202 protein-coding genes, 3 tRNA genes, 11 pseudogenes and 1 riboswitch (2 of these 217 only partly in view) are annotated in these 226810 nt (G+C 71.5%); of the genes and pseudogenes, 116 read left to right on the plus strand and 100 right to left on the minus strand.

The window, feature by feature from the left end; translation table 11 throughout:
* Together Q8A52_RS09945 and Q8A52_RS09950 are read left to right on the plus strand one after the other, a co-directional pair.
* Positions 1-801 carry the 3' portion of a WD40/YVTN/BNR-like repeat-containing protein gene (locus tag Q8A52_RS09945; protein ID WP_408649181.1) on the plus strand. 315 nt of this gene lie to the left of the window's left edge, so the window shows 801 of its 1116 coding nt (coding positions 316-1116); its start codon lies beyond the left edge, outside the window; its stop codon occupies positions 799-801.
* 62 nt (positions 802-863) lie between these two features.
* Entirely contained in the window at positions 864-1196 is a 333-nt protein-coding gene (locus Q8A52_RS09950) for a plasmid stabilization protein (protein WP_316750209.1), read from the plus strand.
* 10 nt (positions 1197-1206) lie between these two features.
* On the opposite strand, the gene Q8A52_RS09955 is transcribed toward Q8A52_RS09950, so the two are convergent.
* Positions 1207-1503: a YciI family protein gene (locus Q8A52_RS09955; protein ID WP_316750210.1), complete on the minus strand. Its 297-nt coding sequence runs from the start codon at positions 1501-1503 to the stop codon at positions 1207-1209.
* 61 nt (positions 1504-1564) lie between these two features.
* Between Q8A52_RS09955 and Q8A52_RS09960 the strand changes: the two are divergent.
* Positions 1565-2248 (plus strand): annotated as a pseudogene (locus Q8A52_RS09960) (endonuclease V); the annotation flags it as partial.
* Between the two features lie 527 nt (positions 2249-2775).
* The gene (mmpA, locus tag Q8A52_RS09965; RefSeq protein ID WP_316750212.1) at positions 2776-2922 is read left to right on the plus strand and encodes a morphogenic membrane protein MmpA; all 147 of its coding nucleotides are present in this window, start codon (positions 2776-2778) and stop codon (positions 2920-2922) included.
* A gap of 51 nt (positions 2923-2973) precedes the next feature.
* Here the strand turns inward: mmpA and Q8A52_RS09970 are convergent, their stop codons facing one another.
* Positions 2974-4152: a saccharopine dehydrogenase family protein gene (locus Q8A52_RS09970; protein WP_316750213.1), complete on the minus strand. Its 1179-nt coding sequence runs from the start codon at positions 4150-4152 to the stop codon at positions 2974-2976.
* A 374-nt stretch (positions 4153-4526) separates the two neighbouring features.
* Between Q8A52_RS09970 and Q8A52_RS09975 the strand changes: the two genes are divergently transcribed.
* The 5 genes from Q8A52_RS09975 (at position 4527) to Q8A52_RS09995 (ending at position 11803) form a co-directional block, all read left to right on the plus strand.
* Complete coding sequence (locus Q8A52_RS09975) at positions 4527-5681, plus strand: CaiB/BaiF CoA transferase family protein (RefSeq protein ID WP_316750215.1); 1155 nt, start codon at positions 4527-4529, stop codon at positions 5679-5681.
* Complete coding sequence (locus tag Q8A52_RS09980) at positions 5681-6694, plus strand: LLM class F420-dependent oxidoreductase (RefSeq protein WP_316750217.1); 1014 nt, start codon at positions 5681-5683, stop codon at positions 6692-6694. The genes Q8A52_RS09975 and Q8A52_RS09980 overlap by 1 nt, the downstream gene beginning before the upstream one ends.
* A gap of 31 nt (positions 6695-6725) precedes the next feature.
* Positions 6726-7940: an acetyl-CoA C-acetyltransferase gene (locus tag Q8A52_RS09985; protein ID WP_316750220.1), complete on the plus strand. Its 1215-nt coding sequence runs from the start codon at positions 6726-6728 to the stop codon at positions 7938-7940.
* Between the two features lie 46 nt (positions 7941-7986).
* Complete coding sequence (locus Q8A52_RS09990; protein ID WP_316750222.1) at positions 7987-10236, plus strand: 3-hydroxyacyl-CoA dehydrogenase NAD-binding domain-containing protein; 2250 nt, start codon at positions 7987-7989, stop codon at positions 10234-10236.
* A 232-nt stretch (positions 10237-10468) separates the two neighbouring features.
* Complete coding sequence (locus Q8A52_RS09995) at positions 10469-11803, plus strand: glycoside hydrolase domain-containing protein (protein WP_316750224.1); 1335 nt, start codon at positions 10469-10471, stop codon at positions 11801-11803.
* A 21-nt stretch (positions 11804-11824) separates the two neighbouring features.
* On the opposite strand, the gene Q8A52_RS10000 is transcribed toward Q8A52_RS09995, so the two are convergent.
* Entirely contained in the window at positions 11825-12538 is a 714-nt protein-coding gene (locus tag Q8A52_RS10000; protein WP_316750226.1) for a MerR family transcriptional regulator, read from the minus strand.
* Positions 12539-12782: 244 nt separating this feature from the next.
* Here Q8A52_RS10000 and Q8A52_RS10005 point away from each other — a divergent pair, with 244 nt between their 5' ends.
* Genes Q8A52_RS10005 through Q8A52_RS10015 form a run of 3 tightly spaced genes read left to right on the plus strand, consistent with a single transcriptional unit; the run spans position 12783 to position 15730 of the window.
* On the plus strand, positions 12783-14249 hold the full coding sequence (locus Q8A52_RS10005) for an amino acid permease (protein WP_316750228.1): 1467 nt from the start codon (positions 12783-12785) through the stop codon (positions 14247-14249).
* Between the two features lie 42 nt (positions 14250-14291).
* Positions 14292-14816 (plus strand): macro domain-containing protein, encoded by a 525-nt coding sequence (locus Q8A52_RS10010; RefSeq protein ID WP_316750230.1) that lies wholly within the window; start codon positions 14292-14294, stop codon positions 14814-14816.
* Entirely contained in the window at positions 14813-15730 is a 918-nt protein-coding gene (locus Q8A52_RS10015; RefSeq protein ID WP_316750232.1) for an adenosine kinase, read from the plus strand. The genes Q8A52_RS10010 and Q8A52_RS10015 overlap by 4 nt, the downstream gene beginning before the upstream one ends.
* A 179-nt stretch (positions 15731-15909) precedes the next feature.
* Here the strand turns inward: Q8A52_RS10015 and Q8A52_RS10020 are convergent, their stop codons facing one another.
* The gene (locus tag Q8A52_RS10020) at positions 15910-17403 is read right to left on the minus strand and encodes a M1 family metallopeptidase (RefSeq protein ID WP_316750233.1); all 1494 of its coding nucleotides are present in this window, start codon (positions 17401-17403) and stop codon (positions 15910-15912) included.
* Between the two features lie 181 nt (positions 17404-17584).
* Between Q8A52_RS10020 and Q8A52_RS10025 the strand changes: the two genes are divergently transcribed.
* Entirely contained in the window at positions 17585-19534 is a 1950-nt protein-coding gene (locus Q8A52_RS10025) for a Xaa-Pro dipeptidyl-peptidase (RefSeq protein WP_316750235.1), read from the plus strand.
* Positions 19535-19539: 5 nt separating this feature from the next.
* On the opposite strand, the gene Q8A52_RS10030 is transcribed toward Q8A52_RS10025, so the two are convergent.
* Entirely contained in the window at positions 19540-20460 is a 921-nt protein-coding gene (locus Q8A52_RS10030; RefSeq protein WP_408649189.1) for an NAD(P)/FAD-dependent oxidoreductase, read from the minus strand.
* Between the two features lie 90 nt (positions 20461-20550).
* Here Q8A52_RS10030 and Q8A52_RS10035 point away from each other — a divergent pair, with 90 nt between their 5' ends.
* The 4 genes from Q8A52_RS10035 to Q8A52_RS10050 all read left to right on the plus strand — a co-directional run bounded on the left by Q8A52_RS10035 (position 20551) and on the right by Q8A52_RS10050 (position 26483).
* Positions 20551-21579 carry an oxidoreductase gene (locus tag Q8A52_RS10035; protein ID WP_316750239.1) on the plus strand — a complete coding sequence of 343 codons (1029 nt, stop codon included), beginning with the start codon at positions 20551-20553 and terminating at the stop codon, positions 21577-21579.
* A 36-nt stretch (positions 21580-21615) separates the two neighbouring features.
* The gene (locus Q8A52_RS10040; protein WP_316750241.1) at positions 21616-23256 is read left to right on the plus strand and encodes an ABC-F family ATP-binding cassette domain-containing protein; all 1641 of its coding nucleotides are present in this window, start codon (positions 21616-21618) and stop codon (positions 23254-23256) included.
* A gap of 85 nt (positions 23257-23341) precedes the next feature.
* Entirely contained in the window at positions 23342-23839 is a 498-nt protein-coding gene (locus tag Q8A52_RS10045; RefSeq protein WP_316750243.1) for a DUF1003 domain-containing protein, read from the plus strand.
* Positions 23840-23969: 130 nt separating this feature from the next.
* Entirely contained in the window at positions 23970-26483 is a 2514-nt protein-coding gene (locus Q8A52_RS10050; protein ID WP_316750245.1) for a lysylphosphatidylglycerol synthase transmembrane domain-containing protein, read from the plus strand.
* Between the two features lie 39 nt (positions 26484-26522).
* Here the strand turns inward: Q8A52_RS10050 and Q8A52_RS10055 are convergent, their stop codons facing one another.
* Positions 26523-26966 (minus strand): SRPBCC family protein, encoded by a 444-nt coding sequence (locus Q8A52_RS10055; protein WP_316750247.1) that lies wholly within the window; start codon positions 26964-26966, stop codon positions 26523-26525.
* Complete coding sequence (locus Q8A52_RS10060) at positions 26963-27286, minus strand: ArsR/SmtB family transcription factor (protein WP_316750249.1); 324 nt, start codon at positions 27284-27286, stop codon at positions 26963-26965. The genes Q8A52_RS10055 and Q8A52_RS10060 overlap by 4 nt, the downstream gene beginning before the upstream one ends.
* A gap of 101 nt (positions 27287-27387) precedes the next feature.
* Here Q8A52_RS10060 and Q8A52_RS10065 point away from each other — a divergent pair, with 101 nt between their 5' ends.
* Genes Q8A52_RS10065 through Q8A52_RS10075 form a run of 3 tightly spaced genes read left to right on the plus strand, consistent with a single transcriptional unit; the run spans position 27388 to position 28921 of the window.
* Positions 27388-27810, plus strand: coding sequence for an SRPBCC family protein (locus tag Q8A52_RS10065; protein WP_316750250.1), 423 nt, complete (start codon positions 27388-27390; stop codon positions 27808-27810).
* Between the two features lie 38 nt (positions 27811-27848).
* Complete coding sequence (locus Q8A52_RS10070) at positions 27849-28421, plus strand: TIGR03086 family metal-binding protein (RefSeq protein ID WP_316750252.1); 573 nt, start codon at positions 27849-27851, stop codon at positions 28419-28421.
* Positions 28422-28465: 44 nt separating this feature from the next.
* Positions 28466-28921 carry an SRPBCC family protein gene (locus Q8A52_RS10075; RefSeq protein ID WP_316750999.1) on the plus strand — a complete coding sequence of 152 codons (456 nt, stop codon included), beginning with the start codon at positions 28466-28468 and terminating at the stop codon, positions 28919-28921.
* A gap of 224 nt (positions 28922-29145) precedes the next feature.
* Here the strand turns inward: Q8A52_RS10075 and Q8A52_RS10080 are convergent, their stop codons facing one another.
* On the minus strand, positions 29146-31560 hold the full coding sequence (locus Q8A52_RS10080) for a Tex family protein (protein WP_316750254.1): 2415 nt from the start codon (positions 31558-31560) through the stop codon (positions 29146-29148).
* A gap of 159 nt (positions 31561-31719) precedes the next feature.
* Here Q8A52_RS10080 and Q8A52_RS10085 point away from each other — a divergent pair, with 159 nt between their 5' ends.
* Together Q8A52_RS10085 and Q8A52_RS10090 are read left to right on the plus strand one after the other, a co-directional pair.
* Entirely contained in the window at positions 31720-32679 is a 960-nt protein-coding gene (locus Q8A52_RS10085; protein WP_316750256.1) for a GlxA family transcriptional regulator, read from the plus strand.
* Between the two features lie 16 nt (positions 32680-32695).
* Complete coding sequence (locus tag Q8A52_RS10090; RefSeq protein ID WP_316750258.1) at positions 32696-33331, plus strand: DJ-1/PfpI family protein; 636 nt, start codon at positions 32696-32698, stop codon at positions 33329-33331.
* Here Q8A52_RS10090 and Q8A52_RS10095 read toward each other — a convergent pair.
* Complete coding sequence (locus Q8A52_RS10095) at positions 33318-34067, minus strand: enoyl-CoA hydratase/isomerase family protein (RefSeq protein ID WP_316750261.1); 750 nt, start codon at positions 34065-34067, stop codon at positions 33318-33320. The genes Q8A52_RS10090 and Q8A52_RS10095 overlap by 14 nt on opposite strands.
* A 245-nt stretch (positions 34068-34312) precedes the next feature.
* Here Q8A52_RS10095 and Q8A52_RS10100 point away from each other — a divergent pair, with 245 nt between their 5' ends.
* Positions 34313-34807, plus strand: coding sequence for an ATP-binding protein (locus tag Q8A52_RS10100; RefSeq protein ID WP_316751001.1), 495 nt, complete (start codon positions 34313-34315; stop codon positions 34805-34807).
* Positions 34808-34813: 6 nt separating this feature from the next.
* Here the strand turns inward: Q8A52_RS10100 and idi are convergent, their stop codons facing one another.
* The 3 genes from idi to galE all read right to left on the minus strand — a co-directional run bounded on the left by idi (position 34814) and on the right by galE (position 37670).
* Positions 34814-35407 carry an isopentenyl-diphosphate Delta-isomerase gene (idi, locus tag Q8A52_RS10105; protein WP_316750263.1) on the minus strand — a complete coding sequence of 198 codons (594 nt, stop codon included), beginning with the start codon at positions 35405-35407 and terminating at the stop codon, positions 34814-34816.
* A gap of 215 nt (positions 35408-35622) precedes the next feature.
* Positions 35623-36564: a cation diffusion facilitator family transporter gene (locus Q8A52_RS10110; RefSeq protein ID WP_316750265.1), complete on the minus strand. Its 942-nt coding sequence runs from the start codon at positions 36562-36564 to the stop codon at positions 35623-35625.
* A gap of 134 nt (positions 36565-36698) precedes the next feature.
* Positions 36699-37670, minus strand: a complete 972-nt coding sequence (gene galE / locus Q8A52_RS10115) for a UDP-glucose 4-epimerase GalE (RefSeq protein ID WP_316750266.1) — start codon at positions 37668-37670, stop codon at positions 36699-36701.
* A gap of 287 nt (positions 37671-37957) precedes the next feature.
* On the opposite strand from galE, the gene Q8A52_RS10120 reads away from it, so the two are divergent.
* The 20 genes from Q8A52_RS10120 to Q8A52_RS10210 all read left to right on the plus strand — a co-directional run bounded on the left by Q8A52_RS10120 (position 37958) and on the right by Q8A52_RS10210 (position 59045).
* Positions 37958-39757 (plus strand): DUF5941 domain-containing protein, encoded by a 1800-nt coding sequence (locus tag Q8A52_RS10120; RefSeq protein WP_316750268.1) that lies wholly within the window; start codon positions 37958-37960, stop codon positions 39755-39757.
* Positions 39754-40506 carry a phosphocholine cytidylyltransferase family protein gene (locus Q8A52_RS10125; RefSeq protein ID WP_316750270.1) on the plus strand — a complete coding sequence of 251 codons (753 nt, stop codon included), beginning with the start codon at positions 39754-39756 and terminating at the stop codon, positions 40504-40506. The genes Q8A52_RS10120 and Q8A52_RS10125 overlap by 4 nt, the downstream gene beginning before the upstream one ends.
* Positions 40494-41555 (plus strand): iron-containing alcohol dehydrogenase family protein, encoded by a 1062-nt coding sequence (locus Q8A52_RS10130; protein ID WP_316750271.1) that lies wholly within the window; start codon positions 40494-40496, stop codon positions 41553-41555. The genes Q8A52_RS10125 and Q8A52_RS10130 overlap by 13 nt, the downstream gene beginning before the upstream one ends.
* A complete protein-coding gene (locus tag Q8A52_RS10135; RefSeq protein WP_316750273.1) occupies positions 41533-42312 on the plus strand; it encodes a CDP-alcohol phosphatidyltransferase family protein in 780 nt (259 codons plus the stop codon). Before Q8A52_RS10130 ends, Q8A52_RS10135 begins: the two co-directional genes overlap by 23 nt.
* 5 nt (positions 42313-42317) lie before the next feature.
* Positions 42318-43202, plus strand: a complete 885-nt coding sequence (locus Q8A52_RS10140) for a glycosyltransferase family 2 protein (RefSeq protein ID WP_316750275.1) — start codon at positions 42318-42320, stop codon at positions 43200-43202.
* An 83-nt stretch (positions 43203-43285) separates the two neighbouring features.
* Positions 43286-44215 carry an ABC transporter permease gene (locus tag Q8A52_RS10145; RefSeq protein ID WP_316750277.1) on the plus strand — a complete coding sequence of 310 codons (930 nt, stop codon included), beginning with the start codon at positions 43286-43288 and terminating at the stop codon, positions 44213-44215.
* Positions 44208-44987 carry an ABC transporter ATP-binding protein gene (locus tag Q8A52_RS10150; protein ID WP_316750279.1) on the plus strand — a complete coding sequence of 260 codons (780 nt, stop codon included), beginning with the start codon at positions 44208-44210 and terminating at the stop codon, positions 44985-44987. Before Q8A52_RS10145 ends, Q8A52_RS10150 begins: the two co-directional genes overlap by 8 nt.
* A gap of 361 nt (positions 44988-45348) precedes the next feature.
* On the plus strand, positions 45349-46251 hold the full coding sequence (gene hpnC, locus Q8A52_RS10155; RefSeq protein WP_316750281.1) for a squalene synthase HpnC: 903 nt from the start codon (positions 45349-45351) through the stop codon (positions 46249-46251).
* Positions 46248-47201 carry a presqualene diphosphate synthase HpnD gene (hpnD, locus tag Q8A52_RS10160; protein ID WP_316750283.1) on the plus strand — a complete coding sequence of 318 codons (954 nt, stop codon included), beginning with the start codon at positions 46248-46250 and terminating at the stop codon, positions 47199-47201. Before hpnC ends, hpnD begins: the two co-directional genes overlap by 4 nt.
* Positions 47201-47341 carry a DUF6380 family protein gene (locus Q8A52_RS48970; RefSeq protein WP_361611318.1) on the plus strand — a complete coding sequence of 47 codons (141 nt, stop codon included), beginning with the start codon at positions 47201-47203 and terminating at the stop codon, positions 47339-47341. Before hpnD ends, Q8A52_RS48970 begins: the two co-directional genes overlap by 1 nt.
* Positions 47287-48765 (plus strand): hydroxysqualene dehydroxylase HpnE, encoded by a 1479-nt coding sequence (gene hpnE / locus Q8A52_RS10165; protein ID WP_332845892.1) that lies wholly within the window; start codon positions 47287-47289, stop codon positions 48763-48765. Before Q8A52_RS48970 ends, hpnE begins: the two co-directional genes overlap by 55 nt.
* Positions 48766-48833: 68 nt before the next feature.
* Entirely contained in the window at positions 48834-49898 is a 1065-nt protein-coding gene (locus Q8A52_RS10170; RefSeq protein ID WP_316751003.1) for a polyprenyl synthetase family protein, read from the plus strand.
* Between the two features lie 118 nt (positions 49899-50016).
* Positions 50017-52062, plus strand: a complete 2046-nt coding sequence (gene shc, locus Q8A52_RS10175) for a squalene--hopene cyclase (RefSeq protein ID WP_316750287.1) — start codon at positions 50017-50019, stop codon at positions 52060-52062.
* The gene (locus Q8A52_RS10180) at positions 52062-52703 is read left to right on the plus strand and encodes a phosphorylase family protein (RefSeq protein ID WP_316750290.1); all 642 of its coding nucleotides are present in this window, start codon (positions 52062-52064) and stop codon (positions 52701-52703) included. Before shc ends, Q8A52_RS10180 begins: the two co-directional genes overlap by 1 nt.
* Before the next feature lie 5 nt (positions 52704-52708).
* Positions 52709-53734, plus strand: coding sequence for an adenosyl-hopene transferase HpnH (hpnH, locus tag Q8A52_RS10185; protein WP_316750292.1), 1026 nt, complete (start codon positions 52709-52711; stop codon positions 53732-53734).
* A 4-nt stretch (positions 53735-53738) separates the two neighbouring features.
* Entirely contained in the window at positions 53739-54896 is a 1158-nt protein-coding gene (ispG, locus tag Q8A52_RS10190; RefSeq protein ID WP_316750293.1) for a flavodoxin-dependent (E)-4-hydroxy-3-methylbut-2-enyl-diphosphate synthase, read from the plus strand.
* 28 nt (positions 54897-54924) lie between these two features.
* Positions 54925-56826, plus strand: coding sequence for a 1-deoxy-D-xylulose-5-phosphate synthase (gene dxs, locus Q8A52_RS10195; RefSeq protein ID WP_316750294.1), 1902 nt, complete (start codon positions 54925-54927; stop codon positions 56824-56826).
* Positions 56823-58208, plus strand: coding sequence for an aspartate aminotransferase family protein (locus tag Q8A52_RS10200; protein WP_316750295.1), 1386 nt, complete (start codon positions 56823-56825; stop codon positions 58206-58208). The genes dxs and Q8A52_RS10200 overlap by 4 nt, the downstream gene beginning before the upstream one ends.
* A gap of 70 nt (positions 58209-58278) precedes the next feature.
* Positions 58279-58926 carry a helix-turn-helix domain-containing protein gene (locus Q8A52_RS10205; RefSeq protein ID WP_316750296.1) on the plus strand — a complete coding sequence of 216 codons (648 nt, stop codon included), beginning with the start codon at positions 58279-58281 and terminating at the stop codon, positions 58924-58926.
* A complete protein-coding gene (locus Q8A52_RS10210; protein WP_316750297.1) occupies positions 58923-59045 on the plus strand; it encodes a DUF6126 family protein in 123 nt (40 codons plus the stop codon). Before Q8A52_RS10205 ends, Q8A52_RS10210 begins: the two co-directional genes overlap by 4 nt.
* Positions 59046-59048: 3 nt before the next feature.
* On the opposite strand, the gene Q8A52_RS10215 is transcribed toward Q8A52_RS10210, so the two are convergent.
* Positions 59049-59846, minus strand: coding sequence for a tyrosine-protein phosphatase (locus tag Q8A52_RS10215; protein WP_316750298.1), 798 nt, complete (start codon positions 59844-59846; stop codon positions 59049-59051).
* Between the two features lie 172 nt (positions 59847-60018).
* On the opposite strand from Q8A52_RS10215, the gene Q8A52_RS10220 reads away from it, so the two are divergent.
* From Q8A52_RS10220 to Q8A52_RS10230, 3 genes are all read left to right on the plus strand, one after another.
* The gene (locus tag Q8A52_RS10220) at positions 60019-62091 is read left to right on the plus strand and encodes an alpha-galactosidase (RefSeq protein WP_316750299.1); all 2073 of its coding nucleotides are present in this window, start codon (positions 60019-60021) and stop codon (positions 62089-62091) included.
* A 296-nt stretch (positions 62092-62387) separates the two neighbouring features.
* A riboswitch (cyclic di-AMP (ydaO/yuaA leader) is annotated at positions 62388-62555 on the plus strand.
* Between the two features lie 4 nt (positions 62556-62559).
* The gene (locus Q8A52_RS10225) at positions 62560-63555 is read left to right on the plus strand and encodes a M23 family metallopeptidase (RefSeq protein WP_316750300.1); all 996 of its coding nucleotides are present in this window, start codon (positions 62560-62562) and stop codon (positions 63553-63555) included.
* Positions 63556-63806: 251 nt separating this feature from the next.
* Positions 63807-64592, plus strand: a complete 786-nt coding sequence (locus Q8A52_RS10230; protein ID WP_316751005.1) for an SGNH/GDSL hydrolase family protein — start codon at positions 63807-63809, stop codon at positions 64590-64592.
* 41 nt (positions 64593-64633) lie between these two features.
* Here Q8A52_RS10230 and Q8A52_RS10235 read toward each other — a convergent pair whose 3' ends face one another.
* The 5 genes from Q8A52_RS10235 to Q8A52_RS10255 form a co-directional block, all read right to left on the minus strand.
* The gene (locus Q8A52_RS10235) at positions 64634-65254 is read right to left on the minus strand and encodes a TetR family transcriptional regulator C-terminal domain-containing protein (protein WP_316750302.1); all 621 of its coding nucleotides are present in this window, start codon (positions 65252-65254) and stop codon (positions 64634-64636) included.
* A 272-nt stretch (positions 65255-65526) separates the two neighbouring features.
* A complete protein-coding gene (locus tag Q8A52_RS10240) occupies positions 65527-66705 on the minus strand; it encodes a Glu/Leu/Phe/Val dehydrogenase dimerization domain-containing protein (protein ID WP_316750304.1) in 1179 nt (392 codons plus the stop codon).
* Positions 66702-68321, minus strand: coding sequence for a 5-guanidino-2-oxopentanoate decarboxylase (locus Q8A52_RS10245; RefSeq protein ID WP_316750306.1), 1620 nt, complete (start codon positions 68319-68321; stop codon positions 66702-66704). Before Q8A52_RS10245 ends, Q8A52_RS10240 begins: the two co-directional genes overlap by 4 nt.
* On the minus strand, positions 68321-69478 hold the full coding sequence (locus tag Q8A52_RS10250; protein WP_316750307.1) for an acyl-CoA dehydrogenase family protein: 1158 nt from the start codon (positions 69476-69478) through the stop codon (positions 68321-68323). Before Q8A52_RS10250 ends, Q8A52_RS10245 begins: the two co-directional genes overlap by 1 nt.
* Positions 69479-69604: 126 nt before the next feature.
* Entirely contained in the window at positions 69605-70183 is a 579-nt protein-coding gene (locus tag Q8A52_RS10255) for a carboxymuconolactone decarboxylase family protein (RefSeq protein WP_316750309.1), read from the minus strand.
* Between the two features lie 203 nt (positions 70184-70386).
* Here Q8A52_RS10255 and Q8A52_RS10260 point away from each other — a divergent pair, with 203 nt between their 5' ends.
* The 12 genes from Q8A52_RS10260 (at position 70387) to Q8A52_RS10315 (ending at position 81387) form a co-directional block, all read left to right on the plus strand.
* Entirely contained in the window at positions 70387-71649 is a 1263-nt protein-coding gene (locus Q8A52_RS10260) for an MBL fold metallo-hydrolase (RefSeq protein WP_316750311.1), read from the plus strand.
* A 413-nt stretch (positions 71650-72062) separates the two neighbouring features.
* Entirely contained in the window at positions 72063-74366 is a 2304-nt protein-coding gene (locus Q8A52_RS10265) for a sensor histidine kinase (protein WP_316750312.1), read from the plus strand.
* An 80-nt stretch (positions 74367-74446) separates the two neighbouring features.
* The gene (locus Q8A52_RS10270) at positions 74447-74881 is read left to right on the plus strand and encodes a roadblock/LC7 domain-containing protein (RefSeq protein WP_316750314.1); all 435 of its coding nucleotides are present in this window, start codon (positions 74447-74449) and stop codon (positions 74879-74881) included.
* Between the two features lie 2 nt (positions 74882-74883).
* Positions 74884-75255, plus strand: coding sequence for a DUF742 domain-containing protein (locus Q8A52_RS10275; protein ID WP_316751007.1), 372 nt, complete (start codon positions 74884-74886; stop codon positions 75253-75255).
* Entirely contained in the window at positions 75233-75832 is a 600-nt protein-coding gene (locus tag Q8A52_RS10280; RefSeq protein ID WP_316750316.1) for a GTP-binding protein, read from the plus strand. The genes Q8A52_RS10275 and Q8A52_RS10280 overlap by 23 nt, the downstream gene beginning before the upstream one ends.
* A gap of 62 nt (positions 75833-75894) precedes the next feature.
* Entirely contained in the window at positions 75895-76467 is a 573-nt protein-coding gene (locus Q8A52_RS10285) for a GAF domain-containing protein (protein ID WP_316750317.1), read from the plus strand.
* A gap of 147 nt (positions 76468-76614) precedes the next feature.
* Positions 76615-77643, plus strand: coding sequence for an L-threonine 3-dehydrogenase (gene tdh / locus Q8A52_RS10290; protein ID WP_316750319.1), 1029 nt, complete (start codon positions 76615-76617; stop codon positions 77641-77643).
* Positions 77644-77705: 62 nt separating this feature from the next.
* Positions 77706-78905, plus strand: coding sequence for a glycine C-acetyltransferase (locus Q8A52_RS10295; RefSeq protein ID WP_316750321.1), 1200 nt, complete (start codon positions 77706-77708; stop codon positions 78903-78905).
* A 31-nt stretch (positions 78906-78936) separates the two neighbouring features.
* Complete coding sequence (locus tag Q8A52_RS10300) at positions 78937-79839, plus strand: LysR family transcriptional regulator (RefSeq protein ID WP_316750322.1); 903 nt, start codon at positions 78937-78939, stop codon at positions 79837-79839.
* A 46-nt stretch (positions 79840-79885) separates the two neighbouring features.
* On the plus strand, positions 79886-80470 hold the full coding sequence (locus Q8A52_RS10305) for a helix-turn-helix domain-containing protein (RefSeq protein WP_316750323.1): 585 nt from the start codon (positions 79886-79888) through the stop codon (positions 80468-80470).
* Positions 80467-80997, plus strand: coding sequence for a GNAT family N-acetyltransferase (locus tag Q8A52_RS10310; RefSeq protein ID WP_316750325.1), 531 nt, complete (start codon positions 80467-80469; stop codon positions 80995-80997). Before Q8A52_RS10305 ends, Q8A52_RS10310 begins: the two co-directional genes overlap by 4 nt.
* Positions 80998-81027: 30 nt before the next feature.
* Complete coding sequence (locus tag Q8A52_RS10315; protein WP_316750326.1) at positions 81028-81387, plus strand: MmcQ/YjbR family DNA-binding protein; 360 nt, start codon at positions 81028-81030, stop codon at positions 81385-81387.
* Between the two features lie 46 nt (positions 81388-81433).
* On the opposite strand, the gene Q8A52_RS10320 is transcribed toward Q8A52_RS10315, so the two are convergent.
* Entirely contained in the window at positions 81434-82345 is a 912-nt protein-coding gene (locus Q8A52_RS10320; protein WP_316750328.1) for a transketolase family protein, read from the minus strand.
* 34 nt (positions 82346-82379) lie between these two features.
* Positions 82380-83087, minus strand: a complete 708-nt coding sequence (locus tag Q8A52_RS10325) for a transketolase (protein ID WP_316750330.1) — start codon at positions 83085-83087, stop codon at positions 82380-82382.
* Positions 83088-83210: 123 nt separating this feature from the next.
* Between Q8A52_RS10325 and Q8A52_RS10330 the strand changes: the two genes are divergently transcribed.
* Positions 83211-83284 (plus strand) — tRNA-Pro (locus Q8A52_RS10330).
* A gap of 190 nt (positions 83285-83474) precedes the next feature.
* Here Q8A52_RS10330 and Q8A52_RS10335 read toward each other — a convergent pair.
* Positions 83475-84131 (minus strand): TetR/AcrR family transcriptional regulator, encoded by a 657-nt coding sequence (locus Q8A52_RS10335; protein WP_316750332.1) that lies wholly within the window; start codon positions 84129-84131, stop codon positions 83475-83477.
* A gap of 57 nt (positions 84132-84188) precedes the next feature.
* Between Q8A52_RS10335 and Q8A52_RS10340 the strand changes: the two genes are divergently transcribed.
* Positions 84189-84875 (plus strand): class II aldolase/adducin family protein, encoded by a 687-nt coding sequence (locus tag Q8A52_RS10340; RefSeq protein ID WP_316750333.1) that lies wholly within the window; start codon positions 84189-84191, stop codon positions 84873-84875.
* Positions 84872-85801, plus strand: coding sequence for a carbohydrate kinase family protein (locus tag Q8A52_RS10345; protein ID WP_316750335.1), 930 nt, complete (start codon positions 84872-84874; stop codon positions 85799-85801). The genes Q8A52_RS10340 and Q8A52_RS10345 overlap by 4 nt, the downstream gene beginning before the upstream one ends.
* A 6-nt stretch (positions 85802-85807) precedes the next feature.
* Here Q8A52_RS10345 and Q8A52_RS10350 read toward each other — a convergent pair whose 3' ends face one another.
* Genes Q8A52_RS10350 through Q8A52_RS10365 form a run of 4 tightly spaced genes read right to left on the minus strand, consistent with a single transcriptional unit; the run spans position 85808 to position 89809 of the window.
* Positions 85808-86335 (minus strand): NUDIX hydrolase family protein, encoded by a 528-nt coding sequence (locus tag Q8A52_RS10350; protein ID WP_316751008.1) that lies wholly within the window; start codon positions 86333-86335, stop codon positions 85808-85810.
* A 42-nt stretch (positions 86336-86377) separates the two neighbouring features.
* The gene (locus tag Q8A52_RS10355) at positions 86378-87535 is read right to left on the minus strand and encodes an amidohydrolase family protein (protein ID WP_316750339.1); all 1158 of its coding nucleotides are present in this window, start codon (positions 87533-87535) and stop codon (positions 86378-86380) included.
* A gap of 2 nt (positions 87536-87537) precedes the next feature.
* On the minus strand, positions 87538-88941 hold the full coding sequence (locus Q8A52_RS10360) for a glutamine synthetase family protein (RefSeq protein WP_316750340.1): 1404 nt from the start codon (positions 88939-88941) through the stop codon (positions 87538-87540).
* A 37-nt stretch (positions 88942-88978) separates the two neighbouring features.
* Positions 88979-89809: an SAM-dependent methyltransferase gene (locus Q8A52_RS10365; RefSeq protein ID WP_316751010.1), complete on the minus strand. Its 831-nt coding sequence runs from the start codon at positions 89807-89809 to the stop codon at positions 88979-88981.
* Positions 89810-89944: 135 nt separating this feature from the next.
* Here Q8A52_RS10365 and Q8A52_RS10370 point away from each other — a divergent pair, with 135 nt between their 5' ends.
* Together Q8A52_RS10370 and Q8A52_RS10375 are read left to right on the plus strand one after the other, a co-directional pair.
* Positions 89945-90808: a Cof-type HAD-IIB family hydrolase gene (locus Q8A52_RS10370; protein WP_316750342.1), complete on the plus strand. Its 864-nt coding sequence runs from the start codon at positions 89945-89947 to the stop codon at positions 90806-90808.
* A gap of 114 nt (positions 90809-90922) precedes the next feature.
* Entirely contained in the window at positions 90923-91855 is a 933-nt protein-coding gene (locus Q8A52_RS10375) for an NADP-dependent oxidoreductase (RefSeq protein ID WP_316750343.1), read from the plus strand.
* A 31-nt stretch (positions 91856-91886) separates the two neighbouring features.
* Here Q8A52_RS10375 and Q8A52_RS10380 read toward each other — a convergent pair.
* The 4 genes and pseudogenes from Q8A52_RS10380 to Q8A52_RS10395 all read right to left on the minus strand — a co-directional run bounded on the left by Q8A52_RS10380 (position 91887) and on the right by Q8A52_RS10395 (position 94582).
* A pseudogene (locus tag Q8A52_RS10380) lies at positions 91887-92692 on the minus strand (SAM-dependent methyltransferase).
* 116 nt (positions 92693-92808) lie between these two features.
* Positions 92809-93141, minus strand: coding sequence for a DUF3140 domain-containing protein (locus Q8A52_RS10385; protein ID WP_316750345.1), 333 nt, complete (start codon positions 93139-93141; stop codon positions 92809-92811).
* A gap of 46 nt (positions 93142-93187) precedes the next feature.
* A complete protein-coding gene (locus Q8A52_RS10390; protein ID WP_316750347.1) occupies positions 93188-93670 on the minus strand; it encodes a Dps family protein in 483 nt (160 codons plus the stop codon).
* A 102-nt stretch (positions 93671-93772) separates the two neighbouring features.
* A complete protein-coding gene (locus Q8A52_RS10395) occupies positions 93773-94582 on the minus strand; it encodes an alpha/beta hydrolase (protein WP_316750348.1) in 810 nt (269 codons plus the stop codon).
* A 122-nt stretch (positions 94583-94704) separates the two neighbouring features.
* Between Q8A52_RS10395 and Q8A52_RS10400 the strand changes: the two genes are divergently transcribed.
* Complete coding sequence (locus Q8A52_RS10400) at positions 94705-95892, plus strand: thiolase family protein (RefSeq protein ID WP_316750350.1); 1188 nt, start codon at positions 94705-94707, stop codon at positions 95890-95892.
* A 90-nt stretch (positions 95893-95982) separates the two neighbouring features.
* Complete coding sequence (locus tag Q8A52_RS10405) at positions 95983-96756, plus strand: sulfite exporter TauE/SafE family protein (protein ID WP_316750351.1); 774 nt, start codon at positions 95983-95985, stop codon at positions 96754-96756.
* Here the strand turns inward: Q8A52_RS10405 and Q8A52_RS10410 are convergent.
* Positions 96745-97530 carry a TIGR01458 family HAD-type hydrolase gene (locus tag Q8A52_RS10410; RefSeq protein WP_316750353.1) on the minus strand — a complete coding sequence of 262 codons (786 nt, stop codon included), beginning with the start codon at positions 97528-97530 and terminating at the stop codon, positions 96745-96747. The genes Q8A52_RS10405 and Q8A52_RS10410 overlap by 12 nt on opposite strands.
* Before the next feature lie 229 nt (positions 97531-97759).
* Between Q8A52_RS10410 and Q8A52_RS10415 the strand changes: the two genes are divergently transcribed.
* The 3 genes from Q8A52_RS10415 to Q8A52_RS10425 are packed head-to-tail and all read left to right on the plus strand — an operon-like array spanning position 97760 to position 100504.
* Positions 97760-98050: a hypothetical protein gene (locus tag Q8A52_RS10415; protein WP_316750355.1), complete on the plus strand. Its 291-nt coding sequence runs from the start codon at positions 97760-97762 to the stop codon at positions 98048-98050.
* Complete coding sequence (locus Q8A52_RS10420; protein ID WP_316750357.1) at positions 98050-99729, plus strand: C1 family peptidase; 1680 nt, start codon at positions 98050-98052, stop codon at positions 99727-99729. The genes Q8A52_RS10415 and Q8A52_RS10420 overlap by 1 nt, the downstream gene beginning before the upstream one ends.
* 28 nt (positions 99730-99757) lie before the next feature.
* Positions 99758-100504, plus strand: coding sequence for a cobalt-precorrin-6A reductase (locus Q8A52_RS10425; protein WP_316750358.1), 747 nt, complete (start codon positions 99758-99760; stop codon positions 100502-100504).
* A 54-nt stretch (positions 100505-100558) separates the two neighbouring features.
* Here Q8A52_RS10425 and cobF read toward each other — a convergent pair whose 3' ends face one another.
* Both cobF and Q8A52_RS10435 read right to left on the minus strand, forming a co-directional pair.
* Positions 100559-101332, minus strand: coding sequence for a precorrin-6A synthase (deacetylating) (gene cobF, locus Q8A52_RS10430; protein ID WP_316750359.1), 774 nt, complete (start codon positions 101330-101332; stop codon positions 100559-100561).
* Positions 101333-101387: 55 nt separating this feature from the next.
* On the minus strand, positions 101388-101924 hold the full coding sequence (locus Q8A52_RS10435) for a DUF309 domain-containing protein (RefSeq protein WP_316750360.1): 537 nt from the start codon (positions 101922-101924) through the stop codon (positions 101388-101390).
* Between the two features lie 105 nt (positions 101925-102029).
* Between Q8A52_RS10435 and Q8A52_RS10440 the strand changes: the two genes are divergently transcribed.
* Positions 102030-102103: transfer RNA gene (locus tag Q8A52_RS10440), tRNA-Pro, on the plus strand.
* A gap of 78 nt (positions 102104-102181) precedes the next feature.
* On the opposite strand, the gene Q8A52_RS10445 is transcribed toward Q8A52_RS10440, so the two are convergent.
* On the minus strand, positions 102182-104302 hold the full coding sequence (locus tag Q8A52_RS10445; RefSeq protein WP_316750362.1) for a CHAT domain-containing WD40 repeat protein: 2121 nt from the start codon (positions 104300-104302) through the stop codon (positions 102182-102184).
* A gap of 25 nt (positions 104303-104327) precedes the next feature.
* Positions 104328-105020 (minus strand): hypothetical protein, encoded by a 693-nt coding sequence (locus Q8A52_RS10450; protein WP_316750364.1) that lies wholly within the window; start codon positions 105018-105020, stop codon positions 104328-104330.
* Between the two features lie 153 nt (positions 105021-105173).
* On the opposite strand from Q8A52_RS10450, the gene Q8A52_RS10455 reads away from it, so the two are divergent.
* The 4 genes from Q8A52_RS10455 (at position 105174) to Q8A52_RS10470 (ending at position 107964) form a co-directional block, all read left to right on the plus strand.
* Positions 105174-105488, plus strand: coding sequence for a CU044_2847 family protein (locus Q8A52_RS10455; protein WP_316750366.1), 315 nt, complete (start codon positions 105174-105176; stop codon positions 105486-105488).
* Positions 105489-105579: 91 nt separating this feature from the next.
* Positions 105580-106494, plus strand: a complete 915-nt coding sequence (locus tag Q8A52_RS10460; RefSeq protein ID WP_316750368.1) for a sigma-70 family RNA polymerase sigma factor — start codon at positions 105580-105582, stop codon at positions 106492-106494.
* A gap of 61 nt (positions 106495-106555) precedes the next feature.
* Positions 106556-107233 (plus strand): NAD(P)-dependent oxidoreductase, encoded by a 678-nt coding sequence (locus Q8A52_RS10465; protein ID WP_316750370.1) that lies wholly within the window; start codon positions 106556-106558, stop codon positions 107231-107233.
* 62 nt (positions 107234-107295) lie between these two features.
* Positions 107296-107964 (plus strand): NUDIX domain-containing protein, encoded by a 669-nt coding sequence (locus tag Q8A52_RS10470; RefSeq protein ID WP_316750371.1) that lies wholly within the window; start codon positions 107296-107298, stop codon positions 107962-107964.
* A gap of 195 nt (positions 107965-108159) precedes the next feature.
* On the opposite strand, the gene Q8A52_RS10475 is transcribed toward Q8A52_RS10470, so the two are convergent.
* From Q8A52_RS10475 to iolC, 11 genes are all read right to left on the minus strand, one after another.
* Positions 108160-110178, minus strand: coding sequence for a beta-galactosidase (locus Q8A52_RS10475; RefSeq protein ID WP_316750373.1), 2019 nt, complete (start codon positions 110176-110178; stop codon positions 108160-108162).
* Positions 110175-110345 carry a hypothetical protein gene (locus Q8A52_RS10480; protein ID WP_316750375.1) on the minus strand — a complete coding sequence of 57 codons (171 nt, stop codon included), beginning with the start codon at positions 110343-110345 and terminating at the stop codon, positions 110175-110177. The genes Q8A52_RS10475 and Q8A52_RS10480 overlap by 4 nt, the downstream gene beginning before the upstream one ends.
* 199 nt (positions 110346-110544) lie before the next feature.
* Positions 110545-111441: a carbohydrate ABC transporter permease gene (locus Q8A52_RS10485; RefSeq protein ID WP_316750377.1), complete on the minus strand. Its 897-nt coding sequence runs from the start codon at positions 111439-111441 to the stop codon at positions 110545-110547.
* The gene (locus Q8A52_RS10490; RefSeq protein WP_316750378.1) at positions 111438-112418 is read right to left on the minus strand and encodes a carbohydrate ABC transporter permease; all 981 of its coding nucleotides are present in this window, start codon (positions 112416-112418) and stop codon (positions 111438-111440) included. Before Q8A52_RS10490 ends, Q8A52_RS10485 begins: the two co-directional genes overlap by 4 nt.
* An 8-nt stretch (positions 112419-112426) precedes the next feature.
* Positions 112427-113740: an ABC transporter substrate-binding protein gene (locus Q8A52_RS10495; protein ID WP_316750380.1), complete on the minus strand. Its 1314-nt coding sequence runs from the start codon at positions 113738-113740 to the stop codon at positions 112427-112429.
* A 269-nt stretch (positions 113741-114009) separates the two neighbouring features.
* Positions 114010-114795 (minus strand): GntR family transcriptional regulator, encoded by a 786-nt coding sequence (locus Q8A52_RS10500; protein WP_316750382.1) that lies wholly within the window; start codon positions 114793-114795, stop codon positions 114010-114012.
* Between the two features lie 33 nt (positions 114796-114828).
* Entirely contained in the window at positions 114829-116322 is a 1494-nt protein-coding gene (locus tag Q8A52_RS10505) for a CoA-acylating methylmalonate-semialdehyde dehydrogenase (RefSeq protein WP_316750384.1), read from the minus strand.
* Positions 116323-116347: 25 nt separating this feature from the next.
* Positions 116348-118219: a 3D-(3,5/4)-trihydroxycyclohexane-1,2-dione acylhydrolase (decyclizing) gene (iolD, locus tag Q8A52_RS10510; protein ID WP_316750386.1), complete on the minus strand. Its 1872-nt coding sequence runs from the start codon at positions 118217-118219 to the stop codon at positions 116348-116350.
* Entirely contained in the window at positions 118219-119115 is an 897-nt protein-coding gene (iolB, locus tag Q8A52_RS10515) for a 5-deoxy-glucuronate isomerase (RefSeq protein ID WP_316750387.1), read from the minus strand. The genes iolD and iolB overlap by 1 nt, the downstream gene beginning before the upstream one ends.
* Before the next feature lie 13 nt (positions 119116-119128).
* Positions 119129-120007, minus strand: coding sequence for a Cgl0159 family (beta/alpha)8-fold protein (locus tag Q8A52_RS10520; RefSeq protein WP_316750388.1), 879 nt, complete (start codon positions 120005-120007; stop codon positions 119129-119131).
* On the minus strand, positions 120004-120999 hold the full coding sequence (gene iolC, locus Q8A52_RS10525) for a 5-dehydro-2-deoxygluconokinase (protein WP_316750390.1): 996 nt from the start codon (positions 120997-120999) through the stop codon (positions 120004-120006). The genes Q8A52_RS10520 and iolC overlap by 4 nt, the downstream gene beginning before the upstream one ends.
* A gap of 223 nt (positions 121000-121222) precedes the next feature.
* On the opposite strand from iolC, the gene Q8A52_RS10530 reads away from it, so the two are divergent.
* The 7 genes and pseudogenes from Q8A52_RS10530 to Q8A52_RS48910 all read left to right on the plus strand — a co-directional run.
* On the plus strand, positions 121223-122242 hold the full coding sequence (locus Q8A52_RS10530; RefSeq protein WP_316750392.1) for a sugar ABC transporter substrate-binding protein: 1020 nt from the start codon (positions 121223-121225) through the stop codon (positions 122240-122242).
* Positions 122242-123318 (plus strand): ABC transporter permease, encoded by a 1077-nt coding sequence (locus tag Q8A52_RS10535; RefSeq protein ID WP_316750395.1) that lies wholly within the window; start codon positions 122242-122244, stop codon positions 123316-123318. The genes Q8A52_RS10530 and Q8A52_RS10535 overlap by 1 nt, the downstream gene beginning before the upstream one ends.
* 4 nt (positions 123319-123322) lie before the next feature.
* A complete protein-coding gene (locus tag Q8A52_RS10540; RefSeq protein WP_316750398.1) occupies positions 123323-124231 on the plus strand; it encodes an ATP-binding cassette domain-containing protein in 909 nt (302 codons plus the stop codon).
* A 2-nt stretch (positions 124232-124233) separates the two neighbouring features.
* Positions 124234-125136 carry a sugar phosphate isomerase/epimerase family protein gene (locus Q8A52_RS10545; RefSeq protein ID WP_316750401.1) on the plus strand — a complete coding sequence of 301 codons (903 nt, stop codon included), beginning with the start codon at positions 124234-124236 and terminating at the stop codon, positions 125134-125136.
* A gap of 143 nt (positions 125137-125279) precedes the next feature.
* Positions 125280-126533, plus strand: coding sequence for a serine hydrolase domain-containing protein (locus Q8A52_RS10550; protein ID WP_316750403.1), 1254 nt, complete (start codon positions 125280-125282; stop codon positions 126531-126533).
* Between the two features lie 49 nt (positions 126534-126582).
* Positions 126583-126783, plus strand: a complete 201-nt coding sequence (locus Q8A52_RS10555) for a hypothetical protein (RefSeq protein WP_316750405.1) — start codon at positions 126583-126585, stop codon at positions 126781-126783.
* 295 nt (positions 126784-127078) lie between these two features.
* Positions 127079-127357 (plus strand): annotated as a pseudogene (locus tag Q8A52_RS48910) (TetR family transcriptional regulator); the annotation flags it as partial.
* A gap of 50 nt (positions 127358-127407) precedes the next feature.
* Here the strand turns inward: Q8A52_RS48910 and Q8A52_RS10560 are convergent.
* The 3 genes from Q8A52_RS10560 to Q8A52_RS10570 are packed head-to-tail and all read right to left on the minus strand — an operon-like array spanning position 127408 to position 130424.
* The gene (locus Q8A52_RS10560; RefSeq protein WP_316750407.1) at positions 127408-128412 is read right to left on the minus strand and encodes a Gfo/Idh/MocA family protein; all 1005 of its coding nucleotides are present in this window, start codon (positions 128410-128412) and stop codon (positions 127408-127410) included.
* A 53-nt stretch (positions 128413-128465) separates the two neighbouring features.
* Positions 128466-129242: an SDR family oxidoreductase gene (locus tag Q8A52_RS10565; RefSeq protein ID WP_316750409.1), complete on the minus strand. Its 777-nt coding sequence runs from the start codon at positions 129240-129242 to the stop codon at positions 128466-128468.
* A 15-nt stretch (positions 129243-129257) separates the two neighbouring features.
* Positions 129258-130424 (minus strand): phytanoyl-CoA dioxygenase family protein, encoded by a 1167-nt coding sequence (locus tag Q8A52_RS10570; RefSeq protein ID WP_316750411.1) that lies wholly within the window; start codon positions 130422-130424, stop codon positions 129258-129260.
* 129 nt (positions 130425-130553) lie between these two features.
* On the opposite strand from Q8A52_RS10570, the gene Q8A52_RS10575 reads away from it, so the two are divergent.
* Entirely contained in the window at positions 130554-131585 is a 1032-nt protein-coding gene (locus tag Q8A52_RS10575; protein WP_316750413.1) for a LacI family DNA-binding transcriptional regulator, read from the plus strand.
* 96 nt (positions 131586-131681) lie between these two features.
* On the opposite strand, the gene Q8A52_RS10580 is transcribed toward Q8A52_RS10575, so the two are convergent.
* Complete coding sequence (locus Q8A52_RS10580) at positions 131682-132842, minus strand: Gfo/Idh/MocA family protein (protein ID WP_316750415.1); 1161 nt, start codon at positions 132840-132842, stop codon at positions 131682-131684.
* A gap of 111 nt (positions 132843-132953) precedes the next feature.
* On the opposite strand from Q8A52_RS10580, the gene Q8A52_RS10585 reads away from it, so the two are divergent.
* The gene (locus Q8A52_RS10585) at positions 132954-133964 is read left to right on the plus strand and encodes a LacI family DNA-binding transcriptional regulator (RefSeq protein ID WP_316750417.1); all 1011 of its coding nucleotides are present in this window, start codon (positions 132954-132956) and stop codon (positions 133962-133964) included.
* Here Q8A52_RS10585 and Q8A52_RS10590 read toward each other — a convergent pair.
* Complete coding sequence (locus Q8A52_RS10590; protein WP_316750419.1) at positions 133954-134298, minus strand: cupin domain-containing protein; 345 nt, start codon at positions 134296-134298, stop codon at positions 133954-133956. The two genes, Q8A52_RS10585 and Q8A52_RS10590, sit on opposite strands and share 11 nt — an antisense overlap.
* Positions 134299-134429: 131 nt before the next feature.
* On the opposite strand from Q8A52_RS10590, the gene Q8A52_RS10595 reads away from it, so the two are divergent.
* The 3 genes from Q8A52_RS10595 to Q8A52_RS10605 all read left to right on the plus strand — a co-directional run bounded on the left by Q8A52_RS10595 (position 134430) and on the right by Q8A52_RS10605 (position 136553).
* Positions 134430-134939 carry a hypothetical protein gene (locus tag Q8A52_RS10595; protein ID WP_316750421.1) on the plus strand — a complete coding sequence of 170 codons (510 nt, stop codon included), beginning with the start codon at positions 134430-134432 and terminating at the stop codon, positions 134937-134939.
* 113 nt (positions 134940-135052) lie between these two features.
* A complete protein-coding gene (locus Q8A52_RS10600) occupies positions 135053-136267 on the plus strand; it encodes a serine hydrolase domain-containing protein (protein ID WP_316750424.1) in 1215 nt (404 codons plus the stop codon).
* Between the two features lie 212 nt (positions 136268-136479).
* A tRNA-Pro gene (locus Q8A52_RS10605) sits at positions 136480-136553 on the plus strand.
* Positions 136554-136655: 102 nt separating this feature from the next.
* Here the strand turns inward: Q8A52_RS10605 and Q8A52_RS10610 are convergent.
* From Q8A52_RS10610 to Q8A52_RS10665, 12 genes are all read right to left on the minus strand, one after another.
* Positions 136656-138044: a cytochrome P450 gene (locus tag Q8A52_RS10610; protein ID WP_316750426.1), complete on the minus strand. Its 1389-nt coding sequence runs from the start codon at positions 138042-138044 to the stop codon at positions 136656-136658.
* A complete protein-coding gene (locus tag Q8A52_RS10615) occupies positions 138041-139195 on the minus strand; it encodes a terpene synthase family protein (RefSeq protein ID WP_316750428.1) in 1155 nt (384 codons plus the stop codon). Before Q8A52_RS10615 ends, Q8A52_RS10610 begins: the two co-directional genes overlap by 4 nt.
* 64 nt (positions 139196-139259) lie before the next feature.
* Entirely contained in the window at positions 139260-140288 is a 1029-nt protein-coding gene (locus Q8A52_RS10620) for a polyprenyl synthetase family protein (protein WP_316750430.1), read from the minus strand.
* A gap of 333 nt (positions 140289-140621) precedes the next feature.
* On the minus strand, positions 140622-143297 hold the full coding sequence (locus Q8A52_RS10625; protein WP_316750432.1) for an ATP-binding protein: 2676 nt from the start codon (positions 143295-143297) through the stop codon (positions 140622-140624).
* Between the two features lie 303 nt (positions 143298-143600).
* Positions 143601-144308 (minus strand): GntR family transcriptional regulator, encoded by a 708-nt coding sequence (locus Q8A52_RS10630; protein WP_316750434.1) that lies wholly within the window; start codon positions 144306-144308, stop codon positions 143601-143603.
* A 158-nt stretch (positions 144309-144466) separates the two neighbouring features.
* Positions 144467-145468 carry a proline racemase family protein gene (locus Q8A52_RS10635; RefSeq protein ID WP_316750436.1) on the minus strand — a complete coding sequence of 334 codons (1002 nt, stop codon included), beginning with the start codon at positions 145466-145468 and terminating at the stop codon, positions 144467-144469.
* 15 nt (positions 145469-145483) lie between these two features.
* Complete coding sequence (locus Q8A52_RS10640; RefSeq protein ID WP_316750438.1) at positions 145484-146380, minus strand: dihydrodipicolinate synthase family protein; 897 nt, start codon at positions 146378-146380, stop codon at positions 145484-145486.
* Positions 146381-146451: 71 nt separating this feature from the next.
* Complete coding sequence (locus Q8A52_RS10645) at positions 146452-147855, minus strand: FAD/NAD(P)-dependent oxidoreductase (protein ID WP_316750441.1); 1404 nt, start codon at positions 147853-147855, stop codon at positions 146452-146454.
* Entirely contained in the window at positions 147848-148177 is a 330-nt protein-coding gene (locus tag Q8A52_RS10650) for a (2Fe-2S)-binding protein (protein ID WP_316750443.1), read from the minus strand. Before Q8A52_RS10650 ends, Q8A52_RS10645 begins: the two co-directional genes overlap by 8 nt.
* The gene (locus Q8A52_RS10655; RefSeq protein ID WP_316750445.1) at positions 148174-149334 is read right to left on the minus strand and encodes an NAD(P)/FAD-dependent oxidoreductase; all 1161 of its coding nucleotides are present in this window, start codon (positions 149332-149334) and stop codon (positions 148174-148176) included. Before Q8A52_RS10655 ends, Q8A52_RS10650 begins: the two co-directional genes overlap by 4 nt.
* A gap of 53 nt (positions 149335-149387) precedes the next feature.
* Positions 149388-150194: a hypothetical protein gene (locus Q8A52_RS10660; RefSeq protein ID WP_316750447.1), complete on the minus strand. Its 807-nt coding sequence runs from the start codon at positions 150192-150194 to the stop codon at positions 149388-149390.
* A 141-nt stretch (positions 150195-150335) separates the two neighbouring features.
* Entirely contained in the window at positions 150336-150686 is a 351-nt protein-coding gene (locus Q8A52_RS10665; protein WP_316750449.1) for a hypothetical protein, read from the minus strand.
* A gap of 200 nt (positions 150687-150886) precedes the next feature.
* On the opposite strand from Q8A52_RS10665, the gene Q8A52_RS10670 reads away from it, so the two are divergent.
* From Q8A52_RS10670 to Q8A52_RS10680, 3 genes and pseudogenes are all read left to right on the plus strand, one after another.
* Positions 150887-151006, plus strand: coding sequence for a putative leader peptide (locus Q8A52_RS10670; RefSeq protein ID WP_316750451.1), 120 nt, complete (start codon positions 150887-150889; stop codon positions 151004-151006).
* A gap of 106 nt (positions 151007-151112) precedes the next feature.
* The gene (locus Q8A52_RS10675) at positions 151113-152039 is read left to right on the plus strand and encodes a glutathione S-transferase C-terminal domain-containing protein (protein WP_316750453.1); all 927 of its coding nucleotides are present in this window, start codon (positions 151113-151115) and stop codon (positions 152037-152039) included.
* Between the two features lie 57 nt (positions 152040-152096).
* A pseudogene (locus tag Q8A52_RS10680) lies at positions 152097-152333 on the plus strand (GNAT family N-acetyltransferase); the annotation flags it as partial.
* Positions 152334-152458: 125 nt separating this feature from the next.
* On the opposite strand, the gene absR1 reads toward Q8A52_RS10680, so the two are convergent.
* Positions 152459-153544 carry a beta-glucuronidase AbsR1 gene (absR1, locus tag Q8A52_RS10685; RefSeq protein WP_316750455.1) on the minus strand — a complete coding sequence of 362 codons (1086 nt, stop codon included), beginning with the start codon at positions 153542-153544 and terminating at the stop codon, positions 152459-152461.
* 94 nt (positions 153545-153638) lie between these two features.
* Here absR1 and Q8A52_RS10690 point away from each other — a divergent pair, with 94 nt between their 5' ends.
* Entirely contained in the window at positions 153639-155423 is a 1785-nt protein-coding gene (locus Q8A52_RS10690) for a LuxR family transcriptional regulator AbsR2 (protein WP_316750457.1), read from the plus strand.
* A 69-nt stretch (positions 155424-155492) separates the two neighbouring features.
* Here Q8A52_RS10690 and Q8A52_RS10695 read toward each other — a convergent pair whose 3' ends face one another.
* Positions 155493-158096: a CHAT domain-containing tetratricopeptide repeat protein gene (locus Q8A52_RS10695; RefSeq protein ID WP_316750459.1), complete on the minus strand. Its 2604-nt coding sequence runs from the start codon at positions 158094-158096 to the stop codon at positions 155493-155495.
* A gap of 132 nt (positions 158097-158228) precedes the next feature.
* Here Q8A52_RS10695 and Q8A52_RS10700 point away from each other — a divergent pair, with 132 nt between their 5' ends.
* From Q8A52_RS10700 to Q8A52_RS10710, 3 genes are read left to right on the plus strand one after another with little or no spacing between them, the layout of a single operon-like run.
* On the plus strand, positions 158229-159665 hold the full coding sequence (locus tag Q8A52_RS10700; RefSeq protein ID WP_316750462.1) for a S8/S53 family peptidase: 1437 nt from the start codon (positions 158229-158231) through the stop codon (positions 159663-159665).
* A complete protein-coding gene (locus Q8A52_RS10705) occupies positions 159662-160303 on the plus strand; it encodes an RNA polymerase sigma factor (protein ID WP_316750464.1) in 642 nt (213 codons plus the stop codon). Before Q8A52_RS10700 ends, Q8A52_RS10705 begins: the two co-directional genes overlap by 4 nt.
* A 5-nt stretch (positions 160304-160308) precedes the next feature.
* Positions 160309-160845 carry a hypothetical protein gene (locus Q8A52_RS10710; RefSeq protein ID WP_316751012.1) on the plus strand — a complete coding sequence of 179 codons (537 nt, stop codon included), beginning with the start codon at positions 160309-160311 and terminating at the stop codon, positions 160843-160845.
* 45 nt (positions 160846-160890) lie between these two features.
* Here the strand turns inward: Q8A52_RS10710 and Q8A52_RS10715 are convergent, their stop codons facing one another.
* Both Q8A52_RS10715 and Q8A52_RS10720 read right to left on the minus strand, forming a co-directional pair.
* The gene (locus tag Q8A52_RS10715) at positions 160891-162126 is read right to left on the minus strand and encodes a cytochrome P450 (RefSeq protein ID WP_316750466.1); all 1236 of its coding nucleotides are present in this window, start codon (positions 162124-162126) and stop codon (positions 160891-160893) included.
* Between the two features lie 71 nt (positions 162127-162197).
* Positions 162198-163013 carry an N-formylglutamate amidohydrolase gene (locus Q8A52_RS10720; protein WP_316750468.1) on the minus strand — a complete coding sequence of 272 codons (816 nt, stop codon included), beginning with the start codon at positions 163011-163013 and terminating at the stop codon, positions 162198-162200.
* A 79-nt stretch (positions 163014-163092) separates the two neighbouring features.
* Between Q8A52_RS10720 and Q8A52_RS10725 the strand changes: the two genes are divergently transcribed.
* Complete coding sequence (locus tag Q8A52_RS10725) at positions 163093-163434, plus strand: DUF5713 family protein (protein WP_316750470.1); 342 nt, start codon at positions 163093-163095, stop codon at positions 163432-163434.
* 381 nt (positions 163435-163815) lie between these two features.
* Here the strand turns inward: Q8A52_RS10725 and Q8A52_RS10730 are convergent, their stop codons facing one another.
* Positions 163816-166035 (minus strand): NADP-dependent isocitrate dehydrogenase, encoded by a 2220-nt coding sequence (locus tag Q8A52_RS10730; protein ID WP_316750472.1) that lies wholly within the window; start codon positions 166033-166035, stop codon positions 163816-163818.
* A 215-nt stretch (positions 166036-166250) separates the two neighbouring features.
* Here Q8A52_RS10730 and Q8A52_RS10735 point away from each other — a divergent pair, with 215 nt between their 5' ends.
* A complete protein-coding gene (locus Q8A52_RS10735) occupies positions 166251-167783 on the plus strand; it encodes a M1 family metallopeptidase (RefSeq protein WP_408649182.1) in 1533 nt (510 codons plus the stop codon).
* A 3-nt stretch (positions 167784-167786) separates the two neighbouring features.
* Here the strand turns inward: Q8A52_RS10735 and Q8A52_RS10740 are convergent, their stop codons facing one another.
* The 4 genes from Q8A52_RS10740 to Q8A52_RS10755 all read right to left on the minus strand — a co-directional run bounded on the left by Q8A52_RS10740 (position 167787) and on the right by Q8A52_RS10755 (position 171450).
* Positions 167787-168266 carry a DUF4186 domain-containing protein gene (locus Q8A52_RS10740; protein ID WP_316750476.1) on the minus strand — a complete coding sequence of 160 codons (480 nt, stop codon included), beginning with the start codon at positions 168264-168266 and terminating at the stop codon, positions 167787-167789.
* Positions 168267-168320: 54 nt separating this feature from the next.
* Positions 168321-169412, minus strand: coding sequence for a mechanosensitive ion channel family protein (locus tag Q8A52_RS10745; protein WP_316750478.1), 1092 nt, complete (start codon positions 169410-169412; stop codon positions 168321-168323).
* A 234-nt stretch (positions 169413-169646) separates the two neighbouring features.
* A complete protein-coding gene (locus Q8A52_RS10750; protein ID WP_316750480.1) occupies positions 169647-170411 on the minus strand; it encodes a crotonase/enoyl-CoA hydratase family protein in 765 nt (254 codons plus the stop codon).
* 64 nt (positions 170412-170475) lie between these two features.
* Positions 170476-171450, minus strand: coding sequence for a lysylphosphatidylglycerol synthase transmembrane domain-containing protein (locus Q8A52_RS10755; RefSeq protein WP_316750482.1), 975 nt, complete (start codon positions 171448-171450; stop codon positions 170476-170478).
* Between the two features lie 171 nt (positions 171451-171621).
* Here Q8A52_RS10755 and Q8A52_RS10760 point away from each other — a divergent pair, with 171 nt between their 5' ends.
* A complete protein-coding gene (locus Q8A52_RS10760; RefSeq protein ID WP_316751014.1) occupies positions 171622-173499 on the plus strand; it encodes an ABC transporter ATP-binding protein in 1878 nt (625 codons plus the stop codon).
* Positions 173500-173887: 388 nt separating this feature from the next.
* Here Q8A52_RS10760 and Q8A52_RS10765 read toward each other — a convergent pair whose 3' ends face one another.
* A complete protein-coding gene (locus Q8A52_RS10765; RefSeq protein ID WP_316750484.1) occupies positions 173888-174739 on the minus strand; it encodes a LysR family transcriptional regulator in 852 nt (283 codons plus the stop codon).
* Positions 174740-174819: 80 nt separating this feature from the next.
* On the opposite strand from Q8A52_RS10765, the gene Q8A52_RS10770 reads away from it, so the two are divergent.
* From Q8A52_RS10770 to Q8A52_RS10795, 6 genes are all read left to right on the plus strand, one after another.
* The gene (locus tag Q8A52_RS10770) at positions 174820-175320 is read left to right on the plus strand and encodes a cupin domain-containing protein (protein ID WP_316750487.1); all 501 of its coding nucleotides are present in this window, start codon (positions 174820-174822) and stop codon (positions 175318-175320) included.
* A 14-nt stretch (positions 175321-175334) separates the two neighbouring features.
* Positions 175335-175697, plus strand: a complete 363-nt coding sequence (locus Q8A52_RS10775; RefSeq protein WP_316750490.1) for a DoxX family protein — start codon at positions 175335-175337, stop codon at positions 175695-175697.
* An 84-nt stretch (positions 175698-175781) separates the two neighbouring features.
* A complete protein-coding gene (locus Q8A52_RS10780; RefSeq protein WP_316750492.1) occupies positions 175782-177371 on the plus strand; it encodes a TIGR02677 family protein in 1590 nt (529 codons plus the stop codon).
* Positions 177371-178708 carry a TIGR02678 family protein gene (locus Q8A52_RS10785; RefSeq protein WP_316750494.1) on the plus strand — a complete coding sequence of 446 codons (1338 nt, stop codon included), beginning with the start codon at positions 177371-177373 and terminating at the stop codon, positions 178706-178708. The genes Q8A52_RS10780 and Q8A52_RS10785 overlap by 1 nt, the downstream gene beginning before the upstream one ends.
* Positions 178705-182913, plus strand: a complete 4209-nt coding sequence (locus Q8A52_RS10790; RefSeq protein ID WP_316750496.1) for a TIGR02680 family protein — start codon at positions 178705-178707, stop codon at positions 182911-182913. The genes Q8A52_RS10785 and Q8A52_RS10790 overlap by 4 nt, the downstream gene beginning before the upstream one ends.
* Positions 182910-184208 (plus strand): TIGR02679 family protein, encoded by a 1299-nt coding sequence (locus Q8A52_RS10795; RefSeq protein WP_316750498.1) that lies wholly within the window; start codon positions 182910-182912, stop codon positions 184206-184208. The genes Q8A52_RS10790 and Q8A52_RS10795 overlap by 4 nt, the downstream gene beginning before the upstream one ends.
* Before the next feature lie 21 nt (positions 184209-184229).
* On the opposite strand, the gene Q8A52_RS10800 is transcribed toward Q8A52_RS10795, so the two are convergent.
* Entirely contained in the window at positions 184230-184691 is a 462-nt protein-coding gene (locus Q8A52_RS10800) for a restriction endonuclease subunit S domain-containing protein (RefSeq protein ID WP_316750501.1), read from the minus strand.
* A gap of 410 nt (positions 184692-185101) precedes the next feature.
* Between Q8A52_RS10800 and Q8A52_RS10805 the strand changes: the two genes are divergently transcribed.
* The 6 genes from Q8A52_RS10805 to Q8A52_RS10830 are packed head-to-tail and all read left to right on the plus strand — an operon-like array spanning position 185102 to position 190766.
* Positions 185102-186790 carry an ABC transporter substrate-binding protein gene (locus Q8A52_RS10805; RefSeq protein WP_316750504.1) on the plus strand — a complete coding sequence of 563 codons (1689 nt, stop codon included), beginning with the start codon at positions 185102-185104 and terminating at the stop codon, positions 186788-186790.
* Positions 186791-186849: 59 nt separating this feature from the next.
* On the plus strand, positions 186850-187731 hold the full coding sequence (locus Q8A52_RS10810) for an ABC transporter permease (protein ID WP_408649190.1): 882 nt from the start codon (positions 186850-186852) through the stop codon (positions 187729-187731).
* Entirely contained in the window at positions 187728-188720 is a 993-nt protein-coding gene (locus Q8A52_RS10815; protein WP_316750510.1) for an ABC transporter permease, read from the plus strand. The genes Q8A52_RS10810 and Q8A52_RS10815 overlap by 4 nt, the downstream gene beginning before the upstream one ends.
* On the plus strand, positions 188717-189538 hold the full coding sequence (locus tag Q8A52_RS10820; protein WP_408649183.1) for an ABC transporter ATP-binding protein: 822 nt from the start codon (positions 188717-188719) through the stop codon (positions 189536-189538). Before Q8A52_RS10815 ends, Q8A52_RS10820 begins: the two co-directional genes overlap by 4 nt.
* 5 nt (positions 189539-189543) lie before the next feature.
* Complete coding sequence (locus tag Q8A52_RS10825) at positions 189544-190554, plus strand: ABC transporter ATP-binding protein (RefSeq protein ID WP_316751016.1); 1011 nt, start codon at positions 189544-189546, stop codon at positions 190552-190554.
* Positions 190551-190766, plus strand: coding sequence for a hypothetical protein (locus tag Q8A52_RS10830; RefSeq protein ID WP_316750513.1), 216 nt, complete (start codon positions 190551-190553; stop codon positions 190764-190766). Before Q8A52_RS10825 ends, Q8A52_RS10830 begins: the two co-directional genes overlap by 4 nt.
* Here the strand turns inward: Q8A52_RS10830 and Q8A52_RS10835 are convergent.
* Positions 190715-191680 (minus strand): LysR family transcriptional regulator, encoded by a 966-nt coding sequence (locus Q8A52_RS10835; protein ID WP_316750515.1) that lies wholly within the window; start codon positions 191678-191680, stop codon positions 190715-190717. The two genes, Q8A52_RS10830 and Q8A52_RS10835, sit on opposite strands and share 52 nt — an antisense overlap.
* 128 nt (positions 191681-191808) lie before the next feature.
* Here Q8A52_RS10835 and Q8A52_RS10840 point away from each other — a divergent pair.
* Positions 191809-192135: pseudogene (locus tag Q8A52_RS10840) on the plus strand (FAD-dependent oxidoreductase); the annotation flags it as partial.
* A 240-nt stretch (positions 192136-192375) separates the two neighbouring features.
* On the opposite strand, the gene Q8A52_RS10845 reads toward Q8A52_RS10840, so the two are convergent.
* Positions 192376-193515, minus strand: a complete 1140-nt coding sequence (locus Q8A52_RS10845; protein ID WP_408649191.1) for an ABC transporter substrate-binding protein — start codon at positions 193513-193515, stop codon at positions 192376-192378.
* Between the two features lie 296 nt (positions 193516-193811).
* On the minus strand, positions 193812-196592 hold the full coding sequence (locus Q8A52_RS10850) for a SpoIIE family protein phosphatase (RefSeq protein WP_408649184.1): 2781 nt from the start codon (positions 196590-196592) through the stop codon (positions 193812-193814).
* A 343-nt stretch (positions 196593-196935) separates the two neighbouring features.
* Between Q8A52_RS10850 and Q8A52_RS10855 the strand changes: the two are divergent.
* A pseudogene (locus Q8A52_RS10855) lies at positions 196936-197198 on the plus strand (fumarylacetoacetate hydrolase family protein); the annotation flags it as partial.
* A 312-nt stretch (positions 197199-197510) separates the two neighbouring features.
* Here Q8A52_RS10855 and Q8A52_RS10860 read toward each other — a convergent pair.
* The 14 genes and pseudogenes from Q8A52_RS10860 to Q8A52_RS48975 form a co-directional block, all read right to left on the minus strand.
* Positions 197511-198353 carry an alpha/beta fold hydrolase gene (locus tag Q8A52_RS10860; RefSeq protein WP_316750519.1) on the minus strand — a complete coding sequence of 281 codons (843 nt, stop codon included), beginning with the start codon at positions 198351-198353 and terminating at the stop codon, positions 197511-197513.
* An 8-nt stretch (positions 198354-198361) separates the two neighbouring features.
* Complete coding sequence (locus Q8A52_RS10865) at positions 198362-199090, minus strand: spheroidene monooxygenase (RefSeq protein ID WP_316750521.1); 729 nt, start codon at positions 199088-199090, stop codon at positions 198362-198364.
* Positions 199090-200520, minus strand: a complete 1431-nt coding sequence (locus Q8A52_RS10870; RefSeq protein WP_316750524.1) for a flavin monoamine oxidase family protein — start codon at positions 200518-200520, stop codon at positions 199090-199092. Before Q8A52_RS10870 ends, Q8A52_RS10865 begins: the two co-directional genes overlap by 1 nt.
* A gap of 40 nt (positions 200521-200560) precedes the next feature.
* Positions 200561-202264, minus strand: coding sequence for a class I adenylate-forming enzyme family protein (locus Q8A52_RS10875; RefSeq protein ID WP_316750526.1), 1704 nt, complete (start codon positions 202262-202264; stop codon positions 200561-200563).
* A 5-nt stretch (positions 202265-202269) separates the two neighbouring features.
* Complete coding sequence (locus tag Q8A52_RS10880) at positions 202270-203577, minus strand: flavin-containing monooxygenase (protein WP_316750528.1); 1308 nt, start codon at positions 203575-203577, stop codon at positions 202270-202272.
* On the minus strand, positions 203574-203981 hold the full coding sequence (locus Q8A52_RS10885; protein ID WP_316750530.1) for a hypothetical protein: 408 nt from the start codon (positions 203979-203981) through the stop codon (positions 203574-203576). The genes Q8A52_RS10880 and Q8A52_RS10885 overlap by 4 nt, the downstream gene beginning before the upstream one ends.
* A gap of 27 nt (positions 203982-204008) precedes the next feature.
* Positions 204009-205148, minus strand: a complete 1140-nt coding sequence (locus tag Q8A52_RS10890) for a saccharopine dehydrogenase family protein (RefSeq protein ID WP_316750532.1) — start codon at positions 205146-205148, stop codon at positions 204009-204011.
* Positions 205141-206565 carry a flavin monoamine oxidase family protein gene (locus tag Q8A52_RS10895; protein ID WP_316750533.1) on the minus strand — a complete coding sequence of 475 codons (1425 nt, stop codon included), beginning with the start codon at positions 206563-206565 and terminating at the stop codon, positions 205141-205143. Before Q8A52_RS10895 ends, Q8A52_RS10890 begins: the two co-directional genes overlap by 8 nt.
* A complete protein-coding gene (locus Q8A52_RS10900) occupies positions 206546-208015 on the minus strand; it encodes an NAD(P)/FAD-dependent oxidoreductase (RefSeq protein WP_316750535.1) in 1470 nt (489 codons plus the stop codon). Before Q8A52_RS10900 ends, Q8A52_RS10895 begins: the two co-directional genes overlap by 20 nt.
* A 3-nt stretch (positions 208016-208018) precedes the next feature.
* Positions 208019-209620 (minus strand): aldehyde dehydrogenase family protein, encoded by a 1602-nt coding sequence (locus Q8A52_RS10905; protein ID WP_316750537.1) that lies wholly within the window; start codon positions 209618-209620, stop codon positions 208019-208021.
* Complete coding sequence (locus tag Q8A52_RS10910) at positions 209617-210975, minus strand: TrpB-like pyridoxal phosphate-dependent enzyme (RefSeq protein WP_316750539.1); 1359 nt, start codon at positions 210973-210975, stop codon at positions 209617-209619. The genes Q8A52_RS10905 and Q8A52_RS10910 overlap by 4 nt, the downstream gene beginning before the upstream one ends.
* Positions 210976-211051: 76 nt before the next feature.
* Complete coding sequence (locus Q8A52_RS10915; protein WP_316750541.1) at positions 211052-212653, minus strand: MFS transporter; 1602 nt, start codon at positions 212651-212653, stop codon at positions 211052-211054.
* A gap of 143 nt (positions 212654-212796) precedes the next feature.
* Positions 212797-213108: a hypothetical protein gene (locus Q8A52_RS10920; RefSeq protein ID WP_316750542.1), complete on the minus strand. Its 312-nt coding sequence runs from the start codon at positions 213106-213108 to the stop codon at positions 212797-212799.
* Positions 213109-213310: 202 nt separating this feature from the next.
* A pseudogene (locus Q8A52_RS48975) lies at positions 213311-213589 on the minus strand (AarF/UbiB family protein); the annotation flags it as partial.
* Between Q8A52_RS48975 and Q8A52_RS10925 the strand changes: the two are divergent.
* Positions 213576-213941, plus strand: coding sequence for a hypothetical protein (locus tag Q8A52_RS10925; protein WP_316750543.1), 366 nt, complete (start codon positions 213576-213578; stop codon positions 213939-213941). The pseudogene Q8A52_RS48975 and the gene Q8A52_RS10925 sit on opposite strands and share 14 nt — an antisense overlap.
* Here the strand turns inward: Q8A52_RS10925 and Q8A52_RS10930 are convergent.
* From Q8A52_RS10930 to Q8A52_RS10955, 5 genes and pseudogenes are all read right to left on the minus strand, one after another.
* A complete protein-coding gene (locus tag Q8A52_RS10930; protein WP_316750544.1) occupies positions 213908-215425 on the minus strand; it encodes a lyase family protein in 1518 nt (505 codons plus the stop codon). The genes Q8A52_RS10925 and Q8A52_RS10930 overlap by 34 nt on opposite strands.
* 24 nt (positions 215426-215449) lie before the next feature.
* Positions 215450-217786: an FAD/NAD(P)-binding protein gene (locus Q8A52_RS10935; protein WP_408649185.1), complete on the minus strand. Its 2337-nt coding sequence runs from the start codon at positions 217784-217786 to the stop codon at positions 215450-215452.
* Between the two features lie 103 nt (positions 217787-217889).
* A pseudogene (locus tag Q8A52_RS48980) lies at positions 217890-218975 on the minus strand (acyl-CoA dehydrogenase family protein); the annotation flags it as partial.
* A gap of 318 nt (positions 218976-219293) precedes the next feature.
* Positions 219294-219728 (minus strand): 3-deoxy-7-phosphoheptulonate synthase, encoded by a 435-nt coding sequence (locus Q8A52_RS10950; protein WP_316750546.1) that lies wholly within the window; start codon positions 219726-219728, stop codon positions 219294-219296.
* 217 nt (positions 219729-219945) lie between these two features.
* Positions 219946-220521: a 4'-phosphopantetheinyl transferase family protein gene (locus Q8A52_RS10955; RefSeq protein WP_316750548.1), complete on the minus strand. Its 576-nt coding sequence runs from the start codon at positions 220519-220521 to the stop codon at positions 219946-219948.
* Between the two features lie 318 nt (positions 220522-220839).
* On the opposite strand from Q8A52_RS10955, the gene Q8A52_RS10960 reads away from it, so the two are divergent.
* On the plus strand, positions 220840-221367 hold the full coding sequence (locus Q8A52_RS10960) for a hypothetical protein (RefSeq protein WP_316750550.1): 528 nt from the start codon (positions 220840-220842) through the stop codon (positions 221365-221367).
* Here the strand turns inward: Q8A52_RS10960 and Q8A52_RS10965 are convergent.
* Positions 221320-221856: an RNA polymerase sigma factor gene (locus tag Q8A52_RS10965; protein ID WP_316750552.1), complete on the minus strand. Its 537-nt coding sequence runs from the start codon at positions 221854-221856 to the stop codon at positions 221320-221322. The genes Q8A52_RS10960 and Q8A52_RS10965 overlap by 48 nt on opposite strands.
* 527 nt (positions 221857-222383) lie before the next feature.
* Between Q8A52_RS10965 and Q8A52_RS10970 the strand changes: the two genes are divergently transcribed.
* Complete coding sequence (locus Q8A52_RS10970; RefSeq protein WP_316750554.1) at positions 222384-222965, plus strand: RNA polymerase sigma factor; 582 nt, start codon at positions 222384-222386, stop codon at positions 222963-222965.
* The gene (locus Q8A52_RS10975; protein WP_316750555.1) at positions 222962-223474 is read left to right on the plus strand and encodes a hypothetical protein; all 513 of its coding nucleotides are present in this window, start codon (positions 222962-222964) and stop codon (positions 223472-223474) included. Before Q8A52_RS10970 ends, Q8A52_RS10975 begins: the two co-directional genes overlap by 4 nt.
* Positions 223475-223630: 156 nt before the next feature.
* Here Q8A52_RS10975 and Q8A52_RS48985 read toward each other — a convergent pair.
* From Q8A52_RS48985 to Q8A52_RS10990, 3 pseudogenes are all read right to left on the minus strand, one after another.
* Positions 223631-223720, minus strand: a pseudogene (locus tag Q8A52_RS48985) (LLM class F420-dependent oxidoreductase); the annotation flags it as partial.
* Positions 223721-223866: 146 nt separating this feature from the next.
* Positions 223867-224066: pseudogene (locus Q8A52_RS10985) on the minus strand (ATP/GTP-binding protein); the annotation flags it as partial.
* 263 nt (positions 224067-224329) lie between these two features.
* A pseudogene (locus Q8A52_RS10990) lies at positions 224330-224576 on the minus strand (hypothetical protein); the annotation flags it as partial.
* 262 nt (positions 224577-224838) lie between these two features.
* Here Q8A52_RS10990 and panD point away from each other — a divergent pair.
* The 3 genes from panD to Q8A52_RS11005 are packed head-to-tail and all read left to right on the plus strand — an operon-like array spanning position 224839 to position 226340.
* Positions 224839-225258 (plus strand): aspartate 1-decarboxylase, encoded by a 420-nt coding sequence (gene panD, locus Q8A52_RS10995; RefSeq protein ID WP_316750557.1) that lies wholly within the window; start codon positions 224839-224841, stop codon positions 225256-225258.
* Positions 225259-225291: 33 nt separating this feature from the next.
* The gene (locus tag Q8A52_RS11000) at positions 225292-225636 is read left to right on the plus strand and encodes a GNAT family N-acetyltransferase (RefSeq protein WP_316750559.1); all 345 of its coding nucleotides are present in this window, start codon (positions 225292-225294) and stop codon (positions 225634-225636) included.
* A complete protein-coding gene (locus tag Q8A52_RS11005) occupies positions 225636-226340 on the plus strand; it encodes an aspartate/glutamate racemase family protein (protein WP_316750560.1) in 705 nt (234 codons plus the stop codon). Before Q8A52_RS11000 ends, Q8A52_RS11005 begins: the two co-directional genes overlap by 1 nt.
* A gap of 432 nt (positions 226341-226772) precedes the next feature.
* Here the strand turns inward: Q8A52_RS11005 and gndA are convergent, their stop codons facing one another.
* Positions 226773-226810, minus strand: the 3' portion of a protein-coding gene (gndA, locus tag Q8A52_RS11010; protein ID WP_316750562.1) for an NADP-dependent phosphogluconate dehydrogenase. 1402 nt of this gene lie beyond the right edge of the window; the window shows 38 of its 1440 coding nt (coding positions 1403-1440); the start codon falls outside the window, past its right edge; it ends in the stop codon at positions 226773-226775.

Here is a 226810-nt window from a genome sequence, read left to right on the forward strand (position 1 = left end):
TTCCGGGACATCGAGGCGTTCGACGCGCGGCGCGCGGTCGTGCTGGCCATCGGCGAGGGCGAGGACTCCCGTGTCTACCGCACCGAGGACGGCGGGGCGACCTGGACCGAGTCCTTCCGCAACACCGACCCCAAGGCGTTCTACGACTGCCTCTCGTTCTTCGACCGCCGCCACGGTCTCGCCATGAGCGACCCGGTGGACGGAAAGTTCCGCATTCTGTCCACCGGCGACGGCGGCCGCACCTGGCGGGCGCTGCCCTCCGACGGCATGCCCGCCGCGCTGGACGGCGAGGCGGGCTTCGCGGCGAGCGGTCAGTGCCTGGTCACCTCGGGTCCCAAGGACGTCTGGCTGGCCACCGGCGGCGGCGCCCGCGCGCGCGTGCTGCACTCCACGGACCGCGGCCTGACCTGGACGGCCACCGACGCGCCGGTCCCGGCCGGCGACCCGGCCCGCGGCGTGTTCGCGCTCGCCTTCCGCGACCGCATCCATGGCCTCGCCGTCGGCGGCGACTACCGCGCGGACCAGCCCTCCCCGCAGGCGGCGGCGCTCACCCCGGACGGCGGCCGCAGCTGGCGGCCCGCCGGCACACCCCCGCCCGCCTACCGCTCCGGCGCCGCCTGGCTCCCGCACAGCCGCACCGCCGCGCTCGCCGTCGGCCCCACCGGAACCGACCTGACCACCGACGCCGGGCTCACCTGGCGAACGGTCGACACCGGCTCGTACGACACCGTGGACTGCACCCCCGACCTGGGCTGCTGGGCGGCCGGGGAGAAGGGGCGCGTGGCGCGGCTGGAGAGCTGATGCGGCGGGCCGCGGCGCGGGTACTCGGTCGTCGCACACGACACGAGAGGAAGTGAGCGGTCGTGCCACGCGGTGCCAGTCCCAAGCGGGAACGTCAGTACGAGCACATCAAGGAGAGCGCCCTGGACCGGGGCGAGAGCACGGAGCGCGCCGAGGAGATCGCGGCGCGGACGGTCAACAAGGAACGCGCCAGGGCCGGTGAGTCGAAGACCGCGAGCCGCACCTCGATCCAGGACATGTCGTCCGGCGAGCGCGGCGGCAGGCGGTCGCACCAGGGTGCCCAGGGGCCCACCTACGACCAGCTGTACGAGGAAGCCAAGCGGCGCAACATCAAGGGCCGTTCGGACATGAACAAGCAGCAGCTGCAGCGCGCGCTGGGCGGGAAGAAGAGCTGAGCCCGCGCGCTCAGCCGAGCGTCTCGCGACAGCGCTCCAGCTCGGGCACCGTCTTGGTGGCGATGAACTCCGTGATGCGGTAGGCGCACACCCCGGCGATGAGGAACGGGTCGCCCGCGGCGATCTCCTCGATGCGCGCGCGGTCCTCCGCGACGGCGAGGATCACCCCGCCGTCGCGGGGGTTCTTGCGCCCGGAGACGAGGAAGACGCCCTTCTCGTACTGCTCGTCGAGCCATGCCACGTGCGCCGGCAGCACGGCGTCCACGGCGTCGAGCGGTGCGGTGTAGGTCAGTTCCAGTACGAACATGATCGCGAGCCTACCCCTGGGCGCCCACGCCCCCGGCCGGACCCGTACAGTCGACCCCACCATGACGACCGTACGTGTTCCCGCGGGCTGGCCCGCGACCGAGGAGCAGGCCCGCGCCGTACAGGACGAACTGCGCGGACGGGTGGTGCTGGACGAGCCGGGGCCGCCGCCCGGGACTGGCTGCGTCACGGGCGTCGACGTCGCCTACGACGACGAACGGGACGTCGTCGTGGCCGCGGCCGTGGTGCTCGACGCGGCGACGCTGGACGTGGTCGCCGAAGCGACGGCCGTCGGGCGCATCTCCTTCCCGTACGTCCCCGGGCTGCTCGCCTTCCGGGAGATCCCCACCGTCCTGGCCGCCCTCGACGCCCTTGCGCACCCGCCGGGGCTGGTGGTCTGCGACGGCTACGGACTGGCCCACCCGCGCCGCTTCGGCCTTGCCAGTCACCTCGGCGTGCTCACCGGGCTGCCCACCATCGGCGTCGCCAAGAACCCTTTCACCTTCACGTACGCGGATCCGGACCCCCGGCGCGGCGGCGGCACCCCGCTCCTCGCGGGCACCGAGGAGGTCGGCCGCGCCCTGCGCACTCGGGACTCCGTAAAGCCGGTCTTCGTCTCCGTCGGCCACCGGGTGAGCCTGGACAACGCATGCGCCCACACGCTCGCGCTCACCCCGGAGTACCGGCTCCCGGAGACAACCCGCCGGGCGGACTCGCTCTGTCGGCGCGCGCTCCGGGAGGCGACGCGCGGGCGGAGCCCCCTCGTCGAGTATGCGGCCGCGGATCCCGAACGCAGCTGGGGCCGTTCCCTGTTCGAGCGCCAGACCCTTCCCGTCGTCTGGGCGGGCCGGGTGCTCCGCGCGGCGGCGGAGGGGCTGGGCCGGACACCGGAGATCGATGCCGCGCTGGACCTCGCGGACGACCGCGACCGCTGGAGCCAGGGGCGCCAGCTGTTCGAGCTGGTCCGCGGGCGAGGGCTCGCGGCCTGGGAACATCCGACGGAGGAGCAGCAGCTTCTGGTCCGCCTCGCGGAGCTGGTGGGCAAGCTCGCCCACAATGAGGCAGGACCCCCGCCCTTCTTCGACTGTCACGCGGGGTGGCAGATCGGCCCCATCGCCGTCCGGCTCGCCACCGCCGCGCACGATCCGGCCGTGCGGGACCGCATCGCGGATGCGTTGGGGGACTGGCCGCCGACCGAGCACGACGACTGAGTACGGCGTGTGAGTAGTCGTACGGATGCGGATGCCGCGCGCCGACCGGCAGGCTCTGGCGCATGACGACACCCCGTGCCGCGAAGCCCCTTGCAGACCCCAACCGTCCCGTCGAGCGCGCCGTGACGGCCGCGCTGGTCCTCGCCGTACTGGCGGGGCTCGGCTGGATAGGCGGGATGATCTACACCGTACTGGGGTGGCCGCACTAGCCGCTCCGGGCGCTCCACCCGCCCCGGCTACCCCGGCCGCACAGGGTGCCGCTAGAAGGCCGCCGCCACCCTGAACGTGATCCCCGCCCTGCGCAGCCGCTCGGTCAGGGCGTCGCCCATCGCCTGGACCGTCGTGACCTGGCCGGCCGTCGGCGGCAGGTCGTCGAAGGCCAGGGACAGGGCCGACTCGGCGAACATCTTCGCCGTCTCGTCATAGCCGGGGTCGCCGCCGCAGACCTCCGTGAACACGCGCCGTCCGCCGCCCTCGCCGACGAAGCGCACCGAGAACCAGCTCTTCGCGCGCTTGTCGGCGCTCGGCCCGTCCCCGGGCCTGAGCCGGTCCGACAACCAGCGCCGGGCGGGCGGCAGCTGAGCGGCGGCAACCACCGCGCCCACGGCCGCCACCGAGCCCAGGGCGACGGGCAGCCGCTTCACGGCCGCGTAGTGCCGGTAGCGGAAGTCCGGGCCGTAGCGGTCCAGGGCCTTCGCCGACCGGCGCACGATCTGCGCGTCGATGGTCGGCAGGGGGAGGGCCCAGGCCCCGACCTCCTTGGCGAACCGCGGTGCTCCGGTCGGCGCCGTCGCTCTGCGTCCCATCAGCCGCGGCTCGTGCCGGCCGCGGTCGCGCGCGGCGGCGAGCATCTGCCGTCCGCGCGCCATCTGGGTCAGCGCCGAGGCGAGGGTGCCGCCGGAGAAGGCGGCGTCGGCGGTCACATATCCGTCCACGGTCAGCGGTACGCCCTCGGGCAGCTGCCGGACCGTGAAGTACGCCCCCAGGTCGTGCGGCACCGAGTCGAAACCGCAGGCGTGCACGAGCCGGGCGCCGGTCTCACGCGCGCGTGCGTCATGGCGGACGTACATCAGGTCCACGAACTCGGGCTCACCCGTGAGATCGAGACAGTCGGCCCCGCTGTCCGCGCAGGCGGCGACGAGTTCCTCGCCGTAGCGGACGTACGGCCCGACGGTCGAGGCCACCACGCGCGCGTGCCCGGCCAGTTCGCGCAGCGTCCCGGGTTCGGTGACGTCCGCCCGGAGCACCCCGACGCCGGCACCGCCGGGCAGCCGCTCGCGCAGTGCCCGCAGTCGGCTCTCGTCGCGCCCGGCGATCGCCCAGCGCAGGTCCTCGGGCGCGTGTGCGGCCAGGTACTCCGCGGTGAGCGTCCCGACGAAGCCCGTGGCTCCGAAGAGCACGATGTCGTAGGGACGGTCCGTCCTGCTCAGCCTGCTCATGACACCTCTCGGTCGTGCAACCCGCGTCGCTGTCGGTGGCTGAGGCTAGCGTGAGGTGTGCAGCGCCCGGAGACCAGCCCGGAGGCAGCCGATGGCCGTGTCCGGCAACGGCCTGAAGAAGCGGGAGAAAGTACGCGAGTTCGCTCTCGGGCTGCGAGCTGCTGTGCGACTGGGCCGAGGAAAGCCAACGGGCGATCGCCGCCAAGGGGCTCATAGCGGGACTCGACGCGCGCTGACCTACCGCGGACCACGCTGGTCGAGCGGACTTCCGGGTAACTTGGCTAAGCGCTTGCTCGCCCAGGTCTTGTGCCGGGTGGAACGCGTTCTTAGCATCACTGGTGTTACATCAGTTGTGTCACATGACTGGGGGCCGCATGACGACGGCACAGGCGCCGACGCCGGCACAGGGCCCGCTCGCGGGCGTGCGCGTGGTCGAGCTGGCCGGGATCGGGCCCGGCCCGTTCGCCGCCATGCTCCTCGCCGACCTGGGCGCCGACCTCGTACGGGTGGACCGGCCGGGCGGCAGCAGCCTGGGTGTCGACCCGGCGTACGACATCACCAACCGCAACAAACGCTCGGTGCTCGTCGACCTGAAGTCGGCGGACGGCCCGTCGCGCGTCCTCGACCTGGCCGAACGGGCCGACATCCTCATCGAGGGCTTCCGCCCCGGCGTCGCCGAGCGGCTCGGCGTCGGCCCCGGTGACTGCCACGCCCGCAACCCGAGGCTGGTCTACGGCCGGATGACCGGCTGGGGCCAGGAGGGACCCCTCGCCCAGCGCGCCGGCCACGACATCGCGTACATCGCCCTCACCGGAACCCTCGGCATGATCGGCGCCCCGGACGAGCCCCCGGCCATCCCGGCGAACCTGGTCGGCGACTACGCGGGCGGCTCCCTCTACCTGGTCGTCGGTGTCCTCGCCGCCCTGCACCACGCGCGCGCGACCGGCACCGGCCAGGTCGTCGACGCCGCCATCGTCGACGGCGCCGCGCACCTCGCCGCGATGATCCACGGCATGCTGGCCGCCGGCGGATGGCAGGACCGGCGCGGCGCCAACCTGCTGGACGGCGGCTGCCCCTACTACGGCACCTACGAGACCGCCGACGGCAGGTACATGGCGGTCGGGGCCCTGGAGCGGCAGTTCTACGAGGAGTTCCTGCACCTGATGGACCTCGACGACCTGGCCCCCGCCCGCAAGGACTGGACCCGCTGGGGCGAGCTGCGCGAGCGCGTCGCCGCCCGCTTCAAGTCCCGCACCCAGGACGAGTGGACGGCCGTCTTCGAGGGCTCCGACGCCTGTGTGGCCCCCGTTCTGTCCCTCCGCGAGGCCCCGCACCACCCGCATCTCGCCGCCCGCGGCACCTTCACCGACCATGGTGGCATCACCCAGCCCGCGCCGGCCCCGCGCTTCACCGAGACCCCCACCGCCGTCCGCACCGGCCCCGTCCTGCCGGGTGCCGACACCACGGAAGTGGCCCGCGACTGGGACGTACCGCGGCTCATCACCGACCCCGAGAAGGACGGCGACTGATGGAACTCTCGATCCCCCTCGACTACGCCACCGACCCACGCACCGCGGCGGACGAAGCGGCCGCGCTCGAGTCGGCGGGCCTCGACGCCGTCTGGGTCGCGGAGGCATACGGCTTCGACGCGCCGACGATCATGGGCTATCTGGCCGCACGCACCGAACGGATGAAGATCGGCTCCGCGATCCTCAACGTCTACTCCCGCACCCCCGCCCTGATCGCCCAGACCGCCGCCGGCATCGACGCCATGTCGGGCGGCCGCGCCGTCATCGGGCTCGGCGCCTCCGGCCCGCAGGTGATCGAGGGCTGGCACGGGAAGCCGTACGACAAGCCCCTCGGCCGCACCCGCGAGACCATCGAGCTGACCCGCCGCATCCTGCGCCGCGAGGTCATCGACCACCACGGCATCACGGACATGCCCCGGCCCGGCGGGCTGGGCAAGCCCCTGAAGATCCTCACCAAGCCGGTACGCCCCGCGGTGCCGCTGTACGTCGCCTCCCTCGGCCCCGCCAACGTCCGCATGACCGCGGAGATCGCCGACGGCTGGCTGCCCACCCTGTTCGTCCCGGAGAAGGCCGCCGACGTGTGGGGCAAGCCCCTGGCGGAGGGCGCCGCCCGCCGTGACCCCGCCCTGGGGCCGCTGCAGATCGTCGCGGGCGGACTGCTCGCCATCGGTGAGCACGCGGCCGCCGCACGGGATCTCGCCCGCCCGAAGATCGCCCTGTACGTCGGCGGCATGGGCGCGCCCGGCAAGAACTTCTACAACGACCTCGCCGTCGCCTACGGCTACGAGAAGGAAGCCCGGCTCATCCAGGAGCTGTACCTGTCCGGCCGCAAGAAGGAGGCCGAGGCGGCCGTCCCGGACGAACTCTGCGAGCTCATGTCGCTGTGCGGCCCGGAAGGTTACGTCCGTGAGCGCGTCGCCGCGTTCCGCGAGGCGGGCGTGACGATGCTGAACGTCGTCCCTGTGGGCCCGGAACCGGCCCGCCTGGTCGAGACCGTCAAGAGCTGGCTCTGAAGAACCCTCACCCTCCCGGAAAGGCTTGTCAGTGAGCACCGAAGCGTACGTGTACGACGCGATCCGCACTCCGCGCGGCCGCGGCAAGGCGAACGGCGCCCTGCACGGCACGAAGCCCATCGACCTGGTCGTCGGACTCATCCACGAGATCCGTGACCGTTTCCCCGGCCTCGACCCGGCCGCCGTCGACGACATCGTCCTCGGCGTAGTCGGCCCGGTCGGCGACCAGGGCTCGGACATCGCCCGGATCGCGGCGATCGCGGCCGGACTGCCGGACACCGTGGCGGGCGTCCAGGAGAACCGCTTCTGTGCGTCCGGCCTGGAAGCCGTCAACCTGGCCGCCGCCAAGGTGCGCTCCGGCTGGGAGGACCTCGTCCTGGCCGGCGGCGTGGAGTCGATGTCCCGGGTGCCGATGGCCTCGGACGGCGGCGCCTGGTTCAACGACCCCATGACCAACCTCGCCGTCAACTTCGTGCCCCAGGGCATCGGCGCCGACCTGATCGCCACCATCGAGGGCTTCTCCCGGCGGGACGTCGACGAGTACGCGGCCCTTTCGCAGGAGCGCGCGGCCACCGCGATGAAGGACGGCCGCTTCGAGCGCTCCGTCGTCCCCGTCAAGGACCGCAGCGGCCTCGTCGTCCTCGACCGGGACGAGTTCCCGCGCCCCGGCACGACCGCCGACTCCCTCGCCAAGCTGAAGCCGTCCTTCGCCGACATCGGCGAGCTCGGCGGATTCGACGCCGTGGCCCTGCAGAAGTACCACTGGGTCGAGAAGATCGACCACGTCCACCACGCGGGCAACTCCTCCGGCATCGTGGACGGCGCCTCGCTGGTCGCGATCGGCTCCAAGGAGGTCGGCGAGCGCTACGGACTCACCCCGCGCGCACGGATCGTCTCCGCCGCCGTCTCCGGCTCCGAGCCGACCATCATGCTCACCGGGCCCGCGCCCGCCACCCGCAAGGCGCTCGCCAAGGCCGGGCTGACCATCGACGACATCGACCTCGTCGAGATCAACGAGGCGTTCGCGGCCGTCGTGCTGCGCTTCGTCAAGGACATGGGCCTGTCCCTGGACAAGGTCAACGTCAACGGCGGCGCGATCGCCCTCGGCCACCCGCTCGGCGCCACCGGCGCGATGATCCTCGGCTCGCTCATCGACGAACTGGAGCGGCAGGACAAGCGGTACGGCCTCGCCACGCTCTGCGTGGGCGGCGGCATGGGCATCGCCACCGTCGTCGAGCGCATCTAGTCCCCAGCGGCAGCAGAGACTTCAGACCTCAACGGAGACCCCTGACATGACCGAGAGCACCACCATCCGCTGGGAACAGGACGACACCGGCGTCGTCACCCTCGTCCTCGACGACCCCAACCAGTCCGCGAACACCATGAACGCGGCCTTCCGCGACTCGCTCGGCGCGATCACGGACCGCCTCGAGGCGGAGCAGGACTCCATCCGCGGCATCATCTTCACCTCCGCCAAGAAGACCTTCTTCGCGGGCGGCGACCTGCGCGACCTCATCCGCGTCACCCCCGAGACCGCCCAGGACCTGCTCGACGGCGGCCTCGCCATCAAGCGGAACCTGCGCCGCATCGAGACCCTGGGCAAGCCGGTCGTCGCGGCGATCAACGGGGCGGCGCTGGGCGGCGGTTTCGAGCTCGCGCTCGCCTGCCACCACCGGGTCGCCCTCGACACCTCCGGCACCAAGATCGGCTGCCCCGAGGTCACCCTCGGCCTGCTCCCCGGCGGCGGCGGAGTCGTGCGCACCGTACGCCTGCTGGGCATCGCCGACGCCCTGCTGAAGGTCCTCCTCCAGGGCACCCAGTACAACGCGCGGCGCGCCCAGGAGAACGGTCTCGTCCACGAAGTGGCCGCCACCCCCGAGGAACTGCTCGCCAAGGCCCGCGCCTTCATCGACGCCAACCCCGAGTCGCAGCAGCCCTGGGACAAGCCGGGCTACAAGATCCCGGGCGGCACACCGGCCAACCCGAAGTTCGCGGCCAACCTGCCCGCCTTCCCGGCCACCCTGCGCAAGCAGACGGGCGGCGCGCCCTACCCGGCCCCGCGCAACATTCTCGCGGCCGCCGTCGAGGGCTCCCAGGTCGACTTCGAGACCGCCCAGGTCATCGAGGCCCGCTACTTCGTCGAGCTGGCGGCGGGCCAGACCTCGAAGAACATGATCCAGGCGTTCTTCTTCGACCTCCAGGCCGTCAACTCCGGTGCCAACCGCCCCAAGGGCATCGAGCCGCGCGAGGTCCGCAAGGTCGCCGTTCTCGGCGCCGGCATGATGGGCGCGGGCATCGCCTACTCGTGCGCCCGCGCGGGCATCGACGTCGTCCTGAAGGACGTGTCGGCCGAGGCCGCGCAGAAGGGCAAGGGCTACTCCGAGAAGCTGTGCGCCAAGGCCGTCGCCAAGGGCCGTACCAGCCAGGAGAAGGCCGACGCGCTGCTCGCCCGCATCACGCCCAGCGCCGATGTGGCCGACCTGGCCGGCTGCGACGCGGTGATCGAGGCCGTCTTCGAGGACACGGCCCTCAAGCACAAGGTGTTCCAGGAGATCGAGAGCGTCGTCGCGCCCGACGCGCTGCTCTGCTCCAACACCTCCACCCTCCCCATCACCGCCCTGGCCGAAGGTGTGGAGCGCCAGACCGACTTCATCGGACTGCACTTCTTCTCGCCCGTCGACAAGATGCCGCTCGTCGAGATCATCAAGGGCGAGCGCACCGGCGACGAGGCCCTCGCGCGCGCCTTCGACCTGGTCCGGCAGATCAACAAGACGCCCATCGTCGTCAACGACTCCCGCGGCTTCTTCACCTCGCGGGTGATCGGCCACTTCATCAACGAGGGTGTGGCGATGGTCGGCGAGGGCATCGAGCCCGCGTCGGTCGAGCAGGCGGCCGCCCAGGCCGGCTACCCGGCCAAGGTGCTCTCCCTGATGGACGAGCTGACCCTCACCCTGCCGCGGAAGATCCGCAACGAGTCGAGGCGGGCCGTCGAGGAGGCGGGCGGCACCTGGCAGGCGCACCCCGCCGAGGCCGTCATCGACCGCATGGTCGACGAGTTCGGGCGCCCGGGGCGCAGTGGCGGCGCGGGCTTCTACGAGTACGGCGACGACGGCAAGCGGGCCGGGCTGTGGCCGGGGCTGCGCGAGCACTTCACCAAGCCCGGACACGAGATCCCGTTCCGGGACATGCAGGAGCGCATGCTCTTCTCCGAGGCGCTCGACACCGTCAGGCTCCTCGAAGAGGGCGTCCTGACGTCCGTCGCCGACGCCAACATCGGCTCCATCTTCGGCATCGGCTTCCCGGGCTGGACCGGCGGCGTGCTCCAGTACATCAACGGCTACGACGGCGGCGCCGGGGCAGGTGCCGGCGCCGGGGCAGGTGCCGGCGCCGGGGCAGGTGCCGGCGCCGGGGCGGGTGCCGGCGTCGCCGGTTTCGTGGCACGCGCCCGTGAACTCGCCGAGCGCTACGGCGAGCGGTTCCAGCCGCCCGCCCTGCTGGTCGAGAAGGCGGAGCGGGGGGAGACCTTCAGCGACGCGCGCTGAGCAGGTCCCCATGTGACACGGCCGCGCCCTCGTCCCGCCGGATCGCCGGCGGGACGAGGGCGCGGGCCGTGACGGGACCTCCGGGCACCGAAACGCGGCAGCCGCCGATGTGACAGCCGGGGACTCCCGAGGAGAGCCGGCCATGAACTTTCTGCACGCCTGTGGACAGCGGGGACCTGGGGCCGCACCGTGATGGCGAGCGAACTCGGCCATACCGCTCAGGGGGGTCCTCATGCCGTACTCACGCTCTGCCCTGCGCAGATTCCTCGCCGTCGCCTCCGCCTGCCTCCTCGGCGGCGGCTCTGCACTGGCGGTCGCTCCCGTCGCCGCAGCCGAACCGGCCACTCCGGTCGGCTATCCGGCGGGCGCGACCGCCACCCGCTACTCGGGACTCGCCTTCGACGCCTGCACGGCCCCGCCGCTCACCACCGTGCAGGCCTGGAACGCCTCGCCCTACCGCGCCCTCGGCGTCTACGTCTCCGGCGTCAACCGGACCTGCGCCCAGCCGCAGTTGACCGCGGCCTGGGTGGCCTCGGTGACCGGGCTGAAATGGCGCCTGCTGCCCATTCACAAGGGCCTGCAACCGCCGTGCGGGGCACGGCCGTCCGACGCCAAGATCAGCACCAGCCCCGCCACGGCCCGCTCACAGGGCACCGCGGCCGCCACGGAGGCGATCGCCGCGGCCAAGGCCCTCGGCATGCTGCCCGGCAGCGCCCTCTACAACGACATCGAGCACTACACCCAGACCGACGGCACCTGCCGCACGGCCGTCCTGACCTACGTCTCCGCTTGGACCAGGGAACTCCACCGGCTCGGCTACGTCTCCGGCGTCTACATGAACCTCAACCTGGGCGCCCGCCAACTCGCCGACATCTACACGTCCACGGCCTCCGCCCGCCCGGACGCCCTGTGGATCGCGCGCTACGACAGCGTCGACTCCCTCAAGGGCTGGGCCGGCATCGCCGACGCCAAGTGGGCCGTCCACCAGCGCGCCAAGCAGTTCCGCGGCGGCCACGACGAGACCTACGGCTCAGTCACCCTCAACATCGACACCGACCGGCTCGACGCTCCCGTCGCCACGGTGGCGTACCCGTACAAGGTGACCAGCACGACCCCGCTCAACGCACGCACCGGGCCCGCGACCAGCTACCCGGTCACCGCGACCTACGCCCCCGGCTCGACCCTGAAGGTCGTCTGCCAGACGCCCGGCACCAAGGTCGGCACCACGTCCGTGTGGGACAGGCTCACCAACGGCGGCTATGTCTCGGACCGTTACGTCAGCACCCCCTCGGGCACCGGCTACAGCGCGCCGTTGCCCCGCTGCGCCTACCCGTACCAGGTGACCGCCCCGGCCGGGGTGACCGAGCGGAGCGGCCCCGGTGGGGGGTACGCCGCCGTCGGCAACTCGCCGGGCGGAGCCCTGGCGTGGGTCACCTGCCAGCGGTCCGGCTCGACGGTCGGCACCACCAAGATCTGGGACCGGCTCGACAACGGCCACTATGTGTCGGACCACTATGTGGCCACGCCGAGCGGCACTTCGTACAGCAAGCCCGTTCCTCGCTGTTGAGCCGCGCGACGGGCCGGTGAGTCAGGGGGCTGCGTCTGCCTGCGAGTCGTCCAGCCACAGGCGCAGCTCCTGCTTCAGGGACCGCTGGAACGTGGTCAGCAGCCCCTGCACCACCAGCGGGTGCATATGGGCGGACAGCGACCGCACGTGCCGCGCGTCGCGCTCCGACACCTCGCCGCGCAGCAGTTGCGACAGCTCGTGGGCGGCCGCGCGCGAGTGTTCCAGGAGGACCTTCCGGGCGGCGAGGATCGCCTCCTGGGACAGCGGTACGTCCAGCAACTCGACGCCGAGCCGCAGCAGTCCGAGGTCGACGCGGTACGCGTCACCGGCCCGCTCGAGGACGTCCATCGCCACGAGCCGGTCCAGGTCCCCCTCGTCCAGGGACCGCCCCGCCCGCCGCTCGAGCTCCTCGCGCGACAGCGTCTCAGCCGCGTCCGGGGCCCACGAGGAGACCACGGCCCGGTGCACGGCGAGATCGTGCGCGGTCAGGTCCGGCGGCAGCTGCCGCAGATACCGCTCGATCGCGGCCAGCGTCATGCCCTGGTGCTGCAACTCCTCGATCAGCGCCAGGCGCGCCAGATGCTCCCGGCCGTAGTGCCCCACCCGGCGTGGACCGATCACCGGCGGCGGCAGCAGGCCCTTGGTGCCGTAGAAGCGGACCGTGCGAACCGTGACGCCCGCCCTGGCGGCCAGCTCGTCGATGGTGAGGGTCGGCTCCTCGGTCTCGGTCGTCATGTTCAGCAGTATCGCTGTCTCACCAGTGCTGTGAAACCTGTTGCCCGGGGTGTGACCGCAGTGTGAGCCGCGGGTGACCGCGATGTGAGAAGAGCCGCTCTGTGACGTGGAACACCGCATACATGGTGATCTTTCTGGAAAGCTGCTCCCTTGGTCTGTACCGCGACACAAGGGTGGTGCGGGCCGAGACAGTACGGACACCCGGGCCCACGACGCCCGGGCGCACCAGAGAGTGGAACCACCCGTGAGCAAGGACGCCGTGGAATCGGCACAGGTCGCCGCCCCTACCCGGGCGACCGGGACGCCCGCGGACGCGGGCGACGCCGGCTACAGCAAGGACCTCAAGGCCCGCCACGTCAACATGATCGCCATCGGCGGCGCCATCGGCACCGGACTCTTCCTCGGCGCCGGCGGCCGCCTGCACAACGCGGGCCCGGCGCTCGCCCTGGCCTATCTGGTCTGCGGCGTGTTCGCCTTCTTCGTCGTACGGGCCCTCGGTGAGCTGGTTCTGTACCGGCCCTCGTCCGGTTCGTTCGTGTCGTACGCGCGCGAGTTCCTCGGCGAGAAGGGCGCCTATGTCGCCGGCTGGATGTACTTCCTGAACTGGTCGACCACCGGCATCGCCGACATCACCGCGATCGCGCTGTACACGCACTACTGGAGCATGTTCACCAGCATCCCGCAGTGGGTGCTCGCCCTGGCCGCCCTCGCCGTGGTCCTGGCCGTGAACCTGATCTCGGTGAAGATCTTCGGCGAGATGGAGTTCTGGTTCGCGATCATCAAGGTCGCCACCCTCGTCGGCTTCATGCTGATCGGCATCTTCCTGCTCGCCACCCAGCACAAGGTCGGCGGCCAGACCCCGGGCCTGAGCGCCGTCACCGACCACGGCGGTGTCTTCCCGCACGGACTCATGCCGGTCGTCCTGGTCATGCAGGGCGTGATCTTCGCCTACGCCGCCCTGGAACTGGTCGGCGTCGCGGCCGGCGAGACCGCCGAGCCGGAGAAGGTCGTCCCGCGCGCGGTGAACTCGATCATGTGGCGCGTCGGCCTCTTCTACGTCGGTTCGGTCGTGCTGCTCGCCCTGCTGTTGCCGGGCTCGGTGTACTCGGCCGACCAGAGCCCCTTCGTGACGGTGCTCTCGAAGATCGGCGTCTCGGGCGCCGGTGACGTGATGAACCTGGTCGTCCTGACCGCCGCCATGTCCTCGCTGAACTCCGGCCTGTACTCCACCGGCCGCATCCTGCGCTCCATGGCGATCGCGGGCTCGGCCCCGAAGTTCACCGCGCGCATGAACCGCAGCCAGGTTCCGTACGGCGGCATCCTGCTGACCTGCGCGGTGTGCGTGCTCGGCGTCGGCCTCAACTACCTCATGCCGAGCCAGGCCTTCGAGATCGTGCTGAACGTCGCCTCCCTCGGCATCATCAGCACCTGGGTGATCATCATGATCTGCCACCTGGTCTTCGTCCGGCGGGCCCGGGCGGGCCTGGTCACCCGGCCGCACTTCCGCCTCAAGGGCAGCCCCGGCACGGAGATCGCCACGATCGCCTTCCTGCTGGTCTGCCTCGGCATGATGTGGAACGACCCCGAGGTCGGCCGCAAGACCCTGATGCTCATCCCGGTGATCGCCGCGCTGCTGGTCGGCGGCTGGTACGGGGTGCGCCGCCGGGTGTCGAAGACCGCGGACCAGGAGCTGTCCGAGCTCACGAAGTAGCAGGTCACGTCCACTGTCAGTGGCATCGCCTACGGTGGCGTCATGTCGGAGATCACGTATGTCCGACATGACGCCACCGTGCCGTTGGGCAAGGGCGTCAAAGTGATCGCCCACGTCTGCAACGACATCGGGGGATGGGGAAAGGGCTTCGTCCTGGCGCTGTCGCGCCGCTGGCCGGAGCCCGAGGCGGAGTACCGCGCATGGCACCGCCACCGCGCGTCCAACGACTTCGGCCTCGGCGCGATACGGCTCGTGCGGGCCGAGCGGTATGTGTGGGTGGCCAACATGATCGGCCAGCGGGGCACCCTCCCCCACGCTCGGCTTCGCTCGCGCGGGGGGACCCCCATGGGCAGCAAGGGCGTCCCCGTGCGCTACGAGGCGATCGACACGGCCCTCGCCCGGCTCGCCGACGAAGTGATCGAACTCGGCGCGTCCGTGCACATGCCCCGCATAGGCTGCGGTCTGGCAGGCGGGACGTGGTCCCGGATCGAGCCGCTGATCACCGAGCGGCTGGTACGGCGCGGGATCGCGGTGACGGTGTACGACCACGGGGAGGGCGGGGGATGAGCGGTGAGATCGATGTCCTGGTGCTGGGCGGTGCGGGCGTGGACACGATCGTGTACGTCCCCGAGCTACCGCTCCCCTACGCCGACAGCTACATGATCGACTCCGGGATCCGCACCCGCGCCGGGCAGACCGGCGACTTCGTCGCGGTGGGCCTGAGCGCGCTGGGCGTTCGTACGCACCACCTCGACCTGCTCGGTGACGACCCAGAGGGCGAGCTCGTCCGCGCGCTGCACCGGGAGCGCGGGATCCCGCTCACCGCGATCCCGCAGCCGGCCGGCACCAAGCGTGCGGTGAACCTGGTCGGCCCGGACGGCCGCCGTCTCTCCCTCTACGACACCAGCCGTGCCCACGCCGACGACCGCCTCCCGGAGCGGACGGTCCGGGACCTCGCCGCGTCGAGCCGCCACGTCCACGTGGCCATCACCCACCCCTGCGCCCACGCCCTGCCCGCACTGCGCGAGTCCGGCGTCTCCGTCTCGACCGACCTGCACGACTGGGACGGCGAGAACCCCTACCACGAGCCCTTCGCGTACACGGCGGACATCGTCTTCCTCTCGGCGGCGGCCCTGACCGACCCCGACCGGACGATGCGCCGCATCGCCGACCGCGGCACAGCCGAGCTGGTCGTCGCCACCGCCGGGGCCGACGGCGCGTACCTGCTGGCCGACGGCGAGCTGAGCCACATACCGACGGTGACACCGCACGCGCCGGTGGTGGACTCCAACGGCGCGGGCGACGCCTTCGCAGCCGGCTTCCTCTTCGCCCGCCTCAACGGGGAGCCGCCCCGACGGTGCGCCCTGTACGGGACGGTGGCCGGGGCGTACGCCTGCACGGTGCCGTCGACGGAGACGGCCGCGATGGGCCGGGACGAACTGCTGGGCCGGGTGGCCGAGCTGGAGTCGGCCGGCGTGTGAGTCACGGGGCCGTGCCCGTCCGGACGGTTCGGGGTGGGTCCTGGCCGTCCGGACGGTCGGCATCGCTGCCGCGGCCGGTGACGTTCTCGGTCGGGGCCGGGGTGAGTCGCCTGAGCACCGGCCCGGACGCCGCGTCAGCCGGCCCCCCCGCCAGGCCCCGGCCCCGTGCCTCCTTTGTCTCAGCCTCCGTGGGCCTCGTTCGTCGCCTCGATCTTCTTCCAGGACTTCGGCTGGACGGGGGCCGCCGCGGCCCTGGCTGCCACCGCGGAGCGGGCCGCGGCGGCTGTCGGCTTCGTCGGCTGGAACAGCCAGGTGTCGAAGAGGGCGGACAGCGGCTTGCCGGAGACCTTCTCGGCGTATGTCCGGAAGTCGGCCACGGACGCGTTGCCGTATGCGTGCTCCTTCGGCCAGCCCTTCAGGATGGCGAAGAACGCGTCGTCACCGACGTCGTTGCGCAGGGCCTGAACGGCCAGCGCGCCCCGGTCGTAGACGGCGATGTCGAACTGGTCGTCCGGTCCCGGGTCACCGGGCTCGACGTTCCAGAAGGTGTCGTCGGCAGGGTGTGAGGCGTACACATAGTCGGCGAGCTCCTGCGTGGTGCCCTCGCCCTCGTGCTCCGACCACAGCCACTGCGCGTACCGCGCGAAGCCCTCGTTGATCCAGATGTCCTTCCAGCCCTTCAGCGACACGTCGTCGCCGTACCACTGGTGTGCCAGCTCGTGCACGACCACTGAGGTGTTGGAGCCGTTCGCGAACTGGCGTGGGCTGTAGTACACGCGGGTCTGGGTCTCCAGCGCGAACCCGGTGGTGGTGTTGGGGACATATCCGCCGGCCGAGTTGAACGGGTAGGGCCCGAAGTAGCCGGTGAGCCAGTCGACGATCTCCCCGGTCCGCTCCACGCTCGCCCGCGCCGCCCCGTCGTTGTCCCCGAGGTCCTTGCTGTAGGCGTTGACGATGGGGACCCCACCCTCGGAGGTGCCGGTCGTGATGTCGAACTTCCCGACCGCCAGCGTGGCCAGATAGGTCGCCTGCGGCTTGTTCTCACGCCAGTTGTAGCGGGTCCAGCCCAGCCGGGAGCTGCTCGACTGGAGCGTGCCGTTGGAGATGGCCTGGGTGCCGTCCGGCACGGCCACCGACACGTCGTAGGTCGCCTTGTCCAGCGGGTGGTCGTTGCTGGGGAACCACCACCAGGCCGCCTCCGGCTCGTCGGCCGCGATCGCGCCGTCGGGCGTGCGGTGCCAGGTGTTGAAGCCGTACGCGCTCTTCGTCGAGGGGACCCCGCGGTAGCGGACCACCACGGTGATCGGCGTGCCCTTCACCAGCGGGGTCTTCGGGGTGATCACCAGCTCGTGCTGACCGGACGTGGCGAAGCCGGCCTTGGCGCCGTTGACCCGTACCTCGCTCACGTCCAGCAGGAAGTCCAGATCGAAGCTGGACAGATCCTGCGTGGTCCTCGCCTCGAGCGTCGCCGTACCCTCCAGCTCGTCCGTGGCCGGCTGGTACTTCAGCCGGAGGTCGTAGTGGGAGACGTCGTAACCGCCGTTGCCGTAGTACGGGTAATAGGGATCGCCGATGCCCGGTGCGCCGGGTGCGGAGCTTGCGGCCGATGCCGGGATCGCCAGCAGGAGGGAGGCCGCCGCGAGCGCGCCCGGCGCGAAGATTCTGCGGTGCACGAGAACTCCAAGTCGTAGGGGCACGAAGTCTGTTCGGAGCCTATTCAGTCCCTGTGGCCCCTGACCTGTCCACAGCCCCTCGTGTCACACGATCGCCATCCGGCCGACATGAGCCACCCGGATCCGACGTTCACTCAGCTGCCCTCTTCTGCACGGGAGTTGACCGGGGTACCGTCCGCGCATGCCGAAACGCACGCGCTTCACGATCTGGAGATCGCTCGCGACACTGGCCGTCGCGGCCCTGATGGCCGCCTTCCTCGCTCCCGTGGCCGCCCAGGCCGCGCCACGCGAGAGCCGGCCCGTCTACTCGTACGCCCACGCCATCCGTGAGGCCGTGTGGGTGGACACCGGTCTCGACGGAGACGGTGACGGAAGGACGGACCGCGTCGCCGCCGACATCGTCCGGCCGAGCGAACCCGCCCGGCAGGGCCGCAAGGTGCCGGTCATCATGGACGCCAGCCCGTACTACTCCTGCTGCGGGCGCGGCAACGAGAGCCAGAAGAAGACGTACGACGCGAGCGGCCACGTCGTCCGGATGCCGCTCTTCTACGACAACTACTTCGTGCCCCGCGGCTACGCCTTCGTCGGCGTCGACCTGGCCGGTACCAACCGCTCCGACGGCTGTATCGACATCGGCGGCCGCTCCGACATCGGGTCCGCGAAGGCCGTGATCGACTGGCTGAACGGCCGGGCCAAGGGCTACACCAGCCGCACCGGCGGCACCACGGTCAAGGCCACCTGGACCAACGGGAAGACCGGCATGATCGGCAAGAGCTGGGACGGCACCATCGCCAACGGCGTCGCCGCCACCGGCGTCAAGGGCCTGAAGACCATCGTCCCGATCAGTGCCATCTCCTCCTGGTACGACTACTACTTCGCCAAGGGCGCACCGCTGTACGACTCCGGCCCCGACTGGCTGTCCGACGCCGTCGAGAGCGCCGACGCCCACGCCCATTGCGCCGCCGTACAGAAGAAGCTCGTCGACGGGGCCCCGCGCACCGGTGACTGGACCGGCCTGTGGACCGAGCGCGACTACGTCAGGCACGCGTCCAAGGTGAAGGCCAGCGTGTTCCTGGTGCACGGCATGCAGGACCTCAACGTCCGCACCAAGCACTTCGGCCAGTGGTGGGACGCCCTCGCCAGGCACGGTGTCGCGCGGAAGATCTGGCTCTCCCAGACCGGCCATGTCGACCCCTTCGACTACCGGCGCGGGGCATGGGTCGACACCCTGCACCGCTGGTTCGACCACGAGCTCCTCGGCTACGCCAACGGCATCGACCGCGAGCCGATGGCCGACATCGAACGCCACCCGGGCCAGTGGGTCACCTCCCAGGTCTGGCCGCCGCGCGACACGCAGGGCACCACGCTGCGTCCGGCCACCGGCAGCCAGGCGGGCGTCGGCACGCTCGGCCTGCGTCGGGGACAGGGAACCGAGACCTTCACCGACAACCCCGCCCTGAGCGAGACCGACTGGGCCGCGCGGATCGGCACGTCCACCCCCGAGAAGGCCGGATTCCTCACCGAGCCGCTCACCCGGGACCTGCGGCTGTCCGGCTCGTCCAAGGTCACCGTGACCGCCACGCCGACCACCTCGACAGCCCATCTCTCCGGGGTCCTCGTCGACCTCGGCCCCGACACCATCCGGGACTACGCGGACGACGCCGAGGGCATCACCACCCTCACCGACCGCACCTGCTGGGGCGAGAGCACGGCCGGGGACAGCGCCTGCTTCAAGGCGACGAAGGCGAAGACGAAGGCCGTCGACTACACGGTGTTCAGCCGCGGCTGGGCCGACCTCGGCAACTACGCCGACTCCGGCAAGGGTGTCCCGCTCACCCCGGGCAAGGCGTACACCATCACGCTGGACCTGGCGGCCACCGACCATGTCGTCCCCAAGGGCCACCGTCTGGCGCTGATCGTCGCGGGCACGGACAAGGACCTCATCGACCCGCCGTCGACCACCCCGACCCTCACCCTCGACCTGTCCGGCACGGCGGCCAGGCTGCCGCTGGTGGGCGGACCGGCGGCGTTCACCCGGGCGACCTCGGGCACCACGTCCACCGCTCCCGCACCCACCACCCTGGAAGGCGTCCGGTCACCCCGTACCATCCAGCGCCTCCCCGGCAGCTGACCGGCTCAGGCGGCCGCGCCCACCAGCGCGGCCGCCTCCCGGGCGCAGCCCCAGGCCACGGTGACGCCGGCGCCGCCGTGGCCGTAGTTGTGGACCAACGCCCGCCCGTCCGGAAGCGGCAGGCGCTCCAGCCGTACCGCGGTGCGTGCCGGGCGCAGCCCCACGCGATGGGCCAGCACCCTCGCCCCGGCGATCTCCGGCCGGATCGCCGCACACCGGGCGATGATCCCCGCGGCCACGGCCGGATCCGGCTCCGGGGACCACGCGTCGTCCTCCGCCGTACCGCCCAGGATCAGCCCGCCCGGCTGGGGAAAGAAGTAGGTGGAGGTGTCCGAGGAGTGATCGACTGAGGTGAACCAGGTGGTGACGCCCGGGTTCTCCACCACGACCAGCTGACCGCGCACCGGCCGCACCGCGGGATCCGGTACGAGCTCACGGGCCCCCAGACCGGTGCAATTGACCACGACCGGGGCGGGCACCCGGGCCAGATCGGTCACCACCCGCTCCTCGACCGCGCCGCCCGCCTTCAGCAACCGTGTCCGCAGCCACGCCAGATGGACCGGCATGTCGATCAACGGCAGCCGTGCCACCAGACCTTCGCCGTCGTCCGCGGTACGCAGCTGCGGAACCCGCGCCGCCCAGGGGCCCAGCTCGTCCAGACGCATCCCGCGGTGTACACCCTCGACCACGCGTACGCCGGTCTCCTCCGGCCGCGTTGCCAGTGCCTCGTACACGGCAAGGGACTCGAGGGCCCAGCCGCCGACGAGCGGCTCCGGTTCGATGCGGTAGGGCCACCACAGCGCACCGGCGACCGCCGAGGTCGTGCGCTCGGCCGGGTCCCGATTCCACACCCGCACCGGGATGCCGTTCTCGGCCAGCACCACGGCCGTGGTCAGCCCGACGACGCCGCCGCCGACCACGATCACGTCGTCACTCCGCTCATGCTCCACGCGGGGACGTTAGCGGAATATGTCATGCCGCGCTCACATGCATCCCACTCTGGGGATACTCACATCATGTCTGCCGCATACGTGTCCTTCGGCCTGGCGCCGGCGATGCGCGCCGGCGGCGTGCTCGCCGACGGCGGCTACCAGGTCCACCGGGACTTCGTGGACTTCATCGTCGACGGACGTCCGCTGCTGTTCGAGCTGTCCGACCTGGACGCCGTCTCCCCGCTCGCCTCCGACGTCCCGCCCGCGATCTTCACCGCGCAGGTCCGCAGCCTGCTCCTGGAGAGCGAGGCGCCCCTGCCCGACGGCCGCTACGTCGTCTACGGCTGCCCCGAGTGCGAGGACCTGGCCTGTGGTGCGGTCACCGCCGTCATCGAGCGCGACGGTGACGACTACATCTGGCGGGACTTCGCCTGGCAGACCGAGGACCGTGCCGACCTGGAGCTCAACGGCTATCACGGCATAGGACCCTTCCGCTTCCACGGCGACGAGTACCGCGCGGCCCTGGGCGCCCTCCTCGACGGCGCCGACGTGCCGGCCCAGCCCCGCCGCCGGGTCCTGCTGATCGGCGCCCGTGTCGCCCTCCTCGCCAAGCTCGCCGCCGCCCTGCGCACCATCGGCATCGGCGCCGACATCACCCACGACGCCACGGGCGTTCCCGCGGAGGAGCTGCGCGCGTACGGCGCCGTCGCCTTCGGCCGGGCGATCGGGGAGGTACAACGGGCCGCCGTACGCCGGGCGTTCGAGCGCGCTCGAGTCGACGTGGCCTATGTCGACGGGCTCGCCCCGATCGTCCCCCTGCTCGTCGCGCAGATCGAGCACGCCCTGGACCGCCGCCCCGTGGCACAGCGCCGACTGACCCGCCTGGTGGCGGCGGACGGCGAGGCGGGCATCGAGGTCACCTCGCCCTGCCGTGTCCGTGTCACGGCGTACCGCCTCGACCGCCTCTACCGCACCCACACCCGGGAGGTCTTCGACGGCGTCCTGGAGGCCGGCCGGCACCGCATCGCCCTGGACGCCAAGGCGGTCAGGGGGGAGTCCTTCGTCGTGGCCCGGACCTCGGGGAGCGTGCTGGTGGAAGCGATGGCGCACTGACCGGCACGGGGCACGGCCATTAGGATCGGCGATCTGATGACTGCCACCCTCGTCGCCAAGAACCTCGCCGCCGGCCACGGCGACCGCTCGCTCTTCTCCGGACTCGACCTCGTCGTCGCGCCCGGGGACGTGATCGGGCTGGTCGGCGCCAACGGCGCCGGCAAGTCCACCCTCCTGAGGCTGCTCGCCGGGCTGCTCACGCCCGAGGACGGCGAACTGCGCCTGTCCCCGCCCACCGCGACCGTCGGCCATCTGCCCCAGGAGCCCGAACGACGGGCCGGCGAGACCGTGCGGGAGTTCCTCGCCCGCCGTACCGGCGTCGCCGAGGCCCAGCGGGTGATGGACGAGGCGACACAGGCCCTGGTCGACGGGGTGCCCGGTGCCGAGGACGCCTACGCCACGAGCCTGGAGCGTTGGCTGGATCTCGGCGGCGCCGACCTGGAGGAGCGCGCGGAGGAGGTCACCGACTCGCTGGGGCTGGCCGTGGACCTGGACCAGCCGATGACGTCCCTGTCCGGCGGCCAGGCCGCCCGCGCGGGCCTCGCCTCCCTGCTGCTCTCCCGCTACGACGTCTTCCTGCTCGACGAGCCCACCAACGACCTCGACCTGGACGGCCTGGAGCGCCTCGAACGCTTCGTGACCGGCCTGCGCGCCGGGACCGTCGTCGTCAGCCACGACCGCGAGTTCCTCGCCCGCACGGTCACCAAGGTCCTCGAACTCGACCTCGCCCAGCGTCAGATCAACCTCTACGGCGGCGGCTACGAGGCCTACCTGGAGGAGCGCGAGGTGGCCCGCCGGCACGCCCGCGAGGACTACGAGGAGTACGCCGACAAGAAGTCCGCCCTGCAGGACCGCGCGCAGATGCAGCGCTCCTGGATGGACAAGGGCGTGAAGAACGCCCGGCGCAAGGCGGGCAACGACAACGACAAGATCGGCCGCAAGTTCCGCAGCGAGGCCAGCGAGAAGCAGGCCGCGAAGGCCCGCCAGACCCAGCGGATGATCGAACGCCTCGAGGTGGTCGAGGAGCCGCGCAAGGAGTGGGAGCTGCGCATGGAGATCGCGACCGCGCCGCGCTCCGGCGCGGTCGTCGCGACCCTGCGGGACGCCGAGGTACGGCGCGGCGACTTCACCTTCGGCCCGGTGTCGCTGCAGATCGACTGGGCGGACCGGGTCGCGGTCACCGGTGCCAACGGCGCGGGCAAGTCGACGCTGCTGGGCGCGCTGCTCGGCCGCGTCCCACTGGACGCCGGGCACGCCGTCCTCGGCTCGGGCGTCCTGGTCGGCGAGGTCGACCAGGCCCGCAAGGTGTTCCACGGCCCGGAGGCGCTGCTGGAGGCCTTCTGCGCGGCCGTCCCCGACACCGAGCCGGTCGAGGTCCGCACCCTGCTCGCCAAGTTCGGCCTGAAGTCGGACCATGTGCTGCGCCCTGCGGCCACTCTCTCCCCGGGCGAGCGCACCCGCGCCGCCCTGGCGCTGCTCCAGGGCCGGGGCGTCAACCTGCTCGTCCTCGACGAGCCGACCAACCACCTCGACCTGCCCGCCATCGAGCAGTTGGAGTCGGCCCTGGACTCCTACGAGGGCACGCTTCTTCTGGTCACCCACGACCGGCGGATGCTGGACGCGGTCCGGGTGACCCGTCGGCTGGAGGTCGCGGCGGGCAAGGTCACGGAACGCTGACCCGGCCTCGTGCCGCACCGGGGATCGGGTCCGCGCGCCGCGTAGGCTCACGGCTGATCCACAGACGGTCGGTCGGGGAGTGGGCATGAGTGGTGCGGCGAGTGGTCCGGGTCGACCGGGCGGTCCGGGCGGTCCGGCTCTGCGGCTGCTGCGCGAGCAGGACGTGCTCGCGCGGATACGGGGCACCGAGGACAAGATCGCGGACGCGATCACCGCCTTCGCCGGGACCATGCTGTTCGTCTATCTGCACGCCCTGTGGTTCACGGTCTGGATCGTGTTCAACGAGGGCGCGTTCGGCCAGGAGGCGGTCTGGGATCCCTTCCCCTTCGGACTGCTCACCATGATCGTCAGCCTGGAGGCGATCTTCCTGTCCACCTTCGTGATGGTGAGCCAGAACCGCCAGGCCGCTCGCGAGAACGTACGGGCGGACCTGGACTTCGAGACGAACGTGCGCTCGGAGGTGTGGTCGATCCACATGGGCCGCGCCCTGGGCGTCGACCCCGAGGTGGTCGAGCGCAGGGTGCAGGAACTCCTCGCGGAGAACCACGCCCGGATGAGCGGCTCCGCCAAGCCCGCGGAGTGAGGCAGGACCGTCACCGCACGTCCCCGGAGCCGCCCGCGGTGGGACGATGAAACGGGTGTCCGGGCCGGCCGGACGACGTCCCGGGAAGTGAGCGCATGGGCCGTCCTCGCGTCCCTGCCGGGGGCCGCAGGTGACCGGGCACCGCGACATGATCCTGTCCTCCGACATCGTGGGGAAAGCGGACGACCGGGCGGTGCCGGCGATCGACGCGCCCCCGCCGCGCGATGTGCGCCGGGCGGCCGATCTGTCGCGGCTGCTGGTGTCCCTGGCCGTGCTCGGGCTGACGGTGCTGGTGGCGGTCGGCACCCGGGAGTTCGCCCGCAGGGCGCAGCGGGGCCTGCTGTCCGCGGCGGCCGCGCTGTCGCCCGGCCTGCGCGACGGCCTGGTCGGCACGGTGCAGGTCGTCGCCCTGGTGGCGCCGGTCGCGGGCCTGACGGTGCTCGTCGTACGCAGGCGGGTCGACGCGCTGCTCAGGGTCCTGCCCGCGGCCGCGCTGGGCGCGGCGACCGCCTGGGTGCTCACCCGTCTGGCGCTGGCCCGTGGCCGGCCGGATCTGTGGCCCGAGGTGCTGGTCGGCCGGAGCGGAGTGGTCCGGGCGGGCTGGCCGCCCTCGGTGTACCTGGCGGCGTGGGCCGCGGCCGTGGTCGCCGCGGGGCCCTGGCTCGCGCGGCCCTGGCGGCGGGCACTGTGGTCCCTGACCGCCGCATGCGCGGTGGTGGGCGCCGTGGCCGCCGCCCTTGTGCCGCTGGAGGCCCTCGCTGCCCTGGCCGCGGGCGGCGCGGCCGGCTCCGCGGTCCTGCTCATGGCGGGCGGCCCGCCGGACCGTCCGCCGGCCCGGGCGGTCGCCGACGCGCTGGCCGACTGCGGTATCCCCCTCGCCACCCTGCGCGAGCTGCCCGCGCAGGAGCAGCTTCCCGGCGAGGGGATCCGCTACCGCGCCGAGACCACCGCCGGCGCGCGGCTGACCGTACGGGCCGTCGCCGCCGAGGACCAGGGCCGCGACCTGTTCCACCGGCTCGCCCGGCGCACGCTGCTGCGCCACCCGGACGACCCCGGCACGCAGACGCCGCTCACCGCCGTGGAGCACGAACTGCTCATGCTGGTCTTCGCCGCCCGCACCGGCGCCCGGGTCGACGAACCCGTGATCGCCTACCCGGTGGACGGAGGGGGCGCGCTCCTGGTGACCGTCGGGCAGGACGCCCGCCCGCTGTCCGAGCTTGCGGCCGAGGACCTGACCGACCAGCTGCTCGGCGAGGTGTGGCAGTCCGTGGCCGGCCTGCACGAGCACCGCCTCGCGCACCGCGCGCTGCGCACCCAGCACGTCCTCGTCGAACCGGACGGCACGCCCCGGCTCACCGCGTTCGCCCGGGCCCGGCTCAACGCGCCGCCCGAGGCGCTCGGCAGCGACATCGCCGAACTGCTGGCCACGACCGCCGTGCGCGTCGGCCCGCGCCGTGCCACCGCCTGTGCGCTGGCCGGGCTCGGCCCCGACGTGCTGGCGAGCGCGCTGCCGTATCTGCAACCTCTGGCGTTGATCGGCCCGGCGCGGCGCGAGGTAGCGCGGTACGACCAGGAGCGCGCCCGGGCCGCCGGGGAGGGGGCCCGGCGCCGGGCGCGGCGCCCCGGTGGCCGGCCCAGCCTGATGCGCGACCTCGCCACCGAGGTCCGTACGGCGTGCGAGGCGCCGTCCGTCGCACCGGCCCACATGGCACGGTTCACCTGGAAGAGCGTGCTGGGCCTGCTCGGCGCGTTCCTGGTGCTGCACCTGGTGCTCCCGCAGTTCGCCAATGCCCCGGCCGCACTCCGCGCGCTGGGCGACGCGAACTGGTGGTGGCTGCTCGCCGTCGTGCCCGTCACCTTCGTCTCGCAGGCGTTCTCGACCTGTCTGCAACTGGGCACGATCCCCGACCGGCTGCCGTTCGGCCCCACCTACCAGGTGCAGTTCGCCAGTTCGTTCCTGAACCGGATCACCCCGAACAACGTCGGCGGCATGGCGCTGAACCTGCGCTATCTGCAGAAGACGGGCATCGAGACCGGTGCGGCCACGGCCTCCGTCGGGCTGCAGAGCGTGGCCGGTGCGATCGCCAACGTCCTTGTCGCCGCGATGTTCTTCGCCTGGTCCGGCGGGCACCACGCCGGAGCGCATCTGGACGTGCCCGTCGGCCGCTACGCACTGCCCGCCATCGCGCTCTCGCTCGCGGCCGGAGGGCTGATCGGCCTCACCCCGCCCGGCCGGCGCTTCCTGCACGAGAAGGTGTGGCCGTTCCTGAGCTCGGCCGGATCGACCGTCAAGGGCATCGCCACCGACCCTCTGAAGATCGCCCTCGGCACCGTGGGCGCGCTCGGCCTGCCCCTCGTCCAGGTCGTGGGTCTCGCCCTGAGCGTCCATGCCCTCGGCGGCGACATCCCTTTCATCCAGGTCGGCGCCGCCTACATGGCGGCCCGGCTGCTCGCCAACGCGGCTCCGGTCCCCGGCGGTCTGGGCGCGCTCGAGGCGGGACTCATCGCCGGTCTGACCGCGCTCGGCGTGCCGGCCGGGCCGGCCACCTCGGCCGTCCTTGTCTACCGGCTGCTCACGTTCTGGCTCAACGTCCCGCTGGGCGCGCTGGCCCTCGGCTTCGTCCAGCGGCGCGGGTACGTGTGACGCCGGCCCGCGCGCCGGTCACATCCGGCTGACGCCGGCTCACATCCAGGCGTCGGGACCGGGGTCGCCGCCTTCCGCGACGACCGCGAGCCGGTCGGTGTAGTGCGTCCAGCCCTCCTCGTGCGCGGCGCAGGCCTCGGGCGAGGGCAGACCCCGGTGGACGAGCCGCAGGAGCGTGCCCTCGGGCACCGGTTCCAGGGTGATCTCGACCGTCGTGGAGCCGGGCGGCACCGGCATTCCGACCTCGGACTCGGCCCAGCCCCAGGTGAACACCAGCCGCTTGGGCGGGTCGATCTCGACGAAGCGGCCCTCCGCGACGTTCCCACCGTTGACCCTCGTCCGGTAGGCGCCGCCCGGCTCGAAGCTGAACTCGCCGTCGGCGCCCATCCAGGACAGCCACTTCTCCCGGTCGGTGAAGAAGGAGAACACCGTCTCGGGGCGCGCCGCGATGCGCCGCTCCACGGTGGCCGTGTTGATGCTCACGAGTCCGTCCCTCCGGATCGCTCGGCCCGCTCCGCCGCCTCCGCGAGCTCGGCGAGTGTGTCCAGCTTGGCGGACCACATGGACTGCAGATACGCCGCCAGCGGGCCCAGCGCCTCCCGGTCGGCCCGGTAGAAGCGCTTCTTGCCTTCCTGGCGCAGCGTAACCAGGCCGGAGTCCCGCAGCACCTTGAGGTGCTGGGAGACCGCCCCGAAGGTGATGTCGAACCGCTCGGCGATCTCGCCCGCGGACAGCTCCGCGTCCCAGACCAGCCGCAGGATCTCGCGCCGCCGGGGCTCGGCGACCACCCGTACCGCATCCATGGAAGTCATTTTAGCCGCCACTTGAATTTGCCATCCACTCCAAGTCATTTTAGTGTGGACTAAAGCGAAGGCTCGGGGGACTCACGAAGGAGCACCACGACATGCCCGACATCGCCATGCGGCTGGCCATCGAGGCCGACGCGGACACCGTGTACGAGGCGATCTCCACGACCGACGGGATCCGCGGCTGGTTCACCACGACGGCCACCGCCGCCGAAGGCGTCGGCAGCCTGCACGAGCTGGAGTTTCCCGGCGTGCCCGAGCCCTGGCGGCTGCGCGTGACCGAGGCGGAGCCCGGCAAGCGGCTCGTCCTGGCGGGGCGAAACGGCCCCTGGACCGGCACCGAGCAGACCTACGAGATCCTGGCGCGCCCGGAGGGCGGCGTGACGCTGCGCTTCACCCACAGCGGCTTCCCCGCGGTCGACGACGCCTACCGCGACTTCACCTATGGCTGGGCGACCAAGTTCGTGCAGCTCAAGAGCTACGCCGAGACAGGCGAGCCCGCGCCCTTCTTCACCGGCTGACACCCACCACACCCCACGGAACTCCCAGGGAGAGCACCATGAACGCCCAGCACAGCACGCTCGGCCCCGCCATCCGCGAGTGCGCCGACGCCGTCGCCGCGACGGCCGCCGGCATCCGCGACGAACAGCTCCAGGACCCCACCCCCTGTGAGAAGTTCACGGTGGCCGAACTCCTCGACCACCTCGGTACGACCCTCCAGGCCTCCGCGCGGGCCGCCCGCAAGGAGGCGCAGCCCGGCGTCGTCGCCGCCCCGGCCGTGTCGCCGCGGGACCTGGCCGACACCGTGGGCCTGGCCGCGGCCGCCTGGTCCGAGCCCGCCGCTTACGAGGGCACCACTGAGTTCGGCCCGGGGGAGATGCCCGCCGTCTTCGCCGCCTCGATCACCCTGCAAGAACTCGCCCTGCACGGCTGGGACCTGGCACGCGCCACCGGCCTGCCGTTCGCCGTGAGTGAGGAGACGGCACGGATCGCACTCGGTGTGGTCGAGCAGATCGGCGGCCAGGTTCGCGAGAACGGGGACTACGGTCCGCCCGTCGCCGTACCGGCCGACGCCTCCGCGTTCCAGCGGGCGCTCGGCGCGAGCGGCAGGAATCCTGGGTGGCAGGGCTGACCGGCCGGCGGGCCACGTCCCGCGCGAGCACCCGGGAGACGGGCATGACGATCGACGAGACGGCGGAGCGGGTGATCGGGCTGCCGCCCGAGAAGGTGGCCGCCTACGCGATGGACTGGCGCCACGACCCCGAGTGGACGCAGGGCATTCGCACCGCCGAGCTCACCAGGGAGGCGGACACGGGCGGCTTCGGCATCGGCGCCGAGGTCACCCGCACCGCGTACTTCCTGGGCCGTCGCATCGACTATGTGCTGCGGGTCGCCGCGTACGACCCGCCGGGGCTGCTGGACATGGTGTCCGTCGCGGGCCCGATGCCCATGCATGTCACGTACACCTTCGACCCGCACCCCGCGGGCACCCTGGCCCGCATCCGGGTGCGGGGCGACGCGGGCGCCCTGTACCGCCTGGCCGCTCCCGTCATGGCCAGAAAGGTCCGGTCGTCCATCGGCAAGGATCTGCGGGACCTGGAACACAGGCTGGCAAAGCCGCCCCCGGCGTGAGGATCAAGCGGTGATCCCGAACGGGGTGACCTCGACGTGTTCGTCGCAGGGGGAGATCGCCGCAGCGGGAATCACGGCAGTGTCGTGATCGCATGATCACTGTCCACGGGTTTTCCTCGACGGCAGTGCCACGGCCCTTCATGGCACGGCACGACATCGTCCCGGGCCCGGCGGCCTCTCGCCCACCCGCGCGTGCGGGCGGGCGAGAGGCGCGTTCCGGCGCCTCAGCCGCGACGGCCGCTCTTCGGGTCGAGCAGGCCAGCGCGCCGCAGTGCGTCCGCCATCGCGCTGTTGGCGGGCGGCGGGGGAGCCTGGCGCCCGCCCCGGTCTCCGCCGCGGCCCTGGCCCGCGCGCTGCTGACCCTGCCGCTGCTGTCCTTGGCGCTGCTGTCCCTGGCGCTGCTGGGGCGGCCGCCCGCCACCGCCGCGCTGCTGCCGCTCCTGCGGCGCCGCCTCGTCGTCCAGCCGCAGCGTCAGCGAGATCCGCTTGCGCGGGATGTCCACGTCGAGGACCTTCACCTTGACGATGTCGCCGGGCTTCACCACGTCACGCGGGTCCTTGACGAACGTCTTCGACATCGCGGAGACATGTACCAGGCCGTCCTGGTGGACGCCGACGTCCACGAACGCCCCGAAGGCGGCCACATTCGTGACGACGCCCTCCAGCACCATCCCGGAGGACAGGTCGGAGATCTTCTCCACGCCCTCCTTGAAGGTCGCCGTCTTGAACGCGGGACGCGGGTCGCGGCCCGGCTTCTCCAGCTCCTTCAGGATGTCGGTGACGGTCGGCAGACCGAAGGTGTCGTCCACGAACTCCGACGGCTTCAGCGAGCGCAGCACGCCCGTGTTGCCGATGAGGGAGGCCACCTCCTGGCCGGAGGTCTTCACCATGCGCCGGACCACCGGATACGCCTCAGGGTGCACGCTGGACGCGTCCAGCGGGTCGTCGCCGCCCCGGATCCGCAGGAAGCCCGCGCACTGCTCGTACGCCTTCGGGCCCAGCCGCGCCACGTTCTTCAGCTGCGACCGCGAGGTGAACGGGCCGTTGGAGTCCCGGTGGGACACGATGTTCTCGGCGAGTCCGGAGGTGATGCCGGAGACCCGGGCGAGGAGCGGCGCGGAGGCGGTGTTCACGTCCACGCCCACGCCGTTCACACAGTCCTCCACCACCGCGTCCAGCGAGCGCGACAGCTTCACCTCGGACAGGTCGTGCTGGTACTGGCCGACACCGATCGACTTCGGGTCGATCTTGACCAGCTCGGCCAGCGGGTCCTGCAGTCGACGCGCGATGGAGACCGCGCCGCGCAGCGACACGTCCATGTCCGGCAGCTCCTGCGAGGCGAACGCCGACGCCGAGTACACGGAGGCGCCCGCCTCCGACACCATCACCTTGGTGAGCTTCAACTCCGGGTGTTTGGAGATCAGTTCACCGGCGAGCTTGTCGGTCTCGCGGGACGCCGTGCCGTTGCCGATCGCGACCAGCTCGACCACGTGCTCCTTCGCCAGCCGGGCCAGTTTCGCCAGGGCCTCGTCCCACTTGTTGGCCGGGACGTGCGGGTGGATGACATCGGTGGCGACGACCTTGCCGGTCGCGTCGACCACGGCCACCTTCACGCCCGTACGGAAGCCCGGGTCCAGGCCCAGCGTCGCGCGCGTGCCCGCCGGGGCGGCGAGCAGCAGGTCGCGCAGGTTCGCGGCGAAGACGTCGACCGCCTCGTCCTCGGCGGCCGTGCGCAGCCGAAGCCGCAGGTCGAGGCCGAGGTGGACGAGGATGCGGGTGCGCCAGGCCCAGCGGACCGTGTCCGTCAGCCACTTGTCGGCCGGGCGGCCGCGCTCGGCGATCCCGAACTTCCCGGCGACGATCCCCTCGTACGAGGAAGGACCGTCCGTCGGCTCCTCCGGTTCCAGGACGAGATCCAGGACCTCCTCCTTCTCGCCGCGCAGCATGGCGAGGATCCGGTGCGAGGGCAGCTCGGTGAACGGCTCGGCGAAGTCGAAGTAGTCGGCGAACTTGGCACCCGCCTCCTCCTTGCCGTCCCGCACCTTCGCGGCCAGGCGCCCACGCACCCACATGCGCTCGCGCAGCTCGCCGATCAGGTCGGCGTCCTCGGAGAACCGCTCGGTGAGGATCGCCCGCGCGCCGTCCAGGGCGGCCTGCGGGTCGGCGACGCCCTTGTCGGCGTCCACGAAGGCGGCGGCCGCGGCGAGCGGCTCGACCGTCGGGTCCCCGAGCAGGCCCTCGGCCAGCGGCTCCAGGCCCGCCTCGCGCGCGATCTGCGCCTTCGTCCGGCGCTTCGGCTTGTACGGCAGGTAGATGTCCTCCAGGCGCGCCTTGGTCTCGGCACCCCGGATCTGCGCCTCCAGCTCCTCGGTGAGCTTGCCCTGCTCGCCCACCGACTCCAGGATCGCGGTCCGCCGCTCCTCCAGTTCCCGCAGATAGCGCAGCCGCTCCTCGATGGTGCGCAGCTGCGCGTCGTCGAGCATCTCGGTCGCTTCCTTGCGGTAGCGGGCGATGAAGGGCACCGTCGAACCGCCGTCGAGCAGCTCCACGGCAGCCTTGACCTGCCGCTCCCGTACGCCGAGCTCTTCGGCGATCCTGCCTTCGATGGACCCTGCTGCGAGGGACCCGGGTGTCGTCACGATGCCGTACCGCCTTCTCCACTGAGGTTGCGCGGCAATTGTGGCAGGTGGCACCGACAACCAGGGATCAGGGCGCCCCCACGTGGCGGGTTGTTCGTGGCAGAAATGGTGGGGTACCCGTCATTGCGGCCGTCCGCCGGCCCGCCAAGAATCGAACCCATGGCGCAACGAACCGTTCTCGTCGTTCTCTTCGACGGCGTCCAGAGCCTCGACGTCACCGGCCCGCTGGAGGTCTTCGCGGGCGCCGAGCACCACACGCCGGGCAGCTACCGCATCCGCACGGCCTCCCTGGACGGCGCCCCCGTACGCACCTCCAGCGCGCTCACCCTCGTACCGGACCAGTCGCTGGCGGACGCGTCCGAGCCGCACACGCTGCTCGTCCCCGGAGGGCAGGGCACCCGCCACCCCGATCCGCGGCTGACCGACTGGCTGCGCCGGTACGGGCCGCGTGCCGAGCGGCTGGTCTCCGTGTGCACCGGGGCGATCCTGCTCGCCGCGGCCGGTCTGCTGGACGGGCGCCGCGCCACGACCCACTGGGCGTACTGCGACAAGCTCGCCCGGGACCACCCCGCCGTCGAGGTCGACCCCGACCCCATCTACGTACGCGACGGACACGTCGCCACGTCGGCCGGTGTCACCTCCGGGATAGACCTGGCCCTCGCCCTGGTCGAGGAGGACCTGGGCCGGGACACCGCGCTCGCCATCGCCCGCCATCTGGTGGTCTTCCTGCGCAGGCCCGGGAACCAGGCGCAGTTCAGCGCCCAGCTCGCCGCGCAGACCGCACGGCGCGAGCCGCTGCGCGAGGTCCAGCAGTGGATCAGCGAGCACCCGGACGGCGATCTGAGCGTCGAGTCGCTCGCCGCCCGTGCCCGGCTCTCGCCGCGCCACTTCGCCCGCTCCTTCCAGACGGAGACCGGCGTCACGCCCGGCCGCTACGTCGACCGGGTGCGCCTGGAGCACGCCCGCCGACTCCTGGAGGACACCGCCGACGGCGTGGAGGAGATCTCCCGCGCCAGCGGCTACGGCACACCGGAGGCCATGCGGCGCGCGTTCGTCAAGGCACTCGGGACCGCACCGGCCGAGTACCGCCGCCGCTTCCGTCCCGCGTCCAGCCATTGAAACCGAAGGGGAAGCCATGCAGCTCGCCATCGTCGTCTACGACCGTTTCACCGCCCTCGACGTCGTCGGCCCGTACGAGATGCTCTCCCGTCTCCCGGACGCGGAGACGGTCTTCGTCGCCGAGGAGGCCGGTCCCGTCCGCACGGAGACCGGAGCCCTCGCGATCATCGCCGACAAGGCCCTGGCCGAGGTGCCGAGCCCCGACATCGTGGTGGTGTCCGGCGGCCCCGGCCAGAGTGCCCTGATGGACCACGCGCCCCTGCTGGAGTGGCTGCGCGCCGCCGATGTCACCAGCACCTGGACGACGTCCGTGTGCACAGGCTCCCTGCTGCTGGCCGCCGCCGGACTCCTGGAGGGCCGCCGCGCCGCCTCGCACTGGCTGGCCCTCGAACAGCTCGCGCGGTTCGGCGCGGAGCCGACCGGCGAACGGGTTGTCTTCGACGGCAAGTACGTCACCGCGGCCGGTGTGTCCTCCGGTATCGACATGGCGCTCGCCCTGGTCGGCCGCGTCGCGGGCGACGAGCACGCCCAGGCCGTCCAGCTTGGCACCGAGTACGACCCGCAGCCGCCCTACGACGCGGGCTCCCCGCCCAAGGCGCCCGCGCACATCGTCGACCTGCTGCGCGCGCGGAGCCGCTTCATCCTGAAGTAGTCCAGGTGAACCGCGGCTGACGGCGTTCCAGGAACGCGGCGACCCCCTCCGCGGTGTCGCCGCTGCCGCGTGCCTGCTCCGTCCAGTGGGCGTCCCGGTCGGTGCGTCCGTTCGCGAACTCCTTCGCCGCGGCCTGGGTCAGCTGGGAGCGGGAGACCAGGATCCGGGTGAACTCGGCGACCCGCTTGCCGAGTTCGCCCTCGGGCAGCAGCTCGTCGACCAGACCCGTGCGCAGGGCCCGCTCGGCTTCGATCAACTCGCCGGAGAAGAGGAGGTACTTGGCGGCGGCAGGGCCCACCAGCGAAACCAGCCGGCGGGTGGAGGACGCCGGATAGACGATGCCGAGCTTCGCCGGGGTCACCCCGAACAGCGACCCCTCCTCGGCGAACCGCAGATCGCAGGCCGCCGCGAGCTGCGACCCGCCGCCCACGCAGTGCCCGCGGATCGCCGCCAGGGTCGGCTTGGGGAACGCCGCAAGGGCCTCCTCCGCCGCCACGGCGAGCCGCTGCGCCTCCTCCGGTGAGCCCCGCAGGGTCGAGATGTCGGCCCCGGCGCAGAAGGTCGCGCCCTCACCGGTGAGCACCAGCGCCCGCACGGCAGGATCGGCGGCCAGCCCGTCGAGCAGCGGGGGCAGCGATCGCCACATCGCGGCCGTCATGGCGTTGCGCTTGGCCGGGTGGTGGACGACGACGGTGGCGACCGAGTCGGCGACCGAGTGCAGCAGCTGGGGCTCCATGCGGGGATGCTATCCGCCGCCGCCCTGGGGTGATCTCGGGGGAACCCGTCAAACCCGTACAACCCGAATAGTTCGCGAAGTCGGCGCGACCGGTACAGGAGCAGTCCCACAACTGACCTTGTCATACGCCAACGGTCAGAACCGCTCGATACCAGCTGACTTCTGGTCAGACATGCGGGGTGGAGCAGGTCGTTATCAACACTCGACGTGTGGTGACAATCGAGCGCGAGGGTGGCGACCGGACGATGGAAAACCATGGGCGCGGGTACGACCCGCGCCCACAGGGAGGCGACCAGCAGGCGCCGGACCCGCTGCCGTACGAAGGGGTGTGGCGGTTCACCGCCGCCGCGGTCGACGCCTCGGTCCCGCAGGCGCGACACGCGGTGCGGGACCTGCTGCTGCGCCAGGGCGTCCCGGTCTCCGACGACCTGGTGTACGGGCTGTTGCTGATCGTCTCCGAACTGGTCACCAACGCGGTGAAGCACGCGGCGCTGCTGTCGCCGATGCTCGCCGTGGAGGTGGCCGTCGGCGCCGAATGGGTGCGCGTGTCGGTGGAGGACAACCATCCCTACCGGCCGACCGCCCTGGAGGCCGATCATGGTCAGACCGGCGGCCGTGGGCTGCTCCTGGTCCGCGAGGTGGCCCGGGAGGCGGGCGGGGTGGTCGACGTGGAGCACACTACGAGCGGCGGCAAGGTGATCTGGGCCGCCCTGCCGCTCAAACCGGTACGGCTGGTGTGAGCCTCCTCACCAGCCCGCGGACGGGCCCGTCAGCTCCCTGACCGCCGGACGGGCCGCGTCCAGAACAGTCATGAACCAGGCGGAGAAGGTGTCCTTGGCGTGCCGTTCCGCCAGCTCGGTGGGGGTCACGAAGGCGGTCTGCGCGACCTCCTGCGGATCCGGCCCGAGCGGGGCCTGCACCATGCCGACGAACAGGTGGTTGTACTCCTGCTCGACCAGGCCCGAGGCCGGGTCGGGGTGGTTGTAGCGGACCGTGCCCGCCTCGGCCAGCAGCGACGGCGAGACGCCGAGCTCCTCGTACGTCCGCCGGGCCGCCGCCGCGAAGGGCGCCTCGCCGGGGTAGGGATGGCCGCAGCAGGTGTTGGACCACACACCGGGGGAGTGGTACTTGCCGAGGGCCCGTTGCTGGAGCAGCAGCCGCCCGCGCTCGTCGAAGAGGAACACCGAGAACGCGCGGTGCAGCTGTCCCGGCGGCTGATGAGCCGCGAGCTTCTCCGCGGTGCCGATCGTCACACCCTTCTCGTCGACCAGTTCCAGCAAAATCTCGTCCGTGGTGCCGTTCGACGAGCTGTGCGTCGCGGTGGCAGGTGTGATCGGCATACCCATCCTTCGCCTCGGTCTTGGCACCCCAAGTCTGCCGTACGAATCCGGCACTACCGGCACTTCCCGGCACGGGCCACGCCGGAAGAGGGACCCGGTAGATGATCGTGCCCGGCAGGTGTGTCCGGGAACCTTCGGGAGGCCTCGAACACAAGGACGTGGGGCGCTCCGGACCGCCGCGTTCCGGCCCTGAGGGGGCCTTCAGCGGGGCGCCGTCAGTGGCACAGCCGTGCCTCGTGCTCCGCGTGCCCGCTCGGCTCCAGCTGGAAGGTGCAGTGCTCCACGTCGAAGTGGTGGCCCAGGCAGCCCTGCAGCTCGTGCAGCATCTTCTCGTGGCCTATGGCGCTCAGCACGTCCGAGCGCACGACCACGTGCGCGGACAGCACCGGCAGACCTGAGGTGATGGTCCAGGCGTGCAGATCGTGCACGTCCTCCACACCGTCCAGTGCCAGGATGTGCGCCCGCACCTCCGCCATGTCGACGTCCTTGGGAGCCGCCTCCAGCAGCACGTCGAGGGTCTCGCGCAGCAGTTTCACCGTGCGCGGGACGATCATCAGGCCGATGACCAGCGAGGCGATCGGGTCGGCAGCCTGCCAGCCCGTGGCCAGGATCACCGCCGCCGAGACGATCACCGCGAGCGAGCCCAGCGCGTCCGCGGCCACCTCCAGGAACGCCCCGCGCACGTTCAGGCTGTCCTTCTGGCCCTTCATCAGCAGCGTGAGCGAGATCATGTTCGCGACCAGGCCGATCGCACCGAACACGAGCATCAGCTGACCGTGGGTGTCGGCGGGGGTGAAGAACCGCTGGATCGCCTCGTACAGGACGTAGCCGCCGACGCCGAGCAGCAGCAGACAGTTGGCGAGGGCGGCGAGGATCTCGGCGCGCGCGAAGCCGAAGGTGCGGTTGGTGCTCGGCGGGCGGTTGGCGAAGTGGATGGCGAGCAGGGCCATGCCCAGGCCCAGCGCGTCCGTGGCCATGTGCGCCGCGTCCGCGATGAGCGCGAGCGAATCGGCGAGCACACCGCCGGCGATCTCGACGACCATGACGGCGAGCGTGATCGACAGAGCGACGCGCAGCCTGCCGCGGTAGGCCGCGGCCGCCGTACCGGTGGGAGGCGCGTGCGTGTGCCCGTGCCCGTGATCGTGACCGGCCCCCATGGAATCCGCCCTCCTGTGTTTCGCCCGGGATCACAGTGAACTACGGGTGGGGGGTATCCGGCAACGCGGCACTGAACACCGTTGTCATGTGCCCTGACCTGCGGAAACGAACCGCAGGTCAGAGCGCCACCGGTTCACTTGCCGTGGTGCAGCTGCCAGCCCTGCCACGCCGACTCCACCATCTCGCGCACCCCGCGCCTCGCCCGCCAGCCCAGTTCCTCGGCGGCCCGCTCGGCCGAGGCGACCGCACGCGGCGCGTCCCCGGGGCGGCGGCCCTCGACGACGGGCGTCCGCCGGTCGCCGGTGACCTCGCCGATGACCGTGATCAGTTCGCGGACCGACACGCCCTCGCCGCGGCCGATGTTCACCGTCAGATCCCCGGCCGCGCCGCCCCCGGTGAGCAGGCGGGCCGCCGCGAGATGGGCCTCCGCGAGGTCGGCGACATGGATGTAGTCGCGGATGCAGGTGCCGTCCGGCGTCGGATAGTCGTCACCGAAGATCCGCGGGGCCTCGTCCCGGGTGAGCCGGTCGAAGACCATCGGCACGATGTTGAACACGCCCGTGTCGGCCAGCAGCGGCGCGGCCGCGCCGGCCACATTGAAGTAGCGCAGACAGACGGTCGCCATGCCGTGCGCCTGCCCCGCCGCCCGCACCAGCCACTCCCCGGCGAGCTTGGTCTCGCCGTACGGGTTCACCGGGGCACACGGGGTGTCCTCCGTGATGAGGTCCACATCCGGGTTCCCGTACACGGCCGCGGACGAGGAGAAAAGGAACCGCTCGATCCCGGCCCCGGCGGCCGCCTCCAGCAGCGTGGCGAGGCCGCCGACGTTCTCCTGGTAGTAGCGCGTGGGCTCGGCCACCGACTCGGCGACCTGCTTGCGCGCCGCGAGATGCACCACACCCGTCACCCCGTGCTCGGCGAAGACCTGCTTGAGCAGGTCCGCGTCCATCGTGGAGCCCGTGATGAGCGGGATCTCGTCCGGGAGCCGCTCGGGCACCCCGGCCGAGAGATCGTCCAGCGCCACGACCCGCTCCCCGGCCTCGGTCATGGCCCGCGCCACATGCGCCCCTATGTATCCGGCCCCGCCGGTGATCAGCCAAGTCATGGTCGCCCACCCTATGCCGAGGCCGGGCGATGCCCGATGTCCCGGATGCCCCGAAGGGGCCGGGTGTGCGCGGCACGGTTTGTGGGGCGGGCCCCCGATCACCGATGATGATCGCGGCAAAGACCGGTGGAGGCCGCGTCGACCGGCCCGTGAACGGGCGGTGAACACGGGCTTCCGGTCATCGGATAGCCTCTGCCGACAATGCCGCCCCGGTGTCACCGACAAGCGGCCCGTCCAACACGCAGACGACCGGCGCGGATGCGTCGGCACTCAGGGAGTGAGTTCGGTTGTCGACCGCCATCCTCACCGGTCAGCCGGTCCCCGGATCGTCGCTCGAGAGCGATCTGCGGTCCCTCGGCTTCGACGTGCGGGTGGCCTCCGACGCCTCGGACGCCGAGGCGCTCCTCGCCGCCGTCCCGGCGGACCATCGGGTGGCCGTCGTCGACGCCCGCTTCGTCGGCCATCCGCACGCGCTGCGCCTCGCCCTCACCGACCCCCGCTTCCCGCTCGCCGCGATCCCGGGCGCCGTGACCGCCCAGCCGGCCGGCCGCCAGGCCCTGACCCGGGCGGTCGCGGGGGAGACGTCGGCGGGCGGCGCAAGCGCGGTCGCCGTGGACAGCGTCGCCGACCGCATCGTCACCGCCCTCGACGCCGGCGGCGCGGACGTGCACCGCCCCGAACTCGGCAGCCTGGTCGCCGCCGTCCCCACCGACCCGCAGGCCCGCAACGAGGCACGCCAGGCCGTGGACGCCGTCGACGACGAGGCCGTACGCCTGAAGTCGGCCGTGAAGTCCCGCGACGGCTTCTTCACCACGTTCTTCATCAGCCCGTACTCGCGCTACCTCGCCCGCTGGTGCGCCCGCCGGGGACTCACCCCCAACCAGGTGACCACCGCCTCGCTGCTCACCGCCCTGATCGCGGCGGGCTGCGCGGCCACCGGCACCCGTGTGGGATTCGTCGCGGCGGGCTTCCTGCTGATCTGCTCGTTCGTCCTGGACTGCACGGACGGCCAGCTCGCCCGCTACTCGCTCCAGTACTCGACGCTCGGCGCCTGGCTGGACGCCACCTTCGACCGCGCCAAGGAATACGCCTACTACGCGGGCCTCGCACTCGGCGCGGCCCGCGGCGGCGACGACGTCTGGGCCCTCGCCCTCGGCGCCATGATCCTGCAGACCTGCCGGCACGTCGTGGACTTCTCCTTCAACGAGGCCAACCACGACGCCACCGCCAACACCAGCCCCACCGCCGCCCTCTCCGACAAGCTCGACAGCGTCGGCTGGACGGTCTGGGTGCGCCGGATGATAGTCCTGCCCATCGGCGAACGATGGGCGCTGATAGCCATCCTCACGGCGGCCACGACCCCGCGGATCACCTTCTACGCGCTGTTGATCGGCTGCGCCTTCGCGGCGACGTACACCACGGCGGGGCGGGTGCTGCGCTCGCTGACCCGCAAGGCCCGGCGGACGGACCGGGCGGCGCAGGCGCTGGCCGACCTCGCCGACTCGGGCGCCCTCACGGACGGCCTCGTGCGCCTCTTCAAGAAGGGGCTGCCCGGCCTCGCCGTCCCTGCCGTCGCCTTCCTGGGCGGAGCCGCCGTCGTGGCCGCCTCCGCACTGACCGACTTCGGCGGACCGCTGCCCGTGATCGCGGCCGCCGTGTACGCCCTGACCTCCTCTCTTGCCGTGGCCCGCCCGCTCAAGGGCGCCCTCGACTGGCTGGTCCCGCCGTTCTTCCGGGCCGCCGAATACGGCACCGTGCTCGCCCTCGCGGCCAAAGCAGGGGTGAACGGAGCCCTTCCTGCGGCTTTCGGCCTGGTGGCCGCCGTCGCCTACCATCACTACGACACGGTGTACCGCATCCGCGGGAACGCCGGAGCGCCGCCGGCCCGGCTGGTGCGCGCCATCGGGGGGCAGGAGGGTCGGACGCTGCTCGTCACCGTGCTGGCAGCGCTGCTCACCGCCGCGCAGTTCAAGGTTGCGCTCACGGTCCTGGCCGTGGCCGTAGCCCTCGTGGTGCTCGTCGAGAGCATCCGCTTCTGGGTGTCCGCAGGGGCGCCCGCCGTACACGACGAAGGAGAAACCGCATGATCGGCCTCGTGCTGGCGGCGGGCGCCGGACGGCGTCTTCGCCCCTACACCGACAGCCTTCCCAAGGCATTGGTGCCAGTGGGCCCCGCGGGTATAGAGGACAGCATCACCGTGCTCGACCTCACGCTCGGCAACTTCGCCGAGGTCGGCCTGACCGAGGTCGCGATCATCGTCGGCTACCGCAAGGAGGCCGTGTACGAGCGCAAGGCGGCTCTCGAGGCGAAGTACGGTCTCAAGCTGACCCTCATCGACAACGACAAGGCCGAGGAGTGGAACAACGCCTACTCCCTGTGGTGCGGGCGTGACGCCCTCAAGGACGGTGTGATCCTCGCCAACGGCGACACCGTGCACCCGGTCTCCGTCGAGAAGACGCTGCTGGCCGCCCGCGGCGAGGGCAAGAAGATCATCCTCGCCCTGGACACGGTGAAGAGCCTGGCCGACGAGGAGATGAAGGTCGTCGTCGACCCCGAGAAGGGCATGACGAAGATCACCAAGCTGATGGACCCCGCCGAGGCCACGGGTGAGTACATCGGCGTCACCCTGATCGAGGGCGACGCGGCCCCCGAGCTGGCCGACGCGCTCAAGACCGTGTGGGAGACCGACCCGCAGCAGTTCTACGAGCACGGTTACCAGGAGCTCGTGAACCGCGGCTTCAAGATCGACACGGCGCCCATCGGTGATGTCCGGTGGGTCGAGATCGACAACCACGACGATCTCGCCAGGGGACGGGAGATCGCGTGCCAGTACTGACGAGGCTCATTCCCTCGCCGGTCGTCGTGGACATCCGCCCGGGTGCCCTCGACGACCTGGCCGGTGTGCTCGCCGACGAGCGCATCTCGCAGTCCGGCCGGCTCGCCGTCGCCGTCAGCGGCGGCTCCGGCACCAGGCTGCGCGAGCGCATCGCGCCCTCGCTGCCCGGCGCCAGCTGGTACGAGGTGGGCGGCGGCACCCTGGACGACGCCGTGCGGCTGGCCGGCGACATAAAGGCCGGCCACTACGACGCGGTCGTGGGCCTCGGCGGCGGCAAGATCATCGACTGCGCCAAGTTCGCCGCGGCCCGGGTCGGTCTGCCCCTGGTCGCCGTACCGACGAACCTGGCGCACGACGGTCTGTGCTCGCCGGTCGCCACCCTCGACAACGACGCGGGCCGCGGCTCCTACGGTGTGCCGAACCCGATCGCCGTCGTCATCGACCTGGATGTGATCCGCGAGGCACCGGCGCGCTTCGTGCGGGCCGGCATCGGCGACGCGATCTCCAACATCAACTCGATCGCGGACTGGGAGCTGTCCAACCGCGTCAACGGCGAGAAGATCGACGGCCTCGCCGCCGCCATGGCCCGCCAGGCCGGCGAGGCGGTGCTGCGGCACCCCGGCGGCATCGGGGACAACGACTTCCTCCAGGTGCTCGCCGAGGCGCTGGTCCTCACCGGCATCGCGATGTCCATCTCGGGCGACTCCCGGCCCGCCTCGGGCTCCTGCCACGAGATCAACCACGCCTTCGACCTGCTCTATCCCAGGCGCGCCGCGAGCCACGGCGAGCAGTGTGGTCTGGGCGCGGCCTTCGCGATGTACCTGCGCGGTGCCCAGGAGGAGTCGGTGCACATGGCCCAGGTGCTGCGGCGCCACGGGCTTCCGGTGCTGCCGGATGAGATCGGCTTCACGGTGGACGAGTTCGTCCGGGTCGTGGAGTTCGCTCCGGAGACCCGGCCCGGCCGCTACACGATCCTCGAACACCTCGACCTCAAGCCCCACCAGATCAAGGACTTCTACGCCGACTATGTCAAGGCCATCGGTAGCTGAACTCCGCACGGTCGTCCATCCCCCGGGGGTGAAGGACCGGCGCAGCGGTGAGCACTGGATGGGGCGCCTCTACATGCGCGAGGTGTCCCTGCGGGTCGACCGCTACCTGGTGAACACCAGGGTCACGCCCAACCAGCTCACGTACCTGATGACCGTCTGCGGTGTGCTCGCGGCCCCGGCCCTGCTGGTGCCGGGGATCGCGGGCGCCGTGCTCGGCGTGGTCATGGTCCAGCTGTATCTGCTGCTGGACTGCGTTGACGGCGAGATCGCGCGCTGGAAGAAGCAGTACTCGCTCGGCGGGGTCTATCTGGACCGGGTCGGCGCCTATCTGACCGACGCGGCGGTCCTGGTCGGCCTCGGCCTGCGCGCCGCCGACCTGTGGGGTTCCGGGCGGATCGACTGGCTGTGGGCCTTCCTCGGCACCCTGGCCGCCCTCGGCGCGATCCTGGTCAAGGCGGAGACCGACCTGGTCGGTGTCGCCCGGCACCAGGGCGGCCTGCCGCCGGTCAAGGAGGCCGCGTCCGAGCCCCGCTCCTCCGGCATGGCGCTGGCCCGGCGTGCCGCCGCGGCGCTCAAGTTCCACCGGCTGATCCTCGGGATCGAGGCGTCCCTGCTGATCCTGGTCCTCGCCATCGCGGACCAGATCAGGGGCGACCTGTTCTTCACCCGGCTCGGTACCGCCGTACTCGCCGGGATCGCGCTGGTGCAGACCGTGCTGCACCTGGTGTCCGTCCTGGCGTCGAGCAGGCTGCGGTGACCGCGATGACGTCTTCACTGAAGGTCGGCGCGGTCGTCATCACCATGGGCAACCGCCCCGACGAGCTCCGCGCCCTGCTCGACTCGGTCGCCAAGCAGGACGGCGACCCGGTCGAGGTGGTCGTCGTCGGCAACGGCTCGCCGGTGCCGGACGTCCCCGAGGGCGTCCGGACGCTGGAGCTGCCCGAGAACCTGGGCATTCCGGGCGGCCGCAACGTCGGCACAGAGGCCTTCGGGCCGGGCGGCCGGGACGTCGACATATTGCTCTTCCTCGACGACGACGGCCTCCTCGCCCAGCACGACACCGCCGAGCTGTGCCGGCAGGCCTTCGCCGCCGACCCCGAGCTCGGCATCATCAGCTTCCGCATCGCCGACCCGGACACCGGCGTCACCCAGCGCCGCCACGTCCCGCGGCTGCGTGCCTCGGACCCGATGCGCTCCTCCCGGGTCACCACGTTCCTCGGCGGCGCCAACGCCGTCCGTACCCGGGTCTTCGCCGAAGTCGGCGGGCTGCCGGACGAGTTCTTCTACGCCCACGAGGAGACCGACCTCGCCTGGCGGGCCCTCGACGCGGGCTGGATGATCGACTACCGGTCCGACATGGTGCTGTACCACCCCACGACCGCGCCCTCCCGGCACGCGGTCTACCACCGCATGGTCGCCCGTAACCGCGTCTGGCTGGCCCGCCGCAACCTGCCCGCCCCCCTGGTCCCCGTCTATCTCGGGGTGTGGCTGCTGCTCACCCTGCTGCGCCGGCCCTCGCGCCCCGCGCTCAGGGCCTGGTTCGGCGGATTCAAGGAGGGCTGGGCCACTGCGTGCGGTCCCCGCAGGCCCATGAAGTGGCGTACGGTGTGGCGGCTGACCCGACTGGGCCGGCCCCCGGTCATCTGACAAGCTCGACCTGAGGCGCCACGCATCGCGCGGCGAAGCGCGGACGGCCTCGAAGACGAACTCGAAGACGAAAGTTTCCACCCGTGAGTGAGACAACGCATGACGTCGGGGTCGCGGTGAACGCGGCTCCGTCGCCCGACGAGGGACTGCCGGCCGCCGAGCTCGCCGCCAAGTACGGGCTCGCCGTGAGCGGTGCCCGCCCCTCGCTCGTCGAGTACGTCCGACAGCTGTGGGGCCGACGGCACTTCATCCTCGCCTTCTCGCAGGCGAAGCTCACCGCCCAGTACAGCCAGGCCAAGCTCGGGCAGCTCTGGCAGGTGGCCACCCCGCTGCTGAACGCCGCGGTGTACTACTTCATCTTCGGGCTCATCCTCAAGGCCGACCGGGGCATGTCGCACGACGTGTACATCCCGTTCCTGGTGACGGGTGTGTTCGTCTTCACCTTCACGCAGAGCTCGGTGATGGCCGGCGTGCGCGCGATCTCCGGCAATCTCGGCCTGGTCCGCGCCCTGCACTTCCCGCGTGCCTCGCTGCCCGTCTCCTTCGCGCTGCAGCAGCTCCAGCAGCTGCTGTTCTCGATGCTGGTGCTGTTCGTCGTCGCGGTTGGCTTCGGCAGCTACCCGGACCTGTCCTGGCTGCTGATCGCCCCGATCCTCGCCCTGCAGTTCCTCTTCAACACCGGCCTCGCGCTGATCATGGCCCGGGCGGGCTCCAAGACCCCGGACCTCGCCCAGCTGATGCCGTTCGTGATGCGTACCTGGATGTACGCGTCGGGCGTGATGTTCTCCATCCCGATCATGCTGGCCGACAAGCCGCAGTGGGTGGCGACCGTCCTGCAGTGGAACCCGGCCGCCATCTTCATGGACCTGATGCGCTTCGCGCTCATCGACGGCTACGGCCCCGAGAACCTCCCCGACCACGTCTGGGTGGCCGCGGGCAGCTGGGCCGCGCTGCTCGCCGCCGGCGGCTTCGTGTACTTCTGGAAGGCGGAGGAGAGGTACGGCCGTGGCTGAGCAGGACCAGCAGGAACGCATCCCCACCGTCATCGCGGACGAACTGCACATCGTCTACCGGGTCAACGGCGCGAAGACCGGCAAGGGCAGCGCCACCGCCGCGCTCAGCCGCATCCTCAAGCGCGGCGAGGAGCGGGGCGTGCGCAAGGTGCACGCCGTGCGCGGCGTGTCCTTCGTCGCCTACCGCGGGGAGGCCATCGGTCTCATCGGTTCCAACGGCTCCGGCAAGTCCACGCTGCTTCGTGCCATCGCCGGTCTGCTGCCCGCCGAGAAGGGCAAGGTCTACACCGACGGCCAGCCGTCCCTGCTCGGTGTCAACGCGGCCCTGATGAACGACCTCACCGGTGAGCGGAACGTCATATTGGGCGGGCTCGCCATGGGCATGTCCCGTGAGGAGATCAAGGAGCGCTATCAGGACATCGTCGACTTCTCCGGGATCAATGAGAAGGGCGATTTCATCACCCTGCCGATGCGCACCTATTCCTCCGGCATGGCAGCCCGTCTCCGCTTCTCCATCGCCGCCGCCAAGGACCATGACGTCCTGATGATCGACGAGGCCCTCGCCACCGGCGACCGCAAGTTCCAGAAGCGCTCCGAGGAGCGCATCCGGGAACTGCGCAAGGAAGCGGGCACCGTGTTTCTGGTCAGTCACAACAACAAGTCCATCCGCGACACCTGCAACCGCGTTCTGTGGCTGGAGCGCGGCGAGTTGCGCATGGACGGACCGACCGAAGAGGTGCTCAGGGAATACGAGAAGTTCACGGGCAAGTAGCCCGGTTCCGCCCAGGGCCCTGCCGGAACCTTTCCGGCGGGGCCCTGCGTCTGCATGGGAAACGTCAACTCGGGCTTCCCTTGGGAATCTTGACGCCAATCGGTGTGTTGTTGTGATGTGCAGGACACCCCGACGGTCCACGCTGCGTTGTACAACGTAAGCTGTACCGGTCCCCGAAAGCGGCAAGTGGGGCGATAATACGCGACACCCACCGTCAGGGGCGCCCCACCGACGGCCGGGCGGCGTGTCCGAAATAGTGTGTATTGGGTCGGCAGTGTAGAACGGGAGATGTGACGGCAATGGCTACGGAAACTCCCCAGCTCAACGCAGCATGTGCCGTCCACGCCCCGGGCAGCGTGCGGTGACGGCGACCGGTACGCCGCGCACCCTGGATCCCGAGCGCGGCACCCTCGACAAAGCCGCGGACGAGAACTTCCCGGTGGCCCCGTTCTTCCTGCCCAGGGCCTGGCGCGACGACCTCATGGCGGTGTACGGCTTCGCGCGTCTCGTCGACGACATCGGCGACGGCGACCTGGCACCCGGCGGTGCCGACGCCCGCCTGCTCGGCGTGTCGCCCGCCCAGGCCGAGGACCGCCTGCTGCTCCTCGACGCCTTCGAGGCCGATCTGCACCGCGTGTTCGACTCCACCCCGCACCACCCCTTGCTGTGCCGCCTCCAGTCCACCGTCCGCCGGCGCTCTCTCACTCCCGGGCCCTTCCTCGGCCTGATCGCCGCCAACCGCCAGGACCAGCACGTCAAGCGGTACGAGACCTACGACGACCTCCTCGCCTACTGCGAGCTGTCCGCCAATCCCGTCGGCCGCCTCGTCCTCGCCGTCACCGGTACCTCGACCCCCGAGCGGATCCGCCTCTCCGACTCGATCTGCACGGCCCTCCAGATCGTCGAACACCTCCAGGACGTCGCCGAGGACCTCGGCCGCGACCGGATCTATCTGCCCGCCGAGGACATGAAGCGTTTTCAGGTCCGGGAGGCGGATCTCGCCACGAAAACCGCGAGCGCATCGGTGCGCGCACTGGTTGCATACGAATCAGAACGCGCCCGCGGTCTCCTGAATGAAGGCGCCCCCCTGGTGGGTAGCGTCCACGGCAGGCTGAGGCTGCTGCTCGCGGGGTTCGTGGCGGGGGGAAGGGCGGCGATCGACGCGATCGCCGCCGCCGAATACGACGTACTTCCCGGCCCGCCCAAGCCCGGCAAGGTCCAGCTGCTGCGCGAGGTGGGCGTGACTCTGCGAGGAGAGGGGTGATCCGGACCGTGGAGTCGGAACAGCACGTGTCCTCACCGGTACTCGCCGCCTACAGCTACTGCGAGGCCGTCACCGGGCAGCAGGCCCGTAATTTCGCGTACGGCATCAGGCTGCTGCCGACGCCCAAGCGCCGCGCGATGTCGGCGCTGTACGCCTTCTCCCGGCGCGTCGACGACATCGGCGACGGCGTGCTGGCGGACGAGGTCAAGGTCACGCGCCTCGAGGACACCCGGGCCCTGCTCGCCCGGATCCGCGAGGGCGCGGTCGGCGAGGACGACACCGACCCGGTCGCCGTCGCCCTCACGCACGCCGCCCGGGTCTTCCCGATCCCGCTGGGCGGCCTGGACGAACTCATCGACGGCGTCCTCATGGACGTGCGCGGCGAGACCTATGAGACCTGGGACGACCTGAAGGTCTACTGCCGTTGTGTGGCCGGCGCCATCGGGCGGCTCTCGCTCGGCGTGTTCGGCACGGAGGAGGGGGCGCGCGGTGTCGAGCGCGCACCCGAGTACGCCGACACCCTCGGTCTCGCGCTGCAGCTCACCAACATTCTCAGAGACGTCCGCGAGGACGCCGAGGGCGGGCGTACCTATCTGCCCGCCGACGACCTCGCGAAGTTCGGCTGCTCGGCCGGATTCAACGGGCCGACACCACCGGAGGGCTCCGACTTCGCGGGCCTCGTGCACTTCGAAGTGCGACGGGCCCGCGCCCTTTTCGCCGAGGGCTACCGGCTGCTCCCCATGCTCGACCGGCGCAGCGGTGCCTGTGTCGCCGCCATGGCCGGCATCTACCGCCGTCTGCTCGACCGTATCGAGCGCGACCCGGAGGCCGTGCTGCGCGGCCGGGTCTCGCTGCCCGGACGCGAGAAGGCCTATGTCGCCGTGCGGGGCCTGTCCGGCCTCGACACCCGTCGGCACGCGTCCCGGCGGACCGTCAGGAGGCGCGCCTGATGGACAATACGGTCCAAGGTGACTCCACCGGAGAAAAGCGGCACGCAACCCTCCGGTGCGGTGCGGCGTCCCTGACTGCGACGGCCTGCCGTGCACCGTTCAACCAGCACGGCGGGCACGCACGGGAGGGCGCACGATGACCGACGGCAGGCGGGCCGACGAGCCGCACGCTGACACCCCGGGGGGCACCGGCCGCAGTGCCGTCGTGGTCGGCGGTGGACTGGCCGGGATCACGGCCGCGCTCGCGCTCGCCGACGCGGGCGTCCGCGTGACCCTGCTCGAAGGCAGGCCGCGTCTGGGCGGGCTCGCCTTCTCCTTCCAGCGCGGCGAGCTGACCGTCGACAACGGCCAGCATGTGTACCTGCGCTGCTGCACCGCCTACCGCTGGTTCCTCGACCGCGTCGAGGGCACGGCGCTGGCACCACTGCAGGATCGTCTCGACGTGCCCGTTCTCGACGTCGCCAAGCCCGAGGGCCGACGGCTCGGGAGGCTGCGGCGCGACGCCCTGCCCGTACCCCTGCATCTGGGCCGGAGCCTGGCCACCTACCCGCATCTCTCGCTCGCCGAGCGGGCGGGCGTGGGGCGTGCCGCGCTCGCGCTCAAGGGGCTCGACCTCGCCGATCCGTCCCTGGACACGCAGGACTTCGGCAGCTGGCTGGCCGGGCGCGGCCAGTCGGCGCGTGCCGTCGAGGCCCTGTGGGACCTGGTCGGGGTCGCCACCCTCAACGCGGTCGCGGGCGACACCTCGCTGGGGCTCGCCGCGATGGTGTTCAAGACCGGTCTGCTGTCCGACCCGGGCGCGGCCGACATCGGCTGGGCGCGCGTCCCGCTGGGCGAACTGCATGACCGTCTCGCCCGCAAGGCGCTCGACTCCGCGGGCGTCCGTACCGAGGTCCGTACACGCGTCACCTCCGTCTCCATCAACGAAAACGGGAGTTGGAGCGTTCAGGTTCCCGGCGAGACACTCGAGGCGGACGCGGTCGTCCTCGCCGTACCGCAGCGCGAGACGCACGAGCTGCTGCCGCCCGGCGCCCTCGACGCCCCGGAGAACCTGCTGGCGATCGGCACCGCGCCGATCCTCAACATCCATGTCGTGTACGACCGCAAGGTGCTCGCCAAGCCGTTCTTCGCGGCCCTCGGCACCCCGGTGCAGTGGGTCTTCGACCGCACCGAGGCGTCCGGGCTGAAGGACGGCCAGTACCTCGCCCTGTCCCAGTCCGCCGCGCAGGACGAGATCGACGAGCCGGTCGCCGCGCTGCGCGAGCGCTATCTGCCCGAGCTGGAACGCCTGCTGCCCGCCGCCCGCGGCGCACAGGTGCAGGACTTCTTCGTGACCCGGGAGCGCACGGCGACGTTCGCCCCCACCCCCGGCGTCGGGCGGCTGCGGCCCGGCGCCCGCACCAAGGCCCCCGGCCTGTACCTGGCCGGAGCGTGGACCGCCACAGGGTGGCCCGCGACCATGGAGAGTGCGGTCCGCAGTGGAGTGAGTGCGGCCGACGCCGCGCTGAGCGCCCTGGGCCGGCCCCGCCCCAGCCACCTCTTCGACTTCGAGGAGGCGGCCTGATGCTCGATCAGCACCCGGCAGGCCCCCGCACCCCCGGTACCGCAACAAGAGGAGAGACTGTGCCCACTGTGCCCCCGGCCTCGAAGGCCGCTCGAGAGACCGCGGTGGACGTGACCGCGCTCCTGGAGCGTGGCCGGACCCTGGCCACACCGGTACTGCGGGCGGCCGTCGACCGGCTGGCCCCTCCCATGGACACCGTCGCCGCCTACCACTTCGGCTGGATCGACGCGCAGGGCAACCCCGCCGACGGCGACGGCGGCAAGGCCGTACGCCCCGCACTCGCCGTGCTCTCCGCCGAGGTCACCGGCGCCAACCCGGAGGTCGGCATCCCCGGCGCGGTCGCCGTCGAACTGGTCCACAACTTCTCGCTCCTGCACGACGACCTGATGGACGGCGACGAACAGCGCCGCCACCGCGACACCGTCTGGAAGGTGCACGGCCCCGCGCAGGCCATCCTGGTCGGCGACGCCCTGTTCGCCCTGGCCAACGAGATCCTGCTGGAGCTCGGCACCGTCGAGGCCGGTCGCGCCACCCGCCGGCTGACCACCGCCACCCGCGCCCTGATCGACGGTCAGGCGCAGGACATCTCCTACGAGCACCGCGACCGCGTCAGCGTCGAGGAGTGCCTGGAGATGGAGGGCAACAAGACCGGCGCGCTGCTCGCCTGCGCCAGCTCCATCGGTGCGGTGCTCGGCGGCGCCGACGACCGCACCGCCGACACGCTGGAGAAGTACGGCTACCACCTCGGCCTCGCCTTCCAGGCCGTCGACGACCTGCTCGGCATCTGGGGCGACCCGGAGGCCACCGGCAAGCAGACCTGGAGCGACCTGCGCCAGCGCAAGAAGTCCCTGCCGGTGGTGGCCGCGCTCGCCGCGGGCGGACCCGCCTCCGAGCGGCTCGGCGAGATGCTCGCCGCCGACGCCAAGAGCAGCGACTTCGAGAACTTCTCCGAGGAGGAGTTCGCGGCCCGCGCCGCCCTCATCGAGGAGGCGGGCGGCCGCGAGTGGACCGCCGAAGAGGCCCGCCGTCAGTACACCATCGCCATCGAAGCCCTCGACGCCGTCGACATGCCCGCCCCGGTACGGGACCGGTTCGCGGCGCTCGCCGACTTCGTCGTCGTACGAAAGAGATGATCACTATCGGTCGAATAGCCCTCGCGTAGTCGCCGGCCGGTGACGCGAGATCCGACGCATACCGGCCGACGGCGGACCCACAGCAGCACGACTCGCACGACTGCACGAAGGGGAAGCCATGACAGCGACGACCGACGGAAGCACCGGGGCCGCCTTGCCGCCCCGGGCCGCCGCGGCCAGCGAAACCGACATCACCACACCCGTGACGGCAGGGGTACAAGAAGCCGCGGAACGCGCCGTCGGGCTCGCGACCGACTTCCTGCTCTCCCGTCAGGACGCGGAGGGCTGGTGGAAGGGCGACCTCGAGACCAACGTCACGATGGACGCCGAGGACCTGCTGCTCCGTCAGTTCCTGGGCATCCGCGACGAGGCGACGACCCACGCCGCCGCGCTGTTCATCCGCGGCGAGCAGCGGACGGACGGCACCTGGGCCACGTTCTACGGCGGCCCCGGTGAACTCTCCACCACCATCGAAGCCTATGTCGCGCTGCGTCTGGCGGGCGACGCGCCCGACGCGCCCCACATGGCCCGGGCCTCCGCCTGGATCCGCGAGCGGGGCGGTATCGCCTCCGCCCGGGTCTTCACCCGGATCTGGCTGGCCCTGTTCGGCTGGTGGAAGTGGGAGGACCTGCCCGAACTCCCGCCGGAGCTGATCTACTTCCCCAAGTGGATGCCGCTCAACATCTACGACTTCGGCTGCTGGGCCCGGCAGACCATCGTGCCGCTCACCATCGTCTCCGCGAAGCGCCCGGTGCGGCCCGCGCCCTTCCCGCTCGACGAACTGCACACCGACCCGGCCCGTCCGAACCCGCCGAGGCCCCTCGCCCCGGCCGCGAGTTGGGACGGTGTCTTCCAGCGGCTGGACAAGGCGCTGCACCAGGCGCGCAGGGTCGTGCCGCGCAAGCTGCGCCGGGCCGCGATGAACTCCGCCGCCCGCTGGATCGTCGAGCGGCAGGAGAACGACGGCTGCTGGGGCGGTATCCAGCCACCTGCCGTGTACTCGGTGATCGCCCTGTATCTGCTCGGCTACGACCTCGAACACCCGGTGATGCGTGCGGGACTGGAGTCGCTGGACCGGTACGCCGTGTGGCGCGAGGACGGCGCCCGGATGATCGAGGCCTGTCAGTCCCCGGTCTGGGACACCTGCCTGGCGACCATCGCGCTCGCCGACGCCGGACTCCCCGCCGATCACCCGCAGCTCGTCAAGGCCGCCGACTGGATGCTCGGCGAACAGGTCGTCCGGCCCGGTGACTGGTCCGTACGTCGGCCCGGACTCCCGCCGGGCGGCTGGGCGTTCGAGTTCCACAACGACAACTACCCGGACATCGACGACACCGCCGAGGTGGTCCTCGCCCTGCGCCGGGTCCGGCACCACGACCCGGAGCGGGTGGAGAAGGCGATCACGCGCGGAGTGCGCTGGGAACTCGGTATGCAGTCCCGCAACGGGGCATGGGGCGCCTTCGACGCCGACAACACCAGCCCGTTCCCCAACCGGCTGCCGTTCTGCGACTTCGGCGAGGTCATCGACCCGCCCTCGGCCGACGTCACCGCGCACGTCGTCGAGATGCTCGCGGTCGAGGGTCTCTCCCACGACCCGCGCACCCGGCGCGGCATCGAGTGGCTGCTGGCCGAACAGGAGCCGGACGGCTCGTGGTTCGGCCGCTGGGGCGTCAACTACGTCTACGGCACCGGGTCCGTGGTGCCCGCGCTGACCGCCGCCGGGCTCCCCGCCTCGCACCCGGCGATCCGCCGGGCGGTGACCTGGCTGGAGAGTGTCCAGAACGACGACGGCGGCTGGGGCGAGGACCTGCGCTCCTACAAGCACGTCAAGGAGTGGAGCGGCCGGGGCGCCTCCACCGCCTCGCAGACCGCCTGGGCGCTGATGGCGCTGCTCGCGGCGGGGGAGAGGGACTCCAAGGCGGTCGAGCGCGGCATCCAGTGGCTGGCCGAGACCCAGCGGGAGGACGGCTCCTGGGACGAGCCGTACTTCACCGGCACCGGCTTCCCCTGGGACTTCTCCATCAACTACCACCTCTACCGGCAGGTCTTCCCGCTCACCGCGCTCGGCCGCTATGTGCACGGCGAGCCCTTCGCCGACCAGCACACCGCGAAGCCCGCCGAGAAGCTCGCCGAGCAGCGCCTCGCCGATGCCAAGGGGAGCTGATGAACGCACAGCCCGCCCCGGCCCCGCTGCTGATCGCCTGCGCGCTCGGCATCGAGCGGCTCGCCGTGCGCACCCGCGACCACGGCGGAGCCGGCGGGCCCGTCACCGTCCTGCGCACCGGCATGGGACCCGAGGCGGCGGAACGCTCCGTCACCCGCCTGCTGGCCGACCCGGCGTTCGCCGACGCGGCCGTCCTGGCCACCGGCTTCTGCGCCGGACTCGCCCCCGGCATGCACCCCGGCGACCTGGTCGTCGCCGAGGAGACCCGGGACCCGCGCGGAAACGTCCCGTGCGTGGGCACCGACCTGCTCGTCAAGGAGCTCGTGCGCACCGCGCCCGGGCGCACCGTCCACACCGGGCCCCTCACCGGCTCCGACCACGTCGTCCGCGGTCAGGAGCGCTCCGGCCTGCGCGCGACCGGCGCGATCGCCGTCGACATGGAGTCGGCGGCGACTCTCCTGAGCGCCGTCCGCGCAGGCGAGCGCCCGGTTGCGGCCGTACGGGTGGTCGTGGACGCACCAGAACATGAACTCGTCCGGATCGGCACGGTGCGCGGTGGAATATCGGCTTTCCGCGTCCTTCGTTCCGTGATTCCCGCTTTCTACGAATGGCACCGTTCTTTGCTGCTCCCCCGGAGGTGAGCCAGATGGCCATGCCGCTGCGTCAGTCCATCAAGGTCGCTACTTACCTGTTTGAACAGAAACTGCGGAAGCGGGACAAGTTCGCCCTGCTGGTGGAGCTGGAGCCGCTGTTCGCCTGCAACCTCAAGTGCGAGGGGTGCGGCAAGATCCAGCATCCGGCGGGCGTCCTCAAGCAGCGCATGCCGGTCGCCCAGGCCGTGGGCGCGGTCCTGGAGTCCGGTGCCCCGATGGTGTCCATCGCCGGCGGCGAGCCGCTGATGCACCCCCAGATCGACGAGATCGTACGGCAGTTGGTGGCCAGGAAGAAGTTCGTCTTCCTCTGCACCAACGCGCTGCTGATGCGCAAGAAGATGGACAAGTTCACGCCCTCGCCCTACTTCGCCTGGGCGGTGCACATCGACGGGCTGCGGGAGCGGCACGACGCCTCGGTGGCCAAGGAGGGCACCTTCGACGAGGCGGTGGAGGCCATCAAGGAGGCCAAGCGACGCGGCTTCCGGGTGACCACCAACTCGACCTTCTTCAACACCGACACCCCCCAGACCATCGTCGAGGTGCTGAACTACCTCAACGACGACCTGCAGGTCGACGAGATGATGCTGTCGCCCGCCTACGCCTACGAGAAGGCGCCCGACCAGGAGCACTTCCTCGGTGTCCAGCAGACCCGTGAGCTGTTCAAGAAGGCCTTCGCGGGCGGCAACCGCAGGCGCTGGCGGCTCAACCAGAGCCCGCTCTTCCTGGACTTCCTGGAGGGCAAGGTCGACTTCCCGTGCACCGCGTGGGCGATCCCGAGCTACTCGCTCTTCGGTTGGCAGAAGCCCTGCTATCTGATGAGCGACGGCTATGTGGCCACGTACAAGCAGCTGTTGGAGGAGACCGACTGGGACGCCTACGGCCGCGGCAAGGACCCCCGGTGCGCCAACTGCATGGCGCACTGCGGCTACGAGCCGACCGCCGTCCTGGCAACCATGGGCTCCCTGAAGGAGTCGCTGCGGGCCGCCCGCGAGACCATGACCAGCGGAAAGCAGAAGTGATGTCATGACCGCCATTCCCTTGGGCGTCCCCGAGGTACCGGCCCGGCCGATCGCCGAGCGGCGCGTGTCGCGGCAGATCCACGTCGGGCCGGTGGCGGTCGGGGGCGGGGCCCCGGTGTCGGTGCAGTCGATGACGACGACCCGTACGTCGGACATCGGCGCCACCCTTCAGCAGATCGCGGAACTGACCGCGTCCGGCTGCCAGATCGTGCGCGTCGCCTGCCCGACCCAGGACGACGCGGACGCCCTCGCGACCATCGCCCGCAAGTCGCAGATCCCGGTGATCGCGGACATCCACTTCCAGCCGAAGTATGTGTTCGCGGCGATCGAGGCGGGCTGCGCGGCCGTGCGGGTGAACCCCGGCAACATCAAGAAGTTCGACGACCAGGTGAAGGAGATCGCGCGGGCCGCCAAGGACCACGGCACGCCGGTCCGTATCGGGGTCAACGCCGGCTCGCTGGACCGGCGGCTGCTCCAGAAGTACGGCAGGGCCACCCCCGAGGCGCTGGTGGAGAGCGCGCTGTGGGAGGCGTCCCTCTTCGAGGAGCACGGCTTCAGGGACATCAAGATCTCCGTCAAGCACAACGACCCGGTGGTGATGATCGAGGCGTACCGCCAGCTGGCGGCGCAGTGCGACTACCCGCTGCACCTAGGGGTCACGGAGGCGGGCCCGGCCTTCCAGGGCACCATCAAGTCGGCGGTGGCCTTCGGCGCGCTGCTCTCGCGGGGCATCGGCGACACGATCCGGGTGTCCCTGTCGGCGCCTCCGGTGGAGGAGGTCAAGGTCGGCAGCCAGATCCTGGAGTCGCTGCACCTCCGGCCGCGGCGGCTGGAGATCGTGTCGTGCCCGTCCTGCGGCCGAGCCCAGGTCGACGTCTACAAGCTGGCGGACGAGGTCACGGCGGGCCTCGAGGGGATGGAAGTGCCGCTGCGCGTGGCGGTCATGGGGTGCGTGGTCAACGGCCCCGGCGAGGCGCGCGAGGCGGACCTGGGGGTGGCCTCCGGCAACGGCAAGGGCCAGATCTTCGTCAAGGGCGAGGTCATCAAGACCGTGCCCGAGTCGAAGATCGTGGAGACCCTCATCGAGGAGGCGATGAAGATCGCCGAGCAGATGGAGAAGGACGGCATCGGGTCCGGAGAGCCCGCCGTCACCGTGAGCTGAACAGCACGGACCGAGAGGGGGCCAGAGCGTGACGATTCTGGAGAACATCCGGGGACCACGCGACCTGAAGGCGCTGTCCGAGGCGGAACTCGGTGAACTGTCCGACGAAATACGCGAGTTCCTGGTGCAGGCGGTCGCCAGGACCGGCGGCCACCTCGGGCCCAACCTGGGCGTGGTGGAGCTGACCGTCGCGCTCCACCGGGTCTTCGAGTCACCGGTCGACCGCATCCTCTGGGACACCGGCCACCAGAGTTATGTCCACAAGCTCCTGACGGGGCGTCAGGACTTCTCCAAGCTGCGCGGCAAGGGCGGCCTGTCCGGCTATCCCTCGCGCGAGGAGTCCGAGCACGACGTCATCGAGAACAGCCATGCCTCCACCGCGCTCGGCTGGGCCGACGGGCTGGTCAAAGCCCGCCAGGTGCAGGGGGAGAAGGGGCATGTCGTCGCGGTCATCGGCGACGGCGCGCTCACCGGCGGCATGGCCTGGGAGGCGCTGAACAACATCGCGGCCGCCAAGGACCGGCCGCTGATCATCGTCGTCAACGACAACGAGCGGTCGTACGCGCCGACCATCGGGGGCCTCGCCAACCATCTGGCCACCCTGCGCACGACCGACGGCTATGAGAAGGTCCTGGCCTGGGGCAAGGACGTACTGCTGCGCACGCCGGTGGTCGGGAACACCATCTACGAGTCCCTGCACGGCGCCAAGAAGGGCTTCAAGGACGCCTTCGCCCCGCAGGGCATGTTCGAGGACCTGGGCCTGAAGTACGTCGGCCCCATCGACGGGCACGACATCAAGGCCGTGGAGTCGGCGCTGCGGCGCGCGAAACGCTTCCACGGCCCGGTCCTGGTCCACTGCCTCACCGAGAAGGGCCGCGGCTACGAACCCGCCCTGGCCCACGAGGAGGACCACTTCCACACCGTCGGTGTGATGGACCCGCTCACCTGCGAGCCGCTCACACCGTCCGGCGGACCCTCCTGGACCTCGGTGTTCGGCGACGAGATCGTACGGATCGGGGAGGAGCGGGACGACGTCGTGGCCATCACGGCGGCGATGCTGCACCCGGTGGGCCTTGGCAAGTTCGCCGAGCGATTCCCCGACCGGGTGTGGGACGTCGGCATCGCCGAGCAGCATGCCACCGTGTCCGCGGCGGGCCTCGCGACCGGCGGCCTGCACCCCGTCGTCGCCGTCTACGCCACCTTCCTCAACCGCGCCTTCGACCAGCTCCTGATGGACGTGGCGCTGCACCGCTGCGGGGTGACCTTCGTCCTCGACCGGGCCGGTGTCACCGGCGTCGACGGCGCCTCCCACAACGGCATGTGGGACATGTCGGTCCTCCAGGTCGTCCCCGGTCTGAGGATCGCCGCCCCGCGCGACGCCGGCCAGCTGCGCGCCCAGCTGCGCGAGGCGGTGGCGGTCGACGACGCGCCCACCCTGGTGCGCTTCCCCAAGGAGTCGGTGGGCCCCGAGATCCCGGCGGTCGACCGTGTCGGCGGCATGGACGTCCTGCACCGTGCCGAACGTCCCGAGGTGCTGCTGGTGGCCGTCGGCGTCATGGCGCCGGTCTGCCTCCAGGCCGCCGACCTGCTGCAGGCGCGCGGCATCGGCTGCACCGTCGTCGACCCCCGGTGGGTCAAGCCCGTCGACCCCGCCCTGCCGGGCCTCGCCGCCGAGCACCGGCTGGTGGCCGTCGTCGAGGACAACAGCCGCGCCGGCGGGGTCGGCGCCGCCGTGGCACTGGCACTGGGCGACGCCGACGTCGACGTACCGGTGCGGCGGTTCGGCATCCCGGAGCAGTTCCTCGCGCACGCCAAGCGCGGCGAGGTGCTGGCCGACATCGGCCTCACGCCCGTCGAGGTCGCCGGACGGATCGGCGCCAGCCTGGCCGTCAAGGACGTGGGGGGCACAGCCAAGGAGAGAGCTGAATGACCACCGAGTTCGACCTCGGCGCGCTGCTGGCCGAGCGCGGAGCCGAACGCTACGAGCTGCACGCCAGGCATCTGAACCACCAGCTGCCACGCATGCTGCACACCATCGGCTTCGACAAGGTCTACGAGCGCGCCGAGGGCGCCCACTTCTGGGACGCGGACGGCAACGACTACCTGGACATGCTCGCCGGGTTCGGGGTGATGGGCCTCGGCCGCCACCACCCCGTCGTCCGCAAGGCGCTGCACGACGTCCTCGACGCCCGGCTCGCCGACCTCACCCGCTTCGACTGCCAGCCGCTGCCCGGCCTGCTGGCCGAGAAGCTCCTCACCCACAGCCCGCACCTGGACCGGGTGTTCTTCGGCAACAGCGGTACGGAGGCCGTGGAGACAGCGCTGAAGTTCGCCCGGTACGCCACCGGCAGGCCGCGGATCCTCTACTGCGACCACGCCTTCCACGGCCTGACCACCGGCTCGCTGTCGGTCAACGGGGAGAACGGCTTCCGGGACGGATTCGCCCCGCTGCTGCCCGACACGGCCGTGCCCCTCGGCGATCTCGACGCCCTGGCTCGGGAACTGAAGAAGGGCGACGTGGCCGCCCTGATCGTCGAACCGATCCAGGGCAAGGGGGTGCACGAGGCCCCGCCCGGCTATCTGCGCGCCGCCCAGGAGCTGTTGCACAGGCACAAGGCGCTGCTCGTCGCCGACGAGGTGCAGAGCGGCCTCGGCCGGACCGGCGACTTCTACGCCTATCAGCACGAGGACGGCGTCGAACCGGACCTGGTGTGCGTGGCCAAGGCGCTGTCCGGCGGCTATGTGCCGGTCGGCGCCACCCTCGGCAAGGACTGGATCTTCAAGAAGGTCTACTCGTCCATGGACCGGGTGCTGGTCCACTCGGCCAGCTTCGGCTCCAACGCGCAGGCCATGGCCGCCGGGCTGGCCGTCCTGTCGGTCATGGAGAACGAGCAGACCGTCGCCAACGCGCGAATCACGGGCGATCGCCTGAAGTCCCGGCTGGCCGCACTGATCGACAAGTACGAACTGCTCGCCGACGTCCGCGGCCGGGGCCTGATGATCGGCATCGAGTTCGGCAAGCCGAGCTCACTGAGGCTGAAGAGCCGGTGGACCATGCTGCAGGCCGCGCGCAAGGGCCTGTTCGCGCAGATGGTCGTCGTCCCGCTGCTGCAACGACATCGCATCCTCACCCAGGTCTCCGGCGATCATCTCGAGGTGATCAAGCTGATCCCGCCGCTGGTGATCGGCGAGGCGGACGTGGACCGCTTCGTGGACGCGTTCACCGAGGTGATGGACGACGCGCACAGCGGCGGCGGCCTGATGTGGGACTTCGGCAGGACGCTGATCAAGCAGGCGGTCGCCAATCGGTGATCACCAACCTGAGCTTTGCCTCTGAGGCAAGAAATTTGCCGTGGAGGCAAAGCTCGGGCTGAATGGAGACATGAGCTCCTCCGAAGCCGAGCACCCGCCCGGCCACGGGCCCGAGCCGACGGCCGGCCCGGCCGACGACCTGCCCGCCGTGGCCCCCCAGCTCCGCTCGCTGCGCCGCCGCGCCGGTCTCACCCTGGAGGCCGCGGCCCGCGCGGCCGGGCTGTCGCCCGCCCATCTCTCCCGCCTGGAGACCGGACGGCGCCAGCCGTCCCTGCCGATGCTGCTCGCACTCGCGCGCATCTACGGTACGACGGTCTCGGACCTGCTGGGCGAGACGGTCACCGACCGGGACGCGATCGTGCGCGCCGCCGACATGGAACCGACCCGGGCGGGCGGCTGGACGTACTGGCAGGCCGGCGCGTCCGGCCGCGGGATGCAGGCCCTGCGCGTCCGCGTGCCCCACGGCTCGCAGGGCGACATCGTGCGCGTCCATCCCGGCGAGGAGTGGCTGTACGTCCTCAAGGGGCGGCTCAGGCTGCGCCTCGGGGACACCGCGCACCTGCTCGCGCCCGGCGACAGTGCGCACTTCGACTCGCTGACCCCGCACCGCCTCGCCGCCGAGGACCACGACGGGGTCGAGCTCCTGTTCGTCCACACCCTGCTGCAGAGTCCCACGGCCACCCTGTGCCTGGGCCCCATCACCGGAGAGCTGCCATGAGCAACCTGGAGGAGAAGTTCCCCCGCGCCCTGTGGGTCCGCCTGATCATCTACGGCGTCCTCGGCCATGTCCTGGCCGCCTTCATCTACCTGCTGTTCGCGGTCGGCGCCAAGGGCTGACCGTCAGTCGAGCAGGCGCTCGCGCAGCCGCTCCCGATGCTCGGGGCCGAGCCCGAGACCCTGCTCCAGATAGACGTCGACCGTGCCCCACGTCTCCTCGACCGTCTCGAACGCCGCCGCCAGATACTCGGCGCGGGCCTCGAACAGCGGGCTGAGCAGCTCCATCACCTCGGGGGTGTAGGCCGACTCGGCGCTGCCGCTGCGCCGCACCTTGTAGCGGCGGTGCTTGGCGTTCGACTCCAGGTAGTCGGTCAGGATGGCCTCGCGCTCCACGCCCAGGGCGAGCAGCGTCACGGCTATGGACAGGCCCGCGCGGTCCTTGCCCGCCGCGCAGTGCATCAGAGCCGGGACGCTGTCCTCGGCCAGTGCGTGCAGCACCCGGGAGTGCTCGGCGGTGCGCTCCCTGACGATCTTGCGGTAGGAGGTGATCATTCGGTTCGCGGCCTTGCCGTCCGCGAGGATCCCGCGCAACTGATCGAGGTTCCCGTCGCGGACCATCTTCCAGAACTCGGCGCCGTCCGCCGGGTCGCTCAGCGGCAGGTTCACGTTCCGCACGCCCGACAGCGCCACGTCGGGGCCTTCCAGCTTCTGGTCGGCCGCGTTGCGGAAGTCGAAGATCGTGTGCAGGCCCAGGGAGGCGAGGAACTCCGCGTCCTTGTCGGTCGCATGCGCGAGGTGGCCGCTGCGGAACAGCACCCCGTACCGCACCCGCCGTCCGTCCACGGTCGGCAGTCCGCCCACGTCGCGGAAGTTGCGCACTCCGGCCAGCTCGGGCTCGGTCGACGGGACGTGCTGCGTCACGGGGGCTCCTCACGCTCGGGCGACGCCGACGCGGCTCGTCGACGGGCACGCTGTCGACGATACGACATGAGTTTCCTCAGGCAATGAGTTGTCCACAGGCGTTGCCCCCGACACCCTCGGCCCTTGATGATGTTTGGGCTTGCGCGGATCTGTTGGCACTTGTGAGGACTTCATGGTGGACATCGCCGAGAACGGTCGTACCTGGCTCCTGTCCGGGCCGAGCAGCAGCTATGCGCTGCACCTCACCGAGGCGGACGAACTGCTCCACCTCCACTGGGGGCCGAGAATCGCGCTCGCCGACGCCGAGGCGCTGGCCGTGCGCCCGCTGCCCGACTACTGGCCCTTCGAGTCCCCGCTCGACGGCCGTGAGGAGTACCCGGTCGAGGGCGGCCCCCGCTTCGTCCGCCCCGCCCTGTCCGTGCGCACCGAGGAGCGGCGCGGCACCGAGTGGGCCTTCGAGGCGTACGAGACGGAGGGCGACGAACTGCGGCTGCGCTTCCGGGACGGCGGGCTGTCCGTCACGCTGCACTACCGGATGCGCGGGGACGTGATCGAGCGCTGGGTGACCGTGGGCAACCAGGGGCACGCGCGCGTGGAGCTGCTCCGCGCCGACCCGGCCACCTGGACCCTGCCCGACCGTGAGGGCTGGCGCCTGTCCCAGCTGCACGGCCGCTGGGCCGCCGAGTCCCTGCTGACCCGGGCCCCGCTCACCCACGGCGAGAAGGTCATCGGCAGCCGCCGCGGCCACACCGGTCACCAGCACCTGCCCTGGGTCGCGCTCGACACGGACGCCACCGAGGAGCAGGGCGAGGTGTACGGCTGTGCGCTGGGCTGGTCGGGGTCCTGGCGGATCGGGGTCGCCCAACTCCCCGACGCGCGCGTGCAGATCACCGGTGGTGCCGGCTACGACGACTCGGGTCTGCTGATGCTGGCCGAGGGGGAGTCGTACACGAGCCCGGTCTTCGCGGGCCTGTGGAGCGACGGCGGCTTCGGCGGTGCGAGCCGTGCCTGGCACGCCTATCAGCGGGCCCATGTGATTCCGGACGCCGACCGGGACCGGCCCGTGCTCTTCAACTCCTGGGAGGCCACGAACTTCGACATCTCCGAGGAGCAGCAGGCGACGCTCGCCCGCCGGGCGGCGTCGATCGGCGTCGAGCTGTTCGTGGTCGACGACGGCTGGTTCGGTGCCCGCACCAGCGACCGCGCCGGACTCGGCGACTGGACGCCCAACCCCGACCGCTTCCCGAACGGCCTCAAGCCGCTCGCCGACCACGTGCACGCCCTCGGTATGCAGTTCGGCATCTGGGTCGAGCCCGAGATGGTCAACCCGGACAGCGAGCTGTACCGCGCACACCCCGACTGGGTGCAGTATCAGTCGGGACGAAAGCGGACGGAACTGCGCAATCAGCTCGTGCTCAATCTGGCCCGCGAGGACGTCCAGGAGTATCTCTGGGAGCAGCTCGACGGTCTGCTCTCCGGTGCCCCCATCGACTATGTGAAGTGGGACTTCAACCGTTGCTTCACCGACGCGGGCTGGCCCGGCGAGCCTTGTCCGCAGCGCCTGTGGGTGGATCACGTGCGTGCCCTCTACGCCCTGCTGGACCGGCTGCGGGCGGCCCACCCGGGCGTCGCGTTCGAGTCCTGCTCGGGTGGCGGCGGCCGGATCGACCTCGGTGTCATGAGCCGCACCGACCAGGTGTGGACCTCCGACAACACCGACCCGCTCGACCGCCTCCGCATCCAGCACGGCTTCAGTCAGATCCACCCGGCCCGGATCATGGCCGCCTGGGTCACCGACAGCCCGAACGCCCAGCTCAACGGCCGGGTCAGCTCGCTGCGCTTCCGCTTTGTGAGCTCCATGGCCGGAGTCCTCGGGGTCGGCGGCGACCTCGCGGAGTGGACGCAGGAGGAGCTTGCCGAGGCCAAGGAGTGGGTGGAGCTCTACAAGGACATCCGCCCGGTCGTGCAGCGTGGCGAGCAGTACCGGCTGCGGGCCCCGGAGGGCGGGCTGAGCGCGGTGCAGTACGTGCTCGGAGACGAAGCGGTGGTCCTCGCCTGCCTCCAGGCTCAGCACTACGGCGAGCCGCCCCCGGCGCTGCGGCTGCGCGGCCTCGACCCGGCGGCAGCGTACGAATGCCGCGAAACGGGCGAAGTTCACCGTGGTGCCGTACTGCTGCACCACGGGCTGCGCACCGGACTTCGCGGCGATCTCGACGCGGCGGTTTTCCGTCTACGGCGCATCTGAACCATCTGCCCGAATTAGTCATTTAAATCCAACTCGCTCTGGAATGAGAGGGTCTGGGTGCAGGTGCGTGAGGAGCGTCATATTCGTGACCGTCCGTCGCGCGTCATGTTCACGTAATTCACGTGCCTTTCCTGGGAATTGATCGGACGAACGGCGCGGGAATTCACAGAGGGTGACTGGGAATTCCCGTAACGGATCAAGCGAAAGCCGGACACAAGGAACCATCTGCTTGTCCGTTCGCATCTTGCTCGCTTACGTTCGCCACCAATCCGGACGGAACGCCGAATCCTGCCGCCGCCCGGAGTCCGCCCAAACTCACCCGTGTACGGCAGGAGCGGGGGACCCACCAGGTACCAATGCCTGTTCCGGTCTCCGGGACGGCCAGGGGTGAAGTCGCGCCTCGCGCGGCCGGGCAGCTCCAGCCCGAACCCGACAGCTCACCTCGCAGGCGCCGGAGAGGAATTCGCCATGCCCGCGAAGGGTAAGCACCGCCGCCCCAAGCCCCGCCGCTTCAGCCGTTCGGTCGCCGTCGCCGGTACCGGCGGCGCGGCGCTGGCTCTGCCGTTGATCGGGGCCACCGGTGCCCATGCGGCCACCTCGCAGTCCGTATCCGCACAGGCCGTGCAGTCGGTTCCGGCCGTCGCGAAGAAGGCCGCGCCGGCGCATTCGGGCGTGCGTACCTACACGGTGAAGACCGGCGACTACCTTTCGAAGATCGCCGAAGAGCAGAGCGTCCGAGGCGGCTGGCACCGGCTCTACCGGGACAACCGCGAGGCCGTCGGCGACAACCCTTCGCTGATCCACCCCGGCCTGAAGCTCGCCCTCGGCGGGAAGGCCGCGGGCGCCGCCAAGCCCTCGGCTCCGGCTCCCTCGCGGTCGTCCGCGTCCTCATCCGCGTCGAAGTCCGCGTCGAAGTCGTCCGCGTCGAAGTCGTCCGCGTCGAAGTCGTCCGAGACGGAGTCCTCCGCGTCGAAGTCGTCCGCGTCGAACCCCGCGAACGCCTCCGACGTCTCGACCGAGAGCGCCGGAACCGTACAGGCCGCCGTCGCCTCGTCCGGCTACACCCTTCCGGTCTCGGACGCCGCCGTCGGCACCGGCTACCACGTCGCGGGCAGCATGTGGTCCAGCGGCTACCACACCGGCGTCGACTTCGTCGTCCCGACCGGCACCTCCCTCAAGGCCGTGGCCGCGGGCACGGTCGTCTCCGCGGGCTGGGGCGGCGCGTACGGCAACCAGGTCGTCGTCAAGCTCGACGACGGCTACTACGCGCAGTACGCCCACCTCTCCCAGATCTCCGTCTCGGCCGGTCAGTCCGTCACCGCCGGCCGGCAGATCGGGCTTTCCGGCGCGACCGGCAATGTGACCGGCCCGCACCTGCACTTCGAGATCCGCACCACGCCGAACTACGGCTCGGACGTGGACCCGGTCGCCTACCTCCGCTCGCACGGCGTGCCCGTCGCCTGATCGTGTCGGGCACCCGTCCCGACCCCCACGCCGCCGAAGGCCGGACCCCTGCCCCCCGGGTCCGGCCTTCGGTGTTGCTGGGCAATCGATGCGTCAACCCGCCCGATCGGCGCCATATTCCCGCGTTGGCAAACTATTTAGGAGTGTCTTATCTCACCGTTCGTCAACCCCTTCCTACGATCGCGTAGGTCACATCCGAAGGTGAATCATGGGCCGATGTGGCAGACGATTCGAAGAGTGACAGCAGATCAGTGATCGGGTCGTACGTGGCGGTGGGGGACAGCTTCACCGAGGGCGTCGGCGACCCCGGCCCCGACGGGGCATTCGTCGGCTGGGCCGACCGGTTCGCGGTACTTCTCGCGGACCGTCGGCCCGAGGGCGACTTCAAGTACACCAATCTCGCGGTACGCGGGAAGCTGCTCGACCAGATCGTGGCCGACCAGCTCCCGCAGGCCGTCGAGCTCGCCCCGGACCTGGTGTCCTTCTGCGCGGGCGGCAACGACATCATCCGTCCCGGCACCGACCCGGACGAGGTGGCCGAGCGCTTCGAGCGGGCGGTCGGGCAACTGACCGAAGTGGCCGGCACGGTCATGGTGACGACCGGGTTCGACACCCGAAGCGTGCCCGTGCTCAAGCATCTGCGTGGCAAGATCGCCACGTACAACGGGCACGTCCGGGCCATCGCCGACCGCTACGGCTGCCCGGTGCTCGACCTGTGGTCCCTGAAGACCGTTCAGGACCGGCGTGCCTGGGACGACGACCGGCTCCACCTCTCACCCGAGGGGCACACGCGTGTGGCGCTGCGTGCCGGCCAGGCCCTCGGCCTGGAGGTCCCGGCCGACCCGGAGCAGCCGTGGCCCCCGCTCCCGCCCCGCGGCACGCTCGACGTCCGTCGCGATGACGTCCACTGGGCCCGCGAATATCTGGTCCCGTGGATCGGGCGGCGGTTGCGCGGGGAGTCGTCGGGGGACCATGTCACCGCCAAGGGGACGCTGTCCCCGGACGACATCAAGATGCGGATCGCCTCGGTGGCCTGAGGGCCCCGCTCGGCGTGCACGGCGCGACGGCGCGGGAGCGTTCACCGCTCCTGCGCCGTCAACGCCTCCCGGTCCAGGCCCAGTTCCCGGGCGAGGGCCTCGTCGACCCACTCCTGCGCCCGGGACCGCGGGACCGCGCCCGCGTAGGACGTGAGCTGAACGGCGAGCCCGTCGAGCAGGGCCGTCAGCCGCAGGGCCGTACCGCCCGGGTCGGGGCACTGGAACTCGCCCGCCGCCACGCCCTCCGCGATGACCTCGGTGATGGCTGCCTTCCACTGCCTGTCCAGGTCCCGGGTGACCTCGCGCAGGGCGGGCTCGCGCAGGGCCACCGCCCAGCCCTCGATCCACAGCCGCCAGCCCTTGGCCTGACCGGTGGGCGCGTACCAGCGCACCGCGGTCCGCAGTCGGCGCAGCGCTGTCGTACGGCGGCTCAGCAGCTTGCGCAGATGCGTCAGGTCGTCCTGGGCCGCATGGGCGAACGCGGCGGCGACGAGCTTCTCCTTCGTCGAGAAGTGATACAGCACCAGTGCGTTGCTCACACCGAGGGCCGAGGCCACGTCGGCGATCCTGACCGCCGCCACGCCCCGCGCCTCGATCTGCTCGACGGCGGCCCGCAGCAGTTCCTCCCGCCGCTCCGCCACGCTCAACCGCACTCTCGCCACGCGGTCACCCTAATCCGTTTCGGTCCACGAACCGGTAGTCGACCCTGATGCGACGCTCCTCGTCGAGGACCAGGAACTCCAAGCCGCCACCCGTCACCCGGCCCTCCTCCCGGTGGAAGGACTCCCAGCCCCAGTAACCCCACTTCCCGGGCTGCCCGGAGGCACCGACGACGGCGACCGAGGCGGGATCGAAGAACGATTCGGGCAGGGGCTCGGCCGCTGTCGCGGTGCTGGGTGGCGGGTGGCGGGTGGAGGAGGCTCTTCGGGATCCGTCACCGGTACCACCCGAACCGGTCCGCGATCACCGGCAGCCGGTCGGCCACGATGGCGTGCGCGGCCGCCCTCGGGGTCGTGCCGTCGGCCTCCGCGCGAGCCAGCATGCGGTCGATGAGGGTGCGCATGGAGCGCCGGGTGTAGGCGAACGCCTCGTCCGCGTCGGGGCCGATGTCGCCGAACAGCGTCCACCACCACCAGGCGTTCGTCCCCGAGTTGACCACCACGTCCGGCAGCACGATCACCCCGCGCGCGGACAGCAGCTCCTCCGCCGCCGGCAGCATCGGCATGTTGGCCGCCTCCACGATCCAGCGGGCGGTGATCCGCTCCTGGTCGGCGGTGTCGATCGCGTAGGACACGGCGGCGGGCACCAGCACCTCCGCGTCGGCGGACAGCCAGGCGTCACCCGGCAGTTCACGGTCATCGGGGCGCAGCACGGCCCGGTCGACAGTGCCGTACGCGTCCCGTGCAGCGAGCAGCGCGTCGACGTCCAGGCCCGCAGGGTTGGCGATCGTGCCCTTGATGTCGGCGACGGCCACGATCGTCAGACCCGCGCGCGAGAGGAAGCGGGCCGTGGCCCCGCCCATGGTGCCCAGACCCTGCACGGCGACCCGCGTGCCCGTGTACGGCACCCCGGCCCGGTCCAGGGCCGCGAGCACCGACTCGGCGACCCCGCAGCCGCCGACCAGCTCGTCGAGGCCGATGCCGTCCACCTCGACCGCGAAGGCGTCCGCGAGCCGGCGGCGCGCCGCGGCCTCGTCGTCGAGCAGCGGGTACACGGCCTGGATCGACGACACGAGCCCCGCCTCGGCGGCGGCGCGGTCGACCAGGTCCTGGGTGAGGCCGAGGTCCTCACCGGTGGTCCAGAAGCTCTCGATGTACGGCCGCATGGCCCGCAGGTAGCGCACCAGAAGCCCGTACGCCTCCGGGGCCTGGGGATCGCAGTCGATGCCGCCCTTGGCGCCGCCCAGGGGCACATAGCGGCCCTCGGGGTTGTAGTGCAGGGCCTCCTTCATGGTCATACCGCGGGCCAGCCCGGCCACCTCGTCGAGGGTGCAGCCGGGTCGCATCCGCAGTCCGCCGCTGGCCACGCCCCGCACCAGCCGGTCGACGACCAGGAAGCCCTGGCGGCCGGTGACGTGGTCGGTCCAGACGAGCGACATGAGGGGGGCGGTCATGGGGTCTTCTCCTCGGGGACGGTGATCAGGGTGGGGCCGGGCCGGTCGAGGGCCTCGGCGAGGGCGCGGGCGAGTTCGGCCGGGCCGCACGCGTGCGTGCCGTGCCCACCGTAGGCGCGGGCCAGGGCAGGCAGATCGACCGGCGGGAGGTCCACCGCGGTGGGGATGTCGCCGCGCGCCGTCATCTCGTCGCGGATCTCGCCGTAGCCGCCGTTGTCGAACACCACTATGGGCAAGGGGAGTTGCAGCTGTACGGCGGTGGCCAGTTCCTGCACCGTGAACTGCAGCCCGCCGTCGCCGCTGAGCGCGACCACCTGTCGGCGCGGATGGGCGACCTTGGCGCCGATGGCGGCGGGCAGCGCGTATCCCAGGGTGCCGAAGCCGGTCGGGTGCAGATAGCTGCCGCGGGGGCCGAGCGGGAAGTGCGGCAGGGCGCCGTAGTAGCAGCACTGGGCGCTGTCCGAGGTGACGACGGCGTCCTCATCGAGCACCGCGCGCATCGCCCTCAGACAGGGGAGCCAGCGGGTGTCACGCTCGGCGGTCTCGGCATCGCGCGCGGCGCGCAGAGCGGCGGCCTCTTCGGCCACGCGCGCGTGGGCCTCCGTTCCGTCCGCCTCGGGAAGTTCCGCCAGCAGCGCGGTCACGGTCGTCCCCGCGTCCCCCACGAGCGCCACGTCCGCGGGCATGTGGGCGTACATCTGGTCCGGGTCGATGTCGACGCGGATCAGCGTGCCGGCGAGCGCGGGCGGCGAGGTCCAGAAATCGGACTCGGCCAGCTCCGTGCCCACGGCCACGACGACGTCCCGCGTGCCGAGCCACTCGCGCACGACGGCACTGTGCAGCGACACCCCCAACGACAGCGGATGCGTCTCGGGCAGACCGCCCTTGCCGTTGGCCGTCGTGACGGCGGGAGCGCCCAGCCGTTCGGCGAGCGCCAGACATTGCGGGCGTGCCTCGCGCGCGCCGCCGCCGAGCACCAGCGCGGGGCGCCGGGCCCCGGCGAGGGCCATTGCGGCCTCCCGGACGGCGTGCGGGTCCGGCGCGGTGCGCGGGACCGGCGGAGTGACGCGGACCGGGCCCAGCGCCTCGGAAGCGGTCAGCAGCTCCAGCGGGACCTCGATATGGGCGGGCCGCGGGCGCCGCGTGCGGAACATCGTGAACGCGCGGGCCACGGCCGCGTCGATCTCGGCGATCGACGAGACACGGTGGCTGAACGCGGCCACGGCCCGCAGCGCCTCGGTCTGACTGCGCATCTCGTGCAGCGCGCCGGTCGACAGCCGTGGGTGGCCGAGCGGCATGCCCGGCGAGAGCACCAGCAGCGGCACGCTGTCCGAGTAGGCCTGGCCGACCGCGGCCGCCGCGTTCAGCAGGGCGGGCCCGGTCGTGGTGAGGACGACGCCGGGACGGCCCGTCACGCGCGCGTACCCGTCGGCCGCATACCCGGCACCCTGCTCGTGACGGGGTGTCACATGACGTATGCCGTACGCCGCGAGATGCCGGTAGATCTCCAGGTTGTGCGTGCCCGGGATGCCGAACACCCGGCTCACGGCGTGCCCGCTCAGGGCGCGTACGAGGGCCTTCCCGCCGGTGAGGACCTCCTGCTCTGCGAGGCCCATCAAAGGCTCCGCGAGATGATGAGCCGCATGATGTCCGAGGTGCCCCCCTCGATCTCCTCCAGCTTGGCGTCCCGCATCCACTGCTCGACCGGGAACTCCCTGGAGTAGCCCCGGCCGCCGAGCGTCCGGACGGCCGCCGAAGTGCAGTACGCGGCGGTCTCGGACGCCGTCAGCTTGGCCATCGCCGCTTCGGCGGACGCTTCCAGACCGGCGTCCAGACGCCTGGCGGCCCGCCAGGTCATCAGCCGGGCCTGCTCCACGCGCGTGCGCATGTCGGCGAGGCGGAAGGTCGCCGCCTGGTGCTCGATGACCGGTTTGCCGAACCGGCGTCGCTCGCGTGCGTAGTCGCGGGCGTACTCGTAGGCCGCCCGGGCCACACCGGTCGCCGCCGCGCCCAGCACCGTCCGGGAGATGTCGAAGGTCCGCATCAGACCGTGGAAGCCCTCTCCCTCCGCGCCGAGCCGGTGCTCCTCGGGGACGAACGCGTCCTGGAGGAAGACCTCCCGGCAGACGATCGCCCGCTGGCCCATCTTGCGCATCGGCTCACCGAAGGACACCCCTTCGGTGTCCTTGCGCAGCAGGAACGCCGTCACCCCGCGCGAGCGCTGTGCCGGGTCGGTCTTGGCGAAGACGACATACAGCTCGGCCTCGCCCGCGTTGGAGATCCACGCCTTCTGTCCGTTGAGCCGGTAGCCGCCGGTGGTGCGGTGGGCGGTGGTGACGATCGAGGCGGCGTCGGAGCCCGCGCCGGGCTCGGTGGTGGCCAGGGCGGTCATCGGGGTGCCGGGGCCCGTGAGCGGGGTCAGCCACTCCCGCTTCTGCTTCTCGTCGCCCAGTTCGAGGACCGGATCGGCGAAGAGGCCGTTGGAGCAGAGCAGATTGCCGATGCCCAGGTCGCCCACGCACAGCTCCTCCTGCACGAGGCACTGGGTGAACACGTCGGTGAAGCCGCCTCCGCCGTACTCCTCGGGCAGCATGAAGCCGGTGATGCCCACCGCGGCCGCCCTGCGCCACAGGTCCCAGGGCGTCTCGACGTCGGCCTCGTCGACGGCACGCGCGCGCGGGCGGATCTCCTTGCGGGCGAAGGCACGTGTGAGCTCCACGATGTCGCGCTGTTCCTCGCTCAGCGGGACCAGCTCGGTGGGCAGGTCGGACATGGTGCCTCCAGAGACGGCGGGCTACCCGGACTACTGAATCGCGAGTCAGTATCGGAAGCCCGGCCGAGCCCTGTCAACGCACTGAACGGATCATCAGTGGCGTCGGCCCCATGGAGGCGGTCGCCGCTACTTCGCAGTCGTCCGCCGACCGCCTCCGGAGGCCGGCACCTCGCACGAGTCCTTGAAGCCCTGGCTCGTCAGGCCCAGGGAGGAGTTGACGCGTGAGCGGAGGTTCTCCACCGCCACCATCGCCGTCAGCTCCACCAGGGCGGGCTCGCCCAGCCGGTCGCGCAGCCGGGCGACGAGATCGTCCTCGACGGTGGGCGGGGTCGCCGTCATCGCCTCGGCGTACGCCATGACGTCGCGCTCCAGGGGCGTGTACGCGTCACTGGCGCGCCACATGGGCACATCCTGCACCTTCTCGGGCGCCATACCGCGCTCCCGGCTGACCCAGTAGCCGAAGTCCATGCACCACGAGCACCCGATCGCCGCGGCCGTCGCCATCTCGGCGAGGGCCTTCAGATCCGGGTCGAGCCGGTTCCACTTCGCCACCGACTGCTCGAACCGCAGATCGCTCCGGAGCACGCGGGGGTTGTGCGCGAGCGCCCGGACGGGGTCGAGGACCTTGCCGTACGCGCGCCGGCTGTACCACTCGGTGAGCCGCACGAAGGGGGTGCGGGGCGGGGTGAGCGAGATACGGGCCATGGGGCCACCTCCACAGACGCCGGTGCCGGGACACCCGGGTACGGATGCCCTCACCGGTATGACGGACGGGGACCCCGCGGTTGTGACATGGCAGCGCCGGCGGACTTGCGGGGCCCTGGCACCGGACTGTGACCCCGGCGACCCGGGGTTGTCGGAGGGGCCGACCATAATGGATGACCTCAGCAACTCCACCTGGAGGTACCGTGACCGGTTTGCGTTCCCTGAGCTCCGGGCTCCGCGCGCTGCAGCCTGCTGCCTTCGGCGTGGACCCGGGCGGTGAGCGCCTGGCGCGTATCCATAGATCGCCCCACTTCAAGGACGGTGTCTTCCAGAACCCCGGAGGCACGGCGCGGACCCGGCCCTCCGGCTCGATGCTGGACTTCGCCAAGGTCTTCTTCGACAAGGACGAGCGGCCCCGGCGCGCCCCGCAGGGCACGGTTCCGGTGCACGCCACCACCCTCGCCGACCTCGCCAAGCCGCCTGCCACGGGGCTGCGGCTGACGTGGATGGGCCACTCCAGCGTGCTCGCGGAGATCGACGGACAGCGCGTGCTCTTCGACCCCGTCTGGGGCGAGCGCTGCTCTCCGTTCCCGTTCGCCGGGCCCAAGCGGCTGCACCCGGTTCCGGTTCCGCTGGCGGCGCTCGGCCCGGTCGACGTCGTGGTCATCTCGCACGACCACTACGACCACCTGGACATGCCCTCGATCAAGGCGCTGGCCGGCACGGACACCCTGTTCGCCGTGCCACTGGGTGTCGGCGCCCACCTCGAGCACTGGGGCGTGTCCGAGAGTCGGCTGCGCGAGCTGGACTGGCACGAGGAGACCAAGGTCGGCGGACTCACCCTGACCGCCACTCCGGCCCGCCACTTCTGCGGCCGCGGCCTGCGCAACACCCAGCACACGCTCTGGGCCTCCTGGGCCGTCGCCGGCGAGCGGCACCGGATCTACCACAGCGGGGACACCGGGTACTTCGAGGGGTTCAAGGACATAGGCGCCGACCACGGACCCTTCGACGCCACCATGATCCAGATCGGCGCCTACTCCGACTTCTGGCCCGACATCCACATGACCCCCGAGGAGGGCATGCGTGCCCACCTCGATCTCCAGGGCGGCAGGCCGCACGGTGTGATGCTGCCGATCCACTGGGGCACCTTCAATCTGGCCACCCACGCGTGGTCGGACCCCGGCGAGGGCACCATCGCGGCCGCCGCCGCGGCCGACGCCCCCATCGCCCTGCCACGCCCCGGCGAGCCCTTCGAGCCGACCGCCGAGACCGTGCCGACCGAGCCGTGGTGGCGCGGCGTGGCCATGGCCCCGGTGGGCGGCTGGCCGACCGTGGCGGACACCGGCGCCCAGGCCGAGGTCGTGGCGTCCCCGGCGGACCAGGACCGGGCTCGTGCGGCGGCCGACGTCGCCGGCGGCCCCGTCGAGGGCGAGGGCGACCCGGAGACCGTTGCCGCGGGCTGACGAGGTGAGCCACCGCGCGGTCGGCCACCGGCCGCGCGGCCGGCTCTCGTTCGCCTTTTCCGGGTAACTTTTCGAATGGGCCACTGATGTGCCCTCTCGCTGATGGCGAAATTTCTCAGGCCTGACGCCTGTTCATTTTCGACCGCCTCGGATTGCCTTTTGTTCGTTCCGGAACGAGGGCTCTGAGGGGTTTATCGGTCTGTCGTACGACGCCTCATACCAGAGCGGGACGCTGCCCGTGGGACTTTGTCAACTGCCCACCGCACATGATGCACAGGCGACTACTGTGAGTGTCCGTCGGGCGACGAAGGGCCGAAATTCGACGGCTCTATCGACCGACACCGCGATGGCGTATGCCCATATCGCGCACCAGCGCGTGGAATCAGGCCCGACGGACCAGTACGAGGACACCGATGTCTCACCTCCGTGCACCGGCCGCACGTGCCGACCGCCGTGAGGGCGGCCGACACGGGCGACCGGTAGCCCGCCCCGTTCCCGCGCTGCCCGAGACGCACATACGTCCCCAACTCCTCCGTCTCGCCGTGCTGCCGCCCACCGCGGTCGCACTCAGCGGCAGCGCGGTCGTCCTGTTCACCGTCCGCTCCACCGGAGCGCGGCCCGGCATGACCCTGTGGGCCGTGATCGCCGGAGCGGTCTCGGTGACGGTCGCGGGCATCGCGATCGCCGCCTTCGCCGCCGGCCGCGCCGCCCGCTCGGTGCGCGACCGGGTCGGCGCCCTGCGCCGCAGCGCCGCCCGCGGCGAGGCCGAACTGCGTGCCCTCGTCGAGGCGCTGCGCCGCGGGGAGACGGCGCCGCAGCGCAAGCCGCGCGGCGGACCGCCCGAGGACGCAGACGACTTCGAACTCCTCGCCGCCGACCTGGCCCACGCCCACGACGGCGCCGTCACCGCCGTCGTCCAGGCCGCACAGCTCTCCAGCCAGACCGGCAGCGAACAGAAGCTCGAGGTCTTCGTCAACCTCGCCCGGCGGCTGCAGTCCCTCGTGCACCGGGAGATCTCGATACTCGACGAGCTGGAGAACGAGATCGAGGACCCCGACCTGCTCAAGGGCCTCTTCCACGTGGACCATCTCGCCACCCGCATCCGGCGGCACGCCGAGAACCTCGCCGTCCTCGGCGGCGCCGTCTCGCGGCGGCAGTGGAGCAACCCCGTCTCCATGACGGAGGTGCTGCGGTCGGCCATCGCCGAGGTCGAGCAGTACTCGCGGGTCAAGCTGGTGCCGCCGATCGACGGCGAACTGCGCGGTCACGCCGTTGCCGACGTCATCCACCTGCTGGCCGAACTCGTCGAGAACGCCACGGTGTTCTCCGCTCCCCACACCCAGGTCCTGCTCCGCGCCAACCTCGTCACCTCGGGGCTCGCCGTGGAGGTGGAGGACCGCGGGCTCGGCATGCCGGTCGGCGAGCAGGCCAGGATGAACGCCTTGCTCGCCGACCCCGACCAGGTCAACGTCGCCAGCCTGCTGGCCGACGGCCGCATCGGCCTCTTCGTCGTCTCCCAGCTCGCCCGGCGGCACGGCATCCATGTCCGCCTGCAGTCCAACATCTACGGCGGCGTGCAGGCAGTGCTCGTCGTCCCGCAGGGGCTGCTGGGTACCACGCCGGGTGTGCCCGGAGCCGTACCGCAGCCGCGCGAGGCGACGGGCGCAGAACAGCTGCCTTCCCCCGCGCCGCGGCAGCATCCACAGCCGACCGCAGGCGGGCCGGATCCCGCGACGGGGGCAGCCAGGGTGTCCCCGGGCGGTGCCTTACCGGTGGTACCCGGGGGAGCGGCGGACGGAAGTCCGGGAGGAGCCCGGGGGACTGCCGGGGGCGGGGCCCCGAACGGACCGGCGGGGCCCCAGAGCGGATCTCCGGCAGGTTCCGCGAGTCGTCACCGGGCAGGGCAACGGCCCGGACAGCCGCCGGGCCGTTCCGCGGAGCCGCCGACAGGCGCCACGAGATGGCACGCGCACGGTGAATCCGCGACGGCGGGCCCGGCAGGCGGTGGCGCCCCGGCACCGCTGCCGGTGCGCGGTGCCCGCGAGGCACGGCCCACTCCCGCCGCGGCCGTGCCCGGGGTCCGGCCCGACGACCGCCGGACGGTCGAGGAGAACGCGGGCGCGCCCCCCACCCCGCGCGTCACCGGCGTCGTACGCGGCACCATGGGCAAGCCCCAACTGCCCCGCCGCCGCGCCCAGGAGCACATCGTGCCCCAGCTGCGCGGCGGGCCGGCGCCACGCCAGGACAGCGAGACCCCCGCCGGACACGACCCCGGCCTCATGGCAGCCTTCCAGCGCGGAGTCGGCCTCGCCGAGGCCCAGCAGCACATGGAGGCTGCGTATCCCGAGCCGATGCCTGGGGGACCGGCACATGGCGAGTCGGACCACACCTGCCCGACAGAGCTGGGGCACGCCCACATGGGTCGGGGAGACATGGATCGGCAGCCGACCCGCATCGAGCCACCGCGCACAGAGGCGCCCCGCACCGAGTGGACTCGTACGAGCCTGACGGACCGGGGCGCGAGCGACCTGCGCAACTCGGCCCCCACGCAGTCACCGCACATGGGCGCGGCCTCCATGGCCCCTCCGACCTCCATGGTCACCCCGCACACCCTGGACCGGCCGCAGCTGGACGCAGCCCCCATGACCGAGGCCCGCGACCATCTGCCCGGATCCGATCTCACCACCCGGCCCGACGGGAGCGCACCGGCCGGATGACCACCCCCGTTTCCACCCCAGGACCCACCCCCACGCCCGGCGCTCCCACAGACCTTCGTACCCCAAGGAGTCGATCGACCATGGCGAGCGATGCGCCGACCGCCCAGGTATCCGACCTCGACTGGCTGATGAGCGGCCTCGTGCAGCGCGTACCGCACACCTCCAGCGCGGTGCTCCTTTCCTGCGACGGACTGGTGAAGTCCGTCCACGGCCTCGACCCCGACAGCGCCGACCACATGGCAGCCCTCGCCTCCGGCCTGTACTCCCTCGGCCGCAGCGCGGGTGTCCGGTTCGGCGACGGCGGGGACGTGCGGCAGGTGGTCGTCGAACTCGACTCGACCCTGCTGTTCGTCACCACCGCCGGCTCCGGCACCTGCCTCGCGGTGCTCGCCGGCCGGGAGGCCGACGCGGCGGTGCTCGGCTACGAGATGGCGATGCTCGTCAAGAGCGTCCGCCCCTACCTGGTGACCGCACCCCGGCAGCACGCCGTCGAACCCCCGGCGATGAGGCCTTGAGCGTGCCGACGGCCGGCGACGGGCCCTGGCTCGACGACGCGGCCGGACGGCTGGTGCGCCCCTTCACGGTCAGCGACGGCCGCACCCGGCCCACCATCGACCTGGACCTCATGTCACAGGTGATGGCCACCGGAGCGACCCCACTCGGCTACCTCGGCCCCGAGCACGTCCAGGCACTCGACCTGTGCCGCGCGCCCGTCCCCGTCGCCGAGGTCTCCGCCCACCTCAAGCTGCCGGCGGTGGTCACCAAGGTGCTGCTCTCCGACCTCGTCGACTGCGGGGCGCTGACCGCCAAGCCCCCCGCGTTCCACCACAACCCCACTGACCGGTCCCTCCTGGAGGCAGTGCTCGATGGACTACGACGACAGCTATGACCCGTTCCCCACCGCACTCAAGATCCTTGTGGCGGGCGGGTTCGGGGTCGGCAAGACCACCTTCGTGGGCGCGGTGAGCGAGATCGCGCCGCTCAGCACGGAGGAGCTCCTCACCACCGTCAGCGCCGCGACCGACAGTCTCGACGGCATCGAGAACAAGGTCGAGACGACCGTGGCGATGGACTTCGGCCGCATCACGCTCGACCCGCAGCACGTGCTGTACCTGTTCGGCACGCCCGGGCAGGAGCGGTTCTGGTTCATGTGGGACGAGCTGTCCGAAGGCGCGCTCGGCGCGGTCGTCCTCGCCGACACCCGCCGCCTGGAGGACTGCTTCGCGGCCGTCGACTTCTTCGAGGAGCGCGGTCTCGGCTTCATCGTCGCCGTCAACGAGTTCGACGGGTCCTACCGCTACGACCCGGAGGAGGTACGCGCCGCCATCGACCTCGACCCGGAGATCCCCGTCGTCCGCTGCGACGCACGCATCTCCAGCTCGGGCGTCCAGACCCTGCTCACCCTGGTACGTCATCTCATCGCCCACGCCCCCGCCCACGCGCCGAGCCACGGCGCCCACAGGTGATCCCCGCACAACCCGCCACGGAGCCCGCACATGACCCACGTCCACAGAGCCGGAGCCAGGCCATGAGCTACGAGCCGCCCAAGCCGGTCAGGGGTCTGCTGCTCACCCCCGAGGACAGGGAGGCCCCCGCCCGCACCCACAGGCTGCGCCGACTCGGCCTGGGGGAGCGCCCGGAGCCCGCCCTCGACGCCTTCGCGGACCGCCTCGCCGAGCTCACCGGCGCGCCGTACGCCATGGTCAACTTCATCGACCAGGAACGGCAGTTCTTCGCCGGCCTGCGCACGCCGGGCGCCGGACCGGTCGTGATGCCCGACGGCACGAGGCCCGAAGTGGGCCGCTCCATGCCCCGCGACCACGGCTTCTGCCCCCATGTGGTGGTCCGGCGCAAGGCGCTGGTGCTGGAGGATGTGTGCGACTACCCGCGGTTCGCGGGCAACCCGATTGTCGACACGTACGGCATCCGCTCCTATCTGGGAGCCCCGCTCATCGACAGCGCGGGCATGGTGCTGGGCACGGTGTGCGTCGCCGACATGGAGCCCCGGCACTGGGGCAAGACCGGCCTGGAGACCATCAAGGCGACGGCTGTGGAACTCGCCGCGGGACTTGAGCGGCTCGAGGGGTCCGCGGGGGCGTGAAGGAAAGCTGAGGCGGCGGTTAAGAAAAGCTCGATGGACCGCGCCCCGCGAATGCGGCAGATTGCAGCTCAGTTTCCACCCCTCTTCCCCGGTTCAGGGCTCCTTCGGCGTGCCCGGACCAGGGCCTCACCCACAGGAGCCGTAGCGTTGAAGGCGCTGGTCAAGGAGAAGGCGGAGCCCGGACTCCGGCTCACGGACGTCCCCGAGCCCACGGTCGGACCCGGTGACGTACTGATCAAGGTCCAGCGGACCGGCATCTGCGGCACCGATCTGCACATCCGATCCTGGGACGGCTGGGCCAGGCGGACGATCCGCACCCCGCTGGTGGTCGGACACGAGTTCGTCGGCGAGGTCGTCGGGACCGGCCGGGACGTCGCCGACATCAAGGTGGGCGACCGGGTCAGCGGGGAGGGCCACCTGGTGTGCGGCAAGTGCCGCAACTGCCTGGCCGGCCGCCGCCATCTGTGCCGGGCCACGATCGGGCTCGGCGTCGGCCGCGACGGGGCGTTCGCGGAGTACGTCGCCCTGCCCGCCACCAACGTCTGGGTGCACCGCGTCCCCGTCGACCTCGACGTCGCCGCGATCTTCGACCCGTTCGGCAACGCCGTGCACACCGCGCTGTCCTTCCCGCTGGTCGGCGAGGACGTCCTGATCACCGGCGCGGGCCCGATCGGCCTCATGGCCGCCGCGGTGGCCCGGCACGCCGGCGCCCGCAACGTCGTGATCACCGACGTCAGCGAGGAGCGCCTGCAGCTGGCGCGGAAGGTCGGGGTGAGCCTCGCGCTCAACGTGGCGGAGTCGACCATCGCCGACGGGCAGCGTGAACTCGGCCTGCGCGAGGGCTTCGACATCGGCCTGGAGATGTCCGGCCGCGCCGAGGCCATGCGAGACATGATCGCCAACATGACGCACGGCGGCCGGATCGCCATGCTCGGCCTGCCCACGCAGGAGTTCCCTGTCGACTGGTCCCGGATCGTCACCTCGATGATCACCATCAAGGGCATCTACGGCCGCGAGATGTTCGAGACCTGGTACGCGATGTCGGTGCTGCTGGAAGCCGGCCTCGACCTGTCCCCCGTGATCACCGGCCGGTACGACTACCGCGACTTCGAGGCGGCGTTCGCCGACGCGGCGAGTGGCCGCGGCGGCAAGGTGATCCTCGACTGGACTGTTTGATTTCCGGCTCGGTTCGCCTCCCCCTTCGGCTCACTCGCCCCCTGCACTTGATGGAGCCCCTCATGTTCAACTCTGTTCGAGACGACCTGCGCGCCACCCTCGACGAGATCCGTGCCGCCGGTCTGCACAAGCCCGAGCGGGTGATCGACACCCCGCAGTCCGCGACCGTCAACGTCAGCGCGGGTGGCCGCCCCGGCGAGGTCCTCAACTTCTGCGCCAACAACTACCTCGGTCTCGCCGACCACCCCGAGGTGATCGCCGCGGCCCACGCGGCCCTGGACCGCTGGGGCTACGGCATGGCCTCCGTGCGCTTCATCTGCGGTACTCAGGAGGTGCACAAGGAGCTGGAGGCGCGGCTGTCCGCGTTCCTCGGGCAGGAGGACACGATCCTCTACTCCTCCTGCTTCGACGCCAACGGCGGCGTCTTCGAGACGCTGCTCGACGCCGAGGACGCGGTGATCTCCGACGCCCTGAACCACGCCTCGATCATCGACGGCATCCGCCTGTCCAAGGCCCGCCGCTTCCGCTACGCGAACCGCGACATGGCGGACCTGGAGCGGCAGTTGAAGGAGGCCACCGAGGGCGGTGCGCGCCGCAGGCTGATCGTCACGGACGGCGTCTTCTCCATGGACGGCTACGTGGCCCCGCTCCGTGAGATCTGCGATCTGGCCGACCGCTACGACGCGATGGTCATGGTCGACGACTCGCACGCCGTCGGCTTCGTCGGCCCCGGCGGCCGCGGCACCCCCGAGCTGCACGGTGTCATGGACCGCGTCGACATCATCACCGGCACCCTCGGCAAGGCGCTCGGCGGCGCGTCCGGCGGCTATGTCGCCGCCCGTGCCGAGATCGTGGCCCTGCTGCGCCAGCGCTCGCGGCCGTACCTGTTCTCGAACACCTTGGCCCCGGTGATCGCGGCCGCCTCCCTGAAGGTCATCGACCTGCTGGAGTCGGCCGACGAGCTGCGTGTCCGTCTCACCGAGAACACGGCGCTGTTCCGCCGCCGGATGACCGAGGAGGGCTTCGACATCCTCCCCGGCGACCACGCCATCGCGCCCGTCATGATCGGCGACGCCGCGAAGGCGGGCCGCACGGCGGAGCTGCTGCTCGAGCGCGGTGTGTATGTGATCGGCTTCTCCTACCCGGTCGTCCCGCAGGGCCAGGCCCGCATCCGCGTCCAGCTGTCCGCCGCCCACTCCACCGAGGACGTCAACCGTGCGGTCGACGCCTTCGTCGCGGCCCGGGCGGAGCTGGAGGGCTGAGCAGGGCGGACGCCTTGCGATAATTGGCCGCATGATCGAAGCGCGGCGGCTCCACATCCTGCGTGCGGTGGCGGACCACCGCACCGTGACAGCGGCTGCCGCCGCGCTCTATCTCACGCCCTCGGCCGTCTCCCAGCAGCTGGCGGCCCTGGAGCAGGAGACGGGCCACCGGCTGGTCGAGCGCAGCGCCAAGGGCGTACGGCTGACCCCGGCCGGCGAGATCCTCCTCGGGCACACCAATGCCGTCCTCGCCCAGCTGGAACGGGCCGAGGCGGAACTCGCCGCGTACGGCTCGGGCGAGGCCGGCACGGTCACCGTCGCCGCCTTCGCGACCGGTATCGCCCAGGTCGTCGCCCCCGCGGTGGCCCGGCTCGCGCAGGCGGCCCCCGGCATACGCATCCGCGTCCAGGACGCCGAGGGCGACGCCAGCCTGCCCATGGTCCTGGACCGGCAGGTCGATGTCGCGGTCGCCGTCGAGTACCGCGGGGCCCCACCCGCAGACGACCCGCGGCTGACCCACGTCCCGCTCTACGCCGAGCCCTTCGACGCGGTCGTCCCGGTCACCCACCGCCTGGCCGACACCACCGAGGTCCCCCTCGCCGAGCTGGCCAAGGACACGTGGATCGGCCCCTACCCCGGCAACCCCTGCCACGACGTCGTCGTCCTGGCCTGTGAGAGCGCCGGATTCCAGCCTCGCCTCGAACACTCCTCGGACGACTTCCGCGCTGTCGTGGCACTCGCCTCCGCCGACGCGGGCGTCGCCCTCGTCCCGCGCTCCGCCCTGCGCGGCATGGACCTCACGGGCGTGGTGGTCCGCCCCGTCGACGGCGTGGCCCCGACCCGCCGGGTCTTCGCGGCGGTCCGGCGGGGCGCCGAGGGCCACCCCTTGATCCGGCAGGTGCTGGACGCACTGGGCGAGGCGGCACAGGCGTGAGCCTTCCGTAATCCGTCCGTCTCATATCGGGGATAACGTCCCGGATATGAGACGTGAACGGGAAGGCCTCGCCCCGGACGCCGTCGACGCGCGGCTCGGGGCCCGCCTGGTCGAGCTGCGGGCCGAACGCGGCTGGTCGCTGGGCGAGCTGGCGGAGCGCAGCGGAGTGAGCAGATCGACCCTGTCCCGGGCCGAGCGCGCGGAGGTCAGCCCCACGGCAGCGCTCCTCAACCGTCTGTGCCAGGTGTACGGGCGGACCATGTCCCAGCTGCTCAGCGAGGTGGAGTCGGCGCCCGCGTTGGTGCTGCGCGCGGCCGAGCAGTCGGTGTGGGAGGACCGGGCCTCCGGATTCGTAAGGCGCTCGGTGTCGCCCCCGCACGCCGGGCTGCGCGGCGAGCTCGTCGAGGGGCGCCTGACCGCCGGGGCCGACATCGCCTACGACCGGCCGCCCGTACCGGGCCTGGAACAGCACATCTGGGTCCTGGCGGGAGCGCTCGAGATCACCGCTCAGGACGTCCGGCACCGACTGGACACCGGTGACTGCCTGCGGCTGCGGGTGTGGGGAGCGACGCGGTTCCGGTGCCCGGGGCCCGAGGACGTGCGCTATGTGCTGGCGGTGGTGCTGCCATGACGGTGACCCGCCTGGACGCGGACTGCGCAAGGGACTTCGCGGAGGGACTGGCCGAACTGCTCACCGCCGTCGTGGCCGACGGGGCGTCCGTCGGCTTCCTGGCCCCGCTCGGCCACGCGGAGGCCCTCGCCTGGTGGGAGGAGCGGGTGACTGCCGTGGCCGCCGGGCAGCTCGCCGTGTGGGTGGCGCGGGGCGAGGACGGACGGGTGACCGGGACGGTGAGCCTGGCCTTCCCCGGCAAACCCAACAGCCGGCACCGCGGCGAGATCGTCAAGCTCATGGTCCACCGGGACGGCCGTGGCCGGGGTCTCGGCCGCCGGCTGCTGTCCACCGCCGAGGATGCGGCCGCCGCGGCCGGAATCACCCTCCTGCATCTGGACACCGAGACCGACAGCCCCGCCGAGCACCTCTACCGCTCGGCCGGCTGGACCAGGGCCGGCGTCATCCCCGACTACGCGGCGAGCCCCGCCGGAGTGCTGCGTCCCACCTCGCTCTACTACAAGCGCATGCCCGCTCCGACCAGGTGACTGTCAGTGGCACGGGCTACGGTGCCTGTCATGCCGGATGCCGAAGACGTACGCCGCATCGCCCTGTCCCTGCCGGACACCATGGAGAAGATCGCCTGGAGCATGCCCACGTTCCGGGTGGCCGGGAAGATGTTCGCCACGCTGCCCGAGGAGGAGACCTCCATCGCCGTGCGCTGTCCCAAGGAGGAGCGCGACGAACTGGTCCTGGCGGAACCGGGGAAGTTCTGGATCGCCGACCACGAGGCCCAGTTCGCCTGGGTCCGCGTCCGGCTCGCCGCACTGGAGGACGAGGACGAACTGCGCGACATCCTCGCCGACTCCTGGCGTCAGGCGGCCCCACCCCGACTCCTCGACGCCCACCCGGAATTGGGGCTGCCGGGCGGGGCGTGAGAAACCCGACTCGGCGCCGGGCGCCCGTACCGTGACCGCGCACCGATCACCCCCGTAGCGGCGCAGCGACGAACCCCGCGATCCGGTCCCGCAGACCTGCCGCGTCGAGCCCGTGCGCGGCGATGTGCTCCTCGACGCTTCCGTACCGTCGCAGTTCGCGCCGCCCCACGCCCAGCCCGAGCACCCGGTGGGGCACGTCCGGGAGGGCCTCGTTCACGGCGGCCGTAGACGTTCCGGCGAGATACGGCTCGACCAGCACGACGTCCGTGCCCGCCGACTCGGTGGCCCGGCGCAGTGCGGGCGCGTCGAAGGGGCGTACCGTCGTCGCGTACAGGACGGTGACATCGAAGTTCTCGGTGGCGGTGAGGACGGCGTCCAGCACCGGACCCACGGCGACGACCACGCCGGAGCGCCCCTCGCGGACGGTGAGGAAACGCTGTCCGTCCACCGGGAGGCCCTTCCCGTTGGTCTGCACGGACAGCCGGACGTACACCTTGTCGTCTCCCGCCGCGACCGCGTGCCGCAGCAGTGTCTCGGCCTCGTCGGGGTGCCCCGGCACATGTACGGTCCAGCCGTCCAGGGTGTCGAGCAGTGCCACGTCGCCGGGTGCCATGTGCGTGTAGCCGCCCGCGGGCCAGTCGAAGGAGGCGGCCGCGCTCACCAGTACCGCCCCGGCGTCCTGGTGCCCGAGGTCCAGCTTCACCTGCTCGAAGGGCCGCTCGACCAGAAAACTGGCGAAGGTGTGCACGACCGGGCGCATTCCGGTGAGCGCGAGCCCGGCGGCGGCCCCGACCAGGAGCTGCTCGCGGATACCGACGTTGATCACCCGGTCCGGATGCCGGCGCCACGCCCCGGCGAAGCCGTCCTTGCCGATCTCGGCGAGGACGACCGCGACCCGGGGATCCTCGTCGAGGATCCGGGAGACGACGGGGGCGAAGCGGTCACGCATGGTGTCCATGGAGGTCAGGCCCTTCTGAAAGTCTGGAATCGGGTCAGGCGTGCTTCGGTTCGACACGGGCCACGACCACGTGCGGACGGCCCGGATGCGGCGCGGTGAAGGCGGCGTACAGCGCCTCGTGGTCCCGGCCGTCGACGGTCACCGCGGACCAGCCCGCGGCCTCGAAGCGCGCGGCGATCCCGCCGGGCCGGGTGTGGCTCGCGGAGGAGTTGTCGACGACGACGGTGTGCAGTCGCTCCAGACCGGCGGGCCCGGCGAAGGCGATCGCCTCGTGGTTGCTGCCCTCGTCCAGCTCGGCGTCCCCGATCAGCACCCAGACCCGTGGATCGTCCAGCCCCTGGGCGCGCAGCCCCAGCGCCGTGCCCACCGCGATCGGCAGCCCGTGCCCGAGCGAGCCGCTGCCGATCTCCGCCCCCGGCACCAGCACACGGTCGGGATGGTGGCCGAGCGGGGAGTCGTACGAGCCGAAGCCCGCCAGCCACTCGACCGGCACGAAGCCCTTGGCGGCCAGTACCGCGTAGTACGCCATCGGCCCGTGCCCCTTGCTCAGCAGGAACCGGTCCCGTGCCGGATCGTCCGTCGACCGCGGCCCGACCCGCAGCACCCGGTCGTACAGGACCCAGAGCACGTCGAGCGTGGAGGTGGCCGCCGGGCCGTGCTTCTCGTCGCCGGTCATCCTGCTCATCAGCCCGGGCAGGTCCGTGTATGTGTACGTGCGCCCGCGCGTCTCGGTGATCGTCATGCGGATGATCGTGCAACCTCAATCAAACTTGAGGTCAAGACAAAAGGGTGCGCGACCACCGACCCGAGTGCGGTATTGTTTCCCTGCGCGTTTCGACCGGGGAAACCCCAGGTCAGACGGCACCGGGACGTGGCGCAGCTTGGTAGCGCACTTGACTGGGGGTCAAGGGGTCGCAGGTTCAAATCCTGTCGTCCCGACGGTGCGAGGGGTCTTCGCGGGCAGCAGCCCGCGGAGGCCCTTTTTTTGCCAGGTCCTGCCGTCAAATCCCCGTCGTCCGCCCGCAGGGCGGGCCCTGCGGCGACATGGGGGTCCCCTGCTCGAGCGAAGCCGACAGCTCGGGGGAGCGTGCATGGCGTCGCCGGGCAGACGGGGATTTGACGACAGGACCTAGGGCCGGTAGCGCCCGGTGACCTCGACGAGGTAACCCCGCAGCATGGTCTTGGCCTCGTCGAGGAGGGCGGCGTCGCCCTCGGGGTCGCGGCGGAACGCCTCCTGGGCGAGTGCGTCGGCGGCCAGGAACGCGGCGTGGCAGGCCCGGCTCAGGGCCTCGTCGTCCTCGGCCAGGCCGAGCGCCAGCAGAATGCGGCGGACCCCGTCGGCCATCCGGCGCTTGTGCTCGCGGTCCGCCTCCCGGGTCCGCTCGGTCAGACCGCTGCCGAACCACAGCGCCCGGAAGCCGTGTTCGCAGCGGTAGACCGCGGCGCAGGCGTCGAGGAGCACGCCGACCGGGTCGTCCCAGCGCTGGTCGGCCGCGGTCCGGCCGAAGTCGTCCATGACCGCCTCGAGCCGGGCGAAGTATCCGCCCGCCAGGGCGTCGATGATCGCGTCGCGGTCGGGGAGGTACTGGTACAGCGAGCCGACCGACACCTTCGCCTCCGCCGCGACGCGCGTGGTGGTCAGCGCCTCGACGCCCTCGGAGACCAGGACTCGCTCGGCGGCCTCCAGTACCCCGGCGAGGCGGGCCTTGCTGCGTGCCTGCCGGGGAGTGCGGCGCAGCGGGGTGAGGCCATCGGCCCGGTCGGTGTCCGTGGTCGGCTCGCCCATGTATGGCCTCCGAAGCTGAACGTGACTTTGTTTCAGGTTTACGTTAGCGTCGCGGACATGACGGACTCAAGCTCCGCGCTGGGCCGGGAGAGAGCCGCCGTCGCGGACGCCTGCCGCCGTCTGGGGGCGGCGGGACTGCTGATGGGTACGGCCGGAAACGTCAGCGTGCGTGTGGGGGAGCGGGTCGCGGTCACCGCGACCGGGGCGGTTCTCGCCCAGTTGACCGCCGGTCAGGTGACCGTGGTCGACCTGGACGGGAAGGTCGTGGCAGGGACCCTGCGGCCGACCTCCGAACTGGAACTGCACCTCGGCGTCTACCGGCGTTACGGCGCCGGCGCGATCGTTCACACCCACGCCCCGATGGCCACCGCCCTGTCCTGCGTCCTGGACGAACTTCCCTGCATCCACTACCAGTTGCTCGCCCTCGGCGGCACCGTCCGGGTCGCCCCGTACGCCACGTTCGGCACCCCGGAACTCGCCGAGTCGGTGCTCCGGGCGCTCGAAGGCCGCAGCTCCGCCCTGATGGCCAGTCACGGGGCGCTCACCCACGGCCCGACGCTCGACAAGGCGGTCGAGAACGCCCTGCTGCTGGAGTGGGCCTGCGGTGTGTATCAGCACGCGGCCGCCATCGGCACTCCCCGCGTCCTCGACGAACAGCAGCAACTCGCGGTGATCGAGGCCGCGATCGCACGCAACTACGGCACCACCCAGTCCGTACCACCCGTGCAGGAGGGAAACCGATGAAGGTCGTCACGCTGGGCGTGCATGTGCTGGACGTGCTGGTGCGGCCGGTGGAGACCATACCCGAGGGCCAGGGCGCGACACTGGTGGAGGACATCCGGATGACCGCCGCCGGCACCGCCGGCGGGACCGCGCTCACCCTGGCCAAGCTGGGCGCCTCGGTGCGCAGCGCGGGGGCGATTGGATCCGACCCCACCGGAGACATGCTGGTCCAGCTGCTGGGCAGGGCGGGCATCGACACCGAGCTCCTCGTCCGCCGTGCGGACACCTCCACCTCGACCAGCGTCCTGCCCATCCGCCCGAACGGCGACCGGCCCTCGCTGCACCTGCTCGGCGCCAACATCACCTACGGGCTCGACGACGTCCCCTGGGACGCGATCGCCGAAGCCACTCATCTGCACCTCGGTGGCCCCGAACTGATCGGCGTCGACGTCGCCGCGCGCATCCTGTCGCACGCGAAGGAACACGGCGTCGTCACCTCCGTGGACCTGCTCGCCCCCGGTGTCCTCGGCAGCTTCGAGCAGATCGCGGCGGCCCTGCCGTACGTGGACCATCTGCTGCCCAACGACGAACAGGTCCTGGGCTTCTCCGGCGAGGAGGACCTGGTCGCGGGCGCAAAGAAGCTCCTCGGCGCAGGCGCCGGCCTCGTCGCGGTCACCCGCGGCGGCGAGGGAGCGCTCCTGGTCACCGGGGAGGGCACCGAAACCGTCCCCGCCTTCGCGATCGACGTCGTCGACACCACCGGATGCGGTGACGCCTTCTCGGCCGGGTTCCTGCGCGGCGTGGGCCTGGGCCGTACGCCCCGCGAGTCCGCCGTGCTCGGCTGTGCCGCGGCGGCGCTGGTGGCCCAGGGACTCGGCAGCGACCACGGCGACTTCGACCTCGCGGCCGCCGACGCGTTCGCCGCGGCGCACGGGTCACACGCCTGATCGGGCTCAGCCCACGTGGCCCACGTGCGCGAGGGCCTGCTTCAGCAGCACACCGTGGCCGCCCGGCATCTCGCTCTGGACCGCCTCCGAGACGGCCTCCTGCGGGGTGAACCACACCAGGTCCAGGGCGTCCTGCCGGGGCCGGCAGTCGCCGGTCACCGGGACGACGTAGGCGAGGGACACCGCGTGCTGGCGCGGGTCGTGGTACGGGGTGACACCCGCGGTCGGGAAGTACTCGGCGACCGTGAAGGGCTGCAGGGAGGGCGGGACCCGGGGCAGGGCCACCGGGCCGAGGTCCTTCTCCAGGTGACGCAACAGGGCGTCGCGGACCCGTTCGTGGTGCAGGACACGGCCGGAGACCAGGGTCCGGCTGACCGTTCCGTCCGGTCCGATGCGGAGCAGCAGTCCGATGCTGGTGACTTCGCCGCTGTCGTCGACGCGCACGGGCACGGCCTCGACGTAGAGGATCGGCATGCTGGCGCGGGCCATTTCCAGCTCGTCCGTGGACAGCCAGCCGGGCGTGGTTTCGGTCATGTCAGACATTGCTTGATCATACTTTCCGGGTGGGGCGCGCGCTCAGTCGCGGCCATGGTCGGATGCGGGCAGTCCGTACAGGCGACGGGCGTTGTCACGCCCCGTCCAGGCGGCGATCAGCAGGGCATCGGGCAGGCTCAGCTCGTCGGCGTCCACCCGGTCCTGGAGCAGAGCCGCCAGTCCCTGCCGGAAGGACAGCGCGCCGAGGTGGTGGAATTCGGCCACACCGTAGGCGTCGGAGCTGTACAGAAGTTTGCGGAACGGGGTGATCTCCAGAGCCTCCTCCAGGATCGCCCGGGACCGGGCCGGCCCCGTGTAGTGGAGGGCGAGCCCGACGTCGAGGTACACCTGCTCGAACACCGCCGCCAGATAGGCCGCCTGACGCTGGTAGGGCCAGCAGTGCAGGAACAGCACCGGGATCGTGCCGCTCGTCAGATGCAGCCAGTCCGTCAGCAGGGCGGGGTCGCAGCGGTGCAGCCGGATGTCGTTGTCGCCGAGTCCGGTGTGGAGCTGCAGCGGGAGTCCCAGGTCCACGGCGGTCCACAGCAGATGCCGTACCAGGACCGGGTCGGCCAGGCGGCCGGTGCCGGAGTCGAGTGCGTGCCGGGCCGCCCGCGTCACCTCCGCGTCCGCCGGCCTCGCGGGGTCCAGGCCGAAGCCGGTGCGGTAGGCGGCCACCGACTTCACCGCCACCACGCCCGGGCGCCGTACGGCTTCCTCCGCGGCCGCCCGGAACACGCGCCCGTACTCGCCCGCCTCGACGCCCCGCGCCAGCACCGCCTCGGCCACGCCCTCCAGCCGCACGACCTCGTACGCCGCACCGCCCGCGGCGTCCGCCAGCTCGGCTGGACCGGTGACCGGGTGCAGGGCATAGCCCGTGTCCACGCAGAACGTCTCGGCCCCCGCCGCCGTGAGGAACCGCCGGTTGACCTCGCGCCAGCCCAGGGCGGACCGCCGGGCGAGGTAGTCGGCGGCGGGCGCGTGCCGGGGCAGGTCCAGCAGGGGCGCGCAGTGTCGTCGTACGGCCACGCCGACGGGGCTGTCGAAGGGCGAGATCCCGCTGCCGGGCCACACCTCGCCCTCGGTGATCAGCGACTCGAACGCCGGCCGGTCGAGGTCGGCCATGACGGCGCCGTGGCAGTGGTGGTCCACGAGCGGCAGACCGGCGAGCGCGTCCTGGACCGGTCCGGGTGCGGCCATCGTCAGTACTTCCAGCGGTAGGCCGCCGCCACCTGCGCGTCGTCGAGGCCCTCGACGGCGGCGGCCTCCCCGAGACGTACGGCGGTCACCGCGTCGGCCAGGACCGGGCCCAGCGCGGCACGCAGCACCTCGTCCGCGCGGAACCGCTCCACCGCCTCCTTCAGAGAGACCGGCAGCCGGTGCACGCCCCGGGCCGCCGCCTCCTCGGCACCGAACCGTGCCGGGTCCCCGGTGATCTCCTCGGGCAGGGGCGCGGCCGACGCCGTCCCGTCGAGCCCGGCGGCGATGACGCAGCCCAGGGCGAGATAGGGGTTGGCGGCCAGGTCGACCGGTTTGACCTCGAGGTTCGCCGACTGCTCCTGGCGGCCGGCCGTACCGGTGACCACCCGCAGCGCGGCCTCGCGCGTCTCCCGGCCCCAGGCGGTGAACACCCCGGCCCACTGGGAGGGCTTGAGCCGCAGATAGCTGGCCGGACTCGGTGCGGTCACGGCCGTCAGCGCGGGCAGCCGGGCGAGCACCCCGGCAGCGAACGACTCGGCCTCGGGCGTCATGCCGTACCGGCCCTCGCCCCCGGCGTGCAGACTCACCCCGTCGCGCAGGCAGGAGAGATGGATGTGGCCGCCGTTGCCGACCCCCTCGGCGGACACGGCCGGGGCGAAGGACACGCGCAGGCCGTGCCGCTGCGACACCGCGCGGACGGTCTGCCGCACCAGCACGCTGCGGTCGGCCGCGGCCACCGGGTCCAGCGCCCCGGCCGACAGCTCGAACTGTCCGGGCGCGTACTCGGGATGGATCTGCTCCACGTCCACGCCCTGGGCGGCGCAGGCCGCGAGCAGATCGGCGGTGTAGTCGCTCAGCTCGACCTGCCGGGTCGCGCCGTACGCCGGGCCGGACACCGCCGGGACGAACTCCCCGTCGGGCGCCGATCCGAGACCGACCGACCACTCGATCTCGATGCCCGCGCGGAAGGTGATCCCGAGCCGCTCCTCGGCGTCCGCGACCAGGCGGCGCAGGAAGGTCCGGCTGCAACCGGGGTGGCGCTCGCCCTCCTGGGTGATGCGGTCGACGGGGGCCCAGGCCCAGCCGGGCTGTCCGGCCAGCTCCACCAGCCCGTCGAGGTCCGGGTAGAGGCGCAGGTCGCCGTCCGGTGAGCCGAGCACGTCGGTCGTGACGATGGAGTCGTCGGCCAGGAAGGTGTCGAAGACGGGGGACATCCCGATGCCCCAGGCCGCCGCCGTGGCGAGCCGTGCCGTCGGTACGCTCTTCACCCGGCCGATGCCCGCGGTGTCCACATAGGCCAGCACGACTCCGCGCACGCCCCGCTCGGCCAGCTCCGCGGCGAGCGCATCGGCCCGCCGTACGTCGCCCGGACGTCCGCCGGGCACGGGGTCGACAAGGGTGGTCATGGTCCTCCTCGACGGGCTCGGCCTCGCCCGCTCGTGGTCAGGGTTTCACGGCCACCGCGCCGAACTGCGGTACCGCGGCGGCGGAGTCGGTCCCGGCGCGCCACTGGGAGCACGGCACCAGGCCCGGCTCCAGCAGGTCGAGGCCCTCGAGGAAGCCGGCGATCTCGGCGCGGGTACGGGCGGTGATCGGCGGGGTGGCGTTCTCGTTCCAGAACTTCATCGCGGCGATATTGCCCTCGCCGCCGAGGTCGGCGTCGAAGGTGGGATGCGTGAGGACGAGGAAACTGCCCGAGGGGACCGCCGCCATGACCCGGTGCACGATGTCCCGCGCCTTGTCGGTGTCGAGCACGAAGTTGAGGATGCCCAGCATCATCACCGCGACGGGCCGGTCCAGGTCGAGGGTCTCGGCGGCGTGCCCGACGATGCTGTCCGGGTCGTGCACATCGGCGTCGATGTAGTCGGTGACGCCCTCGGGGGTGCTGGTCAGCAGCGTGCGGGCGTGCATGAGCACGATCGGGTCGTTGTCGACGTACACGATCCTGGACTCGGGCGCGATCCGCTGTGCCATCTCGTGCGTGTTGTCGACGGTCGGCAGACCGGTGCCGATGTCGAGGAACTGCCGCACCCGGCGCTCGACGGCCAGGAACCGCACCGCCCGTCCCAGGAAGTCGCGGTCCGCTCGGGCCACCGCCCGGATCACCGGGAACATCCCGGCGACGTGCTCGCCGACCCGCTGGTCGACCTCGTAGTGGTCCTTGCCGCCGATCCAGTAGTTCCAGACCCGCGCGTTGTGCGCCACGGTGGTGTTCAGCCTCGCCGCTCCACCCTCCGCCGGGTGACTCTCGCTCACGTCGCTGCCCTTCGTCATGCGCGGCTGTCCGCCGCCATTGTGCCGTCCGGTGATCGTCATGTCCCGGGAATCGGCGCAGCGGGCCGGTCCGGGACCACCCGGCGCATGAGGAACACTGGTTCGAGTTCGTCCGTCCCCGACCGGAAGCAGGACATGCCCGCCTCCCCAGCGTCCCTCCTTGCGACTCCCGACCTGCCCATCGTCCCTGCCGACATCCGGCTCGTCGTCACCGACATGGACGGCACGCTCCTCGACGACGCCAAGCGGATCCCGGAGGGGCTGTGGCCCATGCTGGCCGAACTGCGCCGGCGCGGTGTGCTGTTCAGCCCGGCGAGCGGCCGCCAGTACGCCACACTGGCAAGGCAGTTCGCCGATGTGGCCGACGGCATGGTGTTCATCGCGGAGAACGGCACCTATGTGGTGCGCGACGGGCTGGAGCTGAGCTCGGACCCGCTGGCGCCCGCCGTCGCCGCCGGCCTCGCCCGGGCCGTACGGCGGCTGGTGGCGGACGGCGTGGACGTGGGCGCCGTCGTCTGCGGCAAGCGGTCCGCGTACGTCGAGCGGACCGACGAGCCCTTCCTGGCCGAGGTGCGCAAGTACTACGTCGAGCACCGCGTCGTCGAGGACGTCACCACGGTCGACGACGACGTGATCAAGGTGGCCCTGTTCGACTTCGGCCAGGCCGAGCGGACCACGGCGCCCGCCCTGTCGGCCTTCGCGGACACCCACCAGGTCGTCGTCTCCGGCGAGCACTGGGTCGATGTCATGAACCGCACCGCCAACAAGGGCACCGCCCTGCGCGGCCTGCAGCGCGAACTCGGCATCACGCCCGCCCAGACCATGGTGTTCGGCGACTACCTCAACGACCTGGAGATGCTCGACGCCGCCGAGTGGTCCTTCGCCATGGCCAACGCCCACCCGGCGGTGGTCGCCCGGGCCCGCCATCTGGCCCCGTCCAACAACGACAACGGAGTGCTGCGCACGATCGCCGAAGTGCTGGGTATGTCCGGCCACTGAGCCGGTTCCCCGGCACGCCTGCGGCCTCGGACCGGCGGCCCGACCGCGGGTCACCGCGGATGCGGACCGGCGTGCTGCGTGCGCAGTCTTGAGATTCCGGATCCGGAGGTCGGAATGGACACGATGCACGCGGTACGGGGTCACCGGCGCGGTGGCCCGGAGCAACTGACGTACGAGGACGCACCGCGCCCGGTGCCCGGTGCGGGCGAGGTGCTGGTGGCCGTGCGGTCCGCCTCGATCACCCGGGGCGAGCTGGACTGGGACGCCACCTGGACCGACGCGTTCGACGGCGGTGGAAGCCCTCGGGTGCCCATCGTGCCGTCCAAGGAGGTGTCCGGGGTCGTCGTCGCGGCGGGGCCCGGGGTGACGGACTGGGGCACGGGCGACGAGGTGTACGGGCTGATCCCGTTCACCCGGGACGGGGCGGCCGCCGAGTTCACCGCGGTTCCGGCGGCCGTGCTCGCCGCCAAGCCGCCACGGCTGGATCACGACCGGGCGGCCGCCCTCCCCCTCGCCGGGCTGACGGCGTGGCAGGCGCTGGTCACCCATGGCGGTCTGCGCCCCGGCGCGCACGTGCTGGTGCACGGCGGTGCGGGCGGTGTCGGGTCGATCGCGGTGCAGGTCGCGGCCGCCCTGGGGGCCCGGGTCGTCGCCACGGCAACCGCCGAGACCGCGGACTTCGTCCGGGGACTGGGCGCCGATGAGGTCGTCGACCATCGGGCCGGGCGCTTCGAGGCGTTCGTCGAGGACGTGGACCTGGTCCTCGACACGGTCGGCGGCGACACCCAGGACCGTTCCTGGCTGGTGCTGCGGCCCGGCGGCGTACTGGTGAGCATCGTCTCCCCGCCGGACCCCACCCGGGCGGGCGGCCTGTTCTTCGTGGTGGAGCCGGACCGGACGGGGCTGGAGGAGCTGTCCCGGCTCGTCAGGGACCGGAAGCTGACCCCGCGCCTGGACCGCGTGGTGCCGCTGGAGGAGACCCCGCAGGCCTACGCCGCGCTGGAGCAGGGCCACCGGCGCGGGAAGATCGTCATCCGGGTGTCGTGAAGGGTGGGCGGCGGGCCGCCGTGCCGTCGCGTCACGAGCCGGGCTTGAGAGCGACACCCCCGTACAGCGAGACCGGCTCCTCCCCGTCACCGCCGTCCTCGGGGCGCCAGTCCGTCACGGAGACGATCCCCGGGGCCATCAGGTCGAGTCCCTTGAAGAAGTGGCCGAATTCGTCGTGCGAACGGGCCACCAGGGTCACTCCGCCGGCGGCATAGGCGGCGACGCCCCGCCCTACGTTCTCGGGCTCGAAGTCGGCGGTCATCGCGGACAGGACCAGGCAACTGCCCGGCGCCAGGGCGTCGACGAGGACGCCGACCAGCTCGCCGGCGCCGTCGTCGTCCGCGATGAAGTGCAGGAGCGCGATCAGGGACAGGGCGACGGGCCGGCCGAAGTCGAGGACGCGGGCGGCCTGTTCGAGGATCGCCCGGGGCTCGCGGGCGTCGGCCTGGACGTACTCCGTGACGCCCTCCGGGGTGCCGCGCAGCAGGGCGCCCGCGTGGGCCAGGACGATCGGGTCGTTGTCGACGTAGACGACACGGGCGTCGGGCGCGACGGACTGGGCGATCTGGTGCAGATTGGGCTCGGTCGGTATGCCGGTGCCGATGTCCAGGAACTGGCGGATTCCGGTCTCCCGGACCAGCAGACGCGTGGCCCGCCGCATGAACGCGCGGTTGGCGCGTGCCGCCCTCGGGGCGCCCGCCTCGATCGCCATGATCCGGCGGCCGAGCTCCTCGTCCACCGGGTATTGTCCTTGCCGCCGAGGAACCAGTCGTACACCCGGGCCGGATGCGGCCTCGTCGTGTCGATCTCGTGGAGGGCCGGCTCACGCCCGGTCACACGGTGCTCCTCTGCTCGACGGCCCCGGTGGGCCGTTGGGGCGGTGCGAGCAGTCTGGCACGATCATGCGGCGTGGCGGAGACGGTCTTCGGCCACCTGTTCCGCCACGGCTACGGCTATGGCTTGAGCGGATCGTGGCCGAGTGTCATCAGCTGGTGCCGGCGGTGCGTGTCCTCGGCCGCGGGCTCGTTCTCCACGTCCGCCAGGTCGCCGACCGTGTCCACCACCCGGTACATCACCCGGATGTCCTCGTCGGTGAGGTCGGTGCGGCGCTTCTGCAGGATCGCCAGGACGTGCTGCCCGGTGGGTGTGCCCGCGTCTTCGGGCAGGGGTTCCGCGTCCTCGTCGGCGTCGCGGACCCGGAGCCAGGCCGCCAGTTCCTGCGAGGTCATGTTCACCGCGCGGTGGAAGTCCTCCCACAGCGCGTCGAGTTCGAGGGCGTCGGTCATCGCGTCCCCCTTCTTTTCGTTCTCGCCGGTGGGTGCGGTCGCGGGGTCAGTTGTCGCGGGGCCAGTTCTCCGCCTCGAACATCCAGCGCTGCTTCTCCAGGTCGGCGGTGATGCCGATCAGCAGGTCCTGGGTGACCGGGTCGGCCTTCTCCGTCGCGTCTATCCGCTCGCGCAGCCGCCCCACGGCCGACTCCAGGGTCTCCACGAGCAGCTTGACGACCTCCGTGTCGCGCAGCCAGCCGTCCTTGGTGCCGGGCAGGGCGAAGGTCGCGGCGATGGTCTCCGGCCGCCCGTCCGGTGGAACGCCGAGCGCGGCGGCGCGTTCCGCGACCGTGTCGGAGTACGCGCGTACGGTCGCCACCACCTCGTCGAGCTGGAGATGGATCGAACGGAACCGGGGGCCCACGATGTTCCAGTGCGCCTGCTTCCCGATCAGCGACAGCCCGAGCAGATCCACGAGGGTGTCCTGCAGGGCGGTTCCGGTGACCCGGAGCGCCTCGTCGGGCAGGGTGCTCTTCACCACGGTCATGACGCGGTTCTCCTCTCGTCGTCACCGCTCCATGCGGGCGCGGGTGCCCAGGCCGGACCGGTGCAAACACGACGGCCGGACCCCGCGGCGGACCGTCCGGAATCAGCCCGTCAGCACGCCGTCCAGGAACGCGGTCAGGTCCGCGAAGACCTCCGCCCGGTTCGTCTCGTTGAACACCTCGTGCCGCGCTCCGGCATAGATCCGCTCGACCAGTCGGCCGCCGCTCAGCCGCTCCACGCCGATGCGGCTGCCGGGCAGCGGCACCAGCCGGTCGTCGTCGCCGTGCAGCCACAGCAGCGGTAGCGGACCGGTGTCGCCGCCCTTGGCGACGGTCTCCAGGGTCCGTACGAACGCTTCCAGCGTCGGGCGCTTCATCGCACCGTGCCAGACCAGCGGATCGGCGGCGTACGCGGCGCCCACCGCCGGGTCGCGGGAGAGCGCGCCCGGACTGATGGGGGTGTCCGGGATCTCGTCGAGGGCGAGCAGCCGTCCCGGCAGCTCCCAGACGCCGATGACCGGGCCGGACAGCACGAGCGCGGCGAGCTCGTCGCCGTGGCGCTGGGCGTAACGGGCCGCGATCAGGCCGCCCATGGAGTGGCCGATCACGACGACGGGCAGGTCCGGGTACGCGGTGCGGGCCAGGCCGGCCACGGTGTGCACATCGGTGACCACGTCCTCGAAGTCCTCGATCACCACGCGTTCGCCCGCCGACCTGCCGTGGCCGATGTGATCGGGGCCGTAGACCACCGCGCCGTGCCCGGTCAGGACATCGGCGAGCGCGTCGTAGCGGCCGGCGTGCTCGCCGTACCCGTGCACCACCAGGGCGATGTACCGGGGCCGCGGGTGCGGCCACTCGCGTGCGCTGATCGTGCCGCGGGTCCCGGTGAGGACGTGCTCCCGCGTGTCGGCCATGTCTCCTCCGGCTGCCTCGGTGAAGGTGCCCGAGGATCTTCCCAGAGGGCCGGGCGGAGGTCTATAGTCCAAAACTAGCAGTGCTAATTAATTGGGCAATGTCTTCGGTCAGGAGTCCTGTCGTGCGTCCCGTCCACTTCGCGGCCGCCCGCCGCACCCCCATCGGCAAGCTGCGCGGCGCCCTGTCCTCGGTCCGGCCCGACGACCTGGCGGCGACGGTGGTCCGCCACCTGGTCGCCGACGTGCCCGCGCTCGACCCGGCCCGCATCGACGACGTCTACTGGGGTGCAGCCAACCAGGCGGGCGAGGACAACCGCAATATCGCCCGGATGGCCGCACTGCTCGCCGGACTGCCCGAATCGGTACCCGGCGCCACCGTCAACCGGCTGTGCGCCTCCGGTCTGGAGGCCGTCACCACCGCCGCCCGCACCGTTGCCGCGGGCGAGGCCGACATCGTGATCGCCGGCGGCTCCGAGTCCATGAGCCGGGCCCCCTTCGTCCTGCCCCGCCCCGACGAGGCCCTGCCGCACCGCATCGAGACCGTCGACACCCGCCTCGGCTGGCGCCTGGTCAACCCCGCGATGAAGGAGCTCCACGGCCTGCTGTCCATGGGAGAGACCGCCGAGGAGGTCGCCGAGCGGTACGGCGTCACGCGCGAGCGCCAGGACGAGTTCGCGCTGCGCAGCCACCAACTCGCCGCCGCCGCACGGAAGAACGGCCACTTCGACGACGAACTCCTGCCCGTCGAGCGCCCGGACGGCATTGTCGTCGACAGCGACGAGTGCGTCCGCGAGGACACCTCGTACGAGAAACTCGCCCGGCTGAAGCCGGTCTTCCGGGCCGGCGGGACGGTCACCGCGGGCAACGCCTCGCCGATGAACGACGGCGCGGCCGGACTGCTGCTGGTCAGCGAAGAGGCCCTGAACGAGCTGGGGCTGGAGTCGCTGGGCCGGTATGTCGCCGGTGCCTCGGCGGGAGTGCACCCCGACGTGATGGGCATCGGCCCGGTGCCGGCCACCCGCAAGGCGCTCGCCCGCGCGGGCTGGGAGATCGGCGACCTCCAGGAGGCCGAGTTCAACGAGGCGTTCGCCGCCCAGGCCCTCGCCTGCGTCGACCAGCTCGGCATCGACGCGGAACTGGTGAACCCGACCGGCGGCGCGATCGCCCTCGGCCATCCGCTGGGCTGCTCCGGCGCCCGCATCCTCACCACCCTGCTCCACCGCATGCGGCGCACCGGAGCGGAACGCGGGCTGGCGACCATGTGCGTGGGCGTGGGGCAGGGGAGCGCGGTGCTGGTGGAGCGGCACTGAACGGAACTTCTCGGCGCCGGTCGGTATCACGACCACCAGCCGAGACGCTCCTTACGGCACCGCATGCATGCGCATAGCATCGGTGCCCGCATGAACACGATGACGCTCTGGCACACAACCGGCTGGGAGTTCGCCGCCCTCGCCTTCGCGGCGCTGCTCGTCGGCTTCTCCAAGACCGCCGTCAGCGGGGCCAACACGGTCAGCCTCGCCATCTTCGCGGCCGTCCTGCCCGCCCGCGCCTCCACGGGGGTACTGCTCCCCGTGCTGATCGCGGGCGACCTGCTCGCCGTCGCCACCTACCGCCGGCACGCCCACTGGCCGACGCTGTGGCGGCTGTTCCCGGCGGTGGCGGCCGGCGTGGTGCTCGGCACGCTGTTCCTCGTGTGGGCCGACGACGGGATCGTACGGACCTCCATCGGCGCGATCCTGCTGCTGATGGCCGCGGTCACGGTGTGGCGGCGGCGCCGGGCCGACGCGGACGAGGAGCCGGACTCGGTCGTCACCCGGGCCGGCCGGGTCAAGGCCCGTTCCTACGGCGTCCTCGGCGGCTTCACCACGATGGTCGCCAACGCGGGCGGCCCGGTGATGTCGATGTACCTGCTGTCCGCGGGCTTCCGGAAGCTCGGCTTCCTTGGCACCTCGGCCTTCTTCTTCCTGATCGTGAACGTGTCCAAGGTGCCCTTCAGCGCCGGCCTCGGCCTGATCGACGGCCGCTCGCTGCTCCTTGACGCCGCGCTCGCGGTGTTCGTCGTGCCCGGGGGGTTGTTCGGCACATGGGCTGTGAACAGGATCAACCAGCGGTTGTTCGAGCAGCTGGTGATCGCGGCGACCGTCGTGGGCGGCGTTCAGCTGCTACTGCGCTAGGTTCAGCAGCGCGGGCAGGTCCGCGAACGAGTCCAGGACGTGGTCCGGGGTACCGTTCGCCTTCTCGTGCGTCTCCGGCAGGTACTTGCCCGTCTTCACCAGCACCCCGGTGATCCCGGCGCGCTGCGCCGCCAGCACGTCGGACTCGATGTCGTCGCCCACCATCAGGGCCTGGTCCGCACCCACGCCCAGCCGGGCCAGCGCCGCGCCGAAGAACGCCGGTGACGGCTTGCCCGTGACCTCCGCCTCGACCCGCGCCGCCTTCTCCAGCCCGACCAGGAACGCTCCCGTGTCCAGCTGCAGCCCCTCGTCCGTCCGCCAGTACAGATTGCGGTGCATGGCCACCAGCCGCGCACCCCGCTGGAGGTGCCCGAAGGCCCGGTTGAGCGCCACGTAGCCGAACTCGGGCCCCGCGCCGCCGACCACGACCACATCCGGGACGGTGTCCCCGTCGACCAGGGTGATGCCGGCGAGGTCCTCCGCGATGTCCCCGCTGTTGAGCAGGGCGCACCGGGCGCCGGGAAAGTGCTCGGCCAGATGGGCCGCGGTGACCGAGGGTGCGGTGAGGACGTCCTCGGCCCTCACCTCGAACCCGGCCTCCGTCAGCGTCTCGGCGATCGACGCGCGCGTACGGGAGGTCGTGTTGGTGACCAGCGCGACCCCGAGCCCGGCCGCACGGATCTCCCGCAACGCCTCCACCGTCCCCGGCAGCGGCTGCCACGAGACGGTGAGCACCCCGTCGATGTCGATCAGCACGGCACGCACGGATTCCATGCCTGGACGATAGCGATCCGGGCGGCGCCCAGGACCGCACGACATCGCCTCCCGAGAGGGCGGTCCACTTCCACTACGCCGGTTGGCTCGAACGCCACCGGCACCGCTGCCGCACTTCCCGGCACCGCCGCTACGCCATCGACCCCTCGCGCTTGACGGTCCGTCGAGCCTGCACCTGCACTGGCCTGAGGACGGCCGGAGGACGGCCGCGAACGGGGGAGGAGCGAACGTGAGCACCAGCGCGCCCGCACCACGCACGGTCGGCGAACTGCGCCGGCTACTGACCGAACTGGGCGACCCCTGGACGGTGGATCCCGCCCTGTCCGACGACGCCCCGCTGCCCGACCCGCCGCGCGGCGCCCTCCTGGAGGAGGAGGCGCCCGAGGAACTGCGGCTCGAGGCACTCCCGGAGGAGGTGGACCTGCGCGACCTGCTCAGCGCGCAGCCGCCCGCCAACCCGGACCTCCGCGCCCGCTGGCGCGAAGCCGGACTGCTGCCGCCGAACGGGGGTGAGCAGTGATGGCCGTCGTCGACTGGCGCAACCGCTTCGGACGGGGCTGGATCACCAGCGTCCGCAACCAGGGCGGCTCGCAGAACTGCTGGGCCTTCGCCACGACCGCCCTGTACGAGGCGATGATCCGCATCGAGCACCTGCTGTGGGCCCGCCGCTCCGAGGGCGACCTCGCCCGGGGCACCGGCAAGCAGGCCTGGGACCTCGGCAACATCGGCGAGGGCACCGTCTTCGCCGAGCGCTACGGCCTCGCCGACCCCGACTGCTTCCCGTGGGGCGAGTCCGCGTCGCTGTACACGGCCAAGCCGCACGGCGCCGATCTGCGCGCCACCCCGCTGTCCACCACACCGGACCGCGCGGGCCGCACGATGCGCATCGCGGCCGGGGCCACCACCACCCTCACCGACCCCGCGCAGAAGCGGCAGTGGATCGACCTGGTCGGCCCGATGGCCACGGTGGTCGTCCCGCCGGTGGACTTCGGCAGCCTGCGCGACGGCATCTACCGCCCCACCACCAGCGCCCCCGGCGGCGCGCACGCCCTGCTCGTGGTCGGCTTCGACGACGACGACCGCTGCTGGATCGTCAAGAACTCCTGGGGCACGGGCTGGGGCGTCGGCGGTTTCGGCCGGGTCTCCTACGACGCCGGACTCCTCGAGGGCGCGAGCTTCACCGGGCTGCGCGGCACCAACCCCGACCCGTGGGCGAAACGCCGGCTGCGCAACGGGGTGCTCGTCCAGGGCGGCAACGGCGCCCTGCGCAACAACTTCGAGCTCTTCGTCAAGGCCGGCGCCGGCATCGACCACTGGTACCGGGAGAACGCCGACGCCAAGGCGCCCTGGGCACGGGTCGGCCAGGTGCGCTCGACCGACGTGTGGCGGGACACCTTCCACGACGACGCGCTCGACTTCCCGACCGCGGTGCAGAGCAGCTTCAACCGCGACTACGAACTCGTCTACCGCTGCAGCTACCGCCGACTGCGACATGTCTACTACGACCAGTCCGGGGGCCTGTGGAACGACGCCACCCTCTTCGGCCCCGCCGACCCGATCGGCATCCCCGGATTCGTGCAGAGCAACCGGGGCGCGCCCGGCGACTTCGAGGTCGTCGCGGTCACCGCGGACGGCCGGGCACACCACTGGACCAAGCACAACAGCGCGCCGTGGACCCACACCCCCGGCGAGTGGTACGAACGCCAGACGTTCGGCTCCGGCATCGCCTTCGGCGGGCCCTCGCTGGTGCAGAGCAAGCTCGGCGTCACGGGATCCCCGGAGAACGGCCAGGGCGAACTCCACTACGTCGCCACGGTGTCCGGCGGCCGCCTGGCCCACTTCCGGCGCGCCGCCACCGGCGCGGACTGGGCCCGGATCGACACCTTCGGCGCGGGCGCGACCGAGGCACCCTGCCTGATCGAGGGCACCTACGGCGCCGGGAACGACGCGGGCATCGGCAACTTCGAACTCTGCGTCCCCGTCGCGGGCGGCCAGATCGAGCACTGGTGGCGCTACAACACCTCCCCGGGCCCCTGGACCCGCTCGGCGGTCTTCGGCGCCGATGTCCGCCGCGTCCTCGGGCTGCTGCAGAGCACGTACGGCACCAACCTGGAGCTGATCGCGGAACGCACCGACGGCCGCGTCCAGCACTACTGGCGGGACGGCAACGGCTGGCACCCGGGACCGATCATCACCTGACCGGAACCGGCGTCGTACGCTCACTGTCATGTCCCCGCACGTCCTGATCCTCGGCGGCACCACCGAGGCCCGCCGGCTGGCCACCGGCCTGGCGGCCCGACCCGGTGTCCGGGTCACCACCTCGCTGGCGGGCCGGGTGACCCGGCCCGGGACACTGGAGGGCGACGTACGGATCGGTGGCTTCGGCGGGGCGGAGGGGCTCGCGGACTGGCTGCGCGAGCAGCGGGCGGACGCCGTCGTGGACGCCACGCACCCCTTCGCCGCGTCGATCACGGCGAACGCGGCACGGGCCGCGCGGGCCACCGGGCTGCCCCTGGTGGTCCTGCGCCGCCCCGGCTGGCGGCCCGCTCCCGGCGACCGCTGGCACCCGGTCCCGTCCCTGGCCGCGGCCGCGGAAGCGCTGCCCGGCCTCGGCCGACGGGTTTTCCTCACCACCGGCCGTCTGGGCCTCGCGGCCTTCGCCCGGCTGACGGAACTGCACTTCGTCGTACGGTCCGTGGAGCCGCCCGAGCCGCCGATGCCGCCCGACGCCGAAGTGATCCTGGCCCGCGGGCCGTTCACCGTGGCCGACGAGCTGACGCTGCTGCGCGTCCACCGCATCGACGTGCTGGTCACCAAGGACAGCGGGGGAGAGGCGACGGCCGCCAAACTGACGGCCGCGCGCGAACTCGGCCTGCCCGTGGTCGTCGTACACCGGCCCCCGCTTCCGCCCGGCGTGACCGCGGTCCCCGACGTGGCGGCCGTACTGGAGAGGCTCGGCCTCGACCCGTCGTGACCGAGGAACCCCGGTCGTGGCCGAGGAACCCCGGTCGTGACCGGGGAGTGCCGGTCACTCGTCCTCGGGGTGCCTGCGCAGCAGATACGTGTCCATGATCCAGCCCTTGCGCGCACGCGCCTCGGCGCGCACCCGCTCGATGTGCGGGCCGGCCTCGGCGATGGGACCGGAGACGAGGATCTCGTCCGGGGTGCCGATGTACGCGCCCCAGTAGATGTCGATGTCCTGGTCGGAGTACTGCCGGAAGGTCTGGTGCGCGTCGAGCATCACCACCACGTCGTCCACCCCCTCCGGGAACCCCTCGGCCAGCCGCCGCCCCGTGGTGATCTGCACCGGCCGGGCCACCCGGTTCAGTCCCGTGCGGTGCCGCGCGACGAGTGCCGAGACGCTGCTGATGCCGGGCACGACGTCGTACTCGAAGGCCACCGCACCCCGGGCGAGCACCTCCTCGAGGATCCCGAGTGTGCTGTCGTACAGCGAGGGGTCCCCCCAGACCAGGAAGGCCCCGGTCCCGTCCGCCCCGAGTTCCTCGGCGATCAGCCGCTCGTAGATGTCGGCGCGGGCGCTGCGCCAGTCCCCGACGGCAGGGGAGTACGCCGCACCGCCGGCGCTCCGGTCCCGCTCCGGGTCGCGCGCCTCCACCAGCCGGTACGACCCCTCCGGTATGTGCGCGTCCAGCATGTCCCGGCGCAGCCGCGTCAGATCGTTCTTCACCTCGCCCTTCTCCAGGAGGAAGAACACGTCGGTGCTCCGCAGCGCCCGGACCGCCTGCAGGGTCAGCTGGTCGGGGTCGCCCGCACCGATACCGATGACATGAATCTTTCGCACGCCCCGAGTCTGCCGCATGCCACTGACAGTGCGTGCACCGCCTCCACACGCCCCGCTACGGCGCCGCGTGCCCCCGCAGCCGAGGCGCCCGCGCCCCGGCGTCGATCGCGGTCCCGGCATCCCGCTCCACGTCGTCCGCCAGGCCCCGGGCCCAACCGACGAGTCCGGCGAGATCCATCCCGTACGGCCGCAGCTCCCCGCGCTCCGCCGCCCACTCCTCGACGGCACCCGCGCCGCGCCGCAGCAGCCGTACGCCGCCGGTGGCATTGCCCCGGGCCGCGTGCGTGAGCCCCACGGCCAGCTGGGCCAGCCCACGCCACAGCGCGCGCTCGTCCTGCGGACCCGACTTCCAGGCGTCCTCGAAGACCTCGTGCGCGTGGAACGGCTTCCCCGCGTCCAGCAGAGCCTGCGCCTCGCAGACCGTCTCCCGGGGAGTCCGTGCTACCCCCTCGGGCTGCCGCTCCACCCCCGCGGCGCCGTACGGCAACGGCCGCCCGAGCCCGTCCCGCGGCCTCGCGTTCCTCGCGCGCCCCTCACTGTCCCGGTCCCGGGTCTCCACCGGCTGTCCCCGCGATGCCTCTGCGCTGCCCATACGACCGATTGTCCACCGCCGCCGCGGTGCCCCCTTCGGCGTGGCCCGGCACGTGCGGTAAAGTGCTGTTCGCGCGATCACACGGGTCACCGTGAGTGAGCGCACCGGGACGTGGCGCAGCTTGGTAGCGCACTTGACTGGGGGTCAAGGGGTCGCAGGTTCAAATCCTGTCGTCCCGACCGGAGCTCCGCTCCGTTCGACATGATCGAGGCTCTGTTCGCCGAGGCGAACGGAGCCTCGGTGCATATGGGCCGTGATCATGCGTGGGCTTCCGGAAGCCGCGTATTGCGCACCACCTTGTCCTCGCCGGCGCTGGCCAGGAACCGGCCGTCCGGATAGAAGGCCACGGCGTTCACCGAACGCTTGTGATCGATGTGAAACAGCTGCCGTCCCGTATCGGCCTGCCACACGCGCACGTCGCCGTCCTCGCTCGCGGTGGCGACCTGGCCGCTGTCGGGGCTGAACGCCACCCCTCGCAGGCCGGCGCGGTGTTCCACGTGGAAGAGCGGTCGCCAAGTGCCCGTTTCGCGGACCTGGGCCGTGCGGTCCTGGCTGCCGGTGGCGATTTTCCGCCCGTCCGGAGACACCGCGACACGGAGCACGAAATCATTGTGCGGAACCTGTGCTATTTGCTCACCCGTGTCCAGGTTCCACACATAGGCCCTCTTGTCCTCGCACGCGGTCAGCAGAAACCGTCCGTCGGGGCTGAACTTGACGTCTTTGACCGCGCGGGCGTGGCGCAGGGTCACGGTCGGGCTGCCGGTGGTGAGATCCCAGACGCGCGCCGTGGCATCCGCACTCCCGGTGGCCAGATATCTCGAGCCCTTGTCGAAATCGACCGCGTTCACGAAATGCCGATGCTTGAATTCCCGTGCGACGGAGCCGGTCTCCATCTCCCAGACGCGTGCGATGTTGTCCGTGCTGCCGGTGGCCAGCTTCTTGCCGTCGCCGCTGAAGGCCAGCGCGTTCACCATGGTGCTCCAGCCGCCGAGGGTGCGGTCCCAGGTCGCCCGGCCGGTGGCGGCGTCCCAGATCCGCACGAGTTTGCGGGCTCCGGTGGCGACCAGCGTGCCCTCGGGGTGAACGGCCATGCTCACGACCCATCGTTCCGTGTTGATCTCCGGGTACGGTGTGACACCCGGACGCGAAGATTCGGTGGCCGATGTGGCCTTCCGGGATGCTTCCGTGATTCTCGGGGGCGGTTCCGGGATTTCGTGGCTCTGGGTGTCCCGCTGAAGCTGATTGATGTCCCTGACTATGGTCTGCGTGGGGGTGCTCCTTCTCGCGGACGTGAGGTCGAAGAGCCGGGCGTCGCCGCTGCGTTGGTACAGGACGGGGGTGAAGCACTCGAGGCTGTCGTCCTTGTCCGCGCGCAGGGCGATCCGGCTCGTGCGCACCGCCTCGTCGACCGGTCGATTCGCCGCGAGCGCCAGGTAGAAGGCCCGGGAGAAAAGGACGGCCGCCTTGTCGGTCACCGGGAACTGCATGGCCACGACCGCCGGCACCGTGTGCTCCAGCTCCGCCGCCGTACTGGAGAAGAGGTCCTGTGCGTTCGAGGTCCCCGTCTCACAGCTGTTGAGCACGACCAGGCGCGGCGAGGGGTCGGCGACGCTGATGAGCGAGCCGAGGGCCTCCGCGTGCAGGGAGTCCTCCCGCCCGTGCTCGTCGGAGAAGACGATCATTCCTTGACGGTGACGTTCGTCGAATTTCCCGTGGCCGATGAAGTGCAGGATGTGGCAGCCGCGCAGGAGGGCCTGGAAGAGATCCTGTTTGGTCTGGCCGCGGGCCCATTCGAGCTGCACCATGCCCTCGTCGATGAGCGGCTTCAGTGCGGCGCTCAGGCCTTCCTGTTCCGCCTCGGCGTCCAGGGCGCCCATGGAGCCGGGGAGCGCCACCATGCCCAGGATCCGCAGCGGTGGCCGTACGCGAAGCGGTGAAACCGGCTCCAGGACCTCGATATAGCGAATGACCGGGTGATGCAGGCACAGGTAGCCGCCGAGTTTCGCGTCGTGGAGAAGCTCCCAGGGCAGCGCGGCGAGTTCCGGCGAGCGGACCCGCAGGATGAGCCGCAGCCTTTGGTCCCGGTCCCGCGCCTTCTGTCTGCTGGCGAGATAGAGCGCTTTGATCGCGTTCTGGAACACCGCGTCGTACAGGACGCCGCCGACCTCCCGCACCGGTGCCTCGAGTTCGGTGCTCACGCCTCGGGAGCGTGCCGCGGAGCCGAGGACCGCGGCCTGCAGCGTGGGCAGCCTGTTCAACAGCCCATGGGCGTCGATCTGGGTGATGAGGCGGTCCTCGCCGCACGGCGACGACACCTCGATGTCGTAGCCGTCGGCTGCCTCGCTCATCTCGACGACGAAGTCGAACTCCTCCGGCATGGCGCCCTACTCTCCTGCGCCAGGATCAGTGCTGTGCGGCGGCGGATGCCGAGGGCGTCGCCGGTTCGGGGATGGACCGCCCTGTGGGCTGTGAATTGGTGACCCAATCGAGGAAGCCGGCGAATTTCGCGGGGTCCTTTTCGCGGGCTTGCACGATGATGTTGAACCGTCGGTCCGTGTATGCGACCCAGGGGATGGAGTCGGTGTCTTCATAGCAGATCATGTCGCCCACGGTCAGACTGGGGTTTTCCAGGCTGTACTCGAATCTCGCACCCTTTTTGTAGTCGTCCCTGTTGTCGCAGGAGGATCCGGAAAGGTTCCCGGGGTCGATCTGATTGTCCAGGAAATCCTGCATGGCGTTCACATCGCGGAACATCACGAAAGAGAAGTATTCCGGCGTGCTGTCACCGGTACCGCAGTCGAGCCCGACCGCCCCCTCGGGAACCTGCTTGGATTCGACGCAGCTGCTTCTGTCCACGGCGGCAGGGAGGTGTTCGCCCAGCTCCGCGGATGTCAGCTCACGCTTTTCCTTCTCCGTCGCCAGCTGCCATGTTCCGGCGACCAGCAGGAGGACACCGAGGACGGCGAGCACTGCGCGGGGCGCCCGCTGCATCTTCGGGATGGTCATCAGGCGCCTTGAAATGCCGCTCCCGATCAGGGCGAGCATGAGCAGGACAACGCCGATGACGATGAGCAGGATCTCGATGGCGAGTGGCATCACTCAGCTCCTTCCGGAGTGGCATCGTGAGTCTCGGCGGCCGAAGCCCGCCGACCCGCCCCTCGCTCCGGAGGCACGCGCCCGGGAATGGAAGAACTGTCAACTACCTGGCAATACCTGGCATTTCGTGCTAATTGATACTGTATGACCATCATGGAGTTTGTGCTACATGACGGCAGTACGGTTCTGGTCAGGGTCTCCGATGATCGGGCCGAGAGCCCTGTCCTCACCCGCGGCGCGTCGGCGTCCGCGATGATCGAACGAGCCGAGGGCTCCTTCGAGTCGGTCATGGGTGCCGTGCGGGCCGTGACCCGTGGCGTGGCCGCGCAAGTGGAGGAATTCGCGCAACGGCCGGACTCGCTCGTGGTGGAGTTCGGTATCCAGCTCACCGCCCAGGCCGGGGCGATCATCACGGCAGCCGGCGCCTCCGCCCAGCTGAAGGTCAGTCTGACGTGGAACAAGACATGACCCGCCGGCCCTGAGCAACCGTCGCCTCCGGATGTCACACTCCGGGTCCTCCTGCTGCTCCTAGAAGCAAGACACCGCAGGAGGTCAGAAGATGTCCGACACCCCGTCGGCGGGCAGTGCCCGGGAAAGCGCCGTGGACGCGGCCACCACTGTGTTCGTCCGACACCGTGAGCTGCTGTTCTCCATCGTGTACAACATGCTCGGCAGCATCGCCGACACCGAGGACGTGCTGCAGGAGACCTGGCTTGCGTGGTCGTCCAGGGGCCAGGCGCGGGACGCGGAGCCGATCGGCAGTCCGCGCGCCTATCTGGCACGGATCGCGGTGCACAAGGCGCTCGCCCGGCAGGCCGTCATCGACCGGCGTCGCGAGACCTATGTGGGTCCGTGGCTGCCCGAGCCGCTGGTCACTCCTCTCGTGGACCCGGCCGAACACACCGAGTCGGTGTCGATGGCCCTGCTGGTCGTCCTGGAGACGCTCACCCCGCTGGAGCGCGCGGTGTTCGTCCTGCACGAGGTGTTCGGCTACGCCCACACCGAGACCGCGGAGATCCTGGGGCGCGGCCCCGCCGCCGTACGCCAGCTCGCGCATCGCGCACGCGAGCACGTCCGGGCCCGCCGTCCGCGCTACCGGGCCGATCCGCGGCTGCGACAGGAGGTCACCGAGCGGTTCGTGGCCGCGGTCTCCGGCGGCGATCTCGAGACACTGCTGCGGCTCCTGGCGCCGGACGTGACGCTGTGGGCCGACGGCGGGGGCAAGGCCACCGCCGCGGGTCCGCGGCCGGTGCACGGCCGGGAGAAGGTCGCCCAGCTGCTCGCCAGGGGGACCGAGCGGGCCCCGAGCGGCCTCGACGTCCGCTACCGGCGGGTCAACGGCGACCCCTCGGCGCTGCTGTTCAGCGGTGACTCGCCCTTCGCCCTACTGGTCCTCGACCTGGTGCCGGACGGCCAACAGGTGTGCGGCATCTACTTCCTGACCAATCCCGAGAAGCTCACGGGCCTCGCGTGACGCGGGACCGACGGCGGATCTCGCGATCCGGTAATTCACCCAAGCCCAGGAGGAACCACCCATGAGGCTCACGATCTTCGCGGCCACCGGCGGCGTCGGCCACCACCTTCTCCAACAGGCCGTCGCCGCGGGCCACGACGTCACCGCCGTCGTACGCAACCCCGCGAATCTGACCGAGCAGGGCGGAGGGGTGCGCGTCGTCACGGCCGATCTGGCGGCGCCGGACCCGGGCGTGCTCGCGTCCGCAGTCGACGGCCGCGACGCCGTCCTGTCCGGACTCGGGCCCCGCAGGCCACGGTCCGACGCGGGCATCACCTCACGCGGCACACGGGCCGTCGTGGCCGCGATGCAGGCGGCCGATGTACGGCGCCTCGTGGTCGTCAGCGCCGCACCGATCGGCACCGTGGCGTCGCCGGCCCGGCCGAACCCGCCCAAGCACGATGCGGGCGACGGGTTCTTCATGCGCCACCTGGGCGCCCCGTTCGCCCGCACCATGTTCGGCGCGCATTACGCCGACCTCGCCGTGATGGAGGACCTGGTGCGCGACAGCGGTCTGGACTGGACCATCTCGCGCCCGCCCCGCTTCACCGACAAGCCCCTCACCGGCGTCTACCGCACGGCGTTCGAGCAGAACCTGCGCGGCGGTACCCACATCTCCCGCGCCGACGTCGCCCATCACATGCTGTCGGTGCTCGACCACCCCGAGACGATCCGACGCACGATGGGCGTCGCTTACTGACCGCGCGCACCGATGACCGTGGTCACCGAGGCACCGCGGGCCCGGGTGATAGAGAGGTGACCATGACGACCGAAGGCATCGACATCCCGGACCGCCGGGGCCGTACCGGACTCGATCGGACCGGGCTGGAGCTGAGCCGCAATCCGCGGGTCAAGGTCCGGGAGGTGAAGCTCCTGTCCAGCCACTGGTACGTCGAACGTGCCACCACCTTCGACATCCAGCGCGCCGACGGGACCTGGAGCACCCAGCAACGCGAGACGCACGACCGCGGCAACGGCGCCACGCTGCTGCTGTACGACAAGGAGCGCGAAACCGTGCTGCTCACCCGGCAGTTCCGCTTCCCGGTGTATGTCAACGGGCACCCGGACGGCATGCTGGTGGAGACGCCGGGCGGGCTGCTCGACGACGATGACGAGCACCCGGAGATCGCCGTCAGGCGCGAGGCGGTGGAGGAGACCGGGCACACCGTCGGCGCGGTGGAGCACGTCTTCGACGTCTACATGAGCCCGGGCTCGGTCACCGAACGCGTCAGTTTCTACGCGGCCGCCTACGGACCCTCGACCCGCACGCACGAGGGTGGGGGACTGGACGAGGAGGGCGAGGACATCGAGATCCTCGAACTCCCCTTCCGTAGGGCCCTGGAGATGATCCGCACCGGTGAGATCGCCGACGCCAAGACCATCATGCTGCTCCAATGGGCGGCGCTGGAAGGGCCGTTCGCCACGTCGTGACCCGAGCGGCCGCCTCTTGACTTGAAGCGCGCTTCAAGTTGAAGACCCCCGTTCGCGCACCCGACGTCCCGGGTGCGCGAACGGTGGGAGCAGCGGCATGAAGTACCGCACCACCGGGACCGATCCACGGCCGCGGGATCGGCGACGCCCGGACCTGGAAATGACGCCCGGTCAGCGGCTCCGGTCGGACGGGACTCACTGAGCCCGCGGCTCCCTTACGACGGCGATGTCGCCGGGCTCGACGGTGACCGTACCGGGAGTCTCCTTGCCGGACAGGAGCTCTGTTGCGCCCGCGGCGACCGGGACCTCCGCTCCCTGCCCGAAGTGGTCGATGACGAACAGGTAGTCCGCGTCCGTACCGCGTCGCAGGACCACCTCGACCCCGGGCGGGGCGGTGCGCACCGGCGTCACGCCCGCCTCGCCGCGGATGCGGTCGAGGAGCCAGGCGAGGGTGTCCGGGTCGGGGAGTGTCGCCACGTACCAGGCGGTGCCCGTGCCGTGCGGGTGGCGGGTCACGGCCGGGACACCGGTCAGCGGGCCGTCCGCGTACGACGCGACCGCCTCGGCGCCTTCCAGCCGCACCCGCTCCGACCACAGCGTGCCCGAGGCGCCGTCCGGCACCGCACCGCTCAGGCCGACCGGCTCGCCCGGCAGGAGCGGGAACAGCTCGTCGGTGCGCACGCCCAGGACCTCCCGGAACGCGCCCGGGTAACCGCCCAGCCGCACATGGCAGTTCTCGTCGACCGCCCCGCTGTGGAAGCCGACGACCAGCGTGCCGCCGCGCTCGGCGTACGACGTGAGGTTCGCCGCGCCCGTGTCGTCGACGAGGTAGAGGTTCGGGGCCAGGACCACGCGGTACGCGGAGAGGTCGGCGTCGGGGCGGACGAAGTCCACGGCCACGCCCGAGCGCCACAGCGGCTCGTACCAGGCCCGCACCAGCTCCAGGTAGCGGAGTTCGCCGCTCGGTTGGGAGGGCAGTTCCACGGCCCAGCGGGCGTTCCAGTCCCAGACGATCGCGACCTCGGCCGCACCCGTGCTGCCGCGCACCTCGGCCAGGGCCTTCAGATCCGCACCGAGACGGACCACGTCCCGCCAGATCCGGCTGTCGGTGCCGGAGTGCGGCAGCATCGCCGAGTGCCACTGCTCGGCGCCCGCCTTCGCGGCCCGCCACTGGAAGTAGGCGATGCCGTCCGCGCCGTGCGCCACATGGGCGAGGGCGTTGCGGCGCAGCTCGCCGGGGCGCTTGGCCCGGTTGACCGGCTGCCAGTTCACGGCACCCGTCGAGTGCTCCATCAGCAGCCATGGGCCGCCGGCCAGGGAGCGCATCAGGTCGCCGCTGAGTGCCACGTCGATCTCCGACTCGGGGTCCGCGGACATCAGGTAGTGGTCGTTGGAGACCATGTCCAGCTCCGGCGCCCAGCGCCAGTAGTCCAGCGCGTCGAAGTTGTGCATCACCATGAAGTTGGTGGTGGCGGGTGTCGCCGGGGCCGCCGCCCGAAGGACGTCGCGCTCCGCCGTGCACAGCGACAGCAGCTCGTCGGAGCAGAAGCGCCGCCAGTCCAGCCGGTGCGTGGGGTTGGGCACGGCACCGGTGGCCCGGGGCGGGAGGATCTCGTCCCACTCGTAGTACCACTGGCTCCAGAACGTCGTGCCCCAGGCATGGTTGAGCGCCGCCAGGTCGTCGCCGTACCGGGCGCGCAGCCAGCGGCGGAAGGCCTCCGCGCTGGTGTCGCAGTAGCAGGCCGCGTTGTGGCAGCCGTACTCGTTGTGCACGTGCCACATGACGACGGCCGGGTGGTGCGCGTACCGCTCGGCGAGCGCGCCCGCGATACGCAGGGCCGCCTCGCGGTAGGCCGGGCTGCTGGGGCAGAACGTCTGGCGACTGCCGTACGAGAGGGTCCGGCCGTCCCGGTCGACCGGCAGCGCCTCGGGGTGGGCCCGGAAGAACCAGGCCGGCGGCGCCGCGGTCGGCGTGGCCAGGTCGGCGGCGATGCCGTTCTCGTGCAGCAGGTCGAGGATCCGGTCCATGCGCGAGAAGTCGTACGCGCCCTCGGACGGCTCCATCAGCGCCCAGGAGAAGATCCCGACGCTGACCATGGTGACGCCTGCCTCACGCATGAGGCGTACGTCCTCGGCCCATACCTCCTCGGGCCACTGCTCGGGGTTGTAGTCGCCGCCGTAGGCGATGCCGGGGACGGACAGGGTGCGCTTCATCGGGTGGCTCCCGCCGAGGTCGGAAGGCGGCGCGTGATGTCCACGCCCCACTGGTCGAGGGAAAGCAGACGGTCGCTGGAGGCCATCAGCGAGTGCCGTACGCCGTCCTGGGCGCCCGCGTAGGGGAAGTCGGCCTTGAGACAGTCGTAGCCCTCGGCGCGCAGCATCGCGAAGACGTCGGCCAGGCAGGCCGCCGCGGCCGGGTGGGCGGTGTCCAGGACGTACAGGTCGTGGCCCCGGTTGCGGCCGTCGTGCAGCGGGCTGCCGTCGCCGGCGGGGACCGGCCGGCCTGATCGACCGCACCTCGGGGGAGGGCGACGGGGGTGAACGGGTTGCGCACGGGGTTCTCCTTCAAGTGGAGTCGGCTCAGCCCTTGTTGGAGCCCAGGGTGAGACCGCTGACGAACTGCCGCTGGAGCGCGAAGTAGACGATCAGCGTGGGGATCGCGGTGAGCAGGGCGCCCGCGGCGACCAGGTTGGGGTCTGTGAAGTACTGGCCGGAGAGGTTGTTCAGCGCCGAGGTGATCGGCATGTTCTCGCCGGTCGAGATCAGCACGAGGGCCCAGAAGAAATCGTTGTAGATCCAGATCGACAGCAACGTGGCCAGGGCCGCCATCGCCGGCTTGCACAGCGGCAGCGTGATCTGCCAGTAAAGCCGCCACACCGAGGCGCCGTCCACGAGCGCGGCCTCGGTCAGTTCGTGCGGCAGCGAGCGCATGTAGTTGCTGAGCACGAACGCGCAGAAGCCGGACTGGAACGCCACATGGATCAGCACCAGGCCGAGCGCGGAGTCGTACAGCTTGCCGCTCTGCGTGATGCCGGGCAGATCGGTGAGCAGATACATCCGGTACAGCGGGGTGATGATGACCTGCTGCGGAAGCAGGTTGCCCGCCGTGAAGACCAGCAGCAGCGCGAGGTTGAGGCGGAAGTCGAAGCGGCTGACGTAGAAGGCGACCATCGACGACAGGAACAGCGTGAGCAGCACGGCCGGCACCGCGATCAGCAGCGTGTTGCCGAAGTAGTGCGTCATGTCCGACTGTTCGAACGCGTTCTTGAAGTTGTCGAAGTTGAGCGTGTCCGGCCAGGACACATAGCCCTTTTCGCTGGTCTCGCTGTACGGGCGCAGGGCCGAGAAGACCGCCCACAGCAGCGGGGCGAGCCAGGCGAGGGCCGTGCCGGCGAGGAAGACGTGCAGCAGGATGCGGGCGGGGCGGACCGGCGCGCGCTTCTTGAGCGCGCCGGCCGCGAGGGTGGGGGCGCTCACGATCGCCGCTCCTTCCGGAAGGTGGCCACCAGGTAGGGGATGATCACGGCGAGCGAGATGACCAGCAGGACCACCGCGATCGCCGACCCGTAACCGATGCGGCTGGACTCACCGATGATGTTGTTGGTCACCAGGATCGACAGCAATTCGGTGCCCTGGGCGCCCTTGTTGAACACGAACACCAGGTCGAAGGCGCGCAGGGCCTCGATGATGGTGACCACCAGGACCACGGTGTTGGTGGGCCGCAGCGTCGGGAAGATGACGTTCTTGAACGTCTGCCACTCGTTGGCGCCGTCCAGGGCCGAGGCCTCGCGCAGGGACGGGTCCACGCCCTTCAGGCCGGCCAGGTAGAGGATCATCATGTAGCCGGTGTGCCGCCAGGACGCGGCGACGAGGACGGCCCAGAGGTTGAGGTCCGGGTCGCCGATCCAGTCGATGTAGTGGCCGGGCTTGTTGGCCCCGATCAGACTGTTGATCAGGCCCGTGTCCGGGTTGTAGACCAGCTGCCAGACGAAGCCGATGCACGCCATCGAGATGACGACCGGCAGGAAGAACGCCGTCTGGTAGACGCGGCTGAAGCGGATCTTCTTGTCCAACTGGACGGCGAGGAAGAGGCCGAGCGGCGTCGGGATGAGGATGAGGACGACGAACCAGATGATGTTGTGCTGGACGGCCGGCCAGAACTGCGGGTTGTCGTTGAAGAGTTGTTTGAAGTTGTCGAGGCCCACCCACTTGATCGAGTCGAACCCGATGCCGTCCCAGGTGGTGAAGGCGAGCGCGATGGAGGCGAGGGCGGTGACCCAGACCAGGGCCACGTGCAGGACCGTGGGCACGCCCGCCATCAGGGCGAGCGTGAACCGGTCACGGCGGGTCAGCAGGCGTTGATGGCCCTGCGTGGCCCGCTTGGATGCGGAGGCAGCACCCGGAGGCGGCACGGCGGCCGCCTCCGGGGTCTTCGTCGTCATGTCGGTCGTCATGCCGCTGCTCACGAGGACGCGAAGATCTGCTTCTTCTGGCGCTCGATCGACGACAGCAAGCTGTCCACGCCCTTGGGGTTCTGGAGGAACTTCTGCAGTCCGGGCTGCATCACCGTCGAGGTGAAGTCCGGCCGGGAGTCGCGGTCCATGAACTGGGTGAGGCTCTTGGCGCCGCTGATCATGTCGAACGCCTTCTTCTGCAGCGTCGAGTAGGAGGAGGTGTCGGCCTTGCTGGAGGCGGCCACCACGCTCGGGTCGACCTTGAGGTAGGTCTGCTCGGCGTCCGGGCTGCCCAGGTACTCCAGCAGCTTCACGACGCCGTCGTGGTTCTTGGGGGCCTTGCTCACCATGAAGCCGTCGGTGGGCGCCTCCACGGTGTCCTGCCCGTACGCGGAGTTGATCTCCGGGAAGGGGAAGAAGTCGAGGTCGTCCAGGTCGGCCTTGTTGGTGAACTGCTGTGCCACGAAGGAGCCGAGGAGGTACATGCCGGCCTTCTTGGACACCAGGCTCTGGGCGGCGTCCTGCCAGGTGCGGCCCATGAAGCCGTCCTGGTGGTAGGGGAGGAGCTCGGCCCAGTGGTCGAAGACGGCCTTGACCTTGGCGTCGGTCCAGGCGGCCTTGCCGGCCATCAGCTGGACGTGGAAGTCGTAGCCGTTGAGGCGGAAGTTGATCTGGTCGAAGGTGCCCATCGCGGGCCAGGCGTCCTTGTCGCCGAAGGCGATCGGCACCAGGCCGTCCTTCTTCATCTGCTTGCACAGGGCGACCAGTTCGTCCCACGTGGCGGGGACCTTGTAGCCGTGCTGCTGGAAGACGCTCTTGCGGTAGAAGATCGCCCACGGGTACGTGGTCAGCGGCACGAAGTAGTACTTGCCGTCCTCGCCCTTGCTGAGCTTCTTCATCGCGTCGGGGAAGTTGTCGCCGATCTTCGCCCACACGTCGTCGATCGGCGTGGCGAGCTTCTTGGCCGCGAAGAACTGCATCCGGTAGCCGGCGAACCAGTTGAACACGTCGTCCGGCGTGCCCTGGAGGTAGGAGTTGATCTGTTCCTGGAAGGTGTTGTGGTCCTTGGTGTTCACGTCGACCGTGATGCCGGCCTGCTTCTTGAAGGCGGCGTAGACGGCTTCGAAGGCCTTCTTCGGCACGGCGTCGGACGCGTTGGAGCCGAGGGAGACGGTCTTCGGGTCGGACGAGGCACCGCTGCCGCCACAGGCGGACAGCAGGGGTATGCCGGCGCCGGCGAGGACGGCGGCGCCACCCACTCCACGGAGCAGGGAGCGACGGCTGGGACCCGGAACAGCAAGACCCGAGGGCGAGAGGCGCATGGCGGCTCCTGAAGGCAGGGGTTCAGTCAAGGAGGTGAGCCGGCCACCGAAAGGTCCTCGAAACCGATCAGAAACCAACTCGACCGAACATCGTGGGCGTAATAACAGCCGCATGTCCGTGCAGGCGTCAATACCTCACGTCCCTCTCATGCGTCTCTTGCCCGAAACGTAATCGACACGATCACTCGCAAGTTCGTTCAGAAACCAACAGCCACAGAGCCCCCACGGCGCGGACGGCCGTGGGGGCTGCTGTGAGGGGAGGCTTCCGGTTACGGTCTGACCAGTAGCTGGAAGTCGAAGGCGTACCTCGACGCCCGGTAGATGTGGGTCCCGTACTCGACCGGTCGGCCCGTGTCGTCGTACGCCGTGCGCTGCATGGTGAGCAGTGCGGCGCCCTCCTTCTCGTCGAGGCGGGCGGCCTCCGCGGCGGTGGCGGAGCGGGCGCCGATGGTCTGACGGGCGCTGTGCAGGGTGATGCCCGCCGCGCGCATCATCCGGTACAGACCGGTCGACTCCAGGCGTTCCGTGTCGAGTTCGAGCAGATTCGCGGGCAGGTAGTTGCACAAGAACGCCACGGGCTGGCCATGGGTGCAGCGCAGCCGCTCCAGCAGCGTGACCTCGCTGCCCTCCGCGACACCGAGGGCGGCGGCGACATCGGCGGTCGCCGGTACACCCTCGTTGCGCAGCACCTGCGTGGTCGGGCCCTGCCCGGCCGACTCCAGGTCGTCGTAGAGACTGCTGAGCTCCAGCGGCCGCTTGACCTGGCTGTGCACCACCTGCGTACCGACGCCGCGCCGGCGGACCAACAGGCCTTTGTCGACCAGGGACTGGATCGCCTGGCGGACCGTGGGCCGGGACAGGCCCAGGCGGGTGGAGAGGTCGATCTCGTTGCCCAGGAGGTTCCCCGGGGCCAGGACCCCGTGCTCGATGGCCGCCTCCAGCTGCTGGGCGAGCTGGTAGTAGAGCGGCACCGGACTGGCCCGGTCCAGGGCGAAGTCCAGGGAGTCGAGCGCGGAGCCGGGTACGGGACGAGGCTGATCAGCGGTTCTCGCCACCGGGGCACCTCCTTGCGAAGCGCAGGGACGGGATCAGGAGTGGCTGGGGAAGCCGAGGTCGATACCCGCGTCGGCCGGGTCGGGCCAGCGTGTGGTGATCACCTTCCCCTGTGTGTAGAAGGCAATGCCGTCGTTACCGTAGACATGCAGATCGCCGAAGAGGGAGTCCTTCCAGCCGCCGAAGGAGTGGTAGCCGACGGGCACGGGGATCGGCACGTTGACACCGACCATGCCCGCCCGCACCTCCAGCTGGAACCGGCGGGCCGCGCCGCCGTCCCGGGTGAAGATCGCGGTGCCGTTGCCCCACCGGGAGTCGTTGATGAGCTTGATGGCGTCGTCATAGGTCTCGGCCCGGACCACGCACAGCACCGGACCGAAAATCTCGTCGCGGTACGCGTCCGCGGTCACCGGCACCTTGTCGAGGAGGGACACGCCGAGGAAGAAGCCGTCCTCGTGGCCGGGCACGGTGTACCCGGTGCCGTCGACCACGACCTGGGCGCCCTGTTCCGCCGCGCCCGACACATACGAGGCCACCTTGTCGCGGTGCTCGCGGGTGATCAGCGGGCCCATCTCGGAGGCGGGGTCGTCGCCCGGCCCGATCCGCAGGTTCCTCGCCCGCTCGGCGATCCTGCCCACGAGGTCGTCGCCGGTGTCGCCGACCGCGACCACCACGGACACGGCCATGCAGCGCTCGCCGGCCGACCCGTACGCCGCGTTGATGGCCTGGTCGGCCGCGAAGTCCAGGTCGGCGTCGGGCAGGACGAGCATATGGTTCTTGGCGCCGCCGAGGGCCTGTACGCGCTTGCCGTGCTCGACCGCCTTCAGCTGGATGTATCTGGCGATCGGCGTCGAGCCGACGAAGGACACCGCCTCGACGTCCGGGTGCTCCAGAAGGCGGTCCACGGCCTCCCTGTCGCCCTGCACGATGTTCAGCACACCGTCCGGCAGACCGGCCTCGGTGGCGAGCTCGGCCAGCCGGAAGGAGGCCGAGGGGTCCTTCTCGCTCGGCTTGAGCACGAAGGTGTTGCCGCACGCGATCGCCAGCGGGAACATCCACATCGGCACCATCGCCGGGAAGTTGAACGGCGTGATGCCCGCGACCACGCCCAGCGGCTGCCGGATCGAGGCCACGTCGACCCGGGTGGAGACCTGGGTGGACAGCTCGCCCTTCAGCAACGCGGAGATCCCGCAGGCGAGTTCGACGATCTCCATGCCCCGCGCGACCTCACCGAGGGCGTCGGAGTGCACCTTGCCGTGCTCGGCGGTGATCAGCGCGGCGATCTCGTCCCGGTGCGCGTCCAGCAGCTCGCGGTACTTGAAGAGAATCGCGGTCCGCCGGGCCAGCGAGGTGCCGCCCCAGGCCTCGAACGCGGCCTGCGCGGCGGCGACGGCCGCGTCCACCTCGTCGACGGTGGCGAAGGCCACCCGCTTCTCCTGCCGGCCGGTCGCCGGGTCGTACACGGCACCGAAACGGCCCGAGGTTCCCTCGACGGCTCTGCCGCCGATCCAGTGGTCGATGTTCTTCATGGCGCGGGCCTTTCGTAGGGGAGGTTCACAGGTGCCGACGGCGGTCGGCGACCTGGCGGTCGTAGCTCTCGCGGGCCCGTACGGCGGCCGCGCGCGAGGCGGTCTCTGCGACCGGCACGTCCCACCAGGCCTCGGCGGGGGGAGCGGTGGGGGACGGGTCGGTCTCGACGTGGACACAGGTGGCCCGGCCGGAGGCGCGGGCCGTGCCGAGCGCCTCGCGCAGCTCCCGCACGGTCTTGGCCCGCAGGACGTCCATCCCGAGACTGGCCGCGTTGGCGGCGAGGTCCACGGGCAGCGGGGCGCCCGAGAAGGTGCCGTCCGCGACGCGGTAGCGGTAGGCGGTCCCGAAGCGCTCGCCGCCCACCGACTCGGACAGACCGCCGATCGAGGCGTACCCGTGGTTCTGGATCAGGACCAGCTTGACCGGCAGTCCCTCCTGGACCGCGGTGACGATCTCGGTCGGCATCATCAGATAGGTGCCGTCGCCGACCAGGGACCAGACGACGGTGTCCGGCGCGGCCTGCTGGACGCCGATGCCGGCCGGGATCTCGTAGCCCATGCAGGAGTAGCCGTACTCCAGGTGGTACTGGCGCGGCGAGCGGGCCCGCCAGAGCTTGTGCAGGTCGCCGGGGAGGGAGCCCGCCGCGTTGATCACCACGTCGTCGTCGCCGACCACGGCGTCGAGGGCGCCGAGCACCTGCGTCTGGGTCGGTACGGCGTTCTCGTCGTCGGCGCGGTAGGCGGCCTCGACCACTTGGTCCCAACGCTCCTTGCCCGCCCGGTACTCGGCCTCGTAGCCGGGGTCCACGCGGTCTCCGGCCAGCGCCTCACCGAGCGCCTCCAGGGCGGCCCTGGCGTCGGCCACCACGGTCCGGGCGGCCAGCTTGTGGGCGTCGAAGGCCGTGATGTTGAGGTTGAGGAAGCGGACGCCGGGGTGCTGGAAGAGCGTGCCGGAGGCGGTGGTGAAGTCCGTGTACCGGGTGCCGACCCCGATGACCAGGTCGGCGGTGCGGGCGAGGTCGTCGGCGACCGCCGTGCCGGTGTGGCCGATCCCGCCCAGGTCGGCGGGGTGGTCGTGGCGCAGGGAGCCCTTGCCCGCCTGAGTGGAGGCGACCGGGATGCCCGTGGCCTCCACGAAGGACTTCAGCGCGTCCTCGGCCTCGCTGTGGTGGACTCCGCCGCCCGCGACGATCAGCGGGCGCTCGGCGGCCCTGATCGCACGGACCGCCTCGGTCAGTTCGGCCGGGTCCGGGGCGGGGCGCCGTACCCGCCAGATCCGCTCGGCGAAGAACTCCTCGGGCCAGTCGTACGCCTCCGCCTGTACGTCCTGCGGCAGCGCGAGGGTGACGGCGCCGGTCTCGGCCGGGTCGGCGAGCACGCGCATGGCATTCAGCGCGGAGGGGATCAGCGCCTCGGGGCGGGTGACACGGTCGAAGTAGCGCGACACCGGGCGCAGGGTGTCGTTCACGGAGACGTCCGCCTCGACCGGGTGCTCCAGTTGCTGGAGCAGCGGGTCGGGTGCGTGGCTCGCGAAGTAGTCGCCGGGCAGGAGCAGGACCGGCAGCCGGTTGATGGTGGCCAGGGCCGCGCCCGTGACCAGGTTCGTGGCGCCCGGGCCGATGGACGTCGTCACTGCCTGCGCGGAGAGGCGGTTGAGCTGGCGGGCGTAGCCGACCGCCGCGTGCACCATCGACTGCTCGTTGCGGCCCTGGTGGTACGGCATGTCGCCGGCGTACTCGATCAGGGCCTGGCCGATGCCGGCGACATTTCCGTGGCCGAAGATGCCCCAGGTGCCGGCGATCAGCCGGTGCCGTTCCCCGTCTCGCTCGGTGTACTGGGCGGACAGGAACCGCACCAGCGCCTGGGCGACGGTCAGGCGGACAGTGGTCGTGCTCATCAGTGCCTCTCGGGTGCGGTGTACAGCGGCAGACGGGGGTCGACGGGCCGGTCCGGCCAGGTGTCACGGATCCAGGCGTGGTCGGGGTGGTCGCAGATCAGCCAGGCCCGCTCGGGCGCCGGGCCTGCCATGACGTTCAGGTAGTACATGTGGTGGCCGGGCACGGCCATGGACGGTCCGTGCCAGCCGTCCGGGATGAGGACGACGTCCTTGTCGCGCACCTCGGCCAGCACGTCGGTGCCCCGGCCCCGGCCGGACGGCGAGACCCGTTGGTAGCCGAGGCCCGGAGTGCCGTCGTGGGCCTCGAACTCGAAGTAGTAGATCTCTTCGAGCACGGACTCCTCACCGGGGCGGTGCTCGTCGTGCTTGTGCGGCGGGAAGGAGGACCAGTTGCCGCCGGGGGTGATCACCTCGACCGCAATCAGCCGGTCGCACTCGAAGGCGCCTGCCGCACCGAAGTTGTTGACCTGACGGGAGCAGTTCCCGGTGCCGCGCAGCTCCACCGGTACGTCGGACGCCGGTCCGTAGCGGGCGGGCAGCCGCCGGGTGCAGCGGGCGCCGGTGAGCGCGAAGCGCCCGCCGTCGGCCGAGGTGACGGTCGTACGGGCGTCGCGCGGCACGTAGGCGAAGTCGGTGACGGCGGCGAAGACGCTGTCCCGGCCGTGGAGGCGGAAGGTGTCCCGGCCGAACTCGTCGACGGAGGTGACGGTGCAGCCGCCGCTGAGCGGGAGGACGATCCACTCGCTCTCGTCCGTGTCGAAGGTGTGCGAGCCGCCCGGCGGCAGCTCCAGCACGCGCAGGCTCGAGTAGCCCCACCCCGCGGTCTCGGGCGAGACGTCCACGGCACAGGGACCGCCCAGGGCCTGGCCGGCCGGCAGGTGGAACGGGCTGTTCATCGTCGCCTCCGGGTCACAACAGGCCCACGGCCGTGTCCACCGCCTGCTCCACGCTGCCCTCGGCGGGGTAGAGCAGGGAGCGGCCGACGACCATGCCGTGGACGGTGGGGAGCCGCAGCGCCTTGCGCCAGCGTTCGTACGCGCCCTCCTGGTCGTCGCCGACCTCGCCGCCGAGGAGTACCGCGGGCAGGGTCGAGGTCTCCATGACCTCGGCCATGTCGTCGGGGTTCTCGGTGACGGGGACTTTCAGCCAGGTGTAGGCGGAGGTGCCGCCCAGTCCGGAGGCGATGGCGATGGAGCGGGTCACGGCCTCGGCGGACAGGTCGTTGCGGACCGCGCCCCCGGTCCTGCGGGAGATGAACGGCTCGACGAACAGCGGCAGCCGCCGTGCGGCCATGTCGTCTATCGCGCGGGCGGTGGACTCCAGCGTGGTCAGCGAGCCGGGGTCGGAGTAGTCGATACGGAGCAGCAGCTTGCCCGCGTCGAAGCGGAGCCGCTCGATGTCCTCGGCGCGGTGCCCGGTGAACCGGTCGTCCATCTCGAAGGAGGCACCGGCCAGACCGCCCCGGTTCATCGAGCCCATCACCACCTTGCCGTCCAGCGCCCCGAGCAGCAGCAGGTCCTCCAGGATGTCGGCGGTGGCCAGCACCCCGTCGACGCCGGGCCGCGACAGCGCCACGCACAGCCGCTCCAGCAGGTCGCTCCTGTTGGCCATCGCCAGCCCCCGGCCGCCGACGCCCAGGGCGCCGCGCGCCGGGTGGTCGGCGGCCACGATCATCAGGCGGCCGCCGTCGCCGAGCAGGGGGCGACGCACACGGCGGGCGGCCGCTTCGGCGATCGCCTCCGGGTGCCGGGCCCTGACGGCGGCGAGCTCGGGGATGGTGAGGGTCAAGACAGACTCCGTTCAGGGGTGGCTCGCGCGAGGAGGTCGTCGACCTCGGCCTCGGTGGGCATCGCGGAGGAGCAGGCGAGGCGGGAGGCGACCAGGGCGCCTGCCGCATTGGCGTACCGCATGGTCTCGGCCAGGTCCCGGCCGCCGAGCAGCCCGTGGACGAGCGAGCCGCCGAAGGCGTCGCCCGCGCCGAGCCCGTTGACCACCTCGACCGGCACTGGTGGCACTTCGGCGGTCGTACCGTCGCGGTGCACGGCGAGCACGCCCTTCGGGCCCTGCTTGACCACGGCCAGCTCCACGCCCGCCGCGAGCAGTGCCTCGGCACAGGCGCGGGGATCGCGGACGCCGGTGGCGATCTCGCACTCGTCGAGGTTGCCGACCGCCACGGTGGTGTGGCGCAGGGCCTCGGCGTAGTAGCGGCGGGCCTCCTCAGCGTCACGCCGGGCTGTGCCATTCCAAAACGCGGGCCGCCAGTCGAGGTCGAAGACCGTGATGCCCGCCTTGTCGCGCGCCTCGAGGGCGGCGAGTGTGGCGGAGCGGCTCGGCTCCTCGCTCAGACCGGTGCCGGTGATCCAGAAGACGCGGGCCGCACGGATGGCGGCGTGGTCCAGTTCGTCGGGGTGAATCTCCAGGTCGGGGGCCTTGGGCTGCCGGTAGAAGTACAGCGGGAAGTCGTCGGGCGGGAATATCTCGCAGAACGTGACCGGCGTCGGGTACGCGGCGACCGGGGTGACCCAGCGGTCGTCGACGCCGAACTCCTTCAGCGCCTGGTGCAGATAGGCGCCGAAGGCGTCGTCCCCGGTGCGGGTGATCACCGCGGTGGCGCGGCCGAGACGGGCCGCGGCGACCGCCACGTTGGCCGCCGAACCCCCGAGGTACTTCCCGAAGGACTCCACCCGGGCCAGGGGTACACCTGTTTGCAACGGGTAGAGATCGACTCCGATACGGCCCATCGTGATCAGGTCGAAGGGCTGGGATGCTGACTTGGCCATGGGCTCAGGTGTAGGTCCCGGCGGGTCGTGCTGTCAATAGTTTGTACTTACATTCGGACCTGAGTGTGAAATGATGTCTTAACAAAGTATTGACAGCGGGCGCGGCAGGGACTTTGATCCCGTCCCAACACGCAGCACATGACCCGGACCGCCTCCCGGCGCCGGGCCCGGATCGTCGTAGATCCGCCTCCTTTCTCTCATCGCACAGTGAGGTGCCGGAAAGATGGACCGCTCTTCGTACTCCCGCTCCCGCAGACTGGCCCCCGTAGTGGCCGTTGCCGCGGCGGCGGCACTTACCCTCGCCGGCTGCTCCAGCAGCTCCGGCGGCAAGAAGTCCGAAGAGGGTGGGTCGAACGCCTCCGCGGGCAAGGCCAACACTCCCCGGATGACGGTCGCGCTGGTGACGCACCAGGCGCCGGGCGACACCTTCTGGGACATCGTCCGCAAGGGCGCCGAGGCCGCCGCGGCCAAGGACAACATCAAGCTCGTCTACTCGGCCGACCCGAACGCGGGCACCCAGGCCAACCTGGTGCAGAACGCGATCGACCAGAAGGTCGACGGCATCGCCATCACCCTCGCCAAGCCCGACGCCATGAAGGACGTCGTGAGCAAGGCGAAGTCCGCGAACATACCGGTGGTCGGCCTCAACTCCGGTGTGAGCGACTGGAAGAAGCTCGGCCTGATGGAGTTCTTCGGCCAGGACGAGGGCGTGGCCGGCGAGGCGCTCGGCAAGCGGCTGAACGAGGCCGGCGCCAAGAAGGCCGTCTGTGTGGTCCAGGAGCAGGGCAACATCGGCCTGACCCAGCGCTGCGACGGCGTGAAGAAGACGTTCTCCGGCAAGCTTGAGACGCTGTACGTGAACGGCACCGACATGCCGTCGGTGAAGTCGACCATCACCGCCAAGCTCAAGCAGGACAGCGGCATCGACTACGTGGTCGCCCTCGGCGCGCCCTACGCCCTGACCGCCGTCCAGTCCGTGGGTGACGCGGGCAGCAAGGCGAAGGTCGCCACCTTCGACCTCAACAAGGACCTGACCGGCGCGATCTCCAAGGGAACGATCCAGTTCGCGGTCGACCAGCAGCCCTACCTGCAGGGCTACCTGGCGATCGACTCCCTGTGGCTCTACAAGAACAACGGCAACTACATGGGCGGCGGGGAGCAGCCGGTGCTGACCGGCCCGGCCTTCGTCGACAAGACCAACGTCGACAAGGTCGCCCAGTTCGCCGCGAAGGGCACTCGGTGATGAGCATGACCCAGCAGGCTGGGCCGGCGGTGGGCACACCGCCGGCCTCCGGCCCCAAGGAGACCGACGGCCGCACGGCCCGGCGCCCCCTGGCGCTGCGGCTGCTGGCCCGGCCCGAAGTGGGTGTCTTCCTCGGCGCGGTGGCCGTGCTCGTGTTCTTCCTGATTGCGGCGCCCACGGTCCGCCAGGGCAGCTCGATGGCCACCGTGCTCTACCAGTCCTCGACCATCGGCATCATGGCCCTGCCGGTGGCCCTGCTGATGATCGGCGGGGAGTTCGACCTGTCCTCCGGTGTCGCCGTGATCACCTCGGCGCTCACCGCGAGCATGCTGAGCTATCAGCTGACCATGAATGTGTGGGTGGGCGTCATCGTCGCCCTCATCGCCTCGCTCGGGGTGGGCGCGTTCAACGGCTGGATGGTGATCCGCACCGGTTTGCCGAGCTTCCTGGTCACCCTGGGCACGTTCCTGATCCTGCAGGGCGTGAACCTGGCCGTCACCAAGCTGATCACCGGCAACGTCGCCACCGACGACATCAGCAACATGGACGGCTTCGACCAGGCCAAGAAGATCTTCGCGTCGTCGTTCGACATCGGCGGCGTCCAGGTGAAGATCACCATCGTGTGGTGGCTGGTCTTCGCCGCGCTCGCCACCTGGGTGCTGCTGCGCACCAGGTACGGCAACTGGATCTACGCGGTCGGTGGCAACAAGGACAGCGCCCGCGCGGTCGGTGTCCCGGTCGCCTTCACCAAGATCACGCTGTTCATGACCGTCGGCTTCGGCGCCTGGTTCATGGGCATGCACAACCTGTTCTCCTTCAACACCGTGCAGTCCGGCGAGGGCGTCGGCCAGGAGCTGATCTACATCGCCGCGGCGGTGATCGGCGGCTGTCTGCTCACCGGCGGCTACGGCTCCGCCATCGGCCCGGTCTTCGGCGCCTTCATGTTCGGCATGGTGAACCAGGGCATCGTCTACGCCGGCTGGAACCCCGACTGGTTCAAGGCCTTCCTGGGCGTGATGCTGCTCGGCGCCGTCCTCATCAATCTGTGGGTCAGTCGCACGGCGACCCGGAGGTGACTTCATGACGACCAACAAAGCCCACGGAGCCGTCCTCCAGGACACCACGCCCGACGGCGCGGACCGCCCCATCGTCGAACTGCGCAACGCGGGCAAGTCGTACGGCAACATCCGCGCCCTGTACGGCGTCGATCTGACGGTCCGCCCCGGCAAGGTGACCTGCGTCCTGGGCGACAACGGCGCCGGCAAGTCCACCCTGATCAAGATCATCTCCGGTCTGCACCAGCACACCGAGGGCGACTTCCTGGTCGACGGCGAACCGGTCCGCTTCACCAGCCCGCGCGAAGCGCTCGACAAGGGCATCGCCACCGTCTACCAGGACCTGGCCACCGTGCCCCTGATGCCGGTGTGGCGGAACTTCTTCCTCGGCTCAGAGATGACCAAGGGCCCCTGGCCGATCCGCCGTCTCGACATCGACCGCATGAAGCAGACCGCGGACCAGGAACTGCGCAACATGGGCATCGTCCTCGACGATCTCGAGCAGCCCATCGGCACGCTCTCCGGCGGCCAGCGCCAGTGCGTGGCGATCGCCCGCGCCGTCTACTTCGGCGCCCGCGTCCTGATCCTGGACGAGCCCACCGCCGCACTCGGCGTCAAGCAGTCCGGTGTCGTGCTGAAGTACATCGCGGCCGCCCGCGACCGCGGCCTAGGCGTCATCTTCATCACCCACAACCCGCACCACGCCTACATGGTCGGCGACCACTTCAGCGTGCTGCGCCTGGGCACCCTCGAACTCAGCGCCGACCGCAGCCAGGTCAGCCTGGAGGAACTGACGAACCACATGGCCGGCGGCGCCGAACTCGCCGCGCTCAAGCACGAGCTCGCGCAGGTGCGCGGTGTGGACGTGGATGAGCTCCCCGAGGAGAAGGACCTCACCGCACCCGTCGCGACCCACCCCGAAGGGACCTCCTGACCATGGCGAACGCCCTCGACCGCATCCGGGTGGGCTCGGCCCCCGACTCCTGGGGCGTCTGGTTCCCCGAAGACCCCCAGCAGGTGCCCTGGGAACGCTTCCTGGACGAGGTGGCCGAGGCCGGCTACTCCTGGATCGAACTGGGCCCGTACGGCTACCTGCCCACGGACCCGGCGCGCCTCACCGACGAGGTGAACAAGCGGAATCTGAAGGTGTCGGCGGGCACGGTCTTCACCGGCCTGCACCGCGGACCCGCCGTCTGGGAGTCCACCTGGGCGCACGTCGGCCAGGTCGCCGAGCTCACCCACGCGATGGGGGCCAGGCACCTGGTGGTGATCCCCTCCTTCTGGCGCGACGACAAGACCGCCGAGGTGCTGGAGCCGCCGGAGCTCACCGGCGAGCAGTGGACCCACCTCGCCGAGGGCATGGAGCGGCTCGGCCGCGAGGTCAAGGAGACGTACGGTCTCGACATCGTGGTGCACCCGCACGCCGACACCCACATCGACACCGAGGAGCACGTCGAGCGGTTCCTCGACGCGACCGACTCCGATCTGGTGAACCTCTGCCTGGACACCGGTCACTACGCCTACTGCGGCGGCGACAGCGTCAAGCTCATCGAGACGTACGGCGAACGCATCGGCTATCTGCACCTCAAGCAGGTCGACCCGGAGATCCTCGCGGACGTCGTGGCGAACGGGGTCCCGTTCGGTCCGGCGGTGCAGCGCGGGGTGATGTGCGAGCCGCCCTCCGGTGTACCGGAGTTGGGGCCCGTGCTGGAAGCGGCCCAGAAGCTCGGCGTCGATCTGTTCGCGATCGTCGAGCAGGACATGTACCCGTGCGAGCCGGACAGGCCGCTGCCCATCGCGGTGCGCACCCGGCAGTTCCTGAGGTCGTGCGGGGCGTGAACGGGCGGCCGTGACGGAGCGTAGCCGAACCGTCACGTCGTCGAGCAGGAGTGCCCGCGTGCCGCCGTTTCCGACAGGCGACGGCGCGCGGGCACTCCTATGCTGGGCTCCAGGGCATGCGTCCTCACCTGGGAGTTGAGCCCATGTCGCACTCCTCGCCACGACTGCGCAAGGGGGCTGTTGTCGTCACCGCGGTGGGGATGCTGCTGGTGCCTGCCGCGGGCACGACCGCCGCAGCCCTGCCCGCTTCCGCGTCCTCCGCTCCCGCGGTCGCCGATCCGCCCTCGCCGTCGCCCTCGGGCGGCGACGTCCGCGAACTCACGCCCGGCGTGCAGCGGCAGCTCGACTACACCGTGCAGCGGGTCATGCAGGAGGCGAACGTCCCGGGTGTGACCGTCGGGATCTGGACACCCGACAAGGGTCAGTACGTGAAGTCCTTCGGCGTCGCCAACAAGACCAATGGCCGGGCGATGACCCCCGACCTTTACATGCGGATCGGCAGCGAGACCAAGACGTTCACGGTGACGGCCCTGCTGGAGCTGGTCGACCAGGGCAGGGTGGGGCTGGACGACACGATCGACAAATACGTCAGCGGCGTACCGAACGGGGACAGGATCACGCTGCGCCAGCTGGCCGGGATGCGCAGCGGGCTCTTCAACTACTCCGAGGACGACGGCTTCTTCAAGGCGCTGACGTCCGATCCGCAGCGGCCCTTCACCCCGCAGGAACTGCTCGACTACGCCTTCCGGCACCCGGTGCTGTTCCCGCCGGGTGAGAAGTTCGACTACTCCAACACCAACCTGATCCTGCTCGGGCTGGTCGTCGAGAAGGCCAGCGGCACACCGCTCGGTGACTACATCCAGCACAACGTCCTGGACCCGGCCGGCCTCAGGCACACCCTCTTCCCGACCGGCAACGAGTTCCCGCAGCCGCACGCGCAGGGGTACACCGAACAGACGGCGACCGGCCAGGTGGCGGACGCGGCCGACTGGAACCCCTCGTGGGGCTGGGCGGCCGGCGCCATGATCTCCGACCTGGACGATCTGCGGGTATGGGCGCGCACGGTGGCCACGGGCCGGCTTCCCAACGGGGGGATCCTGATCAGCCCCGCGGTCCAGGCACAGCGGCTCACCACGCCTCCGACCACCATTCCGGGCACCGGGTACGGCCTCGGCATCTTCAACGTCCAAGGCTGGATCGGGCACAACGGCTCCCTGCCCGGCTACGAGTCCCTGACCATCTACCTCCCGTCGGCCCGGGCGACCCTGGTCGTCCTCCTGAACACCGACATCAACTACAACGGCCAGGAGCCCAGCACCGTCTTCGGCGACGCGATCACGTCGATCATCTCCCCGAACCACGTCTTCGACCTGCCGGCGGAACCTGCGGCGCGGTGAGGACGTTCAAGGGGTGACGGGTTGTGAGTACGGCAATGGGGAGGACCGGATGACGCAAGCGGAGCACGAGGAGAAGCCGGTGGCCGACGCCGGCGCCGACACAGAGGCCACGCTGCGCCGGGCCCGGTTCGGCGCGCTGCCGGATCGCGTCCGGCTGGAGGACACGGTGGAGGAGAGGCCGGCGACGCCACGGGATCCCGCGCGGGATGCCTACGACCCCGACGAGTCGGCCATCCGTTACGGTCTGTGAGTTTCAGCAGAGCGGCCCGGCGACACCGCGCTCGATCAGGCTTTCCGCACGGTCAAGCACTGTCTGCCGGGCGGGCCGGGCTGCCGGCCGAGGAGGCCTTGGGCCTTCTCGGCGGTGGGCCGGCTGCGGCGGCCGAGGGCGGGGGTGATCTCGCGCACCAACGGATCCCCGAACCGGGCCACTAACCGTACGGCGACGTCCGGGACCCGGCGCGTGGACACCGGCGCCCCCGCCCGCCGAGGCCTGCCCGCAAGATGCGCTCGCGCCGCTGCGCGAGCGCGCGCCGCTCGAGGACCTGCGGCTGTGGTTCGACGAGGTCGCCCGCTACCGGTGGCTCAAGTCCGGCGTGGTGGAGGTCATCCACGCCGCCACGAACAACGGCCTCGACGACGCGTACTACGCCCCCTTCGTCGAGGCCATCGCGGCGCTGCTCACCGCCGGGGCCGCCGACGGCTCCCTCAAGGCCGGACTCGACCCCGAGGACGTGCTCCTCCAGCTCAGCGTGCTGTGGGGCATCGACCCCGCCCGCGAGGGCGAGGCGAGGACGGAGCGGATCCTCGGCCTCATCGTCGACGGACTGCGCGCCCAGCTCCTGCCGTCGCGCGACAGGGGCCCGGCCCGGGGTCAGGCGCCGCGTACCTCCTCGATCGCCACCGGGCGGTGCTCGTGCAGCGACAGCGTGCAGGCCTCCGCGATCCAGCCCGCCTCCAGGGCGTCCGCGACCGTGCAGGGAGAGGGCCGGGTGCCGGCGACGACCTCGGTGAACGCGGTGAGTTCGGCGCGGTAGGCGTCGGTGAAGCGGTCCATGAAGAAGTCGTGCGGGGTGCCGGACGGGAAGGTCACGCCGGGCTCGACCGAGCGCAGCGGAAGCTTGTCCTCCAGACCGACGGCGATGGAGTCCTGGAAGCCGTGCAGCTCCATGCGGACGTCGTAACCCCGGGCGTTGTGACGGCTGTTGGAGACCACGGCGATGGTGCCGTCGTCCAGGGTGAGGATCGCGCCGGTGGTGTCGGCGTCGCCCGCGTCCTTGATGTAGTCGGCGCCCCGGTTGGCGCCCACGGCGTACACCTCGGTCACCTCGCGGCCGGTCACCCAGCGGATGATGTCGAAGTCGTGGACGGAGCAGTCCCGGAAGATGCCGCCGGACGCGGCGATGTAGGCGGCCGGGGGCGGCGCCGGGTCCAGCGTCGTCGAGCGGACCGTGTGGAGCCTGCCCAGCTCGCCGCTCCGCACGGCGGCCCGCGCGGCGACGAAGCCGGCGTCGAAGCGGCGGTTGTAACCGATCTGGATCGGGACGCCGCTGCCCTCGACGGCCTTGAGCACCTCGACGCCCTCCGCCATGGTGCGGGCGACGGGCTTCTCGCAGAAGACGGGGATGCCGGCCTCGACACCGGCCAGGATCAGGGCGGGGTGGGCGTCGGTGGCCGCCGCCACGACGAGACCGTCCACCCCGGCGGCCAGGACCGCCTCGGGCGAGTCCGCGACCTCGGCCCCGAACCGCTCCGCGGCGGCCTTGGCCGCCTCCGCGAACGGGTCGGCGACGACGAGGGACTCGACCGCGTCGAGTCCGGAGAGGGTCTCGGCGTGGAAGGCGCCGATGCGGCCGAGGCCGAGGATTCCGATACGCATGGGGTGCAGCTCCTAGGTGCGGTGCGGTTGGTGCGAAGAGGCTGTGCGAACGGTCAGTCGAGGCCGCCGAGGACGTTCTGGTCCCAGTCGATCACCGAACCCGTGACCACCCCGGACCGGTCCGACAGCAGGAGGACCACGAAGTCGGCGATCTCGTCCGGCTGGCCCAGCCTGCCCATCGGCAGCCTGGCCGCGGCCTGCTCCCGCCAGTCGTCCCCGGCGTCGTGGAAGGTCCGCTGCGTCGCGTCCTCGCCCTCGGTCGCCGTCCAGCCGATGTTCAGGCCGTTGATCCGGATCCGGTCCCAGCGGTGGGCGTGCGCCGCGTTGCGGGTCAGACCGATCAGGCCGGCCTTGGCGGCGACGTACGGGGCCAGGAAGGGCTGTCCGCCGTGCGCCGACGACGTGATGATGTTGACGATGGTCCCCGGCGCCTTGCGCTCCACCATGTCGGACACCGCCGCCTGCATCGCGAAGAACGGGGCCTTGAGGTTGATCGCGATGTGCGCGTCGAACAGCTCGGGCGTGGTGTCCAGCAGGGTGCCCCGCGAGGTCAGCCCCGCCGAGTTGACCAGGCAGTCGACCCGGCCGTACGCGTCGACCACCTCGGCCACGGAGGCCTTGGCCCGGTCGGCGTCGGACAGGTCGGCCTGCACATACATCGCCCTGCCCCCGGCCGCCGTCAGCTCGGCCACCAGGGCCTCGCCCGGCTCGGGACGCCGGCCGGTGACGGCCACCGTGGCGCCCTCGCGCACCGCGGCCCGGGCGATGGCGGCGCCGACACCCTGACTGCCGCCGTTGACGAGGACGACCTTGTCGTCGAGAAGTCCCATGACGTGCTTGCCCTTTCAGCTCTCGCGCCGCGCGGCGCCGGCCCGCAGCTCGTTGCGCAGCGCCCGCGGGGCCCACCCCTCGCACAGTGCCCGCCGTACCACGTCCGCCTGCGAGGGCGGGGCCATACCGTCGACCGGCGGGTCGCTGTCGAGGTTGGTGGGGAAGGGGTAGCCCTCGGCACTCGCCGCGATGACGCGATCCAGCCAGGCCTCGCCGACGCCCTCCGCCCGGCGGCGGCGCAGCACCGGGTAGACGGCGTTCGTCACCGCCTCCCGGTCCACGGTCTCCATGGCGCGGCCGAAGGCCGAGGACACCTGCAGCAGGTTGGCCATGCGGCGCACGTCGAGGGTCCGGTTGGTGCCGGCCGCGTGGAGGACCGCCGGGTTGAAGAAGACCGCGTCGCCCTTCGCCAGCGGGAGCTGGACGTGGTGCGCCCTGAAGTACTCCTGGAACTCCGGCAGCCGCCAGGCCAGATAGCCGGGCTCGTAGGTCTGCGAGTACGGCAGGTACATCGTCGGGCCGGACTCGACCGGCATGTCGCAGTGCGCGACCGCGCCCTGGAGCGTGAGCACGGGGGAGAGGCGGTGCACATGCGCCGGGTAGCTCGCGGCGGCCTCGCCGGAGAGGAACCCGAGGTGGTAGTCGCGGTGCGCGGTCTGGGCCGCGCCGCCCGGATTGACCACGTTGATCTGCGAGGTGACCTGGTAGCCCGGGCCCAGCCAGGCCCGGGAGACCAGGGCGAGGACGTCGCTCGCGTAGTAGTCGGCGAACACTTCCGGGTCGTACAGGGCCGCCTTCTCCAGGGCGTTCCAGACCCGGTCGTTGGCGCCCGGCGCGGCGAAGTGGTCGCCGGCCGGCGCGTCCGACTCGGACTGCTCGGCGATCAGCGCCTCGAACACGGCCGTGGCCCGGTCGACGACCGCCGGGTCGGGGAACGCGGCCCGGAACACGACGACGCCGGGGCCGTCGGCCAGCGCGCGAACCAGTTCGGTCCGTACCTCGTGGCGGTCGCCGGCCGCGCGGAGCCGCTCGCCGTCATAGACGAGGACGTTCCGGTCCACCGAGGAGGCGTGCGGGAAGTCCGCGAGGTCGGTGGTCCGGCCGACGAGCGCGCGGAAGGCGTCGAGGTCGCAGTCCTGCTCGGACAGCCAGGCGCGGGCCTGTTCGGCGGCGAGGGACATCGGCGTCCTTCTTTCGGTCACGGAGGCGACGCGCTGTCACGCGAGCGACGCGGCCCTGTCATTCTTGTCAGTACAAACCCATCGAACAACCAGCAGCGAGCCATCAAAAACCCCTCAAGGAGCGCCGCCGTGGGCCATCCCTTCCCGATCCGCGAGATCGCACGTCAGGCAGGTCTCAGCGAGGCCACCGTGGACCGTGTGCTGAACGGCAGGGGAGGGGTGCGGGAGAGCACCGCCGAGGAGGTCCGCCGGGCCATCGCCGACCTGGACCGGCAGCGCACCCAGGTGCGGCTGGTCGGCCGTACGTTCATGGTCGACATCGTGATGCAGGCGCCGGAGCGGTTCACCACGGCCGTACGCGCCGCCCTGGAGGCGGAGCTTCCGTCGCTGCACCCGGCCGTGCTGCGCTCCCGCTTCCACTTCCGGCAGACCGGGCCGGTGGAGGAGCTGGTCGCGACCCTGGACCGGGTCACCCGTCGGGGCTCGCAGGGCGTGATCCTCAAGGCACCGGACGTCCCCGAGGTCACGGCCGCCGTCGGCCGGCTCGCCACCGCGGGCATCCCCGTCGTGACCCTGGTGACCGACCTTCCCGCGAGCGCCCGGCTGGCGTACGTCGGCATCGACAACCGGGCGGCGGGCGCGACGGCGGCGTACCTCATGGGGCAGTGGCTCGGCGACCGTCCCGGCAATGTCCTCACCAGCCTCAGCAGCGGCTTCTTCCGCAACGAGGAGGAGCGCGAGATGGGCTTCCGAGGCGTCATGCGGGCCCGGCACCCCGAGCGCACACTCGTCGAGATCGCCGAGGGGCAGGGCCTGGACGCGACCCAGTACGACCTCGTCCGCGCCGCCCTGGAACGCGACCCCGAGATCCGGGCGGTCTACTCGATCGGCGGCGGCAACATAGCCACGCTGCGAGCCTTCGAGGACCTGGGCCGCGAGTGCGCCGTCTTCGTGGCCCACGACCTCGACCACGACAACACCCGCCTGCTGTGCGAACACCGCCTGTCCGCCGTGCTCCACCACGACCTGCGCCACGACATGCGCGAGTCCTGCCACCTGGTGATGCGCGCCCACGGCGCACTACCACCCGCGGGACCGGCGGTGCCGTCGTCGATCCAGGTGGTCACGCCCTACAACATGCCTACGGCGCCGGCACGTTGACCGGCCGGCGGTGCTGCGGTGGGGGTGGTGCCGTGCCGGGGGTGTCTTCGGCGATCGGGCAGTCAGCGATCCGGGCGATCACGCCTTACAACGTGCCTACGGCGTCTGCACGTCGACCCATCCACCCGTCTCCGCGGACCGCGTCATCGCGTCCAGTACGGCGGCGCTGCGCACGGCGTCCGCGAGGGTGGTGCCGTGTGGCCCGGCCTCGGCGATCGAGCGCAGGAAACGGTATGCCTCGATGACCTTGAGGTCGTCATAGCCCATGGCGTTGGCCGCGCCCGGCTGGAACGCGCCGAACTCGCCGTCGCCGGGGCCGACGTACACCGTGCTGACGGGCTGGTCCTGGTACGACGTGCCGCGGCTGACCGCCAGCTCGTTCATCCGGCGGAAGTCCCAGAAGACCGCGCCCTTGGTGCCGTGCACCTCGAAGCCGTAGTTGTTCTGCTCGCCGACCGAGACCCGGCAGGCCTCCAGGACGCCGCGGGCGCCGGAGGCGAAGCGCAGCAGGCAGTTGACGTAGTCCTCGTTCTCGACGGGGCCGAGCTCGCCGCCGGAGGCGAGGGCGTGCCCGGCGGTGGCACCCGTCGGGCGGGCCCGCTGCGGCACGAACACCGCGGTGTCGGCGGTCAGCGAGGCGATGTCCCCGAGCAGGAAGCGGGCCAGGTCGGCGCCGTGCGAGGCCAGGTCCCCGAGCACCCCGCTGCCACCGCGCTCGCGCTCGTACCGCCAGGTCAGGGCACCGTCGGGATGAGCCGCGTAGTCGCTGAACAGCCGGATCCGCACATGCGTCACCGCGCCGATGTCACCCGAGGCGATCAGATCGCGGGCGGCCTCCACGGCGGGCGCGTTGCGGTAGTTGAAGCCGACCGCCCCGTGCACCCCGGCCTCGGCCACCGCGTCGGCCACCGCGCGGGCGTCCTCCGTGGTCAGGCCCACCGGCTTCTCGATCCAGATGTGCTTGCCGGCCGCGGCCATCGCGACACCGATCTCCCGGTGCAGAAAGTTCGGGGCGGTGATGCTGACCGCCTGCACCCGCGGATCCGCGGCCACCTCGCGCCAGTCGCGGGTCGTCGAGGAGAACCCGAACTGCGCCGCGGCCTCCTCGGCCCGGCCCGGCACCTCCTCGGCGACCGTCACCAGGCGCGGCCGCAGGGCGAGCCCCGGGTAATGGTGCGGAACGCGGGCGTACGCCTGGGTGTGCACCCGGCCCATCCAGCCGAATCCGACGACGGCAACGCCGAGCGCATCCACCATGACAGCCCCTCTTTGGACCGGTCCATTTCTTGTCCAGGCCACCCTGGGAGGCGAATTCCGTTGTGTCAAGCCCTTTGACAACCGTGCCCACCACATGGAACGGTCCACGTCATGAGACCGCCGACCATCCGCGACGTGGCCGAGCAGGCCGGAGTGTCCAAGTCGCTGGTCTCGCTGGTGCTGCGCGGTTCCGACCAGGTGCGCCCCGAGAAGCGGGATGCCGTGCTGCGGGCGGTCCGGGAGCTCGGCTACCGGCCGAACGCGGCCGCGCGCAGCCTCAGCGAGCAGCGCACCCGCACCGTCGGTGTCCTCCTCAACGACCTGCGCAACCCGTGGTTCGTCGACCTCCTCGACGGCCTGAACTCGCTGTTGCGCGACAACGGCCTGCACATGCTGCTCGCCGATGCCCGGCTGAACCGCCGCACCGGCGACGATCTCACCGGCCCCTTCCTGGACCTGGGCGTCGACGGCCTGGTGGCGGTCGGCACCCTGCCCGAACCGGCGGTTCTCGGCGCGATCGCCGAGCGGATGCCGGTCGTCGTCGCCGGCGCCCGTGAGCCGGCGCTGCCGGGCGTGGACGTGGTCGCGGGCGACGACGAGACCGGCGCACGCCTGGTCACCGAGCACCTCATCGGGCTCGGCCACCGCCGGATCGCGCACATCGCCGGGTACGGCGCCGTCGGCGAGCTGCGCCGGCGCAGCTTCGAGGCGACGATGCGGGCGCACGGCCTGGCGGCCGAGGTACGGATCGAGACGAGCGACATGACCGAGGAGGGCGGTTACCGCACTACCGTGAGGCTGCTCAGCCGTCCGGACCGGCCGACCGCGATCCTCGCCGTCAACGACATCGCCTCCGTCGGCGCGCTGTCGGCGGCCGAGGAGCTGGGGCTGCGGGTGCCGCGGGACGTCTCGGTGACCGGCTACGACAACACGAGCATCGCCCGGCTGCGCCACGTCTGGCTGACCACCGTCGACACGGCCCCGCACGAGGTCGGCCGCCGCGCCGCCCGCTGCCTCCTCGACCGCTTCGAGCGGCCCGGGGGAGCGGGCCGGGTCCACCTCGCCGCACCGACCCTGGAGATCAGGGGCACCACGGCGGCGCCCCCCGGCCTCACAGATTGATCGCGTACGCCTTGCGCAGCGTCTCGTGCACCGTCCACGTCGTGCGGTCGCCCTCGCGCAGCACGGCCATGTCGCCCGGCCCGACCTCCAGCGTGGGCCCGCCCTGGACCGCGATCGTCGCCGAGCCGCTGATCACGACGAACAGCTCGTCCGCCTCGGTGTCGGTGACCACGCCCGGGGTGATCTGCCAGATCCCGCGGATCTGCCGACCGTCCTCCGACTCCCAGACCACCTTTCCGGTCACCTCGGGCGACCCCGAGACGATCTGCTCCGGGTCGAGGGGCTCGGGCTCGAGCTCGGCGTCGGGGATGTGGAGAGCGAAGCTGTGGGTCATGGGACGACCCTAGCGAGCTCGTCGGCGCCCGCGCCGTCGACAGAATGTGGGACATCGGTCCTGGTGGGAGGACACTTCGTCGGGGCGAAGCGAAGTGGCGGCGCCACCGGGCGCGGGTGATCGTGGGGAGCATGGACGACTCCACGGCGGCCCCCGGGCCCAGCCCGCACGGCACCCGCGAAGCCGTCCTGTTCGGCGGGGTCTACGGCGCCGTACTGGCCAGCGCGCTGGTCGCCGCGCTCACCGAGTACGGCCACACCTCCCAGGCCGCCCGCCGCTACGACGCCCTCTGGCTGCTGGTCACCGCGCTCGCCTCCGCCCTCGCGCACGGCTACGCCCACTACATCGCCGAGCGGGGCCCGCACCGCGGCCGGGAGGTGCTGCGCATCCTGGCCGACGAGTGGCCGCTGGTCGCGGCCGTGATCCCCACGGTCTTCATCCTCGCGGGGGCCGGGTGGGGCTGGTGGCCCGCGAGCGGGGTCGAGTACCCGGCGTTCGTCCTGAACATCGTCATCCTGTTCGTGCTGGGGCTGGTGACCGCCCGCGGGGCGGCGCGGACCTGGCCCGCGGCCGTACTGATCGGCGCGGGGGACGCGTTGCTCGGCGTGGTCGTGGTGGTGGCGAACGCGCTCATCCACTAGCCGGGAGTCCGGTGTGCCCGACCCCTTCCGGTACGCCTGCTCCGACCTCGTACTCGAACCGTTGTGGCGGACGTCTGGAGCGGCCCGCCCCAGGCGATGCCACCATGGGGTTTATGACCCGAATGGCGGGTATGCGTGCGCTCTCGCTGTGCGTCGCCGCCCTGCTCGCGGTGACCCTCCAGACGACGGCGGTACCGGCCGCCGAGCGCCCCGGCCGGGGCTGCGTCGCCGGCGGGCAGAGCACGGACGACCGGGTCCGGAAGGTCCAGGACATCGTGCGGCGGGCCCAGCGGGAGCTCGATCTCAAGGCTGTCCTGGTACGGGTCACGGTGAATGGACGTGAGCTGGTCACCGACGCGGCGGGCGAGTCGATGAGCGGTGTTCCGGCCACGCCCGCGATGCACTTCCGGGCGGGCTCGGTCGCCATCGCCCACCTCGCAACCGTGCTCCTCCAACTCGTCGACGAGCACCGGGTGAGCCTCGACGACCCCGTCTCCCGCTGGCTGCCCGACCTGGCGAACGGCGACCGGATCACGCTGCGGATGCTCGGTGACTCCACGTCCGGGCTGCACGACTACGTCACCGACCCGGCGTTCGTGAAGCAGTTCTACGCCGACCCCTTCCGGCAATGGACCTCGAACGAGGTGCTGGCCTTCTCGCTCGGCCACCCCCTGTGGTACGCGCCGGGCACCAACTGGAGCTACTCGCACGCCAACTTCGTCCTCCTCGGCGAAGCCCTGGAGAAGATCACCGGCACGCCGCTGGACCGGCTGCTGCGCGAACGCGTCCTCGATCCGCTGCAGTTGAGCCAGACGTCGAACAGCTTCACCCCGGAGATCCCGCAGCCCGCGCTGCACGCCTACGACGCCGAACGCGGCACCTACGAGGAGTCCACGTTCTGGAACCCGTCCTGGACCACCGCCCCCGGCGCCGTCTTCACCACCGACATCTGCGACCTGGCGGGCTCGGCCCAGGGCATCGGATCGGGCCGGCTGCTCTCCCGGCACTCCTACCAGGTGCAGCTCGACCCCGGCACTCCCGGGCTCGGCGCCCCGACCGCGACCTGCCCCGCCACCGTGTGCCTGAAGCAGACCGACGCCTTCCACTACGGCGTGGGCGTCATCGTCAAGAACGGCTGGGTGGTGCAGAACCCCTCCTTCGCCGGCTTCGCGGCGGTACAGGCCTATGAGCCGGGCGGGCGGCTCGCCATCGCCGTGTCCACCACCGTGGGTCCCGAGGCGCCCGCGGGCAACACGGCCCAGACGATCACCAACCGCATCGCCGCGGCCCTGGCCCCGGACCACCCGCTCGGCCTCGACATCGGCTGACCTCAGCGGGTGACGCGCACGCCGTCCAGCGCGATCGCCAGCACGCGGTCGCGCTGTGCGTCGTCGTCGCGCCGCGGGCGCCGCCCTCCTCGTCCCGGTCCGGCGCGCCGGCCGGGTCACCGGCCCTGTCGCGGAGCGAGCGGCAGCGGCACTCGTACGCGTGCGGTAGGGTTGACCTGCGCGATCACGCGGAACACCGTGTGACATCGCACCGGGACGTGGCGCAGCTTGGTAGCGCACTTGACTGGGGGTCAAGGGGTCGCAGGTTCAAATCCTGTCGTCCCGACTTGCGAAGGCGCAGTTCAGGGCCCGGGCCGGAGTATTCCGTCCCGGGCCCTTCCTCGTTCCGGCTTGTTGCGGCTCGTTCTGGTGGCACCGGTTACTCCGATTACTCCGACGTGGCGGAGCTTCCTCGACGCCGCCGCTCGGGGAACATGGGCAGGGGGCCGGTGCTCAGGCTCGCCTTCGGCTCCGGCCGGATGCCGGGGCCGGGCTGGGGCCTGAGCCGCCAGCCCGCGGCGACGGCGGCCAGGACCAGCATGACTTCGATCGTGCCGAATCGGTCGCCGATGCATTTGCGGCTGCCGCCGCCGAAGGAGTTCCAGGCACCCCGCGGTACGGCTTTGGCCCGCTCGGGCAGCCAGCGGTCGGGGTCGAACCGTTCGGGGGCGGAGTACAGCGCCGGGTTGCGGCCGAGGGCGTAGAAGCTGAGCAGCACGGTGGTGCCCGGGGCGAGCCGGACTCCGGCGAGCTCTGTCTCGCACGTGGTCGACCGGGTCAGCAACCAGGTGGTCGGGTACATGCGCAGCGCCTCGATGACCACACGCCGGGTGTAGTCCAGGTGGGGCAGGTCGTCGAAGCCGGGCCGGCGGCCAGGGAGGAGCCCGTCCAATTCACGGTGCAACTGCTCCTCCACCTCGGGGTTTTCGCCGAGGAGGTGGAAGATCCAGGCCAGAGTGTTCCCCGTGGTCTCGGTCGCACCCAGGAGCAAGGTCATGACCTGGTCGTGGATCTCGTCCCTGGCCAGTCGCCCGCCGGTTTCCTCGTCCTCGGCTCCGAGCAGGCCGGACAGCAGGTCCCCGTGGTCGATTCCGGCAGCATGGCCGCTGATGGTCCCGTCGATGACGCTTCGCATCCGTTCCAGAGCCCGGTCGAAACGGCGGTTGCTCCGCGTGGGCAGCTTCTCCATCAGGGCGACCGGAGCGACCATGCGTGTGTAGAAGCCCCGGGTGATGACCGGCAGACAGCGCTGGATCTCGGCGACGGCCCAGTCCTCGATCCGGGTGGAGAACAGCGTGCGGACGATGATGCGCGCCGTGAGCGCCTGCGTCGCGGCATTGACGTCGAAGGCCCGCCCTTCCTGCCACGAGTCGAGCATGGAGCCGATCTCATGGCCCATCACGGTGGCGTAACCGGCCATCTTCTCGGGATGGAAGGCCGGTTGCATCAGCCGGCGTTGCCGCCGGTGGTCCGCCCAGGAGGACGTGGCCAGGCCGTTGCCCGTGAGGAGGCGAACCTTGTCGAAGAGCGGGCCGCCCTTGTCGAAGGTCCGTGAGTCCCGCAGTACCTGCTGGACCAGGTCGGGATGGCAGGCCAGGTATGTCCGGTGGGGACCGAGCCGGACCTCCACCAGATCGCCGTGGGCGGGCAGTGCGGCCAGGAAGTCCAACGGCCGTCGCCGCAGGGGTATCGCATGGCCGAGCAGGGGGAGCCCACCGGGAGCCACGCCCGTGGTCGCGGGGCGTGAGACCGGTGGTGCCTCGTGGGTCGCCGTCAACTCTTCATCTCCTTCCGGTGTGGATGCTGAAAGCGCTGGACCGCTGACGCCCCGTTTCCGTGGCCGGTCCGGGGCAGGAATCTGGCGATGGGAGCGGTGAGGCTGATCCATCCGGAGGTGGAGCCGTCCCACACGGATCCGTCGCCGAAGTAGCGCGGGGTGAGGTATTCGTACTCCTGGCTGCCCGCGAGCAGGTGATCAAGCCCGACGAGGTAGGTGCGGACATCCGCGCGGGTGCCGAACGGTCCGTGCCGCACGGCGTCCCGGGCCGCGATGTACGCACGCTCATGGATGCCGACCAACTCGCAGACGGTGTCGACGGCCTGCTGGAGCGTCAGCCCACAGTGGCAGCACAGTACCCGTACCGCGTTCATGGGGTCTCCCTGCTCCTTGCGCAGGGACAGCAGGTCGTTGACGAGGATCAACTGACGCAGCGCGTGGGCGTGCATGTCCACGAACTGAGGCGACGCGGCCGGCCCGGTGATGTCGATCGCGAGGGCGTATTCGGTGAGCAGGAGCATGAAGTCGCAGCCGAAGCTGTCGAGTCGCATGGTCAGGTAGGTGTCGTAGTCCGGAACCGAGCCGGACAGTTGGTAGGGAAGCTCGTTGGTGACTCCCTGCAGAAAGCTGCTCATGCTCGACCTGAACCGCTGGATCTGACGTCGCGTCAGTCCTGGGCTGATGCGCCGCCACAGGTCTCGAGCCGCCCGTCCGAACGGGGAGTTGTCGCCCATTGCGGTTTCGGTCCCGGCGCCGAAGTCGGCCATGATCCCGTCGAAGACGTCGCGGGCTCCGAGGTGGCTGGCTCCCAGCCCGGTGTGGTCCGCCGCCAGATTGTCGATGAGCCCTACGAAATGGTAGAAGTCGGCAAGATCCAGGACGCGTTGTTCATCGGCCGTCGGAGCAATGAGGGGTGCGTACAGGCCCACTCGTTCGCGCAGGAGCTTAAGCAGGTCCTCTTCGTCGGCAAAACACCCTGCCAGAAAGCGGCGCACCCAGGAATTCGACCGGAACTCGATCTGCGCCGCCTTGGGGTGGTACGCCACCGGAAGAAGCCGCGGCAGCTCCGGGAGGAAGAATCCGTCGGCGTCCTCGTATTCGTACCGGGCAAGCAGCGAGGTGCCCGTGCGCAGCGGCGAGATGTCAGACATGGGGTCCCCTGGAGTCACGGGAGTTCATGGCGGGCGAGCGATGACGACACATGCGCCGAGGCGCTCAGGAACTGCGCGCGGAGGTGGCATGAGCCAGCCCGCGCAGGGCCGTGATGGCATGAGGTGGTAACGGCGCGCCGCGGAGCGCGCTCAGGGCCCTGCGTCGTCTGCTGCTGATCATCTGTTCCACCGCGGAGCGGGCGCCGGTGGACACCAGCACACCGCGGATCGCGTCGGCCTGTTCCGTATCGAGGTCCGAGCGGCCCACCAGTGAGCGCAGCACGCTCAGCTGCGCGCAATCGGCTCGAGCGATTCCGAGCGCCATCAGTACGGTGTACTTGCCCTCACGAAGGTCGTCGTCGACGGGTTTCCCGGTCTTCCTGGGATCGCCGAAGACGCCGAGGAGGTCGTCTCGCAACTGGAAGGCCTCGCCGACGGGGAGGGCGTACGCGGTCAGCGCATCCAGGATCGTGCGACCGGCACCCGCGAGCGCGGCACCGATGTGCAGGGGGCGCTCGACCGTGTATTTGGCGGTCTTGAAGCGGCTGATCGTCAGGGCGTGCCCGATCTCGCCGATCGGCCGTCCGGTGGCCAGCAGATCCAGGTACTGGCCGAGCATGACCTCGCCGCGCATCGTGTCGAGCAGCGGGCGAGCCGCTCGTATCTGTGCGGGTGACAGACCTGCCGTGTGGAACATCTCGTCCGACCACGCAAGAGCGAGATCGCCGAGCAGTACGGCGGCGTGGATGCCACACCGTTCCGCATGTCCGGGAATGCGCCGGTGCCGGTGGAATTCGGCAAGAAGCCGGTGCAGAGTCGGCCGTCCCCGGCGGGTGTCGCTGTCGTCCATGACATCGTCATGAATGAGAGCGAAGGCATGGAACAACTCCAGGGACGCGGCGGCTTTCACCACGGGCCCCGGATCCCGCGCGCCGCCCGAGGCATACCAGCCGCACAGGCACATCACCGGTCGGACGAGCTTGCCGCCGGGGGAAAGGAAACCGCGGAGCATCTCCTTCGGTTCGAGCAACTGGGAGGGCTCTGCCATGAGACATTTCCGGTCGAGGAAATCGGCGAGGGCGGAGCCTGCCATGTGCCGGATCTGCGCAAGGTCCGGCGCCGAGTGATCGAGAGTTACGGCCCGATCCTCTGCATCTATCGCCGCTCGCATGGCCCCCCCAGGGATACGCCCGTCACAGCGGAGCTCTGGAGGGGGCTGCCGCCACCTGCGTAAACCGTGAGGGATCGCGAAAGACCTTGCTCCTCCGGGGCTCACGTGGAGCCTTCACGGGGCGACCGGCGGTGAAACCTGCAACGATCCCCATGCGCACCATGGCTCACGATCTGGCGCGCACGGGGGGCGCGTTTCTGGCTCCGGCGCGCCCCATGAGATCCCCATGCGCCCTCGGCGGCCGCCGTTGGGCGCCTACGTCAAGCGGCGGGGCGTCAGTCCCGCGGCGATGAGTTCGTCACGCGCCAGGGTCACCATGGGATCGGCACCGCACTGAGCTGCGAGATCCACACCCTGGTACAGCGGCTCGGCAGCCTGCGAAACCCGGCCGGCCCGGCGCAGTGCCGTGCCCAACTCGACCTGGGCGCAGGCGAGCTCGTACGCCGAGGGCGATCGCTCCAATTCCGTGACTGCACGCTGCAGCAGGGTGATGGTCTGGGGGCCGTCGCTCAGCCGTGCCATGACGCGCAGCGCATGCCCGGTGGTGGATGCCGCGCCGAAGCGTTCGGCACGCTGCACCGCTTTGTGAGCCAGCTCCCGGGCCCGCCGGACATCTGTGACGTGGGATGCGAGGGCGAGGCGCAGAAGCCATGGATACAGCGCCGGATTGCGCATCCCGTGTCCGTCCAGCCGCTCTCCCACGTGGGTCAGTTCCGCTGCCGCTTCCTTTGCCATTCCCCGGGCCAGCAGCAGTTCGGCATATACGGTCTGGGCGTCGGGAAACGTCACGACAGGCGGGAACGGCCCGCCGAAACCGTGATCCGCCGCCATCCTTTCCGCCGCATCGACCTGACCTCGGGCGAGCAGGATCTCGATCAGGCTTCCGATCGCGTACCAGTGCGCGGGCGCGTGCGGACTCACCCGGTCGGCCAGCCGCAGTCCCGCCCTGACGAAGTCCTCCGCGTCGGTGAGCCGGCCGCAGCGGAACCGGATGTAGCCGAGGAAGGTGTAGCCGAGTGCCAAGGGAGTGCCACGCCACCCCTGGCGCTCGAACTCCGCGATGCCGCGGGCGAACAGGTCTTCGGCCCGTTCGGGACGGTCGCAGTACAGGAAGGTCAGCGCCACCAGTGCCGGAACCTCGAACCCCCACCGCTCGTCGGTCCAGCTCATCTCGTCGCTCATCGCCCGCTCGGCGTACTGCAGGGCCGTCGACACCGACTCGCCGCGCACCACGGCGTCCCACCCGCGCAGTCCGAAGAGATACCGCTCCGTTTCCTCGTGCCCGGTCAGCCGCTCGGTGAGCTGGGCGAGCCGGCGTGACAGTGCCGGGCCGTCGTGGTCCTCGGAGGTGAAGGCCGCCAGCATGAAATGCTCGGTCAGCAGCCGCAGTCGGCCGCGCGCGTCCGCGGTCGTGCGGGCTTCCTCCTCCATGACGCCCATCGCTTCGGTCAGTTGGCCACAGTACGCCAGCGCCCGCGCGAGACGGATCACGATGCCCTGACGCAGCTCGGGTGGCAGGTCGGGTTCGTCCAACGCCGCCCGCAGATGGTTGACCGCGGTCGTCGGGTCGTGTGTCAGAGCCGGCGAACCGAGCTCGTGCAGGATGGCGGCCCGCAGCTCCGCGACCGGAGTTTCGCGCAGGGCCCTGCTCAGACAGCGGCGGGCGGCCTCGGGAGCGCCCCGGCGCACATACTCACGGGCCGCGTCGTGCAGCCGGCGGGCCACCGCGTCGTCGCCCTCGGGCTGAGTCTCCAGCAGGTGCCGCGCCGCCACTGCCGCACCCAGGCCCGCATCGATGAGTTCCCACGCCGCTTTGCCGTGCATGGCCGCCCGGGTGCCGCCGGGAATCGCCCGGTACACCGCCGTGGCAATGAGCGGATGCGCGAACTCCAGCCGCTCACCGGGCTTGAGGATGTGCTCGGCCCGCAGCAGGTCCGCCGCCTGCGCGACGTTGGCCGGGCCCAGTGCCGCCAGGGACGCCACCAGATCCGGGGTCGCCTCGGAACCAAGAACGGCCACCGCCCAGGCGAGGCGGGTGGCGGACGTGCCCAGTTGCTCGAGCCGGTCCACCAGACCGCCGCCCATGGTGGTGGCCGCGGCCAGGTCCGGCAGCAGCCGGACATTCTCCCGGACGGGCTCGACTTCGCGTTCGCGGATCGTGGCGGCCAGCTCCACCGTTTCGAAGGGATTGCCGCCGGTGACCCGCCACGCCTCGTGGCAGAACCCCTCGTCGACGTCCTTGACGAGCGCTTCCCGCAGCAGCGTGGAGACCGCTGCGGGCGTCAACGGCTCCAGGTCCAGCGGCCGCACCCGGTTCCGCTCCATCATGCCGCTGAACGCCTTCGCGCCCTCGGTCGGTTCCTCCGGCCGGTAGGCGACCACCATCAGCGTCGGCAGATCCTCGGCCTGCCGGGCGAAGGAGGTCAGCCACATCAGGGACTCGAGATCCACCCAGTGCGCATCATCGACGATCATGACCAACGGTCCGCGCCGCAGCGCCACGTTGGTGACCAGCCAGTCCAGGCCGTCCCGCACACCCTGCGGATCGGGTGCCGCTCCATCCCCCGCGGGGCACAGGCCGATACAGGGCCCGATGATCCCGTACCAGTCGCCCAGCAGCTCGCGCCGCTCACTGTCGGAGTACGAGGCCAGCAGCGGCTGGAACAGCTGGCGCACCACGTGGAAGGCCACGCCCTGTTCCAGTTCGCCTCCCTTGGCGGACAGCACACGGCACTCGCGCTCCGCGGCGAGCCCGCGCACCGCGTCCAGCAGGGTCGTTTTGCCCGCTCCCGCAGCGCCGGTGAAGGCCAGCACACCGTCCCCACGGGCCACGGGGGTTGTCGCGCCCGTCTGCGAACGACTGCTCAGAGCGTCCAACGACGTCTGCGCCACGGTCAGTTCGACGTCTCGTTCCAGAGTGCTCGGGACCATCCCGATGCTCCGACGGCGCCGCTCGCCGGCCCCCGCTCGCGTCCCACGTGGCTGTGTCTCGGTCCGACCCACCAGCACTCGTCCCCCTCGCGGCATGGCGCCCTACGTTGCGCGCCGGGATTCCCACCTTGACACAGCGTATCCACCGATCAACGCTCGGCGAGCAGTCGATGTGCACATACACCGCGCACGAGCGTATGGGGCTACACTGTCGCTTCCTCGCCTGCTTGTGAACGAACAGCGCGTGCTTCGGGTTACGCCGGAGCGCGGGACAGCCGCCACTTCAGGCGGCCACGGGGCCGCTCAGCTCGGTTCCCGATCGGCCCGGGCGGCCCACAGACCGCGTACATGGCCCAGGTGACGGGTCATGATCTCGCGCACGGCCCGCTCGTCGCGGTCCAGCAACGCGTCCAGAAGCTCCAGGTGTTCTTCGGCGGAGGCCAGCAGACTGCCCGCCTCCACCAGCGCGGTGAGCCCGTAGAGGCGGGAGCGCCCCCGCAGATCGGCGACCACCTCCACGAGATGGGCGTTGCCGGCCAGGGCGAGCAGCCCCAGGTGGAAGCGGGTGTCCGCCTCGACGTACGCGATGAGGTCGCCCGCCAGCGCGGCGGTCACGATCTCCCGGGCGGCCGGGCGCAGCGCCTCCAGGGAGACCCGGTCGGCCGCCTTGGCCAGCTGCACCACGGTGGGGACCTCGATGAGCGAGCGGATGTGCGTGTACTCGTCGAGCTGCTTGTCGGAGACGGCGGTGACCCGGAAGCCCTTGTTGGGGACGGTGTCGACCAGTCCCTCCTTGGCCAGGTCCAGCATCGCCTCGCGCACCGGCGTCGCCGAGACACCGAAGCGGGCGGCCAGCGAGGGGGCCGAGTAGACCTCACCGGGCCGCAGCTCGCCGGCGATCAGCGCGGCCCGCAGGGCCTCGGCAACCCGCTCGCGGTAGCTGCTCCTGCGGCCGCCCAGGCGGGGGAGTTCGGGTGCGGCAGACGGGGGGCTGCTGCGCTGGGCGGTCATCGGGCGTCTCCTCGAACGGCTGGTGCCATGTCACGTGCTGCCAGTATGGACGGCTGGGGCCTGTCCGGCGGACCAAGTCGCAGGAAAGCAGCGGCGCCGAATCAGCACAGATGGGCGTGCCAGGCCCCGCGTCTGCGGCATGATCCGCCGGACGGGCCCTAGAGCACGAAGCCCTCCGGGAAGGGGTCGGTCGGATCGAGCAGATACTGGGCCGTGCCCGTGATCCAGGCGCGGCCGGTGAAGCTCGGCAGCACGGCCGGGGTCCCGGCGACCTCGGTCTCGCCCAAGAGCCGTCCGGTGAACCGCGTGCCGATGAAGGACTCGTTCACGAACTCGGTGTGCAGGGGCAGTTCGCCGCGCGCATGCAGTTGTGCCATGCGCGCGCTGGTGCCCGTACCGCAGGGCGAGCGGTCGAACCAGCCGGGGTGGATGGCCATCGCATGCCGTGAGTGACGGGCGGTGGCGCCGGGCGCGTACAGATGGACGTGATGGCAGCCGCGGATGGAAGGGTCCTCGGGGTGGACCGGTTCGTCCTCGGCGTTGATGGCGTCCATCAGGGCCAGACCCGCTCTCAGGATGTCGTCCTTGCGGGTGCGGTCGAAGGGCAGGCCGAACTCCTCCAGCGGCAGGATCGCGTAGAAGTTCCCGCCGTACGCGAGGTCGTAGGTCACCGTGCGCCCGTCGGCGAGCACGGCCTTGCGGTCCAGGCCGGCGGAGAAGGACGGCACGTTCCTGAGCGTGACGTTCCTGGCGGCACCCTCCTCGACCGCGACCTCGGCGACGACGAGTCCGGCCGGGGTGTCCAGCCGGATGGTGGTGACCGGCTCGACGACCTCCACCATGCCGGTCTCCACCAGCACGGTCGCCACGCCGATCGTGCCGTGCCCGCACATCGGCAGATAGCCGGAGACCTCGATGTAGACGACGCCCCAGTCGCAGTCGGGGCGGGTCGGCGGCTGCAGGATCGCACCGCTCATCGCCGAGTGCCCGCGCGGCTCGTTCATCAGCAACTGCTTGATGTGGTCGCGGTGTTCACGGAAGTACAGCCGCCGCTCGTTCATCGTCGCACCGGGGATGGTGCCGATCCCGCCGGTGATCACGCGGGTGGGCATGCCCTCGGTGTGCGAGTCGACGGCGTGCAGGACGAGTTTGCTGCGCACTTTCGGGCCTCCTTGTCAGCCGAGCCCCGCGACGAGGGCCTTCCCGGTCGCCGCTCGGACGGCGGCCTCCTGCTCGGGCAGCAGCGGGACCCGCGGCGGGCGCACCGGGCCGCCGTGCCGTCCGGCGATGTCCATGGACAGCTTGATGGCCTGCACGAACTCGACCCGCGAGTCCCAGCGCAGCAGCGGATGCAGCTGCCGGTACAGGGGAAGGGCGGCGGCGAGGTCCCCCGACACGGCGGATCGGTACAACTCGGTGCAGGCGGCGGGCAGCGCGTTCGGATAGCCGGACACCCAGCCCCTGGCTCCCGCGACGGCCAGTTCCAGCAGTACGTCGTCGGCGCCGATCAGCAGATCGAGTTCCGGGGCGAGTTCGGCGAGCCGATAGGCGCGGCGTACGTCGCCCGAGAACTCCTTGACGCCGTGGATGTGGCCCTCGCCGTGCAGCCTCGCGAGCAGTTCGGGGACGAGGTCGACCTTGGTGTCGATCGGGTTGTTGTACGCCACCACCGGCAGGCCCGCCCGCGCGACCTCGGCGTAGTGGGCGAGCACGGACCGCTCGTCGGCGCGGTAGACGTTGGGCGGCAGCAGCATCACCGACGCGCAGCCCGCCTCGCCCGCCTGCTCGGCCCAGCGGCGGGCCTCGGCGGAGCCGTAGGCGGCGATGCCCGGCATCACCCGCGCGCCGCCGATCGCGGCCACGGCCGTCTCGACGACCCTGGCGCGCTCCTCGGTGGTGAGCACCTGGTACTCGCCGAGCGAGCCGTTCGGTACGACGCCGTCGCAGCCGTTCTCCAGCAGCCAGGCGCAGTGTTCGGCGTATGCGTCGTAGTCGACCGTGAGGTCGTCGCGCAGGGGGAGCGTGGTGGCGACCAGGACGCCGCGCCAGGGGCGGTTCTCCGGGAGGGTCATGAGTGGTCCCCAATCCGATGGTGTGTGACATAGTACTGATGTCGGAAGGTGAATGTGAATGCTGCCGGCGGTCAGTCCGACTGTTCCTCGTCCTGTCCGGCGAGCACCCCCAGGGGCACCGGCCGGGCGAGCGGCTGCCGCGCCGGGGTGAGCGGGCACCCGGTGAGCCCGGCGACCGCCGCACCGCACATCCGGCCCTGGCACCAGCCCATCCCGGCCCGGGTGAGCAGCTTCACGGTGCGCAGATCGCCGGCGCCGAGACCGTTCACGGACGTCCGGATCTCCCCGGCGGTGACCTCCTCGCAGCGGCACACGACCGTGTCGTCCGTGACCAGGTCCGCCCACCCCGCGGGCGGTTCGTACACCGCATCGAGCGCCGTGAAGAACCCGCGCAACCGGGACCGGGCGCGGGCCGCGGCGGCCCAGGCGCGCGGGTCGGGCCTGGACCCGTTGAGGCGGGCGGCGATGGAGTGGCCCGCGATGTGCCCCTCGGCCAGGGCGAGCCTCGCCCCGCCGATCCCGGTGGTCTCCCCGGCCGCCCAGACGCCCGGCACATCGGTGCGCTGCTCGTCGTCGACCTGGACGTTCGTGCCGACCAGCCGGCAGCCCAGTGTCCCGGCCAGGTCGGTGTGCGGCAGCAAGCCGTGCCCGACGGCGAGAGTGTCGCACTCGATGCGGCGCCCGCCGCCGGGCACGGTCCGACCCCGGGCGTCGAGCGGCGCGACGGTCACCGCTTCCAGCCGGTTTGTGCCGTGCGCCTCGACCACGGTGTGCCGGACGAGGGTGCGCACCCGGTGACGCAGCAGCCGGGCCGCGTACCAGGCGCCCTCGGCGAGCTTGCCGGGCTGCGCGGCCAGGGCGGAGGTCCGGCGCAGGAGGGCCCCGGGATCCGCGGACTCGACGAGCGCGGCCACGCGCGCGCCTGCCGCCGCGAGCCCCGTCGCCACGGGCAGCAGCAGCGGCCCGGTCCCGGCGACCACGGCGGTGCGTCCCGGCAGCACCAGGCCGCCCTTGAGCATGGCCTGCGCCCCGCCCGCGGTGACCACCCCGGGGAGGGTCCAGCCCGGAAAGGGCAGCACCTTCTCGTAACTGCCGGTGGCGAGCAGGACGGCGTCGGCGCGCACCGCGACACCCTGCTCCTGGGCGGGACCCCGCAGCGCGTGCACGGCGAACCCGTCGGCCCCCGACTCCCCTTCCACACACCACACGTGATGATCGGTCAGATGGCGAAGGCGTCCGGCCGCGATGTGGTGCTGGAGCCCGGACCGCAGTCGCTCCCAGGTCCGCCACTCGTGATGGAGGGCCTGCGGGCGGCGCGCGCCGAACCCGGCGGCGGGCTGCCGGTAGAACTGCCCGCCCGCCTCCTCGGCGGCGTCGACGAGGGTGACGTGCACCCCCCGCGCGGCCGCCGCCAGTGACGCGGCGAGGCCCGCCGGGCCCGCCCCGATCACGGCGAGGCGCGGTCGCTCAGCCATCGTGCCCCGTCCCTTCCCGGCTACGGCCGTCGTGGCCGGTCCCTTCCTGTGTGCGGATCGTGTCGCCCGGCCGTACCGGAACCAGGCAGGCCCGCTGATTCGGCCGGCCGTTGACGGACACCAGGCAGTCGAAGCACACCCCGATCCCGCAGAAGACCCCGCGCGCACGGCCCTCGCGCCGTGTGGTGCGCCATGCGGTCACGCCCGCCGCCCACAGTGCGGCGGCGACCGTCTGGCCGGGCAGCGCCTCGATCGTCCGGTCGTCGAACGTCACCGTGAACGCCGGACCCGGTCGCGCCCCGGCCAACTCAAGTGGATTCATGCGGTGTTCACCTCGTCTCGTGGGAAGCGCTCCGGCCGGAACGGCGTGAGGTCCAGTTCCGCCGCTGTGCCGCTCAGCACCTGGGCGATCAGATGCCCGGTGCCGGTGGCGAGTCCGATGCCCGCGCCCTCGTGCCCGCAGGCGTGGAACAGCCCCGGCACCCGGGGGTCGGGCCCGATCGCGGGCAGGTGGTCGGGCAGGTACGGCCGGAAACCCGCGTACGTGCGCAGTGCGCGCACCCGGGCCAGGAACGGGAACAGCCGGGTCGCGCCGGCCGCCAGCGCCCGTACGGCGGGCAGGGAGAACGACCGGTCGAAGCCCACCCGTTCGCGGCTCGCGCCGATCAGGACCGGCCCGGCGGCCGTGCCCTCGACGACCGGTGAGGTCTTCAGCGCGGCCGAGTCGCTGGCGACGTCCGCCACGTAGTCGGCCGCGTACACCTTGTGCCGGACCATGCGGGGCAGCGCCTCGGTGACCAGGACGAAGCCGCGCCGGGGGAGTACGGGCAGGTGCACGCCCGCCAGACCGGCCAGCTCACCGCCCCAGGTTCCCGCGGCGTTGACCACGGCCGGCGCGTGGATCTCGCCGTGGTCCGTGCGGACGCCGCGCACCGAGCCGTCCGGCGTGTGCGGCACCGCGGTCACGGTCCGGCCGGTGAGGAGGCGGGCGCCCGAGGCCCGCAGCAGGTGGGCTGCGGCCAGCGCCGGCATCACCTGGGCGTCCTGCGGATAGTGGACCCCGCCCGCGAGGCCGGGTGCCAGGTGGGGTTCGAGGAGGCGGAGCCGGTCGGCGCTCACCGCCTCCGCCGTGACTCCGGCAGCCCGCTGCCCGTCCGCGAATTTCTCCAGGGCGCAGAGACCTTCGGGTGTTTCGGCGACCACGAGGCCGCCCTTCGGCTCGTACTCGATCGCTTCGCCGGTCTCCTGCGCCAGCTCGGCCCACAACCGGCCTGACAGCAGCGCGAGTTGGAGTTCCGGCCCGGGCTCCTTGTCGGAGACGAGCAGATTGCCCTCGCCGGCGCCGGTGGTGCCGCCGGCGACCGGGCCCCGGTCCACCACGATCACGTCGAGACCCGCCCGTGCGGCGTACAGCGCGCAGGCCGCGCCCACCATCCCGGCCCCGACCACCACGACATCGCAGGTCAGTCGCTTCCCCACGGCAGTACTATGTCACATGTCGCTGTCTCGGGGGAGGGTCGCGCCGGGGCGGGTCAGTCGAACTGGCTCGGGTTCGCGGTCGGGGTCTTCCCGGAGAGGACGTCCTGCAGCCGCAGGGCGCCCGCCTCCACGGACGACACGGTGCTGGGATGATCGGCGCCCGACGGGCCACCGTTGGTAACGGTGGCCCCGGAGGCGCCGACCCGGAGCGCGGCGACGTCCTGGGTGAGCGTGATCGGCTGCCCGTCCGCGGTGCCCTGCACCGTCACCGTCAGCCCCTGTCTGGCGTCGCCCGCGTTGGGCAGCCGGAGCTCGACGACCTGGACCGTCCGCTCGCTGCCGTCGGAGGCGGTCGCGGTGAACTGGGCGCACTTCTGCGGAAGGCTCCCCAGCCAGTCCAGGGACTTGTCCACCGACTCCTTGCCGTAGTCGCCGACCTGGTAGAGCAGCCGGTAGTCCACCGCGGTGAAGCCGGTGAGCGCCGAGGCGCCGGTCGCCCGCCCCAGCAGCGTGTCGGAGTACATGCCGTCGAGGAGCTTTTGGCAGTCGGCGGCATTGGACCTCGCGCTGAGGAACTGGGCGACGTCGACCTTGCCGACGAGCAGTTCGTTGCGCCAGGCCGCCGCGTTGTTGACCTGCGTCCAGTCGCCCTCGATGTCGGCCTCGGTGATCAGCGCGGCCTTCGCGCCGGCCCCGGTCAGGGCGGCCGTGGCGGACGGCGACGGGGGTCGCTGGGCCGCGGGCGAGGCCGGCGCGGCTTCCGGGGACCCGCCGTCCCCCGAGCAGGAGACCGTGGCCAGGAGCGCCCCGGTGGCCAGGGCGGAGGCGAGGACACGTGCGGGTCGGTACGGACGCTTCATCGCGGCGGCCTCCTGTGGAACGCGGTACGTCCTTCCACCGCACCACCGGTCTCGGCGGCCGACCAGCGCACCGCGCCGTTCGGGTGAAGGGCTCCGCAGGTGCTCAGCCCCCCGCCGCGGGGCTGAGGCCTCCGCTGGTGCTCAGGCGGAGCCGGTTCCCTTCCCGGGCCGCCCCGGACGGCGATGGCGCAGGTGGAAGCGGTGCCCGTGCCGGTCGGCCCTCCGAGGTTCGGCGCGTCCGGCGAGTTCGGGCGTCGTGACATGGACGTGCCGCCCGTGGCAGAACGGGCAGACCGCGTCGGCGAGGGGTGACCGTACGGGCCGGCCCGCCTCGTCGACGTACTCCTGCGTGTCCAGCGAGGTCGGGTCGGTGAAGAACACCACCTGGAAGACCGCCTGCCAGACGTATCCGCAGTCCCGGCACGTGAACACGAATGTCTCGGGCACGGCTCCCGGCACCGCACCGGCCCCGGTGCGTGGGTCGTCCGCCATGGGATCCGGCTCCTTCCGCACATGTCGGCCCGTTTCCAGCGCACCGCGCCACCTCTTGTTCGGCAACTCGAACGCCGTGGGTCGCGGGACTCCCGGCCGCCCGTCGCCCGCCCGGTGTCCCGGTCGTGGACGCCCCCTTGACGTGGTGCGGAGGCGGATCGACACTCCAGAGGGGAATCCTAGTGAATGGGTAGGGAAATATGAGGCGCCTTGAGGCGGTCACCGGCCGGGAGAGCCGTGCGCCGGGGCCCTCGCCTCTTCTGACCTCCCGTCGGCACGTCGACCTGCTGCGTGTCTGCAGCGCACGATCAGCCCCGTGATCCGCGCCTGATCCGAGCCCTGATCCGAGCCGGGCCCCTCGCGCCCATCGACCGACGAACGCTTCCGCCGCGCGTACGTCCGCGCGCCCGTACCCCGGGGAGACGCATGTCCATCACTCCGCTCGCCGCCGCTCCGTCCGTCCAGCAGCCGCCTCCCGCCTTCCGGGGCAGGGTCGGCCGGGACGCGCGCAGTGGCCACTACGCCGTGCCGCGCCGTTATCGCCTCCATCTGTCCACCGCCTGTCCGGACGGCTTGCGCATCGCCGTCGGCCACAGCCTCCTCGCCCTCGACGAGATCTGTCCGGTCACCGTCCTGCCCGCGGTCCCCGACTGTCCGGGCGGCGGCCACTCGGCGCTGCGTCCCCTGTACGAGGCCAGCGCGCACCGCTACACCGGACCGGCCCTCGCGCCGGTGCTCGGCGACGACTGGTCCGGACGGATCGTCAGCACCCACACCCCGGACATCCTGCGCGACCTCGACGGCTGCTTCGGCGACGGCCGTACCACGCTCTACCCGTGCGGGGCGCGGGCGGACATCGAGACCGTCGAGCGGCTGTGCGCGGAGGGCATCGAACGGGCCGCGCAGCTCGCCGGCCGGGCCGGCGCCGGCCCGGCGGAGCGCGCCGCCGCGCTCGACGCGCTGCTCGGCACCCTGGGCGGGCTGGAAGGGCGGCTGGCCGGACAGGAGTACGTCGTCGCCGGACAACTCACCGCTGCCGACGTGGAGTTGTGGGTGAGTCTGGTCCAGCTCGACACCGTGCACCGGCACCACCTGGACGCCTCCGCGGTGCACCGCATCGCCGGTCATCCGGCGCTGTGGGCTTACGCCCGGCGCCTGGCCGCGCACCCGGCCTTCGGCGCCCACCTCGACCTCGACGGCATCGCCCGCCGCCACCACGCCCGCTGCCAGGGCCTGGAGGCGGCCGGGGCCGCTGTCCAGATCCTGGACTGGGCCGGCCACGCCGTTCCATCAAGTGGACGGGTGCAGACGTTCGTCCGGGCGGCTCCAGGTGCCGAGCACTCGGCGTCGTGACTACCGGGCCTGACATGATCGGCACCATGGCCCCGCGGATCGCCCCCGCCGACGTCACGGACCGGACACGTGCACCTCGTCGCCACCCGCGACGACACCCGCGGCACCGGCCTCGGCCGCGCCCGGTAGGGAGCCTTCACCGACACGGCCCGCGTGCGGGGTGCCGTCCGCCTCAAGGCGATCACGACGGTCGGCAACGGGGGCTCGGTCGCCTTCCACCGCGGTCTCGGTTTCGAGGTACGGGTGGAGGAGGAGTACAACGGGCCCGGCCGGCCCCGGGTCGTCTTCAGCAGGACCCGTAGGCGGGTCCGCGAGGCGCCGTGCGGCCGAGGACGTCACCCTCCCCCGAAGGTGACGTCCTCGGACCGCTCCCCCGGCGCCGGACTGTGGCCCGGACATCCGCGTCGCGGCCTGTGCTGTCACCAGCACATGACGGCCGTCTCGCCCGAACCCCACGTGGAGTAGAGGCGGACGCGGACGAAATAGCGGCGGCCCTTGACGAGCCGTACCTTGATCGCCGCGTTGTGCGGTGCGCCCCCGTCGTCCCGGCCGCAGAGGTAGCGCGGCTCGCCGTCGCGCTCCTCGAAGACCACGACCACACAGTCGCCGTCCCCGAAGGTGCCCACCGTGTACTCGCGGGTCTCCGGCGGCTCGACGGCGAAGTCGGCCTGCTCGGCCGGGCCGAGGCGCAGCGGCACCGAGCGGAACGGTAGCAGCGCGGCCGGCCGGGGCCGGTCCGCGGGCGGGTACCAGCGGAGCACGAACTCCTTGTCGGCCGGGGACAGGGCCCCGGGCGGGTGCAGCCCTCCGCGGAACTGCTCCGGCTCCAGGATCAGCCCCGACGAGAAGGGGTACTCCATGACGGACTGCGGGTCCCACACCGAGCCGTTGACCTCGGCAGGGTCGAGCTTGCGCAGGATGTTGTAGAACGTCTTGTCCCGGCTCCAGTGGTTCGGGGGGCCCGCCAGATCGGCGTACACGGCCTCGTCGTCCCAGTGGATGCCGGCGAACGGGCTCTGGTGCTCGTGCAGCATGCCGAGCGCGTGCCCGATCTCGTGCAGGGCCGTCCCGCGCTGCCCGGGCGCGGTCAGGTCCCAGCCCAGGTTCATGGTGCGCTCGTTCAGACCGATCGAGAGCGCGTCCCGGCCCACCGTCGACCAGGAACCGTCACCGGCCTGGAACCCGATCCTGAGCTCCGCCTCGCGGCGGTCGGAGACCTCGGCGAACGACACCCCGATGCCGAGATCCTGCCACTCCCGGAAGCACTCGCGCACGACGTCCTGCTGTTCCTTCGCACCCGCCCAGGAAACCCGGCGGGTCTCCCCGGTCCCCGGGACGGGGATCACCGAGGCGTCGGCGTCGGAGTCGAAGAAGCAGTAATGCAGCACCGTGCCGTTGACCCACATCCGGCTGCCGCTCAGCAGCGCGCTCAGGCGTTCGGCGGCCAGCCCCGGCGGAAAGGACGGGGCCGACTGCTGCGCGAGCGAGCAGTAGCGCTGGGTCATGCGCCCAGCCTGCCGTCGGCCCGGTCCCGGCGCCTGAGTCGGGGGCTACTCAAGTCCCCCTGTATCAGGAGTGAGTATGCGGGCTCTTCATGTCGTGACGACTTACGCACAGGACGCGAAGACCCTCGAACTGCCCTGGCCGTTCACCGGCCGGGAGGACGAACTGGAGCTGATCCGCCGGTCCCTGACCGCCGGACGCCACGGCATCGTGGTGTCCGGACCGGCGGGCTGCGGCAAGACCCGGCTCGTCACGGAGGCCGTCGGCGGCACCGACGGTGCCCGGGTGACCGGGACGCCGGAGTCCCGTGGGCTGTCCTTCGCCGCGTTCGCGCACCTGTTGCCCGAGTCGGTCTCGCTGCACCGCGCGGTGCACATCCTGTGCGGTGTACGACTGCTCGTGGTGGACGACGCCCACCTGCTCGACGAGGCCTCAGCCGCCCTGGTCCACCAGCTCGCCGTGCATGGCCGCACCCGGCTGGTCGTGATCGTCTCGGACGGCGCCCCGGTGCCCGGCGCGGTGTCCCGGCTGTGGACCGGTGAACTCCTCCCGCGGCTGGCCCTGGAGCCGCTGCCCCGTGAGGACACGGCCCGGCTGCTCGCCCCGGGCGGCGCCCTGGAGCGGCTCACCGTGAACCGGCTGCACCGGGTGTGCCGGGGCGACCTGCGGCTGCTGCGCGACCTGCTGGGCGCGGTGCGCGAGTCCGGGCTGCTGACCCGCGTACCCGACACGGACGAGTGGGCGTGGCGGGGGCCGCTCCCCGTGACCCCCACCGTGCGCGAGCGCACCGCCCCGGTCCTGGACCGCCGTGGTCCCGCAGAGCGGGGGACCCTGGAGCGCCTCGCCTTCGCCGGACCCCTGCCGCCTCAGGTGGACGACCTCGACCTGGCGGCCCTGGAACGCCTGGAGGCGGACGGCCTGATCCGGGTGGACGACCGGGGCGCCGCCCACCTGGCCCACCCCCTGCACGGCCCGGCGCTGCGGGCCACCGCCGGACGGCTGCGGGCCCGGCGGCTGGCCCGCACCCCGGAGCAGTGCCGGGCGGCGCTGGAGGCCGAACGGGACGCGCTGGCACGGGGGATCGAGGACCTGGACGTACGGGGGATGCCGACGCCCGTGGGGGAGTGGCTGGCGGAGGAGGGCGCGCCGGTGCCGGCCGGCTACGCGGCCGTACGCGCCCGGTACGCGCGGCTCCGGGGGGAGCTGCGGGAGGCGGCGGCCTGGGCGAGGGAGGGGCTGCGGTGGACGCCGGGCGACGTGTCCTGCCGCGATGAACTCGCCCGGGCCGCCGAGCAGTTGGGGGAGGTGACGGCGGCGGACGAGGCGACCGTGGCCCGGGGGGACGTCGACGGCGCCGCGCGGACGGCCGCCGGGGACGATGTGTACACCCGCTACGACGCCGTACGGCTCGGCATGCCCGAGCAGGTCGCCGGACGGCTGCCCGCCGACGGGGTGTTCGCCCGCCATGCCGACGCGCTGGCCCGGGGGGACGGGGCGGCGCTGGACCGCGCCGCCGAGGCGATGCAGGAGCGCGGCTTCCTGCTGTTCGCGGCCGAGGCGCACGCCCAGGCCGTACGCGCGCACCGCGACCCGCGGGCCGCCCGCACCTCCCGCACCCGCGCGGTCGCCCTCGCCCGCCGCTGCCAGGGTGCCCGCACCCCGGCCCTGGCCGGCCTGGTCCTCGGCGAACTCACCGCCCGGCAGCGGCAGATCGTCACCCTGGCGGCCGCCGGGCTGAGCAACCGGCAGATCGCCGAACAACTGACCCTGTCGATCCGCACCGTCGGCAACCACCTCTACAGCGCCTACACCCGCCTCGGCGCCACCGACCGAGGCGCCCTGCCCTGGCTGGTCGACCTGCCCGACACCGAGTCGGCCTGAGGCTCGCCCGGGGCGGGGCGGGCAGGCGCGAGCCCGGTGCCGGGCCGTGCGTCTCGTCCGCCCCTCGCCTCACGCTGCCCCGAACGCCGCGAACGCCCACCCCGTCGCCTGGTGCACCGTGTCGCCGGGCAGTGCGAAGCGGGCGTCGCGGAGGGCCTCGGCCAGGGAGAGGCCGGCGCCCAGACCCTTGTGCAGGGCGAGCATCAGCGGCACCACCGCCGCGTCGTTGACCGGCGCGCTGCTCGCCACCACCCCGGCCGTGCCCAGCGGCAGCAGCGCCGTGACCAGACCGAGCAGCTCGTCGGCGCCGACCGAGGCGAGCCGGGCGGTGTCGCAGCTGGACAGGATGATCCGGTACGGGCTGCGGTCGAGACGCTCGAAATCATGCACGATGAGCGGGCCGTCGGCCATCCGCAGCGAGGAGAACAGGGGGCTGTCCGCCCGGAACGTGCCGTGCGCCGCGATATGGGCCAGCGCGGCGCCGTCGAGCTCCTCCAGCACCTGGGGCACCTGGGCGTCGTCGTACTCCAGGACCTTCGCGGTGCCGTACCGGTCCGCCAGCTCCGGCACTTCGGCGCCGCCGGTGGCCAGCCCCGGCCCGCGTACCAGGACATGCGCCCCGCCCGGCGGCGGCTCCGTCTCCCGGGCCCGCAGCCAACTGCTCGCCGACGGCGACACACTGAGCACCCGGTCCCGCAGCGAGGGCAGCAGCGCCCAGGGCACGCGGTGCAACGCGCCGGGCGGCACCACCACGACCGGCCCGGACCCGAGGTGCGGTACGGCCCCGCCCAGCAGCAGCTCCTCCAGCCGCCGCCCGGCCGCCTCGACCAGCGGCAACCGGCCCTCCGCCCCCGGGTGCGCCAGGCGCCGCAGCCCCGCCTGGACGTGCTCCGCCTCGGCCACCGCCTCCGCGAGCGCCCCGCCGTCGAACCGTCGTACCCGCCCCTGCCCGCACAGCAGCACATGCACCCGCCCGTCGAGCACCGCGAGTTCCACCAGCCGCCCGTCGCCGAGCCGGTCGAGGAGCCGGCCGGGGTCGAAACGGTCCCCGTAGCCGGGCGCATCACCGTGCATGTGGTGGGTGCGGGAACGGATCTCCCGTTCCAGGCGCCGCTGTTCGCGCTCCAGGGCGGGCACCGGGCGGCCGTCCATGCGGGCGGCCTCCGCACGGGCCGCGATCTCCCGGAACGCGGTCAGGCCGCTCAGCAGCGCGGGATCGGCGGGCGGCCGGGTGGGCGGCGCGGACAGTACCGTGGCCCGCCAGCGCTCGCTCCACACCAGCAGCCGCCGTGGACCGCCCTGGTCGAGACTGGCCTGCTGGGCCAGTGCGGCGAGTTCCGCACCCTGCGCGGTGGCCCGGGCCCTGAGCTCCGAGGCGCCCAGCGTCATCCGATGGTCGTCGAGCACGTCCAGACCGCGCCGGCAGGCCTCCAGGACCCCCCGCCCGGAGCCTGCCGCCCGCGCCCGCAGCGCCTGCGCGGCCCATCCCGTCATCCGGGCCAGCGGCGGCCCGCCGCGTCTGCTGCGCGCGGCCACGGCCAGATGCCGCTCCGCGTCCGCCGTCCAGCCGAGGGAGAGGGCGATCCGGCCCGCGAGCAGGGAGGCCTCCGGCGCGGACGGCGAACCGAAGGACGCCAGCCGCTCGGCCACCGCGGCCGCGTCGGCGACCAGCCGCCCCGAACTGCGCCCCGCAGCCACCCGGGCCTCGATCAGCACCAGCCGTGCGTGGGTCTCCCACCAGGTGCGCCGCTGCCCGGCGAACAGCCGTACGGCGACGGCGGCCCGGGCGATGGCGGTGTGCGGGTCCCCGGCCGACCGGGCGGCCCGCGCGGCGGCGAGCAGCAGTTCGGCCTTGCGGGTGGACTGCCCGCCGATCTCGTCGAGCACCGCGATCGCCGCGTCCGCCTCGGCCAGCGCCTCCGGGGCCAGCCCGGCGGCCATCAGCACCTCGCAGCGCCGGATGAAGAGCATGAAGGTGGGCGTGCCGAGCTTGGCGTACCGCTCCTCGGCCTCGTCCAGCAGCCGCAGCGCCGCCGGAATGTCACCCGACCGGAACGCCGTCAGGCCCCGGCTCTCCACCGCGTCGGCCTTGTCGTGCTCCTGGCCCGTGGTGTCCCACAGCCGTTCGGCCGCGGTGAAGTCGGCGTCGGCCCGGTCCACCGCACCGAGTGCCAGATGCACCGTCGCCCGCAGAGTCAGCGCCCGTGCCGTCCAGATGACGTCGTCCGCCTGCCGGAGGACGGGGATGGCGCGGCGTACGTCCTCCAGGGCCTCCCGATGGTGACCCAGTACCCACCAGACGTAGGCGCGGCGGTACAGGACGCGGGCCCGGGTGTGCCCGCTGCCGCGCGCGACACCGCGCTCGAACGCCGAAAGACCCTGCCGTGTGCGCCCCGCATGCACCAGTGCGACCCCCAGCGTGGCGAGGACGTCCGCCTCCCGGTCCGGCGTCTCCGCGCGCGCGGCGAGGTCGCGGGCGCGCCACAGATGGCGCAGGGCGATGCGCATGTCGCCGAAGTCCCGCTGCCAGATGCCGATCACCTGGTGCGCGACGGAGGCGTGCAACGGCGGCGGATCGGTGTCGAGCACCAGCTCCGCCCTCGCCAGCGCCTCATTGGGAGCGGCGAACACCATCGGCAGCAGTTCGAGAACCGAGTCGCTTCCCGCTGTCACCCCTCGGATGTTAGTGGCCTCTGGATACCCGTCATACACGTCATACGGGTTTGGTCCGGTCCCCGTCGGCTGTATCAATCGATGGTTCCGCCGCTCTGACTGACGACCGCCGCACCTGTGGGAGGACACGCCATGGCACCTCAGCGATTCCACGAGCAGTTCGACCAGATCCAACGCTCCATGCCGGACGTCCCCCTGGCGATGGGACCGGACGACTCCGCCGAGTTCTTCTACGAAAAGGGCGTCGTGCTGGCCCGCGACGGTGAAGAGGCACAGGCCGTCGAGGACACCGTGCGCGCGCACTTCACGGAGACCACCGGCCTGGTCGCGGACCATGTGCGCCGGGCGGGCCCGGTGGAGAACCGGACGGGCATCACCCGCATCCAGGTCGGCGACCCGGGCCATGGCGACCGCAGCGGCGACCGGGCGGTCGCGCACGCACTGCGGGCCATGCGTGAGGCGGAGGGACGCCGGGGACACCGGCTGATCAGCCGCAACCACGTGGTCTCGATCGCGGTCAACGCCTGTCCAGGCGACGAACCAGTACCCGCCCCACTCACCCAGCCACCGAACCCGGCGACGGCCGAGACGCCTTACGACCAGGACACCGCCGTCGGAGTCCTCGTCATCGACACCGGCCTGATGCACGACTACCGGTCCTACCCGCTGCTCGCCCACACCGAGGGCGACGGCCAGATCAGGGAGACCGACGAGGCGGGCATCCTCCAGCAGTACGTCGGGCACGGCACGTTCATCGCCGGGCTCGTCGCGGCCGTGGCGCCCAACACGGACGTCACCGTCCGCAACACCCTGAACGACGCGGGCGCCGTCCTGGAGTCGGACTTCGGCGCCAAGCTCTTCGAGGCTGTCGACCGGGGCGGCTGGCCCGACATCATCAGCCTCTCCGCGGGGACCTCCAACGGCCGTACCGACGGTCTGCTCGGCATCGACGCCTTCATGCGGGAACTGCGCGCCCAGGGCTCCCTCTTGGTCGCCGCGGCCGGCAACAACGGCAGCGCCACCCCGTTCTGGCCCGCCGCCTACGCCTCCCTGCCCGACTACGAGGACGCCGTCCTGTCGGTCGGAGCGCTGCGCGGCGACGGCGAGTTCGGCGCCTGCTTCAGCAACCACGGCTCCTGGGTGAAGGCCTACGCCCCCGGCGAGCGCCTCACCAGCGCCCTCACCGGCTTCGACGTGCCGGTGCCGTACGTCTACCAGCACTCCACCTACGAGGCCTGCCGGTTCGGCTTCACCTATGCCTGCACCTGCCAGTACCCGCGCCACACCGGCGTGTTGAGCGAGGGACGGGAGAGCACCTCGGCCAAGCCGGACCAGGTGATGTTCGAGGGGTTCGCGCAGTGGAGCGGGACGTCGTTCGCCACACCGGTCGCGGCAGGGCTCGTCGCCGCCCAGATGACGGCGCACAAGGAGCGCGACCCGCGCGCGGCGCGCAAACAACTCCTCGAGAACAACACCGAGTACGCGGAAGTGCGCGGGGCGCACGTACCGGCCCTGCGCCCGGCGACCTGGCGCCCGGTCCCCGTCGTGCGACTGGCACCTCCCGCATGAGGGCCGGAACCATCCCCTCCACGGCGTACCATGACATGCCGTACACGAGGGGTGAGGCCGTGGACCGATCAGAGGTCGGCGCGTTGGTCCAGTCCGCCGCCGTCGACGGCGACGCGGCTGCCTGGAAAGCGCTCGTTGAAGGGTTGAGCCCGCTGGTGTGGTCGGTCGTGCGCGCGCACCGGCTCTCGGACGCCGACGGCCACGAGGTCTACCAGACCGTGTGGTTCCGCTTCGCGCAGCACCTCGGCCGGATCCGGGAACCCGACAAGGCGGGGTCCTGGCTGGCCAGCACGGCGCGGCACGAGTGCCTGAAGGTGATCAGGGGCCTGACGCGGCTGATGCCGACCGACGATCCGCAGGTGCTGGACCGGGTCAGCGAGGACCGCACGCCCGAGCAGTCGCTGATCGACTCCGAGGAGGAGGCCGCAGAGGCCGAGCGAATCCGGTGGCTGTGGCAGGAGTTCGAGGAACTCGGCGAGCGCTGCAGGCAGTTGCTGCGGGTCCTGATGGCCTCGCCGCCGCCGAGCTATGTCGAGGTGTCCGCCGCACTGGGCATCGCGGTGGGCAGCATCGGACCGCTGCGTCAGCGCTGTCTGCGCAGGTTGAGGGCGCGACTGGACGCACGGGGGGCGCGGTGAGCGAGATGAACGGCGACACGAACGGTGAGACGAACGGCGGCGTGAACGGCACGGGCGACGACGGGTTCGCCCCTGACGAGGCGTTCGCGGATGCCGACTTCGACGCCGAGTTCGATGCCGGACTCCTGGAGGAGGAACTGCGCCAGGCGGCCGCCATACTGGATCCGGTCCCGGCCGAGCTGCGCCAACTGGCCATCGAGGCCTATGCGTTGCACGACCTCGAGGCCGGCATCGCCGAGCTGACCTTCGACTCCCTGGTCGACGCGATCCCGGTGCGGGGAGCGACGGATCCGCCGCGGATGCTGACCTTCCGCGCGGGCGAGCTGACCGTCGACCTCGAGGTCACCGGTGCGGGTCTGATGGGGCAGGTGCTGCCGCCGCAGCAGGCCCGGATCGAGGTGCTCGGCGGCCCCCAGGCGGCGGCCCAGGTCCCGGTGGACGCGATGGGCCGCTTCACCAGCGACACACCTCCCGCGGGTCCGTTCGCACTGCGCCTGCGCACCGGGGGAAACGTCATCGTGACGGAATGGCTCAAGGCCTGACCTTCCCACCCCTGTCCGCGGACCCTGCCCGCAGGGTCCGCGGCCCTACCAGGTGACCGGCAGGGTCTGCGGGCCGCGGATCATCGTCTTACGGCGCCAGGTCACCTCGTCGGGCGGAACTGCCAGACGCAGGCCCGGCAGGCGGTCCAGTACGGCATCGATCAGCAGTTCGGTCTGCAGTCTGCCGAGGACGGCGCCGGTGCAGTAATGCGGGCCGTTGCCGAAGGCGAGGTGCGGGTTCGGGTCGCGGTCGGGGTCGATGCGTTCCGGGTCGGGAAAGACCTCCGGGTCGCGATTGGCGGCCAGATAGGAGACGTACACCGGCTCGCCGGCGCCGATCCGCACGCCCCGCACGTCGACGTCCTCCAGGGCGACGCGGGCCAGGCCCACGGTGCTGCGGTGCGGGATGTAACGCAGCAGCTCGTCGAGGACGGTGCCGCGCGCCTCGGGACGGGTACGCATCCGGTCCAGCAGCTCGGGCCGGGTGAGCATCAGGAACAGCATCTGGCCGCAGTTGTGGGTGACCGCCTCACCCCCGATCTGCAGCGGACCCGCGAGGCCGGCCGCCTCCTCCTCGCTGATCCCGCCCCGTGCCGCCGCGGCGCCGAGCAGCGAGTACACCGAGTCGTCGGTGCTGTCGGCGCGGGCCCGGATCGTCTCGGCGATCCAGCCGTACAGGCCGTTCTTCGCCCGGTCGGCGGCCTCGGCGCCACCGGAGGTGGAGATGATCTGCCGTGTCCAGCCGTGCACCCGCTCCCGGTCGGCGGCAGGCACGCCCATGACCTCGCTGACCACGGCGATCGGGAAGGGCTCCAGCACCCGGTCGATCAGATCGGCCGGCGGCCCGTCCCGTACGACCCCGTCCATGATCCCGTCGAGGATCTCCTGCGCGCGGGGCCGCAGCCGCTGCATCGCCGCCGCCGTGAACGCCCCGGCGATCGGCCGGCGCAGCCGGTTGTGGTCGGGCTGGTCGGCGAACGCCGGCGAACCCGGGCGCGGCTTGAAGTGCGGGGCCAGCCGGGTCACCTGGCGCCGGGTCAGCTCGGCGCGGCTGAACCGCGGATCGGTGGTGATCGCCCTGACGTCCGCGTAGCGGGTGGCCAGCCACGCCCAGCCGTCGCCGAACGGGAGGCGGATACGGGTCAGCGGACCCTCGCGCATGAGGTCCGCGAGGACCGGGTCGAACTCCGTCCCCTCCAGTTCGAGGGCGGGCCAGTCCCGCACGGGCGGCGCGGCCCGGCCGATGACCGTGCCCCGCTCCGTGCCGGCGTCCTCCGTCATGCCCTCCACCCTGGTACGGGGTCCGGCGGCTGTCCTGCAGAAGTGCTCCAGGAGGAGTGCTCCGGGAAGGATCAGCCGCCGACGGCGACGCCGTCCACGCCGTCGATCAGGGCGGCCAGCGCCGACGCCAGCCGGGACAGCCCCGGCCCGGCCGGTCCGCCGGGCTCGGTCATGTACGTGTCCCGGCGGATCTCCACCATCAGCGCGCCGACCCGCGGGTCCTTCCCGTAGAACTCCAGCGGTACGTAAGCTCCGCTGAAGGGACTGTCGAGACCCGTCTCGCCGCACCCGGCGAACTCCTCGCGGGCCAGCTCCGCCAGCCCGGCCGGCGTGTGGAAGGCGTCGGTGCCCACGCAGACCGGCGGCCGTGGGCCCTCGCCGTGCAGCTCGTAGGGCAGCCGCCGGGTGGGATAGGAGTGGACGTCGATCACTACGGCCCGTCCGGTGGCGGCGAGCCGGTCGCGCACCGCCTCGGTCATCGCCCGCGCGTACGGCCGGAAGTAGCGGTCCAGCAGCGGCGCGGGGTCGGTGTCCTCGGGCCGCAGGGGAGCCCCGTGCGTGGTCCGGGTGTAGACGGCGCCCATCCCGACGGAGAGCATCTCCTCCCGCTCGTCCGGGAACCGCTCCGGGTCGACCACCAGCCGCGACAGCCGGTTCACGAACCGCCAGGGGGTCGAACCGGCCAGCTCCGCCGCGGCCTGCGCGATCTCGGCCGTGTGCGCGTCGACGATGTGGTCGAGCTCGCGCTCCAGCGCCGTGTCGTCCAGCACGATGCCCCTGCGCACCTCGGCCGGTATCTCCCGTGCGGAGTGCGGCACATGCAGGATCACCGGGGAGTCGTCGGAGCCGGGCAGGAGCTCGAAGGACGGTGCGGCGGCAGGGTTCACGGGCTGCTCCCGGGGCGTTGTCAGTGGCGTGCTGCATGATCGAAGGTGCCACATCGAGCGACGACCAAGGCGGGCCGGCATGGCTATCAGCAACGAGCAGGTGATCGAGCATCCGTTTCTGCGGGGCCTGTACCGGGACGACTACTACCCCGACCGGGTGGTGGACCGGGGCAGGGAGATCCTGCTGCGCCTGTGCGAGCGCATCGAGACGGAGCGACCGGCAGACCTGGCCGCGCTGTACGTCCTGACCCAGGCGGCCACGGACGAGTTCAACGACCTGCAGGCCGAGTTCGAGGCGGCCGACAGCGAGATCGAGACCGTGGCCCGCGAGGAGATAGCCGAGGACTTCTGGTTCGTCGCCCACGCCTATGGCTTCGCCGACGCGGATGTGGAGGAACTGATCGCCACGCGGGACTGGTGAGGGCCTCCTCGGGACGATCACCCCGAGCCGGTCGGCCGACGGCGTGCGGGCGGTCGACTCGGCCCGCCGGGCGGATGGAGGCGGTCGAAGCGGACCCGGAGCCCCGGCTCGCGGCGGTAGGTGACACGCGCGGGCCGGCGGGGATGCCCGAGGCCACCGACAGCGCCCCCCGGTCACACCGGGAGGATCCTCACCGGCACCGGCACCGCCGCGGGTCCTCGGCCTTCGGCCGATTCATCATCGCTGTCGCACACTTCACGGACCGGAGCCCGGCCGCCCGCGCAGCCCCGGCCCCGTCGGGAAATACCTCCGCCCCGGTCGGGGGTGCCGACCGGGGCGGGGTTCCTCATGGGGCGGCTGGTGTGCCGCAGGCGTCGGGCGTCAGCTCAGGGACGCGAGCGCCTCGTTCCAGGTGGCCGACGGGCGCATGATCGCGTCCGCCTTGGCCTTCTCCGGCTGGTAGTAGCCGCCGATGTCGGCCGGGGAGCCCTGGACCGCGATCAGCTCGTCGACGATCTTCTGCTCGTTGGCGGCGAGCGTCTCGGCGATCGCGGCGAAGGCCTTGGCCAGGTCGGCGTCGTCGGTCTGGCGCGCCAGCTCCTGCGCCCAGTACAGGGACAGGTAGAAGTGGCTGCCGCGGTTGTCGATGCCGCCGACGCGACGGGTCGGGGACTTGTCCTCGTTGAGGAAGGTCGCCGTGGCGCGGTCGAGGGTGTCGGCGAGGACCTGGGCGCGGGCGTTGCCGGTGGTCTTGCCGTACTGCTCGAAGGCCGGGACCAGGGCGAAGAACTCACCGAGCGAGTCCCAGCGCAGGTAGTTCTCCTTGACCAGCTGCTGGACGTGCTTCGGCGCGGAACCGCCGGCACCCGTCTCGAACAGGCCGCCGCCCGCCATCAGCGGGACGACCGACAGCATCTTGGCGCTGGTGCCCAGCTCCAGGATGGGGAAGAGGTCGGTGAGGTAGTCACGCAGGACGTTGCCGGTCACCGAGATGGTGTTCTCACCGCGGCGGATGCGCTCCACCGACAGCTTGGTGGCCTCGACGGGGGACAGGACGCGGATGTCCAGGCCCTCGGTGTCGTGCTCCGACAGGTAGGCGTTGACCTTGGCGATCAGGTTGGCGTCGTGCGCGCGCGTCTCGTCCAGCCAGAACACGGCCGGGTCGCCGGTGGCGCGGGCGCGGGTGACGGCCAGCTTCACCCAGTCCTTGATCGGGGCGTCCTTGGTCTGGCAGGCGCGGAAGATGTCGCCGGCCGAGACGGTCTGCTCCAGGACGGCGTTGCCGTCCTCGTCGACCAGGCGGACGGTACCCGTGGTCGGGATCTCGAAGGTCTTGTCGTGGGAGCCGTACTCCTCGGCCTTCTGCGCCATCAGACCGACGTTCGGGACGGAGCCCATGGTGGACGGGTCGTAGGCGCCGTTGGCCCGGCAGTCCTCGATGACGGCCTGGTAGACGCCGGAGTAGGAGGAGTCCGGCAGCACCGCGAGGGTGTCGGCCTCCTGGCCGTCCGGGCCCCACATGTGGCCGGAGGTGCGGATCATGGCCGGCATGGAGGCGTCGACGATGACGTCGGACGGCACGTGCAGGTTGGTGATGCCCTTGTCGGAGTCGACCATCGCCAGCGCCGGGCCCTCGGCGAGCTCGGCCTCGAAGGAGGCCTTGATCCCGGCGCCCTCGGGCAGGGCCTCGACGCCCTTGAGGATGCCGCCCAGACCGTCGTTCGGGGTCAGACCGGCCGCGGCGAACGTCTCGCCGTACTTCGCGAACGTCTTCGGGAAGAAGGCGCGCACCACGTGACCGAAGACGATGGGGTCGGAGACCTTCATCATCGTGGCCTTCAGGTGCACGGAGAACAGGACGCCCTCCTCCTTGGCGCGGGCGACCTGCGCGGTCAGGAACTCGCGCAGCGCGGCGACGCGCATCACGGAGGCGTCGACGACCTCGCCCTCGAGGACCGGTACCGACTCGCGCAGCACGGTGGTGGAGCCGTCGTCGCCCTTGAGCTCGATGCGCAGCGAACCGGCCTTGGAGATCACCGTGGACTTCTCGGTGGAGCGGAAGTCGTCCACGCCCATGGTCGCCACGTTGGTCTTGGAGTCGGAGCTCCAGGCACCCATGCGGTGCGGGTGGGTCTTGGCGTAGTTCTTGACCGACGCGGGGGCGCGGCGGTCGGAGTTGCCCTCGCGCAGCACCGGGTTGACGGCCGAGCCCTTGATCTTGTCGTAACGGGCGCGGATCTCGCGCTCCTCGTCCGACTTCGGGTCGTCCGGGTAGTCCGGCAGTGCGTAGCCCTTGCCCTGCAGCTCGGCGACGGCGGCCTTGAGCTGCGGGATCGACGCCGAGATGTTCGGCAGCTTGATGATGTTGGCTTCGGGGGTCTTGGCCAGCTCGCCCAGCTCGGACAGCGCGTCGGGGATGCGCTGGTCCTCGTTCAGGTACTCCGGGAAGACGGCGATGATGCGCCCGGCCAGCGAGATGTCGCGGGTGTCGACTGTGACACCGGCCTGCGAGGCATACGCCTGGATCACCGGCAGGAACGAATGCGTCGCCAGGGCCGGGGCCTCGTCTGTGTAGGTGTAGATGATGGTCGAGTCAGTCACCGGGTGCTCCGCTCCACGTCTGCAACATTGCTCGACATCAAGATATCTCGTGACCGCCCCCGACTCGACAGGGGCCCGTGACTCGAAAGATCGCCGTTCGGTGCAACCGAATCGGTGGGTCCGGTGGTCATGACAAGACGATCGCCCACTCACCGACGGCCGGACCGACCACCCGGCCGCCCGAGCGAAAGCGGACCATGAGATATCGCAGCAGAGTGACGGCCCCGGCTGCCGTCCTGATCGGCACGGCGACCGCACTGACCGTGGGCACCACGGCCCACGCACGGCCCGGCACGGGGGACGACCAGGGAACTCCGGGCCCGGAGACTCTCGGGGACCCCGTCTTCCCGGCCCTCGGCAATGACGGCTACCGCGTCCACTCGTACCACCTGGACCTCGCGTACGACGCCACGACCAAGCTCGTCGACGCCACCGCCACCCTGAAGATCCGCACCACCCAGGCCCTCACCCGTTTCTCCCTCGACGCGCTCGGCCTGGACATACGCTCCGTACGCGTCGGGGGCCGCACCGCCGCCTTCGAGCAGGCCGACGAGAAACTGCGGGTGACGCCCGAGCGGGAGCTTCCGGCGGGGGCGCGGACGACCGTCTGCGTCGAGTACTCCGCCGACCCGCGCCGCACCCTCGCGCACACCGCCTGGGTGCCCACCCCCGACGGGTTCGCGGTCTGCCCCCAGCCGAACTCCGCGCACACCGTCTTCCCGTGCAACGACCACCCGTCGGACAAGGCGGACTTCAGCTTCCGCATCACCGTCCCGAACGGGCTGCGTGGTGTCGCAGGCGGCCTTCTCACCTGCACCGAGCCCGTCGACGGTGACCGGACCGCGTACTCGTACCGCTCGCGCTCCCCGATCGCCACCGAGCTGGTCCAGATCACCGTCGGCGACTACCTGGTCAAGGACCGGCAGGGCCCGCACGGCCTGCCGCTGCGCGACGTCGTACCGACCGCCCGGGCCACCGCCCTGGAGCCGGCGCTCGCCCTGACCCCCGGCCTCGTCGAGTGGCTCGAGGCGCGCCTGGGCGCCTTCCCCTTCGAGACGTACGGACTGCTGCCGTGCAACTCCGACGACCCGAAGGCCTTCGACTTCACGGGCCTGGAGACCCAGACACTCACCCTGTACAAGCCGAACTTCCTGCTCCAGGAGGAGAAGAAGATCGGCTCGCACATGATGCACGAGCTGGTCCACTCCTACTTCGGCAACATGGTCAGCCCCGCCACCTGGGCCGACCTGTGGCTGAACGAGGGCCACGCCGACTTCTACGGGCTGCTCTACCGCTATGAGCGCGGCTGGGCCGACTCCCTGGGTCTGACCACCATGGAGGCCCGGATGAAGGACACCTACGCGCGCGGCGACCAGTGGCGGCACGACTCCGGTCCCGTCGCCGCCCCCAACGCGGTCAACCTCTTCGACAGCCAGCGCTACCTGGGCGGCGTGCTGGTCCTGTACGCGTTCCGGCAGCTGGTCGGCGAGGACGCCTTCCATGCCGTCGAGCGCGCCTTCCTGGACCGCTTCCGCAACGCCTCGGCGACGACGGAGGACTACATCGCCGTCGCCTCGGAGGTCACCGGACAGGACCAGTCCGGCTTTCTGCGCGACTGGCTGTACGGCACGACGACCCCGCGCATGCCCGGTCACCCCGACTGGACGGTCAACAAGGTGGCCTCGTCCCTCGTTGCGCCGCACAGTCTGCGCGGCGGGCACCACCACGACAACTCGGCCACGCTCTGACACCTAGGGCGCCGAGCGGTGGCGGGCGGGTGTCCGACCGCCCGCCACCTCGCGCTCGATCCAGCGGCAGATCACGTCCACCACGTAGACGCGCTCCGCGCGGGTCAGCTCACGTCCCTTGGGGATGTGATGCCAGCGCTGGAGGCAGGTGCGGCAGCAGGTCGCGGTCGCGTGCTGGGCGACGAAGACCGGGTGGCCCCGGTACGGGGTCTGCCTGCCGTCCTTGTACGGCTCGGCCGGTGCCAGCCGCCTGGCGATCAGGTCGTAGGCGTGCCAGCGGATCGTGGCGGGCCCCTGGAGCTCGGCGGTGGCCAGATCCCGCCCCCGCAGCCGGAACTTCGCCCGGAACGGATGCCGGGCGATCGTGTCCAGCCGTTGGTCGAGCGAGCGGGTCGCGGGATCCGGGATCGACGGGTCCGGGGCCGCCGGGTCTGGGATCGACGGGTCCGGGTCCGGGATCGAGGGGTCCGGGAGAGGAGTCATGCCGCTTCCGAGCATACGGCGACCGCCCCACGGACCCCACGAGCCTCCCGGCCGCTACTCGAAGGCGGCCGGGCTCGACGCCACCTCGTCGGCGGTGCGCTGCTGCGGAATCACCACCGCGCCCTGCTGCAGTGCCACCGTCCGGGTGGGGGACGGGATGCGGATGCCCTCCTCGCGGTAGCAGCGGTGCAGGCGCTTGATGAACTCGTGCTTGATCCGGTACTGGTCGCTGAACTCGCCCACGCCGAGGATCACCGTGAAGCCGATCCGGGAGTCGCCGAAGGTGTGGAAGCGGATGGCGGGCTCATGGTCCGGCAGTGCGCCGGTGATCTCGGTCATCGTCTCGGCGATCACCTCGGTCGTGACGCGCTCGACCTGGTCGAGGTCGCTGTCGTAGCTCACGCCCACCTGCACCAGGATGGTCAGCCGCTGCTCGGGCCGGGTGAAGTTGGTCATGTTCGTCTTCGCGAGCTGCCCGTTGGGCACGACCACCAGGTTGTTGGAGAGCTGGCGGACCGTCGTCTGACGCCAGTTGATGTCCACGACGTACCCCTCCTCACCACTGCTCAGCCGGATGTAGTCGCCCGGCTGGACGGTCTTGGAGGCGAGGATGTGGATGCCCGCGAAGAGGTTGGCGAGGGTGTCCTGGAGGGCCAGCGCGACGGCCAGACCGCCGACGCCCAGGGCGGTGAGCAGCGGCGCTATGGAGATGCCCAGCGTCTGCAGCACCACCAGGAAGCCGATCGCCATGACCAGCACCCGGGTGATGTTGACGAAGATCGTGGCCGAACCGGCGACGCCGGAGCGGGACTGGGTGACCGATTGCACCAGACCGGCGATCACCCGGGCCGCCGACACGGTCACCGCGAAGATGAGCAGCACCTGGAGGCACTGGTTGGTGTGGTGCTGGACCGTCCTGGTCAGCGGCAGCACCGCCGCCGCGGCGGCCGCACCGCCCGCGATCGCCGCCCAGGGCACGACGGTGCGCAGTGCGTCCACCATCACGTCGTCGCCGCTCCAACGGGTCCGCTTGGCGTGCTTGGCCAGCCAGCGCAGCAGCATGCGCGACAGGAAGGCCGCCAGCAGACCGGCCGCCAGCGCCACGCCGGCGAGGATCAGGTCGTCCAGGGTCAGCGCGCGGTTCACTGGTCACCTCCGGGTCGGGAAGCTGCGGCGGACGGTGCCGCCGGCGGCCGGATGTGAAGTCTCGTCACGATGTCACCTGCTCGTTTCCGGGATGTGCGGTCGCACCGGGCCGTACGGCGTCGTCGACCGGCGCGACCGCTCATCCTGCCGTATCCGGCACGGGAGTTCGCACCCGTCCGGCACCGAGGACCCGGCGATCCGTCCCGAACGGGGCGTCATCGGTACCGGGTTCGCTCACAGCTCCGTGAACGACCCGTGCCGGCCGGCACCCCCGGCGAACCGTGCCGCGCCCTCCAGCGCCTGGGCCAAGACGTCCATTCCGTACTGGAGTTCACCCCGCATCGCGGCCGGCTCGGCCAGCCCGTCCTGATCGAGGACCGAGGCCCGGTCGCCGCGCAGGCACGCCTGCGGGAAACGGGCCACGGACGCCGCCAGCTCCTCCGCCTCCTGGCGGGCCCGGCCGGTGGGGACGAGCCGGTTGGCCAGCCCGATCTCGTAGGCCTCCCGGGCCGGTACCGGGCGGCCGGTGAGGATCATGTCCATCGCCCGGGAGGTGCCGATCAGCCGGGGCAGCCGTACGGTGCCGCCGTCGATGAGCGGGACGCCCCAGCGGCGGCAGTACACGCCGAACACCGCGTCCTCCTCCGCGACCCTGAGGTCGCACCACAGAGCGAGCTCCAGACCTCCGGCGACGGCGTGCCCGGCGACCGCCGCGATCACCGGCTTGGACAGCCGCAGCCGGGTCGGACCCATCGGGCCGTCGCCGTCCTCGGCGACCCGGTTGCCCCGGTCCGTGCCCATCGCCTTCAGGTCCGCGCCGGCGCAGAACGTGCCGCCCTCACCCCACAGCACCGCCACCCGGGCGTTGTCGTCGGCCTCGAAGGCCCTGAAGGCCGCGGCGAGTTCCGCCGCCGTCGGGCCGTCCACGGCGTTGCGGACCTCCGGGCGGGAGAGGACGACCGTGGTGACGTGATCCTTGCGCTCCAGACGTACGGGCACGGGTGAGGCTCCTTCCTCGGGCGCCGGCCTCGGACGCCCCGTCGGGTCGAAGGAGCACTCTGCCTCAGATGACCTTCAGCCGCACCAGCGCGCCCAGCGTCAGGGCACCCGGCACCAGCGGCACCCAGACCGTGATGATCCGGTAGGCGAGCACCACCGCGGTGGCGACCGCCGCCGGACCGCCCGCCGCCACCAGCGCCACGATCAGCGCCGCCTCCACGGAACCGAGGCCGCCCGGCGTGGGCACCAGGGCGACCGCGACCGTCGCCGCCAGATACGCCAGCGCCATGTGGGCGGGCGGCACCGGCAGCCCGAGAGCCTGCCCCACCGCGGCGAGGCCGGCGGCCTGCAGCGCGGGAAACGCCAGCGAGCCGCCCCACAGGGCCAGCGCCCGGACGGGCCGGGCGTGCACCGACCGGGCCTCGCCCAGCGCGGTGCGCAGGAAGGAGTTCACGGCCGTGCGCAGCCGTCGTACGCACGCGAGCGCGCCCGCCGCGGCCAGCAGCAGGACACCGGCGCCGAGGAGCAGCGGGACCAGTGTCCCGTGCGGCAGCAGGGTGCCGAGTTGCAGCGCGTCCGGGAAGGCGATCAGCAGCACCGCCAGCAGGGACAGCCGGCCGACGCTTTCCGCCAGGAGATACAGCGCGAGCGCCGCCGAGGAGCGGGCGAGTGGAACGCCGCACACCGTCATGAACCGCAGGTTCACGGCGCTCGCGCCCAGCCCGGTGGGCAGCAGATGGTTCGCCGCGCCCGCCGCGAACTGCGTGGCCAGCAGCCGCCGTTTCGGCAGCGGCTGCACCACCGCGCCCTGCCGGGTGATCGCGGCGGCCACCCAGGTCAGACAGGTGGCACCGCCCGCGGCCAGCAGCCACGGCCAAGAGGCCGTCCGCAGATGGCCGAAACCCTCCGCGAGCACGGAGCGGTGCCGCACCGCGGCCACGGTGACGAGCAGGAGCGGCACCAGGCACAGGACCTGGCGGACGGGGACGCGTCGGGGGAACCGTCCCTGGGGGAGCTGGGGAAGTTGTACCGCTGTCACATCCGGAGAGGTTTTCCGTGCCGCGCCAACAGCGGGTGGCCGAATCGCGGACGGCGGCTTACGGACGGAAAGCGGCTGAGGGGGGAGAGTCATCGGAGCCTTCGAGCGGGAGGACGTCCATCGGGCATTGACCTCAACGAAGCTTGAGGTCTTACGTTCTCTCCCATGAGCATGGAGACCACAGCCTGGACACAGCTGCACAGTGTGATGACCGCCCAGCAGGAGCGCCGCCCGTTCGCGCGGGCCACGCTGCGCCGCATCGCCGCGTTCGCCCGCCCGCACCGCCGCCGCATCGTGTGGTTCGTGCTGCTCGGGGTGGTGACCGCGCTGCTCGCCGTCGCGACCCCCGTGCTGGCCGGCCGCGTCGTGGACGCGATCGTGTCGCACGGCGACCCGGGCAGGGTCGTCCGTCTGGCGCTGCTCATCGCGCTGATCGCGGTCGCCGAGGCGGCGCTCGGCATTCTCGGCCGGCGGCTGTCGGCGACGCTCGGGGAGGGACTCATCCTCGACCTCCGGACGGCTGTGTTCGATCATGTGCAGCGCATGCCGGTCGCGTTCTTCACACGCACTCGTACGGGAGCGCTCGTCAGTCGACTCAACAACGACGTGATCGGCGCGCAGCGGGCGTTCAGCAACACGCTCTCGGGAGTGGTCAGCAATGTGGTCACGCTGCTGCTGACCCTGGCCGTCATGCTCACCCTGTCCTGGCAGATCACGCTGCTGGCGCTGGTGCTGCTCCCGGTGTTCGTGATCCCCGCCCGCCGGATGGGCAGCCGGATGGCCCGTATGCAGCGGGAGGCGGCGGCGCTCAACGCGGCGATGGGCACCCGTATGACCGAGCGCTTCTCGGCCCCCGGCGCCACCCTGGTCAAGCTGTTCGGCCGCCCGGAGGAGGAGTCGGCCGAGTTCGCGGCCCGCGCCGCCCGGGTCCGGGACATCGGTATCCGTACGGCGACCGCCCAGACGGTGTTCATGACCGCGCTGACCCTGGTGTCCTCGCTGGCCCTCGCCCTGGTCTACGGCCTCGGCGGCTGGTACGCCCTGCGCGGCACCCTGCAACCGGGCGCGGTCGTGTCCCTGGCGCTGCTGCTGACCCGGCTGTACGCGCCGCTCACCGCGCTCGCCGGGGCTCGCGTCGAGGTGATGAGCGCGATGGTCAGCTTCGAGCGGGTCTTCGAGGTGCTCGACCTGAAGCCGCTGATCGAGGAGAGACCGGACCCGCAGGAGCTGCCCGAGGGGCCGGTGACGGTGGAGTTCGAGGACGTCCGCTTCGGCTACCCGTCCGCCGACAAGGTCTCCCTGGCCTCCCTGGAGGAGGTCGCCTCCCTCGACACGCGCGGGGGCGCCGAGGTCCTGCACGGTGTCTCCTTCCGCGCCGAACCGGGCCAGACGGTCGCTCTGGTCGGTTCCTCCGGCGCCGGCAAGTCCACGATCGCCGCCCTGCTCCCGCGCCTGTACGACGTCGACGAGGGCGCCGTCCGCCTCGGCGGCACCGACGTGCGCGACCTGAGCGCCGCCTCCCTGCGCGCCAGCCTCGGCATGGTCACCCAGGACGGCCACCTCTTCCACGACTCCGTCCGGGCCAACCTCCTGCTGGCCCGCCCCACGGCCACCGACGAGGAACTGTGGGAGGCACTGGGCCGCGCCCGCCTCGACGAGGTCGTACGGTCCCTGCCCGACGGTCTGGACACGGTGGTCGGGGAACGCGGCTACCGCCTCTCCGGGGGCGAGCGCCAGCGCATGACCATCGCCCGTCTGCTGCTGGCCCGCCAGCGCGTCGTCATCCTCGACGAGGCCACCGCCCATCTCGACAACACCTCCGAGGCGGCCGTCCAGGAAGCCCTGACCGAGGCGCTGGCCGACCGGACCGCCGTCGTCATCGCCCACCGCCTCTCCACGGTCCGGGCGGCGGACGTGATCCTGGTCGTCGAGGCCGGCTGCATCGTGGAGCGGGGCACGCACGAGGAACTCCTGGCGGCCGGCGGCCGGTACGCGGAACTGCACCGCACCCAGTTCGAGAAGCAGGCGGCGGAGGCCACGGCGCCCTGAACGGCGACAACGGGGTCCGGACCGCCGGTCGGTCCGGACCCCGCGGTGGTCCGTGTGCCGAAGGTTGGCCAGTGACGAGAGGGGTGGGCGGTCAGGGGGTCACGCTGAAGCGCGCCACGACGGTGCGGTCGGCGTCGACGGTGATGTCGTACTCCGTCGTACGGGGGTGCGGTCACGGCCAGTGGCAGGGTGGTCAGGAGGGCGGACGCCGCGGCACGGACGGCGAACGAGGAACGGCGCATGGGGACCTTGGGCCTCACCCTGGGGAGATTTGTCCCATGAGCAGTTCATGCGCGCGCACGCTGCCGTCGTAGCCGTGCGTAAGGGTGAGCCCGAGTGAGGGGGCTCACCCGGCCGGTCATCCGGTCGGACATGGACGCTCGCGTGCTCAGAGGCGATAGGCGTCGGTCGCGATCCGGACGAACGAGTGGATCAGCGGATTCGTGTCGCCCTCGTTCCAAGCCGCCACCACACGGCTCTGCGGCATGTCGATCAGCGGCACCACGGTGAGCCCCTCTCCCGGCACGTGGTCCACGAGGGCCATGCCGACCGTGCCGTTCCAGAGCACGGCCTGCACGCACTCCTGGACGGCACGCACCACCGGACCCTCCCGAGGTTCGCCGCCGTTCCAGTACGACTGCCACCGGGGATCGGTGCCCTCCGGGAACAGGAACCAGCGGCGGCCGGCCAGATCGGCCAGCTTCAGACTGCCGCGGCGGGCCAGCGGATCGTCGGTGCGCAGCAGCGCTCCCACCGGGTCGGCGCGCAGTTCGTGCACGGTCAGTCCGGTCTCGTCGAACGGCCCGCGGGTCAGGGCGATGTCGACCAGTCCGGCGTGCAGCCCGCAGGTGGGATCGGTCAGGTCGGTCTCGCGGATGCGGACTTCGACGTCCGGGTGCCGCCGGTGGTAGGCGCGGGCCAGCCGGGTCGCGCCCGGGTCGCTGGTGTCACCCAGGAAGCCGACGGTGAGGGTCGCGGCGCCGGCCGCCGCGGCGACACGGACGCGTGCCCGGTCTGCCTGGTCCAGCAGGGTGCGCGCCTCGTCGAGCAGGACCGCGCCTGCCGGAGTGAGCGCGACACCGGCGGAGGACCGGTCGAACAGCCTGGCGCCGACGTCGTTCTCCAGATACTTGATCGCCCGGCTCAGCGGTGGCTGGCTCATGTGCAGCCGGGCGGCGGCCCGGCCGAAGTGGAGTTCCTCGGCGACCGCCACGAAATAGCGCAGCGTGCGTAGCTCCATGCTGCAACGATACCCGTACGGTATCGAGGTCTCGGAACGGGTCTTGGACACCTCCGGAGCCCCGGCAGTGGAATCGAGGCATGACCGACGAACCGACGACCAGTGAGCCGACTGCCGACCCCGCCGTATCGGTGGTAGGTCCGGGCGAGGGCGAGACGATCGTCCTGGGCACCACGCGGATGCGTGTCCTCGAGGACGGCAGCAACACCGGGCACCGCCTAGGGATCGCCGAATCCGTCCTCGCGCCGCACACACCGGGACCGCCGCAGCACCGTCACGCCCGGCACGACGAGGGCTTCTACATCGTCTGCGGCACGGTGCGGTTCACGGTCGGGCAGAAGGAGTACGACGCCACGGCGGGCACGCTCGTGATGGTCCCGCCCGGAGCCCCGCACACCTTCGCCAACGTGACCGGCCAACCGGCCGTCATGCTCAGCACGTTCACGCCGGACCTGTATGTGCAGTACTTCCGGGACCTGCGGGAGTTGTTCGCGGGCGGTCGGGCGCCGGTCCCGCAGGCGAACATCCGGGTGATGAGCCGTTATGCCACCGAGCTTGCCACCGACTTCGCCCAGAAGTGACGTGGACGGGAACCATGAACGTCGCCTATTGGATCGTCGCCGGCCTGCTCGCCCTCTTCTACCTCTACGCGGGCGGGGTGAAGGTGGCCCGGAGCCGAGAGCAGCTCCTGCCGATGATGGCCTGGGTGGACAGCACCCCGATGCCCGCCGTCCGGGCCATCGGGGTGATCGAAGTGCTCGGCGCGAACGGGCTGATCCTCCCCCCGCTGACCGGCATCGCACCCCGGCTCGCCCCGGTTGCGGCCCTCGGGTTCGTGCTCCTGCAGATCGGCGCGACGAGGGTCCACCTGAGCCGCGGAGACCGCCGGGTCGCCCTCAACGTCACGCTCATGCTCACCGCGGGCGTCACCGGCTGGCTGGCGACGACTTGGCTGTGACATGGGGCGGGGCCCAGCCGGAGAAGAGGCCGGTTTTCCTTGACTTCCTTCGCAGTGTCAGTGGTGGTCCGTACGCTCGACAGCGTGGAGGGGAAAGAGAGAAGTGCACCACCAGGGGAGGTAACGGGCGCGGAGACGTGGCAGCGGCTGAGCGCGTACGGGTATCTCAGCGCGCCCGAGCGCCTGGAGTACATCGCGGTGATGCGAGTGTTCTGCGGCACGCTGCTGGCCGACCTGTCCGTGCCCGACCTCCTGGCCAAGCTGGCGGAGAAGGGCGGCCCGGCGGCGGCGCTGGACGCGGAAACTCTCACACGCAGGCTCGAAGAGCTCGTGCGCTGGGGCAATCTCCTGCGCAGCACCCACACCGTCAAAGCGACGAGTATCAGCGAATACCAGCGCTCGCGGTCCCGCTACCAGCTGTCGAAGCTGGGGGAGCGCGTGCAACGGGACGCGGACGAGGTACTGGGCGGGGCGGACGCGGCACGCGAGGTGAGCAGCGAGTTGCTGGCCCTCGTCGACCGCGGCCTGCGCGAGATCGCCGCCACAGCCGCAGCGCCCGGCGGCGCTGATCCCCAGCGGGCGCTGGAACGGATCAGCACGCTCTTCGTGCAGTTCGCGGAATTCGCCGAGTCCGTCCGGGACTTCTACGCCTACCTCGGCCAGGTGCTGGCACGCTACGACCTCGACTCGGCCGAGTACCAGGGGTTCAAGGAACTGCTGCTCGACTACGTGGAGGCCATCACCGAGGACGTCTCCTTCCGGGCCCCGCGCATCGCCGCTCACCTGGACGCCGTCTGGCCGCACCTCCCCGCGCTGCTCGCCCGTATCGACGCGCACGCGGCCGGCATCGGAGCGCTCGCCGAAGGACTGCCCGAAACGCGGGTGCAGCGCAGCCGCGGACGGGACTTCGCGGACTGGGAGGGGCTGCGCGAATGGTTCACCACCACGGGAGTGCACGCCGGCCAGGTGGATCAGCTTCGCGACGCCACCCTGCGCGCCCTGCAGTCGCTGCTCGCCAACGCCAAGCGAATGCTGCGTTCGGCCTCCGGTGAGATGTCCCGTCGCAAGGATCTGCTGCGGCTCGCGGCCTGGTTCGATGCCGCGGAGCCACAAGAGGCCCATGACCTGGCGGTCGCCGCCTTCGGGCTCTACGGCGCGCGCCATCTGGGGGTGGCACCGAACCCCGACCGGTCCGTACCGGCGTACGTGAGTTGGTGGACCGGGCCCGTGGTGGACGTGCCGGTGGCACTGCGTGAGCGCGGGAGCAGGGCTCCGCGCGGACGGGCCGCGGCGGCCGAGGACCACTCGGAGCAGAAGCGCCGCCTCATGGAGCAAGCGCGGCAGCAGGCCGAGGCCCGGCAGGCGGCGGCCGACGAACTGCGCAGCGCCTCGGGCAGGTTCGAGCAGGTGCGCCTCAGCGTCCCGGCCATGCGACTGCTGCTGGAACTCCTCACCACCGCCCTCGGCAACGCCCAGCTCCACAAGGACGCCCGCGACTTCCTGCTCGACGGCGCGGAGGCGGACGACGCGGACCTCGGCATCCGGCTGACCGCGTGGCGCACACCCGGCCGGTCCACGGTCCTACGGTCCGTGGACGGCGACCTGACGGCGGACGATCTCACCGTGGCCGTCGAGAACGCGTCCGTGCCCGCGGTGGGGGAGGCGAGCGCCTGATGCCCCTGCCCTCCGCGCACGACGTCGCACTCGCGGCCGAGCGCCGCACCGCCGCCCGGCTCCTGCTGGCCCACCCCCTGGTCACCAGTACCGGACCGCACAGCGACGCCTTCCCGCTCATCCGGCGCCATGCCGACTGGCTGGCCCAGCGCTTCCAGCAGGTGTTCGGATACCGCCTGCTGGTGGAGGCCTCGTACGCCCGGCTGTTCAAGGCGGGACTCGGCCCCGGCTCCGGCCACCGCCTGGAACGGCCGTCGACCGGAACGCCGTTCAGCCCGCGGACGTACGCCTACCTGGCCCTCGCGCTGTCGGTCCTCGTCACCGCCCCGGAACAGCTCCTGCTCTCCCAGCTCGTCGCCGACCTGCGGGCCGCGGCCGTCGACGCCGGCATCGAGATCGCCGACACCGGGCGGCAGGCCGAGCGGCGGACCCTCGCTGCCGCGCTGCGGCAACTCGTCGACTGGGGTGTCCTGGTGGAGACCGAGGGCCATGTCGCGGCCGTCGCGGAGGAGCGGGCCGGGGAGGCACTGCTCACCGTGGACCGCGAGATCGCGCGCGTCGTCGTCGCCGGTCCCCTCGCGCAGAGCCGTGACGGCGCGGACCTCGTGCGCCGGGCCGCCGACCCCGGTTTCGGAGGGCCACGCACCTACGTCCGCAGGCGTCTCGTCGAGACCCCCGTCGTCCACCTCGACGACCTCACGGACACCGAGCGCGAATGGCTGCGTACCCGGCAGCGACGCGAGGCGCAGGCCTTCTCCGAACTGCTCGGCCTGGAGGCCGAGATCCGCGCCGAGGGCATCGCCCTGGTCGACACCGACGACGAACTCACCGACCTGTACCTGCCGGGCACCGGGACGGTGGCTCAAGCCGCACTGCTCCTTGTGGAGCGGCTGGTCGACCGGCTGCGTCCCGAAGACCCGGGCCATCCGGCAGTAGGCGGGCGGCTCGTCATCGGCGTACCTGTCCCGCACGGGCTGCTTCCCCGCCTGCTCGACGAACTGATCGAGGAGTACGGCAGACGCAGCACCTGGCAGCGCGGCCATCTGGAGGACCGGGACGGATTCCTCGCGGCCGTACTCGACCTGCTCGTCCGGATGCGTCTGATGGCTCCCGCCGGGCCCGTGCGCGCGGATGGCCACGGCCTGCCCGAGGGATACGAGGAGACGGCGGCCGACGGTCGCTCCATCACCGATGTCTCCCAGGCGCGCGGCCAGGACCGTGCGGACGGCGGCTGGATCCTGCTTGCCGCAGCCGCCCGGTACGCCACCACGGTGGCGGCCAAACCCCGCACCGACCAGTCCCCAGCGGACGACGTCTCCAAGGAGTCGCCCCGATGAACCGCCCGCCGACCCCGCACCGTTACCGACTGCACCGAGCGGGCATCCGGAACGTCTGGCAGTACGACGAGCAGGAGTTCGCCTTCGGTGAGGGGCGCCTGCTGCTGCGCGGCAAGAACGGCGCCGGCAAGTCCAAGGCCCTGGAGATGCTGCTGCCCTACCTCCTCGACGGCGACGCCCGCGCGCTGGACGCCACGGGAACCGGGCGCACCACCCTGGCCTGGCTGATGCTCGACGGCTTCGAGCAGACCAACCGGCTGGGCCATCTGTGGCTGGAGTTCGCGCGGACGGACGAGAAGGGGAGCAACCACTCTCTGACCGTCGGCGCGGCCATCCGCGCGTCCCAGTCGACCAAGACGGCGAAGCCGTTCTTCTTCACCACTGGGCTGCGGGTCGGCGAGGAGCTCGACCTCGCCCCCGCGGGCCAGCCACTTCCCGTCGACCAGCTCAAGGCGCTCGTCGGCTCGGAGAACGTCACCGACCGCGCCGTCGAGCATCGGGCCAGGGTCGCCCGCGACCTGTTCGGCCTCACCGACCCGGCGCGCTACCGCAATCTGCTGCATCTGCTGCACCGGCTGCGCCGTCCCACCATCGGCGACCGCATCGACTCCGGCGGACTGGTATCCGTCCTCGCCGAGACCCTGCCCGCCCTCGACGACGAGGTCGTGGAGAAGGTGGCCCGCAGCCTGGACGACCTGGACTCCGTAAGGGCCTACCTCGGGCGTCTCGAACGCACCGACCAAGCGCTGCGCACCTTCCTCACCGGCTACCGCGGCTATCTGCACGGGGCGCTGCGCCGCCGCACGGACCAGGCGAGCGGTGAGCTCGAGCAGCTGATGGAGTACCGCAAGGCCGCAGGTGAAGCGGCGCGAAAGGCGGAGGGGCTCCGCGAGCGCGAGCAGGAACTCGGTAGCCGCATCGAAGTCCTCGACGGCGAGTCGAGTGCCGCCGAGACGGACCTGGCCGCGCTGCACGCCAGCGCCGGATACCGCAGCCTGACGGAACTCGCGGAGAAACGCGCCACCGTCACGGCCTTGCACAGCGCGGCTGTCACCGCCTTCAAGGCGGTCCGCCAGGCGCACGTCAACCAGGAGGAGGCAGGACAGCGTCTCACCGCCGAGGCGGGACGGCTCGGTGAAGAACTGGTCGAACTGAGCACCGCCCACAGCGAGCTGCTGCGGGAAGCCGAGCGGTCGGGGGTCGACCCCGTGCACCTGGGGGAGCCCGTGGCGACACCCGCCGCGCCGGTCGCACCCGCCACCACGGCCGAACTGACGGCACCGGAAGGCGACTTCCACCTGGTACGGCACAGTGAGGTGCTGGCGGTCGACACCGGGACCTGTACGACCGCGCTGCACGCCTGGGACGCCCGGCTTGACGCGGCGCAGCCGGTGATCAGGAACCGCTCCCGGTTCGTCACCGAGCTGAGCGCCCTCATCGAGCGGTCGAGCGAGGTCCAGAGGCAGGCGGACGATGCCGACGCCGTCCGTGAGCGCCTGGAGGACCAGACGGACCACGCGCGCAGCCGGGCCGAGCAGCGCCGACAGGAAACCGTACGCGAGGCAGAGGCGTACGCCACCGCGGCCAGGGCCTGGATCGAGCGGCTGCGGAACTCCACCGGAGTGCCCTTGGACGCCGTGCTCGCCCTGGTCGCGCCTGACCCGGCCGACGGTCCGCTGCCCGCCCGGGCCCCCGACGAGGTGGTCGAAGCGGTCCGGTCGGCCGTCGACCCGTGGTTGGCGGAACTGGGCGCGGAGCGCGACGATCTCTCCCTGGCCGTCCGTGAACTGGAGGCCGAACGGGACCGCCTCCGGCACCGGCGCGAGGAATGGGAACGCCGCACCGACCCGGAGCCCCCGCCCCCGCCCCACCGCGCGGCTCCCCGCACGCCCGGCACCGGAGCGCCCCTGTACCGGCTCGTGGACTTCGTCCATGATCTGGAGCCGGACTCGCGGGCCGGTCTGGAAGCCGCGCTGGAGGCGAGCGGCCTGCTCGACGCCTGGGTGTGTGCCGACGGCACGGTCCTGGACCCGGCCACACATGACACCCTCCTGGTTCCAGGAGCATCCGTGGCCGGGGCGACGCTCGCCCGGGTGCTGCGGCCGGTTGCCGCGCCGGACAGCGGAGTGACAACGGAGCAGGTCGCGCGCGTGCTGGCGGCGGTGGCTCTGGCCGGCGCAGGGGGCCTCGCCGACGATGCCGACACGGCGGACGCGGCAGAGGCAGGGGCGCACACCGCGATCGGTACCGACGGCTCGTGGAGGCTCGGCATCGCCCACGGCCGCCACGCCAAACAGGACGCCGAGTACGTGGGCGCGGAGGTGCGTTCCGAGACACGCCGCCGGGCGCTGGCGGAACTCGACCGTCGACTGGCCGACGCAGAGAGTGGCCTGGCGGAGCGCCGGCGCGGTCTGCGGATCCTCACCGAGCACCGCGACCAGGTCGGCGACACCCTGCGACGCCCGCCGCCGGCCCGTGGGCTGACGGATGCGTGGGCCCGTACGGCCGAGGCCGAGCGCGTCGCCGAATCCCTTGCCTCGCAGGCGTCCACGGCCGCCCGCGAGGCGGAGCAGGCACGGGCCCGCGCGGTCGCCGCAAGACGCGAGACCGAGGCGACGGCGAGTGCTCAGGACCTCCCGGCGGACCCGGCCGCACTCGAAACGGTCCGTCTGGCCCTGGACCGACTCGGGCAGGGGACTCAGCGACTGCGGCAGCGAGTGCGCGCCGTCCAGTCAGCCGCCGACGGCCACCGCGGCGGCCGGGCGGACTACGCGCGTGCCGAGTCGGCCCGCCGGGAGGCCGAGTCGGACTACGCCGAACCGCTCGGCCGCCTGGATGCAGCACGCCGTACCGTCCGGGCCCTGGCAGCCGCCCTCGGCGCCACGGAGCAGGAGACCCTCGCCCGGGAGGCCGAGGTGAGGCGCCGCCTGGACGCCGTGGAACGCCAGCTCCCGCACGCGCGAAGGGACCTGGCCGAGGTGCACGACCTGCGCGTACGGGCGGAAGAGGACGAGAGGGCGCGGCGCGAGACCCGCGCAGCTCAGGAGGCCGAAGTCTTGGCCTGCGGCAGAAGACTGCGTGCGGCACTGTCGTTGCCGGGTGTGCTGAGGGGAGCGGGTCTCGACGCCGGCGCGGACGAAGGGCCCCTGAAGTCCCCGGACCCCGTCCACCACGACGTGAGGGAGCGCATCGCTGCGCTGCGCCTGCTGGTCGAGGCCGTGCTGCGCGGCCTCGATGCCGAACGCCGTGACGTCTCGGACACCACCCTCCTCAACCGTCACACCGAACTGCGCGACCAGCTCTCCGGCGGCTACGACGCGACGATGGAGGAGAACGACGGCATCAAACTGTGTCGCCTCGTCGACGACCACGGCCCGCACGACATCGCCGCGGTCGGCGCGCGCATCGCCGCCGAGGCCGCCCAGGCACGTGACCGCCTGACGGAGCGTGAACGCGAGGTCTTCCAGCGCTTCCTGACAGGAGAGCTGGGCGACCACCTCTCCTCGCAGGTGCTGGCCGCCGGCGCCCTGGTGGCTGCCCTCAACACCACCCTCGCAACGGTCCGCACGTCACACGGCTTGGGCGTCACCCTCGACTGGAAGCTGGCCGACGGTGTGGAAGCGGACGTCAAGGCGGCCGTCGACCTCCTGCGCAGCCCCTCCGGCCTGCGCACCCGCGAGCAGACCGAGCAACTGCGCGACCTCCTCCAGCGCCGTATCGAGGACGCCCGCCGCGCCGACCCGGCCGCCGGCTACGCGGCCCACCTGCGCACCGCCCTGGACTACCGCGGCTGGTTCACCTTCACCCCCTGGGTGGTGAACGACGCGGCACCGGGCAGCCGCCGCAGACTCTCAGGCCGCACGGGCCTGAGCCAGGGCGAACAGCGGGTCCTGTCCTACCTGGTCCTCTTCGCCGCGGCGGCCGCCCACTTCACCAGCCTCGCCGACGCCGCCCCGCACGCACCCCGCCTGATCCTCCTCGACGACGCGTTCGCCAAGGTGGACGAGCCCACGCACGCCCGCCTCGGCCGCATTCTCGTGGACCTGGACCTCGACTTCGTGCTCACGAGCGAACGCCTGATCGGAAACTGGCCCGACGTACCGTCCCTCCACATCTACGAATGCCTGCGCGACCCGCATGTCCGGGGCGTGGCCACGCTCCACTACACGTGGAACGGGCGGCAGCGGAGGCTGATGTCGGTATGACGGCACCTGGACGAGCCGACGAACACCCCCCGGATGCCGACGCCCTCGCGTTTCTCACCCGGCCGGGCCTCACCCGCCTCTGGACGGCGGCACGCACCCGTCTCGAACGCAACGGCCTCCAGCCGACCGGAACCATCAGGCTCGAGCACCTGGACGCACAAGAACGCGAGGCACTGTCCCTCCTGCTGGCCAGACCGGTCACCGGCCTCACCGCCACGATCCGCCTGCCGGACCTGGACGCCCGCCTGCGCGCCAGCGCGGTCGGACGGGGCCTGTCCTCGACGCTGGAGATACTGGGCCGGCCCCTGACGGACCGCCGGGCGGTCCGCCGAGCCGCGGCGGCCGAACGGGCCCGTGTGTGGTCGACGGCTCAGGCCGAGGTGGAAGCCACGTCGCTGTCGGCTCAGCCCTGGACGGCACAGTGGCTGGAGGAGATACGACGCGGCGGCACACTCGCCCGCCAGGATCCGCACACCGCGACGACCGTCATCAGACAAGCCGTCCAGACCCTGGCGACGCTTTTCCCCGGCACGGGTCCGCGCCCCACCCCGGCCTCCTGGGGCCGCGGCGAACTGGCCACCCGCGCCACCGGTTCGGCCCACGGCCTGGACGACGGCACGCTGCTGTCCCGGCTGGTCCTGCGCGGCATCGCGCTGGCCCGGGGCGTCGAGTTCCCCGTCGACGCGCCGGCGCGCAGGGCCCTGTGGCGCACGGCCTCGGTCACCCCGGACGAGGTCTCCAGCACGGCGCTCGCGTACGCCCTGCGCCCCACCGGCGGCACCTGGCGGGAGGCGGCCCTGCGCGAGCGTGCCGACCACCACATGGAAACCCATCTGACCCTGCGCGAACTGCGCACGCTGAGCCTGCAGATGCCGCCCGGCACCCGGGTACACGTCTGCGAGAACCCACGCGTGATCGAGGCCGCGGCCGACACCGGCCGTACGGCGCCCCTGATCTGTACCTCGGGGAGCGCGACGACGGTCGTCCTCACCCTCCTGGACGCATTGGCGGCGGCAGGTTGCACGTTCCTCTACCACGGTGATTTCGACTGGCCCGGCATCGCCCTGGCCAACCGGATCACGCAGCGGTACGGAGCCGAGCCGTGGCGTATGCGAGCGGCCGACTACGAGTACCTCGCGACACGCGCGCAGGTGCACGGAACACCCCAGATCGCCCTCACCGGACCGTCGGAAGAGGCCGTGTGGGACGCGGAACTGGCCCCCGCCATGAACGCCCTGGGAATCGCCCTGCACGAGGAGGCGGCGCTCGATCTGCTGCTGGAGGACCTCGGGTGAAGCCCCCGGCCGGTCACCACGTCAGACGCTCAGCCCGCCCGCCGCGAGCAGATCGATCACGTCGTTCACCAGCCCCCCTCCCATGCCGCCGGCGTCGACGAGTTGCGTCTCGAAGGCCCTGAGACCGCGAAAGACCTCGGCGTATGCTGCCTGTTCCTCCAAAGGGAGTTGGAGGACCTGGAGGCGCCGGATGTCGACCCGCCACGAACTGGAGGCGTGGGTTCCTGCCTGCCGTCCGTTGGCGGGCGCGCGCAGACAGCCTGCGAGGAAGTGGGCGTCCAGTTTCGCGGGGTCCACCCGCAGGGCGTAGAGCTGGGACCCGAGGGCCGTCGGAGGCCCGTCTTGCACCCATGCCTTGAACGCACGCACGACACCGGCGACCACGACGTCGCCCTTCTCGGCGATCGCGGATGCCGATGCGGCGTCGACGAGACCGCTGGGAGTGCCGTCCGCCAGCAGGTCGGCGACGGTGAGGAGGGGCACGGTGGATTGCCGGGTGCCGCCGCGCCGTTCACCGGCTGTTGTCCTGCGCGCAAGGACAGGGCACCGGCCTTGACGAGGTCGCCCACGTCGGCCGTGGTCTGCGGCCTGTCGGTGTCGAAGCCGAGTTCCGACAGACGCCGGGCTCGACAGGCCAGGTCGGTGAGCCGCGTCTGAAGACAGCACCGCCCGCATCCGGATCTACGTACGTAGCTCTGACGCGTACACCGACACCGTCTGGACCTACAAGTGGTGACCGCGTTGGGCGGGACGCTGCCGAGCGGATCCCCATAACCCGATGTTGTGGGGATCCGGGATCTGGCCGTCGGGGCCGACCGCCTCCACCCTTGGCCCAAGCCGCTGTGCAATGTCACATCGCATTGCATCACAGGGAACATCGCATAGGAGTCATCGTGAGAGCACGACGTTCCGTGATGGTCATGGCCGCCGCTCTCGGACTCGTCGCCGTCGCCGGTTGCGGGGGAGCCGGCGACGCCGACGGGCAGGGCGGGTCCGCGAGCAAGGGGGGCACACTTCACGTGCTTTCCAGCCTCGACCTGGAGCACCTCGACCCGGCCCGCAACTACGTCACCTCCTCCGAGGACGTGGGGCGCCTCATCTACCGGACGCTGACGACGTACGCGGCGGCACCCGGGCCCGCCGGCGGCAAGATCGTGCCGGATCTGGCGACGGACACCGGCCGCCCGAGCGACGGGGCCCGCACCTGGACCTTCACACTCAAGGCGGGGGTGAAGTTCGAGGACGGCCGGCCGATCACCAGCCGGGACGTCGAGTACGGGGTCGAGCGGTCCTTCGCCGCGGAACTCCCCGAAGGGCCGCCGTACGCACGCATGTGGCTCGCCGGAGGCCGGAGTTACAAGGGCCCTTACAAGGACAAGGACAAGCACGGGCTCGCCTCGATCGAGACCCCCGACGACCGGACGATCGTCTTCAAGCTCAACCGCCCGGTGGCCGACTTCGGTTCCGCGGTGTCGCTCCCGATCTTCGCCCCCGTTCCGCCGGACAAGGACACCGGTGTCCGGTACGACAGCAGGCCCTTCTCCTCAGGTCCGTACAAGATCGGGACCTTTGAACCCAAGAAGAGGCTCACGCTGGTCCGTAACACCCACTGGAGTCCGGCCACCGACACCGTGCGCAAGGGCCTGCCGGACAAGATCGTGATCGATCTCAACCTCGACCCGGCCGTCGTCGACCAGCGGCTCATCGCCGCTCAGGGACAGGACGCGGACGCCGTCGCCTTCGAGCCGGTCGGCCCGGCCTCGGTCGGTCCGGTGATGGCCAACCCCGCGGTACGCAAGCGGCTGGTCAGCGGCGAGTCGATCAACACGCGCTACCTGAGCGTCAACACCCGGCACAAGCCGCTCAATGACGTCCGGGTGCGGCAGGCGATCGCCTACGCGCTGGACAAGGAAGCGCTGCGCACCGCCCGGGGCGGCCCGATCGCCGGGCGACTGGCCACCACCTTGTTGCCGCCGTCGCTGCCCGGCGCCGTCTCCGACGATCCCTTCCCGAGCCCGGGCGGCAAGGGCGATCCGGCCAAGGCGAAGGCGCTGCTGGCCCAGGCGGGCCGAGCCTCGGGCCTGACCCTCACGCTCGACACCCCGGCCACCGCGGGCGGCCAGGCGCAGGGCGAAGCGGTGCAGGCGTCCCTGGGGAAGGCGGGGATCAAGGTGAAGATCAACGCGATCAGCTCGTCGGCGTTCTACAGCACGGTGGGCAACACCGCCCAGGAGCACGACCTGGTGATCGACGGCTGGACACCCGACTGGCCCGGCGCCTCCACCTACCTGCCGCTCGTGTTCGACGGCCGGCTGATCACCGCCGAGGGCAACAACAACCATGCCCAGTACGACTCGGCCAGGGTCAGTGCCCGCATCGACGAGATCGCCCGGATGAAGGGCCCGGCCGCCGCCGCGACCGCCTACGGCCAACTGGCCGAGCAGATCATGCGTGACGCTCCGGTCGTGCCGTTCCTGTGGGACAAAGCGGCCGTCCTGACCGGGCCTCATGTCACCGGCGCCTACGGGCACATCGCCTACGTCGGACGACTGGATCTGGTCTCCCTGGGGCTGCGCAAGTGACCGCCACGATCCCCGCCTCGGTGCCGTCCGCCGTGCCGAGCCGCGGCGGACCCCGAGAGATGTCCCTGCTACGCCGGCTGCTGGCACAGCGCTCCGCGACAGTCGCGCTGACGGTGGTCGTACTCCTGGTGCTGATCGCCCTCGCGGCCCCGCTGATCACCTGGGCCGCCGGCACGTCTGCGACCGAGTTCCACTCCGACGCGGTGGACCCGGCGCTCGGCGGACTGCCGCGCGGCACGGGAGGCGGGATCAGCGCCGAGCACTGGCTGGGCGTCGAGCCCGGCAGCGGCCGGGACATCCTCGCCCGTGCCGTCTACGGCGCCCGGGTCTCCCTGCTGATCGCCCTGCTCGCCACCGTTGTATCGGTGTCGCTCGGAACGGCGCTCGGGCTGGCCGCCGGGTTCTTCGGCGGCTGGACCGATGCCGTGGTCGGCAGGCTGATGGACCTGCTGATGTCCTTTCCCGCCCTGATCTTCATGATCGCACTGATCTCCGCGGCGCCGGGCGTGAACCGGCAGCTGCTGCTGGTCGTCGTGCTCGGCTTCTTCGGCTGGCCGTACGTCGGGCGGATCGTGCGTGGGCAGGCGATGGTGCTGGCCCGCGGGGAGTTCGTGGCGGCGGCCCGGGTGCTGGGCGCCTCCCGGCTCGCCCTGCTGGTGCGGGAGGTGCTGCCCAACCTGAGCGGGCCGATCCTCGTGGTGGCGACCATGTCGATCCCCGGCTATGTCGCCACGGAGGCGGGCCTGTCCTTCCTCGGTATCGGGGTGCGCCCGCCGACCCCCTCATGGGGCCAGATGATCGCCTCCGCGGTGCCGTGGTACGCCGCCGACCCCGTCTACTTCCTCGTCCCAGGCGCCTTCCTCTTCGTCACCGTGCTCGCCTTCAATGTGCTGGGCGACGCGGTACGGGACGCGCTCGACCCCCGGAGCCGTCGGCGATGATCCTCTACGTCCTGCGCAGGCTGGCGGCGACGGCGGCGATCCTGCTGGTGATCTGCGCGGCCACCTTCGCGATCTTCTATCTGATGCCCGCCGACCCGGCCCAGGGCGCCTGCGGCAAGGCGTGCAGCCCGGAGCGGATCGCCGAGATCCGCACCACGCTCGGCCTGAACCACTCGGTGTTCGTGCAGTTCCGCGACTATCTCGTCGGCATCGTGTCCGGTCGCACGTACGGCATGGGCCCGCAGGCCGTGCACTGCCCTGCTCCGTGCCTGGGATTCAGCTTCCAGACCGATCAGCCGGTGTGGCTGATGCTCACGGACCGGCTGCCGGTCAGCATCTCCATCGCCATGGGCGCGGCGGTGCTGTGGCTGATCGTCGGCGTCACGGCCGGGGTGATCTCCGCGCTGCGCCGGGGCAGCCTGTGGGACCGGGCGGCGATGACGGCCGCGCTCGGCGGTGTCTCGCTGCCGGTCTACTTCACCGCTCTGGTGCTGCAGTACGTGCTCGTCGTCAAGCTCGGTCTGCTGCCCTATCCGCAGGCGATCCCGCTCACCGCGGATCCGGTCGGCTGGGCGGAGACCATGGTCATGCCCTGGATCACCCTGGCGATGCTCTACGCCGGCATCTACGCACGGATCACCCGCGGCGAGATGCTCGACAGCCTCGGCCAGAACTACGTCCGCACCGCCCGCGCCAAGGGCCTGCCCGAGCCGACCGTGCTGCGCCGCCATGCGCTGCGGCCGGCCCTGATGCCCATCGTGACGATCTTCGGCATGGACCTCGGCGCGCTGCTCGGCGGCGCCCTCATCACCGAATCGGTCTTCGGCCTGCCCGGCGTGGGAAAGCTCGCGGCCGATGCGATCAACAGCGCCGACCAGCCGGTGATCCTCGGGGTGACGCTGTTCGCCGCGGGATTCGTCGTGCTCGCCAACGTCGCGGTGGACCTGGTCTACGCGCTCCTGGACCCGAGAGTGAGGGCCGTGGGATGACCCTGCTGACCGTACGTGATCTGACCGTGGGCTTCGCGGGCGGCGTACGCGCCGTCGACGGCCTCGATCTGGACCTGGCCGCCGGGGCGGTGCTCGGCGTGGTCGGCGAGTCGGGCAGCGGCAAGTCCGTCACCAGCCTGGCCATCATGGGCCTCCTGCCCGATGCCCGGATCACCGGTGAAGTCCACTTCGACGGACAGCAGTTGAGCAGCCTTGGCCAGCGGCCACTGCGCCGGCTGCGCGGCGACCGCGTCGCGATGATCTTCCAGGATCCGCTGTCCTGCCTGAACCCCTACTACCCGGTGGGCTTCCAGATCGCCGAGGCCTACCGCGCGCACCGCCGGGCCGGGCGCCGCGAGGGGCACCGGGTCGCGGTACGGATGCTGGACCGGGTCGGCATCCCCGAGCCCGAGCGGCGCGCCCGCGCGTACCCGCACGAGTTCTCCGGCGGCATGCGCCAGCGCGTGATGATCGCGATGGCCCTGTGTCTGGAGCCGGACCTGCTCATCGCCGACGAACCGACCACCGCGCTCGACGTGACCGTGCAGGCCCAGATCCTGGATCTGCTGCGGGAGCTACGGGAGCGGTCCGGCACCGCCATCATGCTCATCACCCATGACATGGGCGTGGTCGCGGGACTCGCCGACGAGGTCGTCGTGATGTACGGCGGCCGCGCGGTCGAACGGGGCACGGTCCGCGACGTGTTCTACCGGCCGCGCGACGCCTACACCAAGGGCCTGCTCGCCTGCGTACCCCGCGTCGACGGGCCGCTGCCCCATCGGCTGCCCACCTTGTCGGCACCGGAGGTGACGGCGTGAACAGCATGAACGCACCGCTGCTCGAAGCGCGCGACCTCGTCAAGCAGTTCCCCGTACGACACGGCCTGACTCGGCGGCTCGCCGGACATGTCAGGGCGGTCGACGGTGTGTCGTTGCGCGTGGACGCGGGGGAGACGCTGGGTCTGGTCGGCGAGTCGGGCTGCGGCAAGTCCACGGTCGCCCGGTTGCTGACTCGGCTCACCGAGCCCACATCGGGCACGATCCGCGTGGCCGGAAGCGAACTGACCACGCTGGACGAGCAGTTGATGAGGTCAGTGCGCCGCGACCTGCAAATGATCTTCCAGGATCCCTTCTCCTCGCTCAACCCCCGCCAGACCGTCCGACAGATCCTGACGGCCCCGTATCGCTACCAGGGGCTGACCCCCGACGAACCGGTGGAAGAGCTGCTTCAGCGGGTGGGCCTGCGGCCGGAGCACGCCGCCCGCTACCCCCACGAGTTCTCCGGCGGCCAGGCGCAGCGCATCGGGATCGCCCGGGCGCTGGCGCTGCGGCCGAGACTGGTGGTGTGCGACGAGCCCGTCTCGGCGCTCGACGTGTCGGTGCAGGCGCAGATCCTCAACCTGCTCAAGGACCTGCGGCAGGAGTACGGGCTCGCCTACGTGTTCATCGCGCACGACCTCGGCGCGGTCCGCCAGATCAGCACCCGGGTCGCCGTGATGTACCTGGGCACGGTCGTGGAAACGGCCGACCGGGACAGTCTCTACGGCAGCGCCGCGCACCCGTACACCCACGCCCTGCTCTCCGCCGTACCGCTGCCCGACCCGGACGCCGAGCGGACCCGCGAGCGGATCGTCCTGAGCGGCGACCTGCCCAGTCCGCTCGATCCGCCCAGCGGCTGTCCGTTCCGCACCCGTTGCCCGAAGGCGGCCGACCCGTGCGCCACCGAACGGCCCGCGCTGCGCGTGATCGCCCCGGGCCATGAGGTCGCCTGTCACTACCCCGAGCCGCTGACCCGGCCGGCGTCCGCGCCGGTCGCCGAGGAAAGGACCGCATGAGCCGTACCTGTCACCTGCCCGGTCTCGCCGTGACCGATCACGCGTTCACCGTGCCGCTCGACCACGCCGACCCTGCGGGTGCCTCGGTCCAGGTGTTCGCCCGGGAACTGACCGACCCGGCCCGCGTCGGCGAGCGACTTGATGGCCCTCGCGCGGCGGCTCACTCCGGCAGGCGCAGCGACTCCGGCCGGCGCCTTCGCCACCGGGTGTAGGCCGGTGCGGCGGCACAGGTGGCGAGATACCCCTCGGCCACCCTGCGGACGATCCCGTCGCCGTGTGCCGCCAGCGGTCCGTCGCAGCGCCAGCCGAGTACATGGCGGTACCAGAGCGGATTGCCGGCGAGAGGACGCACCGCGACGCCGGGCACCTCGATGAAGGTCGCCTGGCAGAGGCTGACGGCCAGGCCCGCACGCACGATGTCGATCAGCTGCCGGCCTTCCGCCTCGTAGGGTGCGTGCGGCTGACAGCCCGTCCGGGAGAAGACGGACGCCCAGTACTCCCGGGTTCGGTCACTGTCCGGGTGCGGCATGGCCCAGTCCTCCCCGATGAGTTCGCCCAGGCTCACCTCCTCGCGGCCGGCCATCGGATGGGTGGACGGAAGCAGGGCGAAGACGGGCTCGGTGACGACCGGGCGCAGGACGACTCCCGCGCGCGGCAGGAGTTCGTGGCCGGGGTTGTCGCCGAGGACCGCCGCCTCCAGGCGGCCCGCCGCGAGGTCGTCCAGCAGGGGCGACGGGGAGTACTGGCAACGGGTCGTCACCTCCGATCCGGGAATCAACTCCCTTGTTGCCACTATGAGATCGGCCAGCAGCGGTGCGCCCACCGATCCCAGGCGGACGTGGCCGGGGGCGGTTTTGCAGTGGGCGGCGCGGGCGGTGTCGGCCAGTAGGCCGTCGATGCCCGGCAGGATGGCCCTCGCCCGGGTGAGTACCAGTTCGCCCAACGCGGTGGGCTCGGCACCGGTCTGCCCGCGGTCGAAGATCGGCCCGCCCAGCATGGCTTCGATGCGCCGTAGTTGGGCGCTGAGTCCCGGCTGTGTCATACGCAGCGACGCGGCGGCACGGGTCAGACTGCCGGCCTCCGCGATCGCGCAGATCACTCGCAAGTGCCGTACCTCTAGATCCATGGCGCGGATGGTAAGGAGCGGAGGGGCCTACCGGCAGGGGGCGGGACGTCACGGTCCCAGATGAAATGTCACAAGTGACCTCAGGAGTTATGGGGTTGGAACCCTTTGCGGGATCAGTGCAATGTGAAATGGTACTGCGGCCCATGGGCAACTCGTCAGACGTCATCGTCGTCGGAGCGGGAATGGTCGGCGCGGCCTGCGCCTACTACGCCACCCGTGCCGGTCTCTCGGTCACGATGGTCGATCGTGGCGCTGTTGCCGGTGGGACCACTGGCGCCGGGGAGGGAGACCTCCTGTTGTCCGACAAGGAACCCGGTCCCCGAGCTCGCGCGCAAAGGCGAGGCCGACAAGGAGCCGGCCGGGCCGTGATGGAGCTCTCGATGCGACTGCGGCGCACCGGTCCATACCCTGACCTGGAGGAATGGAGGCAGGCCGAGACGGTTGTCCGTGCCGTGGCCCGTGCTGTTCCGGATCTTGGGCCGGGCTGTCCACGCTGGTGGGCCTCCCTGCGAAGGTGGGGCCGACAGCACCGATCAGGCGTCAGGGCGGCGTTCGCAGCCGGTCACTCACGCGGCAGACGATTGGTCTTACCGGTCGTCTCCCGTCGTCCGGCTCACCTCTGCTCAACCGGACGCGCCCGGTCCGAGTCGGTGCCCGTTCACTGCACACCTGATGGGCGACGAGGACCGTCCCAGCTAGCCGGAGACGGCCTTCGCCCAGCCCTGGTTGACCGTCTTCCTCGCCTTCTCCAGTTGCGCGTCCGTCGGGAACTGCGGTGTTCCCTCAACCGTCGGCAGTCGTGCAGCGGCGGCCTTGTCGAGGGTGCCGTCCCGCCTCATGGCGTCCATGAGCACTGGGCGGGCAAAGGCGCGCAGCCGGAGGTTCTGGCCCTCTGGGCTGAAGAGGTACTCCTGCCACAGCCGGGCGGCCGCCGGGTGCGGGGCGTTCTTGTTGATCGCCAGCGCGAAATACTGGGCGAAGCTGCCGTCGAAGGGGATCGCGACCTGCCAGTTCACGCCCTTGTCGCGGAGCTGTTCGGCGTAGTGGAGGTTGATGTAGTCCCAGTTGATGCTGATGGGGGTCCGGCCGTCCTCGACCGTCGCCGAGTTGGAATTGAGGGGGTTGAAGTTGCCGTTCCTCTTGAGTTCGGCGAAGAAGTCGAGACCGGGCTGGATGTTGTCGAACGATCCGCCATTCGCCAGCGCGGCCGCGTAGACGCTGTCGAAGGCGGTCGCCGACCGGGGCGGGTCGCCTTCGAGCGCGACCATGCCCTTGTGATCGGGCTTCAGAAGATCGGCGAAGGTTGCCGGGCAGACTTTGACCCGGTTGGCGTCGCAGCCGATGGAGATGTAGCCCCCGTAGTTGTTGTACCAGCGGGCCTTCGTGTCCTTCTGATCACCGGGGATCGCATCGTAAGCGGCTACCTTGTACGGCGCGAGCAGATTCCGCGCAGCGGCTTTCCGCGCGAACGTATTGCCCACGTCGATCACGTCAGGTGCTGTCGGCCGGTTCCCGCTTTTCCTCAGGGCGTCGATCTCGTCCTCGCTGTGGCCCAGCGGATCCTCGACCGTGACCTTGATCCGGTACTTCTTCTCGAAGCCGTTGATCAGGCCGCCGTAGTTGGCCCAGTCACGGGGCAGCGCGATCGCTCTGAGCGTGCCCTCCTGTTTCGCTGCGGAGACCAGTGCGCGCATGCCGCCCACGTCATCGGCGGACATGGCTACTGACGGCTTCGCGAGTGTGGCGGTCGGTGTGTTCTCGCAAGCGCTCAGGCCCAGTGCCACGAGAGCGAAGCAGCCGAAAACCGCCGCTGCTCGGGCACACGGTGTGGTCACGACTGCTCCCCGAGCTCGGGGTGTGAGGTGGTCACCTCGAGCGGCTGCCAGCAGCACCGGGTCCGGAGGGGCGAGCCTTCCGCTGTGCCTCCCGGCTTCCTCTGGTCCACTGCGCCGACGAAGTGGTCATAGAGGCCAGGGTACCGGCCGCCTCGATGGCGGAACGTGGTCCGGAAGCGTGCGATCAGCATCTTTACCCGGCTGGATCAGGGTTCCGTACGCCCCGAGCCCCAGCCGCACCCATGCGGGCACCTGGGCATGCGCGAGGATAGAGTGATGGGACGTACGCGCTCACCTCACAGTGCCGTGTCGTCCCATTGGCCGAGCAGGATCTCGCCGAGTCCTTCCGTCTCCGGCGTGGCGCCGTGGCGCAGGGATTGTTCGGCCCAGATGACTTTGCCGGTGGGCGTGTAGCGGGTCCCCCAGCGTTCGGTGAAGCGGGCGACCAGGAAGAGTCCGCGGCCGCCTTCGTCGGTGACCTTCGCCAAGCGCAGCCGCGGCGAGGTGCTGCTGCCGTCGGAGACCTCGAAGATCAGGGTGCCCGCGGCGGCGCTGCTGATCGGCACCGTGCGGAGCAGCCGGACGGCGATGGGCTCGGCGCCGTAGCGAATGGCGTTGGTGAGCAGCTCACTGAGGACGAGTTCGGCGGTGAAGCCGACCTGCTCCAGCCCCCACTCCGTCAGCCGGCGGGCGCAGGCGGTGCGCACCGGGGCCACCGCCGCCGGGTCACGGGGCACGTCCCACTCGGCAACCTGCTCCGGTCCGAGTCGGTGCGTGCGGGCCACCAGCAGCGCGATGTCATCTCTTGGCCGGGTGGACAGCATGGCCTCCACCACCGCCGCGCAGGTGGCCTCCGGCGTGAGGCTCGGCCCTGTCAGAGCTTCGCGCAGGGCCTCCAGACCGAGGTCCAGGTCTCGGACCCGGTCCTCGATCAGTCCGTCGGTGTAAAGCACCAGTCGGGAACCCTCGGGCACGGTGAGCTCGGCGGTCTCGACAGGCAGGCCGGCTCCGAGTCCCAGTGGCGGGGAGACGGGCAGCTGAGGGAAGTCGACGGTCCCGTCGGGCCGGACCACCGCCGGTCCCGGATGGCCGGCGGTGGCGACGGCCAGCCGCCCGGAGGTGGGGTCGTAGACGGCGTATTGGCAGGTCGCCCCGGTGATCATCCCCGGCCCGTCCTCCGCGGCGACCTCCTCGGCGTCGATCTGCGCCACCAGCTCGTCGAGCCGGCCCAGCAGCTCCTCCACGGGCATGTCCAGGCCGGCGAAGTTGCGCACGGCGGTGCGCAGCCGGCCCATGGTCGCCGAGGCGTGCAGACCGTGGCCGACGACATCGCCTACGACCAGTGCCACCCGCGTACCGGACAGCGGGATGACGTCGAACCAGTCCCCGCCCACCCCGCTTTCGGCCGGCAGGTAGCGGTAGGCCACGTCGAGGGCGGACTGCTCGGGCAGCGTGTGTGGCAGCAGGCTGTGCTGCAGGGTGACGGCCATGGCGTGTTCGCGGGTGTAGCGGCGGGCGTTGTCGATGGACACCGCTGCCCGGGCGGCCAACTCCTCGGCGAAGGACACGTCCTCGTCCTCGAACGACCCGGAGCCCTTCGCACGCCAGAACTCCACCACTCCCAGCACCACACCGCGGGCTCGCAAGGGAACCACGAGCATGGAGTGGATGCCGTGATCGAGAATCCGCCGAGCCTGTTCGGGTTGCTGGGCCCGCCAGCCGTCGGAGGCGCTCAGGTCCCCGACCAGGATCGGTCGGCCCTCGGTCATCGCCGTGGCGACTGGGTGGGCCGGGACGAAGCGGATCAGCTCGCGGACGGGGTGGAGGGGATGGTCCGCGTCGAGACCGGCGACGGCGCTGCGGCGCAGCTCGGTGATCCCGGCGGCCGCACCGGAGGTTTCCTCGCCTCGCAGGACCGGGTCCAGCAGATCGACGGTGACGACGTCGGCGAATCGGGTCGCCGCCACCTCGGCCAGTTCCTCGGCCGTGCGCTTCACATCGAGCGTCGTGCCGATCCGCAGCCCGGCGTCGTAGAGCGACTGCAACCGTCCGCGGGCCACCTCCGCCCGGCCGGAGAGGGCCCGCAGCTCGGTGGTGTCCCGGAGCGTGACCACGCTGCTGACCGGTCCGTGAGGTGCGGTGAGCCGCTTGCTGACCGCGAGCAGCCGGTCGGCCGCCAGGTACACCTCGTCGGTGGCGGGGCGGTCGGAGGCCAGCAGCCCGGCGAGGTCCTCATCCAGCCCCAGCTGGGTGATGTCTCGCCGCTCCGCGTCCGCCGGCAGGTCCAGGAGCCGTCGTGCCTCGTCGTTGGCCAGCAGCAGCCGGCCGTCACCGCCGACGATCAGTACTCCTTCCCGCACCGCGTGCAGCACCGCGTCGTGGTGCTCGTACATCCGGGTCATCTCGGTCGGCCCCAGCCCGTGGGTCTGCCGTCGCAACCGTCGGCTCGCCAGGCCCGATCCGCCTGCGGCGACGACAAGGGCCATGGCGGCGCCGCCGAAGAGGACCGGCAGCTGCATGTTCAGCCTGTGCTGCACCTTCTCCACCGTGACGGGCACGGCGACGATGGCGACGACCGAGCCGTCAGGCCCCCTGACGGGGACCGCCGAGATCACGGACAGCCCCAGGGACCCCTGGAAGGTACTCGTGAAGGGCTTGCCCGTCGCCGCCTTCGCGTAAGGCCCGATGATGCGTTTCCCGATCTGATGCGGGTCGCTGTGGGTGAGAGTGATCCCGTTCAGCCCGTACACGATGATGGCGTCGACGCCAGCGGCCTTCCGGGCCGCCTCCGCGGGCGGCTCCAGCACCGCGGTCGGGTTCGCGCTGTTCAGCGCCGGCACGATCCCCGGGGAGTGCGCGAACGTCTGCGCCGCGGTGAGCGTCCGGTGGCGGGCGTCCGCCATGATGTCGCGTCGTGCCTGCACCACGAGGGCCACCAGGGTGGCGGCGACGAGCAGCACCACGATCGCCAGCTCGAGCAGGAAGACCTGGCCGGCGAGGCTGTGCACGCTCAGCAGCGAGCCCGACCGCCACGCCCCTCCCCCCTGACGGGGCCGACCGGGCCGATGAGTCCTCATGGATGCATCAGGCGTATCACGTCCAGATTGACCCGAAACTTCCCTCATGCAACCTTTCTATCGTCTGTGGGTGGCTGACCACCAAGCGGCCGAGACGGACCGGTCCTTCGCGACCTTCAACTCGGCAACCAGGGAGGCGAGGCGACGGGTCAGTGTGAGGCCTCGAACACCTGGCGACAGCTGACCGGACATGCGAAACGATGTAGCCTCCGGAGACCGCCCTTGACCTGCAGAAGCAGGCAGGGAGCAGACGAATCGGGAGTTTCCTCGTGCTTCCTGCCATGTTCAAGTCCAAGATCTAGCGTTTGGGTGTTTCTGCAGCCGGCGTGGCGAATGCTCGCTGGTGGGATTCGAAGAATCCGTGGAGGGCGTACGGCGGTCCGTGGACGGGGCGGACGGGTGCCGGAGCGGTGGTACGCGGCCCCGACGTTCTACTTCGGCAACGCCTACGCGGTGTACGGCCCACACATGGACGTCCCCATGCTCCCAGGATCGGACATGTTCGACTTCGAACTGGAAGTCGCCGCCGTGATGGGACAGGAGGGCCGCGACCTCATCCCCGAGCAGGCCCGCGACCACATCGTCGGCTGCACGATCCTCGACGACGGCGTTGTCACGTTGTCGGGTCCGCGCGGGCCTGATGGCGTGCCAGGGCGTGGTCGGCTCGAGTGTCATCCTGGGGCAGGCTGTTGCGGCCGTGCCGGCGATTTCGGTGACGTGGTCCCGCAAGCCCAGGTCGGTGGCGGGGCGTTCGGGTCGCCGATGGTGCTGATCGTCAGGAACAGGGTGGCTGCCTCGGCAGAGTTCGGATGGGAGAGCGGGAGCGCTTCCGGCGCGCTCACGCGCTGTCCCGACGTACCGAGAACCCTTTGGTGACATCCAGGATCTTCCGCCCCGGCCGGCGCCCGTCGGCGCTGGTCAGGCGCGGGTGAACGCCCGGATGGCCTGGGCCAGGGCGGCGGGCTGGTCCAAGGGCAGCAAGGAGTAGCTGTCCGGCACCTCCACGAGCCGTCCCTGGGGCAGGGCCGCGGCCAGGCGGCGCCCGTGGTCGGCGGGCATCACGCGGTCCTTCTCGGCCCAGACGACCAGGGCGGGCCGGTCGAAGGAGGGCAGCCGTTCGGCGGCCTCGAGCAGGGCCGTGCGGTGGGCGGAGATGCCCCGCAGCACCCGGACCGTGTCGCGGCGGATCGCCGGCAGCTTCAGGACGGGCCGCAGCCAGCCGGCGGTGACGGCGTCGCCGCGTTTGGTCAGCCAGCCGAAGGCGATCGGGAGCCGGCGGACCGGCTTGAGCCGCATCTGCTGCATGAACGCGCCGAACAACGCGGGTGGCAGCTTGCCGGTGAGGACGACGGTCCTGCCGGTCAGGCCGGGCGGGAAGTTGTCGTAGGCGTCGCAGGAGACGAGGACGATCCCGCCGAGGCGGTCGTCGAGTTCGCCGAGCATCAGCTGGACGAGGGCGCCGCCGGTGTCGTTGCCGACCAGGGTGACGTTCTTGAGGTCGAGCCGCTCCAGGAACTGGGCGACGAGGCGGGCGAGGCCCTGCGGGGAGAGGTCGGCGCCCTCGGGCATCGGCAGGGTGTGGGCGCCCAGCGGGAGCACGGGCACGACGCAACGGTGGTCGGCGCGCAGTTCGTCGACGACGCCCTCCCACAGCGAGGCGTCCATGAGCAGCCCGTGCAGGAGGACGAGGACCGGGCCGTCGCCTCCGGTGTCCTCGTACTCGATGGTTCCGGCCGGCAGCTCGACCGTGTACGTCGCCATGTCGCTCCTCATGCCTTCGTCGCCGGTTCGGTGCGGCCGAGCGGGTCTCGCCCGTTCCACTGGCCTTCGGTCGCGTAGGGGCGCAACCGTACGAACAGTGTCTCGTGGTGGAACTCCTTGTCCTGGTGCTTCTTCATCGCCTCCAGATGGCCTCCCGGGTAGGAGCCGACGGTGTACTGGCGCATCTCGCGTGCGTTGCGCCACAGGGAGAGCGTGGCCACGCGGCCGGGCGGCCGCAACAGGGACGTTCCGGCCAGGAACCCCGGGTGGCGCTGGGCCTCGCGTTCGGCGGGGCCGGCGGCCGAGGCGAACGGGGCAAAGCGGTTCATGCGCACCCGGGCCATGGTGAGGACGGCGACCGGATCGTCGTCGGTGGGCTTCTCCTGGCGCGGCAGGTCGGGCAGGCCGGGCCAGGCACCCACAGTGCGCACCGGCTCGAAGCGGGCGTTCCAGCCCTTGCGGTAGACCTGCGCGGTCGGGTGGGACAGGTACCGGTCGAGGGACTGGTCGTCGTCCCAGGCGGCGATCAGGGCCACGCCGGTGACCTTGGCCGAGGGGAGGGCGCCGGTGCGCAGCGGGCTCATCAGCCAGGTCTGGGCGTAGCGCAGCCCTTCGATCGCGGCCGGTGCGGGCGCCGAGCGCAGTGCGTTGAGCGCCTGGCCGACCCCGACCTCGGCGAGGTGCACCGACATCAGGGCGACCCGGTCGTAGACGGGGAACTGGGGTACCTCGGACATCAGTTGACGCCTTTCGCCTGGAGGGGTGTCGCCGGAAGGAGGCGCTCGGGGCGTTCACCGGCGTCCGCGGCGATGATCTCGGTCGCCGCTCTGCGGCCGGAGTAGATCGCGCCGGACATCGAGCCGAACTCGTGGGGCACGCTCTCCGCGCCGGCCCAGTGGATGCGGCCGACGGCCTCGCGCAGCGCAGGCCCGTACGCGGTGTAGAGGCCGGGCGGGGCGTAGGCGTGGTAGCAGCCGCGGGTGTAGGGCTCGGCCATCCAGTTCTGCTCGATGAGTTCGTAGGGCCGTCCGGCGCGTGGTCCGAAGTAGCGGGCGAGTTCGCCGAGGACCACGGCTCGGCGTCCTTCGGCTGACAGCTGGGCCAGGCGGCGGGCGGGCGGGCCGGTGACGAAGGCGGCCAGGACGCCGGGGGTGCCGTCGGGCGGGCAGCTGTCGATGGTGGCGCGGACGGGGCTGCGGGGGCTTATCACCATGCCGGTGAGGCCGTCGGCGCGCCAGAACGGCTCGTCGTAGAGGGCGAGGTACTTGATCGCCGAGCCCATCGTCATGCGCTGGCTGAGCTGGTCGCGGTAGGCGGGCAGCGGTGGGTCGTAGTCGATGCGGTCGGCGAGCGGGACCGGCACGGCCATCACCACGCGGCTGCCGACGGCCTCGAATCCGTCGCCGGTGACGGTGACCTTGTTGCCGGCATGGCGGATGCGGCGTACGGCGGCGTTGACGTACGTCGTATCGGCGACGCTCTCGGCGAGGCGCAGGACCAGGCCGTGTGAGCCGCCGTCGAAACGGTTCTCCAGGACGCCTCCGGTGACCTGGGTCATGGCGCGGAAGCCGCCGGTGCCGTTGGCGTAGTTGAGGACGTGCAGGAGGGAGACGTCGGCGGGGGCGGCGGCCAGGCCCGCCTCGATCATCAAGCCCATGAGGGCACGTCCGCCGCGGGTGCGCAGGTTGCGGCGCGTCCAGGAGTGCATGGTCTGGCGGTCCCACTGGGCCGCGCGCGGGGCCTGCCAGGGGGCGTCCTGGGGGACCTCGCGGCGCATCCGCTCGATGCGCAGGGCGGCCTGGGCGAAGTCGACCAGGGTGGCAGGGCCGACCTTGGGAGCCATGCCCTTCCAGCGTGCGATGCGGCCGCCGTCGTCGATCAGCCGGTGTCCCTCGTCGTAGACCCTGTGGGAGCCGATGCCGACCGAGCGGCCGGTGCGGGCGCTGATCGAGTCGGGCTGTCCGTTGAACTCGCAGCCCAGCTCGACGATCTTGCCGTCCCCGATCGGCCGGCTCAGCGAGCGGCCGCCGAGGCGGGGGCGGGCTTCGAGCAGCGCCACGGTCTTGCCGGCCTGCTTCAGTTCACGCGCGGCCGTGACGCCCGCGAAGCCCGCGCCTACGACGATGACGTCGGCCTCGATCCGTGGGTTCTCGCTGATGTCGTGCACTGCATTGACTCCTCAGGTCCTCGGGTCCTTCGTGCGGGGCTCAGGCGCCGTCGCGCAGGACGATCTCGGGGGACACGGGCGCGGGACGACCGTTCTTGATCATTTCGGTGAGGAGGTAGCGCCGGGCCTTGACCGTCGCGGTCCGGCGCAGGTCCTGCGGCGAGACCTCGAAGGGCTCGGCCAGCCCGGTGAGGCCCGCCGACGCGCTCTTCCAGGCGAGCGGGTCCAGGGTCTTGCCGTCGCGCATGCAGATCACCGGCACCGGCCGGCCCTCGCCGTCGGGGACGACGACGATCTCCTCGGCGTCGGGGATCCGGCCCATGAGGACGTCCTCGAGCCACAGGCAGCTGTCCACGCCGTCGATGCGGTCGGCGACCCGGTCGAGGATCTCAAGTTGGCCCCAGCGGCCGCGACGGCCCCAGTCGCCGGTGTCGAACCACCTGCCGTGCCGGCGCTCGGAGAACTTCTCCGGGGTGCCGACGAACGACAGAGCCCGGGCGCGGGTGCGGGCCTGGATCATCCCCGGCTGAGACTGCGAGCTGCGCCGCCTGCCGGTGGCCGGGTCTGCGATGCGGGCGCGTACGCCGGGCACCTCCCAGCCGACGCTGCGCGAGTCGCGGCCGCCGAGCCGGGCGGCGGAGCGCCGGGTGTACGGACGCACGGAGACCACCTGGGTCTCGGTCATGCCGTAGCACTGCCACCACAGCGGCATGGTGCGGGTCGAGGTGTTCAGGAAGCGGCGGATGGTGCGCGGGTGGATGGCGTCGAAGGTGTTGATGAAGACGCGGATGCCGGCGAACGGCTGCGCGGGGTCGTCGAGGAGGCGTTCCCAGCCGACGTAGGCGTTGGGGTGGGCCTCCAGGATCGTGGGGCGGTGCCGTTGCAGCAGGCGGACCATGGTCTCGTCGTCGGGACGGCCGATGCCGAGCAGCGGGGTACCGCGGGAGAACGCGGCCTGCTGGGTGATCGCACCGCGGACGTGGACGTGCGAGATGGCGCTGGCGAACAGCTCGTTGTCGTTGTGCAGGAACGGGAAGACGGACTCCATGAACGCCGAGAACGACACCGCCTTCGCGGAGGTCTCCGCCAGTTTCGACACGCCCGTCGTGCTCGACGTGTGGGTGATCATCATCGGGTCCTCGTCCTTGAGGGGCGCCGGCGCGGGCACCGCGCCGCCCCACAGGTCTTCGACCGGGACGCCGCCGTCGATGTCGGCGACGGCCCGGACGCCGAGGGCGTCGAGCCTGGCCCGGTCCAGGCGCGCGTACGCGGCGGTCTGCGGATCGGTGACCAGGTACCGGGCCTGGAGGCGTTCCAGGAGGATGTTGAGGATGTCGGGGTCGAGGCCGGCGGACAGCAGTGCGGGGATCGCGCCGATCCGGGCGGCGGCCCAGGCGAGCGCCTGGACGTCGTAGTTCGGGGTCTTGAGGATCACGACCCGGTCCCAGCGCCTGACGCCGGCCGCCGTGAGGACGGCGGAGAACTGCTCCACCAGGTGGGCGAACTCGACGTAGTCCAGTGCGGTGCGCTGCTCGGGGTCCCAGGCGAAGGGCTGGTCGAGGAGGAGCGGGACGCGGCCGTGGCGCTCGGCGGCGAGTTCGGCCATGAGCCCGACGTTGACCGGCTTGAGCAGGGCGACGCGGCGCGGTTCGAACTGGCCGCGCAGGACCTTGCCGAGGGTGGTGCGCCGGACGGAGCCGCTCGGTTGCGCGCCGGGCCCCCGGGGCTTTCGGGTCTGGAGCATGACTGTCAGTCCTTCCTCGCGCGTTCGGCGGTCATGAGCCGCTCGTATTCCTGCGGATCCACCAGGAGGTGCCCGGAAGAGTCGTAGAACCGTTTGTCCTGGCGGCGCCGCGCGTGCCGGATCCGGGCCCACATCTGCTCGCGCGGCGGGAGCCGGACGGCGCCGCTGAGCAGGTCGCCGACCCAGTCGGACTGGGCCTCGGCGAGCGGCATCAGCGCGGTCATCGAGTGCAGCAGGCCGATGAAGTAGAGGCCCTCGGTCTGCGGGGGCACGACCTGGTGGTAGAGCGGGGGCGCGTCGTCGCCGTCGCCCACGTGCTCCCGGTCGAGGAACGGGTAGGAGATCCGGTACCCGGTGCAGTGGACGATCGCGTCCGCCTCGACGGTCTGTCCGTCGGCGAAGCGCAGCTTGCGGTCCTCGGCGGCCACGATCACCGGGCGGGGCGTGATCCGTCCGTGCACGATCGCCGGGAGGAGTTCGCTGCTGGCCACCAGGGGGCCCTGGCCGACCTGGTAGGGGGGTGCGGGCAGACCGTACTGGGTCATGTCGCCGTGGACGAGCTTGAGCATCAGCTTCACCAGCGGGCGGCGCTGCTCGACGGACAGCTTCTTCATCAGCGGCGAGAGCCGGTCGATCGGGCGGCCCTCGAGGATCTTGGGGACGACGTAGTGGCCGGTGCGCACGGACAGAGAGGTGGTCTCGGCGACCCGGGAGATCTCGGTGGCGATGTCGGCGGCGGTCGCGCCGAGGCCGAGGACGACGACCCGTTTCCCCTCGAGGCCAGCGGGCCCGCGGTAGTCCATGGAGTGCAGCTGCTCGCCGGTGAACTCCCCGTCGAAACAGCCGTACACGGGCTCGCCGTGGCGTCCGCCGGAGGCGACGAGGACGGCGCGGTAGTGGTGCACGGAGCAGTCGCCGAGGGTCACGTTCCAGCCGCCGCCGGGGGCGGGGGCGGCTCGGGTCACCTCGGTGTCGAAGCGGATGTGCTCGCGCAGGCCGAAACGGTCGGCGTAGGCGTCCAGGTAACGGGCCACCTGGGTGTGGTGGGGGTAGTCCGGGCAGTCGTCGGGCATCGGGAAGCTCGGGTACTGCATGACCGTCTTGGAGGTGTTCGCGTGCAGCGACGGGTAGGCGCAGCTGCGGGCGTCGTCGGCGTCCCGGTCGTCTGCGGGCGGGTCCGTGGGGTAGCGCCACAGGCCGCCGATCGCGGAGCCGCGCTCGTAGCAGTCGAAGGGGATGTCGCGCAGGACCAGGGCGCGGGCCATGGCGATGCCCGCGGAACCGGCCCCGATGACGCAGACCCGTTCGGTCACCGCTCCTCCTCCCGGCGTCCGGTCCGCAGGCCGGCCACGCCGATCGCGGTGGCGGCGAGCGCGGCGAGGGTGTCGACGGTCGCCGAGGAGGCCTTCTTGCCGGTCCGCAGCCCCATCAGCCCGGCCGCCGTGTCCAGTGCGTCACAGACGACGCCGGCCTGGAACCACAGGCGCCGCGCCCGGCCCCTGCTGAGCAGCAGACCGCCGGCCATGGCCAGGTTGCGGGCCGCGAACAGGCGCACCAGGTAGGCCCCTTCGGCGTCGTCCCTGATGGCGAAGGTCTTCGTGCCGAGCGTCGGGGCGAGGAACGCGGCGCCGCCGACGGCGCGCAGGGCGACCAGGAGGAGCGCGGCGGTCCTGCCGTCCGTGCCGTGGTCGGGGTCGATGTCCGGCTTCGTGTCCATGGCGTGTGGTTCCTCTCGTGGGCGGGGTCAGGGTTCCTGGGTGAAGCCGGTCGTGCGGACCTGGACAAGGGCCTGCCGCAGCAGGTCGAAGTCGCCCTTGGGGTGCGCGGACTGCTCCGGGTAGGAGACGCCGGCCGGCAGGCGGGCGCCGAGGACCTGCTCGGCGGCCCAGGCGGCGCCCACAGCGCTCAGGTGCGCCTGGCCGCGCGGGTCCAGCAGATCGACCGAGACGGTCCGGCCATGGCCGCGTCCGGTGACCGTGAGTCCGGCGAAGTCCCCCGTGCCGGTCCGCTCCAGAAGGGCGGAGCGAACGGTGCGCAGGGCTGGGCGGGCGAGGGCGCGCAACGTCCCGGACCGCTTGAGACCGACCAGGGCGCGCAGGGACGCCGGGCTCTGCAGCGCCATGCGGGTCTGGACCGTCGGGACGCCGAGGGTGACGGGCACCGTGGTCTGCTCCAGCGTGCCCACCAGCGCGGCGGGGCGTTCGGCGCCGTCCGCGCAGCGCACCCGGCGCGTGTCCGTCATGGGCTGCACGGGAGTACGTCGGCCGTCGCGCATCGGGTAGTAGGGCCAGGCCAGCCGCTCGCCGAAGCCCCAGGAGTCGGGGCCGACCCGGTCGTCGGAGGATGCCAGGACGACGATGTCCACCTGGTCGGCGGCGCCGCCGAGTTCGCGTATCGCGGCGGCGGCCATGAGGGCGGCGAGTCCGGCGAACCAGCTGCCCGACAACAGGACAGCGGCCGTGGGCCGTTCGCGGGCCGCGGCCACGCAGACGTCGAGGACGTCGGCGTTTCCGGCCCGGTGGATGTCCGCGAGGGGGATACCGAGGCGCATCGCGTCGGCGACGAGGTGGCCCTGCCCGTCGCTGACCGCCGCGAGGATCGCGGCCGGCCGCTCGGGCAGCGCCGCCAGCGGACGCGGCCGGCCGACGTCGACGGCGACGGCCTGCGCCCCGAGCGAGGAGGCGAGCTCCTTCGCCCGCCCCGGGTTGCGGCCCCCGATCAGCAGCCGCAGCCCGGGATCGCGCTGCCGCAGCAGCCGCGCCGCCTGGGCGCCCACGAGTCCGTATCCGCCGATGACGAGCAGTGCGCCGCGGTCGGCGGCGGCCCCGCCCTCGTGGGGCGCGCCGGCAGACGCGAGCGGGGCGCGGGCGGGGTGGTCAGCCACGGCCCACCGCGCCCAGGATCGCCGCGCCGGGGTCGCGGTCGCCGACGGCGCGGGCGAAGAGCTCGCGGGCTGCGCGCAGGCCGGAGTCGACGGCGCCGCCCATGGAGCCCATCTGGTGGACGCCGGTCTCGGTGCCGGCCCAGTGGATGCGGCCGATGGGGGCGCGCAGGGCGGGGCCGTAGGACGTGTAGACACCGGGCGGTGCGAAGCCGTGGTAGCAGCCTCGGGTGAACTCCTCGTCCAGCCAGTTCTGTTCGACGAAGTCGGCGGGCTTGGCGGCGCGCGGGCCCAGGGCGCGGGCCAGCGCGCCGACGACGGCCGTGCGCCGTTCCGGCTTGGGCAGGCGGGTCAGCCTGCGGGCCGCCGAGCCGGTGACGAAGGCGGACAGCACGCCCGGGCTGCCGTCGGGCGGCGAGGTGTCCAGGGCGACCCGGAAGGGGCCGTCGCTGGTGGTTACCTGGCCGCTGAAGCCGTCGGCCCGCCAGAACGGCTCGTCGTAGATCGCGAGGCACTTGAGCGCGGCGCCGGCCGGCATGCGCTGGGTGAGCTGGTCGCGGTAGCCAGGCAGGGCGGGTGCGTACTCGATGCGGCTGGAGAGGGTCAGCGGGACGGCGACGACCGCCCAGCGGGCCCGTGTCTCGAAGCCGGGGCCCGAGACGATCACCGAGTCGGCGCGCTGTTCGATGCGGCGGACGACCGCGCCGAGGCGGACCTCGTCGGTCAGGGTTTGCGCGAGCCTCTGCGGGATGCTGTGCGCGCCGCCCTCGAATCGGTAGCGCTGGATGCCGCGGCTGATCTCCAGGAGGTAGCGGAACCCGCCCGAGGCGCTGGCGTAGTACAGCACGTGCAGCAGTGACAGGTCGGAGGGCGAGGCGCAGTACGCGGCCTCCGTCACCATCGACAGGAACTCGCGAGCGGTCGGTGTCGCCACGTTGCGCCGGCACCAGGACCAGAACGTCTGGCTGTCCAGTGCCTTCGCGTCCGGCGCCAGCCACGGCGCCTCGGGAGGGACGGTGCGCGAGAGCCGCTCGATGCGCAGGACGGCCTGGCCGAAGTCGGCGAGCGTGGTCGGTGCGAGCTTCCAAGGGAACAGTCCGGTGTACGCGTGCCGGCGGCCGCCCACGAAGCTGAGCCGGCGTCCGTGGTCGTAGGTGCGGAATCCCTGCACGCCGAGCGAGCGGCCGGTCTCGGCGATCAGGGTGCTCTTGTCGCCGAAGTACTCGCCGCCGAGGTCGGCCGTCTTCCCGTCGCCCAGGTCGAGGCCCTTGAGCCGACCGCCCACCCGGTCGCGGGCCTCCAGCAGGCGTACGGTCCAGCCGGCCGACGCCAGTTCGCGGGCCGCGGTCAGACCGGCGAGGCCGGCGCCGACCACGACGACATCGGCCTCCGCCCGGGGCTCATCCGTTATGTGCCGCATCCGCGGTCTCCCTCTGGTCCGGTCGTGCTGTACGGGGTGTCCGGGCGACCGGCGGGGCCGTCAGGTCGGACGAGGCGAGCGCCGGGCGTCGGTTGATCCACCGACGGCGCGGCTCTCGGGCGAGTAGCCCGAGGGTCTCCTTGAGCAGCGGGCCGCGAGGCTGGGAACCGGCCACCAGGCGGCGGGCGGTCGCCAGGCCCATGTCGCGCAGCGGGAACACGTCGTAGTAGCGCGAGCGATGGCTGAACAGGTCGAAGAATCGGTCGAGTTGGCCGCGTTCGTGCAGGCGCCGGAGCGCCTCGGGGACGGCGCCGGGCAGCGGGCCGGCCTCGCCCAGGGTGGTCGCGAGCCAGTAGTGGCCCTCGAAGCGGCGGTCGCGCCAGACGCCCCAGCGGCGCAGCGTCTCGTCCGCGCCGCCGTGGCCCGACCCGTCGAGGGAGGCGACGATCGCCGGGGCGAGCGCCTCCACCTGGAGGAAGGCGTCGCCGATGCCGCGACCGGCCGACGGGTCCTTGAAGTGACCGGCGTCGCCGACGAGCACCCAGCCCGGTCCGGAGGCCTGGCGGAGGTAGCCGTCGAACTTGACGATGCCGGAGATCTTCTGCGCGATGCGGGCGCCTGCCAGCGCCTTGGCGGTGGGCTCGCAGACCCGCATGTGGGCGAGGAGCCCGGCCTCGGTCTCGCGCCGGAAGTAGTCGCGCTCGTGCTGCTCGGGCGAGACGCCGACGAGGTACAGCCCGTTGTCGGCGGGGCCGGCCCACACCATGCGGTCGCCCCAGCGGTGGAAGACGAACAGGTCGTCGTAGGCGGGGTCGGCTCCCTCGAAGAAGGTGAAGTAGTAGGAGCGCTGGTTGTGGTTCACGTTGTACTTGTGGGAGCCGCACATGTAGGCGACGGTCGAGGCGCGGCCGTCGGCGCCGACGACCAAGGGCGCGTGCAGCCGGGTCGTGACGCCCCCCTTCTCGGCGCGCACGCCGCAGACCCGGCCGCGGTGCCACAGCACCTCGACGACCCGGGTCCCCATCCGCAGGTCCGCGCCGGACTCGGCGGCGGCGTCGGCGAGGATCGCGTCGAGCAGGTGGCGCTGGAGGAAGGCGGCGCCGCCGGGGTCGTCGAAGGCCAGCGGGAAGGGGGCGTGCACCCGGAAGTCGCCGAGCCGGGTGTCGGTGTGCTTCATGAAGCGCACGCCGGTCTTCTCGACCGGCCCGAGCACGCCGAGCCGGCTGAGGAAGCTCAGTCCGTCCGCTTCCAGGAGGTGCGAGGACAGCGTCGGCCTCGGGAAGGTCGCCTGCTCGAGCACGACCACCTTCAGTCCGGCGCGCGCGAGCAGCGTGGCGAGCGGTGAGCCGGCGCAGCGGGCGCCCACGATGATGACGTCGAAGTGCTCGACGGCTGCGGGGCCCCCCGGGGTGCTCGGGTCCGTGCTGGTGCTCGAGCCGTTGACGGCCATGGGTCAGCCCTGTGCCCTCTCCCCTGAGGCCAGGACCCGCGGGTCCAGCGGCCTCGGGTCGCCGTCGCCCCAGGAGACGCCCTGCAGGTGGGAGGTGCGCAGCCCGGCGTAGTTGAGCTCGCCGTAGGGGCCGCCGGTGCGGCCGGTGCCGCCGTGGGTGGACAGGATCGCATTGAAGCCGATGTGCGAGTCGTTGACCTTCAGCAGCCCGCCGTTGGTGACGCCGTCGGCGAAGCGGCGAGCCAGGCGCGGGTCGCCCGTCCACATCGAGTTGCGCAATCCGTAGACGTTGTCGTCGAGGAACTCGACGACCCGGTCGAAGAGCTGGTCGTCCGGGGCAGCCTCGGGCACGACCAGCGGGATGAGCGGGAAGAAGGTCTCCTCGCGGACGAGGGAGAGGCCGCCCGCGCGGGCGAGGCCCTCGACGCGGACCACGGTCGGCTCGCAGAACATGCCGCGCGTCGACGGCGCGCCGTGCACGTCCACCCGGGCGCCGCCGCACAGCAGCTCGGCGCCGGCCTCGCGGGCCTCGGCGATGAAGTCGAAGAACTTGTCGACCTTCAGCACAGGGCTGAGAAGGATCTCCGGGTCCTCGGGGAAGCCGGGGCGCAGCTTGCGGACGCGTTCCACGAACAGCTCGGTGAAGTCATCGGCGATCTCGGGGTGCAGGACGGCGTACTTGGGGACCATGCAGATCTGGCTGGAGCCGTAGAAGCACTCCTCCAGGGCGCGGGCTGCGGCTTCGAGGTCGGCGTCGCGCCAGACGACGAAGCCGTCGTTTCCCGCGAGTTCCAGTACGGCCTTCTTGCCGTTCTTCAGGCACTCCTCGCCGAGTTTGAGACCGGCGTCGCTGTCGCCGAAGAACAGGATGTCGTCGACGAGCGGGCTGGTGACCCAGCTGCGCAGGATGCCGCCCGCGTTGCCGCAGACCACGTTGAGAGTGCCGGGCGGGGCGCCGTGCCGTTCCAGGATCGGGGCGAGCAGGTCGCGGAAGAGGAACATCACGCTGAGCGGGGAGGAACGGGGCGCCTTGACGACGATCGCGTTGCCCGCGAGCAGGGCGAACACGCCCATCGTGGAGTTCGAGCCTGCCGCGTTCTGCGGTGGGTTGACGCACACGACGCCGTCGGGTTTGCGGACGAGTTCGAGGTGCTTGCCCTCCACTTCGAAGCACTGGTGCAGCTGGCTCTCGTACCAGCGGATCGTCGCCTCGTCGGTGCCCCGCAGCATGCCGCTGACCTCCCACTGGGCGAGCCGGCGGGGGTGGCCTTCGGCGATCAGGATGTCGATCATCTCGTCGGCGCGGGCGGCCAGCGCCTCGTTGAAGTCCAGGACGATCCTGCTGCGGGTCTCCTGCGGGAGCAGCCGGTAGACGCGGCTCGCCCGGCGGGCCGCCTCGAGCGCGCTGTCGCTGTCGGCGACGGTGCCGACCGCGCAGCGCGCCACGACGTCGTCCGTGACCTCGGTGATCCGGCCGAGCTCCAGCCCCCGTTTGAGGTTGAAGGCGCTGTCGACGTCGCGCAGCATCGCGGAGGCGCGCACGACGTACGTCCAGCGCTGCCCGTCGACGTCCTTGCCGTCGATGTACTGCGGGTAGGACCTCATGACGCCAGCCCCTCCAAGCTCGGGGCGGTGAAGTCCTCCTGCTCGACGTCGCGCAGCAGGCCCGCGTTGTAGCGGCCGTACGCCTCGAGGTCGAGGAGACCGTGACCGCTGTAGCAGAACACGATGGTGGCCTCGCGGCCCGTGCGCTTGCAGTCGAGGGCCTTGTCGATGACGGCGCGGATGGCGTGCGCGCTCTCGGGGGCGGGCAGGTAGCCCTGCAGCCGGGCGAAGGTCGTCGCGGCCTCGAACACCTGCGTCTGCGGGTAGGCGGCGGCCTCCAGCAGGCCCTCGTGCCGCATCAGGCCGACCAGCGGGGCGCAGCCGTGGTAGCGCAGGCCGCCGGCGTGGATGGGTGGCGGCACGAAGTCGTGGCCGAGGGTGTAGGTGTAGACGCCCGGGCCGCGTCCGCCGGCGTCGGCCCAGTCGAGGCGGTACTCGCCGTGGGTGAGGGGGGCGCAGGCCTCCGGCTCGGCGGCGAGGATCTCGATGTCCGCGCCGTTGAGCTTGTCCTCCAGGAACGGCATGGCGAAGCCGCCCAGGTTGGAGCCGCAGCCCACGGAGGCGATCAGGTAGTCGGGGCTGCGGCCGATCTCGGCGAGCTGCTCGCGCACCTCCTGGCCGATCACGGTGTGGTGCAGCAGGCAGTGGTTGGAGAAGGCGCCGACGGCGAGCCGGGTGCCCGCGTCGGCGTCGACGAGTTCCAGGGCCTCGCTGACGGCGGTGGCCTCGCTGCCCGGGTGGTTGGGCGAGTCGGCGAGCAGCTTGCGGCCGAAGGCGGTGGTGTCCCCGGGGCTCGGCAGCACGGTGGCGCCGTAGGTCTCCATCAGATGGCGGCGGTAGGGCTTCTGGTGGAAACTGGCCCGCACCATGAAGACGGTGAGGTCGATGCCCATCAGCTGGCAGGCGAGGGCGAGGGCGCTGCCCCACTGGCCGGCGCCGGTGTCGGTGACCAGCCGGGTGTGGCCGTCGCGCTTGGCATAATAGGCCTGCGCGATGGCCGAGTTGAGTTTGTGGCTGCCGGTGGGCGCGGTCGCCTCGTACTTGAACCAGATCTGCGCCGGGGTGCCCAGCTCCCGCTCCAGCGCCACGGCACGAACCAGCGGGGTGGGCCGCCACAGCTTGTAGGCGTCGCGCACCGGCTCGGGGATCGTGATCCAGCGTTCGAGGGAGCTCTCCTGCGCGGCCATGGCCTTGACGAAGAGGCGCTCAAGCCACTCCTGCGTGACCGGCTTTCCGGTGGCGTTGTCGATGTAGCGCTCGGGAATCCGGGGCAGATCCGGAATCACGTTGTACCAGCGGGTCGGGATGCGGTCGATCGGAAGGTCGACGCGATCGGATATGCCCTGGTGCTTCATGCGGGGCTCCCCCAGAGAACGTGGTGCACTCGGATGAACTGAATGGATGAGAGACGTGACGGCGTCCGACGGGCCGTCAGGAGGGCGTGCGGACGCCGGAGCCGGCGCGCTGCACGTCGTCGTCGGGCAGCTCCGGCGGGATGCCGGTGAGGGCGCTCTCGTGCAGGTCCTTGTTGCGCAGGAACGCGACCGCGATGAGCGCGGCGGCGAACGCGACGACCGCGCACAGCGTCATGGCCTGGTGGAACCCCTCGGTGAACGCGTGGCGCCCGTCCGCGAGGACCTGGTCGTGCAGGGCCGGCCCCGCCGACCGGGCGGCGGGCTCGATGGCGCCGGCGCTGACCGCCGACGCGACCTCGTGGCTCTTGTCGCCGAGGCTCGCGGCGGCGCCGGACCGCGCGAAGGAGTCGGCCACCCGGTTCTCGAAGAACGCGCCGACGACCGCGATGCCGAGAGCGGTCCCCACCTGCTGGAACGTCTCGTTGATCCCGGAGGCCACGCCCGCCTTGGCCGGTTCGGCGACGCCGATGGCGAGCGCCGCCCGGGTCGGCTGGAACAGCCCGAAGGCCGCGCCGGTCACGACCAGGCTGGGCACGAGGGCCGTCCAGGAGTCGTCGGCGCCGCTGCGGTGGGTGAGCAGCAGAGAGACGGCGAGGGCGAGCTGTGAGACGCCCATGATGATCCGGAAGGGGACCTTGTCGGTCAGTCCGCCGGTCAGCGCGCCGAAGACGAACATGCCCAGCGACAGCGGCAGGAACCGCAGGCCCGCCTCCCAGGCCGAGCTGCCGAGGACGCTCTGCAGGTACGAGGTCTCGATGAAGATCGGCGGGAGTCCGGCGGCGTTGGCGAGGAAGGTGACCGCGCACAGCCCGACGAAGGTCCGGTTGCGGAACATCCTCAGGTCCATCATGGCGTTCTCGCCGCGGGCCCGCGCCAGGGCCAGAAAGACGATCAGACAGAGCGCTGCGACGGTGTACAGCCCGAGGTTGCTCGCCGAGTGCCAGCCGTCGGTGTTGCCCCGGATGATCGCCAGGACCAGCGCGGCGAGGGAGACGGTGAACACCGTCATTCCGGCGAAGTCCGGGGCGGCGCTGCCCGCCAGCCGCGACTCGCGCAGCCGGCGCAGGGCGACCAGCAGGGTGACGACGCCGACCGGGACGTTCAGGAAGAAGATCCAGCGCCAGCCCGGCCCGCTGGTCAGGGCGCCGCCGATCAGCGGCCCGGTGGCGGCCGCGATGCCCACCGCGGCGCCGAAGACGCTGAACGCGGCGGCGCGTTCCTTGCCGTGAAACTCGTGGCCGAGCAGCGCGGGACCCACCGCGAACATGATCGCCGCACCGACGCCCTGCACTCCTCGGCTGACGTTCAGCACCTCGATGGAGTCGGCGAGGCCACAGGCCAGCGAGGCGACCGTGAAGACGACCAGGCCGACGAGGAAGACCGTCTTGCGGCCGCGGCGGTCGGCGAGGGAGCCGGAGATGACGAGAAAGGCGGCGAGGGTGAGCGCGTAGGCGTCGAACACCCACTGCATCTCGGTGAAGCTCGCGTGCAGGGCCCCCCTGATGCCGGGGAGCGCCACGGAGACGACGCTCAGGTCGAGCATGAGCATGAACGTGCCGACGGATACCACCGCGAGGGTCCACCAGCGCAGTGCGTTCGGTGGGCGGAGCGTGGTCATGCTGCCTCCAGCGAGGGGGACGGAGCGGGCGCCTTTCAGGGGCCGTCGGCGGCCCTTCCTGGGGCCTTGGGCGGGCCCGTCCGAGGGCCGTTTTCGGGGTTCATGGATAGAGAGGCGGAAAGCGGCCTTCGCACTCCCCGCGATCACGTCTCTTCCTGGAACCCCGGCAGCCGGCGCTCGGCCTCGGCGCGGAAAGGGATCTCGCACTTGAGTTGGCACAGCACGGCCGTGGCGGCCCGGGCGGCCGGGTTCACCAGCACGTACTCCAGCGGCAGGTTGAAGCGGCGCAGCATGCCGCCCTCCCGCGGGTCGAGCGCCTGCGCCACCTCCTCGTGCAGCCATTCCCAGGTGAATCGGTAGCTTTCCCCGACCGAGGGAGTCGCGATCGGCAGCAGGAGGGGGCCGAGGGCCGCGGGGGCGAGGGCGGCCCCGGCCTTCAGGAACCCCTCCGCCACCAGGAGTTCGTGGGCGGCGGCCTCCCGGTCGCCCCGATGGGCGAGGCGGCTGAGCGCGCCGAGCGAAGGCGGGAAGCCCTCGGGTAACTGTTTGACGGCGCCGAAGTCGATGACGCCGAGCCGCCCGTCGTCCAGGACGCGGTAGTCGCCCGGTATGCGGGTCGGCGTGCAGCAGGCCGGCCCGGCCCGGCCCGGAGAAGAGGAAGCGGGCGTAGCGCAGGCCCGCGGCGTCGCGCTCGGACTGCGAGCCGTCGCGGATGACGGCGGACAGCGGGACGCCGTCGATCCACTCGGTGACCAGCACCCGCTCGGTGAACGCGGCCACCTCCGGGACCAGGATCTTTTTGTCCCCCCGGTAACCGTGGGCGAAGGCCCGCTGCGCCCGCGCCTCCAGCCGGTAGTCCAGTTCCTCCGCGACCCGCCGGCGCAGCTCGTCAAGGATCGGGTTGACGTCCAGGTGCGGGGTGATGACCGAGAACATCAGCCGGCCGCGCCGGGAGTCCAGGGTGCGTTCCAGACGCGCCGGTTCGGCCTGGGCGAGGACGGGGTCCAGCGGCTGGGAACGGCGGGTGACGCCCACGCCCGTCGGCGTGGTCCAGCGCCGGGTGGCCGCCGCCGTCGCCGCGGTGAAGGCCGCCGCCGTGGGGCGGTCGGCCGTGCGGGCGGAGGCCGCCGTCAGGGTCGGTGTGGTCGGTGCCGCCGTCATCGTGTGGTCCTTCTGCGTAGGTCGTGGGGGCCGCGTCGGTCCGGTCGGTCTGAGGTGGTCTCGTCAGGACTGGCGGTCCTCGGGCTCGGCGCGTCAGGCCGCGCGGCAGCGGCGGGTGGCGCGGTAGCGGGCGAGGGTCAGGTCGACCGCGAGGCCCGCGGCGCCGGTGTAGTGTGCCGGGGCGCACCAGGCCCGCAGCTGCCGCGCGTCGTGGCGGCCGGTGAGTTCGGGGGCCTCGGCGAGGACGTCCGCGAGGTGGCGGCCCTCGTCGGCCGCGCGTGCGGACGCCCGGGCGACCAGGCTCTTCGCGGCGCTCCGGCCCAGGGCGGGCGACAGGAGTGCGGCGAGCCGCTCGGACACCACCAGACCGTTAGTGAGGCCCAGGTTGGCGCGCATCCGTTCGGGGTGGACGAGCAGGCCCTCGGCGAGTTCGGCAGCCGTGTGCGCGGCGCCGCCCACCAGCCGCAGACACGCGCGCAGCGGCTCCCACTCGGCGTGCCAGGCGCCTGCGGGACGCTCGTCGTCGACGACGGCCGCCTGGGCGAGACCCGCGACGAGCCCCGGCACCTGGTAGGCCGTCGAGCGGATCAGGGCGGCCAGCGCCGGGTTGCGCTTGTGCGGCATGGCCGACGAGGCGCCACGCCCTTCGGCGGCTGGCTCGGTGACCTCCGCGCACTCGGTACGGGACAGCAGCTGGACGTCGGCCGCGAAGGTGCCGAGCCCGGCCGCGGTGAGGGAGAGTGCGGCGGCCAGGTCGGCGATGGGGGTGCGGACGGTGTGCCAGGGAACCTCGGCGCTGGTCAGGCCCAGCTCGTTGGCGAAGGCGACCGGGAGCCTGCGGGCGTAGTCCTCGCCGTTGCCGTCGGCGTCGGCTTCCGAGCCGGACTCGGCGGGATTCGCGGGCTCGACCGTCGCCGACGGGCCGTACAGGCGGGCGTAGGCGAGATAGCCGGCGAGCGTGCCCGCCGCGCCGCCGAGTTGGACCGGCAGGCCGGTGTCGCAGATCCGGCCGAGCCGCTCCTGGGCGTCCAGGACAGCCTGGAGCCAGCCCGCCGCCTTGAGCCCGAAGGTGGTGGGCACCGCGTGCTGGCCCAGGGTCCGCGCGGCCGTCGGGGTGTCGCGGTGGGTCTCGGCCAGCCGGGCCAGGGCGGCCGCGACCCGGTCCAGGTCGGCCAGGACGAGATCGACGGTGCGCGCGGCGACCAGCATCAGGGCGGTGTCCAGCACGTCCTGGCTGGTTGAGCCCTGATGGACGTAGTGCGCGGCCTCGGGGTCCTCACGGCCGACGGCCTCGGCGAGCATCCCCACCAAGGCGACGACGGGGTTGGCCGCCGCGCGGGCGCGCACCGCCACCTCCCGGAGGTCGAAGCGCTCCGCCCGCGCGGTGGAGGTGATGAGGGCGGCCGCCGACGGCGGCACGGCGCCGAGCCGGGCCTGCGCCCGGGCCAGGGCGGCCTCCGCGTCGAGCATGGCCTGCAGACAGTCGGCGTCGGAGGTCGCGGCCTCGGCCGGGGAGCCGGCCCGGACCGGGGAGAACAGGCCCGCATCCGCCAGGTACGTTACGGCGACGGGGCGAGCACCCGGTTCGAGGGCCGTGGGGACAACAGTCATTTGGTCTTCCTCTCGGGAGTCGGGTCAGGGAGCCGACGCCGCGGCGCGCGCCTCCGGCGTCGGCGCCGTCGTCGGTGTCGGTGTCTGGGCGGGTGTCCGCGCCGGTGCGGAGCGGGCGGGCGTGGGCTGCTCAGGGTCTGCCGACGCGAAGTCCAGCAGGGCGAGCGCGATGGCGTCGGCGTCGGCGAGGATCACCGAGTTCACGCCGGGCCGGATGCCGGCGGCCGTCACCCAGTGGACCGACTCGGTGGGGACGCCGTAGGCGAAGCGACGCGGATGGGCCGTGCCGTCGGCGGTGATCACGCGGTAGGGGCGGCCGGTCACCGCGAGGCCGCCGGTCTCGTAGTCCCCGTGCTCGGCGTCGCGGATCACATAGGGGCGGCACTGGCCGGTGGCCGTCAGATGACGCAGCAGCGGGTCGGCGGTGCGCCGCAGGTCGGGCTCGGGCAGCCGCGCTTCCACGAGGGCGGTCGCCGTGACCCGGTGCCCCGGCACGCTGGCCGACTCCGCGACGAAGATCCCGTCCCGCTCGTCGGGCCGCACTGTCATGCCCGGACCGACGAGGTGCAGCACACCCGCCTCGACGAGGGCGATCAGCTCCTCGATGCGCTGCGGGGGCGGACCGATGGACAGGAACGCGTTGAGCGGGGTGTACCAGCGCTCCAGGTCGTCGCGGTGGGAGCGGCCGGCCAGTCCGCCGTGGTCGACCACGAGCCGGATCTCGTTGCGCAGGTCGCGCAGCACGTCGAGGGCCGCCTTCAGCGGGCCGTCCACGTTGCCGGTCGCCGACTCGGCCAGGTCCCGGCGGAGCGTGCGCAGCAGCCAGGCCCGGTGGGCGGCCGCGGTCGGGAAGCTGTTCTCGCCGTACGGGCGTGCGACGCGCTGCCAGTCCCAGCGGTCGCCCTCGGGAATACCGAACTCGGTGAGCAGCGCGGCCTCTTGAGGCGAGCGCCAGGGCGCGCCGAGGGTGCGTGCCGTGAACCTTCGGGCGTCCTGGGCGCGGCCGCTGCGGGTGAGAAGGGCCGCGTAATAGACCGTCTCGACCTCCTTGGCGATCAACGGCCACAGGTCGCGGACGAAGTCCAGCCCGCGCCGGTCCGCGGCGCGGCGCAGCTCGGCCAGTTTCGCGGGGATCAGCAGCAGGGGACGGTGACGGCCGTGGGCGCCCTTCTGGTTGCGGCCCCGGGAGTGGTAGGGGACGCCGCGCCGGGAGCCGGCGTACAGGGTGGGCTCACGGCCCGAGGGACGGTAGACGAGGCGTCCGGTTCCGGCGTCCCGCTCGAAGACGCCACCGCGGCCGAGGGTGAACAGCGCCATGTGGTCGAAGAAGTTGAGGCCGAGTCCGCGCAGCAGCACGGGGGCTTGGGGGAGCACGGCCCGCAGGTCGAGGTCCGCCGGGTTCGCGGGACGAAGGTAGACGAGGGAGTGCCGGGCGGCGAAGTCGGCGAGCCGGTCCTGCGTTGAGTCGCCGTGCAGCGGGAGATGCCCCTGGGCGAGGACGACCGCGTCCAGGTTGCCGATCCGGGTGCCGTTGGACAGGGTGACGCTCTGCAGTCCGCCGGGGCCGTCCTGGAGGCGGACGGCGCGCAGGGGGTGGACGACGACCCGCACGCCGGACGGCGCGCCCCGCACCACGCGCCGGAAGACCCACTCCAGGTAGTGGCCGTAGAAGGCGCGAGTCGGATACGAGTCCGGGGTCAGCTCCCGAGCCTGCGTCAGCACGTCCTCGCCGACGGGGGCCGTCGGCTGCGGGCAGTGCGAGGAGGCCAGCTGCCTGGCCCACTCGTACAGGCTCGGTCCGGGCGCGATCTCGCCGGTCATCTCCACGGTCGGGTCCGTGAAGAGGGTGACCTGCGAGGCGACTGTGTTCATCAGCAGGTGGCGCGACTGGTCGGTGCGCCAGACCCGGCCGGGTCCCGGACGGCCCGGGTCCACGACGTGCACCGTCACGGCGACGTCGGCGGCGTGCGCACGGGCGTCGGCGCACAGCCGCTCCAGCACGCTGAGGCCACGGGGTCCGGCACCGATGATGCAGACCCTGAGCTGTCGTTCGCTCACGTCACGTCTCCGCTTTCCGGTGAGGGGTGGTTCCAGGACTGCCTGGACGCCGAGGTCGCGGCCGATGACCTCCCTCATGACCTCGTTGGAGCCGCCGTAGACGGGGTGCACGCGGTTGTCGACGAAGGCCTTGGCCACCGGCGTCTCGCGCATGTAGCCGCAGCCGCCGTGCAGTTGGACGCAGCGGTCGAGGACGCGGCGCCGCACGTCGGTCGCCCACTCCTTGGCCTTGGCCGCGCCCACCGCCTCGAGCCGGCCCGCGTTGTGCTCGGCGACGGTCCGGTCGACGTAGGTGCGGGCCACGTCCAGCTCGGTTGCCGAGCAGGTTTGCAGCCGGGACGCGCATCTCGTCGAAGAACAGCTCGGCGGTGTCCTGGGCGGCCATGCCGATCTTCTCCAGCTTGCGGCCCCTGGTGAACCCGGGCATCCCCCGCTCCACCACGAGCAGGCTCAACTCCTTTGCTCTGCTGCCCGGTTCGGTTCGGGCGACCACGATCACCAGATCGGCGTGGATGCCGTTGGTGATGAAGGTCTTGGCTCCGCTGAGGACGTAGGCGTCGCCGTCGCGGCGGGCGGCGGTGCGGACCGCCTGGAGGTCGCTGCCGGCCTCGGGTTCGGTCATCGCGATGGCGGTGACGGTCTCGCCCGAGCAGAATCCGGGCAGCCAGCGCCGTTTCTGCTCCTCGGTATCGAGGCCGAGCAGGTAGGGGGCGACGACGTCGTTGTGCAGCGCGAAGCCGATGCCGGTGGCGCCAACGCGCTCGGTCTCCAGGGAGGCGAGCGTGCCGGCGCAGGTCCGGGCGTGCACGAAGGAGAGGTGCTTGGCGTTGAGGTCGTTCGACGAGTACTGGTCCCGGAAGATCGTGATCATCGGGGCGACCATGCCGAACAGCGACCGCGTCGAGTGCGCCGCCACATTCGGCGCGCCCGTGGTGCCCGAGGAGTGCGTGACGACGAACCACTCGTCCTCGCCCCGCGGATTCACCGTGTGCGGCAGCCGGTCCTGGAGCGGAACCGTCCACTTCTCGTCCGTTTCCTCGAGGCACAGGACGTCGCGGGTCAGCAGGCGAAGCGCGTGCCGGTGCTCGACCAGCCGGGACGGCCCGAGGGAGTCTAGGAGGAGGTGAGGGTTTTCCAGCCGGGCGAAACACTCGAGGAGTTCGCCGCTTTCCATCGCGGAGGAAAGAAGTGCGGGCAGCGCGCCTATTTTGCCGAGCGCGCACATCTCCGCCTCGACCTCGATGTGGTTGCGCTGCACGACGGCCGCGACGTCTCCGTGACGAATGCCCGCGGCCCACATCCGGTCGGCGTAGTCGTCGATGGCCAGCCCGAAGCCCGCGAAGTCGCGCATCTCACCGTCGTACGTACGCCAGGGAGCGCCGGAGAGGAACGGTGTTTCGGGGAGCTTTTCCGCGGCGACCGACGGAAGGATTCCGAGGGATGCCGTGGGCTGGGGTATCGCGTCGAGATTCAGCGCGGATACGTCTGGCATGCAAAATTCCCTCTGCGCGTGACGATGTCGAGGAAACACTCAAAACGTTCAACGGGTGCTCGGTGGATGGCCATGAGCAGCCGACACCAGATAAGAGTCGCCGCATCGCTCGCACACTCCACCGATTCTCGGGAAGTTTTTCGGAGCACTGCATTCCGGAGCTGCGGTTACACGATTCGGGGACATCGTGATTCCGCCGCCGGACATCATGGAGTATGTGCTTCACATGAAAAAACCCGGCCTACCAGCACGGACGCCGACACCGGCACGGGCACGGGCTCCCGCGCCGAGGGCATCGGCGCGGGAGCCCGTGCCCGCTCAGCGGCCGAACAGCTCCCGCACCGCCTTCGCCACGTGCCGGGTCTTGTGGCCGCCGACGGCGGTGTAGGTGTTGCCGTGCACGGGGTCGCAGACCCACTCCACCGGGTGCCCCGGCGACGCGACCCGCTCGACGAGCGGCGGCAGCGCGGCGCGCACCCGCTCCGCGCCCATCCGGGAGATCAGCACCGGCCGTCCCGGCTGCCGGTCCGGATCGAGCAGCGCGCTCAGCCGGGCCGGCCGGTCGGGGTCCGTGCCCGGCCCCACCTTCAGCGCCACCGGATTGGCCACACCGGACAGGAACCGCACGTGCGCGCCGTCCGGCCCGCAGGTGCGGGCGCCGATCCAGGGCAGGTGGGCGGACAGGGAACGGTCACGGCCGGGCGTCGCAGACCGCGGATGCGGCGTCGCCGAAGCGGCCGACGCGCACGCCATGAACCGGACGAGCGAAGAGCACGGACGGCGCGAGCCGGACCGGCGGCGGACGGAGAGGGCGTGCACAGGACCGGTGAAGGACGCGGACGGTGTCCGGAGGGATGGAGCGCACGGGCGGCGTGAACCGGACGAATGGCGAGCGTGGACGGCGTGCACCCGACGAACGAAGGACGAGGGCGGCGTGAGCCGGTCCAGTGGGGAATGAGGGGCGGTCGTCTCAGAGATCACCGTCCGCGGCGACCGCCCAGCTCAGGACGCCGTGCGTCAGCCGCCGCACGCTCACCCGCACCAGGGGCGCGCCGGGCAGGGAGGTGACGAGGTAGCCGTCGGCGTGCGCTTCGGGGCGCAGGGAGCGCAGGCCCTGCAGGCCGTCGCCCAGCAGCGGGCCGAGCGCCTTGAAGGCGGCTTCCTTGGCGGAGTACATCGCGCACAGCAGGCGCCGCGCCTCGGCAGCCCTGCCCAGCAGCCGCTCCTCCTGGGCGCTCAGCACCAGGTGCCCCGCCTTGAGGGGCAGTCCGGCCAGTTCGAGGTCGACTCCGAGGAGGGGGAAGCGATCCGCCGGGGCGGCCACGGCGACCGCGACGCCCTCGGAGTGGCTGAGGCAGGCCGAGACGCCCTCGGCAGTCGGGGCCGCGGTCCGTCGGCCAACACGGCGCCGGTCCGCCGACCGGCGGCGCGCACCGCGCGGTGCAGGGCGCTGCGGCCGACCAGGAAGTCGGCCCGCGCCGTGCGGCATCCCCTCGGCCGGCCGGCGTTCCGCCCCGGCCACCGCCACGGGCGGTCCCTCGTGCACGGAGGCCGACGCGAAGCCGAGTCCCGGTAAGGGCGGCCCGAGGTGTGCGAGGGCGCGCGGCAGCACAAGGAGCGTCCCACTCGAATACGCGATGCTCTTTCCCCATCCCCGGATATGACGAACCCGGACGACTCGAGTCGTCCGCCCGAGCGGCGTCGGTTTTTCCCGGACCGAACTCTCGAACCGAGACGTAATTCAGCGAAGTCTCGTGAAGCAAGAGGCGGCAGCGGCCGCGGACACTCCATGCCTTTGCCTGGACTTGACCGATCAGTACGACGGTGCGAATCTCTCGCATACGACACAGAGGGAGACGGAACCATGACGGGTGCCGCGCACAATGGCTGGCCGACAGCCGAACTCGATCCGCTGCGGCGGTTGCGGGTCCTGGCCTCGACCACCAAGCACCCGATCTACGCCGAACGGCACTTCGATGTCCCCTTCGATGCACTGTGGTCCGTGACGTCCGATCTGGAGCACGAACTGCCGCACATCATCCCGGGGTTGCGTTCCTTCACTGTCATCGGCTCCGAAGGCGAGCGGCTCGAGGGCGAGGCGGTCAGCGCTTTCGGCCACCGGGAGCGCTTCGAGGTGGTGCTGCGCCCCGGGTGGTGCCTGATGCAGAGCCGGGTCCTGGTCAGCGGGATGGCTGCCGCGCCGACCGAGACCGGGTGCACGTTCGCCTTCTTCAGCAGTCCGCGCTTCCCCGGCGGGGAGTTGGTCGGACGGCTGCGCAGTCCCGGAGCCGAGCGGCGTTCGGCCCGGCTCCTCGACCGGCTCGGGCAGCGGCTGGCGGCCCGGTCAGTCCCAGGCGGTCCGGAAGGACTGCCGCGCCCGGAACAGCCGTGACCGGACGGTACCGACCGGTATCTCCAACGCCTTGGCGACCTCCTGTTCGCTGAGTCCCTCGACGTGACGTAACGTCAGAACCGCGCGGTGCTCGGGCGCGAGGCGCCCCATGGCGTCGGCGATGTCGGAGGCCAGCAGCACGTCCTCGGGCAGCGGCTTGTCCTCCCACTCCACCAGCACGGTGTGCTGGCCCTGGCGACGCTTGGCGCACCTCACCGCCTCGCGCACCGCGATCGCCCGCACCCAACCGAACAGCGAGGCGGGAGACTTGAGCTGCCGGATGCTGCAGAAGACGGCGATGAGCGCTTCCTGCGCCGCGTCCGGCCCGTCCTGGAGTGCGACGGGCCCGCAGATGCGGCCCACGTACGGTTCCAGGACCCCCAGCAACTCGTCCATCGCCAGCACGTCGCCGCGCTGTGCACCTTCCACCAGTCGGGCCAGGACCTCCAGGTCCCGGTCCGTCGCGTACGACCCGCCCGCTTCGGTCACAGCGCCCCCCATCGACCTCTTGGCTGGACGCATGAGGGGACTGCCCGCATTTGCTCGAAGATCTGCTTTCGTGCCGGACTCGCCATTGAAATCACGAGGAGATCTCTGTTCCACGATGAATCGACCCCCGTCGACGGTGAATTCATCTCGATACACGCGCGGGCAACCCTAGCAGGGTGTGAAGAATCCCGGGAGTTTCCTCGCGCGGGGATTATTACGTGGTCAGACGCGGTCCTGGATCAATTATCGACTGTCTTTCTTGTCCTTCTCTATCCGCGCTCTATCCGCGCTGCGTCCGGCCGACGCCGTCGCGGTCGGCCCCGCGGCGGCGGTGGAGCGGTCTCCGCATGTCATGGAGAGACGCCCCGGAGGCCGAAACACTCCCTCGGAACAATCATTTGAGGTCAGTTGCGGTTCGACAAGGAGTACCAGCCGACTACCACCCCTCTGTCCATCTGAGAGTCGGCATCGACCTCAGGACGCCGACGACACCCCCGTGCAAGGCAGTTGAGGGAGGAGAACGGCCTATGAACCCGACCGACACCGGCACGCTCAGGCGTGAACCGGTCCCCCGGAAGCCGTCCCAGGAGGAGGACCCGTGGGAGGCCGCGGCTCTCCTGGTGAACGCCCCGCAGTCGGGTGACCTGCCGGCTCTCACCGATCTGCTCGACCTGCTCACGCCCTACGTCGGCAGGCTCTGCCGTTCCATCGCGCCGGCCGACGGCGCGGACGCGGTGCAGGAGTCGCTCATCGCGGTGTTTCAGGGGCTGCCACGGCTGAAGGACCCCCGCGCCCGCTACGCCCGGGTAGGCACCATCACCGTCCGCGAGGCGGTCCGGGTCGCCCGGCGCGCCGCACACGAGACGCCGGTGGGCGAGGTGGACGACCTCGCCTTCCCGGGCGGTCGCGACAGCGGCCCCGAGATCGCCGCGGAGGTGCGCGACGTGCTGCGCCGGCTGCCGAGCGAGCACCGCGCGGTGCTGGTCCTGCGCGAGCTGGAAGGGCTCGACGAGAGAGCGGCGGTCCGGTTGCTCAACGTTTCCCTCGGCACGGTGAAGTCCCGGCTGCACCGCGCCCGTCACAACTTCCGGAAGGCGTGGGCACGATGACCGACCGGCCCGTCACCGAACTCGACCCCGTGCGCCGCCTGCGCGTCCTGGCTGCGGGCCTGAACGCCGTCATGTACGCCGACGCCCATCTGGACCTGCCGTTCGCCGACGTGTGGGCGGTGGCAAGCGACCTGGAGGTCGAACTCCCGTACCTGCTGCCGATGTTGCGGGCCTTTCGTACGTCGCCGGGGGCGCCCGGGGCGTCGGCCCGCAGCAGCGCCTGGGCGTATGGCCCGTTCGGACACCGCGCGCGGTTCGACATCGTGCTGCGGCCGGGCTGGTGCCTGATGCAGAGCGGCTGCGTGGTGCGCGGGATGGCCGCCGTCCCAGAGAGCGCCGGTACCCGGTTCGCGGTCCTGGGCGGCCTGCGTCGGAGCTGGACGACACCGGCTCAGCGCGCCCTGCGTCCGCTCGGCAAGGTCCGCGGCCGCCGCATGATCGCCCGGGCCGAACACCGCACCGTCCTCCGCTACCCGCCGGACCGCCGGCCGATGGAACCGACGGGTTGAGACGCCGGCCCGGCCGGAGCAGGACCGCGCCGCGAGGTGGGGGAGGGGAGCGGGGTGGAGCCCCGGTGGCGGACGACCACGCGGCTGGGCGCGGTGCCGGGGCTGAGAAGCCCCGGGAACCGGACGCAGCCCGCCCCCGCCCGCCCCCGGCCCGGTCTACGGCAGCTGTGCCTGCACCTGGGCGGAGATCAGCTCCAGGTGGTCCAGGCCGTGCAGGTCAAGGAGCTGGAGGTGCATCCGCCGGGAATGGCCTCGGCGTGCAGGCTGCTGCTCAGTGATCTGCTGGCCCAGACGCCCGGTGCGCTTGTCCATCTCGACCGTCCACTCCTGCAGGAAGCTGTGGGGTAGCTGTCGCGCTTGCTTATTGATCTTGGGTGTGACCTGCTGTTGCTCGACTGACTCATACGGGCGGTGACGGGGATGCCGAGGTAGCGGGCGCACTCCCCGGCCAGGGTCTTGGCGGTGGCGCTGGGCGGCACCGGCACGTACGCCACGGGCACACTGCCGTCGCCCGGGGCGCGCGGCGTGTGTGGGCGAGGTGGCAGGTGTGGCCGACCTGTAGCAGCGCTGTGGTCTTGCCGGTGGTGGCCGGACGGGAGTTCGTCGAGCGCCAGTGCAGAAAGGTGGGGACGCGGGCCGTGTCAGGCAGTCCTCTTCTCGGGCTGGTCGGCTGTGCCTGGGCCATGCCGCTCGACGCTTCGCTCGCCTGAGCGATGAGGCCCGCGCCGTGGTGGGGCCACTGGGGCGCGGGCTGAGGCGGAACCGGCGGACGTCGAAGGTCGGCCCTCGACGGCCATGACGACGTCCGGAGCTTCCTGCACCTGTGGTGACATTGCCTGCCGCCACCGTAGGCCAGGCGGCGTTTGCCCTGCTCACCATGGCATTGAGGCGCTTGTCGGCGGCGTGTTTGTGCCGCCGGACGAGGTAGCGGCGCAAGATGCTGCACGGAGCCTTGTGGGCAGGGTGGTCGGTGCCGTCGAGGGCGAGTAGCGCAGTGCCGTGAACCGGGCCGCAATCCGGTTGAGCCAGGAGCTGTTGGTCGGGGTGCAGGCGATCTCGACGTCCTTGGTTTCGGTTCAGTCCACGACCTGCGACAGCGCTTGCCGCCCACGACGTGATGGAGATCTCGCTGCGACTCCGGCCCACTGGTCCATATTCTGATCTTATTTGCTGACCGGGGGTGAGTGGGAGGGCTTGTAAAGCGTCTTCAGCCCGACTGGCGGTGTGTCAGAGAACTCAGCATGCGGTCAGTGTGAATCCTGCGACGGCTACCGGGTGCCAGCAGGCAAGTAAGCCTCTGTAGTCTAAGAGAACAGCCCTTGACCTGCAGAAAGCAGGCAGGGAGCGAATTTCGGGAGTGCTGAATGCTTCGTACCGTATTCAAGTCCAAGATCCACCGAGCCACCGTCACCCAGGCCGACCTGCACTACGTGGGATCGGTGACCATCGACGCGGATCTGCTCGACGCGGCCGATCTGCTGCCCGGTGAGCTTGTGCACATCGTCGACATCACCAACGGCGCCCGGTTGGAGACGTACGTCATCGAGGGCCGGCGCGGTTCCGGTGTCATCGGGATCAACGGCGCGGCCGCCCACCTCGTCCACCCCGGCGACCTGGTGATCATCATCAGCTACGCCCAGGTGACCGACGCCGAGGCGCGGGCGCTGGAGCCGCGGGTGGTGCACGTCGACGGGGACAACCGGATCGTGGCCCTCGGTGCCGATCCGTCCGAGCCGGTGCCGGGCTCGGACCAGGAGCGCAGCCCGCAGGCCGTCACGGCCTGACCGGCGGACGGACGACCAGGAGCGTGCGTGGCCATGAGTGACGTCGAGATCCGGGACGACCGGGCGGCGGGCCGCCTGGAAGCCGTCGGTGACGGCGAAGTGGTCGGCCGAATCGAGTACTTCGTCCTCGAGGCGCCCCACCGTGCCCTGGTCCCCGTTCACACGATCGTGGAACCGCCCCACGAGGGGAAGGGCATCGCGGGGTCGCTGAGCCGCGAGCTGTACGCCCTCGCCGAGCGCGAGGGCGTACCGGTGGCCTCCCTGTGCCCGTACGTCACCGAGTGGGCCGAACGCCACCCCGAGGTGGCCCCGACGCCCGATCCCGAGCTGCGGCGGGCCGCGAAGGAGTGGCTGGTGGCACATCAGGGCCGGTTCTGATGCCCGGAACGCTCGCCCTCCTGCACACCTCGCCCGTGCACGTCCCGGTCTTCGACGCCCTGCGCGACGATCACCACCAGGGCCTGGAACTGCGGCACTTCGTCGACGAAGGCCTGCTGGAGCGGGCCCGGCGGGACGGTCCCGAGGCGGTGGCGCCGGACGTGGGCGCCCTGGTGGCGCGGGCCGTGGCCGACGGGGCGCGGGCCGTGCTGTGCACCTGCTCGACCATCGGCGGGGTCGCGGAGGCGGCCGCCGCCGGGGCGGGGGTGCCGGTGCTGCGCGTCGACCGGCCGATGGCCGCCGGGGCCGTGGCGGCGGGCTCCCGTGTCGTCGTCCTCGCCGCTCTCGAGAGCACGCTCGGCCCGACCGCGGCGCTGGTCGAGGAGGAGGCCCGCCGGGCGGGGCGTGACATCACCGTGCGCACCCTGCTCGTCGAGGGCGCCTGGGCCCGTTTCGAGGCCGGCGACGACGAGGGGTACGTACGCCTGGTCGCGGCCGCCGCCGACGCGGTCACCGGCGCCGACGTTATCGTCCTGGCCCAGGCCTCGATGGCTCCGGCCCAGCGGCTGACGACGACCGTGCTTCCGGTGCTGTCCAGCCCGCGGCCGGGTCTGGTGGCGGGGGCCGAGGCGGTCGTGGGGGCCACGGCGGTCACGGCGGTCACGGGGGCCGAAGCGCAGGTCGGGGTCTACCCGAACTCCTGAGCATCCTCTTCCCGGCAAGGCCACCCGGGCCCTGGCGTTGCCGCCCACGGGTGAGTGGCGGAGCGGGCGTCGGGTAGGTGGGGGAGTAGTCCAGAGGCGATGTCGAGCGACTGGCCGGAGGACACCATGACAACCCCCTATCCGGACCCCGTCGGGCCCGGGCCCACCCCCGGCCCGGACCCCCAGCACCCGGAGCCGCCCCCCAACCCGGTCCCGGCCCCCGAACCACCGCCGGCTCCCCAGCCGCCGTCCCCGGAGCCCCCGCCCGGCCCCCGGCCGGCCCCGCCCCCGGAGCCGTCCCCGTCGCCGATCCCCCCGGGCCCCGAACCGGTCCCGAACCCCGAACCGGGCCCACCGCTCACCTGAAACACACCCGGCCCCGAGCCCTGGGGGCACGGGGCCGGGACGCTGCAAGGCTGCGCCGGGCGGTCCCTACGCGGACACCTCCGACCGGTCCCCGCCCCACAGCG

It is taken from the genome of Streptomyces herbicida (assembly GCF_032656585.1).
GTDB lineage: Bacteria > Actinomycetota > Actinomycetes > Streptomycetales > Streptomycetaceae > Streptomyces > Streptomyces herbicida.

Bases quoted from the DNA above. Each gene is read 5' to 3' on its own strand.
- Q8A52_RS09955 (WP_316750210.1), bottom strand. From the start codon at position 1,503: ATGTTCGTACTGGAACTGACCTACACCGCACCGCTCGACGCCGTGGAC.
- mmpA (WP_316750212.1), top strand. From the start codon at position 2,776: ATGACGACACCCCGTGCCGCGAAGCCCCTTGCAGACCCCAACCGTCCC.
- Q8A52_RS09970 (WP_316750213.1), bottom strand. From the start codon at position 4,152: ATGAGCAGGCTGAGCAGGACGGACCGTCCCTACGACATCGTGCTCTTC.
- Q8A52_RS09975 (WP_316750215.1), top strand. From the start codon at position 4,527: ATGACGACGGCACAGGCGCCGACGCCGGCACAGGGCCCGCTCGCGGGC.
- Q8A52_RS09980 (WP_316750217.1), top strand. From the start codon at position 5,681: ATGGAACTCTCGATCCCCCTCGACTACGCCACCGACCCACGCACCGCG.
- Q8A52_RS09990 (WP_316750222.1), top strand. From the start codon at position 7,987: ATGACCGAGAGCACCACCATCCGCTGGGAACAGGACGACACCGGCGTC.
- Q8A52_RS09995 (WP_316750224.1), top strand. From the start codon at position 10,469: ATGCCGTACTCACGCTCTGCCCTGCGCAGATTCCTCGCCGTCGCCTCC.
- Q8A52_RS10000 (WP_316750226.1), bottom strand. From the start codon at position 12,538: ATGACGACCGAGACCGAGGAGCCGACCCTCACCATCGACGAGCTGGCC.
- Q8A52_RS10010 (WP_316750230.1), top strand. From the start codon at position 14,292: ATGTCGGAGATCACGTATGTCCGACATGACGCCACCGTGCCGTTGGGC.
- Q8A52_RS10015 (WP_316750232.1), top strand. From the start codon at position 14,813: ATGAGCGGTGAGATCGATGTCCTGGTGCTGGGCGGTGCGGGCGTGGAC.
- Q8A52_RS10025 (WP_316750235.1), top strand. From the start codon at position 17,585: ATGCCGAAACGCACGCGCTTCACGATCTGGAGATCGCTCGCGACACTG.
- Q8A52_RS10035 (WP_316750239.1), top strand. From the start codon at position 20,551: ATGTCTGCCGCATACGTGTCCTTCGGCCTGGCGCCGGCGATGCGCGCC.
- Q8A52_RS10040 (WP_316750241.1), top strand. From the start codon at position 21,616: ATGACTGCCACCCTCGTCGCCAAGAACCTCGCCGCCGGCCACGGCGAC.
- Q8A52_RS10045 (WP_316750243.1), top strand. From the start codon at position 23,342: ATGAGTGGTGCGGCGAGTGGTCCGGGTCGACCGGGCGGTCCGGGCGGT.
- Q8A52_RS10060 (WP_316750249.1), bottom strand. From the start codon at position 27,286: ATGGATGCGGTACGGGTGGTCGCCGAGCCCCGGCGGCGCGAGATCCTG.
- Q8A52_RS10065 (WP_316750250.1), top strand. From the start codon at position 27,388: ATGCCCGACATCGCCATGCGGCTGGCCATCGAGGCCGACGCGGACACC.
- Q8A52_RS10070 (WP_316750252.1), top strand. From the start codon at position 27,849: ATGAACGCCCAGCACAGCACGCTCGGCCCCGCCATCCGCGAGTGCGCC.
- Q8A52_RS10075 (WP_316750999.1), top strand. From the start codon at position 28,466: ATGACGATCGACGAGACGGCGGAGCGGGTGATCGGGCTGCCGCCCGAG.
- Q8A52_RS10085 (WP_316750256.1), top strand. From the start codon at position 31,720: ATGGCGCAACGAACCGTTCTCGTCGTTCTCTTCGACGGCGTCCAGAGC.
- Q8A52_RS10090 (WP_316750258.1), top strand. From the start codon at position 32,696: ATGCAGCTCGCCATCGTCGTCTACGACCGTTTCACCGCCCTCGACGTC.
- Q8A52_RS10095 (WP_316750261.1), bottom strand. From the start codon at position 34,067: ATGGAGCCCCAGCTGCTGCACTCGGTCGCCGACTCGGTCGCCACCGTC.
- Q8A52_RS10100 (WP_316751001.1), top strand. From the start codon at position 34,313: ATGGAAAACCATGGGCGCGGGTACGACCCGCGCCCACAGGGAGGCGAC.
- idi (WP_316750263.1), bottom strand. From the start codon at position 35,407: ATGCCGATCACACCTGCCACCGCGACGCACAGCTCGTCGAACGGCACC.
- Q8A52_RS10110 (WP_316750265.1), bottom strand. From the start codon at position 36,564: ATGGGGGCCGGTCACGATCACGGGCACGGGCACACGCACGCGCCTCCC.
- galE (WP_316750266.1), bottom strand. From the start codon at position 37,670: ATGACTTGGCTGATCACCGGCGGGGCCGGATACATAGGGGCGCATGTG.
- Q8A52_RS10125 (WP_316750270.1), top strand. From the start codon at position 39,754: ATGATCGGCCTCGTGCTGGCGGCGGGCGCCGGACGGCGTCTTCGCCCC.
- Q8A52_RS10135 (WP_316750273.1), top strand. From the start codon at position 41,533: ATGTCAAGGCCATCGGTAGCTGAACTCCGCACGGTCGTCCATCCCCCG.
- Q8A52_RS10140 (WP_316750275.1), top strand. From the start codon at position 42,318: ATGACGTCTTCACTGAAGGTCGGCGCGGTCGTCATCACCATGGGCAAC.
- Q8A52_RS48970 (WP_361611318.1), top strand. From the start codon at position 47,201: ATGGACAATACGGTCCAAGGTGACTCCACCGGAGAAAAGCGGCACGCA.
- shc (WP_316750287.1), top strand. From the start codon at position 50,017: ATGACAGCGACGACCGACGGAAGCACCGGGGCCGCCTTGCCGCCCCGG.
- Q8A52_RS10180 (WP_316750290.1), top strand. From the start codon at position 52,062: ATGAACGCACAGCCCGCCCCGGCCCCGCTGCTGATCGCCTGCGCGCTC.
- hpnH (WP_316750292.1), top strand. From the start codon at position 52,709: ATGGCCATGCCGCTGCGTCAGTCCATCAAGGTCGCTACTTACCTGTTT.
- ispG (WP_316750293.1), top strand. From the start codon at position 53,739: ATGACCGCCATTCCCTTGGGCGTCCCCGAGGTACCGGCCCGGCCGATC.
- Q8A52_RS10200 (WP_316750295.1), top strand. From the start codon at position 56,823: ATGACCACCGAGTTCGACCTCGGCGCGCTGCTGGCCGAGCGCGGAGCC.
- Q8A52_RS10205 (WP_316750296.1), top strand. From the start codon at position 58,279: ATGAGCTCCTCCGAAGCCGAGCACCCGCCCGGCCACGGGCCCGAGCCG.
- Q8A52_RS10210 (WP_316750297.1), top strand. From the start codon at position 58,923: ATGAGCAACCTGGAGGAGAAGTTCCCCCGCGCCCTGTGGGTCCGCCTG.
- Q8A52_RS10220 (WP_316750299.1), top strand. From the start codon at position 60,019: ATGGTGGACATCGCCGAGAACGGTCGTACCTGGCTCCTGTCCGGGCCG.
- Q8A52_RS10225 (WP_316750300.1), top strand. From the start codon at position 62,560: ATGCCCGCGAAGGGTAAGCACCGCCGCCCCAAGCCCCGCCGCTTCAGC.
- Q8A52_RS10240 (WP_316750304.1), bottom strand. From the start codon at position 66,705: ATGACCGCCCCCCTCATGTCGCTCGTCTGGACCGACCACGTCACCGGC.
- Q8A52_RS10245 (WP_316750306.1), bottom strand. From the start codon at position 68,321: ATGGGCCTCGCAGAGCAGGAGGTCCTCACCGGCGGGAAGGCCCTCGTA.
- Q8A52_RS10250 (WP_316750307.1), bottom strand. From the start codon at position 69,478: ATGTCCGACCTGCCCACCGAGCTGGTCCCGCTGAGCGAGGAACAGCGC.
- Q8A52_RS10255 (WP_316750309.1), bottom strand. From the start codon at position 70,183: ATGGCCCGTATCTCGCTCACCCCGCCCCGCACCCCCTTCGTGCGGCTC.
- Q8A52_RS10265 (WP_316750312.1), top strand. From the start codon at position 72,063: ATGTCTCACCTCCGTGCACCGGCCGCACGTGCCGACCGCCGTGAGGGC.
- Q8A52_RS10270 (WP_316750314.1), top strand. From the start codon at position 74,447: ATGGCGAGCGATGCGCCGACCGCCCAGGTATCCGACCTCGACTGGCTG.
- Q8A52_RS10280 (WP_316750316.1), top strand. From the start codon at position 75,233: ATGGACTACGACGACAGCTATGACCCGTTCCCCACCGCACTCAAGATC.
- Q8A52_RS10285 (WP_316750317.1), top strand. From the start codon at position 75,895: ATGAGCTACGAGCCGCCCAAGCCGGTCAGGGGTCTGCTGCTCACCCCC.
- Q8A52_RS10295 (WP_316750321.1), top strand. From the start codon at position 77,706: ATGTTCAACTCTGTTCGAGACGACCTGCGCGCCACCCTCGACGAGATC.
- Q8A52_RS10300 (WP_316750322.1), top strand. From the start codon at position 78,937: ATGATCGAAGCGCGGCGGCTCCACATCCTGCGTGCGGTGGCGGACCAC.
- Q8A52_RS10305 (WP_316750323.1), top strand. From the start codon at position 79,886: ATGAGACGTGAACGGGAAGGCCTCGCCCCGGACGCCGTCGACGCGCGG.
- Q8A52_RS10310 (WP_316750325.1), top strand. From the start codon at position 80,467: ATGACGGTGACCCGCCTGGACGCGGACTGCGCAAGGGACTTCGCGGAG.
- Q8A52_RS10315 (WP_316750326.1), top strand. From the start codon at position 81,028: ATGCCGGATGCCGAAGACGTACGCCGCATCGCCCTGTCCCTGCCGGAC.
- Q8A52_RS10320 (WP_316750328.1), bottom strand. From the start codon at position 82,345: ATGGACACCATGCGTGACCGCTTCGCCCCCGTCGTCTCCCGGATCCTC.
- Q8A52_RS10325 (WP_316750330.1), bottom strand. From the start codon at position 83,087: ATGACGATCACCGAGACGCGCGGGCGCACGTACACATACACGGACCTG.
- Q8A52_RS10335 (WP_316750332.1), bottom strand. From the start codon at position 84,131: ATGGGCGAGCCGACCACGGACACCGACCGGGCCGATGGCCTCACCCCG.
- Q8A52_RS10340 (WP_316750333.1), top strand. From the start codon at position 84,189: ATGACGGACTCAAGCTCCGCGCTGGGCCGGGAGAGAGCCGCCGTCGCG.
- Q8A52_RS10345 (WP_316750335.1), top strand. From the start codon at position 84,872: ATGAAGGTCGTCACGCTGGGCGTGCATGTGCTGGACGTGCTGGTGCGG.
- Q8A52_RS10350 (WP_316751008.1), bottom strand. From the start codon at position 86,335: ATGACCGAAACCACGCCCGGCTGGCTGTCCACGGACGAGCTGGAAATG.
- Q8A52_RS10355 (WP_316750339.1), bottom strand. From the start codon at position 87,535: ATGGCCGCACCCGGACCGGTCCAGGACGCGCTCGCCGGTCTGCCGCTC.
- Q8A52_RS10360 (WP_316750340.1), bottom strand. From the start codon at position 88,941: ATGACCACCCTTGTCGACCCCGTGCCCGGCGGACGTCCGGGCGACGTA.
- Q8A52_RS10365 (WP_316751010.1), bottom strand. From the start codon at position 89,809: ATGACGAAGGGCAGCGACGTGAGCGAGAGTCACCCGGCGGAGGGTGGA.
- Q8A52_RS10370 (WP_316750342.1), top strand. From the start codon at position 89,945: ATGCCCGCCTCCCCAGCGTCCCTCCTTGCGACTCCCGACCTGCCCATC.
- Q8A52_RS10375 (WP_316750343.1), top strand. From the start codon at position 90,923: ATGGACACGATGCACGCGGTACGGGGTCACCGGCGCGGTGGCCCGGAG.
- Q8A52_RS10385 (WP_316750345.1), bottom strand. From the start codon at position 93,141: ATGACCGACGCCCTCGAACTCGACGCGCTGTGGGAGGACTTCCACCGC.
- Q8A52_RS10390 (WP_316750347.1), bottom strand. From the start codon at position 93,670: ATGACCGTGGTGAAGAGCACCCTGCCCGACGAGGCGCTCCGGGTCACC.
- Q8A52_RS10395 (WP_316750348.1), bottom strand. From the start codon at position 94,582: ATGGCCGACACGCGGGAGCACGTCCTCACCGGGACCCGCGGCACGATC.
- Q8A52_RS10405 (WP_316750351.1), top strand. From the start codon at position 95,983: ATGAACACGATGACGCTCTGGCACACAACCGGCTGGGAGTTCGCCGCC.
- Q8A52_RS10410 (WP_316750353.1), bottom strand. From the start codon at position 97,530: ATGGAATCCGTGCGTGCCGTGCTGATCGACATCGACGGGGTGCTCACC.
- Q8A52_RS10420 (WP_316750357.1), top strand. From the start codon at position 98,050: ATGGCCGTCGTCGACTGGCGCAACCGCTTCGGACGGGGCTGGATCACC.
- Q8A52_RS10425 (WP_316750358.1), top strand. From the start codon at position 99,758: ATGTCCCCGCACGTCCTGATCCTCGGCGGCACCACCGAGGCCCGCCGG.
- Q8A52_RS10435 (WP_316750360.1), bottom strand. From the start codon at position 101,924: ATGGGCAGCGCAGAGGCATCGCGGGGACAGCCGGTGGAGACCCGGGAC.
- Q8A52_RS10445 (WP_316750362.1), bottom strand. From the start codon at position 104,302: ATGCCGGAGGAGTTCGACTTCGTCGTCGAGATGAGCGAGGCAGCCGAC.
- Q8A52_RS10450 (WP_316750364.1), bottom strand. From the start codon at position 105,020: ATGCCACTCGCCATCGAGATCCTGCTCATCGTCATCGGCGTTGTCCTG.
- Q8A52_RS10455 (WP_316750366.1), top strand. From the start codon at position 105,174: ATGGAGTTTGTGCTACATGACGGCAGTACGGTTCTGGTCAGGGTCTCC.
- Q8A52_RS10460 (WP_316750368.1), top strand. From the start codon at position 105,580: ATGTCCGACACCCCGTCGGCGGGCAGTGCCCGGGAAAGCGCCGTGGAC.
- Q8A52_RS10465 (WP_316750370.1), top strand. From the start codon at position 106,556: ATGAGGCTCACGATCTTCGCGGCCACCGGCGGCGTCGGCCACCACCTT.
- Q8A52_RS10470 (WP_316750371.1), top strand. From the start codon at position 107,296: ATGACGACCGAAGGCATCGACATCCCGGACCGCCGGGGCCGTACCGGA.
- Q8A52_RS10475 (WP_316750373.1), bottom strand. From the start codon at position 110,178: ATGAAGCGCACCCTGTCCGTCCCCGGCATCGCCTACGGCGGCGACTAC.
- Q8A52_RS10480 (WP_316750375.1), bottom strand. From the start codon at position 110,345: ATGCTGCGCGCCGAGGGCTACGACTGTCTCAAGGCCGACTTCCCCTAC.
- Q8A52_RS10490 (WP_316750378.1), bottom strand. From the start codon at position 112,418: ATGACGACCGACATGACGACGAAGACCCCGGAGGCGGCCGCCGTGCCG.
- Q8A52_RS10495 (WP_316750380.1), bottom strand. From the start codon at position 113,740: ATGCGCCTCTCGCCCTCGGGTCTTGCTGTTCCGGGTCCCAGCCGTCGC.
- Q8A52_RS10505 (WP_316750384.1), bottom strand. From the start codon at position 116,322: ATGAAGAACATCGACCACTGGATCGGCGGCAGAGCCGTCGAGGGAACC.
- iolD (WP_316750386.1), bottom strand. From the start codon at position 118,219: ATGAGCACGACCACTGTCCGCCTGACCGTCGCCCAGGCGCTGGTGCGG.
- iolB (WP_316750387.1), bottom strand. From the start codon at position 119,115: ATGAACAGCCCGTTCCACCTGCCGGCCGGCCAGGCCCTGGGCGGTCCC.
- iolC (WP_316750390.1), bottom strand. From the start codon at position 120,999: ATGGCCAAGTCAGCATCCCAGCCCTTCGACCTGATCACGATGGGCCGT.
- Q8A52_RS10530 (WP_316750392.1), top strand. From the start codon at position 121,223: ATGGACCGCTCTTCGTACTCCCGCTCCCGCAGACTGGCCCCCGTAGTG.
- Q8A52_RS10535 (WP_316750395.1), top strand. From the start codon at position 122,242: ATGAGCATGACCCAGCAGGCTGGGCCGGCGGTGGGCACACCGCCGGCC.
- Q8A52_RS10540 (WP_316750398.1), top strand. From the start codon at position 123,323: ATGACGACCAACAAAGCCCACGGAGCCGTCCTCCAGGACACCACGCCC.
- Q8A52_RS10545 (WP_316750401.1), top strand. From the start codon at position 124,234: ATGGCGAACGCCCTCGACCGCATCCGGGTGGGCTCGGCCCCCGACTCC.
- Q8A52_RS10550 (WP_316750403.1), top strand. From the start codon at position 125,280: ATGTCGCACTCCTCGCCACGACTGCGCAAGGGGGCTGTTGTCGTCACC.
- Q8A52_RS10555 (WP_316750405.1), top strand. From the start codon at position 126,583: ATGACGCAAGCGGAGCACGAGGAGAAGCCGGTGGCCGACGCCGGCGCC.
- Q8A52_RS10560 (WP_316750407.1), bottom strand. From the start codon at position 128,412: ATGCGTATCGGAATCCTCGGCCTCGGCCGCATCGGCGCCTTCCACGCC.
- Q8A52_RS10565 (WP_316750409.1), bottom strand. From the start codon at position 129,242: ATGGGACTTCTCGACGACAAGGTCGTCCTCGTCAACGGCGGCAGTCAG.
- Q8A52_RS10570 (WP_316750411.1), bottom strand. From the start codon at position 130,424: ATGTCCCTCGCCGCCGAACAGGCCCGCGCCTGGCTGTCCGAGCAGGAC.
- Q8A52_RS10580 (WP_316750415.1), bottom strand. From the start codon at position 132,842: ATGGTGGATGCGCTCGGCGTTGCCGTCGTCGGATTCGGCTGGATGGGC.
- Q8A52_RS10585 (WP_316750417.1), top strand. From the start codon at position 132,954: ATGAGACCGCCGACCATCCGCGACGTGGCCGAGCAGGCCGGAGTGTCC.
- Q8A52_RS10590 (WP_316750419.1), bottom strand. From the start codon at position 134,298: ATGACCCACAGCTTCGCTCTCCACATCCCCGACGCCGAGCTCGAGCCC.
- Q8A52_RS10595 (WP_316750421.1), top strand. From the start codon at position 134,430: ATGGACGACTCCACGGCGGCCCCCGGGCCCAGCCCGCACGGCACCCGC.
- Q8A52_RS10600 (WP_316750424.1), top strand. From the start codon at position 135,053: ATGACCCGAATGGCGGGTATGCGTGCGCTCTCGCTGTGCGTCGCCGCC.
- Q8A52_RS10615 (WP_316750428.1), bottom strand. From the start codon at position 139,195: ATGTCTGACATCTCGCCGCTGCGCACGGGCACCTCGCTGCTTGCCCGG.
- Q8A52_RS10620 (WP_316750430.1), bottom strand. From the start codon at position 140,288: ATGGCAGGCTCCGCCCTCGCCGATTTCCTCGACCGGAAATGTCTCATG.
- Q8A52_RS10625 (WP_316750432.1), bottom strand. From the start codon at position 143,297: ATGGTCCCGAGCACTCTGGAACGAGACGTCGAACTGACCGTGGCGCAG.
- Q8A52_RS10630 (WP_316750434.1), bottom strand. From the start codon at position 144,308: ATGACCGCCCAGCGCAGCAGCCCCCCGTCTGCCGCACCCGAACTCCCC.
- Q8A52_RS10640 (WP_316750438.1), bottom strand. From the start codon at position 146,380: ATGACCCTCCCGGAGAACCGCCCCTGGCGCGGCGTCCTGGTCGCCACC.
- Q8A52_RS10645 (WP_316750441.1), bottom strand. From the start codon at position 147,855: ATGGCTGAGCGACCGCGCCTCGCCGTGATCGGGGCGGGCCCGGCGGGC.
- Q8A52_RS10650 (WP_316750443.1), bottom strand. From the start codon at position 148,177: ATGAATCCACTTGAGTTGGCCGGGGCGCGACCGGGTCCGGCGTTCACG.
- Q8A52_RS10660 (WP_316750447.1), bottom strand. From the start codon at position 150,194: ATGAAGCGTCCGTACCGACCCGCACGTGTCCTCGCCTCCGCCCTGGCC.
- Q8A52_RS10665 (WP_316750449.1), bottom strand. From the start codon at position 150,686: ATGGCGGACGACCCACGCACCGGGGCCGGTGCGGTGCCGGGAGCCGTG.
- Q8A52_RS10670 (WP_316750451.1), top strand. From the start codon at position 150,887: ATGAGGCGCCTTGAGGCGGTCACCGGCCGGGAGAGCCGTGCGCCGGGG.
- Q8A52_RS10675 (WP_316750453.1), top strand. From the start codon at position 151,113: ATGTCCATCACTCCGCTCGCCGCCGCTCCGTCCGTCCAGCAGCCGCCT.
- absR1 (WP_316750455.1), bottom strand. From the start codon at position 153,544: ATGACCCAGCGCTACTGCTCGCTCGCGCAGCAGTCGGCCCCGTCCTTT.
- Q8A52_RS10700 (WP_316750462.1), top strand. From the start codon at position 158,229: ATGGCACCTCAGCGATTCCACGAGCAGTTCGACCAGATCCAACGCTCC.
- Q8A52_RS10705 (WP_316750464.1), top strand. From the start codon at position 159,662: ATGAGGGCCGGAACCATCCCCTCCACGGCGTACCATGACATGCCGTAC.
- Q8A52_RS10710 (WP_316751012.1), top strand. From the start codon at position 160,309: ATGAACGGCGACACGAACGGTGAGACGAACGGCGGCGTGAACGGCACG.
- Q8A52_RS10715 (WP_316750466.1), bottom strand. From the start codon at position 162,126: ATGACGGAGGACGCCGGCACGGAGCGGGGCACGGTCATCGGCCGGGCC.
- Q8A52_RS10725 (WP_316750470.1), top strand. From the start codon at position 163,093: ATGGCTATCAGCAACGAGCAGGTGATCGAGCATCCGTTTCTGCGGGGC.
- Q8A52_RS10740 (WP_316750476.1), bottom strand. From the start codon at position 168,266: ATGACTCCTCTCCCGGACCCCTCGATCCCGGACCCGGACCCGTCGATC.
- Q8A52_RS10760 (WP_316751014.1), top strand. From the start codon at position 171,622: ATGGAGACCACAGCCTGGACACAGCTGCACAGTGTGATGACCGCCCAG.
- Q8A52_RS10765 (WP_316750484.1), bottom strand. From the start codon at position 174,739: ATGGAGCTACGCACGCTGCGCTATTTCGTGGCGGTCGCCGAGGAACTC.
- Q8A52_RS10770 (WP_316750487.1), top strand. From the start codon at position 174,820: ATGACCGACGAACCGACGACCAGTGAGCCGACTGCCGACCCCGCCGTA.
- Q8A52_RS10775 (WP_316750490.1), top strand. From the start codon at position 175,335: ATGAACGTCGCCTATTGGATCGTCGCCGGCCTGCTCGCCCTCTTCTAC.
- Q8A52_RS10785 (WP_316750494.1), top strand. From the start codon at position 177,371: ATGCCCCTGCCCTCCGCGCACGACGTCGCACTCGCGGCCGAGCGCCGC.
- Q8A52_RS10790 (WP_316750496.1), top strand. From the start codon at position 178,705: ATGAACCGCCCGCCGACCCCGCACCGTTACCGACTGCACCGAGCGGGC.
- Q8A52_RS10795 (WP_316750498.1), top strand. From the start codon at position 182,910: ATGACGGCACCTGGACGAGCCGACGAACACCCCCCGGATGCCGACGCC.
- Q8A52_RS10810 (WP_408649190.1), top strand. From the start codon at position 186,850: ATGTCCCTGCTACGCCGGCTGCTGGCACAGCGCTCCGCGACAGTCGCG.
- Q8A52_RS10815 (WP_316750510.1), top strand. From the start codon at position 187,728: ATGATCCTCTACGTCCTGCGCAGGCTGGCGGCGACGGCGGCGATCCTG.
- Q8A52_RS10820 (WP_408649183.1), top strand. From the start codon at position 188,717: ATGACCCTGCTGACCGTACGTGATCTGACCGTGGGCTTCGCGGGCGGC.
- Q8A52_RS10825 (WP_316751016.1), top strand. From the start codon at position 189,544: ATGAACGCACCGCTGCTCGAAGCGCGCGACCTCGTCAAGCAGTTCCCC.
- Q8A52_RS10830 (WP_316750513.1), top strand. From the start codon at position 190,551: ATGAGCCGTACCTGTCACCTGCCCGGTCTCGCCGTGACCGATCACGCG.
- Q8A52_RS10835 (WP_316750515.1), bottom strand. From the start codon at position 191,680: ATGGATCTAGAGGTACGGCACTTGCGAGTGATCTGCGCGATCGCGGAG.
- Q8A52_RS10850 (WP_408649184.1), bottom strand. From the start codon at position 196,592: ATGAGGACTCATCGGCCCGGTCGGCCCCGTCAGGGGGGAGGGGCGTGG.
- Q8A52_RS10860 (WP_316750519.1), bottom strand. From the start codon at position 198,353: ATGGCGACGTACACGGTCGAGCTGCCGGCCGGAACCATCGAGTACGAG.
- Q8A52_RS10865 (WP_316750521.1), bottom strand. From the start codon at position 199,090: ATGTCCGAGGTACCCCAGTTCCCCGTCTACGACCGGGTCGCCCTGATG.
- Q8A52_RS10875 (WP_316750526.1), bottom strand. From the start codon at position 202,264: ATGCTCCAGACCCGAAAGCCCCGGGGGCCCGGCGCGCAACCGAGCGGC.
- Q8A52_RS10885 (WP_316750530.1), bottom strand. From the start codon at position 203,981: ATGGACACGAAGCCGGACATCGACCCCGACCACGGCACGGACGGCAGG.
- Q8A52_RS10895 (WP_316750533.1), bottom strand. From the start codon at position 206,565: ATGCGGCACATAACGGATGAGCCCCGGGCGGAGGCCGATGTCGTCGTG.
- Q8A52_RS10900 (WP_316750535.1), bottom strand. From the start codon at position 208,015: ATGGCCGTCAACGGCTCGAGCACCAGCACGGACCCGAGCACCCCGGGG.
- Q8A52_RS10905 (WP_316750537.1), bottom strand. From the start codon at position 209,620: ATGAGGTCCTACCCGCAGTACATCGACGGCAAGGACGTCGACGGGCAG.
- Q8A52_RS10910 (WP_316750539.1), bottom strand. From the start codon at position 210,975: ATGAAGCACCAGGGCATATCCGATCGCGTCGACCTTCCGATCGACCGC.
- Q8A52_RS10915 (WP_316750541.1), bottom strand. From the start codon at position 212,653: ATGACCACGCTCCGCCCACCGAACGCACTGCGCTGGTGGACCCTCGCG.
- Q8A52_RS10925 (WP_316750543.1), top strand. From the start codon at position 213,576: ATGACCGAGAACATCAGCCGGCCGCGCCGGGAGTCCAGGGTGCGTTCC.
- Q8A52_RS10930 (WP_316750544.1), bottom strand. From the start codon at position 215,425: ATGACTGTTGTCCCCACGGCCCTCGAACCGGGTGCTCGCCCCGTCGCC.
- Q8A52_RS10950 (WP_316750546.1), bottom strand. From the start codon at position 219,728: ATGGCGTGCGCGTCGGCCGCTTCGGCGACGCCGCATCCGCGGTCTGCG.
- Q8A52_RS10960 (WP_316750550.1), top strand. From the start codon at position 220,840: ATGACGGGTGCCGCGCACAATGGCTGGCCGACAGCCGAACTCGATCCG.
- Q8A52_RS10970 (WP_316750554.1), top strand. From the start codon at position 222,384: ATGAACCCGACCGACACCGGCACGCTCAGGCGTGAACCGGTCCCCCGG.
- Q8A52_RS10975 (WP_316750555.1), top strand. From the start codon at position 222,962: ATGACCGACCGGCCCGTCACCGAACTCGACCCCGTGCGCCGCCTGCGC.
- panD (WP_316750557.1), top strand. From the start codon at position 224,839: ATGCTTCGTACCGTATTCAAGTCCAAGATCCACCGAGCCACCGTCACC.
- Q8A52_RS11000 (WP_316750559.1), top strand. From the start codon at position 225,292: ATGAGTGACGTCGAGATCCGGGACGACCGGGCGGCGGGCCGCCTGGAA.
- Q8A52_RS11005 (WP_316750560.1), top strand. From the start codon at position 225,636: ATGCCCGGAACGCTCGCCCTCCTGCACACCTCGCCCGTGCACGTCCCG.